General features: G+C 73.5%; 202 protein-coding genes, 1 tRNA gene and 9 rRNA genes (1 of these 212 running past the window's edge). 146 read left to right on the forward strand and 66 right to left on the reverse strand.

Annotation, left to right across the window (positions count from 1 at the left end; genetic code table 11):
- Positions 1-90: 90 nt before the first annotated feature.
- From rpsO to LG379_RS08305, 5 genes are all read left to right on the forward strand, one after another.
- Positions 91-360, forward strand: coding sequence for a 30S ribosomal protein S15 (gene rpsO, locus LG379_RS08285; protein WP_225754103.1), 270 nt, complete (start codon positions 91-93; stop codon positions 358-360).
- A 273-nt stretch (positions 361-633) separates the two neighbouring features.
- Positions 634-2,859, forward strand: coding sequence for a polyribonucleotide nucleotidyltransferase (locus LG379_RS08290; RefSeq protein ID WP_225754104.1), 2,226 nt, complete (start codon positions 634-636; stop codon positions 2,857-2,859).
- A gap of 1 nt (position 2,860) precedes the next feature.
- A complete protein-coding gene (locus tag LG379_RS08295) occupies positions 2,861-4,204 on the forward strand; it encodes a M16 family metallopeptidase (protein ID WP_370634474.1) in 1,344 nt (447 codons plus the stop codon).
- A 55-nt stretch (positions 4,205-4,259) separates the two neighbouring features.
- A complete protein-coding gene (dapB, locus tag LG379_RS08300; RefSeq protein ID WP_225754105.1) occupies positions 4,260-5,030 on the forward strand; it encodes a 4-hydroxy-tetrahydrodipicolinate reductase in 771 nt (256 codons plus the stop codon).
- Between the two features lie 3 nt (positions 5,031-5,033).
- Positions 5,034-5,477, forward strand: a complete 444-nt coding sequence (locus LG379_RS08305; RefSeq protein WP_225754106.1) for a hypothetical protein — start codon at positions 5,034-5,036, stop codon at positions 5,475-5,477.
- 6 nt (positions 5,478-5,483) lie between these two features.
- Here LG379_RS08305 and LG379_RS08310 read toward each other — a convergent pair whose 3' ends face one another.
- The 3 genes from LG379_RS08310 to LG379_RS08320 are packed head-to-tail and all read right to left on the reverse strand — an operon-like array spanning position 5,484 to position 7,155.
- Positions 5,484-6,029, reverse strand: coding sequence for a GNAT family N-acetyltransferase (locus LG379_RS08310; protein WP_225754107.1), 546 nt, complete (start codon positions 6,027-6,029; stop codon positions 5,484-5,486).
- Between the two features lie 47 nt (positions 6,030-6,076).
- Positions 6,077-6,394, reverse strand: a complete 318-nt coding sequence (locus LG379_RS08315; RefSeq protein WP_225754108.1) for an AzlD domain-containing protein — start codon at positions 6,392-6,394, stop codon at positions 6,077-6,079.
- Positions 6,391-7,155 (reverse strand): AzlC family ABC transporter permease, encoded by a 765-nt coding sequence (locus LG379_RS08320; RefSeq protein WP_225754109.1) that lies wholly within the window; start codon positions 7,153-7,155, stop codon positions 6,391-6,393. Before LG379_RS08320 ends, LG379_RS08315 begins: the two co-directional genes overlap by 4 nt.
- A 37-nt stretch (positions 7,156-7,192) precedes the next feature.
- On the opposite strand from LG379_RS08320, the gene LG379_RS08325 reads away from it, so the two are divergent.
- From LG379_RS08325 to LG379_RS08365, 9 genes are all read left to right on the forward strand, one after another.
- Positions 7,193-8,026 carry a thymidylate synthase gene (locus LG379_RS08325; protein ID WP_225754110.1) on the forward strand — a complete coding sequence of 278 codons (834 nt, stop codon included), beginning with the start codon at positions 7,193-7,195 and terminating at the stop codon, positions 8,024-8,026.
- 13 nt (positions 8,027-8,039) lie between these two features.
- Positions 8,040-8,525 carry a dihydrofolate reductase gene (locus tag LG379_RS08330; protein ID WP_304522451.1) on the forward strand — a complete coding sequence of 162 codons (486 nt, stop codon included), beginning with the start codon at positions 8,040-8,042 and terminating at the stop codon, positions 8,523-8,525.
- A 160-nt stretch (positions 8,526-8,685) separates the two neighbouring features.
- Complete coding sequence (dapA, locus tag LG379_RS08335; protein ID WP_225754112.1) at positions 8,686-9,594, forward strand: 4-hydroxy-tetrahydrodipicolinate synthase; 909 nt, start codon at positions 8,686-8,688, stop codon at positions 9,592-9,594.
- Positions 9,594-11,279 carry a ribonuclease J gene (locus LG379_RS08340; protein WP_225754113.1) on the forward strand — a complete coding sequence of 562 codons (1,686 nt, stop codon included), beginning with the start codon at positions 9,594-9,596 and terminating at the stop codon, positions 11,277-11,279. The genes dapA and LG379_RS08340 overlap by 1 nt, the downstream gene beginning before the upstream one ends.
- 84 nt (positions 11,280-11,363) lie before the next feature.
- Positions 11,364-14,084 (forward strand): DNA translocase FtsK, encoded by a 2,721-nt coding sequence (locus LG379_RS08345; protein WP_225754114.1) that lies wholly within the window; start codon positions 11,364-11,366, stop codon positions 14,082-14,084.
- Positions 14,063-16,420: a bifunctional diguanylate cyclase/phosphodiesterase gene (locus LG379_RS08350; RefSeq protein WP_225754115.1), complete on the forward strand. Its 2,358-nt coding sequence runs from the start codon at positions 14,063-14,065 to the stop codon at positions 16,418-16,420. The genes LG379_RS08345 and LG379_RS08350 overlap by 22 nt, the downstream gene beginning before the upstream one ends.
- 9 nt (positions 16,421-16,429) lie before the next feature.
- Positions 16,430-17,020, forward strand: coding sequence for a CDP-diacylglycerol--glycerol-3-phosphate 3-phosphatidyltransferase (gene pgsA / locus LG379_RS08355; protein ID WP_225754116.1), 591 nt, complete (start codon positions 16,430-16,432; stop codon positions 17,018-17,020).
- Positions 17,017-17,595, forward strand: a complete 579-nt coding sequence (locus LG379_RS08360) for a CinA family protein (RefSeq protein WP_370634475.1) — start codon at positions 17,017-17,019, stop codon at positions 17,593-17,595. The genes pgsA and LG379_RS08360 overlap by 4 nt, the downstream gene beginning before the upstream one ends.
- A gap of 344 nt (positions 17,596-17,939) precedes the next feature.
- On the forward strand, positions 17,940-18,287 hold the full coding sequence (locus LG379_RS08365; protein WP_225754117.1) for a helix-turn-helix domain-containing protein: 348 nt from the start codon (positions 17,940-17,942) through the stop codon (positions 18,285-18,287).
- A 38-nt stretch (positions 18,288-18,325) separates the two neighbouring features.
- On the opposite strand, the gene LG379_RS08370 is transcribed toward LG379_RS08365, so the two are convergent.
- Together LG379_RS08370 and LG379_RS08375 are read right to left on the reverse strand one after the other, a co-directional pair.
- Entirely contained in the window at positions 18,326-19,123 is a 798-nt protein-coding gene (locus LG379_RS08370; RefSeq protein WP_225754118.1) for a DNA-formamidopyrimidine glycosylase family protein, read from the reverse strand.
- 3 nt (positions 19,124-19,126) lie between these two features.
- Complete coding sequence (locus LG379_RS08375; protein WP_225754119.1) at positions 19,127-24,361, reverse strand: DEAD/DEAH box helicase; 5,235 nt, start codon at positions 24,359-24,361, stop codon at positions 19,127-19,129.
- A gap of 140 nt (positions 24,362-24,501) precedes the next feature.
- On the opposite strand from LG379_RS08375, the gene LG379_RS08380 reads away from it, so the two are divergent.
- From LG379_RS08380 to rny, 4 genes are all read left to right on the forward strand, one after another.
- Positions 24,502-24,726: a DUF3046 domain-containing protein gene (locus tag LG379_RS08380; protein WP_225754120.1), complete on the forward strand. Its 225-nt coding sequence runs from the start codon at positions 24,502-24,504 to the stop codon at positions 24,724-24,726.
- Positions 24,727-25,007: 281 nt separating this feature from the next.
- Complete coding sequence (gene recA, locus LG379_RS08385; protein WP_225754121.1) at positions 25,008-26,048, forward strand: recombinase RecA; 1,041 nt, start codon at positions 25,008-25,010, stop codon at positions 26,046-26,048.
- Positions 26,049-26,113: 65 nt separating this feature from the next.
- The gene (locus tag LG379_RS08390; protein WP_225754122.1) at positions 26,114-26,617 is read left to right on the forward strand and encodes a regulatory protein RecX; all 504 of its coding nucleotides are present in this window, start codon (positions 26,114-26,116) and stop codon (positions 26,615-26,617) included.
- A 24-nt stretch (positions 26,618-26,641) separates the two neighbouring features.
- Positions 26,642-28,144 carry a ribonuclease Y gene (gene rny, locus LG379_RS08395; RefSeq protein WP_225754123.1) on the forward strand — a complete coding sequence of 501 codons (1,503 nt, stop codon included), beginning with the start codon at positions 26,642-26,644 and terminating at the stop codon, positions 28,142-28,144.
- A 27-nt stretch (positions 28,145-28,171) separates the two neighbouring features.
- On the opposite strand, the gene LG379_RS08400 is transcribed toward rny, so the two are convergent.
- From LG379_RS08400 to LG379_RS08415, 4 genes are all read right to left on the reverse strand, one after another.
- Positions 28,172-29,056, reverse strand: a complete 885-nt coding sequence (locus LG379_RS08400; RefSeq protein WP_225754124.1) for an amino acid ABC transporter permease — start codon at positions 29,054-29,056, stop codon at positions 28,172-28,174.
- A complete protein-coding gene (locus tag LG379_RS08405) occupies positions 29,053-29,703 on the reverse strand; it encodes an amino acid ABC transporter permease (protein ID WP_225754125.1) in 651 nt (216 codons plus the stop codon). The genes LG379_RS08400 and LG379_RS08405 overlap by 4 nt, the downstream gene beginning before the upstream one ends.
- Positions 29,704-29,778: 75 nt before the next feature.
- A complete protein-coding gene (locus tag LG379_RS08410) occupies positions 29,779-30,693 on the reverse strand; it encodes a glutamate ABC transporter substrate-binding protein (protein WP_225754126.1) in 915 nt (304 codons plus the stop codon).
- A 106-nt stretch (positions 30,694-30,799) separates the two neighbouring features.
- Entirely contained in the window at positions 30,800-31,585 is a 786-nt protein-coding gene (locus tag LG379_RS08415; RefSeq protein ID WP_225754127.1) for an amino acid ABC transporter ATP-binding protein, read from the reverse strand.
- Between the two features lie 132 nt (positions 31,586-31,717).
- Between LG379_RS08415 and miaB the strand changes: the two genes are divergently transcribed.
- Positions 31,718-33,364: a tRNA (N6-isopentenyl adenosine(37)-C2)-methylthiotransferase MiaB gene (gene miaB / locus LG379_RS08420; protein ID WP_370634476.1), complete on the forward strand. Its 1,647-nt coding sequence runs from the start codon at positions 31,718-31,720 to the stop codon at positions 33,362-33,364.
- Here the strand turns inward: miaB and LG379_RS08425 are convergent.
- Both LG379_RS08425 and LG379_RS08430 read right to left on the reverse strand, forming a co-directional pair.
- Positions 33,326-33,847 carry a YbjN domain-containing protein gene (locus LG379_RS08425; RefSeq protein WP_225754128.1) on the reverse strand — a complete coding sequence of 174 codons (522 nt, stop codon included), beginning with the start codon at positions 33,845-33,847 and terminating at the stop codon, positions 33,326-33,328. The genes miaB and LG379_RS08425 overlap by 39 nt on opposite strands.
- Positions 33,844-34,437, reverse strand: a complete 594-nt coding sequence (locus tag LG379_RS08430; RefSeq protein ID WP_225754129.1) for a YbjN domain-containing protein — start codon at positions 34,435-34,437, stop codon at positions 33,844-33,846. The genes LG379_RS08425 and LG379_RS08430 overlap by 4 nt, the downstream gene beginning before the upstream one ends.
- A 120-nt stretch (positions 34,438-34,557) precedes the next feature.
- Between LG379_RS08430 and LG379_RS08435 the strand changes: the two genes are divergently transcribed.
- The 3 genes from LG379_RS08435 to dapF are packed head-to-tail and all read left to right on the forward strand — an operon-like array spanning position 34,558 to position 37,252.
- Positions 34,558-35,328, forward strand: coding sequence for a hypothetical protein (locus LG379_RS08435; RefSeq protein WP_225754130.1), 771 nt, complete (start codon positions 34,558-34,560; stop codon positions 35,326-35,328).
- Positions 35,325-36,272, forward strand: a complete 948-nt coding sequence (miaA, locus tag LG379_RS08440) for a tRNA (adenosine(37)-N6)-dimethylallyltransferase MiaA (RefSeq protein ID WP_225754131.1) — start codon at positions 35,325-35,327, stop codon at positions 36,270-36,272. Before LG379_RS08435 ends, miaA begins: the two co-directional genes overlap by 4 nt.
- Positions 36,269-37,252, forward strand: a complete 984-nt coding sequence (dapF, locus tag LG379_RS08445) for a diaminopimelate epimerase (protein ID WP_225754132.1) — start codon at positions 36,269-36,271, stop codon at positions 37,250-37,252. The genes miaA and dapF overlap by 4 nt, the downstream gene beginning before the upstream one ends.
- 67 nt (positions 37,253-37,319) lie before the next feature.
- Here the strand turns inward: dapF and LG379_RS08450 are convergent, their stop codons facing one another.
- Positions 37,320-37,934 carry a class I SAM-dependent methyltransferase gene (locus LG379_RS08450; RefSeq protein ID WP_225754133.1) on the reverse strand — a complete coding sequence of 205 codons (615 nt, stop codon included), beginning with the start codon at positions 37,932-37,934 and terminating at the stop codon, positions 37,320-37,322.
- A gap of 119 nt (positions 37,935-38,053) precedes the next feature.
- Between LG379_RS08450 and hflX the strand changes: the two genes are divergently transcribed.
- The 3 genes from hflX (at position 38,054) to LG379_RS08465 (ending at position 43,078) form a co-directional block, all read left to right on the forward strand.
- On the forward strand, positions 38,054-39,670 hold the full coding sequence (gene hflX, locus LG379_RS08455) for a GTPase HflX (RefSeq protein WP_225754134.1): 1,617 nt from the start codon (positions 38,054-38,056) through the stop codon (positions 39,668-39,670).
- 85 nt (positions 39,671-39,755) lie between these two features.
- Entirely contained in the window at positions 39,756-41,918 is a 2,163-nt protein-coding gene (locus tag LG379_RS08460; protein ID WP_370634477.1) for an ATP-dependent DNA helicase, read from the forward strand.
- 134 nt (positions 41,919-42,052) lie between these two features.
- A complete protein-coding gene (locus tag LG379_RS08465; RefSeq protein ID WP_225754135.1) occupies positions 42,053-43,078 on the forward strand; it encodes an L-lactate dehydrogenase in 1,026 nt (341 codons plus the stop codon).
- A 79-nt stretch (positions 43,079-43,157) separates the two neighbouring features.
- On the opposite strand, the gene lexA is transcribed toward LG379_RS08465, so the two are convergent.
- Positions 43,158-43,904, reverse strand: coding sequence for a transcriptional repressor LexA (gene lexA / locus LG379_RS08470; RefSeq protein WP_370634478.1), 747 nt, complete (start codon positions 43,902-43,904; stop codon positions 43,158-43,160).
- 304 nt (positions 43,905-44,208) lie between these two features.
- Here lexA and LG379_RS08475 point away from each other — a divergent pair, with 304 nt between their 5' ends.
- From LG379_RS08475 to LG379_RS08485, 3 genes are all read left to right on the forward strand, one after another.
- Positions 44,209-44,553: a LysM peptidoglycan-binding domain-containing protein gene (locus LG379_RS08475; RefSeq protein ID WP_225754136.1), complete on the forward strand. Its 345-nt coding sequence runs from the start codon at positions 44,209-44,211 to the stop codon at positions 44,551-44,553.
- A gap of 148 nt (positions 44,554-44,701) precedes the next feature.
- Positions 44,702-45,244 (forward strand): transcriptional regulator NrdR, encoded by a 543-nt coding sequence (nrdR, locus tag LG379_RS08480; RefSeq protein WP_225754911.1) that lies wholly within the window; start codon positions 44,702-44,704, stop codon positions 45,242-45,244.
- A gap of 152 nt (positions 45,245-45,396) precedes the next feature.
- Complete coding sequence (locus LG379_RS08485; protein WP_225754137.1) at positions 45,397-45,912, forward strand: hypothetical protein; 516 nt, start codon at positions 45,397-45,399, stop codon at positions 45,910-45,912.
- Between the two features lie 15 nt (positions 45,913-45,927).
- Here the strand turns inward: LG379_RS08485 and LG379_RS08490 are convergent, their stop codons facing one another.
- The 3 genes from LG379_RS08490 to serA form a co-directional block, all read right to left on the reverse strand.
- Positions 45,928-47,688 carry an AMP-binding protein gene (locus LG379_RS08490; protein ID WP_370634479.1) on the reverse strand — a complete coding sequence of 587 codons (1,761 nt, stop codon included), beginning with the start codon at positions 47,686-47,688 and terminating at the stop codon, positions 45,928-45,930.
- Between the two features lie 82 nt (positions 47,689-47,770).
- The gene (locus tag LG379_RS08495) at positions 47,771-48,820 is read right to left on the reverse strand and encodes an aldo/keto reductase (protein ID WP_225754138.1); all 1,050 of its coding nucleotides are present in this window, start codon (positions 48,818-48,820) and stop codon (positions 47,771-47,773) included.
- A 25-nt stretch (positions 48,821-48,845) separates the two neighbouring features.
- Positions 48,846-50,045 carry a phosphoglycerate dehydrogenase gene (serA, locus tag LG379_RS08500; protein ID WP_225754139.1) on the reverse strand — a complete coding sequence of 400 codons (1,200 nt, stop codon included), beginning with the start codon at positions 50,043-50,045 and terminating at the stop codon, positions 48,846-48,848.
- A 115-nt stretch (positions 50,046-50,160) separates the two neighbouring features.
- Here serA and LG379_RS08505 point away from each other — a divergent pair, with 115 nt between their 5' ends.
- Positions 50,161-51,054, forward strand: coding sequence for a matrixin family metalloprotease (locus tag LG379_RS08505; RefSeq protein ID WP_225754140.1), 894 nt, complete (start codon positions 50,161-50,163; stop codon positions 51,052-51,054).
- 12 nt (positions 51,055-51,066) lie between these two features.
- Here the strand turns inward: LG379_RS08505 and LG379_RS08510 are convergent, their stop codons facing one another.
- Complete coding sequence (locus LG379_RS08510; RefSeq protein WP_225754141.1) at positions 51,067-53,361, reverse strand: UvrD-helicase domain-containing protein; 2,295 nt, start codon at positions 53,359-53,361, stop codon at positions 51,067-51,069.
- 232 nt (positions 53,362-53,593) lie between these two features.
- Between LG379_RS08510 and LG379_RS08515 the strand changes: the two genes are divergently transcribed.
- The 6 genes from LG379_RS08515 (at position 53,594) to LG379_RS08540 (ending at position 59,699) form a co-directional block, all read left to right on the forward strand.
- A complete protein-coding gene (locus LG379_RS08515; protein WP_225754142.1) occupies positions 53,594-54,781 on the forward strand; it encodes a PP2C family protein-serine/threonine phosphatase in 1,188 nt (395 codons plus the stop codon).
- Positions 54,781-56,469 (forward strand): ATP-binding protein, encoded by a 1,689-nt coding sequence (locus tag LG379_RS08520; protein WP_225754143.1) that lies wholly within the window; start codon positions 54,781-54,783, stop codon positions 56,467-56,469. The genes LG379_RS08515 and LG379_RS08520 overlap by 1 nt, the downstream gene beginning before the upstream one ends.
- Before the next feature lies 1 nt (position 56,470).
- Positions 56,471-56,908 (forward strand): response regulator, encoded by a 438-nt coding sequence (locus LG379_RS08525; protein WP_225754144.1) that lies wholly within the window; start codon positions 56,471-56,473, stop codon positions 56,906-56,908.
- Between the two features lie 86 nt (positions 56,909-56,994).
- The gene (locus tag LG379_RS08530) at positions 56,995-57,933 is read left to right on the forward strand and encodes a proteasome assembly chaperone family protein (protein ID WP_225754145.1); all 939 of its coding nucleotides are present in this window, start codon (positions 56,995-56,997) and stop codon (positions 57,931-57,933) included.
- Positions 57,934-57,951: 18 nt separating this feature from the next.
- Entirely contained in the window at positions 57,952-59,283 is a 1,332-nt protein-coding gene (locus LG379_RS08535; protein WP_225754146.1) for a nitrate/nitrite transporter, read from the forward strand.
- A gap of 212 nt (positions 59,284-59,495) precedes the next feature.
- Positions 59,496-59,699 (forward strand): cold-shock protein, encoded by a 204-nt coding sequence (locus LG379_RS08540; protein WP_034224079.1) that lies wholly within the window; start codon positions 59,496-59,498, stop codon positions 59,697-59,699.
- 94 nt (positions 59,700-59,793) lie between these two features.
- On the opposite strand, the gene LG379_RS08545 is transcribed toward LG379_RS08540, so the two are convergent.
- Positions 59,794-60,564, reverse strand: a complete 771-nt coding sequence (locus LG379_RS08545) for a spermidine synthase (protein ID WP_225754147.1) — start codon at positions 60,562-60,564, stop codon at positions 59,794-59,796.
- 224 nt (positions 60,565-60,788) lie between these two features.
- Here LG379_RS08545 and LG379_RS08550 point away from each other — a divergent pair, with 224 nt between their 5' ends.
- The 3 genes from LG379_RS08550 to LG379_RS08560 all read left to right on the forward strand — a co-directional run bounded on the left by LG379_RS08550 (position 60,789) and on the right by LG379_RS08560 (position 63,115).
- Positions 60,789-61,322: an SAV_6107 family HEPN domain-containing protein gene (locus tag LG379_RS08550; RefSeq protein ID WP_225754148.1), complete on the forward strand. Its 534-nt coding sequence runs from the start codon at positions 60,789-60,791 to the stop codon at positions 61,320-61,322.
- Between the two features lie 49 nt (positions 61,323-61,371).
- The gene (dinB, locus tag LG379_RS08555; RefSeq protein WP_225754149.1) at positions 61,372-62,637 is read left to right on the forward strand and encodes a DNA polymerase IV; all 1,266 of its coding nucleotides are present in this window, start codon (positions 61,372-61,374) and stop codon (positions 62,635-62,637) included.
- 82 nt (positions 62,638-62,719) lie between these two features.
- Entirely contained in the window at positions 62,720-63,115 is a 396-nt protein-coding gene (locus LG379_RS08560) for a DUF3040 domain-containing protein (RefSeq protein ID WP_225754150.1), read from the forward strand.
- 215 nt (positions 63,116-63,330) lie between these two features.
- Here the strand turns inward: LG379_RS08560 and LG379_RS08565 are convergent, their stop codons facing one another.
- The 3 genes from LG379_RS08565 to LG379_RS08575 are packed head-to-tail and all read right to left on the reverse strand — an operon-like array spanning position 63,331 to position 67,834.
- Positions 63,331-65,562 (reverse strand): DUF3488 and transglutaminase-like domain-containing protein, encoded by a 2,232-nt coding sequence (locus LG379_RS08565; protein WP_225754151.1) that lies wholly within the window; start codon positions 65,560-65,562, stop codon positions 63,331-63,333.
- Positions 65,559-66,836, reverse strand: coding sequence for a DUF58 domain-containing protein (locus LG379_RS08570; RefSeq protein WP_225754152.1), 1,278 nt, complete (start codon positions 66,834-66,836; stop codon positions 65,559-65,561). The genes LG379_RS08565 and LG379_RS08570 overlap by 4 nt, the downstream gene beginning before the upstream one ends.
- Entirely contained in the window at positions 66,836-67,834 is a 999-nt protein-coding gene (locus LG379_RS08575) for a MoxR family ATPase (RefSeq protein WP_225754153.1), read from the reverse strand. The genes LG379_RS08570 and LG379_RS08575 overlap by 1 nt, the downstream gene beginning before the upstream one ends.
- 618 nt (positions 67,835-68,452) lie before the next feature.
- Between LG379_RS08575 and mraZ the strand changes: the two genes are divergently transcribed.
- The 22 genes from mraZ to LG379_RS08685 all read left to right on the forward strand — a co-directional run bounded on the left by mraZ (position 68,453) and on the right by LG379_RS08685 (position 93,821).
- Positions 68,453-68,884 carry a division/cell wall cluster transcriptional repressor MraZ gene (gene mraZ, locus LG379_RS08580; RefSeq protein WP_225754913.1) on the forward strand — a complete coding sequence of 144 codons (432 nt, stop codon included), beginning with the start codon at positions 68,453-68,455 and terminating at the stop codon, positions 68,882-68,884.
- 238 nt (positions 68,885-69,122) lie between these two features.
- A complete protein-coding gene (gene rsmH, locus LG379_RS08585) occupies positions 69,123-70,124 on the forward strand; it encodes a 16S rRNA (cytosine(1402)-N(4))-methyltransferase RsmH (RefSeq protein WP_225754154.1) in 1,002 nt (333 codons plus the stop codon).
- Positions 70,121-70,576, forward strand: coding sequence for a hypothetical protein (locus LG379_RS08590; protein ID WP_225754155.1), 456 nt, complete (start codon positions 70,121-70,123; stop codon positions 70,574-70,576). The genes rsmH and LG379_RS08590 overlap by 4 nt, the downstream gene beginning before the upstream one ends.
- 299 nt (positions 70,577-70,875) lie before the next feature.
- Positions 70,876-72,720: a penicillin-binding protein 2 gene (locus LG379_RS08595; protein ID WP_225754156.1), complete on the forward strand. Its 1,845-nt coding sequence runs from the start codon at positions 70,876-70,878 to the stop codon at positions 72,718-72,720.
- A gap of 41 nt (positions 72,721-72,761) precedes the next feature.
- Complete coding sequence (locus tag LG379_RS08600; RefSeq protein WP_225754157.1) at positions 72,762-74,339, forward strand: UDP-N-acetylmuramoyl-L-alanyl-D-glutamate--2,6-diaminopimelate ligase; 1,578 nt, start codon at positions 72,762-72,764, stop codon at positions 74,337-74,339.
- On the forward strand, positions 74,336-75,868 hold the full coding sequence (gene murF / locus LG379_RS08605) for a UDP-N-acetylmuramoyl-tripeptide--D-alanyl-D-alanine ligase (RefSeq protein ID WP_225754158.1): 1,533 nt from the start codon (positions 74,336-74,338) through the stop codon (positions 75,866-75,868). Before LG379_RS08600 ends, murF begins: the two co-directional genes overlap by 4 nt.
- Positions 75,865-76,947 (forward strand): phospho-N-acetylmuramoyl-pentapeptide-transferase, encoded by a 1,083-nt coding sequence (gene mraY / locus LG379_RS08610; RefSeq protein ID WP_225754159.1) that lies wholly within the window; start codon positions 75,865-75,867, stop codon positions 76,945-76,947. Before murF ends, mraY begins: the two co-directional genes overlap by 4 nt.
- A complete protein-coding gene (murD, locus tag LG379_RS08615) occupies positions 76,947-78,389 on the forward strand; it encodes a UDP-N-acetylmuramoyl-L-alanine--D-glutamate ligase (RefSeq protein ID WP_225754160.1) in 1,443 nt (480 codons plus the stop codon). The genes mraY and murD overlap by 1 nt, the downstream gene beginning before the upstream one ends.
- Before the next feature lie 8 nt (positions 78,390-78,397).
- Positions 78,398-79,639: a putative lipid II flippase FtsW gene (gene ftsW / locus LG379_RS08620; RefSeq protein ID WP_225754161.1), complete on the forward strand. Its 1,242-nt coding sequence runs from the start codon at positions 78,398-78,400 to the stop codon at positions 79,637-79,639.
- Positions 79,632-80,762 (forward strand): undecaprenyldiphospho-muramoylpentapeptide beta-N-acetylglucosaminyltransferase, encoded by a 1,131-nt coding sequence (gene murG, locus LG379_RS08625; protein WP_225754162.1) that lies wholly within the window; start codon positions 79,632-79,634, stop codon positions 80,760-80,762. The genes ftsW and murG overlap by 8 nt, the downstream gene beginning before the upstream one ends.
- A gap of 77 nt (positions 80,763-80,839) precedes the next feature.
- Positions 80,840-82,297 (forward strand): Mur ligase family protein, encoded by a 1,458-nt coding sequence (gene murC / locus LG379_RS08630; RefSeq protein WP_255632911.1) that lies wholly within the window; start codon positions 80,840-80,842, stop codon positions 82,295-82,297.
- Positions 82,294-83,394: a cell division protein FtsQ/DivIB gene (locus tag LG379_RS16980; RefSeq protein WP_304522428.1), complete on the forward strand. Its 1,101-nt coding sequence runs from the start codon at positions 82,294-82,296 to the stop codon at positions 83,392-83,394. The genes murC and LG379_RS16980 overlap by 4 nt, the downstream gene beginning before the upstream one ends.
- Before the next feature lie 162 nt (positions 83,395-83,556).
- Complete coding sequence (ftsZ, locus tag LG379_RS08640) at positions 83,557-84,873, forward strand: cell division protein FtsZ (protein ID WP_225754164.1); 1,317 nt, start codon at positions 83,557-83,559, stop codon at positions 84,871-84,873.
- A complete protein-coding gene (gene pgeF / locus LG379_RS08645) occupies positions 84,870-85,664 on the forward strand; it encodes a peptidoglycan editing factor PgeF (RefSeq protein WP_225754165.1) in 795 nt (264 codons plus the stop codon). Before ftsZ ends, pgeF begins: the two co-directional genes overlap by 4 nt.
- A gap of 140 nt (positions 85,665-85,804) precedes the next feature.
- Complete coding sequence (locus LG379_RS08650) at positions 85,805-86,302, forward strand: cell division protein SepF (RefSeq protein ID WP_225754166.1); 498 nt, start codon at positions 85,805-85,807, stop codon at positions 86,300-86,302.
- Positions 86,303-86,304: 2 nt separating this feature from the next.
- On the forward strand, positions 86,305-86,601 hold the full coding sequence (locus LG379_RS08655) for a YggT family protein (RefSeq protein ID WP_225754167.1): 297 nt from the start codon (positions 86,305-86,307) through the stop codon (positions 86,599-86,601).
- Between the two features lie 188 nt (positions 86,602-86,789).
- On the forward strand, positions 86,790-87,485 hold the full coding sequence (locus LG379_RS08660; RefSeq protein WP_225754168.1) for a DivIVA domain-containing protein: 696 nt from the start codon (positions 86,790-86,792) through the stop codon (positions 87,483-87,485).
- A gap of 146 nt (positions 87,486-87,631) precedes the next feature.
- A complete protein-coding gene (locus LG379_RS08665) occupies positions 87,632-88,099 on the forward strand; it encodes a TraR/DksA family transcriptional regulator (RefSeq protein ID WP_225754169.1) in 468 nt (155 codons plus the stop codon).
- Positions 88,100-88,101: 2 nt separating this feature from the next.
- Positions 88,102-88,734, forward strand: a complete 633-nt coding sequence (lspA, locus tag LG379_RS08670; RefSeq protein WP_225754170.1) for a signal peptidase II — start codon at positions 88,102-88,104, stop codon at positions 88,732-88,734.
- A complete protein-coding gene (locus LG379_RS08675) occupies positions 88,731-89,666 on the forward strand; it encodes an RluA family pseudouridine synthase (protein WP_225754171.1) in 936 nt (311 codons plus the stop codon). Before lspA ends, LG379_RS08675 begins: the two co-directional genes overlap by 4 nt.
- 95 nt (positions 89,667-89,761) lie before the next feature.
- Positions 89,762-93,298, forward strand: a complete 3,537-nt coding sequence (dnaE, locus tag LG379_RS08680; RefSeq protein WP_225754172.1) for a DNA polymerase III subunit alpha — start codon at positions 89,762-89,764, stop codon at positions 93,296-93,298.
- Positions 93,299-93,413: 115 nt separating this feature from the next.
- Positions 93,414-93,821: a pyridoxamine 5'-phosphate oxidase family protein gene (locus LG379_RS08685; protein ID WP_225754173.1), complete on the forward strand. Its 408-nt coding sequence runs from the start codon at positions 93,414-93,416 to the stop codon at positions 93,819-93,821.
- 32 nt (positions 93,822-93,853) lie between these two features.
- Here LG379_RS08685 and LG379_RS08690 read toward each other — a convergent pair whose 3' ends face one another.
- Positions 93,854-94,075 (reverse strand): RNA-binding S4 domain-containing protein, encoded by a 222-nt coding sequence (locus LG379_RS08690; RefSeq protein WP_225754174.1) that lies wholly within the window; start codon positions 94,073-94,075, stop codon positions 93,854-93,856.
- An 84-nt stretch (positions 94,076-94,159) separates the two neighbouring features.
- On the opposite strand from LG379_RS08690, the gene hisD reads away from it, so the two are divergent.
- Positions 94,160-95,500, forward strand: a complete 1,341-nt coding sequence (gene hisD / locus LG379_RS08695) for a histidinol dehydrogenase (RefSeq protein ID WP_225754175.1) — start codon at positions 94,160-94,162, stop codon at positions 95,498-95,500.
- A gap of 36 nt (positions 95,501-95,536) precedes the next feature.
- Here the strand turns inward: hisD and LG379_RS08700 are convergent, their stop codons facing one another.
- The gene (locus LG379_RS08700) at positions 95,537-97,750 is read right to left on the reverse strand and encodes a RecQ family ATP-dependent DNA helicase (RefSeq protein WP_225754176.1); all 2,214 of its coding nucleotides are present in this window, start codon (positions 97,748-97,750) and stop codon (positions 95,537-95,539) included.
- Positions 97,751-97,816: 66 nt separating this feature from the next.
- Here LG379_RS08700 and LG379_RS08705 point away from each other — a divergent pair, with 66 nt between their 5' ends.
- The 8 genes from LG379_RS08705 to LG379_RS08740 all read left to right on the forward strand — a co-directional run bounded on the left by LG379_RS08705 (position 97,817) and on the right by LG379_RS08740 (position 103,886).
- Positions 97,817-98,761 (forward strand): alpha/beta hydrolase, encoded by a 945-nt coding sequence (locus LG379_RS08705; RefSeq protein ID WP_225754177.1) that lies wholly within the window; start codon positions 97,817-97,819, stop codon positions 98,759-98,761.
- Positions 98,762-98,877: 116 nt separating this feature from the next.
- Entirely contained in the window at positions 98,878-99,531 is a 654-nt protein-coding gene (locus tag LG379_RS08710; RefSeq protein WP_225754178.1) for a YgjV family protein, read from the forward strand.
- 23 nt (positions 99,532-99,554) lie between these two features.
- Positions 99,555-100,721: a histidinol-phosphate transaminase gene (locus LG379_RS08715; RefSeq protein ID WP_255632898.1), complete on the forward strand. Its 1,167-nt coding sequence runs from the start codon at positions 99,555-99,557 to the stop codon at positions 100,719-100,721.
- Complete coding sequence (gene hisB, locus LG379_RS08720; RefSeq protein ID WP_225754179.1) at positions 100,718-101,317, forward strand: imidazoleglycerol-phosphate dehydratase HisB; 600 nt, start codon at positions 100,718-100,720, stop codon at positions 101,315-101,317. The genes LG379_RS08715 and hisB overlap by 4 nt, the downstream gene beginning before the upstream one ends.
- Positions 101,314-101,766, forward strand: a complete 453-nt coding sequence (locus tag LG379_RS08725; RefSeq protein WP_225754180.1) for a hypothetical protein — start codon at positions 101,314-101,316, stop codon at positions 101,764-101,766. Before hisB ends, LG379_RS08725 begins: the two co-directional genes overlap by 4 nt.
- Before the next feature lie 24 nt (positions 101,767-101,790).
- A complete protein-coding gene (gene hisH, locus LG379_RS08730; RefSeq protein ID WP_225754181.1) occupies positions 101,791-102,432 on the forward strand; it encodes an imidazole glycerol phosphate synthase subunit HisH in 642 nt (213 codons plus the stop codon).
- Positions 102,433-102,435: 3 nt separating this feature from the next.
- Positions 102,436-103,164 (forward strand): bifunctional 1-(5-phosphoribosyl)-5-((5-phosphoribosylamino)methylideneamino)imidazole-4-carboxamide isomerase/phosphoribosylanthranilate isomerase PriA, encoded by a 729-nt coding sequence (gene priA / locus LG379_RS08735; RefSeq protein WP_225754182.1) that lies wholly within the window; start codon positions 102,436-102,438, stop codon positions 103,162-103,164.
- Positions 103,161-103,886, forward strand: a complete 726-nt coding sequence (locus LG379_RS08740) for an SseB family protein (RefSeq protein ID WP_225754183.1) — start codon at positions 103,161-103,163, stop codon at positions 103,884-103,886. The genes priA and LG379_RS08740 overlap by 4 nt, the downstream gene beginning before the upstream one ends.
- A 24-nt stretch (positions 103,887-103,910) precedes the next feature.
- Here the strand turns inward: LG379_RS08740 and LG379_RS08745 are convergent, their stop codons facing one another.
- Genes LG379_RS08745 through LG379_RS08755 form a run of 3 tightly spaced genes read right to left on the reverse strand, consistent with a single transcriptional unit; the run spans position 103,911 to position 105,923 of the window.
- Positions 103,911-104,687: a S1C family serine protease gene (locus LG379_RS08745; protein WP_225754184.1), complete on the reverse strand. Its 777-nt coding sequence runs from the start codon at positions 104,685-104,687 to the stop codon at positions 103,911-103,913.
- A complete protein-coding gene (locus LG379_RS08750) occupies positions 104,684-105,502 on the reverse strand; it encodes a hypothetical protein (protein WP_225754185.1) in 819 nt (272 codons plus the stop codon). Before LG379_RS08750 ends, LG379_RS08745 begins: the two co-directional genes overlap by 4 nt.
- 49 nt (positions 105,503-105,551) lie before the next feature.
- Positions 105,552-105,923: a DUF1844 domain-containing protein gene (locus LG379_RS08755; RefSeq protein ID WP_225754186.1), complete on the reverse strand. Its 372-nt coding sequence runs from the start codon at positions 105,921-105,923 to the stop codon at positions 105,552-105,554.
- A 419-nt stretch (positions 105,924-106,342) separates the two neighbouring features.
- On the opposite strand from LG379_RS08755, the gene infC reads away from it, so the two are divergent.
- The 7 genes from infC to pheT all read left to right on the forward strand — a co-directional run bounded on the left by infC (position 106,343) and on the right by pheT (position 113,278).
- Positions 106,343-106,981: a translation initiation factor IF-3 gene (gene infC / locus LG379_RS08760; protein ID WP_255632899.1), complete on the forward strand. Its 639-nt coding sequence runs from the start codon at positions 106,343-106,345 to the stop codon at positions 106,979-106,981.
- Between the two features lie 85 nt (positions 106,982-107,066).
- Positions 107,067-107,261, forward strand: a complete 195-nt coding sequence (gene rpmI, locus LG379_RS08765) for a 50S ribosomal protein L35 (RefSeq protein WP_034222274.1) — start codon at positions 107,067-107,069, stop codon at positions 107,259-107,261.
- Between the two features lie 58 nt (positions 107,262-107,319).
- A complete protein-coding gene (gene rplT / locus LG379_RS08770; RefSeq protein ID WP_225754187.1) occupies positions 107,320-107,703 on the forward strand; it encodes a 50S ribosomal protein L20 in 384 nt (127 codons plus the stop codon).
- 40 nt (positions 107,704-107,743) lie between these two features.
- Positions 107,744-108,580, forward strand: a complete 837-nt coding sequence (locus tag LG379_RS08775) for an RNA methyltransferase (protein WP_225754188.1) — start codon at positions 107,744-107,746, stop codon at positions 108,578-108,580.
- Between the two features lie 53 nt (positions 108,581-108,633).
- A complete protein-coding gene (gene thpR / locus LG379_RS08780; RefSeq protein ID WP_225754189.1) occupies positions 108,634-109,287 on the forward strand; it encodes an RNA 2',3'-cyclic phosphodiesterase in 654 nt (217 codons plus the stop codon).
- A 317-nt stretch (positions 109,288-109,604) separates the two neighbouring features.
- A complete protein-coding gene (gene pheS / locus LG379_RS08785) occupies positions 109,605-110,708 on the forward strand; it encodes a phenylalanine--tRNA ligase subunit alpha (protein ID WP_225754190.1) in 1,104 nt (367 codons plus the stop codon).
- Positions 110,708-113,278, forward strand: coding sequence for a phenylalanine--tRNA ligase subunit beta (pheT, locus tag LG379_RS08790; protein ID WP_225754191.1), 2,571 nt, complete (start codon positions 110,708-110,710; stop codon positions 113,276-113,278). Before pheS ends, pheT begins: the two co-directional genes overlap by 1 nt.
- 21 nt (positions 113,279-113,299) lie before the next feature.
- Here the strand turns inward: pheT and LG379_RS08795 are convergent, their stop codons facing one another.
- Together LG379_RS08795 and LG379_RS08800 are read right to left on the reverse strand one after the other, a co-directional pair.
- Complete coding sequence (locus LG379_RS08795; RefSeq protein WP_225754192.1) at positions 113,300-113,842, reverse strand: GNAT family N-acetyltransferase; 543 nt, start codon at positions 113,840-113,842, stop codon at positions 113,300-113,302.
- On the reverse strand, positions 113,839-114,822 hold the full coding sequence (locus LG379_RS08800; protein ID WP_225754193.1) for a quinone oxidoreductase: 984 nt from the start codon (positions 114,820-114,822) through the stop codon (positions 113,839-113,841). Before LG379_RS08800 ends, LG379_RS08795 begins: the two co-directional genes overlap by 4 nt.
- A 118-nt stretch (positions 114,823-114,940) precedes the next feature.
- On the opposite strand from LG379_RS08800, the gene argC reads away from it, so the two are divergent.
- The 33 genes from argC to LG379_RS08965 all read left to right on the forward strand — a co-directional run bounded on the left by argC (position 114,941) and on the right by LG379_RS08965 (position 158,625).
- Positions 114,941-115,990 carry an N-acetyl-gamma-glutamyl-phosphate reductase gene (argC, locus tag LG379_RS08805; protein ID WP_225754194.1) on the forward strand — a complete coding sequence of 350 codons (1,050 nt, stop codon included), beginning with the start codon at positions 114,941-114,943 and terminating at the stop codon, positions 115,988-115,990.
- Positions 115,987-117,150 (forward strand): bifunctional glutamate N-acetyltransferase/amino-acid acetyltransferase ArgJ, encoded by a 1,164-nt coding sequence (argJ, locus tag LG379_RS08810; RefSeq protein ID WP_225754195.1) that lies wholly within the window; start codon positions 115,987-115,989, stop codon positions 117,148-117,150. The genes argC and argJ overlap by 4 nt, the downstream gene beginning before the upstream one ends.
- The gene (argB, locus tag LG379_RS08815) at positions 117,147-118,100 is read left to right on the forward strand and encodes an acetylglutamate kinase (protein WP_225754196.1); all 954 of its coding nucleotides are present in this window, start codon (positions 117,147-117,149) and stop codon (positions 118,098-118,100) included. Before argJ ends, argB begins: the two co-directional genes overlap by 4 nt.
- Positions 118,097-119,386, forward strand: coding sequence for an acetylornithine transaminase (locus LG379_RS08820; protein ID WP_225754197.1), 1,290 nt, complete (start codon positions 118,097-118,099; stop codon positions 119,384-119,386). The genes argB and LG379_RS08820 overlap by 4 nt, the downstream gene beginning before the upstream one ends.
- The gene (gene argF / locus LG379_RS08825; protein ID WP_225754198.1) at positions 119,383-120,315 is read left to right on the forward strand and encodes an ornithine carbamoyltransferase; all 933 of its coding nucleotides are present in this window, start codon (positions 119,383-119,385) and stop codon (positions 120,313-120,315) included. The genes LG379_RS08820 and argF overlap by 4 nt, the downstream gene beginning before the upstream one ends.
- On the forward strand, positions 120,312-120,833 hold the full coding sequence (locus LG379_RS08830) for an arginine repressor (RefSeq protein WP_225754199.1): 522 nt from the start codon (positions 120,312-120,314) through the stop codon (positions 120,831-120,833). The genes argF and LG379_RS08830 overlap by 4 nt, the downstream gene beginning before the upstream one ends.
- A 68-nt stretch (positions 120,834-120,901) precedes the next feature.
- Positions 120,902-122,158, forward strand: coding sequence for an argininosuccinate synthase (locus LG379_RS08835; RefSeq protein ID WP_225754200.1), 1,257 nt, complete (start codon positions 120,902-120,904; stop codon positions 122,156-122,158).
- On the forward strand, positions 122,151-123,602 hold the full coding sequence (gene argH, locus LG379_RS08840) for an argininosuccinate lyase (RefSeq protein ID WP_225754201.1): 1,452 nt from the start codon (positions 122,151-122,153) through the stop codon (positions 123,600-123,602). The genes LG379_RS08835 and argH overlap by 8 nt, the downstream gene beginning before the upstream one ends.
- Positions 123,599-124,192 carry a uridine kinase gene (locus LG379_RS08845; protein WP_370634480.1) on the forward strand — a complete coding sequence of 198 codons (594 nt, stop codon included), beginning with the start codon at positions 123,599-123,601 and terminating at the stop codon, positions 124,190-124,192. Before argH ends, LG379_RS08845 begins: the two co-directional genes overlap by 4 nt.
- 58 nt (positions 124,193-124,250) lie before the next feature.
- The gene (locus LG379_RS08850) at positions 124,251-124,919 is read left to right on the forward strand and encodes a DNA-3-methyladenine glycosylase (RefSeq protein WP_370634515.1); all 669 of its coding nucleotides are present in this window, start codon (positions 124,251-124,253) and stop codon (positions 124,917-124,919) included.
- Between the two features lie 104 nt (positions 124,920-125,023).
- On the forward strand, positions 125,024-126,286 hold the full coding sequence (tyrS, locus tag LG379_RS08855; RefSeq protein WP_225754203.1) for a tyrosine--tRNA ligase: 1,263 nt from the start codon (positions 125,024-125,026) through the stop codon (positions 126,284-126,286).
- Between the two features lie 493 nt (positions 126,287-126,779).
- Positions 126,780-128,301: ribosomal RNA gene (locus tag LG379_RS08860) — 16S ribosomal RNA — on the forward strand.
- Positions 128,302-128,649: 348 nt separating this feature from the next.
- A 23S ribosomal RNA gene (locus LG379_RS08865) occupies positions 128,650-131,756 on the forward strand.
- 75 nt (positions 131,757-131,831) lie between these two features.
- A 5S ribosomal RNA gene (rrf, locus tag LG379_RS08870) occupies positions 131,832-131,948 on the forward strand.
- 570 nt (positions 131,949-132,518) lie between these two features.
- Positions 132,519-134,040 (forward strand): 16S ribosomal RNA (locus LG379_RS08875).
- 347 nt (positions 134,041-134,387) lie between these two features.
- Positions 134,388-137,494 (forward strand): 23S ribosomal RNA (locus LG379_RS08880).
- Between the two features lie 75 nt (positions 137,495-137,569).
- Positions 137,570-137,686 (forward strand): 5S ribosomal RNA (gene rrf / locus LG379_RS08885).
- Positions 137,687-138,256: 570 nt separating this feature from the next.
- Positions 138,257-139,778: ribosomal RNA gene (locus LG379_RS08890) — 16S ribosomal RNA — on the forward strand.
- Positions 139,779-140,126: 348 nt separating this feature from the next.
- Positions 140,127-143,233, forward strand: a 23S ribosomal RNA gene (locus tag LG379_RS08895).
- Between the two features lie 75 nt (positions 143,234-143,308).
- Positions 143,309-143,425: ribosomal RNA gene (rrf, locus tag LG379_RS08900) — 5S ribosomal RNA — on the forward strand.
- Together the 16S, 23S and 5S rRNA genes form the textbook arrangement of a ribosomal RNA operon.
- Before the next feature lie 1,037 nt (positions 143,426-144,462).
- The gene (locus tag LG379_RS08905; RefSeq protein WP_225754204.1) at positions 144,463-145,356 is read left to right on the forward strand and encodes a hypothetical protein; all 894 of its coding nucleotides are present in this window, start codon (positions 144,463-144,465) and stop codon (positions 145,354-145,356) included.
- Positions 145,356-146,360, forward strand: a complete 1,005-nt coding sequence (locus LG379_RS08910) for an HAD-IIA family hydrolase (protein ID WP_225754918.1) — start codon at positions 145,356-145,358, stop codon at positions 146,358-146,360. Before LG379_RS08905 ends, LG379_RS08910 begins: the two co-directional genes overlap by 1 nt.
- A 174-nt stretch (positions 146,361-146,534) precedes the next feature.
- A complete protein-coding gene (locus LG379_RS08915; protein WP_225754205.1) occupies positions 146,535-146,693 on the forward strand; it encodes a hypothetical protein in 159 nt (52 codons plus the stop codon).
- Positions 146,690-147,616 carry a TlyA family RNA methyltransferase gene (locus LG379_RS08920; protein ID WP_304522429.1) on the forward strand — a complete coding sequence of 309 codons (927 nt, stop codon included), beginning with the start codon at positions 146,690-146,692 and terminating at the stop codon, positions 147,614-147,616. Before LG379_RS08915 ends, LG379_RS08920 begins: the two co-directional genes overlap by 4 nt.
- Positions 147,613-148,530 carry an NAD kinase gene (locus LG379_RS08925; protein WP_225754206.1) on the forward strand — a complete coding sequence of 306 codons (918 nt, stop codon included), beginning with the start codon at positions 147,613-147,615 and terminating at the stop codon, positions 148,528-148,530. The genes LG379_RS08920 and LG379_RS08925 overlap by 4 nt, the downstream gene beginning before the upstream one ends.
- Positions 148,527-150,248, forward strand: a complete 1,722-nt coding sequence (recN, locus tag LG379_RS08930) for a DNA repair protein RecN (protein ID WP_225754207.1) — start codon at positions 148,527-148,529, stop codon at positions 150,246-150,248. The genes LG379_RS08925 and recN overlap by 4 nt, the downstream gene beginning before the upstream one ends.
- 6 nt (positions 150,249-150,254) lie before the next feature.
- Positions 150,255-151,448 (forward strand): putative cytokinetic ring protein SteA, encoded by a 1,194-nt coding sequence (gene steA, locus LG379_RS08935; protein ID WP_225754208.1) that lies wholly within the window; start codon positions 150,255-150,257, stop codon positions 151,446-151,448.
- Between the two features lie 40 nt (positions 151,449-151,488).
- Complete coding sequence (locus LG379_RS08940; protein ID WP_225754209.1) at positions 151,489-152,625, forward strand: copper transporter; 1,137 nt, start codon at positions 151,489-151,491, stop codon at positions 152,623-152,625.
- Positions 152,626-152,630: 5 nt separating this feature from the next.
- On the forward strand, positions 152,631-153,476 hold the full coding sequence (locus LG379_RS08945) for a hypothetical protein (RefSeq protein ID WP_225754210.1): 846 nt from the start codon (positions 152,631-152,633) through the stop codon (positions 153,474-153,476).
- Positions 153,461-155,128, forward strand: a complete 1,668-nt coding sequence (gene murJ / locus LG379_RS08950) for a murein biosynthesis integral membrane protein MurJ (protein WP_225754211.1) — start codon at positions 153,461-153,463, stop codon at positions 155,126-155,128. Before LG379_RS08945 ends, murJ begins: the two co-directional genes overlap by 16 nt.
- Entirely contained in the window at positions 155,121-156,299 is a 1,179-nt protein-coding gene (locus LG379_RS08955; RefSeq protein WP_225754212.1) for a glycosyltransferase family 4 protein, read from the forward strand. Before murJ ends, LG379_RS08955 begins: the two co-directional genes overlap by 8 nt.
- A gap of 11 nt (positions 156,300-156,310) precedes the next feature.
- On the forward strand, positions 156,311-157,975 hold the full coding sequence (locus LG379_RS08960) for a CTP synthase (RefSeq protein WP_225754213.1): 1,665 nt from the start codon (positions 156,311-156,313) through the stop codon (positions 157,973-157,975).
- The gene (locus tag LG379_RS08965) at positions 157,972-158,625 is read left to right on the forward strand and encodes an NUDIX hydrolase (RefSeq protein WP_225754214.1); all 654 of its coding nucleotides are present in this window, start codon (positions 157,972-157,974) and stop codon (positions 158,623-158,625) included. The genes LG379_RS08960 and LG379_RS08965 overlap by 4 nt, the downstream gene beginning before the upstream one ends.
- Here the strand turns inward: LG379_RS08965 and LG379_RS08970 are convergent.
- From LG379_RS08970 to LG379_RS08980, 3 genes are all read right to left on the reverse strand, one after another.
- Positions 158,543-159,658 (reverse strand): heme A synthase, encoded by a 1,116-nt coding sequence (locus LG379_RS08970; protein ID WP_225754215.1) that lies wholly within the window; start codon positions 159,656-159,658, stop codon positions 158,543-158,545. The genes LG379_RS08965 and LG379_RS08970 overlap by 83 nt on opposite strands.
- 84 nt (positions 159,659-159,742) lie before the next feature.
- Entirely contained in the window at positions 159,743-160,516 is a 774-nt protein-coding gene (locus tag LG379_RS08975; protein WP_225754216.1) for an ABC transporter permease, read from the reverse strand.
- On the reverse strand, positions 160,513-161,508 hold the full coding sequence (locus LG379_RS08980) for an ABC transporter ATP-binding protein (RefSeq protein WP_225754217.1): 996 nt from the start codon (positions 161,506-161,508) through the stop codon (positions 160,513-160,515). Before LG379_RS08980 ends, LG379_RS08975 begins: the two co-directional genes overlap by 4 nt.
- A 200-nt stretch (positions 161,509-161,708) precedes the next feature.
- Here LG379_RS08980 and LG379_RS08985 point away from each other — a divergent pair, with 200 nt between their 5' ends.
- The 8 genes from LG379_RS08985 (at position 161,709) to LG379_RS09020 (ending at position 168,506) form a co-directional block, all read left to right on the forward strand.
- On the forward strand, positions 161,709-162,467 hold the full coding sequence (locus tag LG379_RS08985) for a metalloregulator ArsR/SmtB family transcription factor (RefSeq protein ID WP_225754218.1): 759 nt from the start codon (positions 161,709-161,711) through the stop codon (positions 162,465-162,467).
- Positions 162,464-163,894, forward strand: coding sequence for a Fe-S cluster assembly protein SufB (sufB, locus tag LG379_RS08990; RefSeq protein WP_225754219.1), 1,431 nt, complete (start codon positions 162,464-162,466; stop codon positions 163,892-163,894). The genes LG379_RS08985 and sufB overlap by 4 nt, the downstream gene beginning before the upstream one ends.
- Before the next feature lie 73 nt (positions 163,895-163,967).
- Positions 163,968-165,218 carry a Fe-S cluster assembly protein SufD gene (gene sufD, locus LG379_RS08995; RefSeq protein ID WP_225754220.1) on the forward strand — a complete coding sequence of 417 codons (1,251 nt, stop codon included), beginning with the start codon at positions 163,968-163,970 and terminating at the stop codon, positions 165,216-165,218.
- Positions 165,215-165,553 carry a non-heme iron oxygenase ferredoxin subunit gene (locus LG379_RS09000; protein ID WP_225754221.1) on the forward strand — a complete coding sequence of 113 codons (339 nt, stop codon included), beginning with the start codon at positions 165,215-165,217 and terminating at the stop codon, positions 165,551-165,553. Before sufD ends, LG379_RS09000 begins: the two co-directional genes overlap by 4 nt.
- 10 nt (positions 165,554-165,563) lie before the next feature.
- Positions 165,564-166,322: a Fe-S cluster assembly ATPase SufC gene (gene sufC, locus LG379_RS09005; RefSeq protein WP_225754222.1), complete on the forward strand. Its 759-nt coding sequence runs from the start codon at positions 165,564-165,566 to the stop codon at positions 166,320-166,322.
- Between the two features lie 32 nt (positions 166,323-166,354).
- Positions 166,355-167,704 (forward strand): SufS family cysteine desulfurase, encoded by a 1,350-nt coding sequence (locus LG379_RS09010; protein ID WP_225754223.1) that lies wholly within the window; start codon positions 166,355-166,357, stop codon positions 167,702-167,704.
- On the forward strand, positions 167,701-168,180 hold the full coding sequence (gene sufU / locus LG379_RS09015) for a Fe-S cluster assembly sulfur transfer protein SufU (RefSeq protein WP_225754224.1): 480 nt from the start codon (positions 167,701-167,703) through the stop codon (positions 168,178-168,180). Before LG379_RS09010 ends, sufU begins: the two co-directional genes overlap by 4 nt.
- Complete coding sequence (locus LG379_RS09020) at positions 168,177-168,506, forward strand: metal-sulfur cluster assembly factor (RefSeq protein ID WP_225754225.1); 330 nt, start codon at positions 168,177-168,179, stop codon at positions 168,504-168,506. The genes sufU and LG379_RS09020 overlap by 4 nt, the downstream gene beginning before the upstream one ends.
- 105 nt (positions 168,507-168,611) lie before the next feature.
- Here LG379_RS09020 and LG379_RS09025 read toward each other — a convergent pair whose 3' ends face one another.
- The 4 genes from LG379_RS09025 to LG379_RS09040 all read right to left on the reverse strand — a co-directional run bounded on the left by LG379_RS09025 (position 168,612) and on the right by LG379_RS09040 (position 171,655).
- The gene (locus tag LG379_RS09025; RefSeq protein ID WP_225754226.1) at positions 168,612-169,493 is read right to left on the reverse strand and encodes a neutral zinc metallopeptidase; all 882 of its coding nucleotides are present in this window, start codon (positions 169,491-169,493) and stop codon (positions 168,612-168,614) included.
- A 98-nt stretch (positions 169,494-169,591) separates the two neighbouring features.
- Entirely contained in the window at positions 169,592-170,239 is a 648-nt protein-coding gene (locus tag LG379_RS09030; RefSeq protein ID WP_225754227.1) for an energy-coupling factor transporter transmembrane protein EcfT, read from the reverse strand.
- The gene (locus LG379_RS09035) at positions 170,236-170,955 is read right to left on the reverse strand and encodes an energy-coupling factor ABC transporter ATP-binding protein (protein WP_225754228.1); all 720 of its coding nucleotides are present in this window, start codon (positions 170,953-170,955) and stop codon (positions 170,236-170,238) included. The genes LG379_RS09030 and LG379_RS09035 overlap by 4 nt, the downstream gene beginning before the upstream one ends.
- Before the next feature lie 55 nt (positions 170,956-171,010).
- Complete coding sequence (locus LG379_RS09040; protein WP_225754229.1) at positions 171,011-171,655, reverse strand: biotin transporter BioY; 645 nt, start codon at positions 171,653-171,655, stop codon at positions 171,011-171,013.
- Positions 171,656-171,798: 143 nt separating this feature from the next.
- Between LG379_RS09040 and LG379_RS09045 the strand changes: the two genes are divergently transcribed.
- Positions 171,799-173,397, forward strand: a complete 1,599-nt coding sequence (locus LG379_RS09045) for an ABC-F family ATP-binding cassette domain-containing protein (protein WP_225754230.1) — start codon at positions 171,799-171,801, stop codon at positions 173,395-173,397.
- Positions 173,398-173,486: 89 nt separating this feature from the next.
- Positions 173,487-173,735: a helix-turn-helix domain-containing protein gene (locus LG379_RS09050; protein WP_225754231.1), complete on the forward strand. Its 249-nt coding sequence runs from the start codon at positions 173,487-173,489 to the stop codon at positions 173,733-173,735.
- Between the two features lie 47 nt (positions 173,736-173,782).
- On the opposite strand, the gene LG379_RS09055 is transcribed toward LG379_RS09050, so the two are convergent.
- The 3 genes from LG379_RS09055 to LG379_RS09065 all read right to left on the reverse strand — a co-directional run bounded on the left by LG379_RS09055 (position 173,783) and on the right by LG379_RS09065 (position 175,564).
- Positions 173,783-174,820 carry an SURF1 family protein gene (locus LG379_RS09055; protein ID WP_225754232.1) on the reverse strand — a complete coding sequence of 346 codons (1,038 nt, stop codon included), beginning with the start codon at positions 174,818-174,820 and terminating at the stop codon, positions 173,783-173,785.
- A gap of 61 nt (positions 174,821-174,881) precedes the next feature.
- The gene (locus tag LG379_RS09060) at positions 174,882-175,127 is read right to left on the reverse strand and encodes a hypothetical protein (protein WP_225754233.1); all 246 of its coding nucleotides are present in this window, start codon (positions 175,125-175,127) and stop codon (positions 174,882-174,884) included.
- Positions 175,124-175,564 (reverse strand): DUF3099 domain-containing protein, encoded by a 441-nt coding sequence (locus tag LG379_RS09065; protein ID WP_225754234.1) that lies wholly within the window; start codon positions 175,562-175,564, stop codon positions 175,124-175,126. Before LG379_RS09065 ends, LG379_RS09060 begins: the two co-directional genes overlap by 4 nt.
- Before the next feature lie 156 nt (positions 175,565-175,720).
- Between LG379_RS09065 and LG379_RS09070 the strand changes: the two genes are divergently transcribed.
- From LG379_RS09070 to LG379_RS09080, 3 genes are all read left to right on the forward strand, one after another.
- On the forward strand, positions 175,721-176,443 hold the full coding sequence (locus LG379_RS09070; protein ID WP_225754235.1) for a beta-ketoacyl-ACP reductase: 723 nt from the start codon (positions 175,721-175,723) through the stop codon (positions 176,441-176,443).
- A 94-nt stretch (positions 176,444-176,537) separates the two neighbouring features.
- On the forward strand, positions 176,538-177,305 hold the full coding sequence (gene fabI, locus LG379_RS09075) for an enoyl-ACP reductase FabI (protein ID WP_225754236.1): 768 nt from the start codon (positions 176,538-176,540) through the stop codon (positions 177,303-177,305).
- A 1-nt stretch (position 177,306) separates the two neighbouring features.
- The gene (locus LG379_RS09080) at positions 177,307-177,828 is read left to right on the forward strand and encodes a histidine phosphatase family protein (protein ID WP_225754237.1); all 522 of its coding nucleotides are present in this window, start codon (positions 177,307-177,309) and stop codon (positions 177,826-177,828) included.
- 4 nt (positions 177,829-177,832) lie between these two features.
- Here the strand turns inward: LG379_RS09080 and serB are convergent, their stop codons facing one another.
- Both serB and glgC read right to left on the reverse strand, forming a co-directional pair.
- Positions 177,833-178,498 (reverse strand): phosphoserine phosphatase SerB, encoded by a 666-nt coding sequence (serB, locus tag LG379_RS09085; RefSeq protein ID WP_225754238.1) that lies wholly within the window; start codon positions 178,496-178,498, stop codon positions 177,833-177,835.
- A gap of 52 nt (positions 178,499-178,550) precedes the next feature.
- Positions 178,551-179,792 (reverse strand): glucose-1-phosphate adenylyltransferase, encoded by a 1,242-nt coding sequence (gene glgC, locus LG379_RS09090; RefSeq protein ID WP_225754239.1) that lies wholly within the window; start codon positions 179,790-179,792, stop codon positions 178,551-178,553.
- A gap of 70 nt (positions 179,793-179,862) precedes the next feature.
- On the opposite strand from glgC, the gene glgA reads away from it, so the two are divergent.
- On the forward strand, positions 179,863-181,065 hold the full coding sequence (gene glgA / locus LG379_RS09095) for a glycogen synthase (RefSeq protein ID WP_225754240.1): 1,203 nt from the start codon (positions 179,863-179,865) through the stop codon (positions 181,063-181,065).
- Between the two features lie 3 nt (positions 181,066-181,068).
- Here the strand turns inward: glgA and LG379_RS09100 are convergent, their stop codons facing one another.
- Positions 181,069-181,848 (reverse strand): hypothetical protein, encoded by a 780-nt coding sequence (locus tag LG379_RS09100; protein WP_225754241.1) that lies wholly within the window; start codon positions 181,846-181,848, stop codon positions 181,069-181,071.
- Positions 181,849-181,897: 49 nt separating this feature from the next.
- Between LG379_RS09100 and LG379_RS09105 the strand changes: the two genes are divergently transcribed.
- The 4 genes from LG379_RS09105 (at position 181,898) to LG379_RS09120 (ending at position 185,611) form a co-directional block, all read left to right on the forward strand.
- The gene (locus tag LG379_RS09105; protein ID WP_225754242.1) at positions 181,898-182,683 is read left to right on the forward strand and encodes an ABC transporter ATP-binding protein; all 786 of its coding nucleotides are present in this window, start codon (positions 181,898-181,900) and stop codon (positions 182,681-182,683) included.
- Between the two features lie 141 nt (positions 182,684-182,824).
- Complete coding sequence (locus LG379_RS09110; protein WP_225754243.1) at positions 182,825-183,313, forward strand: NfeD family protein; 489 nt, start codon at positions 182,825-182,827, stop codon at positions 183,311-183,313.
- A 69-nt stretch (positions 183,314-183,382) separates the two neighbouring features.
- Positions 183,383-184,633: an SPFH domain-containing protein gene (locus LG379_RS09115; protein ID WP_225754244.1), complete on the forward strand. Its 1,251-nt coding sequence runs from the start codon at positions 183,383-183,385 to the stop codon at positions 184,631-184,633.
- A gap of 69 nt (positions 184,634-184,702) precedes the next feature.
- Positions 184,703-185,611: an RNA methyltransferase gene (locus LG379_RS09120; RefSeq protein ID WP_225754245.1), complete on the forward strand. Its 909-nt coding sequence runs from the start codon at positions 184,703-184,705 to the stop codon at positions 185,609-185,611.
- 9 nt (positions 185,612-185,620) lie between these two features.
- On the opposite strand, the gene LG379_RS09125 is transcribed toward LG379_RS09120, so the two are convergent.
- Together LG379_RS09125 and LG379_RS09130 are read right to left on the reverse strand one after the other, a co-directional pair.
- Complete coding sequence (locus LG379_RS09125; protein WP_225754246.1) at positions 185,621-186,169, reverse strand: YbaK/EbsC family protein; 549 nt, start codon at positions 186,167-186,169, stop codon at positions 185,621-185,623.
- Between the two features lie 7 nt (positions 186,170-186,176).
- Positions 186,177-186,707: a YbhB/YbcL family Raf kinase inhibitor-like protein gene (locus LG379_RS09130; RefSeq protein WP_225754247.1), complete on the reverse strand. Its 531-nt coding sequence runs from the start codon at positions 186,705-186,707 to the stop codon at positions 186,177-186,179.
- Positions 186,708-187,019: 312 nt separating this feature from the next.
- Here LG379_RS09130 and LG379_RS09135 point away from each other — a divergent pair, with 312 nt between their 5' ends.
- The 3 genes from LG379_RS09135 to LG379_RS09145 are packed head-to-tail and all read left to right on the forward strand — an operon-like array spanning position 187,020 to position 192,845.
- The gene (locus LG379_RS09135) at positions 187,020-187,829 is read left to right on the forward strand and encodes a hypothetical protein (RefSeq protein ID WP_225754248.1); all 810 of its coding nucleotides are present in this window, start codon (positions 187,020-187,022) and stop codon (positions 187,827-187,829) included.
- Entirely contained in the window at positions 187,826-189,451 is a 1,626-nt protein-coding gene (locus tag LG379_RS09140; RefSeq protein ID WP_225754249.1) for a DNA polymerase Y family protein, read from the forward strand. Before LG379_RS09135 ends, LG379_RS09140 begins: the two co-directional genes overlap by 4 nt.
- Complete coding sequence (locus tag LG379_RS09145) at positions 189,444-192,845, forward strand: error-prone DNA polymerase (RefSeq protein ID WP_225754250.1); 3,402 nt, start codon at positions 189,444-189,446, stop codon at positions 192,843-192,845. Before LG379_RS09140 ends, LG379_RS09145 begins: the two co-directional genes overlap by 8 nt.
- A 38-nt stretch (positions 192,846-192,883) precedes the next feature.
- On the opposite strand, the gene LG379_RS09150 is transcribed toward LG379_RS09145, so the two are convergent.
- On the reverse strand, positions 192,884-194,170 hold the full coding sequence (locus tag LG379_RS09150; protein WP_225754251.1) for an AI-2E family transporter: 1,287 nt from the start codon (positions 194,168-194,170) through the stop codon (positions 192,884-192,886).
- 135 nt (positions 194,171-194,305) lie between these two features.
- Here LG379_RS09150 and LG379_RS09155 point away from each other — a divergent pair.
- A tRNA-Leu gene (locus LG379_RS09155) sits at positions 194,306-194,389 on the forward strand.
- 293 nt (positions 194,390-194,682) lie between these two features.
- Here LG379_RS09155 and LG379_RS09160 read toward each other — a convergent pair.
- Both LG379_RS09160 and LG379_RS09165 read right to left on the reverse strand, forming a co-directional pair.
- On the reverse strand, positions 194,683-195,108 hold the full coding sequence (locus tag LG379_RS09160) for a hypothetical protein (protein WP_225754252.1): 426 nt from the start codon (positions 195,106-195,108) through the stop codon (positions 194,683-194,685).
- 468 nt (positions 195,109-195,576) lie between these two features.
- On the reverse strand, positions 195,577-197,118 hold the full coding sequence (locus LG379_RS09165; RefSeq protein WP_225754253.1) for an SDR family NAD(P)-dependent oxidoreductase: 1,542 nt from the start codon (positions 197,116-197,118) through the stop codon (positions 195,577-195,579).
- A 433-nt stretch (positions 197,119-197,551) separates the two neighbouring features.
- On the opposite strand from LG379_RS09165, the gene LG379_RS09170 reads away from it, so the two are divergent.
- Together LG379_RS09170 and LG379_RS09175 are read left to right on the forward strand one after the other, a co-directional pair.
- Entirely contained in the window at positions 197,552-198,316 is a 765-nt protein-coding gene (locus tag LG379_RS09170) for a CHRD domain-containing protein (RefSeq protein ID WP_225754254.1), read from the forward strand.
- Positions 198,316-199,035, forward strand: coding sequence for a class F sortase (locus LG379_RS09175; protein ID WP_225754255.1), 720 nt, complete (start codon positions 198,316-198,318; stop codon positions 199,033-199,035). Before LG379_RS09170 ends, LG379_RS09175 begins: the two co-directional genes overlap by 1 nt.
- Before the next feature lie 38 nt (positions 199,036-199,073).
- Here LG379_RS09175 and LG379_RS09180 read toward each other — a convergent pair whose 3' ends face one another.
- Positions 199,074-199,988 (reverse strand): mechanosensitive ion channel family protein, encoded by a 915-nt coding sequence (locus LG379_RS09180; RefSeq protein WP_225754256.1) that lies wholly within the window; start codon positions 199,986-199,988, stop codon positions 199,074-199,076.
- A 332-nt stretch (positions 199,989-200,320) separates the two neighbouring features.
- Between LG379_RS09180 and LG379_RS09185 the strand changes: the two genes are divergently transcribed.
- Genes LG379_RS09185 through LG379_RS09200 form a run of 4 tightly spaced genes read left to right on the forward strand, consistent with a single transcriptional unit; the run spans position 200,321 to position 203,308 of the window.
- A complete protein-coding gene (locus LG379_RS09185) occupies positions 200,321-201,178 on the forward strand; it encodes an amino acid ABC transporter substrate-binding protein (protein WP_225754257.1) in 858 nt (285 codons plus the stop codon).
- Between the two features lie 21 nt (positions 201,179-201,199).
- Positions 201,200-201,868: an amino acid ABC transporter permease gene (locus LG379_RS09190; RefSeq protein ID WP_304522430.1), complete on the forward strand. Its 669-nt coding sequence runs from the start codon at positions 201,200-201,202 to the stop codon at positions 201,866-201,868.
- Positions 201,855-202,673, forward strand: a complete 819-nt coding sequence (locus LG379_RS09195; RefSeq protein ID WP_304522431.1) for an amino acid ABC transporter ATP-binding protein — start codon at positions 201,855-201,857, stop codon at positions 202,671-202,673. Before LG379_RS09190 ends, LG379_RS09195 begins: the two co-directional genes overlap by 14 nt.
- A complete protein-coding gene (locus tag LG379_RS09200) occupies positions 202,673-203,308 on the forward strand; it encodes a DUF1684 domain-containing protein (RefSeq protein ID WP_225754258.1) in 636 nt (211 codons plus the stop codon). The genes LG379_RS09195 and LG379_RS09200 overlap by 1 nt, the downstream gene beginning before the upstream one ends.
- 32 nt (positions 203,309-203,340) lie before the next feature.
- Here the strand turns inward: LG379_RS09200 and LG379_RS09205 are convergent, their stop codons facing one another.
- Both LG379_RS09205 and paaZ read right to left on the reverse strand, forming a co-directional pair.
- Positions 203,341-204,180 carry an enoyl-CoA hydratase/isomerase family protein gene (locus LG379_RS09205; protein ID WP_370634482.1) on the reverse strand — a complete coding sequence of 280 codons (840 nt, stop codon included), beginning with the start codon at positions 204,178-204,180 and terminating at the stop codon, positions 203,341-203,343.
- Entirely contained in the window at positions 204,177-206,213 is a 2,037-nt protein-coding gene (gene paaZ, locus LG379_RS09210; RefSeq protein ID WP_225754922.1) for a phenylacetic acid degradation bifunctional protein PaaZ, read from the reverse strand. The genes LG379_RS09205 and paaZ overlap by 4 nt, the downstream gene beginning before the upstream one ends.
- A gap of 102 nt (positions 206,214-206,315) precedes the next feature.
- On the opposite strand from paaZ, the gene LG379_RS09215 reads away from it, so the two are divergent.
- Complete coding sequence (locus tag LG379_RS09215) at positions 206,316-206,738, forward strand: PaaI family thioesterase (protein WP_225754259.1); 423 nt, start codon at positions 206,316-206,318, stop codon at positions 206,736-206,738.
- On the opposite strand, the gene LG379_RS09220 is transcribed toward LG379_RS09215, so the two are convergent.
- Genes LG379_RS09220 through paaA form a run of 6 tightly spaced genes read right to left on the reverse strand, consistent with a single transcriptional unit; the run spans position 206,710 to position 211,165 of the window.
- On the reverse strand, positions 206,710-207,522 hold the full coding sequence (locus LG379_RS09220) for an enoyl-CoA hydratase/isomerase family protein (protein ID WP_225754260.1): 813 nt from the start codon (positions 207,520-207,522) through the stop codon (positions 206,710-206,712). The genes LG379_RS09215 and LG379_RS09220 overlap by 29 nt on opposite strands.
- Positions 207,519-208,640, reverse strand: a complete 1,122-nt coding sequence (gene paaE, locus LG379_RS09225; protein WP_225754261.1) for a 1,2-phenylacetyl-CoA epoxidase subunit PaaE — start codon at positions 208,638-208,640, stop codon at positions 207,519-207,521. The genes LG379_RS09220 and paaE overlap by 4 nt, the downstream gene beginning before the upstream one ends.
- Positions 208,640-209,152 (reverse strand): 1,2-phenylacetyl-CoA epoxidase subunit PaaD, encoded by a 513-nt coding sequence (paaD, locus tag LG379_RS09230; RefSeq protein ID WP_225754262.1) that lies wholly within the window; start codon positions 209,150-209,152, stop codon positions 208,640-208,642. Before paaD ends, paaE begins: the two co-directional genes overlap by 1 nt.
- A 2-nt stretch (positions 209,153-209,154) precedes the next feature.
- Positions 209,155-209,943 (reverse strand): 1,2-phenylacetyl-CoA epoxidase subunit PaaC, encoded by a 789-nt coding sequence (gene paaC / locus LG379_RS09235; protein ID WP_225754263.1) that lies wholly within the window; start codon positions 209,941-209,943, stop codon positions 209,155-209,157.
- Positions 209,940-210,251, reverse strand: coding sequence for a 1,2-phenylacetyl-CoA epoxidase subunit PaaB (gene paaB / locus LG379_RS09240; RefSeq protein ID WP_225754264.1), 312 nt, complete (start codon positions 210,249-210,251; stop codon positions 209,940-209,942). Before paaB ends, paaC begins: the two co-directional genes overlap by 4 nt.
- A complete protein-coding gene (gene paaA / locus LG379_RS09245; protein ID WP_304522452.1) occupies positions 210,248-211,165 on the reverse strand; it encodes a 1,2-phenylacetyl-CoA epoxidase subunit PaaA in 918 nt (305 codons plus the stop codon). Before paaA ends, paaB begins: the two co-directional genes overlap by 4 nt.
- 147 nt (positions 211,166-211,312) lie before the next feature.
- Between paaA and LG379_RS09250 the strand changes: the two genes are divergently transcribed.
- Positions 211,313-211,996, forward strand: coding sequence for a TetR/AcrR family transcriptional regulator (locus LG379_RS09250; RefSeq protein WP_225754266.1), 684 nt, complete (start codon positions 211,313-211,315; stop codon positions 211,994-211,996).
- Between the two features lie 66 nt (positions 211,997-212,062).
- Here the strand turns inward: LG379_RS09250 and glsA are convergent, their stop codons facing one another.
- Both glsA and LG379_RS09260 read right to left on the reverse strand, forming a co-directional pair.
- On the reverse strand, positions 212,063-213,001 hold the full coding sequence (glsA, locus tag LG379_RS09255; protein ID WP_225754267.1) for a glutaminase A: 939 nt from the start codon (positions 212,999-213,001) through the stop codon (positions 212,063-212,065).
- Positions 212,985-213,434, reverse strand: coding sequence for a hypothetical protein (locus LG379_RS09260; RefSeq protein WP_225754268.1), 450 nt, complete (start codon positions 213,432-213,434; stop codon positions 212,985-212,987). The genes glsA and LG379_RS09260 overlap by 17 nt, the downstream gene beginning before the upstream one ends.
- A gap of 94 nt (positions 213,435-213,528) precedes the next feature.
- On the opposite strand from LG379_RS09260, the gene LG379_RS09265 reads away from it, so the two are divergent.
- On the forward strand, positions 213,529-214,143 hold the full coding sequence (locus LG379_RS09265) for a GNAT family N-acetyltransferase (protein ID WP_225754269.1): 615 nt from the start codon (positions 213,529-213,531) through the stop codon (positions 214,141-214,143).
- Here LG379_RS09265 and pcaF read toward each other — a convergent pair.
- Genes pcaF through pdhA form a run of 6 tightly spaced genes read right to left on the reverse strand, consistent with a single transcriptional unit; the run spans position 214,120 to position 220,818 of the window.
- Positions 214,120-215,325, reverse strand: coding sequence for a 3-oxoadipyl-CoA thiolase (gene pcaF / locus LG379_RS09270; RefSeq protein ID WP_225754270.1), 1,206 nt, complete (start codon positions 215,323-215,325; stop codon positions 214,120-214,122). The two genes, LG379_RS09265 and pcaF, sit on opposite strands and share 24 nt — an antisense overlap.
- Positions 215,322-215,777: a hydroxyphenylacetyl-CoA thioesterase PaaI gene (paaI, locus tag LG379_RS09275; RefSeq protein WP_225754271.1), complete on the reverse strand. Its 456-nt coding sequence runs from the start codon at positions 215,775-215,777 to the stop codon at positions 215,322-215,324. The genes pcaF and paaI overlap by 4 nt, the downstream gene beginning before the upstream one ends.
- Positions 215,767-217,293 (reverse strand): 3-hydroxyacyl-CoA dehydrogenase, encoded by a 1,527-nt coding sequence (locus LG379_RS09280; protein ID WP_225754272.1) that lies wholly within the window; start codon positions 217,291-217,293, stop codon positions 215,767-215,769. Before LG379_RS09280 ends, paaI begins: the two co-directional genes overlap by 11 nt.
- Positions 217,290-218,744, reverse strand: a complete 1,455-nt coding sequence (locus tag LG379_RS09285) for a dihydrolipoamide acetyltransferase family protein (protein ID WP_225754273.1) — start codon at positions 218,742-218,744, stop codon at positions 217,290-217,292. Before LG379_RS09285 ends, LG379_RS09280 begins: the two co-directional genes overlap by 4 nt.
- On the reverse strand, positions 218,741-219,718 hold the full coding sequence (locus LG379_RS09290; RefSeq protein ID WP_225754274.1) for an alpha-ketoacid dehydrogenase subunit beta: 978 nt from the start codon (positions 219,716-219,718) through the stop codon (positions 218,741-218,743). Before LG379_RS09290 ends, LG379_RS09285 begins: the two co-directional genes overlap by 4 nt.
- A complete protein-coding gene (pdhA, locus tag LG379_RS09295) occupies positions 219,715-220,818 on the reverse strand; it encodes a pyruvate dehydrogenase (acetyl-transferring) E1 component subunit alpha (protein ID WP_225754275.1) in 1,104 nt (367 codons plus the stop codon). Before pdhA ends, LG379_RS09290 begins: the two co-directional genes overlap by 4 nt.
- A 155-nt stretch (positions 220,819-220,973) precedes the next feature.
- Here pdhA and LG379_RS09300 point away from each other — a divergent pair, with 155 nt between their 5' ends.
- Complete coding sequence (locus tag LG379_RS09300) at positions 220,974-221,417, forward strand: Lrp/AsnC family transcriptional regulator (protein ID WP_225754276.1); 444 nt, start codon at positions 220,974-220,976, stop codon at positions 221,415-221,417.
- 66 nt (positions 221,418-221,483) lie between these two features.
- Here the strand turns inward: LG379_RS09300 and LG379_RS09305 are convergent, their stop codons facing one another.
- On the reverse strand, positions 221,484-222,758 hold the full coding sequence (locus tag LG379_RS09305; protein ID WP_225754277.1) for a cysteine desulfurase-like protein: 1,275 nt from the start codon (positions 222,756-222,758) through the stop codon (positions 221,484-221,486).
- A gap of 96 nt (positions 222,759-222,854) precedes the next feature.
- Between LG379_RS09305 and LG379_RS09310 the strand changes: the two genes are divergently transcribed.
- Positions 222,855-223,070 (forward strand): hypothetical protein, encoded by a 216-nt coding sequence (locus tag LG379_RS09310; protein WP_225754278.1) that lies wholly within the window; start codon positions 222,855-222,857, stop codon positions 223,068-223,070.
- A gap of 1,255 nt (positions 223,071-224,325) precedes the next feature.
- Here the strand turns inward: LG379_RS09310 and LG379_RS09315 are convergent.
- Positions 224,326-225,768, reverse strand: a complete 1,443-nt coding sequence (locus tag LG379_RS09315; protein WP_225754279.1) for a DEAD/DEAH box helicase — start codon at positions 225,766-225,768, stop codon at positions 224,326-224,328.
- 322 nt (positions 225,769-226,090) lie between these two features.
- Here LG379_RS09315 and LG379_RS09320 point away from each other — a divergent pair, with 322 nt between their 5' ends.
- Both LG379_RS09320 and LG379_RS09325 read left to right on the forward strand, forming a co-directional pair.
- The gene (locus LG379_RS09320) at positions 226,091-226,465 is read left to right on the forward strand and encodes a PASTA domain-containing protein (RefSeq protein ID WP_225754280.1); all 375 of its coding nucleotides are present in this window, start codon (positions 226,091-226,093) and stop codon (positions 226,463-226,465) included.
- A 130-nt stretch (positions 226,466-226,595) separates the two neighbouring features.
- Positions 226,596-228,062: an MBL fold metallo-hydrolase RNA specificity domain-containing protein gene (locus LG379_RS09325; RefSeq protein WP_225754281.1), complete on the forward strand. Its 1,467-nt coding sequence runs from the start codon at positions 226,596-226,598 to the stop codon at positions 228,060-228,062.
- Here the strand turns inward: LG379_RS09325 and LG379_RS09330 are convergent.
- The gene (locus tag LG379_RS09330; protein WP_225754282.1) at positions 228,053-228,823 is read right to left on the reverse strand and encodes a fructosamine kinase family protein; all 771 of its coding nucleotides are present in this window, start codon (positions 228,821-228,823) and stop codon (positions 228,053-228,055) included. The two genes, LG379_RS09325 and LG379_RS09330, sit on opposite strands and share 10 nt — an antisense overlap.
- 178 nt (positions 228,824-229,001) lie before the next feature.
- On the opposite strand from LG379_RS09330, the gene ald reads away from it, so the two are divergent.
- Complete coding sequence (gene ald, locus LG379_RS09335) at positions 229,002-230,114, forward strand: alanine dehydrogenase (RefSeq protein WP_225754283.1); 1,113 nt, start codon at positions 229,002-229,004, stop codon at positions 230,112-230,114.
- Positions 230,115-230,226: 112 nt separating this feature from the next.
- A protein-coding gene (locus LG379_RS09340) for a GNAT family N-acetyltransferase (RefSeq protein WP_225754923.1) crosses the window boundary here: on the forward strand, positions 230,227-230,686 show its 5' portion. Its footprint extends 44 nt past the window's final position; 460 of the gene's 504 nt are visible here — the first part of the coding sequence; its start codon is at positions 230,227-230,229; the stop codon falls past the right edge of the window.

The raw sequence follows: 230,686 nt of genomic DNA on the forward strand, positions 1-230,686 counted from the left end.
ACGATGGCTGTGCCGTCAGAACGGCCGCGGACCCAGAGCGCCCGGGTGGACATGCCCCGGAGCACCGCGCAACGACCCGAGGGAGAGCCTGTGCCTCTTGATGCCGCCACCAAGCAGCGGATCATGACCGAGTACGCCACCACCGAGAACGACACGGGCTCCCCGGAGGTCCAGATCGCGCTGCTGACGCAGCGGATCAAGGACCTCACGGAGCACCTGAAGCAGCACAAGCACGACCACCACTCGCGTCGGGGCCTGCTGCTCCTCGTCGGCCAGCGTCGCCGCCTCCTCGGCTACCTGCAGAAGATCGACATCGAGCGCTACCGGAGCCTCATCGAGCGCCTCGGCCTGCGCCGCTGAACGTCCCGGACCAGCCCGGACCCGCGAGGGTCCGGGCTGGTCCGGTGTCGGGCGCCGCGTGTCGGGGCCCGACACCCGCCCGGTCGGGGCCACCGAGGGCACAGCCCACGGGGGCCCGGAGCGGGCGGCGCACCACCACCGCACACCCGCGCCCGTACCGGTGCCCGGTCCTCGGTAGTGGCCTGCGGAGCTCGTCCGGTACTGCCGGGACATCCGCGGACCTCGATCGAAGACCGTCGCCAGGCGGGCGCCCTCGAGACAAGGAGGGCTCCCGTGGAGGGACCCGAGATCCAGTTCGCCGAGGCCGTCATCGACAACGGCCGCTTCGGCACCCGCACCGTCCGCTTCGAGACGGGCCGCCTGGCCAAGCAGGCCGCCGGTGCCGCCGTCGCCTACCTCGACGGCGACACGATGCTCCTGTCCGCCACGACGGCAGGCAAGCACCCGCGTGAGCAGTTCGACTTCTTCCCCCTGACGGTGGACGTCGAGGAGCGCCAGTACGCCGCCGGCAAGATCCCCGGCTCGTTCTTCCGCCGCGAGGGGCGTCCCTCGACGGACGCCATCCTGGCGTGCCGCCTCATCGACCGGCCCCTGCGCCCGCTCTTCGTCAAGGGCCTGCGCAACGAGGTCCAGGTCGTCGTCACGGTCATGGCGCTGCACCCGGACGACCCGTACGACGTGCTGGCGATCAACGCCGCGTCGATGTCCACGCAGCTGTCGGGCCTGCCGTTCTCCGGCCCGGTCGCCGGCGTGCGCATCGCCCTCGTCGAGGGCCAGTGGGTCGCGTTCCCGCGCTACTCCGAGCGCGAGCGCGCCTCCTTCGACATGGTCGTGGCCGGCCGTGTCGTCGGTGACGACGTCGCCATCGCGATGATCGAGGCCGAGGCGCCCGAGAAGGCCTGGAACCTCATCAAGGACGAGGGCGCCACGGCGCCGTCCGAGGACGTCGTCGCGCAGGGCCTCCAGGCGGCGAAGCCGTTCATCCGGGCGCTCTGCGAGGCGCAGGCGCAGCTCGCCGCGGGCAACGCCAAGGAGACGCAGGAGTTCCCGGTCTTCCCCGACTACCAGCCCGACGCCTACGAGGCCGTGGAGTCCGCCGCCCAGGCGCGCCTCGGCGAGGCGCTGTCCATCGCGGACAAGACCGCGCGCAACGACCGCCTCGACGAGATCAAGGCGGAGGTCGTCGCCGAGCTCGCGAACCGCTTCGAGGGCCGCGAGAAGGAGCTGTCGGCGGCGTACCGCTCGGTGCAGAAGGCGCTGATCCGTCAGCGCATCCTCACCGACGGGTTCCGCATCGACGGCCGTGGCCTGCGGGACATCCGGACGCTCTCGGCCGAGGTCGAGGTGCTGCCCCGGGTGCACGGCTCCGCCCTCTTCGAGCGGGGGGAGACGCAGATCCTCGGCGTCACGACGCTCAACATGCTGCGCATGGAGCAGCAGCTCGACACGCTGTCGCCCGAGACGCGCAAGCGCTACATGCACAACTACAACTTCCCGCCGTACTCGACCGGTGAGACCGGCCGCGTCGGCTCCCCGAAGCGCCGCGAGATCGGTCACGGCGCCCTGGCGGAGCGGGCCCTCATGCCCGTGCTGCCGAGCCGCGAGGAGTTCCCCTACGCGATCCGCCAGGTGTCGGAGGCGCTGAGCTCCAACGGCTCGACGTCGATGGGCTCGGTCTGCGCCTCGACGCTGTCGCTGCTCAACGCCGGTGTGCCGCTGCGGGCGCCGGTCGCCGGCATCGCGATGGGTCTGGTCTCCGACACCGTGGACGGTGAGACCCGCTACGCGGCGCTCACCGACATCCTCGGGGCCGAGGACGCCTTCGGCGACATGGACTTCAAGGTCGCCGGTACCCGCGAGTTCGTCACGGCGATCCAGCTCGACACGAAGCTCGACGGCATCCCCGCCGACGTCCTGGCCGGCGCGCTGACGCAGGCCAAGGAGGCGCGTCTGCACATCCTCGACGTCATGGCGGAGGCGATCGACGCCCCCGACGAGATGTCGCCCTTCGCGCCGCGCGTCATCACGGTGAAGGTCCCGGTCGACAAGATCGGCGAGGTCATCGGCCCGAAGGGCAAGATGATCAACCAGATCCAGGACGAGACGGGCGCCGACATCTCCATCGAGGACGACGGCACCGTCTACATCGGCGCGACGGACGGCCCGTCCGCCGAGGCGGCTCGCGCGGCGATCAACGCCATCGCGAACCCGCACATGCCCGAGGTCGGCGAGCGCTTCGTCGGCACCGTGGTCAAGACGACGTCGTTCGGCGCCTTCGTCTCCCTGTCGCCCGGCAAGGACGGCCTGCTGCACATCTCGCAGATCCGCCGTCTCGTCGGGGGCAAGCGGGTGGAGAACGTCGAGGACGTCCTGTCGATCGGCCAGAAGGTCCAGGTCGAGATCGGCGAGATCGACCCGCGCGGCAAGCTGTCGCTGCACGCGGTGGTCCAGGAGTCCGACGCCGAGGGTGGCGACGCCGCCGAGGGCGACCAGGGCTGAGGTGCCTCTCGACCTCCCGCTGGTGGGCCCGGGCGAGCCGGGCAGCCGGCTGACCGCCGGGCAGGACGGCGGCGCGATCGTGCGCCGTTCCGTCCTGCCCGGGGGTGTCCGGGTCCTCACCGAGTCGATGCCGGGCCTGCGCTCGGCGACGGTCGGCGCGTGGGTCGGCGTCGGGTCGCGGGACGAGCGCGACGGCCACCACGGCTCGACGCACTTCCTCGAGCACCTGCTGTTCAAGGGGACCGAGCGCCGGGACGCGATGGACATCGCGGAGGCGTTCGACGCCGTCGGGGGCGAGGCGAACGCCGCCACCGGCAAGGAGCACACCTGTTACTACGCCCGTGTGCTCGACGCCGACCTGCCCATGGCCGTCGACGTCATCACCGACATGGTCACCTCGGCGACCCTGGACCCCGACGAGCTCGAGATCGAGCGCGGCGTCATCCTCGAAGAGCTCGCGATGAACGACGACGACCCGTCGGACGTCGCGCACGAGCAGTTCGCCGCGGCCGTGCTCGGGCACCACCCCCTGGGTCGCCCCATCGGCGGCACCCCGGGGACCATCGAGGGCGTGCCGCGGTCCGCCGTCCACGACCACTACGCCGAGCACTACCGGCCCGAGACCCTGGTCGTCACCGCCGCCGGCGGGGTCGACCACGACACCCTGTGCGCCCAGGTGCTCGACGCCGTGCGCGTCGGGGGATGGGACCTCGACGACGCCGCCGTCCCCGTGCGGCGTCGGACCTCCGAGGCCTCGGCGGCGGACGGCTCGAGCGGTCTGCCCTCCGGCGGGGCGGCGCTGGTCGTCCACCGCACGACCGAGCAGGCGAACGTCGTCGTCGGCGGCCTGGGCCTGACCGCCGCGGACGAGCGTCGGTTCGTGCTGTCGGTGCTGACCACGGCGCTGGGCGGCGGCATGAGCAGCCGCCTGTTCCAGGAGATCCGCGAGAAGCGGGGACTGGCGTACTCGACCTACTGCTTCTCCTCCCAGCACGCCGACGCCGGCATCTTCGGCCTCTACGCCGGCTGCACGCCGAGCAAGGTGGAGGAGGTCCTCGAGCTGCTCCACCACGAGTGGGACCGGCTCGCGGCGGACGGCATCACCGAGGCCGAGCTGCGCCGCAGCGTCGGGCAGCTCTCCGGCGGGCTCGTCCTCGGGCTGGAGGACTCCGGCTCCCGGATGAGCCGGCTCGGCAAGGCGGAGCTCGTCCACGGCCAGCTGCTGTCCCAGGAGGAGACGCTCGAGCGCATCCGCGCGGTGACCCGGGCCCAGGTCCAGGAGCTCGCCGCCGAGCTCGCCGCCCGGCCGCGGTCCGTCGTCACCGTCGGCCCGTTCGGCGTCTGAGCGTCGTGGCGTCCTCGGTCGGGGGCTCGGTGCCCAGCGACTACTGTCGGCTGCTGTGAAACCAGGCGATCACCCGCAGCCGCTCCGGGTCGCGGTCCTCGGCGCGGCCGGACGCATGGGCGCCACCGTGTGCGCCGCCGTCGACGCGGCGACCGACCTCGAGCTCGTGGCCCGGGTCGACGCGGGGGACGACCTCGCGCTCGTGCAGGAGGTGCGAGCCGACGTCGCCGTCGACTTCACGGTGCCGGACGTCACGGAGGCCAACGTCCACACGCTGCTGGACCTGGGCGTGCACGCCGTCGTCGGCACCACCGGCTGGGACGACGAGGCGCTCCTGCGCGTGCGGCGCCACCTGGACCGGGTGGACGACGTCGGCGTCCTCGTGGCCCCCAACTTCGCGCTGGGCGCGGTCCTGGCCATGGCGTTCGCCGCCCGGGCCGCCCGCTGGTTCGAGTCCGTCGAGGTCGTCGAGCTGCACCACCCGGACAAGGTGGACGCCCCCAGCGGCACCGCACGGCACACGGCCGAGGCCATCGCGCGGGCGCGCCGCGCCGCCGGCCTGGGTCCCGTGCCCGACGCCACGACGCAGCAGCTCGAGGGGGCGCGCGGCGCCGTCGTCGACGGCGTGCACGTCCACGCGGTGCGCCTGCGCGGGCTCGTGGCGCACGAGGAGATCCTCCTCGGCAACCCCGGGGAGCAGCTGACGATCCGCCACGACTCCTTCGACCGGACGTCGTTCATGCCGGGCGTGCTGCACGCCGTCCGCAGCATCGGACGGCGCCCCGGGCTGACCGTCGGCCTCGAGCACCTGCTCGACCTCGGCTGAGCCGTGCGCCGCGGCCCGGTCGGAGCGCTCGTTCTGAGCGCGCTCCTCGTCCTCTACATCGTCGCGGTCGCGGACCGCGGTCTGGCGCTCGTGCGCACCGGTGAGCCGGTGGCGGTGGTGCTCGGCGTCGGCGTCCTGGTGCTGCCGGCGCTGGGCGTCTGGGTCCTCGTGCGGGAGTGGCGGATGGCCGTGGCGGTGCAGCGGATGGCCGACGAGCTCGAGCGCCAGGGCCGTCTGCCGGTCGACGACCTGCCCCGCAGCCCGGGTGGCCGCATCGAGCGCGCCGCCGCCGACGAGGCCTTCGCCGCCGCGCGGACCGCGGTGGAGGCGTCGGAGGGGGACTGGGCGGCGTGGTACCGGCTGGCGTTCGCGTACGACGCCGCGGGCGACCGCCGGCGCGCGCGGGAGTCGCTGCGCACCGCCGCCCGGCTGCACCGCCGGGCCTGACACCCGTCAGATCTCGGCTGCCCAGCGGCGCTCGCCCACGCTGCGCGGCCCGGTCCCGTCCTCCTCCGGGCCGGCGGACGCGAGGTCCCGACGGGAGCCGTCGGGGCCCAGGCCCGCCGCGCCCAGGAACTCCTCGCGCGCGGTGTCCCCGTCGAGGACCCAGGTGCGCACGTGGTCCGCACCGGTCTCGCGCGCCAGGTCGACGCAGGCGGCGAGGAGCCGGGAGCCGTGCCCGCCGCGCTGGTGGTCGGGGTCGACCTCGAGGGCGACGACCTCCACGCCGTCCTCCGCGGGTGCGGACGCGGCGAACCCCACCACGTGGGGTCCGTCGCACGCCACGAGCACGCGGTGCTCCCGCGTCGGGGGCGCGGAGATCGCCTGGGCCCACTGCTCCTGGACCGCGTCCGCGTCGAGCTGCTCCAGGACCGCCTCGCCGAGCACGTCGGCGTGGTGGCTGCGCCAGGCACGGAGCTGGGTGCGGGCGATCGCGGCCTCGTCGCCGGGCGTCGCGGGCCGGACGGACACGTCGGCGGTCTCACGGAACAGGGCCATGTCGGCAGGCTAGCAACGGCCGAGCGGCCGGGCGGGGGCGGGCCAGGTCAGGTCAGGGCGCGCAGCGTCGCGGCCACGACGGCCGCCAGCACCACCACGACGACGAACGGAGCCCGCAGCGCGAGGGCCACGGCCGCGACGCCGAGCGCGACCGCGCGGGCGTCGACCCCGACCTCGCGCCCGGTCGTGAACGCCTGGACGGCCACGAGTGCGCCGAGCAGCGCGACCGTGACGAGCGAGGCGACGCGCGCCACCCGCGGCTCGGCCAGCCAGTGCTGCGGCACGCGGTGACCGGCCAGCTTCGTCGCGAAGCACACCGCGCTCGCCGCGAGGACGGCCACCCACGTGGCGACGTACGGGGTCACCGGGCTGCCTCCGGGCCCGGGCCGGAGCGGCGTCGCCGCGCGCGGGCACGCAGCGCCGTCGGCTCGCCCGGGGTGCGCCACCCCGCCACGACCGCGACGAGGGCGGCGGCCAGGACCGGGACGCCGGCCGGGGCGACGGGGGTCAGGACCAGCGCGACGACGACGGCGCCCGCCGCCACCCCCTGCGCGGCACGGCCGGCGAGCCGGGGCCACAGCAGCCCCAGGAACGCGGCGGCCGCGGCGGCGTCCAGCCCCCAGCGCGCCGGGTCGCCGAGCGCGTCGCCCACGACGGCCCCGACGACCGTGAAGGCGTTCCACAGGACGAGGACGCCCACCCCGGTCCACCAGAACCCGAGCCGCGCGTCCCGGACGTCGCGCTGCGCGTTGGCCACGGCGGCGGACTCGTCGATCGTCACGTGCGCGGCCGCCAGCCGGCGTGCTCCGCGGGCCTGGACGAGCGGCGCCATGACGGCGCCGTACAAGGCGTTGCGGGCACCCAGCAGACCCGCGGTGGCGACGGCGGCGACCGGTGCGCCGCCCGATCCGACGACGCCGATGAAGGCGAACTGCGAGCCGCCGGTGAACATGAGGAGGCTCAGCGCCATGGTCTGCCACAGGTCCAGGCCGGCGGCGACGGAGAGCGCCCCGAAGGAGATCCCGTAGACACCGGTCGCTACGGCCACGGACACGGCCTGACGGACCACGGCCCGGGCGTCGGCGTGCTCGCGGCCGACGAGGTCGGCGTCGTCGGTGGCAGGCACGCGGAGCAGTATCCCGCGCGGGCCTAGCATGACCCGCATGCCGGACGACGCCGCCACGAGCCCAGCGACGACCCCCTCCAGCACCCCGTACGAGGACCTGCTGCGCCTCGTCATGGAGACCGGGACGCCGAAGTCCGACCGCACGGGGACGGGGACGAGGAGCGTCTTCGGCCACCAGATGCGGTTCGACCTGCGCGCGGGCTTCCCGCTGGTCACCACGAAGCGCGTCCACCTCCGCTCGGTCGTCTACGAGCTGCTGTGGTTCCTGCGCGGCGACCCGAACGTCCGGTGGCTGCAGGAGAACGGTGTGACGATCTGGGACGAGTGGGCGGCGCCCGACGGCGACCTGGGTCCCGTCTACGGCGTGCAGTGGCGGTCGTGGCCGACCCCGGACGGCGGGACGGTCGACCAGCTGGCCCAGGTGATCGAGACGCTGCGGCGCGACCCGGACTCGCGTCGGATGGTGGTGTCGGCGTGGAACGTCGCGGACATCCCGCGCATGGCACTCGCGCCGTGCCACGCCTTCTTCCAGTTCTACGTCGCGGACGGCCGGCTCTCCTGCCAGCTCTACCAGCGCAGCGCCGACCTGTTCCTCGGCGTGCCGTTCAACATCGCCTCCTACGCACTCCTGACGCACATGGTCGCGCAGCAGGCCGACCTCGAGGTGGGGGACCTCGTCTGGACCGGCGGGGACTGCCACGTCTACGACAACCACGTGGACCAGGTGCGTGAGCAGCTCTCGCGCGAGCCCTACCCGTCACCGACTCTCCGGCTGAGGCGGGCGGCGTCCATCGACGGGTACGTGTTCGAGGACGTCCAGGTCGTCGACTACCGCCACCACCCCGCCATCAAGGCGCCCGTGGCGGTCTGACGCCGTGCTGGGGATGGTCTGGGCCGAGGCGCACGGCGGCGTGATCGGGCGCGACGGCGCGATGCCGTGGCACGTCCCGGAGGACCTGGCGCACTTCCGAGGCCTGACGCGCGGGCACGTCGTCGTCATGGGCAGAGGGACCTGGGACGCCCTGCCGGAGCGGTTCCGGCCGCTGCCGGACCGGGAGAACCTGGTCCTCACCCGCCGAGCCGGCCTCGAGCTGCCCGGCGCGCGGGTCGCGGCCTCCGTGACGCAGGCGCTCGACGTCGTGGGCGACCGGGACGCGTGGGTGATCGGCGGGGGGCAGGTGTACCGGGCGTTCGAGCCGGTCGCGGACCGGCTGGAGGTCACCGAGCTGGACGTCGACGTGGAGGGTGACACCACGGCCCCCGCGGTCGACCCGGCGCGATGGCGGCTCGTCGCGACCGTCCCCGCGGAGGGGTGGGCGCTGGCCGTGTCGGGGGTGCCGTACCGGTTCAGGAGCTACGTGCGGCGCTGAGAGGGCGGGCGCGCTGGTGCGGCGCGCCCGGCTCGAGACCGCATCCGGCGGGGGCGTCCCCCGAGTGGGTGCCCGGGCACACCTCGACCGGCGACCGCGGGCGGCGCCCCCACATGGTCACGGCCGCCGCACCCGCACGCGCAGCGGTACTTTGTCCGCCATGGTGCCGACCACTGCCCACCGTCCGTTCGGGGCCGTCCTCACCGCGATGGTCACCCCGATGACCGACGACGGCGCGGTCGACCTCGACGCCGCCGCGGCGCTGGCCCGACACCTCGTCGACCACGGTCACGACGGCCTCGTCCTCAACGGCACCACCGGCGAGGCGCCCACGACGCACGCCCCCGAGAAGGCCGACCTCGTGCGCGCCGTCGTCGACGCGGTCGGCGACCGGGCCGTCGTCGTCGCCGGCGCGGGGTCGAACGACACGGCCCACGCGGTCCGCATGGCGGAGCAGGCGGCGGAGGCCGGTGCGCACGGGCTGCTCGTCGTCACGCCGTACTACTCCCGTCCGTCGCAGGAGGGCGTCTACCGGCACACCGTGGCGGTCGCGGACAGCACCGACCTGCCCGTCATGCTCTACGACGTCCCGGGCCGCACCGTCGTCCGCTACGCCGACGAGACCCTGGACCGGCTCGCTGAGCACGACCGTGTCGTCGCGATCAAGGACGCCACGGGCGACGTCGTCGGCGCCCTGCGGGGGATCCGACGCACCGGCCTGGCGTGGTACTCCGGCGACGACCCCCTCACCCTGCCGTTCCTCGCCCACGGCGCCGTCGGCGTCGTCAGCATGGCCGGCCACCTCGTCGGGGACGACATCGCCGCGATGATCCGGGCGGTCGACGCCGGCGACCTCGCCGCGGCCCGCGAGGCCCTCGTGAGGCAGCTGCCCGCCATCGAGGTCATCTGCGGGAGCGGCAACGGCGCACTCCGGTCCAAGCTCGCGCTGTGGCTGACGGGCGTCATCCCGAGCCCGGCCATGCGCCTGCCCCAGGTCCCCGCCGACGAGGCCGAGGTCGCCGCCGTCCGCGCCGCCCTCGTGTCCGCCGGTCTGCTCGAGGAGGCGTGATGTCCCACCCCCACCCCGAGCTCGGACTGCCGCCCGCGCTGGCGACCGGCGCCCTGCGCGTGGTCGCCCTCGGCGGCCTCGGCGAGATCGGCCGCAACATGGCCGTCCTCGAGCACGAGGGCCGGCTGCTCGTCATCGACTGCGGCGTCCTGTTCCCCGAGGACCACCAGCCGGGCGTGGACCTCATCCTCCCGGACTTCTCGTACATCGCGGACCGCCTCGACGACGTGGAGGCGCTCGTCCTCACGCACGGGCACGAGGACCACATCGGCGCCGTCCCGTACCTGCTGCGCCTGCGGCCCGACCTGCCCGTCGTGGGGTCCCAGCTGACGCTCGCGTTCGTGGAGGCCAAGCTCCGGGAGCACCGGATCACGCCGTTCACGTTCGCCGTGAGCGAGGGGCAGCGGGAGGTGTTCGGTCCGTTCGACTGCGAGTTCGTCGCCGTCAACCACTCGATCCCGGACGCTCTCGCCGTCGCCGTGCGCACCGGCGCCGGGCTCGTCCTCCACACGGGCGACTTCAAGATGGACCAGCTGCCGCTGGACGGCCGGATCACCGACCTCAGGGCGTTCGCCCGCCTGGGCGAGGAAGGGGTCGACCTGTTCATGGTCGACTCCACGAACGCCGAGGTCCCCGGCTTCACCACGCACGAGCGCGAGATCGGCCCCGTGCTGGACTCGGTCTTCGCGGGCGCGGAGCAGCGCGTCATCGTCGCGTCGTTCGCCTCGCACGTGCACCGCGTCCAGCAGGTGCTGGACGCCGCCCACTCCCACGGCCGGAAGGTCGCGCTGGTCGGCCGCTCGATGGTCCGCAACATGGGGATCGCCGCCGACCTCGGCTACCTCACCGTGCCCGGCGACGTCCTGGTCGACGTCAAGCAGGTCGACGACCTCCCGCCGGACCGGGTGGTGCTCATGTGCACCGGCTCGCAGGGCGAGCCGATGGCGGCGCTGTCCCGGATGGCCAACCGGGACCACAGGGTGCAGGTCGGGCACGGGGACACCGTCGTCCTCGCGTCGTCGATGATCCCCGGCAACGAGAACGCCGTCTTCCGCGTCATCAACGGCCTCATGCGGCTCGGCGCCACGGTCGTCCACCAGGGCAACGCCCGCGTCCACGTGTCGGGCCACGCCAGTGCCGGCGAGCTCCTGTACTGCTACAACATCCTGCGCCCGCGCAACGTCATGCCCGTGCACGGGGAGGTCCGCCACCTCGTCGCCAACGGCGCGATCGCGGTGCGCTCCGGAGTGCCGGCGGACCGGGTCGTGCTCGCCGAGGACGGCGTCGTGGTCGACCTCGTCGACGGGCGCGCGTCCGTCGTCGGCGTGGTGCCCTGCGGCTACGTCTACGTCGACGGCTCGAGCGTGGGGACCCTCACCGACGCCGAGCTCAAGGACCGGCGGATCCTCGGGGAGGAGGGGTTCATCTCGATCTTCGCCGTCGTCGACTCGGCCACGGGCAAGGTGGTCGCGGGGCCGCAGATCCACGCGCGCGGCTTCGCGGAGGACGAGTCGGTGTTCGCAGAGATCCAGCCCGAGGTGGCCCGCGCGCTCGAGGAGGCCGCGACGACCGGCACCGCCGACAACCACCAGCTCCAGCAGGTCATGCGCCGGGTCGTCGGCCGGTGGGTGTCGAACCGGCTGCGCCGTCGGCCGATGATCATCCCGGTGGTCGTGGAGGCGTGAGCCGTGGGTGCGGACACACCGCACCCGGCCGACACCGGCCCGCCCTCCCCGGTCCGCGGGGGCTCCGCGGGTAGCGTGGAGCGCATGTCCACGCGCACCCCCACCGGACGCCCCGCCGCGCGGGCGTCGGCCACGCGCGCCGGCGCACCCGCCGCCTCGGGCCGTGGCCGCACGGGCGCGTCCACCCGGCCCGCCGGCCGCGGCTCGACGGCCGCTGCGCCGCCGCAGCGGTCGCTGCCCGTCCGCATCGTGCGCGGGGTGTTCATGGGCAGCGCGCACCTGGTCGGCGGCACCGCACGGCGCATCGGCCACGGCGCACGCGACCTCGACCCGGCGCACCGACGCGACGGTCTCGCCTTCGTGCTCCTCGGCCTCGCCGTCGTCGTCGCGGCGCGCGAGTGGTGGGCCCTGTCGGGTGCGGCGGGGGAGGCGATCCACGCGGTGGTCGCCGGGACCTTCGGCGTCGTCGGCGTGGCCGTCCCGTTGTTCCTGCTCGCCGGCGCGGTGCGCCTCATGCGCCACCCGGAGCGCGTGGACGCCAACGGGCGGATCGTCATCGGCCTGGGCGCGATCGTGCTCGCCGTCTGCGGGCTGGTCCACCTGTCCGCCGGCGTGCCGTCGCCGCGGGACGGCTTCGGCCCCGTCCGCGAGGCGGGCGGCGTGCTGGGGTACGTCATCGCCGCCCCGCTCGAGGCGCTCGTGACCGTCTGGGTCACCGTGCCGCTCCTGCTGCTGCTCGCGGTGTTCGGCGTGCTCGTCGTCACCGCGACGCCCGTCCACCAGGTCGTCCCGCGGCTGCGCTCCGCGTACCACTGGGCGACCGGTCGCCGCCACCACCCCGAGGCCGGCGAGGACCCCGACGGCACGTCGATCGCCGACCTCCCGACGCTCGCGCAGCAGCAGCACGGCCACCCGGACAAGCCGCGACGCCGGCTGCCCGGCCGTCGGCGCGCCGTCCTCGACGACGACGCCGCGGCCGCCGCCCGTGCCGCCGAGGGCGGGTTCGCGGGCGACGAGGCCTTCGAGACCGCCGCGGTCACGGAGCCGGCAGGCGACGCCGACCCCGGCGCGGCCGACGTCGACCAGGACGTCACCGAGGTCGTCGCCGCGCCGGACGACGTCGCCACGTCGCTGCTGGGCGTCACGGGGGCCGCACCGGCCCCGACGATGCCCGCCCCCATGCCGCGCGGCGAGCAGCCGATGCTCTCCGGCGACGTGGTCTACACGCTGCCGGCGGAGTCGCTCCTGGCGAAGGGCATGGCCCACAAGGTGCGGTCGGCCGCGAACGACCGGGTGGTCGAGGCGCTCACCGGCGTCTTCGAGCAGTTCGAGATCGACGCCCAGGTCACCGGCTTCACGCGGGGCCCGACGGTGACCCGCTACGAGGTGGAGCTGGGCTCCGGCACCAAGGTGGAGCGCGTCACGGCACTGGGCCGGAACATCTCCTACGCGGTCGCGAGCGCCGACGTCCGCATCCTCTCCCCGATCCCCGGCAAGTCCGCGATCGGCATCGAGATCCCCAACACCGACCGCGAGACGGTCTCGCTCGGGGACGTCCTGCGGTCGTCCTCCGCGCGCCGCAGCGAGCACCCCATGGTGATCGGGGTCGGCAAGGACGTCGAGGGCGGCTACGTCGTGGCGAACCTCGCCAAGATGCCGCACCTCCTGGTCGCGGGCGCGACGGGCGCGGGCAAGTCGAGCTTCGTGAACTCGATGATCACGTCGATCCTCATGCGCTCGACGCCCGACGAGGTGCGGATGATCCTCGTCGACCCCAAGCGGGTCGAGCTGACGTTGTACGAGGGCATCCCGCACCTCATCACGCCGATCATCACGAACCCCAAGAAGGCCGCGGAGGCCCTCGAGTGGGTCGTGCGGGAGATGGAGTCCCGCTACGACGACCTGGCGATGTTCGGCTACAAGCACATCGACGACTTCAACGCGGGTGTCCGGTCGGGCAAGGTCAAGCCGCTGCCCGGCAGCGAGCGCAAGGTCGCCCCCTACCCGTACCTGCTCGTCATCGTCGACGAGCTGGCCGACCTCATGATGGTCGCTCCCCGCGACGTCGAGGCCTCGATCCAGCGGATCACGCAGCTCGCGCGGGCGGCGGGGATCCACCTCGTGCTCGCGACCCAGCGACCGAGCGTCGACGTCGTCACCGGCCTCATCAAGGCCAACGTGCCGTCCCGGCTGGCGTTCGCGACCTCCTCCCTCACGGACTCCCGGGTCGTCCTGGACCAGCCGGGCGCGGAGAAGCTCATCGGTCAGGGCGACGCCCTCTTCCTGCCCATGGGTGCCGCGAAGCCCATGCGTGTCCAGGGTGCGTGGGTCGCCGAGAGCGAGATCCACGCCGTCGTGGAGCACGTCCGGACGCAGCTCAAGCCGACCTACCGCGAGGACGTGGCTGCCCCGGCCGCGAAGAAGCAGGTGGACGAGGACATCGGCGACGACCTCGACCTCCTGCTCCAGGCCGCCGAGCTCGTCGTGACGACGCAGTTCGGGTCGACGTCGATGCTGCAGCGCAAGCTGCGCGTCGGGTTCGCCAAGGCGGGGCGCCTCATGGACCTGCTCGAGTCCCGCGAGATCGTGGGGCCCTCCGAGGGCTCCAAGGCGCGCGACGTCCTCGTGCAGCCGGACGACCTCGCCGGGACGCTCGCCATGCTGCGCGGCGAACCGGGTGAGAACGCGGGTGAGATCCCGCCGCAGGGAACAGGTCATGACGACGCGGGGCTGACCGATGGTGCCGGTGTGGAGAACGAGCGCACACCGGACGACGGTCAGCGATGGTCGCCGACGGCGGGCTGAGCCCGGGCGCCCTGGCGCCGACCGTCGCCGCCGTGGTGCTCCTGCTGCTGGGGGTAGTCCTCGCCGTGCTCGTACGGCGCTCCGCCCGCGCCCTCGAGCGCCGAGAGCGCCGGGTGCGTGACCTGACCCGGCGCCTCGCGGCCGTCCTGGACGGCGGGCGCGACGGCGTCGTCGTGCACGGCGCGGACGGTGTCATCGACGCGAACGAGGCGATGGCCGTGCTCGTGGACGTCCCCCGGGCCGGGCTGCTCGGCGTGCCGGTCGAGGAGCTGCCCGTCCGGTGGATCAGCGAGGGCGCGGAGCCGGTCACCTCGGCGTCCGTCTTCGCCCGCCGGACGTACGTGGGTCCCACACCGCCGCCGCCCCTCGTCGTGGGCGCCGTCCCGGAGTCGGGCGCGGCCATCCGCTGGGTGCAGGTCACCACGCGCGCGACGGCGACCCCCGAGGGCGACCAGGAGCTCGTCACCACCTTCGCGGACATGACCGGTCCCCGGCAGATCCGCGCCGCGCTGGCGCGCTCGGAGAAGCAGTTCCAGGCGGCGATGGAGAACGCGCCGATCGGCATGGCGCTCCTGGACCCGCGGTGGCGGCTGGAGCAGGTGAACAACGCGCTGTCCCAGCTCCTCGGTGCCGAGCCGAGAGCGCTGCGCGGCCGGGACCTGTCCGCGCTGTCCCACCCGGAGGACAGGGCGGCCGAGCGCGCTGCCGTCCACCGCCTGCTGTCCGGCGAGGCCGAGCGGTTCACGCTGGAGAAGCGGTACCAGCGCTCGGACGGCCAGACCGTCTGGGCGGTCCTGGACGTCGTCCTCGTGCGGACGGAGGACGGTGCCGCCGAGAACTTCGTCGCGCAGCTCCGGGACGTCACCGAGACCCGGATGCAGTCCGAGCTCCTCGCCCACCGGGCGATGCACGACGCGCTGACCGGTCTGGCCAACCGCGCCCACATGCAGGAGGCGCTGGAGCGGGCGCTCACCCATCCGGACGTCACCGGCCGCGTCGCCGTCCTCCTCGTCGACCTCGACGAGTTCAAGCCCATCAACGACACCTACGGGCACGCCACCGGCGACGAGGTGCTCGTCCACGTCGCCGGCGTCCTGCGGGCGGCCACGGCCGGCCGCGGCACGGTCGCGCGGATGGGCGGCGACGAGTTCGTGGTGGTCGTCGAGGACGCGGACGCCGGTCGCGTCACGTTCGAGGTGGCGGCGGCGATCCACGCCGCGCTGCGCGTCCCCGCGCGGACCCAGCGACGCCGCGTCCCCGTCCACGCCAGCATCGGCGTCGCGCTCGCCGACCCGTCGGCCGTGACGCCGACCGCGATGGCGATGCTCGCGGCCGCCGACACGGCCCTGTACCGGGCGAAGGGGAACGGTCGCTCCTGCACGGTCGTCTACGACCCCTCGATGGGGTCGTCCGCGTCGTCCAAGCTCGCCGTCGCCGCCGAGCTCGCGGCCGCCATCGAGGCCGGCCAGCTCCTCCTGCACTACCAGCCGACCGTCGACCTCGGCACGGGTCACGTCGTCGGCCACGAGGCGCTGGTGCGGTGGCAGCACCCCCAGCGTGGCCTGCTGCTGCCCGGTGCCTTCCTCCCGACCGTGACCGAGACCGGTCTCGGGATGGCCCTCAACGCGACGGTGGTACGGCAGGCCGTGCAGCACCTGGCGCGGACGGCGGAGGTCGGGCGCTGGGTCTCCGTGAACGTCTCTGCGGAGCACCTCGGTGACGGGGAGCTCGTCGCGCGTGTCATCGACGACGTGCGGTCGCACGGCATCGCGTCCGGCCGGCTTGTCGTCGAGCTCACGGAGGGCGGCCTGGGTGACCCGGGCTCGCGGATCCGGCAGGAGATCGCCGCCCTGCGCGCGGCCGGGGTCCCGGTGCTCGTCGACGACTTCGGCACCGGTGCGGCGCCGCTGGCGTACCTGCGGGACCTGCCCGTGGACGGGGTCAAGCTCGACATGTCCTACGCCGCCGGCATCCCGGAGGACCCGGTCGCCGGACGGGTGTCCCGGGCCCTGGGCGCCCTGGCCCGCGAGATGGGGATGGTCACCGTCGCCGAGGGCATCGAGACGCGCGAGCAGGCCGCGTTCATGCACGCGTGCGGCTGGCGGTACGGCCAGGGATGGCTCTTCGGCGCCGGCCAGTCCGAGGCGGTCCTGCAGCTCGCGTACCGACCGTCCGGTGACCTGCCGGACGCGCTCGTCGACGTGGTCCCGCAGCCGCGGGCGGGTGTGGCCGCGACCGATCCCGCGACCGTTCCGTCGGACGGGCGTAGGGCGGACGCGGTGCCCGCGGTGCACGAGGTCCGACCGAGCGGCGCGACGGGAGCCGCGGCGCCGTAGGGTGGGGCCGTGGCGACGGCAGCACTGGTGTGGAACCTGGCGAACGGCGTGACCCTCGCCCGCATCCTCCTCGTGCCCCTCGTGGTCGTGCTGCTCGTCGCGGACGGCGGCGAGGGCGGGCCGTGGCGGTGGGCGGCAGCCGGTGCGTTCGTGCTCGCGGCCGCCACGGACCGTCTCGACGGGTGGCTCGCACGCCGGATGGACCAGGTCACGGACTGGGGCAAGCTCGTGGACCCCATCGCCGACAAGCTGCTCGTCGGCGCCTCCCTCGTGATGCTGTCGCTGCTCGGCGACCTGCCGTGGTGGGTCACCGTCGTGATCCTCGCCCGGGAGCTCGGGATCACGGCCATGCGCTTCGCGGTCCTGCGCTACGTCGTCATCCCGGCGTCCCCGGGAGGCAAGCTCAAGACCGTCCTGCAGTCCGTCGGGATCGCGCTGTTCCTGCTGCCGCTGGACCGGCTCCCCGACGTCGTGACGGTGGTGGCGTGGGTCTTCGTCGTCGCCGCGGTCGTCGTCACCGTCGTCACGGGACTGGACTACGCGCGTCGCGGGTGGCAGGTGCGACGGGCCGCGGTGTCGCCACCACCCGCCGAGGGGTGAGCGCTCCGGGCGTGGCAGGGCCGGGCGGCGACGAACGTGCCGGGGCAGCCCCGGCGGTCGCGGTCGACGTCGTGCGGACCGCCACCGGTCTCGGCGCGACCATCGCGGTGGCCGAGTCCCTCACGGGGGGCGCGGTGACGGACGCCCTGGTCACCGTCCCGGGCGCGTCCGCGTGCCTGCGGGGCGGCGTGGTGGCCTACGCGACGGACGTCAAGCGCGACGTCCTCGGCGTGGAGGCGACGCTCCTCGAGCGGCACGGCGCGGTGCACGCCGACGTCGCCGCAGCGATGGCGGCCCGGGTACGGGTCGTGCTCGGGGCGGACTACGGCGTGGCGACGACAGGCGTCGCCGGGCCGGACGCGCAGGACGGCCGGCCCCCCGGCACCGTGCACGTGGCCGTGAGCGGTCCGGACGGCACCCGCGTCCGGTCCTCGGGTCCCGCGGACCGACTGGCCGGCGGTGGCCGTCCCGCCGTGCGGGCCTGGGCGCGGGATGCCGCGCTCGCGCTCCTCCTGGAGGCGCTGACCGCAGCCGCGGAGAGCGGGTCGGCGCCGACGGTCCGAGGCCTGGACTGATCACTGGGCCGATCGGGTGCCCTCACCGGCGACAGTCGACCTGCCGCCACGGGGCGCGGCCGCCCCCGCGACGGCGACCGGAGGGCTCACGGCACGCACGGCGTCCCCTGAGACGCCGCTGAGCGGCCACGACGCTCGGCGGCAGCCACCGGGGGAACACCGCCCAGGTGGGTCGCGTTGGGCTGGGTGTGACGACGACGAGATCCCCGCAGCGCGCTGGCCGCGAACCTGTCCGCCCTGCGGGGTACGGTGGGACCCCCTCGCGGGTCCGACCCTCCGGGGTCGTCCGCCCCAGCAACCCGGGTGCTCCCCGCGTCCCGGTGCCGACGGAAGGAGGTCGTCCGATGGTCGTCCTACGACGTGAGATCGGTGACGTCCTCCGCGACGCACGCCAGCGCCAGGGGCGCACCCTCCGCGAGGTGTCCTCGGCGGCCCGGGTGTCGCTCGGCTACCTCAGCGAGGTCGAGCGGGGCCAGAAGGAGGCGTCCTCCGAGCTGCTCGCATCGATCTGCGACGCGCTCGACGTGCACCTGTCGGTGGTGCTGCGTGAGGTCAGCGACCGTGTCGCGGTCGCCGAGGGTCTTCTCGTCCCCGACACCGTGCCCGCCGACCTGGCCGCCGGCTGGGGCCGTCCGCGCACCGGCGAGAGCTGGTCGCGCTCCGGCGACGGCGCCCTCACGCCTGTCGGCTGAGGCGTCCGACCGGTCGGCCGGGACGCGGGGTCCCCGCGTCAGCGGCCCGTCTGGCAGGTGGGGCAGTAGAAGATCGGCCGCTCCATCGGAGGTCGGCGGGCCACCCCACGGACGACGGGCGTGCCGCACCGCAGGCACGGCCGTCCCGCGCGGTCGTGCACCCATGACGTGAGGCCACGCGGGCCGTCGCCCGTGGCCGTCGGCGTCGGCGCTGCCACGCTCCGTTCCATGAGCCGACGCGCGGTCATGAGCAGCGTCGGGACGTCGGTCACCTCGGCGGCCGGCGTCCACGGCCACAGCCGCCGCGCGTAGAGGGACTCCGCCGCGTACAGCGTGCCGATCCCCGCGCAGACCCTCTGGTCCAGCAGCACCTCGGCGATGGGGACGTCGCCGCGCTCGCTCACCCGGCGCAGGGCCTCCGCCAGCCCGAGCTGCGGGAAGTCGTCGGCGAGCACGTCCGGGCCGAGGTGGCCGATGAGCGTGTGCTCGTCGTCGGTGCGGACGACGTCCAGCATGCCCAGGCGGTGCCCGACCGCCGTCCACTGCGCCGTCCCCAGCACCGCGCGGACCCAGGGGCTCCGCGCGCGCGCCTCGCTCGTGCCCGTCCGGACGAGGCGCCAGGAGCCCTCCATGCGCAGATGCGTGTGGAGGCTCCGACCGTCGTCGAACCGCGTGAACAGGTGCTTGCCGTACGGGACGGTGCGCACCACGGTCGCCCCCACGAGGTCGACCCCGGCCGCCGAGGGCCACCGCAGCTCGGCACGCACCAGCTGCTGACCGGCGAGCGCTGCGTCCAGCGACCGCGCCGCACGCCGGAGGATGTCACCCTCGGGCACGGCTCACCGTCCGTCGCGGAGCCGCAGACCCCGGGGCGTCGCGGCGAAACCGGCTGTGGTCAGGGCGGTGGCGACCGGGCCGTCGAGGGTCGTCCGGTCCAGGACGTCGGCCCCGTCGATCCGCTGGAGCGTGAGTCGGCCGAGCCTGCCGGCCCGCGACGTCGTCGCGAGTGCCCCCGCCGCGGCGGCGAGAGGAGCGGTGTCCCGTGTGAAGGAGAGCACCGTGCGTCCACCTCGCTCGAGGTACAGCACGAGCGCGCCGCCCACCAGGACGACGACGGCGCCCGGCTTGCGTCCTGGTCGGTGCGCGCCGGGCCGCCGCACCCCCTCAGACGCACCGTCCTCGGCGGAGGCCGCACGGGCCGCCGTCGACGGCCCGTGCTGCTCCGGAGCGCTGTCGACCGGCGCCGGTGCGGAGGGCCACGCGAGCGCCGCACCGTACGGGTTCGCGGGATCCGTGGCTGCGAGGACGACGGTCGGCAGGTCCGACCGGGTCACGGACGTGCCGCGTCGGCTCGCCGGGTCGGGGGCGAGGTCAGCCGGTGCGTCGGCGAGCTCGTCGACGGCGTCCCGCGCGTCCTCGCGCAGCTCGTCCACCGCCCCCGGCAGGGCGAACTGGGACCCGCCGAGGTGCTCGACGAAGTAGCCGCGGCGGACCTTGCCGGCCTCCTCCAGACCGCTGAGCACCCGGTACACCGCGGTGAAGCGCCCGCCGATGCCCTCGGAGCCAGCGACCGCGCGCGTGAGCACGCCGTGCCGGTCGAGCAGCTGGACGGCGAGCGCGTGGCTGCGGACCGTCACGTCGGGTTCTCGTTCGGGCAGGAGCGACCACCGCCCTGGCGCGTCGGACGCTGCGGCCGGTCGCCCCGGTCGCAGGGCGATGCCACCGAGCGCACGCCCCGTGAGTGCTCGGCCACGCGGAGCCTGACGGCGGACCCGGTGCGCGGTCCCGCCCGACCCCGCCGCGAGCCGCGCGCGCAGCACCGCGAAGCCGTCGTTGGTGACCCAGCCCGCCCAGACGAGGTCCCACAGGGCCTCGGTCACCTCCGCCGTCGAGACCGAAGGCGCGGGAGGCGTCCCGGTGACGGGCGGCACGGGGACCTCCGGGGCCGCCCCGTCGGACCGCGCCCGGGTGCGGGCGGCAGGCTCCGCCGGTGGCGCGCCGGCGGCGTCCGCCACCAGCAGGGTCCGCACCCTGTCCACGAGACCGCTGAGGAAGAACGCCCCGCCGCCCGCGAGGGCCTGGACGAGCGCCGTGTGCACCGGACCTGCCAGGTGCGTCCCCGCCTCGCGCTCGGCGGGCGGCGCGAGGGTGAGGTCGGAGGTCCCGGCCGGGTGCAGGCTCACGAGACCGTCGCGGCCCGCGAGTGCGCCGTGCCCGGCCCAGAGCACCTCGCCGGAGGAGGTGAGCTCGTCGAGCATCGAGGGCGCGTAGTCCGTGATCCGCGCGGGGAGCACGAGGGTCTCCAGCGCGGACGCCGGCACGGCCGCCCCGGCGAGCTGCTCGACGACACGCGCCAACCCGTCGACCCCCCGCAGGGTGGTGCGGGGTCGGCGGGAGCGTGCGGCGGGGGAGGCGTCGGCGCGGTCCGGCGCGGCGTCGTCGTCGAGGGCTCGGCCGTCGTCCCCGCCGACCGTGGCGGGACCGACCCTGGCGGGTCCGGACGTGTGCTCGACCACGCCCTGCCACCGCGGCAGGAACACGCCCAGCCCCGGCTGGGCGACGGGCTCGACCTCGGCCCGCAGCGCGGCGAGCGACCGCCGCCGCAGGACGCGCAGCACGTCGAGGTCGCACCAGTCCTCTCCCGTCCCGCCGAGCGCCTCCGGCCGGAGCCGGCCGAAGGCCAGGACGCGCTGGGTCTCGAGCCGGCGCAGGACCTCCGTGACCACGCCGGTCCCCACGCCGAACCGTTCGGCCACGCGCGCCGCGGTGAAGGGACCGTGCGTGCGGGCGTGCCGGCGCAGCAGGTCCCCGAGCGGGTCCGGGACCAGCTCGGTGAAGACCTCCGGCACGCCGACGGGCAGGGCGACCCCGAGGGCGTCGCGGAGGCGCCCGGCGTCCTCGACGGCCGCCCACCACTCGCGGTCGCCGTGGCGCAGGTGCAGGACACGCCGGGACGTCACGAGCTCGGTCAGCCACGCGTCGACGTCGGCGTGGCGGTCCTCGCGGACGCGCTCGAGGACCTCGGTGGGGGTGAGCGGCCCGTGGCGGCGCACGACGTCGGCCAGGCCCTCGAGGTCCCGCGCGCGCCGGTCCGGCGCGGTGCCGGACAGCTCGGCCTCCGTGCGCACGACCGCCTCGGGGTCGAGCAGGTCCGCGAGCTGGGCGGCGCCGCCCTGGCCCAGGAGCTCGGCGAGGAGCGTGGGGTCGAGCGTCAGCGCCGCTGCCCGCCGCTCGGCCAGGGGCGCGTCGCCGTCGTAGAGGAACTGGGCGGTGTACCCGAACAGGAGGGACTGGGCGAACGGGGACGGGCTGGGGGTCGTGACCTCCACGACGCGCACCTGGCGTTGCCGGACCTGCAGCATGAGGTCGGTCAGCGCCGCCACGTCGAAGTCGTCCTGGAGGCACTCACGCGCCGCCTCGAGCAGCACGGGGAAGTCGGGGTACCGGGACGCGACGGAGAGCAGCTGCGCCGCGCGCTGCCGCTGCTGCCACAGCGGCTGGCGCCGGTCCGGCCGTCGACGGGGCAGCAGGAGTGACCGTGCGGCGGCCTCCCGGAACCGCGCCGCGAAGAGCGCGGAGGACCCGAGCTCGGCACGGACGGCCTCCGCGACCTCCTCGGGCTCGACGACGAGGTCGGTGAGGTCGACCTCCGGCCCGTCGCCCTCCTCCACCCAGCGCCCCGCCGCGACGTCCCAGGTGCCGCTGCTGGTGACGTCCGGCAGGCGCAGGACGATCCCGTCGTCGGAGTGCAGCGCAGCGGCGTCCAGTCCGTACCGGTCGCGCAGGCGGGCGGCGATCACCAGGGCCCACGGCGCGTGGACACGGGCGCCGTAGGGGGAGTGGACGACGACGCGCCAGTCGCCGATCTCGTCGCGGAACCGCTCGACCACGATCGTGCGGTCGTCCGGCAGCCGCCCGGTCGCGGCGCGCTGCTCCTCCAGGTAAGCCAGGAGGTTGTCGGTCGCCCAGTCGTCGAGCCCACCGGCGCGCACACGCCGCCGCGACTCCGCCGGGTCCGCCGCGGCCAGCTCCCGCACCCACCCGCCGAGTGCCCGGCCCAGCTCCGCCGGGCGGCCGGGGGAGTCGCCCTTCCAGAACGGCAGCCGGCCCGGGACCCCGGGCGCGGGGGAGACGAGCACGCGGTCGGGGGTGATGTCCTCGATCCGCCACGTGCTGGAGCCGAGGGTGAACGTGTCACCGACGCGGGACTCGTAGACCATCTCCTCGTCGAGCTCACCGACCCGCTTGCCCCCCCGCTGGGCACCGGGGCCGGCGCCGTCACCCTCCCCGCCGGTCAGCAGGAACACGCCGTACAGCCCCCGGTCGGGGATCGTGCCACCGCTCGTCGCGGCCAGGCGCAGGGCACCCGGACGCCCGGTCAGCACACCGGTGCTGCGGTCCCACACCAGCCGCGGACGAAGCTCCGCGAAGTCCTCGGACGGGTACCGGCCCGCGAGCATGTCGAGGACGGCACGCAGCGTCCCCTCGCCCAGCTCGGCGAACGGAGCGGCGCGGCGCACGACGGCGGCGAGGTCGTCCACCGTCCACTCGTCCACGGCGACCATCGCCACGACCTGCTGGGCGAGGACGTCCAGCGGGTTCTGCGGCACCGCGAGGGACTCGATCTGCCCGTCCCGCATGCGCTGGGCGATGACCGCCCCGGGGACCAGGTCCCCGCGGAACGTCGGGAAGAGCACGCCGCGCGACACGGCGCCCACCTGGTGGCCGGCGCGGCCGATCCGCTGCAGGCCGGACGCCACCGACGGTGGCGAGCCGACCTGGACGACGAGGTCGACGGCGCCCATGTCGATGCCCAGCTCCAGGGACGACGTGGCGACCACGGCCGGCAGGCGCCCGGCCTTGAGGTCCGACTCCGTCCGCGTCCGCTCCGTCCGGCTCATCGACCCGTGGTGGGCGCGCGCGAGGACGGAGGTGGGGTCGCCGGTGTCGATCCCCGCGGCGGCGCCGGACTGCGCCTGGACCTGGGCGGGCTGGAGCGTGCCGGGGTCCGGGACGTCCTCGCCCTGGCGCTCCGCCCACACCTCGTTCATCCGAGCCGTGAGCCTCTCGGCGCCGCGGCGGGAGTTCGTGAAGACAAGGGTCGAGCGGTGCGCGGCGACGAGGTCGACGACGCGCTCCTCGACGTGCGGCCAGATCGACGGCCGCGGCGGGGCGCCGGCCGCGGAGCCCGTGAGGTCCTGGGTGGGCTCCGGCACCCCCCGTCCTCGGCCCGGCCCCCGTGCCGACGACGGCGAGGGGCTCCCGGCCGACGCGAGGTCGGCCAGGTCGGGCACCGGGACGACCACCTCGACCTCGACACGCTTGGTCGACGGTGGCTGCACCACGGTGACCGTCCGGCCCCCGTCGGCCGTGGGCCGCGTTCCTGACAGGAAGCGGCTCACCGCGTCGACCGGTCGCACGGTCGCCGACAGGCCGACGCGCTGCGCCGGGCCGCCGTGCCGCTCCAGGAGCGCGTCGAGGCGCTCGAGGCTGACCGCGAGATGCGCGCCGCGCTTCGTGCCGGCGACCGCGTGGATCTCGTCGAGGATGACCGTGCGGACGCCGGCGAGCCCCGCTCGGGCCGCGGACGTCAGGACGAGGAAGAGCGACTCGGGCGTCGTGATGAGGATGTCCGGGGGGCGGGTCGCGAAGGACCGACGCTCGGACTGCGGCGTGTCCCCGGTGCGGACGCCGACCTCCACGTCCGCGACCACCAAGCCGGCACGGGCCGCGGCCTGCCGGATGCCCACCAGGGGCGACCGGAGGTTCCGCTCGACGTCCGCGGCGAGCGCCTTGAGCGGGGAGACGTACAGCACGCGGCACCGCTGCGCGGGGTCGGGCACGGGCTCCGTCATGAGCCGGTCGAGCGCCCACAGGAAGGCGGCGAGCGTCTTCCCCGAGCCGGTCGGGGCGACGACGAGCGCGTGGTCGCCCCGACGGACGGCCGACCACGCGCCGGCCTGCGCGGCGGTGGGAGCAGGGAAGGCGCCGGAGAACCAGTCACGTGTCGCGGCCGAGAACCCGGTGAGCGCCTCACGGGGGTCGCCCTCGTCGGGGCGCGTGGGGGCGGTCACCCGGTCATTGTGTCCGCTGGGTCCGACACGGCGCTCGCGGTCGTGGTCCGGACCTGTGGGGACGCTCAGCCGACGTCGGCGGCCGGCGCCGCCTGGTGCGCGCGGGGAGCCGGGAGCTCGCCGCATGGCACCCTGGTGGCGTGCGCTACAGCGAGTTCAGGGAGCTGGTCACCGACGTGCTCGGTCCGATCGGCCCGACCCTCGTGCGCGACCAGGTCCTCGGTCCGCTGGGGGACCGGACCGCGCAGGAGGCCCTCGACGACGGCCTGGACCCCCGGCTCGTCTGGCGCGCCCTCTGCGACGCGATGGACGTGCCCGACGGCCTGCGGTGGGGTCACGACCGACCGCGCCGCGCCCGGGACTGACGGCTCCGGGCGGGCCCGGCCCGGCCCGGGCGGGGGAGCGGTGGGGCACCGGACGTGGCTGACGGTGGCCTGTGACGGTCCTCCGGCGTGTCGGCGTCGCCAGCGACGCTGTCGAACAGGTGTTCGTCTAGCATGGTCCCCGGGGCGGTCGTCGTCGCTGTCGTCCACAGCGGGCACGGCCTCCCGGAGGTCGTGTCGGTGGCGGGACGTAGCGTCGGCGTACGACATCGGACCTGAACGACAGGGGCGGCAGACGCCCCCTGAGACCTGAGGTGGACACCATGCCTGCTCCTGCAGACCGCACCAAGGCGCTGGAGGCCGCTCTCGGCCAGATCGACCGCCAGTTCGGCAAGGGCTCGATCATGCGGCTCGGCGACGAGGGCCGGGCGCCCGTCGAGGTGATCCCCACCGGGTCGATCGCCCTCGACATCGCGCTCGGCATCGGCGGCCTCCCGCGTGGCAGGGTCGTCGAGATCTACGGCCCCGAGTCCAGCGGCAAGACCACCGTCGCGCTGCACGCCGTGGCGAACGCCCAGCGTGCCGGCGGCATCGCGGCGTTCATCGACGCGGAGCACGCGCTCGACCCGGAGTACGCCAAGAAGCTCGGCGTGGACACCGACGCCCTGCTCGTGTCCCAGCCGGACACCGGTGAGCAGGCGCTGGAGATCATGGACATGCTGATCCGCTCCGGCGCGATCGACGTGGTCGTCATCGACTCTGTCGCCGCCCTGGTGCCGAAGGCGGAGATCGAGGGCGAGATGGGGGACAGCCACGTCGGTCTCCAGGCCCGGCTCATGTCCCAGGCGCTGCGGAAGATCACCGGGGCGCTCAGCGCCTCGGGCACGACGGCGATCTTCATCAACCAGCTCCGCGAGAAGATCGGAGTCTTCTTCGGGTCGCCGGAGACGACGACCGGCGGCAAGGCGCTCAAGTTCTACGCCTCCGTCCGTTTGGACATCCGCCGGATCGAGACGCTCAAGGAGGGCACGGAGGCGGTCGGGAACCGCACCCGCGTCAAGGTGGTCAAGAACAAGGTCGCGCCGCCGTTCAAGCAGGCGGAGTTCGACATCCTCTACGGCGTGGGCATCTCCCGGGAGGGCGGGCTCATCGACCTCGGCGTCGAGCACGGCTTCGTCCGCAAGTCCGGCGCCTGGTACACGTACGAGGGCGACCAGCTCGGCCAGGGCAAGGAGAACGCCCGCGGGTTCCTGCGCGACAACCCCGACCTCGCCGACGAGATCGAGAAGAAGATCAAGGAGAAGCTCGGCATCGGTGCTCGCGTCGACGCGCCGGCCGACCCTGCCTCCGGGGTCGACTTCTGACGCGGTCACCCGAGCCGCCGGAGACCGGTTCGGCGGCGCAGGACGCCGAACCGGATCCCGAGTCCGTGGCGCGCGCGATCGTCCTGAGGCTCCTCACCGGTGCTCCACGCAGTCGGCACCAGCTCGAGCAGGCGCTGGCGAAGCGTGGCGTCGACGAGCAGGTGTCCGCGCGGGTCCTCGACCGCTTCACCGAGGTGGGGCTCGTGGACGACGCGGAGTACGCCCACATGCTCGTCCGGTCGCAGCGTGAGAGCCGTGGACTCGCTCGGCGGGCGCTCGCGCTCGAGCTGCGGCGTCGGGGCGTCGTGGGTCCGCACGCCGACGACGCCCTGGCGACCGTCGACGCGGAGGACGAGGAGGAGTCGGCCCGGGCGCTGCTGCGACGCAAGTGGCACGCCGGGCGGGACCTCGCCCCGGAGGTCCGCGCTCGCCGTGCCACGGCCATGCTTGCGCGCAAGGGGTACCCCGGTGCGCTCGCCGGGCGGCTCGTGCGGGAGATGATGGAGGAGACGCGGAGCGACGACTCCGAGGATCGTCACGATCCGTGGGATCCTGGGTCGCTCGACTAGGTCACGGCGCACGGAGGAAGCTGCATGGGTGAGGTCGCGACGGTCCTCGTCCTCCTGCTGGCCTGCCTCGTCGCCCTCGTGCTCGTCCTCCTGGCCCGGCGGGAGGCGGAGGCGCACCGCCGCCAGGCGCTGGAGGACGTCACAGCGCAGAAGGACGAGGCGCGGGCCCGGCTCGACGAGCTGAACGCCCGAGCGGACCGGCTCGCGCGGAGGGAGCAGGAGGTCGTCGAGGAGCGTCACGAGCTGCGACGGCTCACGGAGACCGCCGAGCGGCGCATCGCGGAGGCGGAGACCGAGCGGGAGACCGCTGCGAAGCTGCGTGCGGAGGCCGAGGCACGCCGAGCGGAGGCCGAGCAGATCCGCGGGAGCGCCGACCTCGTGGTCACGGAGCGCCTGGAGGCGCTGTCCGGCCTCTCCGCGGAGGAGGCCCGGCACGAGCAGGTCCGGCTCGCGCTGGCGCGCGCGGAGAGCGAGGCCGCGGCCCAGGTGCGCCGCGTCGAGGCCCGGGCCCGCCGGACCGCGGACGACCGGGCGCGTGGCGTCGTGGCCGCCGCGGTCCAGCGGCTGGCGGGACCCACGAGCTCCCAGAGCGTCGTCACCGTCCTCCCGTTGCCGGCCGAGGAGATGAAGGGCCGCATCATCGGCAAGGAGGGCCGGAACATCCGCGCCTTCGAGGCGCTGACCGGTGTCAACGTCATCGTCGACGACACCCCGGACTCCGTGACGCTCTCGAGCTTCGACGCCGAGCGGCGGGAGGTCGCCGCCGTCACGCTGGCCGCCCTCATGGAGGACGGTCGCATCCACCCGCAGCGCATCGAGATCGCCTACGCCGACGCACTGGCGGGGGCGCAGGCGCGGGCCGTCGCCGCCGGGCACGAGGCGGCGGAGCGCGCCGGGGTCGAGCGTCTGCACCCGGAGCTGGTCGAGGTGCTCGGGCGGCTGCGGCTGCGGACGAGCTACGGGCAGAACGTGCTGGCGCACCTCGTCGAGTGCGCGCACATCGCCGGTGCCATGGCGGCCGAGATCGGCGCCGACGTGGAGACCGCCCGGCGCGCCGCCTTCCTCCACGACGTCGGCAAGGCGCTCACCGCCGACCGTCCCGGCACCCACGCCGCCCTCGGTGCGGAGCTCGCGCGTCGCCTCGGGGAGTCGGACGTGGTCGTCAACGCCATCGCCGCGCACCACGACGAGGTGCCCCTGGAGTCCGTCGAGGCCGTGCTCGTCCAGGCGGCCGACACGTGCTCGGCGGCGCGACCCGGGGCCCGTCGCGAGGAGCTCGACCAGTACATCGAGCGCATGGACACCCTGGAGGCGCTCGTCGCCGCGCACGAGGGCGTGCGGCGCGCCGTCGCGATGGCGGCGGGGCGCGAGGTCCGGGTCGTCGTGGAACCCAGCGTCGTCGACGACCGTGCGCTGCCGGAGATGGCCAGCGCGATCGCGCGCCACATCGAGAAGGACCTGAGCTTCCCCGGCGAGATCACCGTGACGGTCGTCCGCGAGCTCCGCGCGAGCGCCACCGCCGGCTGACCCCGCGACCCAGGTGGCCGCAGGGGATCAGCGTCCTGCGGTGAGTCCAGGCCCCGTGGTGTTGGCGGACAGCTCCGTCTCGACGACCGGGTCGACCTTGCCCTGCTGGGGTCCGGTCCGTCGGCTGATCCACCTCGCCAGCGAGGACAGGGCGATGTTGATGATCAGGTACACCCCGGCGCCGACGACGAAGAGCGCGATGAAGTAGTCGTTGCCGAAGTACTGGGCGTTGTTCTGGACCGACTTCAGCAGCTCCGCGTACCCGACGATGAAGCCCAGAGAGGAGTCCTTGAGCAGGACGACCAGCTGCGCGATGAGGCTCGGCAGCATCGTGCGGACGGCCTGCGGCAGCAGGATCGTGAACAGGGTCTGGAACCGGGTGAGCCCGATCGCGTAGGCGGCCTCCGACTGGCCCTTCGGCAGCGAGGCGAGACCGGCTCGGAGGATCTCGGCGAAGATCGCCATGTTGTAGACGACCAGGCCGAAGACGACCGCCTGGAAGGCGCTGAGGCCGAACGCGAGCAGACCGAAGAACATCATGAGCAGGACCGGCAGGCCGCGGAACAGCTCGATGATGAGCAGGGAGGGCAGCCGCAGGACGCGCGACCGCACCGTCCGCCACACGGCGAGCAGGAGACCCAGGGCGAGCGCGACGGGTGCCGCCACGGCGGCGGCCCGCAGCGTCGCTCCCAGGCCGTTGACGGCGATCGACCGCCAGACGTCGGCAGCGTCCTGGTTCTTCGGCGGGTCGTACAGGACGTCCCACCGCTCGGCCGTGAACAGACCCTGCTGGGCGGAGTAGCGCACGCCGGCGCCGATCACGAGGAGGAGCAGCAGCACCCCGACGACCGAGCCGATGAGCTCGCGTCGGCGGGCGACCGGCCCGGGGGCGTCGTAGAGGATCGAGGTCATCGGCTGAACGCCACCTTCCGCTCGACCGTCCCGGCGAGGAGTCCGAGGGGGATCGTGATGAGCAGGTAGAAGAGCGCCACGCCGACGAGCAGCCACAGGCCCTCCGCCGCGTTCGTCGTCACCAGACGGCGACCGGTCGCGGTGAGCTCCACGACGGCGAAGCCGGCCGCGACCGAGGTGTTCTTCGTGAGCGCGATGAAGACGTTGATGAGCGGCGGGATCACGGTGCGCAGCGCCTGCGGCAGGACGACCTGGCCGAGCGTCTGCCCGAACGTCAGGCCGATGGCCCGGGCGGCCTCGGCCTGACCCACGCCGACGCTGTTGATGCCCGACCGGACCGCTTCGGCCACGAAGGCGGCGGTGTAGACCCCCAGGCAGATGACCGCCGTCCAGAAGCCCAGCGGCGGCAGGATGCCGAACTGCGGGGCGACGAACACGAAGAAGAAGAACACGAGGGTCAGCGGCATGTTGCGCAGGATCTCGACGTACGTCGCCGCGAAGACACGCAGCGGCGCCAGCGGCGAGACGCGGAACGCGGCGAGGACGAGGCCCACGCCCATGGCGATGACGGCGGACCACAGCGTCAGCCGAAGGGTGATCAGGAACCCTGAGACGTAGGTGTCGAGGTTCGCGACGATGGCGTCCACCGGGGACTGCCTCCTCTGTGCGGGGCGTCGGGCGCGGCCGAGGTGTCCTCGACCGCGCCCGACGTGCCGGGGCCGTCAGTAACGGTCGACGGCGGGCGGCTCGGGGGTGGGCAGCACGGCGCCGGCCGTGGACTCCCACGCCTCCGTCCAGCTGCCGTCCTCGTACATCTCCTCGAGCTGGTCGTTGATCCACGTGCGGAGCTCGTCGTCGCCCTTGGCGAGCCCGATGCCGTACGGCTCCTTCGTGAAGGGCTCGCCGCGGACCTCGAGGTCGTCGTTCTCGGCCGCGAAGCCGGCGAGGATGACGTTGTCGGTGCTGACCGCGTCGACCTGGCCGTTGCGCAGGGGCTCGAGGCACTCGTTGTACGCGCCGAACGGCACGACCTCGGTGTCAGGGAAGTTCTCGAGCAGGTTCGCCTCGGGCGTGGACCCCGACACCGTGCACACGCGCTTGCCCGCCAGGTCGTCCGGCCCCTGGATGTCCTCGTTGTCGGCGAGGGTGAGGATCGACTGGCCGGCCTCGTAGTACGGGCCGGCGAAGTCGATCCGCTCCTTGCGGTCGTCGTTGATCGTGTAGGTGGCGATGACCAGGTCGACCTGACCGTTCTCGATGAACGCCTCGCGGTTGGCCGAGATGGTCTCGACCCACTCGATGCCGTCCTCCTCGATGCCGAGCCGCTCGGCGAGCAGCTTGCCGATCTCGACGTCGAACCCCTCCGGGACCCCGTCGGGCCCGACGAGCCCGAACAGCGGCTGGTCGAACTTCGTGCCGATGGTGATCGAGCCCGCCTCGGAGAGCTCCGCCATCGTGGAGCCCTCCGGGAGCTCGCCGGCCGCGGCGTCGTCGCCGCCCTCCGCGGGGCTCTCCTCGCTCGTGCCACCGGTGTCGGTGTCGCCCTCGGCCGGCTCCTCCGCGTCGCCACCACCGCAGGCGGTGAGCGTCAGCGCGGTGACGGCCATGACCGCCACCAGTCCTCGACGTGTACGCATGGTCTCCTCCTCAGTGGGGTCTCGCCCGGTCGGGCGAACCTGGGTCGTGCCCTCGCGGGTCGGCGAGGTCGGGCGTCCGGTGGCCGCGTCGGTGCGGCCCCGGGAGTCAGTGGGTCAGGATCTTGGACAGGAAGTCCTTCGCGCGCTCGCTGCGAGGCGCGGTGAAGAACGTCTCCGGCTCGGCCTCCTCGACGATCTGGCCGCCGTCCATGAAGACCACGCGGTGCGCCGCGCGTCGGGCGAAGCCCATCTCGTGCGTGACGACGATCATCGTCATGCCGTCCCGGGCGAGGTCCGTCATGACGTCGAGGACCTCGTTGATCATCTCCGGGTCGAGGGCGGACGTCGGCTCGTCGAAGAGCATCACCTTGGGGCGCATCGCCAGCGCACGGGCGATCGCGACGCGCTGCTGCTGGCCGCCGGAGAGCTGGGCGGGGAGCTTCTGCGCCTGGTTGGCGACGCCGACGCGGTCCAGGAGCTCCATCGCGAGCTTCTTGGCCTCGGCGCGGCCCATGCCCTTGGCCTTGATCGGCCCGAGCGTCACGTTCTCCAGCACCGTCTTGTGCGCGAAGAGGTTGAACGACTGGAACACCATGCCGACGTCGGCCCGCAGCCGCGCGAGCGCCTTGCCCTCCGCGGGCAGCGGCTGGCCGTCGATCGTGATGGTGCCGGAGTCGATCGGCTCGAGCCGGTTGATGGACCGGCACAGGGTCGACTTGCCGGACCCGGACGGCCCGATGATCACCACGACCTCGCCGCGGTGCACGGTGAGGTCGATGTCCTGGAGGACGTGCAGGGCACCGAAGTGCTTGTCGACGTCCGCCAGGACGACGAGCGGCTCTCCGACCGCCGCGGCAGCGGTGCCGTCGGCGCGGGCGCGATCATGGGCCATGGGGCGAAACTAGAGGCCATTCATGGTCATGACCAGTCAGTCGTGTTTCATTCGTGCAACAGCGGGTCAAGTCCAGACCCGGCCACCACCCCGGTGCCGGTGCCGTGCGCCCCGCGCCGTACCCTGGTGCGGGTGAGCACGACCCTGCCGGAGCACCGCACCGCCGCGCCCCTGTCCGCGCCCGCCTCGGACCGGACGGGCGCCGCCGTCGCGGCGCGGGGCACCTACGTCGTGCGGACCCTGGGCTGCCAGATGAACGTCCACGACTCGGAGCACATGGCCGGCATGCTCGAGGCGGCCGGCTACGTCGCCGCCCCGGCCGAGTCGGCCGCACGCTCGGAGGCGGACGTCGTCGTCATCAACACCTGCGCGGTGCGGGAGAACGCCGCGACGCGGCTGTACGGCAACCTCGGCCAGCTCGCAGCGGTGAAGAGCAGCCGCCCCGGGATGCAGATCGCGGTGGGCGGCTGCCTGGCGCAGAAGGACCGTGCCGGCATCGTCGAGAAGGCGCCGTGGGTCGACGTCGTCTTCGGCACGCACAACCTCGACGCCCTCCCCGTGCTGCTCGAGCGGGCGCGGCACAACGCCGCGGCACAGGTCGAGATCGCCGAGTCGCTCCAGGTGTTCCCGTCGACGCTGCCCACCCGTCGCGAGTCCGTCTACGCAGGCTGGGTCTCGATCAGCGTGGGCTGCAACAACACCTGCACCTTCTGCATCGTGCCGCACCTGCGTGGCAAGGAGCGCGACCGGCGTCCCGGCGAGGTCCTCGCCGAGGTCCAGGCGCTCGTCGACGGCGGCGCCATCGAGGTGACGCTGCTCGGGCAGAACGTCAACAGCTACGGCGTCGAGTTCGGGGACCGGGGCGCGTTCGCGAAGCTGCTCCGCGCCGTCGGGGCCGTCCCGGGCCTCGAGCGCGTGCGGTTCACGTCCCCCCACCCGGCCGCCTTCACCGACGACGTGATCGCCGCGATGGCGCAGACGCCCACCGTCATGCCGCAGCTGCACATGCCGCTGCAGTCGGGCTCCGACCGGGTGCTGCGCGCGATGCGGAGGTCGTACCGCTCCGACCGCTTCCTGGGCATCCTGGACCGGGTGCGGGCGGCCATGCCGGACGCCGCGATCACCACCGACGTCATCGTCGGGTTCCCGGGGGAGACGGAGGAGGACTTCGCCGAGACGCTGCGGGTGGTCGAGGCGGCCCGCTTCACCTCGGCGTTCACGTTCCAGTACTCCCCGCGGCCCGGGACCGCCGCTGCCGACCTGCCGGACCAGCTGCCCAAGCCCGTCGTCCAGGAGCGCTACGAGCGCCTCGTCGAGCTGCAGGAGCGCATCTCGGCGGAGGAGAACGCCCGGCAGGTCGGACGGACCGTCGAGGTCCTCGTCTCCGAGGGGGAGGGCCGCAAGGACGGGGCCACGCACCGCGTCACGGGCCGCGCCGCCGACAACCGCCTGGTCCACCTGGCGGAGCCGGCCGACGTCGCCGCGTGGCATGCGGCACGTGCCGGCGACGACGTCGACCCGCGCAGCGCCCACGACGTGCCCGACGACGTCGCGCGGCCCGGTGACCTCGTGACGGTGGTGGTCACGCGCGCCGCCCCGCACCACCTCGTCGCCGACTCGGCGGTGGGGGGCGGCCCGTACTCGGTCCGCCGGACCCGTGCCGGCGAGGCCTGGGCCGCGCGCGAGCGTGCCCGCGGCGGCGAGGACGCGCACGGGCACGGCGCCGCTGCCGCGACCACCTCAGGGCCGGTGCTGCTCGGGATGCCCTCCGCCCGCTGACGCGTCGTCGTCGGGCACCAGGCCCGCCAGGGCCGCGAAGAACTGCACGCCCGTGCCCAGCCCGCACGCGACGAGCTGCGCGAGCTGGGCGTCCGTGACGCCGTGCTCGAGGTCGACCGACACCTCGGTGTACAGCGCCACCCTCTCGTCCTCCTCGCGCAGGTACACCTTGGGCCAGATGCGCTCGCGGTTCCAGTCGTTCACGGCCAGCAGGGTCGCCGTCCGGCGCGAGGCCGGCAGCGTGCGGTGCCACCGACCGCGGACCTGCAGCACCTCCTCGTCCTCGCCGGTGAGGATGAACCAGAACCGGTCGCCGTCCCACGTGCCGGTCAGGTCGCCGTCGTCGTCGAGGCCGACGGAGTACCCGCGGGAGACCAGGTACGACTGGACGCGGGCGCGGCGCAGGGGCGTCGTCCGCTGCGGCGGTGCGTCAGGGGCGGGGCGACCTCGTGCTGCGGGGCGGCCGCTCGGTCGGGTCGTCACGGCGCCTCGCCCGCGGGGTCCGGGTAGAGCTCGTCGAGCTCGTCGAAGAAGACGCTGGCCGAGCTGAGCCCGCACTGGACGAGCTGGCCGAGCTGGTCGTCGGTCACCCCGTGCTCGAGGTCGGTCGCCACCTCGCACGTCACGTGCACCATGCCGTCGTCCCGGACCCGGACGTACGCCTTGGGCCACAGCCGCTCGCCGTTCCAGACGTTGCAGATCTCCAGGACCTCGGTGAGCCGCTCGATGGAGAACTCGCGGTTCCACTGACCCCGCACCTGGAGGATCTCGGACCGCTCGCCGAAGCAGAAGAAGTAGAAGAGCCGGCCACGCCACAGCCCGCCGATGTCGCCGTCGCTGTCCACGAAGTAGGTGTATCCGTGCGCGGCGAACCAGTCGGTCAGCCGCCTCTGCGACAGGGGGGTGGGGACGTCGTCCGCGACCGTCTGCGCCGGCGCGTTCCGCTGGGGCCCGCCCAGGAGACCTGCGAGGGGGCGACCGGCGGCGCCCGGTGCGCTGCCGGTCCGCGCGGCGACGGCCGACAGCGGCCCCGTCAGCCCGCCGACCCTGCGCACCCACGCGAGGAAACCCATCGGTTCACCTTACCGACCCGCTCTCGGGCCGGACCGCCGGCGCCGGGGTGAACCGCAGGCCGCCGTCGTCCTGTCGGCCGGGGGCCAGGGGCGCGGGCGCCCGGCGGTACCGTTCACGACGTGCTCGTCACCGCCGCGCTCGTGCCCGAGACCGTGCTCCTCCTGCCCGGGACCGCCGGCGCCGCGACGGTGCTCGATCCGGAGCGCGCCGCGGCGCGCGAGGCCGTGCGGCGGCTCCTGGCGGCCGGCCCGGAGCGCGTCCTCCTCGTCACCTCCCCGCCGCGCTCCGTGCAGGACGTCGTCCTCCGGCACCCGCTGCGGTCGACGACGACCGCCGCGGGGATCCCGGACGAGCGGTGGTCCCCGGGCGGGACGGCGGCACCGGGGACGGCGGGTCCGACGACGGCGACCGTGGTCGGCGACCCGGGCGCGTCGGTCGGTCTGGCCCTCCTGGCCGAGGCGGGGTGGGACGGCGTCACCGACGCGCTGCTCGTGGCTGGCGCCCCGCGCGACCCCGAGGCCCTGCGCGCGCTCGGCGCCGCCGCCACGGCCGACGGCGCGACGGCCGTGCTGCTCCTCGGGGCGCTCAGCGCCCGTCGGGGACCGGACGCGCCCCTGCCCGACGACCCCCGCGCGCCCGAGACCGACGAGCAGCTGGAGCGCGACCTCGTCGCCCTCGACGTGGACGCGGTCGCACGGCTGACCGGCCAGGACGGCACGCTCGCGGCCGACCTGGCGATCAGCGCGTGGGCGCCGTGGCAGGTGCTCGTCGGCGCCGCGGGCGCCGCCGCCGGCGGCCCGGACGGGAGCCCGCTGCTCCACGGCACGCTGCTGCACTCGGCGGTCCCCCTCGGCACCACCTACCTGGTCGTCCACTGGGCGCCGGTGTGAGCCGGCCGGTGGTCGCGGTGGTCGGACCGACCGCCACCGGCAAGTCCGACCTGGGGCTGGAGCTCGCCGCGGCGCTGGGCGGCGAGGTCGTCAACGCCGACGCCATGCAGCTCTACCGCGGCATGGACGTCGGCACGGCCAAGCTGCGGCCGGGTGCCCGCCGGGGCGTGCCGCACCACCAGCTCGACGTCCTGGACGTGGAGCAGGACGCCACCGTGGCCGCGTACCAGCGGCACGCACGGGCAGACGTCGCCGCCGTGCTGGCGCGAGGGGCGAGGCCGGTCGTCGTCGGCGGGTCCGGCCTGTACGTCCGTGCCCTGCTGGACCGGATCGAGTTCCCGCCCGCCGACCCGGTCGTCCGCGCCGAGCTCGAGCAGGAGGCTGTCGAGCGGGGCCCCGGGCTCCTGCACGACGAGCTCGCCCGGCTGGACCCGCTGGCCGCCTCCCGCGTGGACCGCGCCAACACCCGGCGGATCGTCCGTGCTCTCGAGGTGGTCCGGATCACCGGGCGGCCGTACTCGGCGACGCTGCCCGAGCACCTCTACGCCGTCCCCGCGGTGCAGATCGGGCTCGACTGCGACCGCGCGGTGCTCGACCAGCGCATCGAGGCCAGGGTCGCGCGGATGTGGCGCGAGGGTCTCGTCGACGAGGTGCGCGGCCTCGCCCCCCGGCTGGGCCGGACGGCGGCACGGGCCGTGGGGTACGCCGAGGTGCTGCAGGCCCTCCGCGGCGAGACCACCGAGGGGGAGGCCCGCGCCGCCGTCGTCGTCGGGACGCGGCGCCTCGCGCGCCGGCAGATGAGCTGGTTCGGTCGGGACCCCCGGGTCCACTGGCTGGACGCGCGCGACCCGGACCTCGCCGCGCGGGCGCTCCGGCTGGTGGCCGCGGCCGACGACGGCGCGCTCGCCGACCCGGGTCAGCGCGACCGTAGGCTGGGTTCGTGACCGCCGCCCCGGACCCCAGCCGCCGAGCACCCGCCGCGCCGGTGCGGCCGGAGAGGCTCGCGGTCGTCAAGGGCCACGGCACGGAGAACGACTTCGTCCTCGTGGACGACCGGGCCGGCGCCCTGGACCTGCTGCCCGCGGACGTGCGCTTCCTCACCGACCGCCGCGCCGGGCTTGGCGCCGACGGTGTCATCCGCCTCGCGCCGAGCGCGGACCTGCCGGAAGGGCGTGCCTGCCTCGCGGAGGACGCAGCCGCGGTGTGGTTCATGGACTACCGCAACGCCGACGGCACGGCGGCGGAGATGTGCGGCAACGGCGTCCGCGTGACGGCGCTCTTCGCCGAGCGGCTCGGGGCGTGGGACGGCGCGGGCGAGCTGGTGCTGGGCACGCGGGCCGGCGTGCGGCGCGTGCGGCGCGTGCTCGACCCCACCGCCCCCGCGGCGGACGCCGTCGGTCCGCCGTGGTACGCGGTCGAGATGGGGGCGTGGCGGCTCGTCGGCGGGGGCACCGACACCGCGGGCGACGCCGAGGTCCACGTCCACGGCCTCCCGGTCGCCCGACCCGGTCTGTCGGTCGACGTCGGGAACCCGCACACCGTCGTGGCGCTCGCCGACGTGCGCGAGCTCGAGGCCGCGGACCTCGCGGCCGCGCCGCAGGTGTCACCGGCCCCCCCGCACGGCACGAACGTCGAGCTGGTCGTCCCGCTCGGGGAGCACAGCGGCCCCGACGGCCTCGTCGGAGAGGTCCGCATGCGGGTGCACGAACGGGGGGTCGGCGAGACGCGGTCCTGCGGCACGGGGGCGTGCGCGGCGGCGATGGCCGTGCGCACCTGGGCCGGCGCCGGGGCCCCCGACGCGTGGTGGGTCCACGTGCCCGGCGGGACGGTGCAGGTCACTGCGCTGCCGGGCGGGCGCGTCGAGCTCGCCGGGCCGGCCGTCCTCGTGGCGGACGCCGTCCTCGCCCTGCCCACCCCGTCCTGACCGCAGTCGGGCGCCCTGGAAGGTCGTCCCCGGCCGGCGTCCCGGTCGCCCCGCGCCGCGCCGCGCCTCACTCGGCGGAGGCAGGTCGTCCGACGCGCAGCACGCGGAATCCCTTGGCGCTCGCCACCCGCTCCACCGGGCAGCCCAGCCCGTCGTGCAGCCAGGCGTGCAGGGAGTCGGCGCCGAGGTTGCGCTGCACGACGAGGTGCGCCTCGCCGTCGGGCGTGAGCCGCGCCAGCCACGTGCCGAGCAGCTCGTGCAGCGCGGCCTTGCCGACCCGGATCGGGGGGTTGGACCAGAGCGCCGTCGGCCGCAGCGCGGGCGGGACGTCCTGCGGTGCCACGGCCGTGACGTTGTCCACGCCTAGCCGGCGCGCGTTGCGGCGCACGAGGTCCAGCGCACGCTCGTTGACGTCCACGGCCCACACGCGCGCCGCGGGTGAGAGCAGTGCCATGGTCAGTGCGACAGGTCCCCACCCGCAGCCCAGGTCGACGAGGTCACCGGTCGCCGGTGGCTCGGGGACCGAGCGGAGCAAGACGCGCGTGCCGAGGTCGACGTGGTCGGGGGAGAAGACCCCGCCCGCCGTCTCGACCTCGAGCTCGCGCCCGGCGAGGACGACGTGCAGGGTCCGCCGCTCGCCGTCCGACGCGGGGACGGCGGTGAAGTAGTGGTCCTCGGGCACCGCGGGCCCCTCCTGGCGGGTCGGCACGGCCCCGGCGGGAATGGCCGGGGCCGGGCTCACGCTATTCGGTCGCGGGGTCCCGGACGTGCGTGCGACCCTGAGGACGACGAGAGGAACCGATGACCCACCCCAGCACCGACGCCGCTCCGGGCGGCGACACGCAGGACACCCCGACGGCCGGGACGTCCGCCGGGCGCGACGACGCGCACCCGGTGCCGGCACCGACCGACGAGGGAGCCGGCGGCCCCGGGCGGCGCGACGAGGCCCCCTCGGCGGGACGTCGACTCGTCCCCGACGACGTCGTCGCCCGCGTGCTCGCGCGCGCCGGGACCGCCGTCGACGCGGGGGAGACGCGCTGGACCGACGACGACGGGGAGCAGCTGGACCGCGAGGAGCGTGCCGCGCTGCGACGCGTCGGCGGCCTGTCGACGGAGCTCGCCGACGTCACCGAGGTCGAGTACCGGCAGCTGCGCCTGGAGCGCGTCGTGCTCGCCGGCGTCTGGACCTCCGGGACGGTCGAGGAGGCGGAGCTCTCGCTGCGGGAGCTCGCGGCCCTCGCCGAGACGGCGGGGTCCCAGGTGCTGGACGGCATGCTGCAGCGCCGCGCCCACCCGGACCCGAGCACGTACTTCGGCTCCGGCAAGGCGGCCGAGCTCGCCGAGGTGGTGAGCAGCGAGGGCGCCGACACCGTGATCGTCGACGCGGACCTCGCCCCCTCGCAGCGCCGCGCCCTGGAGGACATCGTCAAGGTGAAGGTCATCGACCGCACCGCGCTGATCCTCGACATCTTCGCCCAGCACGCGAAGTCCAAGGAGGGCAAGGCCCAGGTCGAGCTGGCCCAGCTGGAGTACCTGCTGCCGCGCCTGCGCGGGTGGGGCGAGTCGATGTCCCGGCAGGCCGGTGGCCGGGTCGCCGGCGGCGAGGGCATCGGGTCGCGCGGACCCGGTGAGACGAAGATCGAGCTGGACCGGCGCCGGATCCGCGCCCGGATGGCGAAGCTCCGGCGCGAGATCGCCGCCATGGCTCCCTCCCGGGAGACCCGACGCTCCTCCCGGCGGCGCCACCAGGTGCCGTCCGTGGCGATCGTCGGCTACACCAACGCCGGCAAGTCCAGCCTGCTCAACCGGCTGACCGGAGCGGGCGTGCTCGTCGAGAACGCCCTCTTCGCGACGCTGGACCCGACGGTGCGGCGCGCGCGCACCCCCGACGGCCGCACCTACACCCTGTCGGACACGGTGGGGTTCGTCCGGTCGCTGCCGACCCAGCTCGTCGAGGCGTTCCGCTCGACCCTGGAGGAGGTGGCGGAGGCCGACGTGCTCCTGCACGTGGTCGACGTGTCGCACCCGGACCCGGAGGGGCAGATCGCCGCCGTGCGGACCGTCCTGGCCGACATCGAGGGTGCGGACGCCCTCCCCGAGATCGTCGTGCTCAACAAGGCCGACGTGGCGGACCCCGAGACGGTGGCGCGCCTGCGCCGCCGCGAGCCCCGCTCCGTCGTCGTCTCGGCGCACACCGGTGCCGGGCTCGAGGAGCTGACGGAGCAGGTCGCCGAGGCGCTCCCGCGTCCGCAGGAGACGGTCGACGTCGTCGTGCCCTACGGGCGCGGTGACCTGGTGCACCGGGCTCACATGGAGGGCGAGGTCGACGCCGAGGAGCACACCGCCGCGGGCACCGTGCTCCGGGCGCGCGTCACCTCGGAGCTGGCGGCGGAGCTCCGCGCCGCCGCCGTCGCCTGACGCGACGCCCGCGCCTGGCGGTCGGTGCGTCGCCGTCGTGGGGACCGTCCGGGCACCGCCGTGGTGGGCCGACTACCCTGCTCCGGTGACCTCCCGGACCGAGTCCCGGACGCCCCAGGGGTCGGACGGGTCCGACGCCCCTGGGCGGCCCGGCCGGCGCGACCCGGCGGACGCGGACGAGCAGCCCGACGCGCCCGGCGTCGGGACGCTCCTCGACCGCGCCGTGGCCGCCCTGGGGGGCAGCCCGCGGACCGGCCAGCGCGACATGGCGGAGGCGGTCGACGAGGCTCTCGGTCGCCGTGAGCACCTCCTCGTCCAGGCCGGGACGGGCACGGGGAAGTCGCTGGGGTACCTCGTGCCCGCCGTGCGGCACGCGGTCCTGACCGGCGAGCGCGTCGTCGTCTCCACCGCGACCCTGGCCCTGCAGCGCCAGGTCATGACGCGCGACCTGCCGCTCGTGGCCGAGGCCGTGGCACCGGCGTTGCCCCGTGCCCCGCGGATCGCCCTCCTCAAGGGCTGGCACAACTACGTGTGCCTGCACAAGGTCGCGGGCGGGTACCCGGACGAGGACCCGGCGCTGTTCGAGCTGCTGCCGACCGACCGCGCCGGGGACCACCCACCGGCGACGGGCGCACCCGCCGAGCTCGGGCGCCAGGTGGTGCGGCTGCGGGAGTGGTCCGGGCAGACCCGCACCGGTGACCGGGACGACCTTGACCCCGGTGTCACGGACAAGGCGTGGCGACAGGTGTCCGTGACGTCGCTGGAGTGCCTCGGCGCGAAGTGCCCCCTGCTGGACGACTGCTTCCCCGAGCGGGCCCGGACCCTGGCGCGCGAGGCCGACGTCGTCGTCACGAACCACGCCATGCTCGGCATCGCCGCGGGCGGCTCGCCCGGCGTGCTCCCGGAGCACGACGTCCTCGTCGTCGACGAGGCGCACGAGCTCGCCGACCGGGTCACCGCGCAGGCGACGGTGGAGCTGTCGGGTGCGTCCGTGGAGCAGGTGGCGCGCACGGCCCGACGGCACGGGGGCGTCGTCACGGACGACCTGGACGTCGCGGGCCGTGACCTCGCCGCGGCGCTCGAGGAGCTGCCGGAGGGCCGGTTTCCCGGAGGCCTGCCCGGCGGTGTCGCCCTCGCGGTCGGCGCGGTCCGGGACGCCGCCCGGGGGCTGCTGTCCGCCCTGCGGCCGGCGGAGGGCGCGCCGGCCCCGACCGCCGAGGGGGGCGTCAAGATGGCGGCCTCGGCCGTGCTCACCCTCATGGAGGTCGCCGAGCGGATGGTGGGCGACCCGGCACGGGACGGCCGCGACGTCCTGTGGTGCACGCGGGGGGAGGGGTGGGGTCGCTCGGGCGGTCCACGCCTGCAGGCGGCCCCGCTCGTGGTGTCCGGACTCGTGCGGACCCACCTGCTGGCCGGCCGGACGGCGGTCCTCACCTCGGCGACCCTCTCCCTGGGTGGGACCTTCGCTCCGCTCGCCCGTGCGGTCGGGCTCGACCCGGCGCGCGGTGACGTGGCGCCGGAGGGCTCGCGTCGCACGGAGGACGCGAGCTCGGGGGACGAGGACGCGACCTCCGCAGGGCCGTGGCGCGGCATGGACGTCGGCAGCCCCTTCGACTACCCCCGCCAGGGCATCCTCTACGTCGCTCGGCACCTCCCGCCCCCCGGCCGCGACGGGCTGACGTCGGTGCAGCTCGACGAGATCGCCGAGCTCGTGCAGGCGGCCGGCGGTGCCACGCTCGGGCTCTTCTCCTCCCGCCGCGCCGCTCAGGTCGCCGCCGAGGAGATGCGCTCCCGGCTCGACGTGCCGGTGCTGTGCCAGGGCGACGACCAGCTGCCCACGCTGGTGCGGCGCTTCGCCGAGGAGGAGGCGACATGCCTGTTCGGCACCCTGTCGCTGTGGCAGGGGGTGGACGTCCCCGGTCCCGCCTGCCGGCTCGTGGTCATCGACCGCGTCCCGTTCCCGCGCCCGGACGACCCCGTGAAGGCAGCCCGGACGGAGGCGGTGCAGTCGGCCGGCGGCAACGGGTTCATGACCGTGGCGGCCACCCACGCCGCGCTGCTGCTCGCGCAGGGCGCCGGCCGCCTCGTCCGCAGCGTGACGGACCGCGGCATGGTGGCGGTCCTCGACCCTCGCCTGGTCACCGCCCGGTACGGCGCCTTCCTGCTGGGGAGCATGCCGCCGCTGTGGCGGACCACGGACCCGGCGGTCGCACGGGATGCGCTGCGTCGCCTCGCGGGCACGACATGACCGTCCGGGCCCGGCGCCCCTAGAGTCGATCAGGTCCGTCAGGTCGCCGCGCGATCGCGGACGTCCCCCGCCGAGGGGCGGTCCACCGCCCGTCCTGTCCCCGCGCCACCACACGACGTCCAGGAGGAGCGCCCATGGCCCACGAGCACCGCCCCGACACCGACGACCTCGGTCGTGACGACCCACGCCCGCAGGGTCGCCGGACGACCAAGCTCGCCGTCGTCGGCGCCGGCAGCGTCGGGGCCACGATGGCCTACGCCGCGCTCATGCGGGGGGCGGCCAGGACGGTGGCGCTGTACGACATCAACGCGGCCAAGGTCGAGGCGGAGGCGCTCGACATCGGCCACGGGATCCAGTTCATGCCCATGGCCGACGTCATCGGGTCGGACGACATCGAGGTGTGCCGCGACGCCGACGTCGTCGTCGTGACGGCCGGCGCCAAGCAGAAGCCGGGGCAGTCGCGGCTCGATCTGGCCCAGGCGACCGTCTCCCTCGTGCGCTCCATGCTCCCGCAGCTGGTGTCGGTGGCGCCCGACGCGATCTACGTCATGGTCACGAACCCGGTGGACATCGTCACGTACGCGGCGCTGAAGGTCTCCGGGCTCCCGGAGAACCAGCTCTTCGGCTCGGGCACGGTCCTCGACTCGTCGCGGCTGCGCTATCTCCTGCACCGGCACACCGGGGTCGCGGTGCAGAACATCCACGCGTACATCGCGGGGGAGCACGGCGACAGCGAGATCCCGCTGTGGAGCTCGGCGTCGATCGGTTCGGTGCCGCTGACCGACTGGCCCGGGATGGTCGGTCCGGACGGACGCGTGTCCGGGCGGCTGGGGCCGGACGACCGCGAGCGGATCGCCGAGGAGGTCGTCAACTCCGCGTACCGGATCATCGCCGGCAAGGGGGCGACGAACTACGCCGTCGCCCTCGCGGGGTCGCGGATCATCGAGGCGGTGCTCAACGACGAGAACCGGATCCTGCCGGTCTCGTCCTTGCTGCAGGACTACCGCGGGATCTCGGACGTGTGCCTGTCGGTGCCCTCCGTCGTCGGACGTCAGGGCGTCCAGGCCCGTCTGGAGATCAGCATGTCCGACGACGAGCTCGCGGGGCTGCGGCGGTCCGCCGACGCGCTGCGCGACGTCGCACGCCAGTTCGGCCTCTGACCGCACCCGGGCGACGGGGAGCGGCCCCCCGGGCTGCCGGAGGCCCGGGAGGCTGGCCGGCTCGCCCGGGCGCGCGCCGTCAGAGGCTGCGGAGGACGCTCACGACGCGGCCGAGGACGACGGCCTCGTCACCGGGGATCGGCTCGTACGCCGCGTTCTGCGGCAGGAGCCACACGTGCCCGTCCGCCCGCCGCAGCGTCTTGACCGTCGCCTCGCCGTCGATCATCGCCGCGACGATCTCACCGTTCTCCGCCACCGGCTGACGCCGGACCACGACCCAGTCACCGTCGCAGATCGCGGCCTCGACCATGGAGTCCCCGGACACCCGCAGCAGGAACAGGTCGCCGTCACCGACGAGCTGGCGAGGCAGGGGGAAGACGTCCTCGACGACCTGCTCGGCGAGGATCGGGCCGCCCGCGGCGATGCGACCGACGACCGGCACGTACGACGGCGCCGCGACGTGCGTGGCGTGGTCGCCCGAGTCCTCGGGGGCGACGGGCCGGTCGTACGGTGCGATCGAGCGGGAGTCGTCGGGGTGGACGACCTCGATCGCCCGGGGCCGGTTCGGGTCCCTGCGGAGGTAGCCCTTGCGCTCCAACGCCGTCAGCTGGTGCTTGACCGAGGACGGGCTCGTGAGACCGACCGCCTCCCCGATCTCGCGCATGCTGGGCGGGTAGCCACGGCGCTCCACGCTCGAGCGGATCGTCTCCAGCACGAGGCGCTGCCGGGACGTCAGGCCGTCGGCGTCGCCGGGGCCGTCGGGCAGGGCGTGGACCGTCGCGAGCGGCTCGCCCTCGTCACGGGTCGGCGGTCGGCTCGGTGCCACGTCTCCTCCTGAAGCTCGCTCTGCGCTGGTTCCTGCTCACCGGTGGTGCGGGCCGTGTCAGTGGTGGGTGGTGTGCTCCTCCACGTCGGCAACCCTAGGACGCCGGACCGCCGGGATCAAACACCTGTTCGACAGCGTGTCGCCCGGCGTCCGGCGGCCGAGGGCACCGCGAGCCGTACCGCCAGCCCTGGACGAGCGGCGGCCGGCGTGCTACAACTCGTACAGACGTTCGACGTACAGACGTTCGAAGGCCTCCTCCTCGAGAGGACCGCGACGCCTGGCAGGACCGAACCGGAGGCACACCATGAGCACCACGACGACCGCGAGGATCCCGAGCACCATGCGCCCCGCCACGGCCGGCGCCCTGCGTCTGACCCGCCGGGGGCGTGCCGCCGTCGTGCTGCTCGCCGGTGGCCTCGCGGCCGGAGGGGTGCTGTCCGCGCAGGCGGCAGCCGCCGGTGGCCCCGGCGGTGCGGTGCCGGTGACCGCGTACGTCGTCGAGCCGGGCGACACGGTGTGGGAGATCGCCGAGGCGGTGGCGAGGCCGGGCCAGGACGTGCGGGACGTCGTGGCGCGGATCGAGGACCTCAACGGCCTGGAGGGCGGGCAGATCCACGCGGGTCAGCGTGTGGTGGTACCCGCGGGCTGACGTCGCGATCCCGCACGGGCGTGCGCGAGGACGCCAGGGGCGACAGCGGGGGCTGCTTGCCGTCGGTGCGGTGCGCTGCGTAGCGTGACGGGGCCGCGACACCAGCCCGGAGCTGGTCGTGCCCTGCGCGGCACGCTGGGAGGCTGAGGTGCACTGCCCGTTCTGCCGCCACGGGGACTCGCGGGTCGTCGACTCGCGCACCTCGGACGACGGCTCCGCGATCCGGCGTCGCCGTCAGTGCCCGGAGTGCCTCCGCCGGTTCACCACGATCGAGACGGCGAGCCTGTCGGTGGTGAAGCGGTCCGGCGTGACCGAGCCGTTCAGTCGCGAGAAGATCGTCAACGGCGTGCGGAAGGCGTGCCAGGGCCGGCCCGTGAGCGAGGACGACCTCGCCCTGCTCGCGCAGCGCGTCGAGGAGACGCTGCGCACCACCGGGAGCGCCGAGCTCGACGCCCACGAGATCGGGCTGTCGATCCTCGGACCGCTCCGCGAGCTCGACGAGGTGGCGTACCTCCGCTTCGCCAGCGTCTACCAGGCGTTCGACTCCCTCGAGGACTTCGAGGCCGCCATCACCTCCCTGCGCGCCCGCCGCGAGGCGGAGGCGGCCGACGGCTCCGGCGACGGCCCGGTCCGCCCGGCCGCGCCGGCGGGCGACCCCGACCAGGACGTGCTCGCCGCGCACCCGTCCTGACCCCGCCGGTCACGGCGGCCTGGGCGCCCCGGCGCCCGTGCCCCCGTCCCGCGTGCGCTCGCGGTCCGTCCCCCTGGGTGTGACGCTGGGGCGCACGACGAGCACCGGTGGGGGCGAGGCGTCCCCACCCGGACGACGCGAGGAGGCACGCCGTGGACGAGGCCGACGACGGTAGGCAGCAGGCGCTGGGCGACCTCGGGACCTACCTCAACGACCACCTGGCCGGGTCGGTCGCAGGGGCGGAGCGGTTCGCCCGACTCGCTGCCGCACTCGGCTCCACGTCCGTCGGTCCCGCGATCTCCCGGGTCGCCGCCGAGGTGGCCGAGGAGAGGGACGAGCTGCGCAGCATCATCCAGTCGCTCGATCTCGGCCCCCAGAACCGTGCCAAGCAGGCCTCGGCATGGCTCGGCGAGCACGTGTCGCGACTCAAGGCGTCACGCCGGAGCCTCCGCCGGCGCCGGACCGACGCGATGCTGGAGGTGGAGCTGCTCCGCAGCGCCCTCGTCGGCAAGCTCGGCGTCTGGCAGGTGCTGGAGGGCCTCGACGGCGGGCTGGGCATCGACGCGACGCGCATGACGGAGCTGCGCGCCCGGACGTCGGAGCAGGTCGCGACGATGGACGACGTGCACGCACACGTGCGTGCGAGGGTGATCCGCGCGCTGGTCTGACCGTCGGGGCCGCGCTCAGGGCCTCTGCGTGTCGTCGTCGCGGCGGAGCGGGAACCTGTCCATCACCTGCTCCCGGACGACCCTGCGGAGGACCTTGCCGATCTGCGAGCGCGGCAGGTCGCTGACCACGACGAGCTCGCGCGGGTGGGCGTACCGCGCCAGCCGGTTCTCGCTCCAGGCGCGGACCGCCGACAGCTCGACCCGCGAGACGCCCTCGGCCAGCACGACGGCGGCCACGACCCGCTCGCCGAGATCGCCGCCGGGGACCCCGACCACGGCGACGTCCTCGATCTCCGGCATCGCCCGGAGCGCCTCCTCCACCTGGGACGGGTACACGTTGAACCCGCCGGTGATGATGACCTCCTTGATGCGGTCGACGAGCCGCACGAAGCCGCCGTCCTCGACGACCACGACGTCGCCCGTCCGCAGCCACGTGCGCCCGTCGTGCTCCACCAGGACCTGGGCCGTCTCGTCGGGGCGCTGCCAGTAGCCGGCGAACACCTGCGGCCCGGCCACCTGGAGCTCGCCGCGCTCTCCCGGACCGACCTCGCGCGTGGGGTCCTCGGGATCGGTGACGCGCATCCACGTGGACGGGAAGGGCAGCCCGAGCGTGCCCGGCCGTCGCGCCGGCGACAGCGGGTTGCCGAGCGCGACCGGTGACGTCTCGGTCATCCCGTACCCCTCGACGAGGAGTCCGCCCGTGACCGACTCCCACGCCTGCGCCGTGCGGGCCGGGAGGGACATGGCCCCGGAGATGCTGTGGCGGATCGAGGTGAGGTCGACGCCACGGGCGCGCGCGGCCTCGGCGAGCCGCTCGAACATCGGCGGCACCCCGGGCAGGAACGTGGCGGGCCGGCGCCGCTGCGCCTCGAGGACCGTGTCGACGTCGAAACGGGGGAAGACGACGACCGTCGCCGCGACCCGGACGGCGTACGTCAGGCAGAGCGTCAGGCCGAACGCGTGGAAGAACGGCAGGGCGGCGTAGACGGTCTGGGTCGCCTCGGCGTGGCCGGTCCACGCCTGACCCTGCGCCGCGTTGGCCGCGACGTGGCGGTGCAGCAGCACGGCGCCCTTCGGTACACCGGTGGTCCCACCGGTGTACTGCAGCAGCGCGACGTCGTCGACGGACGGGTGCGGGGCGTCGTCGGGCAGCGGCCGCGCGCGGCCGACGAGCCGGTCCCACCGGGGCACGTCGGCGGGGACCGCGGACCGCATCGTCTCGCGGGTCCGGCGGGCGGCGGCCACCGGGAGCCGCAGCGCCAGGCGCTTGGCGAGGGGCAGGTCCGCGCTGAGGTCGACGGCGACGACGTGGCGCACGTCGGTCCGCGGGCGTGCGGTCAGCACGGCGTCGACCGCCTTCTCCCACGCGACGACGACGGTGGCGCCGCTGTCGCGCAGCTGGTGCTCCAGCTCCGCCGCGGTGTAGGTCGGGTTGTGCTCGACGACGACGGCGCCCAGGCGCAGCACGGCGTAGAAGGCCACCACGTGCGTGGCGCTGTTGGGCAGGACCAGCGCGACGCGGTCGCCCGGCCCGACGCCGAGGTCGCGCAGGGCACCGGCGGCCCGCTGCACGCGGCGGTGCAGCGTCGCGTACGTCGTCACCGCACCGAGGAAGTCGGTGGCGATCCGGGAGGGGTGGGCCTGCGCCGCCCGGTCCAGGTTGCGGGTGACCGGTTCGGTCACCGCCGCGATGTCGACCGGTACCCCCGGCCCGCACGAGGCGGTCCATGGCCGCAGCGGGTCGGGCTGGGTGCGGGTCGCGTCGTCGTGGGTCACGGGATCGACACTACCTACGCCAGCGTAGGTTCGCGGCCGTACGGGCGCCGTGACGGGTCCCGGGCGGCGTGACGCGCGTCTCTCAGAGGTCGCTCGACCGGGGCGCCCAGATGTTGATGCCGGCGTCGACGGCGTGCTGGTCGATCCGGCGCAGCTCGTCGTCGCCGAACGCCGGGCCGTGCAGGGCAGCCAGGTTCTCGTCGAGCTGCTCGGGCGAGCTGGCGCCCACCAGGACCGAGGTGACGCGCGGGTCCCGCAGCGCCCAGGCGAGCGCCATCTGCGCCAGCGTCTGGCCACGGTCCGCCGCGATCCCGGCGAGCGCGCGCAGGTGCCCGACGACGTCCTCCGTGAGGAAGTCCGGGCGGAACGAGCCGCCCCGCGACGCGCGCGACCCCTCCGGGACGCCGTCGAGGTACTTGGACGTGAGCATGCCCTGGGCGAGCGGCGAGAACACGACCGCACCGAGTCCAGCGTCCCCGAGCACGTCGAGGAGGCTCCGACCGTCCGCGTCGTCGTCCGGCTCCTCGATCCACCGGTTGAGCATCGAGTACGAGGGCTGGTGGACGACGAGGCGCAGGCCGATCCGGTCCGCCACCTCCAGGGCCTCGGACGTCCGGCGGGCGGAGTAGGAGGAGATCCCCGCGTACACGGCACGGCCGGAGTCGACGGCCGTCTTCAGGGCGCCCAGCGTCTCCTCCAGGGGCGTCAGGTCGTCGAAGCGGTGGCTGTAGAAGATGTCGACGTGGTCCAGCCCGAGGCGGCGCAGCGACTGGTCCAGGGAGGCGAGGAGGTACTTGCGCGAGCCGTACTCGCCGTACGGGCCGGGCCACTGCCGGTAGCCGGCCTTGGTCGTCACGACGAGCTCGTCGCGCAGACCGCGCAGGTCGGTGGCGAGCATGCGGCCGAAGCTCTCCTCGGCATGCCCCGGCGGTGGCCCGTAGTTGTTCGCCAGGTCGATCTGGGTGATGCCGCGGTCCACGGCGCGCAGGACGATCGCGCGCTGCGTCTCGTACGGGTCGGCCGACCCGAAGTTCTGCCAGAGCCCCAGCGACACGGCCGGCAGGTCGAGGCCGGAGCGGCCGGCCCGGCGGTAGGTCATGGCGTCGTAGCGGTCCTCCGCGGGCACGAACATGCCACCGACCGTACCCGGGCGGACGTCAGCTGAGGACGCGCAGCCGGATGGTCTGGGACATCGTGCCGAGCGTCGCGCACACGTCGGGGCCGAGGTCGCTGCCGACGTCCGTGACGACGTAGCCCAGGTCGCCGCGGGTGGACAGCAGCTGGGCCTCGATGTTGACCTCGTGCTCGGCGAGCACCTTGTTGATGCCGGCCAGGACGCCCGGGGTGTTGCGGTGCAGGTGCACGAGCCGGTGGGACCCGGTCCGCTCGTCGAGGGCCAAGTTCGGCAGGTTCACGCTGAGCGTGGTGGAGCCGTGCGTGACGTACTGGAGCAGCTTGCCGGAGACGAACTGCCCGATCGCCTCCTGCGCCTCCTCGGTGGAGCCCCCGACGTGCGGGGTGAGGATGACGTTCGGCAGACCGCGCAGGTCGGACTCGAAGGCGTCCCCGCGCCGCTTGGGCTCGTCGGGGAACACGTCCACGGCCGCGCCGGCGATGTGGCCCGACAGGACGTGGTCGCGCAGGGCGGCGTAGTCCACGACGAAGCCGCGCGACAGGTTGAGGAAGATCGCGCCCTCGCGCATCCGGGCGAACTGGGCCGCCCCGAACATCCCCGCGTTGCCGTCCCGGCCGTCGACGTGCAGCGTGACGACGTCGGCGGCCTCGAGCAGCTCGTCCAGGGTGTGCATGCGCCGCGCGTTGCCGAGCGAGAGCTTCTCGGCGGAGTCGTAGAACACCACCGACATGCCCAGCGCCTCGGCGAGCACCGACAGCTGCGTGCCGATGTTGCCGTAGCCGACGATCCCCAGCGTCCTGCCCCGCACCTCGTGGGCGCCCTCGGCGGACTTGTCCCAGATCCCCGCGTGCAGCGCCTTGTCGCGCTCGGTGAGGCGGCGCGTCAGCGCGATGATCTCCGCGAGGGTGATCTCCACGACCGACCGCGTGTTGGAGAACGGCGCGTTGAACGCGGCGACCCCGCGGTGGGCGGCGGCCGACACGTCGATCTGGTTCGTCCCGATGCAGTACGCACCGACCGCCAGCAGGTCCGGGGCCTGGTCGAGCACCCGCTCGGTCACCTGCGTCTTGGAGCGGATGCCCAGCAGGTGCACTCCCTGCAGCGCCTCGGCGAGCTCCGCCTCGTCGAGCGCGCCGTTGCGGGTGATCACCTCGACCCCGTCGGAACGCAGGATGGAGGTGGCGACGGGGTGGAGGCTCTCGAGGAGCAGGGCACGCAGCACGGCATCATCATCGCGCCATCGCCCACGACGCTCCACAGCGGTACCGACAGGCGGACCCGGCGGCCGGCGCCGTCGTCGACGGGCGGGGCCGTCCGCGATCGGTGACGATCGAGGGATGAGGACGTGGGAGGGCCCCGACGGGCGCCGAGCGCTGCGTCGCTCGAGGCGCGCGCAACGCCGGGCGGAGGGCCGCGGGGTGCGCCGGACCGGTCCGGCGGTGCTGGGCCTCACCGTCGCGGCGTCGCTCGCTGGTGGCGGCTGGTGGGCCGCGGAGGGCGCCGGCTGGGAGGCGCGCACCGTGACGGACCTGTGGTCCCCGCGCGCGTACGTCGAGGTCCAGGGCGAAGCCGTCGCCGTGCCGCGCCCGGAGCCGGCGGACGGTCGGCAGCTCCCCGCCGTGCCGGTGACGACGACCGGCTCCTACGCGTTCCTGCACACCGACGACGCCGGGGCACCGGTGGGTTACGACCCGTGCCGTCCCGTCCCCTACGTGACGAACACCGCCGGGCAGCCCGCGGAGCTCCCGGGGGTCGTCGACGAGGCGGCCCGCATCGTGTCCGAGGCGTCCGGCGTGCTGCTCGTCCACGCCGGCGAGACCGACGAGGCGCCGACGATGGACCGTCCCCTCATCCAGCCCGACCGCTACGGCGAGGACTGGGCCCCGGTCCTCGTGGCGTGGTCCGACGAGGCGGGGTTCCGCGAGCTCGAGGGCCAGGTCGCCGGGATCGGCGGATCCGCGGCCGTGCCCGGTCCCACGGGGGAGGGGCGCTGGCTCGCGGCGGGGCGCGTGGTCCTGGACGGCCCCGACCTGGCCGCGATGCTGGACCGCCCCGACGGCGCGGAGCAGGTGCGGGCCATCGTCGTGCACGAGCTCGCGCACGTCCTGGGCCTGGACCACGTCGACGACACCGGGGAGCTCATGCACCCGCTGACGCGGGAGCGGAGCGACCTCGGACCGGGCGACCGGCAGGGTCTGGCTCTGCTCGGCCAGGTGACTTGCCGGCCCTAGGTCCCCGGTCGGTCAGCCCACCGTCGGGAACCCGTCCGGCAGCCCCTCGGCGGCGAGCACGCGCAGCGTCCTCGTCGGCCGGGTCATCGCGACGTAGAGGTCGCCGGGGGACTCCTTGGCGATCCGCCGCGGCTCCACGAGGACCACGACGTCGAACTCCAGCCCCTTCGTCTGCCGCGGGGTCATGACGGCCACCCGGGCGTCCAGCGGCGACCCGCCGGCCGCGTAGAGGTACGTCGCGAGGCGGGAGGCCAGGAGCTGCTCGACGACGCCCGGCGCGTCCTGGGCCGCGGCCACGACGACGACGCGCCCGCCCTCCTCGGCGGTCCCGTCCAGCACCCCGAGCTCCGCGAGCGACGACTCCACCGCGCGCACCAGCGTGCCGTCGTCCACCTCGGTGCCGACGTGGACGCGCAGGGCGTCCGGGACGTCCCGCGCCGACGTCTGCGGCGAGACGGGCAGGCCCGCCCGCTGCGCGACCGCCTGGGCCGCGCGGGCGACGACCGCGGGGGTGCGGTAGTTGACGGTGAGCTCGGCCAGTCGCCACGAGCCCCGCAGCACCGGGTCCAGCGCGGCGGACCAGTCCCGGGCACCGGCCGCAGCAGAGGTCTGGGCGACGTCGCCGACGACGGTCATCGACCGGGTCGGGCACCGGCGCAGGAGCATGCGCCACGCCATCGCGGAGAGCTCCTGCGCCTCGTCGACGACGACGTGACCGTACGTCCAGGACCGGTCCGCCGCGGCCCGCTCGGCCGTGGTGAGCGCCGGGCCCGCGGGCCCGAACCGCTCGGCGAGCTGCTCGGCGCTCACCATGCCGCGCCCGGCGCCCGTGGACCGCAGGACCTGGCGCGCGTAGTCCAGCTCCTCCTCGCGGCGCCGGGCGTCGGCCGCCGCCTGCGCCCGCGCGGCCTGGTCGTCCTCGCCCAGCAGCTCCGCGGCCTCGTCCAGGAGGGGCACGTCGGCCGGCGTCCACGGCGCGTCCGGGCCGCGCAGCAGGAGGTGCCGCTCGCGCGCGGACAGCCGGGGCGCGGCCGCCTCGAGCCGCGCCGGCCGGGTCAGCAGGTCCGCGACGAGCTTCTGGGGCGTCAGCGGCATCCAGGCGAGGTTGAGCGCGATGCGGACCTCGCGGGTCGTCCGCAGGTCCTCGACCACCTCGGCGCGGTCCTCGGGGGCCACGGCGAAGCCGAGCTGGGCGACGTACTGGTCCGCGAGGCGCTGGAGCATCTCGCGGACGAACACCACGCGGGCGAGGTTGTGCGGCCTGCCGGTGCGTCGCGCCTTGCCGATCGCGTCCGCCACGTCCTGCGGTCGGACGACGACGAGGCGGCCGTCGACGCGGATCTCGACCGGCTCGCGCGGCGTGCGCTGGCGCTGACGGACGGCACGGGCGAGCACCTCCGCCATGACGGCGCGTCCCTTGATCTCGGCGGCGGCGTCCGGCTCGCTGCCCGTCGCGGTGACGCCCGGGAAGAGCTCCTCGACCGTGGCGGCGACGACGCCCGTCTCGCCCAGCGACGGCAGCACCTGGTCGATGTAGCGCAGGAACGTGCGGCTGGGCCCGACGACGAGCACGCCGGAGCGCTCGAGAGTGCTGCGGTGCGCGTAGAGCAGGTACGCGGCACGGTGCAGGGCGACCGCCGTCTTGCCCGTCCCGGGTCCTCCCTGGACGACCAGGGTGCCGCCGAGCTCGGAGCGGATGATCGCGTCCTGCTCCGCCTGGATCGTCGCGACGATGTCCCCCATGCGGCCGGTGCGGGCCGTGGCGAGCGCCGCCAGCAGGGCGCCCTCGCCCGCGACCGTCCCGACCGACGCGGCGGCTCCGGCGTAGGCGTCGAGGTCGAGGATCTCGTCCTCCAGCCCGGTGACCGTCCGCCCGCGGGTCACGAGGTGGCGGCGCCGGACGACGCCCTCCGGCCGCGCGGACGTCGCGCGGTAGAAGGGCCGCGCGGCGGGCGCCCGCCAGTCCGTCATGAGCGACGTCTGGTCCTCGTCGGTGAGGCCGATCCGGCCGATGTAGAGCGTCCCGCTGGTCCCGCCGGCAGCGTCCGGGGCCGGGGCCGCGTCCTCGGCGAGGTCGAGACGCCCGAAGCACAGCCGCTGCTCCACGGCCTCGAGCTGCGCGATCCGGTCCTCGTAGAGCGTGGCGAAGGCGTCGCGCTCGGACCGGTTCTGGGGCGAGCCCGACGGTCCCACGCGCCGCGTCTGCGACAGCCGGGCCCGCGTCGTCGCGCGGAGCCGGTCGAGGCGGGCGTACCGCTCGTCGACGGCGCGCTGCTCGTGCTCGAGCTGGTCGTGCAGGTCAGTCACGGGCCCCCCTGGGACGTCCACGCGCGCGGAACGGGCCGTCCATTATCCGTCCTGCGGGACGTGGCGACGACGGACCCCGGTCCCTGGCGCGCCGACGCCCGTCCTCGTCGGGCACGAACGGTCCGTCCGACTAGGATTCGAGCGCAGATCGGCGTCACCAGGGCGCCGGGCCGGCGCGGTCGCCGGGAGCCGGCGCCGGTGACGTGCCGGTACGCAACGACGGAGAGGGGTCGTGGTGCTGGCAGTCGAGTCCGACCCCCGCTCCCTGCGGGTGCTCCTCGTGGAGGACGACGACGGCGACGCGCTCCTCGTGGAGGAGCTCTTCAGCGACGCGAACGTGCCGGTGGAGCTCACCCGGGCGCGGAGCCTCGAGGACGCCGCGGAGATGCTCGACGTCGACTGCGTGCTGCTGGACCTCGGGCTCCCCGACGCCGCGGGCATCGGCGCCCTCGAACGGATCCTCGCCTCGCCCCGCACACCGGCGGTCGTGGTGCTCACCGGCATGGCCGAGTCGGGCGCGGGGCTGCGTGCCGTCGCGGCCGGCGCCCAGGACTACCTCGTCAAGGGCGACGTGAGCCCCGAGCTGCTGTCGCGCGCGGTCCGCTACGCGATCCAGCGCCGGCACGCGGAGATCCAGGAGCGCGACCTGTACCGCGCCCAGCTGCGCGCCTCCGAGACCAGCCGCCTCGAACGGGCGCTGCTGCCGACGCCCCTCGTCGCCGACGGCGCGCTCGAGGTGCTGGTCGGCTACCGCGCCGGCCGGGACGGTCTGCTCGGTGGCGACTTCTACGACGTGGTGGAGCGCTCCGACGGCTCCGTCGCCGCGATCGTCGGCGACGTGGCGGGGCACGGCCCGGACGAGGCCGCCCTGGGCGCCACCCTGCGGACGGCGTGGCGGACCTCGGTCCTGGCAGGTCTCCCGGCGGAGCAGGTCCTCGACGTCACCGAGCAGATCCTCGCCGCCGAGCGGGGGCGCCCCGAGATCTTCGCGACGGCGGTCATGGTGGTCATCCAGCCCGACCGGCGGTCCCTGGACCTCTTCCTGTGCGGCCACCCGACACCCTTCCTGCTGGGCATCCCGACGGCCCCGCTGCCCAACGACATGCGGGGGCGGGCGCTGGGCATCCCGGTGCACGGGGGCTGGAGGTCCCAGCGCGTCGAGCTGGGGGACCGCTGGCGCATCGTGCTCTTCACCGACGGCGTCCTGGAGACGACGATCGACGGCGGCAGCGGGCGCCTGGGCGAGGAGGGCCTCATGGAGGTCATGGCCGAGCAGGTCCGTGCCGAGGCGCAGGAGCAGCCCCGCGCCGCCCGCCGGCCCCTGGTCGACCGCATCCTCGAGGCGGTGCGTGCGCGTCACGGCGGTGACCTGGTCGACGACACGGCACTCGTGGTGCTCGGCTGGGGAGCGCAGTCGTGATGCGCGGCACGGACTCGCTGCGCCGGCGCCTGCAGCTGGCGCTGACCGTCGCCGGGACGGTGCTCGCCCTCATGGTCGCCGGCACGGCGACGGCGCTCGTGCAGCTGGACCGGAAGATCGAGGACCTGGTCGAGGTGTACTTCGTCGCCATCAACCAGGGGACCTCGGGCTACCTCTCGCTCGTCAACGCCGAGACGGCCGTCCGTGGCTACGCCCTCACCGGTGACGCTGCGACCCTGGAGCCGTTCGAGCTGCTCGCCTCCGGTGAGGCGGCGGAGCAGACCCAGGAGCCCGACGTGGACGCGATCGCTCTGCTGGAGGAGAGGTTCGGTCCCGAGCACCCGGCTCTGATCGAGCTGGAGCCGGCCCGCGTCGCCGCGGTCGAGTGGTACGAGGGCTTCGCGCTGCCCCTGATCGACCAGGTCGAGTCCGACGGCACGGCCTCGGTGACCCCGGAGCAGGTCGAGGAGGGCAGGCTCCTCTTCGACGAGGTCCGCGTGGGCGCTGAGGCCTACCTCGACGTGCTGCGGTCCGAGCGGGAGCAGGTGGTCACCGAGCTGGAGACGTGGCGCGGCGTCCTGACCGCCACCCTGGTCCTCCTCGTCATCTCGGCCGTCGTGGTCGGTGCCCTGCTGTGGGTCTTCCTGCGGCGGTGGATCACCGACCCCCTGACGGTGCTCGCGGCCGATGCCCGGCGCGTCGCCGACGGCGACCTCGAGCACCGTGTGGGCGCAGGGGGACCGGCCGAGGTGGGCCAGGTCGCCGGCGACGTGGAGCACATGCGCGCCCGGCTGGCCAGCCTCGTCGCCGAGGCGACGGTCGCGAAGGCGGAGGTCGAGAAGTCCCACCAGCTGCTGCAGGACCAGGCCGAGGACCTGCGCCGGTCCAACCGCGACCTGGAGCAGTTCGCCTACGTCGCGTCCCACGACCTGCAGGAGCCGCTGCGCAAGATCGCCAGCTTCACGCAGCTGCTCGCCAAGCGCTACGAGGGCCAGCTGGACGAGCGCGCGGACCAGTACATCCACTTCGCGGTCGACGGCGCGAAGCGCATGCAGCGCCTCATCAACGACCTGCTGAGCTTCTCCCGGGTCGGGCGGATCGGCGGCGAGGTCGCGGACGTCGACATGGCCGTCGCGCTGGACCAGGTGCGCGACGACCTCGAGCCGACCATCGAGGAGACGGGCGCGACGGTGGTCGCGGAGGGCCTGCCCGTGGTGCGCGGCGAGGGTCCGCTGCTCGTCCAGCTCCTGCAGAACCTCGTCGGCAACGCCCTGAAGTTCCGGCACCCCGACCGTCCGCCGCACGTGCGCATCACCGCCGAGCGCGACGGCGACTGCTGGGAGTTCGCCTGCGAGGACAACGGCATCGGCATCGACGCGCAGTACGCGGACCGCGTCTTCGTCATCTTCCAGCGGCTGCACCCGAAGGACGTGTACGAGGGCACCGGCATCGGCCTGGCCCTGTGCAAGAAGATCGTGGAGTACCACGGCGGGCACATCTGGATCGACACCGCGGCCACCGAGGGCACGCGCATCCGGTGGAGCCTGCCGGCCGACCCCGACGTCGCGTCGCACCGTCCCGAGACCGGTGCCGAGACCGGGACGTCGACGGACCCGCAGACCGTGCCCGAGGCGGACGCCGCGAGCACACCCCCCACGGTCGCCGCAGGCGCCAGGAAGGACGGCTGACATGCCGGACCAGGCCCCCATCGACGTGCTCCTCGTGGAGGACGACCCGGGCGACGTCCTCATGACCCGGGAGGCGTTCGAGGAGAACAAGGTCGCCAACCGCCTCGCCGTCGTCAGCGACGGCGCCGAGGCGATGCAGTACCTGCGTCGCGAGGGCGAGTACGCCGACGCCCCGACGCCGGACCTGGTCCTGCTGGACCTCAACCTCCCCCGCATGGACGGACGCGAGGTCCTGGCGGCGATGAAGTCGGACGACGCCCTGCGGAGCATCCCCGTCGTCGTGCTGACGACCTCGGAGGCGGAGGAGGACGTGCTGCGGAGCTACTCGTTGCACGCCAACGCGTACGTCACCAAGCCCGTCGACTTCTCGCGCTTCATCGAGGTCGTCCGGCAGATCGACGACTTCTTCGTCTCCGTCGTCCGGCTCCCGCGGCACTGAGGCGCCGTCCGGCCGGTCCACGGCGGGAATGACGGTGCCCGGGGCGGCGTTCCGACCCGCAGGACCACCCGAGCCTCGGAGGAGCCATGAACGAGTCCCAGGATCTGTACACGGTGGACGAGGACGTCGCTCGCGAGCTCATCGCCCGGACGGCCGCCGGCGCCCCCGGCCCCGTGCTCGTCCACATGGTGCGGGGCTTCGTCGACGCGGGGGCCGCGGGCCAGGGAGCCGCTGAGCACCTCACCGAGCGGTTCGGCGCGCAGCGCCTCGTGACGTTCGACGCGGACCAGCTCGTCGACTACCGCTCGCGCCGGCCCACCATGACGTTCAGCTCGACGCACTGGTCCGACTACGACGAGCCGACCCTGGCGGTGGACGTCGTCCGTGACGGTGAGGACGTCCCCTTCCTCCTGCTGCACGGCGTCGAGCCGGACGTGCAGTGGGAGCGCTTCGCGGGGGCGGTGCGCGACGTCGTCGAGCGGTTCGCCGTCCCCCTCACCGTCGGCGTGCACGGCATCCCGATGGGCGTGCCCCACACGCGACCGCTGGGCATCACCGCCCACGCGACGCGTCCGGAGCTCGTCGCGGAGCACACCTCGTGGTTCGGGACGGTCCAGGTCCCCGCGAGCGTCAGCGCGCTCCTGGAGTACCGGCTCGGGACGTGGGGCCACGACGCCATGGGGTTCGCCGTCCACGTCCCGCACTACCTCGCGCAGTCGGCGTGCCCGCGCGCGTCGCAGGTCGCCCTGGAGCACGTGGAACGCTCGACCGGCCTCGAGCTGGACACCCCGGGGCTGGAGGAGGCGGCGCGCGACGCGGTGGTGGAGGTCGACCGTCAGGTGGCGGCGTCGGAGGACGTCTCCGCGGTGGTCCGGGCGCTCGAGGAGCAGTACGACTCGTTCGCCCGCGCCATCGGTCGGACGAGCCTGCTCGCGGAGTCGGCGGACCTGCCGACGGCCGACGAGCTGGGCGAGCAGTTCGAGCGGTTCCTGGCCCAGCAGGGCGGAGACGGGCCTCGCCTGTGACGCTCCGATGACGCGCCCGTGAGGCAGCGCGCGACGGCCGTGTGGGGCGTCGCCGTCGCCGCCTACGTCGTCGCCGTCCTCCACCGGACCTCCTTCGGTGTCGTGGGCGTCGAGGCCGTCGACCGGTTCTCGGTGACGGCGACGGTCCTCGCGTCGTTCGTCGTCGCGCAGGTGGCGGTGTACGCCGCGCTGCAGGTCCCGATGGGCCTGCTGCTGGACCGGTTCGGCTCCCGCGCCCTCCTCGCGGGCGGCGGGACGGTCATGGCCGTCGGCCAGCTGCTCCTCGCGGGCGCCGACGACGTCCCGGGTGCGCTGGTGGCGCGCGTGCTCGTCGGGGCGGGGGACGCCGCGACGTTCATCTCCGTCCTGCGGCTCGTGGCCCTGTGGTTCCCGCCGCACCGCGCGCCGCTGTTCACCCAGCTCACGGGGCTCGTGGGGCAGCTCGGTCAGCTCGCCGCGGCCGTCCCGCTCGTCGCGGTGCTGCACCTGGCGGGCTGGGCGCCGACCTTCGTGGGTCTCGCCGCCGTGGGGGTCGTCGCAGCGGTGGGCGCCTGGGCCGGTGTCCGTGACGCGCCGCCGGGGTCCCACGTGGTCCGGGGCACCGCAGGTCTGGACATGCCGCTGCGGGCGGTGGCGCGCGAGCCCGGGACCTGGCTCGGCGTCTGGACCCATGCGGCCACCCAGTTCCCCCAGACCGTCTTCGTCCTGCTCTGGGGCTTCCCCTTCCTCACCGTGGCGCAGGGTCTGCGACCGACGCAGGCCGGTGCGCTGCTGGCGCTCAACGTGGCCGCCGTCGTGGTCACGGGGCCGGTCATCGGCGTCCTCACCGGGCGGCACCCGCTGCGCCGGTCCTGGATGGTCCTGACGACGGCGTCCGCGGTCCTCGGCGTGTGGGTCGCCGTACTGGTGCAGCCGGGTCCGAGCCCGCTGTGGCTCCTGGTGCTCCTCGTCCTCGTCACCGGCGTGGGCGGTCCTGCGTCGGCCATCGGGTTCGACTACGCGCGGACCGCGAACCCGGCGCACCGCCTCGGGACGGCGACGGCGGTCGTCAACGCCGGCGGCTTCACGATGGCCGTCCTGTCCCTGCTCGTGGTCGGCGTCGTGCTCGACCTCGCCGCCGGGGCCGGGGCGGCCCCTCTGTCGCTCGACGCGTTCCGGTGGGGCTTCGGCGTCCTCGGGCTGCCGTGGCTCCTGGCCGTCGTCGGGGTCCTGGTGAGCCGGGCGCGTACACGCGCCCTGCTGCGGTCGGACGGCGTCGTCGTGCCACCCCTGCGGGAGGTCCTCGAGCGACGCCGCGAGCGGCGCGCGACCACCGCCGGGCGGCGCCGTCCGGGGCCCCCGGAGGGATGAACCTGCACGTCGGAGCTCTGGCGCCTGACGAGTGGTGCGTGCCACACTGAGCGCCGTTGCAGTGACGTACGGACGCATGACCCAGGGCTCCACGGCCCATGTCAGGCCTCTCCCGGGTCCCCGGGGCAGGACGTCGGACCGATTGCGACAGGACGGTCGGGTACAGGGCCCGACCCACGACGTCCCCGGACGGACAGAAGGACAGGACGAGCATGGCGCAGGGTGCTGTGAAGTGGTTCAACGCCGAGAAGGGCTACGGGTTCATCGCCCAGGACGGCGGCGGTGCCGACGTCTTCGTGCACTACTCGGCGATCGAGACGCAGGGCTACAAGTCCCTCGAGGAGGCCCAGCGGGTCGAGTTCGAGATCACCCAGGGTCCCAAGGGCCCGCAGGCCGAGAAGGTCCGCCCGCTCTGACCGGACGCACCTGAGACCTCGACGGAGGCCGCACCCCGAGGGGTGCGGCCTTCGTCGTCCGGCAGGGAGACCGCTGCGGGGCTCCCGGGGCGGCTCACCGCGCCGTCGGGGGCGTCCAGGTGGCCTCGTCCCGCAGCGGGGCGGCGCCCGCGACGAAGGAGCGCAGCGCGCCACCGCTCAGGAGGGTCGCCGGGACGGGCAGCGCCCGCAGCGCGCGCGCGAGGGCGGGCTCGTCGAGGGCGGGGCCGTCCTCGCGGGTGCCCACGACGACGAGGTTCCCGTAGCGCCGGCCCTTGAGCTGACCCGGCTCGGCCACCAGTGCGGTGCGGAACGCCGTGCCGGCCGTCGCGACCTCGGCACGGGCTCGCGCCAGCGGTGGGCGGTCCGCGCAGTTCGCCAGGTACACGCCCGCCGGGCGCAGGACGCGGTGCACCTCGGCCACGAACTCGACGGTCGTGAGGTGGTCGGGCACCCGGTCCCCGGCGAAGGCGTCCCGCACCACGACGTCGGCGGAGGCGTCCGGGAGCCCGGCCAGCACCGCGCGCCCGTCGCCGGTCCGCAGGCGCAGGCGCGGCGCCCGGGGCAGGCCGAACCACTCGCGGGCGAGCCGAAGCAGCTCTGCGTCGACGTCCACGGCGAGCTGGCGGCACCCGGGACGGACGGCCTCGACCCGACGCGGGAGCGCGCAGGCGGCGGCGCCCAGGTGGACGGCGTCGAGGGGACCGGCCGGCAGGAGGTCGATGACGGCGGCCATGTGCTGCATGTACTCGAACTCGAGCCACGTGGGGTCCACGAGGTCCAGGTGCGAGCTGGGGACCCCGTTCACCATGACGGTGACGGCGTCGGGCTCTCCCGGGTGGCGCACGATCTCGACGGTCCCCGACGACGTCGTGACCGGCCCGACCGGGAGGACCGGTCGCCGCGCCGGCCCGGGTCGCGACGGCGCCGGACCCCGGGAGGTGCGGCGACGGGAGGGCACTCCGACACGGTAGCCGACGGGTTGACAGACACATCGAACACCTGTTCGATGACGGGAGGAGGTGGATCATGGGCAGCAGGGGACTCGGTTCTCACGTGGCGGGACCAGTCGTGCGCACCACGGCGACGGCCGCGACGGCGACGCGGACCCCGACGGCGCCGAGCACCACGACGGCGATGCGCACCGCGACCCCGACCCGCACCAGGGCGACGGGGGCGACCCCGGCGGTGCGCCCTGCTCGGCCCGCCGCCGTGCCGCCCTCCGTGCTCGAGCTGCTGCGGCGCAGTGACGAGGAGCTGGTCGCGGCGCAGCTGGCTCAGGACGCCCACGACCGGTTCCGGCACGGCCACCTCGCCGCGCTGCGGGCGGCGGCGGCCGTGCTGCCGGCGGCCCCGGCCCGTCGCCGCTCGCGACCCCGTCCGGTGTGGGAGCAGCTCGCCGACGTCGCCCCGGAGCTGGCCCCGTGGGCGGCCCTCTTCGCCGACGGCGCTGCGCTGCGCGCCGCCGTCGAGGCGGGCCGCACCGACGTCGTGACCGCGGAGCGGGCCGAGCGGACCCTGGCCGCTGCGGAGGACTTCCAGGACCTCGTGCGCGAGCGGTGGGGGCTGCCGCTCACGCTCGTCGGCGTCGCCCGGGCGGGGTGACCGTGGGGCCGAGGTGGCGTCGGCGATCCCGAGACGCGAGGCTGCCACCATGAGTCGGCGCTCCGGGGTGGTCGTCCGCCGTGACTGGGGCGACGACGAGGCGGACGTCGGCATCCTCCACGTCGACATGGACGCCTTCTTCGCGTCCGTCGAGCTGGTGCGCCGCCCTGAGCTGCGGGGGCGCCCCGTCATCGTCGGCGGCGAGGGGCGGTCCGTCGTGCTGGCGGCCACGTACGAGGCCCGCGCCTTCGGGGTCCACTCGGCGATGCCGATGGCTCAGGCGCGCCGCCTGTGCCCGCAGGCCGTCGTCGTCCCACCGGACCGGCGCGCCTACGAGCAGGCCTCCCGCCGTGCCATGGCCGTCCTGGGTGAGGTGACGGCGCTCGTCGAGCAGGTGAGCGTCGACGAGGCGTTCCTCGACGTCACGGGCGCGCGGCGTCGTCTCGGTCCGCCCACCGTCATCGGCGAGCTCATCCGCCGGCGCGTGCGCGCCGAGGTCGGGGTCACCTGCTCGGTCGGGGTGGCGGCGACCAAGGTCGTGGCGAAGCTCGCCTCCGGCTTCGCCAAGCCCGACGGGCTGCTGCTGGTGCCACGGGCGGCCACCGTGCCCTTCCTGCAGGCGCTGCCGGTCGCGGCGCTGTGGGGCGTGGGGGACCGGACCCGCGAGGCACTGGAGCGCTGGGGCATCACGACGGTCGAGCAGCTGGCGGCGACGGACGTGCGCGTGGTCCAGCGGGCGGTCGGCACGGTCGCGGGCGCCCACCTGCACGACCTGGCCTGGGGCCGGGACCCGCGGACGGTGGACCCGCAGCGGCCGGAGAAGAGCGTCGGGGCGGAGACGACGCTCGAGCGCGACAGCGCCGACGTCAGCGAGCTCGAGGGGCACCTGCTGCGGCTCGCGGACCGCTGCGCGACCCAGCTCCGGGCCAAGGGGCACGTGTGCCGCACCGTCAGCCTCAAGGTCCGGACGGACGACTTCCGCACCCTCACGCGGTCGCGGACGCTGCCCGTGGCGACGGACGTGGGCTGGGAGCTCTACCTCGTCGCCCGGGAGCTCCTCGCCGCCGCCGACCTGCGGGGCACGCCCGTGCGCCTGGTCGGGGTACGGGCCGAGGGCCTGGGCCCGGCCACCGAACGTCCCCTCACCCTGGAGGAGGCCGTGGACGAGTCGCCCGTCGCGCACCGCCGGGCCGAGGCGGCGATGGATGCGGTCCGGGCTCGGTTCGGGTCCTCGGCCGTCCGGCCTGCCGCGCTCGTCGACCAGCCGGCGCGTCCCGGAGCGCCCGAGGAGAACCTGAGAGACCGGTCCGGGTGACGTCCGGCGCTCAACTATCCGGAATGTCGAGGGGGACCTATCCTGAGGTGGTCCCCGTCCCACCGGCACCGCGGAGGTAGCGATGCCTCTGTCCGAGTACGAGCAGCGCGTACTGGAGCAGATGGAGCGTCAGCTCTCGTCCGACGATCCCAAGCTGGTCAACACCTTCCACGGCCGCGCCTCGAACGGGCTGCGTCGGTGGGTGCTGGTCTCGCTCGGGGCCCTCGTCGGACTCACGGTCCTCGTCCTCGGCGCGGCCACGAGCAACCCGCTCGTCGGCGTCCTCGGGTTCGTGGTCATGTTCGTGTCCGTCGTGTTCGCCTTCTCCCCACCGCGGCGCAGCGGACCGACCGGGGTCGTGGGCGCGGACGGCGGCGTCCGGCGGCCCGCCGCGAAGGCGCGCCCGCCGCGGTCGGGCGGGCTCCTGCAGCGCATGGAGGACCGCTGGGACAAGCGCCGGGACGAGCGGGGTCGCTGACTCCTCGTACGGGTGATGCGGGAGACGACCAGGTAGTCCGGTCAGGACACCACCGCAGTGATGGACGCCTCCGGCCACGGGCCGGGGGCGCTTCGTCGTCGGGACCCTTCGCCGAGACCCCCGGTCTTCGGCAGGTCGGTCTCGCCGTGCCGTCCCTGACGACCAGGCGGCCAGGCGTTCGGATGCCGTGATCGCGTGATACCCGTGTCGGCGGGTCAGCCTCTCGGCCGGCGACCACCGGAGAGCGCTGGCTCTGCGGCCCGCCGGGCAGCCGCCTTCTCGTCGAACGCCGCGAGCACGTCGGCTGACCACCGCGCGAGGTCCTCCTGGGTCCAGGCCGGCGCGCGTGGTGCGTAGCGGTTCGCCTCCGCCGTGGTCGCGAGCTGGTGCAGCCCGACCCGCAGCGACTCCGGCGGCTCGTCGCCGTACGCCTCGAGCGTCACGTGGGCGGCACCGCGGAGCGTGGTCGCGTCGTCCCAGGCGACCCCCCGCTCGGCGAGGGCCGCCCGCAGCCGCTGCCACGTCGCCTCGGGTCCGGTGGGCGCAGGACGGGCCGTGCGCCGCCGGACGACGACGACAGCCGCCGCGGTGGCCAGGGCGAGGACGAGCAGCCCGCCGACGGCCGCCACGAGGGGCACCCGCGTCGTCCCGAGGGAGACCTCACCGTCGGCGATCCCGCCGCCGGGCGCGGCGGGAGCCGGCGCGCTGGACGGTGCCGGTGTGGCGGCCGTGCCCGGCGCGGGCTCCTCCGAGGGCTGCACCGGTGTCGCGACCGCGGGATCGGCGTAGACGGGTGGAGCGCCCGTCTGCACCGCCGGCGTGGGTTCGAACCGGACCCAGCCGGCCCCGGCGAACCAGATCTCGGGCCACGTGTGGGCGAGCTGGCCCGTCACGGCGTACTGCCCACCGACCGCAGGACGGCCCGGGAGGAAGCCCACCGCCATCCGGCTCGGCAGGCCCAGGTGACGGGCCATCACGGTCATCGCGGTCGCGTACTGCACGCAGTAGCCGGTGCGGTCCGTGAGGAAGTCCCACACCGCGTCGTCGGTCCGCGCGTCCGGCACGTCCGTGTCGTACCGGAACAGCGAGCCGTCCCGCAGGTAGGACTGGAGGGCAAGCGCCTGGTCGTACGGCGTCACGGTGTCCGCCGTGACCTCGCGCGCCAGTGCCGCCACGTCCTCCGCGAAGGCGGTCGCGGGGAGGGCGAGGTAGGGCGAGTCCGCGGCGACGGGGGCCACGTCGTCGGCCTGGAGCGTCGGTGCGGACAGGTCCCGCGGCGCCACGAGGACGTCGTAGCTGAGGCCCCGGGTCGTCGTGCGCGTCGCCGACGCGACCTCGTCGCGCTCGGGGTCGTACCGCCAGTCCCCGGGCACGGTCACCCGACGGGGCTCCAGCGGCAGGGGCAGGCGGTCCTGGTCGAGGTCACCGACCTCGACGGTCAGGACGCCGACGCCGTCCTGACCCTGCTCGGCACCCTCCGCCGCTGCCCGCCCGTCCTCGGCCGGCCACAGCCCACCGACGGCGGGCTGCTCCGGGGGCGGCTGGTCCTCCCGCTGCCACTCCGTGCCGTCGAAGTCGGTCAGCGTGTACAGCCGCAGCGGACCGGGGTCGGCCCCGGTGAGGGTGTAGGTGATGAGCGCGCGGTCGGACCGGTTGCCCAGGCTGGACCGCATGTCGAGGTCGAGGGAGAGCTCCACCGGGCCGCTCCCCGCGGATCCCTGGCCCCAGGTGGACGGCAGGGTCACCGTCCCCCAGCCCGGCACCGCGGCGAGCAGCGGCCCGACGGCGACGGCCACGGCGGTCACCCCGGCCGCCGTGGCTGCCACGAGCCAGCCGTCGCGCCACGAGCGCGTCCGGGACCGCTGGGGTCGCGTGAGCGCGAGGAGCAGCAGGAACGACGTGCCGCCCGCGAGCATCGGCACGAGCGCCGGCCTCGCCTCGAACACGATCGCCACGGTCCACAGGGCGGCGAGCGGCACACCCGCCAGGCCGGCGCGCCCGAGGGAGACCGCGAGCGCGTCGGCGACCACGAGCACGAGCAGGGTCCCGGCGACCACGAGCATCTCGGCGCCCCGGGACGGGGGCAGGGGGATCGAGCCGTCGACGACGGCGCGCGCCCCCGCCTCGGTCACGCGCCGCAGCGCCCGCAGCGTCTCGAGCGTGGGCAGCGGGACGGTGACCCGGCCGGAGCCCGAGTAGAGGGCGGCCACCGCGACCGCCGACGCGCCGACGCCCCAGAGCGTGGGCGCGACGGGCGACCTGCTGAGCGACCGCCCGGCCGCCAGGACGACGCCGACGAGCACGGCGGTGACCGTCGTGGTGGCGAGCCAGGGACCGGGAGCGAGCACGGCCCGGAGCGTCCAGACCCCCGCCAGCACACCGACGACGACCAGCCCGGTGGCGAGCGCCGCGCGACCGCCCGTGGGCGGCACCGGACGTCGGTTCATCGCGACATCACCGCCCGGTCGTCGGACCCGAGCAGACGCTCCCAGCACGCCGCCATGTCCTCGCCGACGCGCACCAGGCACACCGCCCAGCCGGCGCGCCGCAGGCTCGTCGCGGTCGCCTCGGCGGCCGCGGTGGCGACGGCCCCGCCCGTCTCGGACGTCCGCACCATCGCCCACCCGTGCGTGGACTCGCCCGTCCGGGCCAGGGCGGCGAGCGAGCCGCGGTCGAGCGCACCGACGAGGGCGAGGACGAGCTCGCTGCCGCCGGCGTCCGCCTGGAGCGTGTCCACGGCGGTCCGCAGCCAGGCGCGGCGCTCGCCGGGGTCGGCGGGCATCGTGAGGTCGACCGTCTGGTCCAGGAGCGCGGCCACCGCCGCACCGCTCGCGTCGGGACGGTGGTGGTCCCTGGCCGCGTCGAGGACGTCGCCGCCGAGGAGGCGGACGTGGTGGCCCGAGACGACGAGCGCGACGGCCACCGACGCGGCGAGCCGGATCGACCACTCCCCGGCGTCGGCGTCCTGCGGAAGGTCCAGCAGCACGCTCGCCGGTCGCCGCCCGGACCGCTCGTCCTGACGGACCACGAGCTCGCCGCGCCGTGCGCTCGTGGGCCAGTGCACCCGGCGCAGGTCGTCCCCGGCCCGGTAGTCCCGCAGCGCCGTGTCGTCGGGGGAGGGGCTGCGCGCACCCAGCAGGGCGCGGTCCGCGTCGCTGGACATCGCCGTCGAGCTGACGCTCAGCGGCGTCGTGCGCGGACGCACCGCGACCAGGGCGGGCTCGCCGAGCGGGCCGGACCACCGCGCGACCCCGAACGGGTCGGCACGGTGCAGCTGCACCGGCCCCACGCCCCACCGGCCGCGGACCGTCGGGCTGATCGGGTACGTCAGCCGCAGCACGTGCCGTCCCCGGCTCACCCTCGCCCGCAGGGGTGCCCCGCCGGAGAGCTCGCGCGCGGCCCGCTCGGCGATCTCCAGCCTGTCGACGCGGGGTGCGGTCGGGCCGCTCCGTCCCGACGTCAGCTCGACCTCGACCGTCGCCGGGTCGCCCTCCGTGACGGGGTGGGGCGTCACCCGACGCGTGAGCTGCAGACCGCCACGTTCCTGGTGGCGTGCCTGGAGGAACAGCAGCGCGATGCTCGACCCGACGGTGACGAGCAGGAGGAGCGCCACCTGCACCAGGGCCGGCACGCCGAGCAGCACGCCCGCGACCAGCCCCACCGAGCCGAGCCCGAGCAGCGCGGTGCCTCGGGCGGTCAGACGCAGGCGGCGGGTGTCCATCAGCCCGTCGCGGCTCGCGGGGCCACGTCCGACGTCGCTCCGGGGACGGCGGTCCGGGCGAGCACCGCGCGGAGGGTCTGGGCCGCCGCCTGCCCGGCCAGACGCGCCTCGGTGCTCGGCAGCAGGCGGTGCACGAGCACCGGCTCGGCGAGCTCCTGGACGTCGTCGGGGAGCACGTGGTCACGCCCGGACATCGCCGCCAGGGCCTTGGCGGCCCGCAGCAGCTGGATGCCGGCGCGCGGCGACGCGCCGAGGCGGAGCATCGGGTCCCGACGGGTCGCGTCGGCGAGGTCGACGACGTACTGCTTCACGGACGGGGCGGCGTAGAGGCGCCGGCAGACGTCGACGAGCCGGGTGACGTGCTCGACGGACGCCACGGGCACGAGGTGCGCGAGCGGGTCGACGGCCTCCTGCCTGTCCAGCATCTCCACCTCGGCGTCCCGCGACGGGTACCCGACGCTCAGCCGCGCCATGAAGCGGTCGCGCTGCGCCTCGGGCAGCGCGTAGGTGCCCTCCATCTCGATCGGGTTCTGCGTGGCGACGACGAGGAAGGGGCGGGGGAGCGGGTACGTCGTGCCGTCGACCGTGGTCTGCGCCTCCTGCATGCACTCGAGCAGGGCCGACTGCGTCTTCGGTGACGCCCGGTTGATCTCGTCACCGATGACGATGTTGGCGAACACGGGACCGGGCCGGAACTCGAACTGCTGGGTGTGCGACCGGTAGATCGTCACGCCGGTGAGGTCCGTGGGCAGCAGGTCGGGCGTGAACTGGATCCGGCCGACGCTGCAGTCGACGGACCGTCCGAGCGCCTTGGCGAGCGTCGTCTTCCCCACGCCCGGCACGTCCTCGACGAGCAGGTGGCCCTCGGCCAGGAGGACCGCGACGGTGAGGCGCACCAGGTCGCTCCGGCCGGAGATGACTGTCTCCATCGACTCCCGGATGGCGGCGGAGGTCCGCGCGACGTCCTCGATCTCCTCGCTGGTCGGCAGCGCGTGCATGGTCACCTCTTCGTCGGCCTGGACGAAGCCTAGGTGACCGCGCCGGGGACCGCGACGACCAGCCGGGCTCTCCTCAGCGTCCTCCGCGGACGCTCCACGCCGCTCCCACCGGCTCCGGTGCCGCGGCCGTGGACGCGCCCTCCACCGCGCTCCCCGGGTCGCCGGGCACCGCACTCCGCGTGACGCCCTCCGCATCGCTCCCGGCAGGCCCTCCACATCGCTCCCCGGCGCTCTCCCCGAGGCTCCCGAGAGGGTCCGACGGCGGGGACGGCGGTGTCAGGACGACGGACCTCCAGCGGCACATGCGGCCATCGCTGCAGGTCAGAGGGCCGCGACCCCGGAGGGCCCGAGCGTGCACGGACCGCGTCACCGGGCGGGTGCCCGGCCCGGCGCGACGCGCGGGGCCCGGTCAGCTCCGTGGCCCTCCACCACGCTCCCCACCCACTGACCTGCGACGACGCCCGACACGCACCGCGTTCACCCGCGTGGTCGATGGGCGAGTGGAGGGTAGTGGAGTAATGTGGCGCGCACTGGACCGGCCGGGAGGGCATCGGGGCAGGACCGGGACGGGTCGGACGGGGGTACGGGATGTCGGACACGCTGGGCCACGACGGCCCGCTGTTCCTCGGCACCTACACGCCCCGGCTGGACGAGAAGGGCCGCCTGATCCTTCCCGCGAAGTTCCGCGGCCAGCTCGCGACCGGCCTCGTCATGACCAAGGGCCAGGAGCGGTGCCTCTTCGTCTTCCCGGTCGGCGAGTTCCGCCGGATGCACGACCAGCTCCGCCAGGCACCGGTCACGAGCCGTCAGGCCCGCGACTACCTGCGCGTGTTCCTGGCCAGCGCGCACGACGAGGTCCCCGACAAGCAGGGCCGGCTCTCCATCCCCGCCGGGCTCCGCGGCTACGCGGGGCTCGACCGCGAGGTCGCCGTCATCGGCGTCGGCACCCGCGTCGAGATCTGGGACGCGGCGGCGTGGGAGACGTACCTCGAGGAGCAGACGCCCAGCTACGCGCAGACCGCCGAGGAGGTGATCCCCGGTGCCTTCTGAGTGACACCTCCGCGGACGCGCCCCGGCGTCGTCCGGTCGCGGACCGCACCGCACGGTGAGGTCTCCTCCCGCCCTTCTCTGACGCACTTCCCCGGCGTCAGAGGGGCCGCGGAGGGGGACCTGGTCGGGCGGTGGAGGGCCGCCCGACCGCACACGGCACCGCTGCCGTCCGCACCGCAGCACACGTACGTCCCCCGTCCCCCGCACCACCGGCACGACCGCACGAGGAGGAGGTGCCATGGCAGCCGCGGCCGACCGTCCCGCCGCCGAGCGGCACGTCCCGGTGCTGCTCGACCGCTGCGTCGAGCTCCTCGCACCCGCGCTGGCCGCGTCCCCCGACGGCCCCGCCGTCCTCGTCGACGCGACGCTCGGCATGGGCGGGCACACGGAGGCCTTCCTGGACCGCGTGCCGGGGCTCGTCGTCGTCGGCCTGGACCGCGATGCGCAGGCGCTCGCGCTCGCGGGCGAGCGCCTCGCCCGCTTCGGGGACCGGTTCGTGCCGGTCCACACGGTGTACGACCGGATCGACGACGTCGTCGACGAGCGGGTCGGGCACCCCGTCCAGGCCGTCCTCATGGACCTCGGCGTCTCCTCGCTCCAGCTCGACGAGGTCGAGCGAGGCTTCTCCTACGCCCACGACGCCCCGCTGGACATGCGCATGGACGCCTCGACGGGGCCGACCGCCGCCGACGTCCTCAACACCTACGCCGAGGCCGACATCACGCGGGTGCTGCGGGAGTACGGCGAGGAGCGGTGGGCGGCCCGGATCGCGCAGCGGGTCGTGCGGCGCCGGGAGCAGGCGCCGCTGCGGCGGACCGCTGAGCTCGTGGACCTCGTCCGCGGCGCGATCCCCGCCGCGGCGCGCACCACGGGGGGCAACCCCGCCAAGCGGACCTTCCAGGCGCTCCGGATCGAGGTCAACGGCGAGCTGGCGGCGCTCGAGCGGGCGCTCCCGGCGGCCGTCGACAGCCTCGCGGTCGGCGGCCGGATCGCCGTCATGGCCTACCAGTCGCTGGAGGACCGCATGGTCAAGCGGACCTTCGCCGCCGGCGCGACCGTGAGCACCCCGCCCGGCGTCCCGGTCGTGCGGGACGAGGACCAGCCGTACCTGCGACTCCTCACCCGGGGCGCGGAGCGCGCCTCGCAGGAGGAGACCGAGCACAACCCCCGATCGACCCCCGTCCGTCTGCGCGCCGCCGAGCGGCTGCGCGCGACCCCCCGCCGCAGGAGGACAGCATGAGCGCCACCGCACCCGCCGTCGCCCCGGCGGTCCCGTCGCGCCGCGTCGCACCGACCACGACCACGACGACGCCCGGACGGGAGCGCCGGCCGGCGGCGACGCCGCCGCGCCCGCGCCTGCACGTGGTGCGGGCACCGGAGCACGCACGCACCCGCACGCCGTTCGTCGTGCTGTGCATGGGTGTGCTCGCGGCGTCGCTGCTGGGCACGCTGCTGCTCAACACCGCGATGGCGCAGGGCGAGTACGACCGCTTCGCGCTGCAGACGGAGCTGACCCGCGCGGCGCAGGAGGAGCAGCGGCTCGCGGGCGAGCAGGCGCAGCTGGAGTCCCCGGCGCAGATCGCCGCCGAGGCGGCGGCCATGGGCATGGTCCCGTCCACCGGCGGCGGGTACCTGCGGCTGTCCGACGGCGCCGTCCTGGGCAACCCGACGCCGGCCGGGGCCGACCGGTGAAGCCCGGCCGGCCCGAGGACCAGCCGGTCCGCCGCCGCCGGCCGACGTCCGTCCGGGGGAACGCCGCGGGTCCTGGGCGCGTCGCGCCGACGGCGCGACCGGTGGCGAGCACCATCACTGCCATGCCCACCCGCGGGACGACCGAGCGGTCCGGGGCCTCCCGGCCCGGCACGGCCGGTCCCCGACGCGCTCCCGGGGCGCCCGACGTCACGCCCGGACGCCCGGCGCGTCAGGCGGGGCACGCGGGGCACGCGGGCCGGCGGGCCCCGTCCGCCGCAGGGGCCGGCGGGGAGGGCGCGGTGCCCGACCACCGCACCACGGTCGGGGCACGGGCCTCGTCGCCGCCGCGCGCGGTCGGCGCCACGGCCGGGACGCCGTCGGGCACGGGCACGGTCCTGCCGCCCGCCCGCACCGGCACCCCGCGCGAACGGCAGCGGATCGCGCTCGTGGTCGTCCTGGTCCTGCTCGCGGTGCTGGCGGGTCGGCTCGTGCACATGCAGGTCGTCGCCGGACCGGCACTGGCCGCCGAGCACACCGCGAAGCGGCTCCACACCCAGGAGATCCCCGGCCCGCGCGGGGAGATCCTCGACCGGAACGGGGTGGCGCTCGCCACGTCCGTCGAGCGGTGGAACATCGTGGTGAACCAGCAGCAGCTCGTCGAGGCGCTCGGCACGCCCGAGAAGGTGGCGCAGGAGGCGGAGCGGCTCGCGCCCGTCCTCGGCGTGCCGGCCGCCGAGCTGGGCGCCGAGCTGTGGGGAGGCGCGGAGAAGCGGGGGTTCGTCTACCTCGCCAAGGGCGTCGTCCCGGAGGTGTACGACCAGGTCCGCGACCTGCGCATCCCCGGGATCTCCGGCGAGCACGCCACCGACCGCGCGTACCCCGCGGGGAACACGGCCGGCAACATCCTCGGCTTCGTCGGTGCGGAGGGCTTCGGCCAGGCCGGCATCGAGATGATCTACGAGGAGGTCCTCGAGGGCACACCGGGCCAGCTGACCTACGAGCGCGGTGCGCGCGGACAGCGCATCCCGGGTCGCGAGCAGGAGAGCGTCCCGGCCGTCCCCGGTCGCGACGTGCAGCTGACCATCGACCGGGACGTGCAGTACATGGCGCAGCGCGCGCTGGACCAGAAGGTCGCCGAGAGCGGCGCCCAGTGGGGGGCGGTGCAGGTCGTCGACGTCCGCACGGGGGAGATCCTCGCCCTGGTGGACTCCGGAGCCGTCGACCCCAACGAGCCCGGCGCCACGCCGGCCAGGGACCGCGGCAGCCGGGCGATCGAGGCGGTCTACGAGCCCGGGTCCACCGCGAAGGTCATCTCGATGGCGGCCGCCCTGGAGACGGGGACGGCGACCCCCGAGTCGCGCTTCACCGTCCCGTACCTGTACACGACGCCGAACGGTCAGACGTTCAAGGACGCCCACGAGCACCCGACCCTGCAGCTCACGCTCGCCGGGGTGTTCGCCGAGTCGTCCAACACCGGGACGATCATGGCCGGGGAGGCCATCCCGGAGCAGGTCCGGCACGACTACCTGCGCAAGTTCGGCTTCGGCGAGCCGACCGGCGTCGGGCTCCCGGGGGAGTCCGGCGGGATCCTGTGGCCGGCGGACACCTGGGACGGACGCTCCGGGTACGCGGTCCTGTTCGGTCAGGCGGTCAGCTCGACGGTCATGCAGAACACCCAGGTCTTCTCGACCGTCGCCAACGGCGGCGTCCGGGTGCAGCCGCACCTCGTCAAGGGCACGACCGGCCCGGACGGCCGGCTCGTCCCCACCGAGCTCGAGGAGCCGGAGCGGGTCATCGCCGAGGAGACGGCGCAGACCCTCATGCGCATGCTCGAGACGACCGTCGTCGAGGGCACCGGCTCCAACGGCGCCATCCCCGGCTACCGCGTCGGCGGCAAGACCGGCACGGCGCAGGCGTTCGAGGGCGCGGGCGTCATCAAGCACGTCGCCTCGTTCATCGGGGTGGCCCCCGTGGACGACCCGCGGATCGCCGTCAACGTCGTCCTGTACGACCCCAAGACCTCGATCTACGGCGGCGCCGTGGCCGCCCCGGTGTTCCGCGACGTGACGTCGTTCACCCTCCAGCACCTGGGCATCCCGCCCACCGGCACACCGCCGGAGCTGTACCCGACCACCTGGGAGTGACCGGCGTGGCGGCCCCCGCCCCGGACGGTACATTCGAGCGCGTGACGTCCCCCCACGGTCGGATGCGACCGCAGCAGCGCGCCGCACGTCACCTCGGCGACCTCGCGGCGGAGCTCGGCGCCACGCTTCCCGCGAGCGCCGCCTCCGTCGTCCTCACGGGCATCGCCGTCGGCTCGGCGGACGTCGAGCCGGGCGACGTGTTCGCCGCCCTCCCGGGCGCCCACGCCCACGGCGCGGACTTCGTGGAGCAGGCCGCTGCCGCCGGGGCGGTCGCCGTCCTCACCGACGACGACGGCGCGGCCCGTGTCCGCGCGGTCGACGGCGTCGCGGCGGACCTCCCGGTCCTCGTGGTGGACGACCCGCGAGCCCGCCTGGGGGAGGCGTCCGCCTGGGTGTACGGCCGACCGGCGCGCGACGTGACCACGGTGGGGGTCACCGGCACGAACGGCAAGACGACCACGAGCTACTTCGTCGACGCCGCGCTGCGGGCCGTGCACGAGCGCACCGCCGTCGTCGGCACGGTCGAGCTGCGCGTCGCCGACGAGGCGATCGAGAGCCCGCGGACCACCGTCGAGGCGCCCGTGCTGCACGGGCTCTTCGCCCTCATGCGTGAGCGCGGCGTCACTGCCTGCTCGATGGAGGTGTCCTCCCACGCCCTGGCCCTCGGACGCGTCGGCGGGCTCGAGCTGGACGTGGCGGGCTTCACGAACCTGCAGTGGGACCACCTCGACTTCCACGGCGACATGGAGGGCTACTTCGCCGCCAAGGCGAGCCTCTTCGCGCCCGGACGCACCCGGCACGCCGTCGTCTGCGTGGACGACGCGTGGGGCACGCGGCTCGCCGCGCAGCTGCGGGCCGACGGCGCCGTCCCCGTCGACGCGGTGGCGACGCGTGCCGACGCGGCGGGCGCGTCCGAGGCGGACTGGCTGGTCACGGACGCGAGCATCGGGCTGGACGGCGTCGGCTCGTCGTTCACCCTCACCGGACCGGACGGCTCGGCGACCCCCGCCGCCAGCCCCCTGCCCGGACTGGTCAACGTCTCCAACGCGGCGCTCGCCGTCGTCATGGCGCACCGCGCGGGCGTGCCGCTCGACGTCGCCGCCACGGCGGTCGCCGGCGCCTCCGCGATCCCCGGCCGCATGGAGCGGGTGGTGGAGCGCGACGGGTCGCGTCCGCTGTGCCTCGTGGACTACGCGCACACCCCGGACGCCCTGACGCTCGCGCTCGAGGCGGTCCGTCCGATCACTCCGGGCCGGCTCCTCCTCGTCCTCGGCTCCGACGGCGACCGGGACCGCGGCAAGCGCCCGGTCATGGGGCAGATCGCCGCCCGCCTGGCCGACGTCGTCGTGGTCACGGACGAGAACCCGCGGTCCGAGCCGCCGGAGGAGATCCGCGCCGCCATCCTGGCCGGGGTCCGTCAGGAGCGGCCGGACGGGCGCGACGTGCACGAGTCCGACTCCCGGGCGGCCGCCATCCGGCTCGCCCTCGACCTCGCCCGACCGGAGGACACGATCATCGTCACCGGCAAGGGCCACGAACCGACGCAGGAGATCGCCGGGGTGTTCCACCGCTACAACGACAGGGACGTCTTCCTCGCCGCCACGGGCACCCACGCATGATCCGGCTCACGGCCGCCGAGGTGGCGGCGCTCGTCGGCGGCGACGTCGTCGGCGACGGTGAGGCGGCGGTGACCGGTGACGTCGTCGTCGACTCGCGTCTCGCCGCGCCGGGCGCCCTGTTCGTGGCGCTGCCGGGGGAGAACGTCGACGGGCACGACTTCGCCGCCCGCGCGGTCGCGTCCGGTGCCTCTGTCGTGCTGGCGTCCCGCCGCGTCACCGCCGACGATGGCGCCACGCTGCCGTCGGTGGTGGTCGTGCCCGACGTCGTCGAGGCCCTGGGTGCACTGGCGCGCGCCGTGCTCGGCCGCCTGCGCCGCACCGGCGAGCTCAAGGTCGTCGCGGTCACGGGCTCGGTCGGCAAGACGACGACGAAGGACCTCCTCGCGCAGGTGCTGGCGGCCTCCGGGCCGACGGTGTGGCCGGAGAAGTCCTTCAACAACGAGATCGGCCTGCCGCTGACCGTCCTGCGCACCGACGCGCGGACCCGGTTCCTCGTCCTGGAGATGGGCGCGAGCGGCCTCGGCCACATCAGCTACCTTACGGACATCGCCGCGCCCGACGTCGCCGCCGTGCTCGTGGTGGGTTCGGCGCACCTCGGCGAGTTCGGCGGCGTGGAGGCGATCCAGCGCGCGAAGAGCGAGATCGTCACCGGGCTCGTCCCGGGCGGCACCGCCGTCCTCAACGCCGACGACCCGCGCGTGCGCGCGATGGCGCCGCTGTCACCCGGCTCGGTGGTGCTGTTCGGTGAGGGCGACCGCGCCGACGTCCGCGCCACCGACGTCCGGGTGGACGGGGAGGGGCGCGCGAGCTTCCGGCTCGTCGTCGGGTCGCTGCCGGAGGGCGCTGCGGACGTGGCTCCCGGCGCCGCCGGCCCGGCCGAGGCGGACGTGCACCTGCGGCTCGTCGGGGAGCACCACGTCAGCAACGCGCTCGCCGCGGCGGCCTGCTGCCTGTCCCTCGGCCTGACCGTCGGGGAGGTGGCCGAGCGCCTCGGCGAGGCCGAGGCGCTGAGCCCGCACCGCATGCAGGTCGTCGAGCGCCCCGACGGCGTGACGGTCATCGACGACTCGTACAACGCCAACCCCGACTCGGTCCGGGCCGCGCTCAAGGCGCTCGCCGTGCGTGCGCGGGCCGGTCGTCGCAGCATCGCCGTCCTGGGCGAGATGCTCGAGCTCGGCGACGAGCACGTCGAGGCGCACGACGCCGTCGGCCGGCTCGCCGTGCGGCTGGACATCCACCGCCTGGTCGTCGTCGGCGACGGGGCGCGCGCGATGCACACCGGCGCGCTCCAGGAGGGCTCCTGGGGCGAGGAGTCCCGCCTGCTGCCCGACGTCGACGCGGCGTACGCCTGGCTCGAGGAGGAGATGCGTCCGGGCGACGTCGTCCTCGTGAAGTCCTCGCACGGCTCGGGCCTGTGGCGCCTCGGTGACCTCCTCACCGGTGCCGACGTCGCGGCCGACGCCGGTCCCCACGGCATGACGGAGCTCGACGCCGACGACGACGGTCGGCCCGCGGGGGCGCCTCGATGATCGCCGTCCTCCTGTCGGGCGGGCTGTCGCTGGTCATCGCGCTGCTCGGCACCCCGTTGTTCATCCGCTTCCTCGTGCGACGGCAGTACGGCCAGTTCATCCGGCAGGACGGACCGACCGCGCACTTCACCAAGCGCGGCACGCCGACGATGGGCGGCGTCGTCATCATCGCGGCCACCCTGCTCGGGTTCGCCGGGTCGAGCATCATCACCGGGAACCTGCCGAGCGCCTCGGCGCTCCTGCTGCTCTTCCTCATGACCGGGCTCGGCTTCGTCGGCTTCCTCGACGACTACATCAAGATCTCCCGCCAGCGCAGCCTCGGGCTGCGGGCCCGGTGGAAGATCGTGGGCCAGGGCCTCGTGGGCGTGACCTTCGCGGTGGCGGCGCTGCAGTTCCCCAACGCGAACTTCCGGACGCCGGCCTCGACGAAGGTCTCCTTCATCCGGGACACGAACATCGACCTGGCGTTCGCCGGCGCGACGCTCGGCCTCGTCCTCTTCGTGCTCTGGGCGAACTTCCTCATCACCGCCTGGTCGAACGCGGTCAACCTCACCGACGGCCTCGACGGGCTCGCGACGGGCACCTCGCTCATCGTCTTCGGGGCCTACGTCATCGTCGGCGTGTGGCAGTTCAACCAGCGCTGCTCCTCGCTCGCGTCGGCGGGGCCCCGCTGCTACGAGGTCCGCGACCCGCTCGAGCTCGCCGTGGTGGCGGCCGCCATCACGGGCGCGTGCTTCGGGTTCCTGTGGTGGAACGCCTCGCCCGCCAAGATCTTCATGGGCGACACCGGCTCCCTCGCGCTCGGTGGCGCCCTGGCGGGGCTCTCCATCCTGTCCCGGACCGAGATCCTGGCCGCGATCATCGGCGGCCTGTTCGTCCTCGTCGTGCTCTCCGACGTCATCCAGATCGGCTTCTTCAAGATGACCGGTCGACGGGTGTTCAAGATGGCGCCGCTGCACCACCACTTCGAGCTGTCCGGCTGGGGCGAGGTCACGATCGTCATCCGGTTCTGGATCATCGCCGGCCTGTTCGTCGCGGCCGGCATCGGCGTGTTCTACGCCGAGTGGGTGGCCGGCTGATGGTCGCGGCCACCGACCCCGTCGACCTCGACGGGGCGCGCGTCCTCGTGGCCGGGCTCGGCGTGTCCGGTCGCGCCGCCGCACGCGTGCTGCGCGAGCGAGGCGCCGTCGTCACGACGCTCGACGCCTCGGCCGAGGACGCGGACCTGCGCGACGCGGCGGACGTCGACCTGACGCTCGTGGACCTCGTCGTCGCCTCCCCCGGGTGGGCACCGGACCACCCGGTCCTCGCTGCCGCGGTGCAGCGGGGCGTACCGGTGTGGAGCGAGGTCGAGCTCGCGTGGCGCGTCCGCGTGGACCGCGCGGCGGGCGGCGGTCCCGCGCCCTGGCTCGTCGTCACCGGGACGAACGGCAAGACGACGACGGTGAGCATGCTCGCCGCCGTCCTGGCGGCCGCCGGCCTGGACGCCCCCGCTGTCGGCAACGTCGGCACGCCCGTGGTCGAGGCCGCCACGGACCCGGTCCACGACGTCCTGGCGGTCGAGCTGTCCAGCTTCCAGCTGCACTTCACGCACACCATGGCCGCGCGGGCGGCGGCCGTGCTCAACGTCGCCGAGGACCACCTGGACTGGCACGGCTCGTTCGAGCAGTACGCCGCGGCCAAGGCCCGCATCTACGAGCGGGTCGAGGTCGCCTGCGTGTACGGCACCGCGGACCCGCTGCTGGAGCGCATGGTCGAGCAGGCCGACGTCGCCGACGGCGCCCGGGCGGTGGGAGTCACCCTCGGTGCGCCCGGCCCGGGACAGCTCGGCGTGGTCGACGGGATCCTCGTGGACCGCTCGTTCCACCTGCCCCTCGCCGACCCCGCGCGGCAGCGCTCGGCGGCCGAGCTCGGCACCCTCGAGGACCTGCGCCACCTCGCCGGGCCCGACGGCGAGCTCGCGCCGCACGTCGTCGGCAACGCGCTCGCCGCCGCCGCGCTCGCGCGGGCTCAGGGCGTGCCCGCGTCCGCCGTCCGGGACGGCCTGCGGGCGTACCGGCCGGGCGCGCACCGGCGCGAGGTGGTCGCCGTCGTCGACGGCGTCGCCTTCGTGGACGACTCCAAGGCGACCAACGCGCACGCCGCGGCCGCGTCGCTCGGTCCCGCGGCGCCCGGCACGGTCGTGTGGATCGCGGGCGGCCTCGCGAAGGGCGCCCGGTTCGACGACCTCGTGGCGCAGCGCGCCGACCGCCTGCGGGCAGTCGTGCTCATCGGGACGGACCAGGAGCCGTGGACGGACGCACTGGCCCGACACGCGCCCGGAATCCCCGTGTCGATCGTGGACCCGGCACACACTGGCACCGTGATGACCCGCGCCGTGAGGCAGGCCCGCCGGCTCGCCCGGCCGGGCGACACGGTGCTGCTCGCCCCGGCGTGCGCGTCCATGGACCAGTTCGACTCCTACGCGCACCGCGGCGAGGCCTTCGCCACCGCGGTCCGCGCGTCGGCCGCGACCGGCTGAGGCGAGCGATGCCAGCCGGGGTCCGGACCCACGACGTCGAGGCCGCCCCACGGCGCCGCAGCATGGGCGGCGTCTGGGACAGCGCGGTGACGAGCTACTACCTCATCGCCGGAGCCACCGCGCTCCTGCTCACCATCGGCCTGGTCATGGTGCTGTCGAGCTCGAGCGTCGACTCCCTCAGCGCCACGGACGGCCGGTCGCCCTACGCGATCTTCGTCAACCACGCGCGGTTCGCGCTGGTGGGCGTCCCGGTCGCCGTCGTCGCGAGCCTGCTGCCGGTGCGGTTCTACCGGCGGCTCGCCTGGCCCGCGCTGGGGGTGGCCGTCGCCCTCCAGCTCCTCGTCATCCCGCTCGGCTACGAGGTCGGCGGGAACAGGGCCTGGATCCGGGTGGGCGGCATCACGGCGCAGCCGTCCGAGGCCGCGAAGCTCGCCCTGGCCGTCTGGCTCGGGGCGGTGCTCGCCACCAAGCGCCACCTCCTGCACCAGTGGCAGCACGTCGTCGTGCCCGCCGTCCTCGGCGCGGGCGCCGTCCTGGGCCTCGTGCTCTACGGCCGGGACCTCGGGACGGCCATCGTCGTCATGGTGCTCGTCGCGGGGGCGCTGTTCGTGGCGGGCGTGCCGCTGCGGATGCTCGTCGGGGCGGGCCTCGTCGCAGCGGGAGGGGTCGCCGCGCTCGCGATCACGAACGCGAACCGCGTCGCGCGCATCACGGCGTTCTTCTCCGGTGACTGCGACACCCAGGGTGCCTGCTACCAGCCCTACCGGGGAGCCATCGCGCTCGGGTCCGGGGGATGGACCGGCGTCGGGCTGGGGGAGAGCACGGAGAAGTGGTCCTACCTGCCCGAGGCCCACAACGACTTCATCTTCGCGATCATCGGCGAGGAGCTCGGGCTGCCCGGCACGCTCCTCGTCGTGGCGCTCTTCGGCGTGCTGGCGGTGGCGGTGACGCGGGTGGTCCGCCGGCACACCGACCCGTTCGTCCAGATCGCCGCCGCCGGGATCGGCACCTGGGTGCTGGGTCAGGCGGTCATCAACATGGGCGTCGTCGTCGGCCTCCTCCCGGTCGTCGGCGTGCCGCTCCCGCTCGTCTCGGCCGGTGGATCGGCGCTCGTCACCACCCTGCTCGCCCTGGGCGTGCTCCTGGCGTTCGCCCGCAACGAGCCGGGCGCCGCCGAGGCGCTGTCCGCGCGCGCCGTCACCGTCCGCCGGTCCCTGGCGGTCCTGTCCCGCAGAGGTTCCCGTGGTTGAGTCCGTCCTCCTCGCCGGTGGGGGCACCGCCGGCCACGTCAACCCGCTGCTCGCGGTCGCCGACGAGCTGCGGCTCCGGGACCCCGGCACGGCCATCACCGTGCTCGGCACGGCCGAGGGCCTCGAGGCGGAGCTGGTGCCGGCCCACGGCTACGAGCTCGTGCCCGTGCCGCGCGTGCCGCTGCCGCGGCGTCCCACGCCCGACTGGTTCCGGCTCCCGGGGCGGCTGCGCGACGCCGTCGACGCGGCCGACGCGGCGATCGAGGCGAGCGAGGCGCAGGTCGTCGTCGGCTTCGGCGGCTACGTCGCGACGCCCGCGTACCTCGCCGCCCGACGGCGCCGCGTCCCGGTCGTCGTCCACGAGCAGAACGCCCGACCGGGGCTGGCCAACCGCCTGGGCGCCCGGTGGGCGGCCGCGGTCGCCGTCACGTTCCCCGGCACCCCGCTGCGCGGCGCCCAGGTGACGGGCCTGCCGCTGCGGCCGGACATCCTGGCGCTCGCCGTGGCCCGTGCGGAGGACGCCGCCGGGGAGCGGCGCCGTGCGGCCGCGGAGCTGGGACTCGACGCCGACCTGCCCACGCTGCTCGTCACCGGGGGGTCCCTCGGGGCGCAGAGCCTCAACGCCGCCGTCGCCGGCGCCGCTACGGACCTCCTGCGCGCCGGCGTGCAGGTCCTGCACCTGACGGGCAAGGGCAAGGCCGAGCCCGTGCGCGCGGCCGTGGCGCAGGCCGCGCGCGGAGGTTTGATCGCCCAGGCCGGGCGGTACCAGGCGCGCGAGTACCTCACCCGGATGCAGCTCGCCCTGGCGGTCGCCGACCTGGTCGTCGCGCGTGCCGGCGCCGGCACGGTCTCGGAGCTCGCCGCACTGGGCATCCCGGCCGTCTACGTCCCGCTGCCGATCGGCAACGGCGAGCAGCGGCTCAACGCCCGTCCGGTGGTCGACGCCGGGGGCGGCCTGCTCGTGGCCGACGCCGACATGACGCCCGAGCGTGTCCGCGACGAGGTGCTCCCGCTCCTGACGGACCCCGACCGGCTCGACGCCATGGCCGACGCCGCGGCGTCCGTCGGGGTGGTCGACGCCGCCGCGCGGGTCGCCGACCTCGTCGAGGAGGCTGCCCGGTGACCGAGGCCGGGCCGGGTGGGGAGCCGACGCCGGAGGCGCTGGGTCGCGTGCACCTCGTCGGCATCGGCGGCGCCGGGATGTCGGCGGTGGCGGCCCTGCTCCGCGCCCGGGGGCTGACGGTCTCCGGCTCGGACGCCAAGGAGGGTCCCGCCCTGGCGGCGCTGCGCGCGGTCGGCGTGACCGTCCACGTCGGCCACGACGCCGCGCACGTCGCGGACGCCGACACGCTCGTGGTCTCCACGGCGATCCGCCCGACCAACCCCGAGCTCGTCCGCGCGCGGGAGCGGGGCATCCGGGTCCTCCACCGGTCGGAGGCACTGGCCGCACTCATGGCGGACCGCCGCGCCGTCGCGGTCGCCGGTGCGCACGGCAAGACGACCACCTCGGCGATGGTCGCGGTGACGCTGCTGCACGCCGGCCTGGACCCGTCGTGGGCCATCGGCGGCACCGTGAGGTCCGCGGAGCCCGCCGGCGAGAGCGGCCCGGGCGCGTCCGGGGACGAGACCGACGTCCGCGCCTCGGCCGCCCCCGCCGCTCCCGGGGACGCGCTCCGCGGGGCCCTGGCCGGTGCCCGCCACGGCACCGGCGACGTCCTGGTCGCGGAGGCGGACGAGTCGGACGGCTCCTTCCTCGCGTACCGGCCGAGCGTCGCGGTCGTGACGAACATCGAGCCCGACCACCTCGACCACTACGGCACCCGTGAGGCCTTCGAGGAGGCCTTCGTGCGGTTCGCGGACCGGGTCGAGGCGGGTGGCTGGCTCGTCGCGTGCGCGGACGACGCCGGCTCCCGACGCCTCGCGGAGACCGCCCGCGCCGCCGGTGTGCAGGTGCGCACCTACGGGACGGCGGCGGACGCCGACGTCCGCGTCGGCCCGTGGACCGCGACGGCCGACGGCGGCTCGACCACGGTCACCGGACCGGACGACGACCACGCGGACCTGCGGCTCGCCGTGCCCGGCGCCCACAACGGTCTCAACGCCGCCGGCGCCTGGACGGCGGCGCGGCTGCTGGGCGTCCCCGCGGACGTCGCGGCGGAGGGACTGGCCCGCTTCCGCGGGACGGGTCGCCGGTTCGAGGACCGCGGGACGGCGCACGGCGTGCGGGTGGTCGACGACTACGCCCACCACCCGACGGAGGTCGCGGCCCTGCTCGCCGCGGCACGCGCGGTCGCGGGCGACGGTCGCGTCCTCGTGCTGTTCCAGCCGCACCTGTACTCCCGCACGCGCACGTTCGCGGCGGCGTTCGCGACCGCCCTGGCCGCGGCGGACGTCGTCGTCGTCACGGACGTGTACGCCGCCCGGGAGGATCCCGACCCGGCCGTCACCGGCGCCCTCCTCACCGACGGCCTCGACGCCGCCGGTCACCCCGCGGCGTCCTTCGTCGCCGACCGGGAGGAGGCCGCGCGCATCCTCGGGGCGCTCGCGCGCCCCGGTGACCTCGTCCTGACGGTCGGCGCCGGTGACGTCACCGAGCTGGCGCCCGTGGTGCTCGCCGCCGTCGGTGCCGCCGGGCCTGCGGGAGGCGAGCAGCGATGAGGCCCCCGGCCCGGCCCCGGCGGGTGGCGCCGGTCCGGCCCGGTCCGGGGGAGCCCCGCCCCGCGGCCCCCGGCGCCGGACCCGGGCCCACCGGCACGCGCCCGACGCGCCCGGCGCCCGGCGGGACGCCCGCGCCGGCACGGCCCGGAGCAGGGAGCCACGACGACGGCACGGCGGCTCAGGCGGACCCACGCGAGGGCGTCGAGGGGGCGCTGCGTGCGGCGGTGCGCGCCACGGCCGGCCTGCCGACGCCGGACGCCCGTGGTGCGGCGGACCTGCCCGCCCAGGTACCCGGCCCCCGGTCCGCCGGTGCCTCGCTGCGCGCGGGCTGGCAGCCCGTCCGCCCCGCCGTGGTCTCCAGCAGGTCCGCGGAGCGCTTCGCCGAGCGCGTGCGCATGCGCCGCCGGCTCACGCGGCGACGCCTCCTCCTCGCGGGCTCGGCGCTCGTGGTGGTCGGCACGCTGGCGTGGGTGCTGCTCGGCTCGTCCCTGCTGGCCCTGGACCTGACCCAGCTGCGTGTCGAGGGCCAGGGGACCGTCGTCGAGCCCGCGGCTGTCGAGGCCGTGGTCGAGCCGTACGGCGGGGTGCCCCTGCCGCGGCTGGACACGGTCGGCCTGCGCCGGCAGATCCTCGAGGTCCCCGGGGTGCGGGCCGCGGAGGTGACGCGGGAGTGGCCGCACGGTCTCCGGGTCGCGCTCGTGTCCCGCGAGCCCGTCGTGGCGGTGCCCGACCCCGACAGCGGCTTCGCCCTGCTCGACACGGAGGGCGTCCGGGTCGGCAGTGCGCCGGCGCCGCCCGCCGGCCTGCCGGTGGTGCAGGTGCCGCTGGACGACCCGCAGGCGCGGGCCCTCACCGCGGTGCTCACGGTGCTGGAGCAGCTGCCGGACGACCTCGCGGCGCAGGTGACCGCGGTCGCCGCGGAGACGAGGGACGCCGTGGAGCTCGAGCTCGTCGACGGGGTGCTGGTCGAGTGGGGGAGCGCGGACCGCACGGCACTCAAGGCGCGCGTGCTGCAGACCCTGCGGACCGCCGAGACCAGCCGCGGTGCCCGCGTGTTCGACGTCTCGGCGCCCGAGCTGCCGATCACGAGCTCCTGACGCCACGACGCAGGCACCGGCACGACGAGTCCGCCGACACGCCCGCCAGATGTTTGCCGGGGCACGGACCGGCACCTAGCGTCATGCCTCGACAGCACATCTGACATAACTCTAACCCTCTACCTGAACTTGAGGGTTGCGGGTCCGACGGAAGGCACCGACGTGGCAGCACCCCAGAACTACCTGGCGGTCATCAAGGTGGTCGGCATCGGCGGCGGCGGCGTCAACGCCGTCAACCGCATGATCGAGGTCGGCCTCAAGGGCGTCGAGTTCATCGCGATCAACACCGACGCGCAGGCCCTGCTCATGTCCGACGCCGACGTGAAGCTGGACGTGGGTCGTGAGCTCACCCGTGGTCTCGGCGCCGGGGCGGACCCCGAGGTGGGCCGGAGCGCGGCGGAGGACCACTCGGAGGAGATCGAGGACGTCCTGCGCGGCGCCGACATGGTGTTCGTCACCGCGGGCGAGGGCGGTGGCACCGGCACCGGCGGCGCTCCGGTCGTGGCGCGGATCGCGCGCTCGCTGGGCGCACTGACGATCGGTGTCGTCACGCGCCCCTTCACGTTCGAGGGTCGCCGGCGCTCCCTGCAGGCAGAGACCGGCATCGAGGCGCTGCGCGCCGAGGTCGACACCCTCATCGTCATCCCCAACGACCGCCTGCTGTCGATCTCCGACCGCTCGGTCTCGGTGCTGGACGCGTTCCACTCCGCGGACCAGGTGCTGCTCTCCGGCGTCCAGGGGATCACCGACCTCATCACGACGCCGGGTCTCATCAACCTCGACTTCGCCGACGTCAAGAGCGTCATGCAGGGGGCCGGCTCCGCGCTCATGGGCATCGGCTCGGCGCGCGGCGACGACCGGGCGGTCCAGGCAGCCGAGCTCGCGATCTCCTCGCCCCTGCTCGAGGCGAGCATCGACGGCGCCCACGGCGTGCTGCTCTCCATCCAGGGCGGCTCGGACCTCGGCCTCTTCGAGATCAACGAGGCCGCGCGACTCGTCCAGGAGGCGGCGCACCCGGAGGCCAACATCATCTTCGGCGCGGTCATCGACGACGCCCTCGGCGACGAGGTGCGGGTGACCGTCATCGCCGCCGGCTTCGACAGCGGCTCGCCGACCCAGCGGGTCGACGCCCGCGCGCTCGGCCAGGTGAGCGCCGGGCGCTCGCCCTCGCCGGAGCCGCACCCCGCCCGTCCGGCCGCGGCCGACCTCCCGCCGTCGGTGCCGAGCCCGTCCGTCGGGCAGGAGCCGTGGCGGACGGCCGACGCGCCCGGGCACGCGCCGGAGCGGCGCCCCACGCCCGTCACGGAGGAGCCGCAGCCGCGCGAGGCCGTCCCGTCCTTCCTCGCGGAGGAGCGCGAACCGGGGCCGGCCCACGCGTCCGACACCGGGCGCGTCGAGGTCCCGCGCGTCTTCGAGGACCGTCCCTCCCGCCGCACGGACGACCTGGACCTGCCGGACTTCCTCAAGAACACGCCGTGAGCGCCGCGGACGCCCCGCCCGTCGTCCCCGTGGACCTCGGGCGGGGCGTCCGCGCGGTGCTCACCACGACCGCCACGGGGAACCTGGGCAGCGCGGTCGGGGACGACCCGGCAGAGGTGGCGCGCGTGCGCGCCCGCGTCGTCGGCGTCATGGGCGTGCCCGTGGTCTACGCGCGCCAGGTGCACGGTGCCGACGTCCACGTCGTCGAGCCGTCGACGCCGGGAGCGCGCCCCACGCGGCACGCCGTCCCGGGCGACGACGCGTCCGACCCCGACGTCGTCGCGGTCGCCGACGCGCTGGTCACCCGCCGGACGGACGTGGCCCTCGGCGTGGTCGTGGCCGACTGCGTCCCGGTCCTGCTCGCGGACGCGGTCGGTGGCGTCGTCGGCGTCGCGCACGCCGGACGCCGCGGTCTCGTCGACGGCGTGGTCGCCGCGACCGTGGCCACCATGGTGGGACAGGGTGCACGGCCCGAGCGGCTGCGCGCGTTCGTGGGTCCCGCCGCCTGCGGCCGCTGCTACGAGGTGCCGGTCGAGCTGCGGGACGAGGTGGCTGCCGCCGTGCCCGCCGCCTCCTCCACGACCTCCTGGGGGACACCGGCCGTGGACCTCCCTGCCGGTGTGGCGGAGGTGCTGCTCGCCTCGGGCGTGCAGGACGTCGTGCACCACGGCGGGTGCACCATCGAGGACGGCACGTGGTTCTCCCACCGCGCCGCGACGGGCGGCCGACGCCCGCCCCATGCCCCCGACCGGCGGGTCGGCAGGATGGCCGGAGTCGTCCACCTCCTGTGACGTGCGGCGTGTCGTCGCGGGGCCCCTCGGGCGGCTGGGTTAGCGTGACGATCGACCGGATCACGGTCCGCGGGACGCCTCGGCGAGGCCGGCCGCGGGGGGTGGTCCACCGGAGCGGTAGTCGGTGGGATGGAGGCCTCATGGCCGGAGCGCTGCGCAAGACGATGCTGTACCTCGGCCTGGCCGAGGAGGACCGCCATGCGGGTCATGAGCGTGCTGGTCACCAGGGTCACGGTGACGAGTACGACGACCACTTCGACGCCGAGGAGTACGACGTGGTGCACGAGTACCAGGCCGAGGTCACCCCGTTGCGCCGTGCCCCCCTGCCGGCGCCGGTCGCGCCCGCACCGGAGCTGCGTCGGATCACGACGATCCACCCCCGGTCCTACAACGACGCGCGTGTGATCGGCGAGGCCTTCCGCTCCGGCACCCCGGTCATCATGAACCTCTCCGAGATGACCGACGCCGACGCCAAGCGTCTGGTCGACTTCTCCGCCGGTCTCATCTTCGGGCTGCACGGTGCCATCGAGCGGGTGACCTCCAAGGTCTTCCTGCTCTCGCCCGAGCACGTCGAGGTCGCCGGTGAGGAGCAGGTCGCCGCACCCGAGGACCGCTCGGGCTTCTACAACCAGAGCTGACGGTGGGCCTCGTCTTCGGCGTCCTCGCGTTCGTCGTCTTCCTCTTCCTCATCCTGCTCTTCGTGCGGCTCGCCCTGGACTGGGTCCAGGTCTTCGCCCGGGAGTGGCGTCCGCGCGGGGTGGTCCTCGTCGTCGCCGAGGTCACGTACACGATCACGGACCCGCCCCTGCGCGCGGTGCGGCGCGTGGTGCCGCCGCTGACGCTCGGGAGCATCCGGCTGGACCTCGCGTTCCTCATCGTGTTCTTCGCCACCTCGATCCTCTTCAACGTCCTGCAGAACCTCGCCGCCCAGTTCTGAGGTCCCCCGCGACGGGGGGACGGCCGACGCCGACGGCACCGCCGCGGAGGGCCGGGCACGTCCGGCACTCGACACGCCGGAGGGCCGTGGACCGGGGCGGCGTGCACCGGTCGCGATCTCCGCTACCGTGAGGCGAGGCGGTCGGCGGACTGCCGGGCCCGACCAGCACGAACAACCGAGGTGACAGCATGGCTCTGCTGACGGCAGACGACGTCCTGAACAAGAAGTTCCAGGCGACCAAGTTCCGCGAGGGCTACGACCAGGACGAGGTCGACGACTTCCTCGACGAGGTCGTCAACACGCTGCGCGCGGTGACCGCCGAGAACGAGGACCTCAAGAGCAAGCTGGCCGCCTCCGAGCGCCGCGTCGCCGAGCTCTCGCGGGCAGGCGCCGCTCCGGCGCAGCAGGCCGCACCGGAGCCCGCTCCCGAGCCCGTCCGCCAGCCGGAGCCCACCCCGGCCCCGGCACAGGCACAGGCACCGACCCCCGCGCCCGCCGCCGTCGCCGCAGCAGCGCCCGCGCAGCAGCGCGTCAGCGAGCCCGAGTCCGCCACCGGCATGCTCCAGCTGGCCCAGAAGCTGCACGACGACTACGTGCGCAGCGGCCAGGAGGAGGGCGAGCGGATCATCGGCGAGGCCAAGTCCCAGGCGACGCGCATCGTCCGGGAGGCCGAGGAGACGTCGAACCGCACCCTCACCGCCCTGGAGCAGGAGCGCAGCCTCCTCGAGCGCAAGATCGACGAGCTCCGGGTCTTCGAGCGCGACTACCGCACCCGGCTCAAGAGCTACCTCGAGAACCTCCTCGGTGACATCGACGCCCGCGGTGCGAGCGTCGCCCCGCGGCCGAGCGGTCAGGGCGAGCAGGGCCTGCAGTTCAACGGCTGACCGCAGCGTCGGCCGGCCCGCGCCGGGTCGGTCCGACACGCGGTCCCACCAGCACCACGACGCACCACACCGGGTCCCGGTGTGGTGCGTTGTGCGTGCGGCACGCGGAGGTCTAGTCTCGCGTGACCTTCACACCGAGGAGCACCATGGCGATCGACGACGCGGCCGGCCTGACCAGGGTGACGGCCGTCCCCGACACGCGGCGACTGGCCGACGTCGTGGACTCCTTCCCCGTCCGCGAGGGCGAGGAGCCGTGGACGGTGGACGAGGTGCAGGAGATCGCCGGGGAGATCACCGTCGAGATCGACCGGCTCCGCACGGAGCTGGCGGCGGCCGACGCGGAGCTCTCCTCGCTCCTGCGCAACTCCGGTGAGGGTGCGGGCGACGACCAGGCTGACTCGGGGTCGAGCGCCCTGGAGCGGGAGCAGGAGCTCACGCTCGTCAACAACACCCGCGACCTGCTCGCGCAGAACCTGCACGCCCTCGAGCGGCTCGGCTCCGCGGGCTTCGGCACGTGCGAGTCGTGCGGGCTGGCGATCGGCAAGGCGCGGCTCCAGGCGTTCCCGCGCGCGACGCTGTGCGTCACGTGCAAGGCCCGCCAGGAACGTCGCTGAGCGTGCGTCCAGGACGTCCCCTCGTCGCCCTGCTCGGAGCCGTCGCCCTGGTCGTGCTCGTCGTCGACCAGCTGACCAAGGTCTGGGCCGTCGCCACCTTCACCGAGGGTGAGCGGGTCCCCGTCGTCGGTGACCTCCTCGGGCTGACCCTGCTGTACAACCCCGGCGCCGCCCTCAGCCTCGCCACCGGGATGACGTGGATCTTCACCCTCGCGGCGATCGGCGTCAGCATCGTCGTCGTCCGGATCGCCGCCCGGCTCGGCTCCCGGACGTGGGCGGTGGCGCTCGGGCTCCTCCTCGGTGGTGCCGTGGGCAACCTCGTCGACCGGCTGGTGCGCGAGCCCGGTCTCGCGGTCGGTCACGTCGTCGACTTCATCGCCTACGGCGACCTCTTCGTCGGCAACGTCGCGGACATCGCCATCGTCGCGGCGGCCGGTCTCATCATCCTGCTGTCGGTGCGCGGGGTGGCGGTGGACGGCACCCGGGAGGGCGCCGCGGCCGGCGGCGGTCCGGCCGAGGGCGGTCCTGCCCTCGGCGCTCCGGCCGACGGTGCGGCGGACGGGGGCTCCGCCGACGGCGGCGCGGACCGGTCGGTCACCGACGCCGACCCGGCGGGACGGCGCGAGACGCCGTGAGCACGCGGTCCATGCCCGTCCCCGACGGGCTGGCGGGCGAGCGCGTCGACGCCGCCCTGTCCCGGCTCCTCGGGGTGTCCCGGACGCGCGCCGCCGAGCTCGCGGCCGCGGGTGCCGTCGTCGTCGACGGCCGGGCGGTCGGGAAGTCGGACCGCCTCGCAGCGGGCGGATGGCTCGAGGTGGACCTCACGGCGCTCGACGAGCCCGCCACGCCGGCCGCCCCGCCGGAGCCCGTGCCCGGCATTCGGATCGTCCACGACGACGCGGACGTCGTCGTCGTCGACAAGCCCGTGGGGGTGGCGGCCCACCCGTCCCCGGGCTGGACCGGCCCGACGGTCGTCGGCGCGCTGGCCGCGGCGGGCTTCCGGGTCGCGACGTCCGGTGCGGCCGAGCGCCAGGGCGTCGTGCACCGCCTCGACGTGGGCACGTCGGGCCTCATGGTGGTCGCCAAGAGCGAGCACGCGTACTCGGTGCTGAAGCGCGCCTTCAAGGAGCGAACGGTCGACAAGATCTACCACGCGGTCGTCCAGGGGCACCCCGCACCGACGACGGGCACGGTCGACGCACCGATCGGACGCCACCCGTCCGCCGACTACAAGTTCGCCGTGACGGCCGACGGCAAGCCGTCGGTCACGCACTACGAGGTGCTCGAGATGGTGCCCCAGGCCTCCCTCGTGGAGGTGCACCTGGAGACGGGGCGCACGCACCAGATCCGTGTCCACATGGCCGCGCTGCGACACCCCTGCGTCGGGGACCTCACGTACGGCGCCGACCCGACGCTCGCCGCGCGGCTGGGGCTGACCCGGCAGTGGCTGCACGCGATGCGGCTCGGGTTCGACCACCCCGCGACCGGGGCGCGGCTGGAGCTGTCGAGCACGTACCCGCAGGACCTCGCGCACGCCTGGGAGCTGCTCAGCGCGGGCCACCGCTGACCGACACGCCGGGCGCGCCGGTGCGGCCTGGGCGGACGCCCGACGACGGGCCGTCGTGGCCGGACGTGTCGGTCCGCCGACCTAGACTTCCCCTCATGTCGGCACCTGGATCGGACTTCGTCCACCTCCACGTGCACACCGAGTACTCGATGCTCGACGGCGCGGCGAAGCTCGACCAGCTCTTCGCGGAGACCGCGCGGCTCGGCCAGACCGCCATGGCGACCACGGACCACGGCTACCTCTTCGGCGCGTTCGAGTTCTGGAGCAAGGCCCGTGCCGCCGGGATCAAGCCCATCATCGGCGTGGAGGCGTACGTCACGCCGGGCACCAGCCGCTTCGACCGCTCCCTGGTGCGGTGGGGCGACGCGCACCAGAAGGACGACGACGTGTCGGCGCGCGGCGCCTACACCCACCTGACGATGTGGGCCCGGAACAACACCGGGCTGCACAACCTGTTCCGCGCGAGCTCGCTGGCGTCGCTCGACGGGCAGATGGGCAAGTGGCCCCGGATGGACCGCGAGCTGCTCCAGACCTACTCCGAGGGCCTCATCGTGTCCTCCGGGTGCCCGTCCGGGGAGATCCAGACGCGGCTGCGCCTCGGGCAGTACGAGGAGGCCCGGCGGGCCGCCGGGGAGCTGCAGGACGTCTTCGGCCGCGAGAACTTCTACGTCGAGCTGATGGACCACGGCATCGACATCGAGCGCCGGGTCCAGAAGGAGCTCCTGCAGCTGGCGGAGGAGCTGGGCGCGCCGCTCGTGGCGACGAACGACCTGCACTACACGAAGCGGGAGGACGCGACCTTCCAGGACGCCCTCCTGTCGATCAACTCCGGCTCGCGCCTGACGGACCCGGACCGGTTCACGTTCGACGGCGACGGCTACTACGTGAAGTCGGCCCAGGAGATGCGGGAGGTGTGGCGGGAGCTGCCCGAGGCCTGCGACAACACGCTCGTCATCGCCGAGCGCTGCGAGGTCTCCTTCGACACGGGCGCGAACTTCATGCCGCGGTTCCCCGTCCCGGCCGGCGAGGACGAGACCAGCTGGTTCGTCAAGGAGGTCGAGCGGGGGCTGCACAAGCGGTACCCCACGGGCATCCCGGACGCGGTCCGCAAGCAGGCGGACTACGAGGTCGGCGTCATCACCCAGATGGGCTTCCCGGGGTACTTCCTCGTCGTGGCGGACTTCATCAACTGGGCCAAGGACAACGGCATCCGGGTCGGTCCCGGGCGCGGGTCCGCGGCCGGCTCGATGGCGTCCTACGCCATGGGCATCACCGAGCTCGACCCCATCGAGCACGGACTCATCTTCGAGCGCTTCCTCAACCCGGAGCGCGTGTCCATGCCCGACGTCGACATCGACTTCGACGAGCGCCGCCGCGGCGAGGTCATCCGGTACGTGACCGAGCGGTACGGCTCGGAGCGGGTCGCGCAGATCGTCACCTACGGCACCATCAAGGCCAAGCAGGCGCTCAAGGACTCCTCCCGTCTGCTCGACTTCCCCTTCGCGATGGGGGAGAAGCTGACCAAGGCGATGCCCCCGGCGGTGATGGGCAAGGACATCTCCCTGGCGGGCATCTTCGACCCGAAGGACCCGCGGTACGCGGAGGCGGAGGAGTTCCGGCAGCTGCACGCGACGGACCCGGACGCCCAGCGCGTCGTCGAGCTGGCGCAAGGGATCGAGGGGCTGAAGCGGCAGTGGGGTGTGCACGCCGCCGGCGTGATCATGTCGAGCGAGCCGCTCATCGACATCATCCCGATCATGAAGCGCCCGCAGGACGGCGCCATCATCACGCAGTTCGACTACCCGACCTGCGAGGGCCTCGGCCTCATCAAGATGGACTTCCTGGGGCTGCGGAACCTCACGATCCTCGACGACGCGCTGGTCAACATCGAGGCCAACGGCAAGCCGCCCATCGAGATCGAGACGCTCCCGCTCGACGACCGGCCCACGTACGAGCTGCTCGGTCGCGGCGACACCCTGGGTGTCTTCCAGCTCGACGGCGGGCCGATGCGCGCCCTGCTGCGCCAGATGCGTCCGGACACCTTCGAGGACATCTCGGCCGTCATCGCCCTGTACCGCCCCGGCCCGATGGGCATGAACTCGCACACGAACTACGCCCTGCGCAAGAACGGTCTGCAGAAGATCGCCCCGATCCACCCCGAGCTCGCCGAGCCGCTGGCGGAGGTGCTGGACGAGACGTACGGCCTCATCGTCTACCAGGAGCAGGTGCAGCGCGCCGCCCAGATCCTCGCCGGCTACTCCCTCGGCCAGGCGGACCTGCTGCGCCGCGCGATGGGCAAGAAGAAGAAGGAGATCCTCGACAAGGAGTTCGTGCCGTTCCAGGCGGGCATGCGCGAGCGCGGGTACTCCGACGCGGCGATCCAGGCGGTCTGGGACACGCTGGTCCCGTTCGCCGGGTACGCGTTCAACAAGGCCCACTCGGCCGCATACGGCGTCGTGTCGTACTGGACCGGCTACCTCAAGGCCAACTACCCCACCGAGTACATGGCCGCGCTGCTCACCAGCGTGCGCGACGACAAGGACAAGTCGGCCCTGTACCTCGGCGAGTGCCGCCGGATGGGCATCACCGTCCTGCCCCCGGACGTCAACTCCTCCGCCGCCAACTTCGCCGCCGTCGGCACGGACATCCGGTTCGGCCTCGCCGCGGTCCGCAACGTGGGCGCCAACGTCGTCGACGCGATCGTCGCTGCACGGGAGGAGAAGGGCGCCTTCACCTCGTTCCAGGACTTCCTCGACAAGGTCCCCGCGGTCGTGTGCAACAAGCGGACGATCGAGTCCCTCATCAAGGCCGGGGCCTTCGACCTCCTGTCCCCGAGCCGGCGCGCCCTGCTGCTCATCCACGAGCAGGCGGTCGACGCGGTCGTCGGCGTCAAGCGGCGCGAGGCCGAGGGCCAGTTCGATCTCTTCGCCGGCCTCGGCGGCGGGCAGGACGACGGGCTGTCGTTCAGCGTCGAGGTCCCCGACGTGCCGGACTGGGACAAGAAGCAGCGCCTCGCGTTCGAGCGGGAGATGCTCGGGCTGTACGTCTCGGACCACCCGCTGTCGGGGCTGGAGCACGTGCTGGCCTCGACCGCCGACTGCTCGATCGCCACGCTCATGGCGGACGACGCCCGCGCCGAGGGCTCGATGGTGACCGTGTGCGGCCTGGTGACCTCGCTGCAGCGGAAGATGTCCAAGAACGGCAACCCGTGGGCCGCCGTCACGCTGGAGGACATGGACGGGTCCGTCGAGGTGATGTTCTTCGGCGAGACCTACCTCGCCTACTCCACGGTCCTGTCCGAGGACGCCGTCGTGACCATCCGCGGCCGGGTCCGGCGCCGGGACGAGACGCTCCAGCTCCAGGCCGTCGAGGTGTCCCTGCCGGACGTCTCCGCGGTGGAGACGGCGCCCGTGACGATCACCCTGCCGGTCTCCCGCTGCACGCCGCCGGTCGTGGAGCGGCTCCGGGAGATCCTGGCGACGCACCCCGGGGTGACCGAGGTGCACCTGCGCCTCACGCAGCCAGGCCGGTCGACGGTCATGCGTCTGGAGGAAGGTCTGCGCATCGAGCGGTCGCCGGCGCTGTTCGGCGACCTCAAGGCCCTCCTGGGGCCTGCCTGCCTCGCCGTCTGACGCCGGCCGGCGCGCCGCGCCCCGACCTCCCGGCGCACGCCGGCGAACGCCCGGAGCCCTGAGGCCGTGCTGGTCGGTCGGCCCGCAGGCGGGTGACGCTCCCTAGACTGCGCGGGTGATCCACCTGACGCCGGAGCAGCACGTGTTCGTCACCGAGCGTCATCTGGCGACCCTCACCACGCTGCGCCCGGACGGGACGCCGCACGTCGTCCCCGTCGGCTTCACGTGGGACCCGGAGCAGGGCGTCATCAGGATCACGACGCGGTTCACCTCGGCCAAGGTCAGGAACATCGAGACGCGGGCCGGGTCCGGCAGCGAGGTGCGGGCAGCGGTGTGCCAGGTCGACGGCGGCCGGTGGCTCACCCTGGAGGGCACGATCGCCGTCGTGCGGGACCGCGACGAGGTGCTCGAGGCGATGCGGCGGTATGCGGTGCGGTACCGCACGCTCACGGAGGACCCACGGCGCGTGGTCCTGCGGCTGACGGTCGACCGCATCATGGGCTCCGCCTACATGACCCGCTGACCGTCGTCCGGTCGGGAGCGCGGGCGCTCGACTCACCGGAGGCGGACGGTCTCCTCGCCACCGGGCAGGTCGACCACGACGACGTCGCCCCGCAGGATCCGGCGTCCGCGTCGGCCCTCGGGCTCGCCGTTGACCGTGACCTCGCCCTCGTCGAGCAGCGCCCGGGCGTGGCCGCCGCTCTCCGCGACGCCGGCGAGCTTGAGGAGCTGGCCGAGCCGGATGCCGTCCTCGGCGTCGACGATCCGTGGTTCCACCCCGCCAGTCTGGCGCACCGGAGCCGCTGAGAACGCACGGACGTCCCCGCCGCGGCCCGGGGGCGGCGACCTAGGATCGAGGGCGTGACGACCACCTCGACGACGATCGCCCGCATCGACCTGCGGGGCAGGACGCTGACCCCGCGGGAGCTCGCGCAGGCCCTGCCGCGCCCCGAGCTCGACGTCGAGGGGGCGCTGCAGCAGGTGGCGCCTCTCGTGGAGGACGTGCGGCACCGCGGCGCCGCCGCCCTGCGCGATCTCGCCGAGCGGTTCGACGGCGTGCGGCCGGAGCGGCTCCGCGTCCCCGCCGACGAGCTGGCCCGTGCCGTCGAGACGCTCGACCCGACCGTCCGCGCCGCCCTGGAGGAGGCGATCCGACGGGTGCGTGTCGTGCACCGCGCGCAGGTGCCGGCGGACCTGGTCGTCGACGTCGCGCCCGGCGCGCAGGTGCGCCAGCGCTGGCTGCCCGTGCGCCGCGTCGGTCTGTACGTGCCGGGCGGCCTGGCCGTGTACCCGTCGTCGGTGGTCATGAACGTCGTCCCGGCGCAGGAGGCGGGCGTCCGCTCCCTCGTCGTGACGAGCCCGCCCCAGAAGGAGCACGGGGGCCTCCCGCACCCGACGATCCTCGCGGCGTGCCACCTGCTCGGTGTGGAGGAGGTGTACGCCGTGGGCGGTGCGCAGGCCGTCGCGATGCTCGCCTACGGCGCAGCGGGGGAGTCCGAGGCGGACGGCGACGTGCTGTGCGAGCCCGTCGACGTCGTCACCGGGCCGGGCAACCAGTACGTCACGGCCGCGAAGCGGCTGGTGCGCGGGGTCGTCGGGATCGACTCGGAGGCGGGCCCGACGGAGATCGCGGTGCTCGCCGACGACACGGCGGACCCCCGGCACGTCGCCGCCGACCTGGTCTCGCAGGCCGAGCACGGCCCGACGTCGGCCTCCGTGCTCGTCACGGCGTCCGCCGCCCTGGCGGACGCCGTCGAGGCGCTCCTGCCGGACGTGGTGGGCGCCACGCGGCACGCCGAGCGGGTCGCCACAGCGCTGTCGGGGCCGCAGTCGGCCATCGTGCTCGTCGACGACCTCGAGCACGGGCTCGCCGTCGTCAACGCGTACGGCGCGGAGCACCTGGAGATCCAGACGGCCGACGCGTCGGCCGTGGCGGACCGGGTCACGAGCGCGGGGGCGATCTTCGTCGGGGCGTTCTCGCCCGTGTCCCTGGGCGACTACATGGCGGGGTCCAACCACGTGCTGCCGACCGGAGGGTGCGCGCACTTCTCGAGCGGGCTCGGCGTCCACAGCTTCCTGCGTCCGGTCCAGGTCGTGGAGTACGGCGCCGACGCGCTGGCCGAGGTGGCGGACCGCCTGGTCGCACTCGCCGGCGACGAGGACCTGCCCGCGCACGGCGAGGCAGTCCGCGCCCGCTTCTGAGGCGCGCAGCAGGGCCGAGGCGTCCCGAGGGGCCGCTCACCCCACCGCGAGGGCGAAGGGCAGGACCTGTGCCGCGCCGAGCCGACGGAGCAGGCGTGCGCCGACGGTCATCGTCCAGCCGCTGCCGACCCGGTCGTCCACGAGCAGGACGGTCCGCCCGGGGAGCCCGGCCAGCGCGGCGTCGCCGAGGTCCGGCGTCAGCCGCCGGGCGACCCCGGCGAGGCGCTGCGCGGAGTTGACGTCGTGGCGACCGGACGGCACCCGCTGGTCCGGCACGAGAGCGCCGACGAGGGGCACGCCGAGGTGGCGTGCCGTGCCGGACGCGAGGTGCTGGACGAGCTCCGGTCGGCTGTCGGAGGCGATGACGACGACGCCGTCGACCCGAGGTGCCCACGCGTCGAGCACCGCCGTGACGGCTGCGCGCAGGGCCGGCGGCACGGGTCCGTCGACGGCGTGACCGTCGGACGACGTGGCGAGCACCTCCCGCAGCGCGTTGCCCCAGCCGAGGGCGTCCAGCCGCCCCACGACGCGCCCCGTGCCGGCCTGCTCGTCGGCGGGGATCCGCCCCGTCAGGGGCACGTCGAGGGCCGCCATCCCGGTGGGCCACTGGCGCCGGGGCTCGAGCTCCTCGCCGGGGACCGACAGCGCGGACCGCGCGGCACGGACCGCGTCGTCGTCCGGGACCGCCCAGGGGGCGTCCGGAGCGCACCGGTCGCACCGACCGCACCGCCAGGTGTCCGGCGCCGACCCCGCCCGCACCCACCCCTCCAGCTCCGGGTCGTCGAGCACCGACCGCAGGAAGGCCATCCGGCACCCTGGTGCGGTGACGTACTCGGTCATGAGGCGTTCCTCGGCCTCGCGCGCTGCCTGCACCCGGGCGTACCGCTCGGCGTCGTAGGTCCACGGCCGGCCCGTCGCGGTCCAGCCGCCGGGCACGCGCCGGACCGCGCCGTCCACGTCGAGCACCTTGAGCAGCAGCTCCAGCCGTGAGCGCCGCAGCTCCACCCGCGGTTCCAGGGCCGCGGTCGACAGCGGGCGGCCCGCACCCTCGAGGGCCGCCAGGGTGGCCCGCACCTGGTCCTCCGCAGGGAAGGACATCGCGGCGAACCAGTCCCAGACCGCCCGGTCCTCGCGCCCGGGCAGCAGCACCACCTCGGCGCGTTCGGTCGCGCGACCGGCGCGGCCCACCTGCTGGTAGTAGGTGATGGGCGACGCCGGGGCACCGAGGTGCACGACGAAGCCGAGGTCCGGCTTGTCGAACCCCATGCCCAGCGCCGAGGTGGCGACCAGCGCCTTGACCCGGTTGGCCAGCAGGTCGTCCTCCGACACGGTCCGCTCGGCCGGCTCCGTGCGTCCGGTGTAGCTGCGGACGGCGATCCCGGCGGTGCGCAGGTGGGCGGCGACCTGCTCCGCCGCGGCGACGGTCAGGCAGTAGACGATGCCCGACCCCGGCAGTCGCGGCAGGGTCGTCGCGAGCCACGCCAGTCGCGCGGCCTGGTCCGGCAGCTCCAGCACGGCGAGGCGCAGGCTCTCCCGGTCCAGGCCGCCGCGGAGCACCAGCACCTCACCGTCGTGCCCGGCGCGCAGCTGCTCCGCGACGTCGGCGGTGACCCGCGCGTTCGCGGTGGCGGTGGTCGCCAGGACGGGCGTGCCGGGCCGCAGGTCGGCGAGCAGCGTCCCGATCCGGCGGTAGTCCGGCCGGAAGTCGTGGCCCCAGTCCGAGATGCAGTGGGCCTCGTCGACGACGAGCAGCCCCGTGGTGGCGGCCAGGTGGGGGAGGACCTCGTCACGGAACCCCGGGTGCGTGAGGCGCTCCGGCGAGACCAGCAGCACGTCGACCTGGCCCGCCGCGATCCGGGCCCGCACGCCGTCCCACTCGTCGGTGTTGGCGGAGTGGATCGTCTCCGCCCGGATCCCGGCGCGCCGGGCGGCCTCCACCTGGTTGCGCATGAGCGCCAGCAGCGGGGAGACGATGACGGTGGGCCCGGCGCCCTGCTCCCGCAGGAGGCCGGTGGCGACGAAGTACACCGCCGACTTGCCCCAGCCCGTCCGCTGCACCACGAGGGCGCGCCGGCGCCCCGCGACGAGGGCCTCGACGGCGGTCCACTGGTCCTCCCTCAGCCGCGCGTCGTCGCGCCCCACGAGCGCGCGCAGCAGGTGCTCGGCGCGGTCGCGCAGCGCCGTCGCGCCCTGCTGACCGGGCGTCGCGGTGCGGTCGGGCTCAGGCGTCTCGAGGGTCGTCTCCGGCATCCGGGAAGTGTGGCAGCCGCCGCCGACACGGAGCGCCGGACCGGCGGTCGCTGCGACACTTCCGGTGTGACCCCTCGACGTGTCGTGACCGCTGCGGTCGCCGTCTGCGTCGGCGCGCTCTCGCTGTCGGCCTGCGGCGGCGCCGAGCCCGCTCCGGCCGACGGACCCGGTCGGGCCGCCGCCGATCGCGCTCCGGCCGACGGCCCGGGACAGGAGGCCGCCGACGCCACCGCCTCGCCCGCTCCCTCTCCCACCCCCGTCGGCGCGCCGGCGCGCCCCGAGGCCGAGCCGGGTCCGGGCGAGTACCTCGCCGGGCTGCCCGCGACCGTCGCCCTGCCCGACGCCGAGCCCGCGGCCGTCGTGGTGCTCGTCCCGGGCGGCGGCTGGAGCACCGCGGACCCGCTCGGCCTCGCGCCGCTCGGCGAGCACCTGCGCGCGGCCGGGCTGGCGGTGGTGACGATCACGTACGGCACCTCCTCCACCGGGAGCAGCTGGCCGGTGCCCGCGGACGACGTGCGGTGCGCCGTCGCCTACGCCGGCGAGCAGGTCCCGGACGTGCCCGTCCTGGTCGCCGGGCACTCCGCCGGGGCGCACCTGGCCGCCGTCGTCGGCCTGGTGCCCGAGGGTCGGGGTGCCTTCTGCCCGTACCCGCCGCGGGCCGCCGACGGCGTGGTCGGCCTGGCCGGGCCGTACGACGTCTCGGCGACCGGCGGTCTCGCGGGCAACCTCTTCGGCGTCGCCGAGCCGGAGGCGCCGGACCTGTGGGCGGAGGGCAACCCGCTGCTGCTGGCCGGCGGGCGCCCCGACCTCCCGTTCCTGCTCGTGCACGGCACCGCCGACCGGCTGGTGGGCGAGGAGTTCGCCCGCGCCTTCGAGGACGCGCTCGACGACGGTGGCCACCCGGTCGAGGTGGTCGTCGTGGAAGGGGCGACGCACAACGGCGTCCTGCGCCCGGACGCCGTGGGCGACGTCGTCGCGACGTGGTCGCTCCAGACGGCCGCGACGTCCTGAACGGACCGCTCCACCGTGTGACGTCCCGCGCCGGACCGTGCCCGTGCGACGGTCAGGGCGCCGTAGGATCTCGGCCGTGCCCGGCGACGCCGCCGGGGCCCGGACAGGAGGATGACGTGGTCGTCGTGGAAGCGGTCGGCTGGATCGGCTCGGCCGTCCTCATCGTGTCGCTGCTGCAGACCCGCGTCATGCGGTTCCGCGTGCTCAACCTCTCCGCCAGCGCCGTCCTGGTGTTCTACAACGCCGTGCTGGGCGTCTGGCCGATGGTGGCGATGAACGCCGTCCTGGTCGGGATCAACCTCTTCTTCATCGTGCGGCTCGTCCGCCAGCGGCACGACGCGCGCGTCTACGACGCCGTCCCCATCGCCCCGCAGGAGCCGTTCCTGCGCCACCTGCTGCACCGGCACGCCGACGACATCGCCACCTTCAACCCCGACCTGCGGGGCCGCGACCTCGACGACGTCGCGACCTCCGCCGAGCACGCGTTCCTCGTGAGCTCCGGCGACGAGGTCGTCGGCGTGGTCCTCACCCGGCGCGGGGCCGACGCGCAGGAGCAGCAGGTCGTCCTGGACTACGTCCTGCCCGCGTACCGGGACTTCACGCCCGGCGAGTTCGTCTTCCGGCTCGACGGCCCGTTCGCGGCGCTCGGCACCCGCCGGGTCGTCGCGTCGCCCGGCATGGCGGCGTCGGAGCGCTACCTCGAGGTGGTGGGCTTCCGGGCCGACGGGGACCGGCGGGTCCTGGACCTGGGCGGTCGCACCGGGGGCTGAGTCCGCTGGCTACGATCGGGCGCGTGACCGCCGAGACCAGCCCCGCGACGCGCGCCCCGACGGGCGCCGCGCCGGCGACGGCATCAGCGGCCGGGTCCCGCCTGCCGGTGCGGGAGGACCTCGCGGGCCTGGAGCCCTACGGCGCCCCCCAGCTGGACGTGCCGGTGCTGCTCAACGTCAACGAGAACCCGTACCCGCCGTCGGACCAGGTCGTCGCGGACGTCGCGCGCGCCGTGGCCGACGCGGCCCGCGGCCTCAACCGGTACCCCGACCGGGAGTTCCTCGCGCTGCGCGCCGACCTCGCGTCGTACCTGGGTCGGGAGTCGGGGGTCCGCCCCCCGGTGGAGCACGTGTGGGCGGCGAACGGCTCGAACGAGATCATGCTGCACCTCCTCCAGGCCTTCGGCGGCCCGGGTCGGACCGCGCTGTCGTTCGCGCCGACGTACTCGATGTACCCGGAGTACGCCCGCGACACCGCGACGCGCTGGGTGACCGGGCGCCGCGCGGAGGACTTCGCGCTGGACCTCGACGAGGTGCGCGCCCGCATGGCGGAGCACGCGCCGTCGGTCGTGCTCCTCGCGAGCCCGAACAACCCCACCGGCACCGCCCTGCCGGCCGCCGAGGTCCGTGCGGTCCTCGCCGCGGCCGACGACGTCCCCGGCGGGTGCGTCGTCGTCGTCGACGAGGCGTACGGGGAGTTCCGGCGGCGGGGTGTGCCCTCGGCGCTCGAGCTGCTCGGTGAGCACCCGAACCTCGTCGTGACCCGGACGATGTCCAAGGCGTTCGGTCTCGCCGGGGCCCGGGTGGGGTACCTCGTCGCCGACCACCCCGTCGTGGACGCCCTGCGCGTCGTGCGCCTGCCGTACCACCTCTCCGCGGTGACCCAGGCGGTCGCCCGCGCCGCGCTCGCGCACGCCGACGAGCTCATGGCCCAGGTCGACGGGCTGCGCAGGGAGCGCGACGCGACGGTGGGCTGGCTGCGGGACCGCGGGCTGACGGTGGCGGACAGCGACGCCAACTTCGTGCTGTTCGGACGCTTCGAGGACCGGCACGCCGTCTGGCAGGGACTGCTGGACCGGGGGGTCCTCATCCGTGAGACGGGCCCCGAGGGATGGCTCCGGGTGTCGATCGGCACCCCGGAGGAGATGACGGCGTTCCGCGACGCCCTGGTGGAGGTGGCAGGACTGTGAGCAGGACAGCGCGCATCGAGCGCACCACGTCGGAGTCGAGCGTGCTCGTCGAGCTCGACCTCGACGGCACCGGACGCACGGAGATCTCCACGTCGGTGCCGTTCTACGACCACATGCTCACCGCCCTCGGCAAGCACTCGCTCGTCGACCTGACCGTCCGCGCCACGGGCGACACCCACATCGACGTCCACCACACCGTCGAGGACGTCGCCATCGCGCTCGGCGAGGCGCTGCGGGTCGCGCTCGGCGACAAGGCCGGCATCGGCCGGTTCGGCGACGCCCTGGTGCCCCTGGACGAGGCGCTGGCCCAGGCGGTCGTCGACGTGTCGGGCCGGCCCTACCTCGTGCACGGCGGCGAGCCCGCCGGACAGGAGTACCACCTCATCGGCGGCCACTTCACCGGTTCGCTGACCCGGCACGTGCTCGAGTCGATCGCCCACCACGCCGGGATCTGCATCCACATGCGGGTGCTCGCGGGCCGCGACCCGCACCACGTCGTGGAGGCGCAGTTCAAGGCGCTGGCCCGTGCGCTGCGCGCGGCCGTGGCGCCGGACCCGGGGGTGGAGGGGATCCCCTCGACGAAGGGCGCCCTGTGAGCGCGGACGACGTCGCCCTGCCGCCGACGGCGGTCCTGCTCACCCAGGTCGCGCACGCCGAGGCGCTCGCGGCCGCGTGCGCGCTGGGCAAGGTCCCCGTCGACGTCGTGCCCAGCGACATCGGCGCGATCGCCGTGTGCCGTGACGCGACGGGGGAGCAGCCCGAGCGGGCCGCGGCGGCCGTGTCGCAGGCGTTGGCGAACACGATGGTGGTCCTGCTCGTGCACCGCGGCGGGCGGATGTCCGGCTCCCGGTGGTCCGGCGGCACCCGCGGAGACGACGTCTCCGCCGTGCTCATGCTCGACGGGGCGCCCGCGGTGGTCGAGCAGCTGCTCCTCGGCCAGGTAGCGGCGGGGGACCTGCCGGGCGTCGTGACCTCGGTCGGGATGTCGCGGTGGAGGGCGGCGCGGACCCTGACGGCCGCGGCGCGGGCGCGTCGGCGCGGCTGAGCGGCCCGTCGTTACACTCCCTCGGTGACCTCACCCCGCGTCGTCGTCCTCGACTACGGCTTCGGCAACGTGCGCTCCGCCGTGCGGGCCCTGACCCGCGTCGGCGCGGACGTCGAGCTCACCGCCGACGCCACGACGGCGGTCGCGGCGGACGGTCTCGTCGTGCCCGGCGTGGGTGCGTTCGCGGCGGTGATGGCGGGCCTGCGGCAGGTGCGCGGCGACCAGATCATCGACCGTCGCCTGGCCGGCGGCCGCCCGGTGCTCGGGATCTGCGTCGGCATGCAGGTGATGTTCGAGCACGGCGACGAGCACGGCGTGCGCACGGAGGGGCTCGGCGAGTGGCCGGGGGTGGTCGACCGCCTGGAGGCGCCTGTCGTGCCGCACATGGGGTGGTCGACCGTGGACGCGGCGGAGGGCTCCACGCTCTTCGCCGGCATCGAGGACGAGTACTTCTACTTCGTGCACTCCTACGCCGCGCGCAGCTTCCCGCCGCTCGGCGGAGGCCGCTTCACGCCCCCCGCGGTGACGTGGGCCCAGCACGGCGGTCCCTTCGTGGCCGCCGTCGAGAACGGCCCGCTCGCCGCGACCCAGTTCCACCCGGAGAAGTCCGGCGACGCCGGCGCGGAGCTGCTCCGGAACTGGGTCTCCAGCCTGAGAGGACACTGACGCATGACGCGACTCGAGCTCCTGCCCGCCGTGGACGTCGCCGACGGGCAGGCCGTCCGTCTCGTCCAGGGCGAGGCCGGCTCCGAGACCTCCTACGGCAGCCCGATGGCCGCCGCGCTGGACTGGCAGTCCGGGGGGGCGGAGTGGATCCACCTCGTCGACCTGGACGCCGCGTTCGGCCGCGGCTCCAACGCGGAGCTGCTCGCGGAGGTGGTCGGGGCCCTGGACGTCCGCGTGGAGCTCTCCGGCGGGATCCGCGACGACGCGTCGCTCGAGCGTGCGCTCGCCACGGGGTGCCGACGGGTCAACCTGGGCACCGCCGCCCTGGAGGACCCGGAGTGGACCGCGAAAATCATCGCCGAGCACGGGGACGCGATCGCCGTCGGTCTCGACGTCCGCGGGACCACGCTCGCGGCGCGGGGGTGGACGCGTGAGGGTGGCGACCTGTGGGAGGTGCTGGACCGGCTCGACGCCGCGGGCTGCGCGCGGTACGTCGTCACGGACGTGACCAAGGACGGGACCCTCCGCGGCCCCAACCTGGACCTCCTGCGTGAGGTGTGCGAGCGGACCGACGCCCCGGTCGTGGCGTCCGGTGGCATCTCGAGCCTCGCGGACATCGCCGCCCTCCGCGGGCTCGTCGACGCCGGCGTGGAGGGCGCGATCGTCGGCAAGGCCCTGTACGCGGGCGCCTTCACCCTGCCCGAGGCGCTGGACGTCGCCGGGCGCCCGTGACCGGCAAGGCGCTGCCGCCGACGTCGGCGTTCGCCGGCGACGACGGCTCGGCGGACCCCGGGCTCGCCGCGGCCGTCACCGCGTGGGCGGACGGGCGGGCGACCCTGGCCGACGTCGTCACGGCGCTCGCCGACGCGCGCGTCCTCGTGCCGGTGCTCGCCGAGGTGGAGGCGTCCGGGACGACCGCCGCAGGCCTGCACGTCGACAAGGAGGCGTCGACCGGCGTCGTCGCCCTGGCGACCCCCGACGGACGGACCGCGCTCCCCGTCTTCACCAGCACGGCCAGTCTCGGGGCGTGGCGGTCCGACGCCCGGCCGGTCCCGGCGGAGGGCCCGCGGGCCGCCGCGGCCGCGCTGCAGGAGGGCTGGGAGGTGCTCGTCGTGGACCCCGGGGGGCCGGTGGCCGTCCCGGTGCCGCGGACGGCGGTGCGCGCCCTGGCGCTGGGCACGACGTGGCGTCCTGCCGTGGTCGACGGTGCCGTCGTGGACGAGGTGCGGTCGGCCGTCTCCGTCGCTCTCGAGCAGGTGCCCGAGGTGCGGGCCGCCGACGCCGTGCCCGGGCGGCGGGCGGAGGTCGCCGTGGTCGTGGCCCTCGCCCCCGGCCTGGACCGCGAGGACCTGGACCGGGTGCTGCGGCGCGTCGGTGCGGCTCTCGCCGCCGAGGAGGTGGTCGCGGCGCGCGTCGACAGCCTCGAGATGCGCGTCGTGACCGCGCGGCCGTGAGCGCGCCGGGGCCCGGTCAGGCGCTCAGGGCGCGCAGGGCTCGGTCGGCGTGAAGGCGGCCGTGTCGTCGAGGAGCCGCCGCAGCGTGCTCACGGGCACGAGGAAGCTCTGGCCCGCGGCGTTCTTGGCGTAGACGACGCCGATGACGCGGCCCTGCTCGTCGAGAGCGGCCGACCCCGAGCTGCCCGGCTCGACCGGCGCGTCGGTGACGAGCACCTCGCCGAGGTTCTCGTTGATGGGGTCGGTGGTCTCGCCGATGACGGTGCCGCTCGTCACCGTGAGGGCACCGCCCTGCGGGTAGCCGACGACGGTCACGGCGTCACCGCGCACCGGGTCCGCGTCCGCCAGGACGGGGTAGCTCGGCAGCTCCCCGGCGGTCCGGACGATCGCGAGGTCGGCCAGCGCGGCCGTGCTGGCGGTCGCCACGTCGATGTCGCGCCCGTCGTAGGTGGAGACCTGCACCTCGTCCGACTGCTCGACGACGTGGCGGTTGGTGATGAGGACCGTCGCGTCGATCGCGAAGCCCGACCCGGTGGTCAGCGTCCCGCACCCGACGTTGCGGATGCGCACGGCCATGCGCTGGACGGCGTCGAACCCGTCGGGGGACAGGACGCCGGAGCCCGTCGGCTCGCTCATGGGCGCCTCGCTCGGCACGAGGTCGGTGGCGCGGGGACCGGGCATCTGCGGCACCTCGTCGAGAGCTCCGTCGACGGTCGCGCACCCGGCGAGAAGGACCGTCGCCAGCACGGCGCTCGCGCCGACGCGGACGCGCCGCGACGTGGCCGCCGGAGGTCGGCTCACCGGCTCAGCTCCCGCTGCAGCGCGATGTTCGCCTCGGTCGCCGTCTGGCACAGGTCCTCCACGTCGGTGCGGAAGCGCTCCAGCTCGGCCGCGTCGTACCGGGCCGCGTCCGTCACCGTGTCCTGCAGGTACCCGATGAGCTCCTGCTGGCCCTGGACGCACTGGTCCAGGGCGAGGGCGACCTGGCCCGCCGCGTCGCTGACGCGCTCCTGGTAGTCGACGAGCTGCCGCTGGACCTCGCGGTCGTCGCCGATCTGCGCCTTCTCGTCCGCAAGCTCGACGATGCGGCCCTGCGCCGTCGCGAGCTGCGCGCGGACGCCGTCCAGCTCGGACTCCGTGCCGGCCAGCGCCGCCCGCGTCGCCGCGAGCTCGTCGCCCAGTCCGCGGGCGTCCGCGAGGTAGGCGTCGGCGCGCTCCTGCCAGGCCGTGCTCGTGCGGTACAGGTGCACCGTGGACGCGCCGAGGGCCAGGACGAGGAGGACGAGGAAGGTCGTGGTCGCGATGCGCCGCCGGCGGCGCCGCCGCTCGTCCCGTCCCGTCGGCGCCGGGTCGGTCTCTCCCGCGGGCGTCGGCCCGCCGGTCGGCTCGGGGCTCGCTGCGGTGGCGCCCGAGGCGGCGGCGCCCGGAGACGCAGCCGCCGGGGTCTGCGGGGCGGACGGCGGCGCCGGGGCGTCCGCGGGCGCGGTCGGCAGCGCGCTCTCGCGCGGGCCCGTCGTCGGGCCGTCGCCGTCGTGGACGTCCACGTCCCCCGTGCGCCGGCCGACGTCGGTGCCGTGGCCCCCCGCGGGACGCGGCAGTCCGGTGCTGTCGGTCACCTGGCCAGCATAGGACGCCGGCCCGACGGCGCCTCGGCGGGGTAGGTCGTCAGGAGACCGGTCCGGTGAACGCCTCGCCAGGCCCCTCGCCCGGGGCGTCCGGGTAGGGGAGCGCCTCCCGGAAGGCGAGCTGGAGCGATCGCAGGCCGTCACGCAGCGACCGGGCGTGCTGGTTGCCGATCTCCGGCGCGGCCGCGGTCACGAGCCCCGCCAGCGCGGTGATGAGCTTCCGCGCCTCGTCGAGGTCGGCGAGCTCGGCCCCGGGCACGTCGGCGGAGTCCTCCGCGAGCCCGCACTTCACCGCCGCGGCGCTCATGAGGTGGACCGCGGCCGCCTGGATGACGGCGACGGCGGGGATCTCCGCGATGTCCCGCACCGCGGCGGTCGTGGCGGCGGTCTCGTCCAGCGGGCCCTGTGTCATGGCAGGATCCTCTCACCGCGCCACGGCCCGGCGGCCCGCGCCGCCGCAGGGGGAGCCTCCGCGGACCGGGGTCCCCGCCCGCGTGCGACGGGGGACAGCGACCCCATCGCCAGCGCCTGGTAGAGTGCTGCCCGACCGACCTGGTTCCGTCGTGCCTGCACTGCAGTCGCACGGGACCTGGTGCACAAGCGGAGCTGATCCCACCCGCGTACCGACGGTCTGCCTCGGCAGACGACAGGTGCCGGGTCCGGTCCGGAGGTGCCGTCCCCCTGGGGCCAGCACCTCGGCGTCGTCGTCGGCGCACCGGACTGCAGGCCCCCGCGACGTGCTCGACGCGGGGGCCTTCCTCGTCGCGGCGGTCGTCCCGTCGAGTCGAGGAGCAGCACATCAGCGAGCCGCGCATCAACGACCGGATCCGCGTGTCCGAGGTCCGCCTGGTCGGTCCGAACGGCGAGCAGGTCGGCATCGTCCGGGTGGAGGATGCCCTGCGACTGGCGCAGGAGGCCGATCTCGACCTGGTCGAGGTCGCCCCGGACGCCAGGCCGCCGGTCTGCAAGCTCATGGACTACGGCAAGTTCAAGTACGAGGCGGACATGAAGGCGCGGGAGGCCCGGCGCAACCAGGCCAACACCGTCCTCAAGGAGATCCGCTTCCGCCTGAAGATCGACCCGCACGACTACGGCACCAAGAAGGGCCACGTCGAGCGGTTCCTCAAGGCGGGGGACAAGGTCAAGGTCATGATCATGTTTCGTGGTCGCGAGCAGTCGCGCCCGGAGATGGGCGTGCGCCTGCTGCAGCGGCTGGCCGAGGACGTCTCGGAGCTGGCCACGATCGAGAGCATGCCGAAGCAGGACGGCCGTAACATGATCATGGTGCTTGCGCCGGTCAAGAAGAAGGCCGAGGCGAAGAGCGAGAAGCGCAAGGCGCAGGCCGAGGCCGAGGCGGCCAAGGACGCGGCGCGCACCGGTCAGGCCGACGGTGCCGCCCCCGCGGCCACCGACGCCCCGGCGCCGCAGGCTCCCGCCGCGCCGACGCCCGCCGACGCCGCCCAGGCCTGAGGCCCCACGAACCACCCGTCCAGGTGCGAGCCCACCGGCCCGCACGTGATCCAGCCCCCGGGCGTACGAGGAAGAGAGCACACCAGTGCCGAAGAACAAGACGCACAGTGGTGCGAAGAAGCGTTTCCGGCTCACCGGGACCGGCAAGGTCATGCGGGAGCAGGCGGGCGCGCGTCACCTGTTCGAGCACAAGTCGAGCCGCCGGACCCGTCGCCTCGCGTCGGACCAGGTCCTGTCGCCGGCCGACGCCCCGAAGATCAAGAAGCTGCTCGGCAAGTGAGCCCGCGGGTGCGCAGCACCCCGCTCACCTGTGAGCCCCGACACGCAAGGAGCATCACGTGGCACGCGTGAAGCGGGCGGTCAACGCCCAGAAGAAGCGCCGGTCGACCCTCGAGAAGGCGTCCGGCTACCGCGGTCAGCGGTCCCGCCTGTACCGCAAGGCGAAGGAGCAGGTCACCCACTCCCTCGTCTACGCCTACCGCGACCGCAAGGCGCGCAAGGGCGACTTCCGCAAGCTGTGGATCCAGCGCATCAACGCCGCGGTCCGCGCCGAGGGCATGACGTACAACCGCTTCATCCAGGGCCTCAAGGCCGCGGGTGTCGAGGTCGATCGTCGTGCGCTCGCGGAGATCGCCGTCAGCGACCCGGCAGCCTTCGCGGCGATCGTCCAGGTCGCCAAGGACGCCCTGCCCGCGGACGTCAACGCGCCGTCGGCGGCCTGAGCCGCTGCGCGACCACGCGCGACCGGCGGACACCCGGCCGATGCCCGAGCTCACCAACCCCCGCGCCGAGCGGGTGAGGGCGGTCCGGGCACTGGCCGGGCGTTCGGCGCGTCTGCGGCACGGTCGCTACCTCGTCGAGGGCCCGCAGGGCGTCCGGGAGCTGGTCGTGGAGGCGCCCGGCGACGTCGTCGACCTGTACCTCACCGACTCCTCCGCGGGGCGCCACGACGAGCTCGTGGCAGCGGCGGCGGTGGCCGGGATCCGCCCGCGGATCGGCACCGCCGAGGTGCTTGCCGCCATGAGCCCGGACGCGCAGGAGGTGCTGGCGGTCGCGCGCACGCGCGTCGTCGGCGCGGCCGACGTGCTCCGGGCCGCGCCGCGCCTGGTCGCCGTGCTGCACCACGTCCGCGACCCCGGCAACGCCGGCACGGTCATCCGTGCGGCGGACGCGGCGGGTGCGGACGGTGCGGTCCTCACGGAGGCCAGCGTCGACGTGCACAGCCCCAAGGTGATCAGGTCGACCGCTGGGTCCTTCTTCCACCTGCCGGTCGCGACCGGGGCGGTGCTCCCGGAGGTCGTCGCGCTCCTGCGTGCGGCCGGGCTCCAGGTCCTGGCGGCGGACGGCGGTGGCGAGTGGGACCTCGACGACCTCCTCGACCTCGTGGGCGACCCGGCGCGCCCGTCGGCCGCACCGGACCTCGCCGCACCGACGGCGTGGCTCTTCGGCAACGAGGCGTGGGGGCTGCGGCCGGAGGACCGGGCGCTCGCCGACGCCGTCGTCCGCGTGCCGCTGCACGGCCGGGCCGAGTCCCTCAACCTGGCGACGGCCGCGACCGTCTGCCTGTACGCCTCCGCCCGTGCCCAGCGTCGGTCCTGACGGCTCGCGGTCCTGACGGCTCCCGTCGTCGCGGCTCCGGGCATCCTGGACCGATGCGCCTCTTCGCCGCCCTGCGGCCTCCGGACGTCGTGCTGCACCACCTCGCCGCGGCCCTCGAGGCCGTGCGGCTGGGCACCGACGGAGCCGACGCCGCCGGTCCTCGCTCGCCGGTGCGGTGGTCGCCACCGGAGAACTGGCACGTCACCCTGGCGTTCTACGGTGACGTGCCGGACGGGGCGGCGCACGAGCTGCAGGAGGGCCTGGCCGTCCTGTCCTCCGGCCGCGAGCCCTTCGACCTGAGCCTCCGCGGCGCCGGCGTGTTCGCGCACCGCACGCTGTGGGTGGGCGTCGGCGGCGACGCCGGCGCCGCAGCCGAGCTCTGCGCCGGGGCGCGCGAGGTCGGCGCTGTCGTCCTCGGCCACGCCGAGACGCGGGAACGGTCGCGGCCGCACCTCACCGTCGGTCGGGTCGCGCAGGACGTGCGGGCAGGACGCTCGCGGGGCCGTCGGGGGCCGGGTGACGGCCGCCCGGCGCCGGACGAACTGGCTGGTCCGGTGCGGGCCCTCGGCGTCTACGAGGGCCCCTCCTGGACGGTCACGGACCTGCGCCTGGTCCGGTCGGAGCTCGGCCGCGGCCGCGGCGGGTCCGCCCTGCACACGGACGTCGCCCGGCTCGCCCTGGACGCCCGTCACGGCGGAGAGCCGTGACCTCCCGCGCCGGACTCGCCGCTCCAGCCGGCCGGCCCTGGGTCGTGGGCCCTGTGCCATGATGACCGGCATGACCCGGCCGCCCGCTCCCGACGACGCCGCGCAGCGTGCCGTCGCGGCGGATGCCCGGCGCCGTCGTCGGACGGGTCGATTTAGCCGGCCCGCCGAGGGCCCGCCCCGCTGACGTCGTGCCGCCGGACCATCGCGCCGGCGCGACCTGACGGTCCATCCAGCGGAGGACGACGAGGCCCCACGGCGGGCGCCACTAGACTCGCCAGCCGGCCGTAGCCGCACGTCAAGCCCCCGAGAGGCCCCGGATGTCCGCCACCCCTCCGCCCGACGGCGTGCCGTCGTCGGGCACCGTCACCCCGCTCTCGCTGTCCCCGCTCGACGGGCCGGGCGTGGAGGCCGCTGTCGCCGACGCGCTCACGGCGATCGCGGCTGCCGGTGACCTCGACGCGCTCAAGTCCGCCCGGCTGGCGCACGCCGGGGACCGGAGCCCACTGGCGCTCGCCAACCGGGCCATCGGCGGTCTCTCTCCGCAGGACAAGGCCGAGGCGGGGCGCCGGCTCGGCGCCGCCCGCGGCCAGGTGACCACCGCGCTCGCGCACCGGCAGGCGGAGCTCGAGCTCGAGCGGGACGAGCGCGTCCTGGTCGAGGAGGCCGTCGACGTCACGCTGCCGGTGGGCCGCCGCCCCGTGGGCGCCCGGCACCCGCTCGAGGTGCTCTCGGAGCGCATCGCCGACGTCTTCGTCGCCATGGGCTGGGAGATCGCGGAGGGCCCCGAGGTCGAGGCCGAGTGGTTCAACTTCGACGCCCTCAACTTCGGCGTGGACCACCCCGCGCGCCAGATGCAGGACACGTTCTTCGTGGCCCCGCCCGAAGGTGCCGAGGACTCCGGGCTGGTGCTGCGCACCCACACCTCGCCGGTCCAGGCCCGGACGCTCCTCGAGCGCGACCTGCCCGTCTACATCGCCTGCCCCGGCAAGACGTTCCGCACGGACGAGCTCGACGCCACGCACACGCCCGTCTTCCACCAGGTCGAGGGCCTGGCGATCGACCGGGGCCTGACCATGGCGCACCTCAAGGGGACCCTGGACCACTTCGCGCGTGCGGTGTTCGGGCCTGAGGCCCGCACGCGCCTGCGGCCGTCCTTCTTCCCCTTCACGGAGCCCAGCGCCGAGATGGACCTGTGGTTCCCCCAGAAGAAGGGCGGCCCCGGCTGGGTCGAGTGGGGCGGCTGCGGCATGGTCAACCCGAACGTCCTCCGCGCCTGCGGGGTGGACCCCGAGGTCTACTCCGGCTTCGCGTTCGGGATGGGCATCGAGCGGACCCTGATGTTCCGCCACGGCATCGCCGACATGCACGACATGGTGGAGGGCGACGTGCGGTTCTCCCTCCAGCTCGAGGGGACGATCTGATGCCGCGCATCCCGCTGACCTGGCTCGCCGAGCACGTCGACCTGCCGCCCGGCACGACGGCCGAGCAGCTCGCCGCCGACCTCGTCCGCGTCGGGCTCGAGGAGGAGGCCGTCCACGGCGCCGCCGTCACCGGCCCGCTCGTCGTCGGCCGCGTCGTCGAGCGCACGCCCGAGCCGCAGAAGAACGGCAAGACGATCAACTGGTGCCGCGTCGACGTCGGCAGCCACAACGAGGCCGCCGACGACGGTGCGGTGCGCCCCCGCGGCATCGTCTGCGGCGCGCACAACTTCGACGTCGGCGACCTCGTGGTGGTCGCGCTCCCGGGCGCTGTCCTGCCCGGTCCGTTCCCCATCGCGTCCCGGAGGACGTACGGGCACGTGTCCGACGGCATGATCTGCTCCGCCAAGGAGCTCGACCTGGGTGACGACCACGACGGGATCATCGTGCTGTCGCCCGACGACGTCGACGCGTCGCCCGGCGACGACGCCAAGGCGCTCCTCGGCCTCGGCGAGGAGGTCCTCGAGATCAACGTGACGCCGGACCGGGGCTACTGCTTCTCCATGCGGGGCGTCGCCCGGGAGTACGGCCACTCGACGGGAGCGTCGTTCCGCGACCCGGCCGCGCTGCAGGACGCGGACGAGCGGCCGGCGGAGGGCGGTTTCCCCGTCGAGGTCGACGACGCGAGCCCGGTCCACGGCGCCGCGGGGTGCGACCGCTTCGTCGCCCAGGTCGTCCGCGCCGTCCGCGCGCACGGCCAGTCCCCGGCGTGGATGCAGCGCCGGCTCACGCAGGCCGGCATGCGCCCCATCTCGCTCGCGGTCGACGTGACGAACTACGTCATGCTCGACCTCGGCCAGCCCCTGCACGCCTACGACCTCGAGCAGGTCGCGGCGCCGGTCGTGGTCCGGCGGGCCGACGCCGGCGAGCAGCTGCGGACGCTCGACGGGACGCTCCGCGAGCTGCACCCGGAGGACCTCCTCATCACCGACAGCCCGGCGGCCTCCGGCCGCGCCGGGCGGGTGCTCGGCATGGCCGGCGTCATGGGCGGGGCGGAGTCCGAGGTCACCGACGCGACGACGGACCTGCTCATCGAGGCGGCGCACTTCGACCCGGTCACCGTCGCGCGCACCGCCCGGCGCCACCGCATCCCCAGCGAGGCGGCCAAGCGCTTCGAGCGCGGCGTGGACCCGCAGCTGCCCCGGGTCGCCGCACGCCGCGCCGTGGAGCTCCTCCTGCGCTACGGCGGCGGCACGGCGGACGACGCGCTCACGGACGTGGACCGCACGGGAGCGCGGACGGTCGTCGAGCTGCCGCTGGACCTGCCGGCGCGGCTCGTCGGTGTGCCGTACACCGCGGAGGAGGTGGCGCAGACCCTCACGGAGATCGGCTGCGCGGTCGAGGCTGACGGGCAGTCCGCTCGGGTGACCGTCCCCAGCTGGCGTCCGGACCTCGCGGTGCCCGTCGACCTGGTGGAGGAGGTGGCCCGGCTGCGGGGCTACGACGCCATCCCGTCGGTCCTGCCCCAGGCTCCCGCGGGGCGGGGTCTCACCCGGTCCCAGGCGGCTCGTCGCGCCGTGGCGGACGCGCTGGTCGGCGCCGGGTTCGTCGAGGTGCTCAGCTACCCGTTCGTCGGTGCGCACCAGCACGACGCGCTGGGCCTGCCGGCCGACGACGCACGTCGGCACGCCGTGCGCCTCCTCAACCCGCTGTCGGACGAGCAGCCCGAGATGCGCACGCACCTCCTGGTGACGCTCCTGGAGACCGTGCGTCGCAACGTCGGGCGTGGGCTCGTCGACGTCGCGCTGGTCGAGTCCGGACTCGTCACGCGACCGGACCGGGGTGCCCCGGCCGCCCCGCAGCTGCGGGGCGCCACGCTCCCGTCGTCCGAGGAGCTCGCGGCGCTCGACGCCGCGGTGCCGCCGCAGCCGCGGCACGTGGCCGGCGTCCTGACCGGCGTGCGCGAGCCCGCGGGCTGGTGGGGTCCCGGCCGCCGCGCGGACCACACCGACGCGATCGAGGCCGCGCTCCTCGTCGGCCGGGCGGTCGGCGTGGACCTGTCGGTCGCGGCGGCCGCCGTCGCGCCCTGGCACCCGGGCCGGACGGCCGAGGTGCGGCGACCCGACGGCGTCGTCGTCGGGCACGCCGGTGAGCTCCACCCGCGCGTCGTCGCGGCGCTGGACCTGCCGTCCCGGACGGTGGCGTTCGAGCTGGACCTCGACGCCGTGCTGGCCGTGGCGCCGACCGAACCGGTGCAGGCGGTCGCCGTGCCGACGTTCCCGCCGGCGAAGGAGGACATCGCGCTCGTCGTGGCCGAGCACGTCGCGGTGGGGGAGCTCCTCGACGCGGTGCGCGTCGGGGCGTCGTCGTCGCCGGCGGGGGACATCGTGGAGGAGCTGCGGGTCTTCGACGTCTACCGCGGCGCGCCGGTGCCTGACGGCTCCAAGTCCGTCGCCTTCTCGCTGCGGCTGCGGGCGGCGGACCGGACCCTGACGTCCGCGGAGGCTGCTGCGGTGCGCGAGGCCGCCGTCGCGGAGGCGCACCGACGGCACGGCGCGACCCTGCGGGCCTGACCGCGCCTCGGGCGTCGCTCCTCAGGAACCGGCGGCGCCGCCGTCCCGCACGAGCCGGTGCGACGGCGCCGCCAGCAGCGCGACCTCCACGGTCCCCCCGGAGGTCCGCTGCGTGCCGACCTGCTCGAAGCCGAGCCGCCGGTGGAAGGCGAGCGACCCCGGGTTCGGCGGGTCGAGGTTCACCTCGCAGGTCACCTCGGCCAGCCCGAGCCCGACCGCGCGACGCGCCGTGGTCCCGTACAGCGCGCGCCCGCGTCCGAGCCCGTGCGCTGCCGGCGCGACGACGATCCGGTCGACGTACAGCGAGCCGGGGCGGTGCTCGCTGAACCAGCGGTAGTTCTCGCTGGGGTACTCGGCGCCGGGCGCCAGCGCGAGCAGGAAGCCGTCCGGACCCGCACCGGCGTCCGTGACGAGCGCGACGGCGCACCGCCGGACGTGCCGGGCGAGACCGGCCGTCCCCAGGGCCGTGACGGCCGGCACGGCGGCGTCGTTGAGCGAGGCGAGGACCTCCAGGTCGTCGGCGCGCAGGTCCCTGATCACGGGCTCGATGCTCGCACGGGTCACGGGAGGAGCAGGACCTTGCCCGCCGTCCGGCGGCCCTCGAGGGCCCGGTGCGCGGCGGCGGCCTCCGGGAGGGCGAAGCGCTCACCGACGCGGACCCGCAGGGACCCGTCGGCCACGCGCCCGAGCACCTCGCCGGCGCGCTCGAGGAGCTCGTCGCGCGTGGCGATGTAGTGCGCGAGGAACGGTCGCGTGAGGTACACGGAGCCTGCGGCGTTCAGCCGTTGCGGGTCGACGGGCGGCACGGCCCCGGACGCGGCGCCGAAGAGGGCGAGGCCGCCACGGGGTCGCAGGCTCGCGAGGGACGCGTCGAAGGTGCTCCGCCCCACCCCGTCGTACACCGTGTGCACGCCGCCGTCCGTGACCGCGCGGACGAGCGGGGGCAGCTCGACGGTGAGGTCCGCCAGCCCGTCGTAGCGGATGACCTCGGAGGCCCCGGCGTCGCGGGACAGCTGCTCCTTCACGGCTGTCGACACGGTGGTGACGACACGGGCCCCACGCGCGGCCGCGAGCTGGGTGAGCAGCAGGCCCGTCCCGCCCGCGCCGGCGTGCACGAGGACGTGCTGCCCGGGGCGCACGGGGAACGTCGAGGCGACGAGGTACTGCGCGGTCATGCCCTGCAGGAGCACGGCGGCGGCGAGCTCCGCCGGGACGCCGTCCGGCAGCGGCACGAGGGCGTCGGCGTCGACGACGGCACGCTCCGCGTACGAGCCGTCGCTGCCGGACACCCACCCCACCCGGTCCCCGGCCGCGACCGTCGTCACGTCCTCGCCGACGGCCAGCACCTGCCCGGCGCCCTCCGCGCCGACGACGTGCGGGAACGGCATGGGGTACCTGCCCTCGCGGCGGTACGTGTCGACGAAGTTCACCCCGGCGGCCTCCACGGCGACGACGACGCGTCCGGGCGGCGCGACAGGGTCGGGGAGGTCCTGCACGGCGAGGACCTCGGGTCCTCCGGGCGTGGTGGCGAGGACGGCGCGCATGCCCGAGGGTAGGCGGAGAGGGCGCGCCCCCGGAACGCCGTCCGGACGAGTGCGGGGGAACGCCGTGCCCGGACCTCCCGTCGGGCCAATGATGCATCCGCATGTATAGTCATGCACCATGACAGTGCGGGTGGCGGTGTCCGGTGCCAGTGGGTACGCCGGCGGTGAGGTGCTGCGGCTGCTCGCCGCCCATCCCGACGTCGAGATCGGCGCCGTGACCGCCCACTCGTCCGCCGGTGAGCTCCTCGGCGCGCACCAGCCGCACCTCCGCTCCCTGGCGGACCGCGTCATCGAGCCGACCACGACGGACACCCTCGCCGGGCACGAGGTCGTCGTCCTCGCGCTGCCCCACGGCGCGTCGGCGGCCGTGGCAGCGGAGCTGGGGGACGACACGCTCGTCCTGGACTGCGGTGCCGACCACCGGCTCGTCGACGCGGACGCGTGGACCGCCTTCTACGGCACCCCGCACGCGGGGACCTGGCCCTACGGCATGCCCGAGCTCGTCCTCGACCACGGCGAACGCCGGCAGCGGGACCTCCTCGCCCGGGTCCGCCGGGTGGCCGTCCCCGGCTGCAACGTCACCGCCGTGACGCTCGGCATCCAGCCCGGCATCGCGGCCGGCGTCGTCGAGTCCACCGACCTGGTGTCCGTGCTCGCCGTCGGCTACTCGGGTGCCGGGAAGGCGGCCAGGACGCACCTGCTCGCCTCGGAGGGCCTCGGCGCCGCCGTCCCGTACGCCGTGGGCGGCACGCACCGCCACATCCCGGAGATCGAGCAGAACCTCCGCGCGGTCGGCGCCGGCGAGGTGTCCCTCTCCTTCACGCCGACGCTCGTCCCGATGTCCCGCGGCATCCTCGCCACGACGACGGCGCGCCTGGCCCCCGGCGCGGACGCCGCCGCCGTGCGCAGCGCGTGGGAGGACACCTACGCGGGCGAGCCGTTCGTGCAGGTGCTCCCCGAGGGCCAGTGGCCGACCACGGCCGCGACCGTGGGTGCCAACACCGCCCTGGTCCAGGTCGCGGTCGACGAGCGCTCCGGACGGGTCGTCACGGTCACGGCGCTCGACAACCTCGTCAAGGGCACGGCGGGCGCCGCCGTGCAGTCCATGAACCTCGCCCTCGGGCTGCCGGAGACCACCGGTCTGCCCGTCGAAGGAGTCGCCCCGTGAGCGTCACCGCCCCCCAGGGCTTCCGCGCGGCGGGCGTCGTCGCCGGCCTGAAGTCCTCCGGCGCTCGCGACGTCGCGCTCGTTGTCAACGACGGCCCGTCCCAGTCCGCCGCCGCCGTCTTCACGACGAACCGCGTGCAGGCGGCCCCGGTGGTCTGGTCGCGGCAGGCGGTCGCCGACGGCGTCGCGCACGCCGTGGTGCTGAACTCCGGGGGCGCGAACGCGTGCACGGGCTCGGACGGCTTCCTCGACACCCACCGCACGGCCGAGCACGTGGCGGAGGTGCTGGGCTGCTCGGCGGGGGACGTCGTCGTCTGCTCGACCGGCCTCATCGGCGAGCGGCTGCCGATGGACCGGCTGACCACGGGGGTGGACGCGGCGGCCGCGACGCTGTCCGGCGACGGCGGGTCCGACGCCGCGCTCGCCATCATGACGACGGACTCGGTGCCCAAGACGGTGGTCGTCGAGCGGGACGGCTGGACCGTCGGGGGCATGGCGAAGGGTGCCGGGATGCTCGCCCCGGGCCTCGCGACGATGCTCTGCGTGCTCACCACGGATGCGCAGGCCGACGCCGAGGACCTGGACGCCGCGCTGCGTGCGGCCGTCCGCACGACGTTCGACCGGGTGGACTCGGACGGCTGCATGTCGACCAACGACACGGTGGTCCTGCTCGCCTCGGGTGCGGCCGGCCGCCCGGCCGGCCGGGACGACCTGACGGCGGCGGTCACCGAGGCGTGCGCGACGCTCGCGCGCGCCCTCGTCGCCGACGCGGAGGGCGCCACGCACGACGTCGCCGTCACCGTCCTGAACGCCTCCGACGAGGACGCCGCCGTCGCGGTGGCCCGAGCCGTCACGCGCTCGAACCTGTTCAAGGCCGCCGTCTTCGGCAACGACCCGAACTGGGGCCGGATCCTCGCCGCCGCCGGCACCGTCCCGGTCGAGGTCGCGCCGTTCGAGGCCGACGAGGTCGACGTGACGATCAACGGCGTCCAGGTCTGCCGCTCCGGCGGCGTGGGGGAGGACCGCTCCCTGGTCGACCTGGCCGCGCAGCGCGAGGTGCGCGTCGAGGTCGACCTGCACGCGGGCTCCGCCACGGCCACCGTCTGGACCAACGACCTCACGCACGACTACGTCCACGAGAACAGCGCGTACTCCACGTGAGCCACCTGCCGCCGTCACCCGCCGACGACGCGTTCGACACCGGCGCGCACCTGCGACCGGACCAGAAGGCCGAGGTCCTCATCGAGGCGCTGCCGTGGCTCGAGCGCTTCCGCGGCGCGCTCTTCGTCGTGAAGTACGGCGGCAACGCCATGGTGGACGAGACGCTCAAGCGCGCCTTCGCCGAGGACATGGTGTTCCTGCGGCTGTGCGGCCTGCACCCGGTCGTGGTCCACGGCGGCGGGCCGCAGATCTCGACGATGCTCGACCGGCTCGGCATCGCGAGCGAGTTCCGCGGCGGCCTGCGCGTCACCACACCGGAGAGCATGGACGTCGTGCGCATGGTGCTCACGGGGCAGGTCTCCCGCGAGCTGGTCGGCCTCATCAACACGCACGGGCCCTTCGCCGTCGGGATGTCCGGCGAGGACGCGGGCCTCCTCAGCGCGCAGCGGCGCACCGCCGTCGTGGACGGCGAGGCGGTCGACGTCGGGCAGGTCGGCGACGTCGTCGGCGTGGACCCGACGGCCGTGCGCGACCTGCTCGACGCCGGGCGCATCCCCGTCATCAGCACGGTCGCGCCGGACGTGGAGGACCCGACGCAGGTGCTCAACGTCAACGCGGACACCGCGGCGGCCGCGCTCGCGGTCGCGCTGGGTGCACGCAAGCTCATCGTGCTCACCGATGTCGAGGGGCTGTACACGGACTGGCCGGACCGCTCCTCGCTCGCCCGCAGGATCGGCGCGACCCGCCTCGCCGAGCTCCTGCCCCGGCTGGAGTCCGGCATGGTCCCCAAGATGGAGGCCTGCCTGCGCGCGGTGACGGGCGGCGTGCCGGCGGCGCACGTCGTCGACGGCCGGCAGGCGCACTCCGTGCTCGTCGAGGTCTTCACCGAGGAGGGGATCGGCACGATGGTGCTTCCCGACCGTGACGCTCCCGAGGGAGGTACGGCATGACCGGGACCCCCGATCCGTCGGTGCCCCCGCTGCCCGCCGAGGTCGCGGCGGCGCTCCCGCCCGCGCTGACCGACGCGGGCTCCGGCCAGGCGTGGGCCGAGCGGTACGGGCACGCCCTCATGAACACGTTCGGCGCTCCCCGCCGCGTGCTCGTCCGCGGCGAGGGGCCGTACGTCTGGGACGCCGACGGCACGCGGTACCTGGACCTGCTCGGCGGCATCGCGGTCAACGCCCTCGGCCACGCGCACCCCACCCTGACCGCCGCGATCTGCGCGCAGCTCGGCACCCTGGGCCACGTCTCGAACTTCTTCGCGACGCCCACGCAGGTGGCGCTCGCGGAGGCGCTGCTGCGGCTCAGCGGCGCGGCCGACGTCCCGGGGTCGCGGGTCTTCCTGGCCAACTCCGGCACGGAGGCCAACGAGGCGGCCTTCAAGATGGCGCGGCGCACCGGCCGCCCGCGCATCCTCGCCCTGGAGGGCGGGTTCCACGGCCGTTCCATGGGCGCGCTGGCCCTCACGCACAAGCCCGCGTACCGGGCACCGTTCGAGCCGTTGCCCGGCGGGGTGGAGTTCCTGCCCTTCGGTGACCCGGCCGCCCTCGAGGCCGCCATGGCCGACGACGTCGCGGCCCTCGTGGTCGAGGTCGTCCAGGGGGAGGCGGGGGTCCGCCCGCTGCCGACGGGGTACCTGGCCCACGCCCGGCGCCTCACCGCCGAGCACGGCGCGCTCCTCGTCGTCGACGAGGTGCAGACGGGCGTCGGCCGGACCGGCCACTGGTTCGCCCACCAGGACGCGTCGCTCGGCGGCGGCGTCCTCCCGGACGTCATGACGCTGGCCAAGGGCCTCGGTGGCGGCTTCCCCGTCGGGGCGGTCGTGGCGTTCGGTGACGCGGCAGCGACGCTGCTCGGCCCCGGTCACCACGGCACGACCTTCGGCGGCAACCCGGTGGCGTCCGCGGCGGCCCTGGCGACGCTGGGCGTCATCGAGCGGGACGGTCTGCTCGGGCGCGTGCGAGAGGTCGGTGCGCGGCTCGAGGCGGAGCTCCGGACGGTGCCCGCCGTCACGGACGTCCGGGCCGTGGGACTGCTCGTCGCGGTGGAGCTCGGGGCGGAGATCGCCGCCACGGTCGCCCAGCAGGCGCTGGAGGCCGGGTTCGTCGTCAACCCCGTGACGCCGACGGCGCTGCGGCTCGCACCGCCGCTCGTCCTCACCTGGGAGCAGGTCAGCCCCTTCGTGGACTTCCTGCGCACCCTGCCTGCAGCGGCCGACCGGACGGAGGAGGCATGACCCGGCACTTCCTGCGTGACGACGACCTGACGCCCGCCGAGCAGCGACAGGTCCTCGAGCTCGCCCTGCGGCTCAAGGCGGAGCGGTTCGCGGAGCGGCCGCTGGCCGGCCCCCGCGCCGTCGCCATCCTCTTCGACAAGCCGACGCTGCGCACGCAGCTGTCCTTCACCGTCGGGGTCGCCGAGCTCGGCGGCCACCCGATGGTCGTGGACGGCAACCTGGCGCAGATCGGCGTCCGCGAGTCGGTCGAGGACACGGCCGGTGTCCTGGGCCGCCAGGTCGCCGCGGTCGTGTGGCGCACGTTCCACCAGTCGCGCCTGGAGACCATGGCGCGGCACGCGGGCGTCCCGGTCGTCAACGCCCTCACCGACCAGTTCCACCCGTGCCAGGCCCTCGCGGACCTGCTCACGATCGCCGAGCACGCCGGTGGGTTGGACGCGCTGCGCGGACGGACGCTGGCGTACGTCGGCGACGGGGCCAACAACATGGCGCACTCCTACCTCCTGGCCGGCGCGACCGCCGGCATGCACGTCCGGGTCGGCACGCCGACGAGCCGGCGACCGGACGCCGACGTCGTGGACCGCGCGGCCACGGTCGCGGCGGGGACCGGCGGGTCGGTGACCGTGCTCCACGACGCCGCGGCGGCCGTCTCCGGTGCCCACGCCGTCGCGACCGACACGTGGGTGTCCATGGGCGACGCGACGGGCGCGGCCGAGGCGGAACAGCTCTTCGGGCCGTTCCGCCTGGACGCGGCGCTCCTGGGGCGCGCCGAGCCGGATGCCGTCGTGCTGCACTGCATGCCGGCGTACCGCGGCAAGGAGATCGCCGCCGAGGTCATCGACGGTCCGCGGTCCGTCGTCTTCGACGAGGCGGAGAACCGTCTGCACGTGCAGAAGGCGGTGCTGACGTGGCTGCTGGAGCGGTCGTGAGCGCGACCGAGGCCACCGGCGTCCCCACGACCAAGGCCGCCCGGCACGCCCTCATCGCGCGGCTGCTCGCGCGGACGGCGGTGCGCTCCCAGGGCGAGCTCGCGGCGGCCCTCGGGCGCGAGGGCGTGCACGTCACGCAGGCGACCCTGTCCCGCGACCTCGTGGAGCTGCGCGCCGTCCGCATCCGGACCGTCGACGGCACGCTGGCCTACGCGCTGCCCGGCGAGGGCGGGGACCGCACGCCGCACGCCGGCCAGGACGTCGAGCAGCTCGCGGCCCGGCTGGCCCGCCTCTGCGCGGAGCTGCTCGCGACGGCGGAGGCGTCCGGGAACCTCGTGGTGCTGCGCACCCCGCCGGGCGCCGCGCAGTTCCTCGCCTCCGCGATCGACCACTCGGTCCTGCCGTCGGTGATGGGCACCATCGCCGGCGACGACACGGTCCTGGTCATCTCCCGTGAGGTCGACGGGGGCGACGCCGTCGCCCGCCGCTTCCTCGAGCTCGCGAGCGACGGCGCGTGACCGCCGTCGCCCGCGACCACCGACACCCTGACGCCCCCACCACCCACCACAGCTGAGGAAGAACCGCCATGACTGAACGCGTCGTGCTCGCCTACTCCGGCGGCCTGGACACCTCCGTCGGCATCGGATGGATCGCCGACGCCACCGGTGCCGAGGTCATCGCCGTCGCCGTCGACGTCGGCCAGGGCGGCGAGGACCTCGAGGTCATCCGCCGCCGCGCCCTGGACTGCGGCGCCGTGGAGGCCTACGTGGCCGACGCGCGCGACGAGTTCGCCACCGAGTACTGCATGCCTGCGCTGCAGGCCAACGCCCTGTACATGGACCGGTACCCCCTCGTCTCCGCCCTGTCCCGCCCCGTGATCGTCAAGCACCTCGTGCGCGCGGCGCGGCAGTTCGGCGCCACCACCGTGGCGCACGGCTGCACCGGCAAGGGCAACGACCAGGTGCGCTTCGAGGTCGGCATCACCTCACTTGCCCCCGACCTGCGGTGCCTGGCGCCCGTGCGGGACCTCGCGCTCACCCGTGACAAGGCCATCGAGTACGCCAACCGCAAGGCGCTGCCGATCGAGACGACCAAGCACAACCCGTTCTCCATCGACCAGAACGTGTGGGGCCGGGCGATCGAGACGGGCTTCCTCGAGGACATCTGGAACGGTCCGACCAAGGACGTCTACACCTACACCGACGACCCGACCTTCCCCCCGGTCGCCGACGAGGTGACCATCACCTTCGAGCAGGGTGTCCCGGTCGCGCTCGACGGCGTCCCGGTGACGCCGCTGCAGGCGATCCAGGAGCTGAACCGCCGCGCCGGCGCCCAGGGTGTCGGCCGGCTCGACATCGTCGAGGACCGCCTCGTCGGCATCAAGTCCCGCGAGGTCTACGAGGCCCCCGGTGCGATGGCGCTCATCGCCGCGCACCAGGAGCTCGAGAACGTCACGGTGGAGCGGGAGCAGGCCCGCTTCAAGCGGGGCGTCGACCAGCGGTGGACCGAGCTCGTCTACGACGGCATGTGGTTCTCGCCGCTCAAGCGGTCGCTCGACACGTTCATCGCGGACACGCAGCGCTACGTCAGCGGCGAGGTCCGGATGGTGCTGCACGGCGGGCGTGCCACGGTGACGGGCCGCCGCAGCGAGGCGAGCCTGTACGACTTCAACCTCGCGACGTACGACACCGGCGACACGTTCGACCAGTCCCACGCCAAGGGGTTCATCGAGATCTACGGCCTGACGGCCAAGCTCTCCGCCGCCCGCGACGTGCGCTTCGGCAACGGCGTGGACCTCGGCTCGGGCGCCCTGCCCACGGCCGAGGCGACGGCCGATGCCTGAGCCGACCTCGGCCGGCCGGCCGACGGCGGGCGGGGCGCCGCCGTCGGCCGCCCTGTGGGGTGGGCGGTTCGCGGGCGGACCGGCCGACGCGCTCGCGGAGCTGTCCCGCTCGACCCACTTCGACTGGCGGCTGGCGCGCCACGACATCCGCGGCTCGCAGGCGCACGCCCGGGTCCTGCACGCGGCCGGTCTGCTCACCGAGGACGAGCTGGCCGGGATGCTCGACGCGCTCGCGCGCCTGGACGCCGACGTCGTCTCGGGGGCGTTCGTCCCGGAGCCGGCCGACGAGGACGTCCACACCGCCCTCGAGCGCGGGCTCATCGAGCGCGCCGGCACGACGCTCGGCGGGAAGCTGCGCGCGGGGCGGTCGCGCAACGACCAGATCGCGACGCTCGTGCGCATGTACCTGCGCGAGAACGCGCGCGTCGTCGCGGGACTGGTCCTCGACGTCGTCGACGCACTGCTCGACCAGGCCGCGACGCATCCCGACGCGCCCATGCCCGGACGCACGCACCTGCAGCACGCGCAGCCGGTGCTCCTGGCGCACCACCTGCTCGCCCACGCGTGGCCGCTCATGCGGGACGTCGAGCGCTGGGTCGACTGGGACCGGCGCGCCGCCGTGTCGCCCTACGGGTCGGGTGCGCTCGCGGGCTCCTCGCTCGGCCTGGACCCGGCCGCCGTCGCGGCGGACCTCGGGTTCGACGGACCCGTGGAGAACTCCATCGACGGCACCGCGAGCCGCGACGTCGTCGCCGAGTTCGCCTTCGTCGCGGCGATGACGGCGGTGGACCTCTCCCGGCTGTCCGAGGAGGTGATCCTGTGGGCGACGAAGGAGTTCGGGTTCGTCCGGCTCGCCGACGCCTACTCGACCGGGTCGAGCATCATGCCGCAGAAGAAGAACCCGGACGTGGCGGAGCTCGCGCGGGGCAAGGCAGGGCGCCTGGTCGGCGACCTCACCGGGCTGCTGACGACGCTCAAGGGCCTCCCGCTGGCCTACAACCGCGACCTGCAGGAGGACAAGGAGCCGGTGTTCGACCAGGTCGACACCCTCACGGTCCTCCTCCCGGCGGTCGCCGGCATGGTGGCCACGCTGCAGTTCGACACCGCCCGCATGGCGTCGTTGGCCCCCCAGGGCTTCTCCCTCGCGACGGACGTGGCCGAGTGGCTCGTGCGCGAGGGCGTGCCCTTCCGTGTGGCGCACGAGGTCGCCGGGGCGTGCGTCCGCGTCTGCGAGGACCGCGGCATCGAGCTGTGGGACCTCACCGACGAGGACCTCGTCGAGATCAGCGAGCACCTCACGCCCGCCGTCCGCGGCGTGCTCAGCGTCCAGGGGTCGCTGGCCTCGCGCTCCGCGACGGGCGGCACGGCGCCGGTGCGCGTGGCGGAGCAGCTCGACCTCGCGCGGCAGCGGACCGCGCGGCTGCGGGGGTGGACGACGGCGTGACGTCGCTGTCGACGCTCGCCGCACGGGTGGCGGCGGCACCACCGCGCCTGGGCCCCGTCCGTCTCGTGTGCGTCGACGGGCCCGCGGGCTCCGGCAAGAGCACGCTCGCCGCCCGGCTGGCGGAGACGCTCCGCAGCGGCACACCGGGGCCCACCGATCTCGTGCCGATGCGGACGACCGTCGTCCACCTCGACGACCTGTACGAGGGCTGGTCCGGCCTCGACGGTGTGTGGGAGCGGCTCGCGGCACAGGTGCTCGACCCCCTGGCGAGCGGGTCCCCCGGCCGCTACCAGCGGTACGACTGGGTGGCGGGCCGGTTCGCCGAGTGGGTCGACGTCCCCCTACCCGACGTCCTCGTCGTCGAGGGGTGCGGCAGCGCGCCCCGCGCCGCGGACGGCCGTAACGTCCTGGTGGTCTGGGTGGAGGCGCCGTCGGCCCTGCGCCTGGACCGGGGCCTGTCCCGGGACGGTGAGGCGATGCGCGAGGAGTGGGAGCGGTGGATGGAACTCGAGGGGACGCACTTCGAGCGCGAGAGGACGCGGGCGCGGGCGGACGTCGTCGTCGACGGCACGCGGCCGCTCGAGCCGTGAGCGGGGCGTGCGTGCCGACGGGGCGCTCGGTAGGTCTCGCCGGACGGCGCGGGTGACGGTGCCGGACGTCTCCGCCGCGCCGGACGGCCCCGGTGCGGGCCGCGACTGGTTCGCGCGCCCCGTCCTGGAGGTGGCCCGTGACCTGCTCGGCGCCCACCTGACGGTGCGGGCGGCGGACGGCGCGGTGACCGTCCGCCTCACGGAGGTCGAGGCGTACGCCGGCGAGGTGGACCCCGGGTCGCACGCGTACCGGGGGCGTACGGCCCGCAACGCCGTGATGTTCGGTCCCGCGGGGCACCTGTACGTCTACCGGCACCTCGGGCTGCACCACTGCGTCAACGTCGTGACCGGCACCCACGGGCGTGCGTCCGCCGTGCTGCTGCGCGCGGGTGAGGTCGTCGCCGGCCAGGACCTGGCCCGACGGCGCCGGGCGGCGGCGGGCGTCGTCCGGCGCGACGTCGACCTGGCGCGCGGACCCGCGCGCCTCACGGTGGCGCTCGGGCTGGACATGTCGTACCTGGGCGCCGGGGTGGGTGAGGCCGACGACGCCGTGAGGATCCGTCCCGGGGCGCCCGTGCAGCGGTGGCGGACCGGCCCCCGGGTCGGCGTGAGCGGCGACGGGGGCGACGGGGCGGTGTACCCGTGGCGGCTGTGGCTGCCGGACGAGCCGACCGTCTCGGACTACCGGCCCGCGGCTCCTCGCCGCCGGCGGGCCACCGGTCCGTGACCGACGCCCGGGACCCCACCTGCCCGCACGGGCCGGACGCCGTCCCGCGCCCTGCCACGGGCGCGGCAGACTAGGCGCTCGACGGACCGAGAGGGGAACGACCGGTGGACATCCTGGACGAGCTGCGGTGGCGGGGCCTGCTGGCCCAGACGACGGACGAGCAGGCGCTGCGCGAGGCGCTGGCCTCCGGTCCGGTCACCGTCTACTGCGGCTTCGACCCCACGGCGCCGAGCCTGCACCACGGGCACCTGGTGCAGCTCCTCGTGCTGCGGCACCTGCAGCGGGCCGGGCACCGCGTCCTCGCGCTCGTCGGCGGGGCCACCGGCCTCATCGGCGACCCCCGCATGTCGGGGGAGCGCGTCCTCAACACCAAGGAGACCGTCGCCGAGTGGGTCGACCGGCTGCGCTCCCAGATCGAGCGCTTCCTGGACTTCGAGGGCGACGCCGCCGCGCGGATGGTGAACAACCTGGAGTGGACCGCGGACCTCTCCGCGATCGACTTCCTGCGCGAGATCGGCAAGCACTACCGGCTGGGCACGATGCTCGCGAAGGACACCGTGGCGCGACGTCTCGCGAGTGAGGAGGGCATCTCCTTCACCGAGTTCAGCTACCAGATCCTCCAGGGCATGGACTTTCTCGAGCTGTACCGGCGGTACGGCTGCACGCTCCAGACGGGTGGCAACGACCAGTGGGGCAACCTGCTGTCCGGCGTGGAGCTGGTGCGCAAGAGCGAGCACGTCGGTGTCCACGCACTGACGACGCCGCTCATCACCAAGGCCGACGGCACGAAGTTCGGCAAGTCCGAGGGCGGGGCGATCTGGCTCGCGCCGGACATGATGAGCCCCTACGCCTTCTACCAGTTCTGGCTCAACACCGACGACGCGGACGTCGCCCGGTACCTGAGGATCTTCACCTTCCTCTCCCGCGAGCGGATCGAGGAGCTCGAGCGCGAGGTCGCAGAGCGGCCGGCAGCACGGGTCGCCCAGCGGGAGCTGGCGGTGGAGGTGACGAGCCTGGTGCACGGGCACGAGGCCGCGGAGAAGGTCGTCGCGGCGAGCCAGGCGCTCTTCGGTCGGGGTGACCTCGCCGGCCTCGACGAGGCGACGCTGGGTGCTGCTGTGGCAGAGCTCCCGCGCACGGCCGTCGACGACGACGCGACGGAGCTCGTGGACCTCCTCGTCGCGACCGGTCTGGTGGCCGGTCGCGGCGCCGGACGCCGTGCCATCGCCGAGGGCGGGGTCTCGGTGAACAACGTCCGGGTCACCGAGGAGGACGCCGTCCTCACGGCCGACCTCCTGCTGCACGGGCGCTGGGCGGTGCTGCGACGGGGCAAGAAGACGCTGGCGGTGGCGGAGCGGGGGGCGTGACCTGGTCGCCGCCCCGCGCGGGGTGAGCCAGCACACGTCCGAGGGCTTGGACTTCGCCGCAGCGACGGCGTAGAGTCTTCTTCGCCCCCAGGGAGCAACGAACGGCGAGAGCCGGTCGGTCCCGGGGAGCCCCACACCAGCTCAACGGACCTCGCGGTCCGTCCAGTGTCGTGGGCTCGGGCGCACGGAGCGGATTGACCCGCGACCTGCACCCGAGTACAGTGGAGAAGTTGCCTCCTGATGGGTCGGAAGATCTGGATGGATGCGCGTCGGATCCTTGAGAACTCAACAGCGTGCCAAAAGTCGATGCCATGTGTCGTCGTGTTGTGGTTGGTTCACCTTCGGTGGGCTGGTCGTGGTGCGGTGACGTGGTTGAGACGAATGCAAGTCAGTTGATGTCATGCATTTGATCGAGGCCAGATGATCACGGTCCTTCGGGGCCGCTTCGTGTGTCAGCTCGCTCCTGCTCTTGGGTGGGGGTGGCTTATAGACATGTACGGAGAGTTTGATCCTGGCTCAGGACGAACGCTGGCGGCGTGCTTAACACATGCAAGTCGAACGGTGATCTCGGTGCTTGCACCGGGTGATCAGTGGCGAACGGGTGAGTAACACGTGAGCAACCTGCCCCTGACTCTGGGATAACCCCGAGAAATCGGAGCTAATACCGGATACGAGACGCACAGGCATCTGTAGCGTCTGGAAAGAATTTTGGTCAGGGATGGGCTCGCGGCCTATCAGCTTGTTGGTGGGGTAATGGCCCACCAAGGCGACGACGGGTAGCCGGCCTGAGAGGGCGACCGGCCACACTGGGACTGAGACACGGCCCAGACTCCTACGGGAGGCAGCAGTGGGGAATATTGCACAATGGGCGCAAGCCTGATGCAGCGACGCCGCGTGGGGGATGAAGGCCTTCGGGTTGTAAACCCCTTTCAGCAGGGAAGAAGCGAAAGTGACGGTACCTGCAGAAGAAGCGCCGGCTAACTACGTGCCAGCAGCCGCGGTAATACGTAGGGCGCAAGCGTTGTCCGGAATTATTGGGCGTAAAGAGCTCGTAGGCGGTTTGTCGCGTCTGCTGTGAAAACCCGAGGCTCAACCTCGGGCCTGCAGTGGGTACGGGCAGACTAGAGTGCGGTAGGGGAGACTGGAATTCCTGGTGTAGCGGTGGAATGCGCAGATATCAGGAGGAACACCGATGGCGAAGGCAGGTCTCTGGGCCGCAACTGACGCTGAGGAGCGAAAGCATGGGGAGCGAACAGGATTAGATACCCTGGTAGTCCATGCCGTAAACGTTGGGCACTAGGTGTGGGGCTCATTCCACGAGTTCCGTGCCGCAGCAAACGCATTAAGTGCCCCGCCTGGGGAGTACGGCCGCAAGGCTAAAACTCAAAGGAATTGACGGGGGCCCGCACAAGCGGCGGAGCATGCGGATTAATTCGATGCAACGCGAAGAACCTTACCAAGGCTTGACATATACCGAAAACTCATGGAGACATGGGGTCCGCAAGGGCGGTATACAGGTGGTGCATGGTTGTCGTCAGCTCGTGTCGTGAGATGTTGGGTTAAGTCCCGCAACGAGCGCAACCCTCGTCCTATGTTGCCAGCACGTCATGGTGGGGACTCATAGGAGACTGCCGGGGTCAACTCGGAGGAAGGTGGGGATGACGTCAAATCATCATGCCCCTTATGTCTTGGGCTTCACGCATGCTACAATGGCCGGTACAAAGGGCTGCGATACCGCGAGGTGGAGCGAATCCCAAAAAGCCGGTCTCAGTTCGGATTGGGGTCTGCAACTCGACCCCATGAAGTCGGAGTCGCTAGTAATCGCAGATCAGCAACGCTGCGGTGAATACGTTCCCGGGCCTTGTACACACCGCCCGTCAAGTCACGAAAGTCGGTAACACCCGAAGCCGGTGGCCCAACCCTTGTGGAGGGAGCCGTCGAAGGTGGGACCAGCGATTGGGACTAAGTCGTAACAAGGTAGCCGTACCGGAAGGTGCGGCTGGATCACCTCCTTTCTAAGGAGCTTCTGGCGCTTCGGCGTCCAGGGCCCTCTACTCGGGCGTACGTCTCGAGGAGGGTTGCTCACGGGTGGAACATCGACCAGTTGCGTTCTGCGGTGGCATCCCAGTACCTCCTCTTGGGGAGTGGAACCGGATGCTCGTCGTGGGGCGTTAGGCACGCTGTTGGGTCCTGAGGGATCGGGCGCAAGCTCGACCTCGGGCCGGCCGGTGGCCGGTGCGTCGGACTGTGGCTGTTCGGATGAACCGCCCGCGTTGTGCGGGTAGGCGCTGGACGAAAGCAGGACCGCCCGTAGCTTGAGAACTGCACAGTGGACGCGAGCATCTTTTTTTGTATGTCTTTGTGGTCAAGTTTTTAAGTGCATACGGTGGATGCCTTGGCACTAGGAGCCGAAGAAGGACGTTGTAGCCTGCGATAAGCCTCGGGGAGTTGGCAAACGAACCGTGATCCGAGGATGTCCGAATGGGGAAACCCGGCTGGAGTCATGTCCAGTCACCCGCGCCTGAATATATAGGGCGTGTGGAGGGAACGTGGGGAAGTGAAACATCTCAGTACCCACAGGAAGAGATATTCCGTGAGTAGTGGCGAGCGAAAGCGGAGAAGGCCAAACCGATGGCGTGTGATAGCCGGCAGGCGTTGCGTGGTCGGGGTTGTGGGACCTTTCAGGAAGTTCTGCCGAGCTTCCAGGGAGTCAGAAAGTCGCGTCATAGTCGAAGGGCATTGAAAGGCCCGGCACAGAGGGTGCTACCCCCGTAGACGAAATGGCGCGGCCTCCCGAGAGGGATCCCAAGTAGCACGGGGCCCGAGAAATCCCGTGTGAATCTGGAGAGACCACTCTCTAAGCCTAAATACTCCCTAGTGACCGATAGCGGACAAGTACCGTGAGGGAAAGGTGAAAAGTACCCCGGGAGGGGAGTGAAATAGTACCTGAAACCGTGTGCATACAATCCGTCGGAGCCTCCCTAGCAGGGGTGACGGCGTGCCTTTTGAAGAATGAGCCTGCGAGTTAGTGGTACGTGGCGAGGTTAACCCGTGTGGGGAAGCCGTAGCGAAAGCGAGTCCGAATAGGGCGTCTCAGTCGCGTGCTCTAGACCCGAAGCGAAGTGATCTAGCCATGGGCAGGTTGAAGCGCGGGTAAGACCGCGTGGAGGACCGAACCCACCTGGGTTGAAAACCGGGGGGATGACCTGTGGTTAGGGGTGAAAGGCCAATCAAACTTCGTGATAGCTGGTTCTCCCCGAAATGCATTTAGGTGCAGCGTCACGTGTTTCTTACCGGAGGTAGAGCTACTGGATGGCCGATGGGCCCCACAAGGTTACTGACGTCAGCCAAACTCCGAATGCCGGTAAGTGAGAGCGTGGCAGTGAGACTGCGGGGGATAAGCTCCGTAGTCGAGAGGGAAACAGCCCAGACCACCAGCTAAGGCCCCTAAGCGTGTGCTAAGTGGGAAAGGATGTGGAGTTGCACAGACAACCAGGAGGTTGGCTTAGAAGCAGCCACCCTTGAAAGAGTGCGTAATAGCTCACTGGTCAAGTGATTCCGCGCCGACAATGTAGCGGGGCTCAAGTACACCGCCGAAGCTGTGGCATTCACACAACAGCCAGGTCCTCGGATCCAGGCGTGTGGATGGGTAGGGGAGCGTCGTGTGGCGAGTGAAGTCGCGGGGTGACCCAGCGGTGGACGCCACACGAGTGAGAATGCAGGCATGAGTAGCGAAAGACGGGTGAGAAACCCGTCCGCCGAATGACCAAGGGTTCCAGGGCCAGGCTAATCCGCCCTGGGTAAGTCGGGACCTAAGGCGAGGCCGACAGGCGTAGTCGATGGACAACGGGTTGATATTCCCGTACCGGCGAAGAACCGCCCATACCGAGCCCGGTGATGCTCAGTGCCCAAAGCCGGCTAGATCCCTTCGGGGACGTGCCGGTGGCGCGCACGAACCAATCCGGTAGTAGGTAAGCGTATTAACAGGGGTGACGCAGGAAGGTAGCCCAGCGTGGCGATGGTAGACCACGTCCAAGGTTGTAGGGCGAGATGTAGGCAAATCCGCATCTCACATGGCCTGAGAACTGATGGTGACCGCTTACGCGGGATGATTGGGTGATCCTATGCTGCCAAGAAAAGCCTCGACGCGAGGTTCTAGCCGCCCGTACCCTAAACCGACTCAGGTGGTCAGGTAGAGAATACCAAGGCGATCGAGAGAATCGTGGTTAAGGAACTCGGCAAAATGCCCCCGTAACTTCGGGAGAAGGGGGGCCTGAGGCGTGAACCCACTTGCTGGGGAAGCGTTCGAAGGCCGCAGAGACCAGGGAGAAGCGACTGTTTACTAAAAACACAGGTCCGTGCGAAGTCGCAAGACGATGTATACGGACTGACGCCTGCCCGGTGCTGGAAGGTTAAGAGGACGGGTCAGCCCTTCGGGGCGAAGCTCAGAATTTAAGCCCCAGTAAACGGCGGTGGTAACTATAACCATCCTAAGGTAGCGAAATTCCTTGTCGGGTAAGTTCCGACCTGCACGAATGGCGTAACGACTTCTCCGCTGTCTCAACCGCGAACTCGGCGAAATTGCACTACGAGTAAAGATGCTCGTTACGCGCAGCAGGACGGAAAGACCCCGGGACCTTTACTATAGCTTGGTATTGGTGTTCGGTACGGCTTGTGTAGGATAGGTGGGAGACTGTGAAGCCGGCACGCCAGTGTCGGTGGAGTCAACGTTGAAATACCACTCTGGTCGTTCTGGATGTCTAACCTCGGTCCGTGATCCGGATCAGGGACAGTGCCTGGTGGGTAGTTTAACTGGGGCGGTTGCCTCCTAAAATGTAACGGAGGCGCTCAAAGGTTCCCTCAGCCTGGTTGGCAATCAGGTGGCGAGTGCAAGTGCACAAGGGAGCTTGACTGTGAGACTGACAGGTCAAGCAGGGACGAAAGTCGGAACTAGTGATCCGGCGGTGGCTTGTGGAAGCGCCGTCGCTCAACGGATAAAAGGTACCCCGGGGATAACAGGCTGATCTTGCCCAAGAGTCCATATCGACGGCATGGTTTGGCACCTCGATGTCGGCTCGTCGCATCCTGGGGCTGGAGTAGGTCCCAAGGGTTGGGCTGTTCGCCCATTAAAGCGGTACGCGAGCTGGGTTTAGAACGTCGTGAGACAGTTCGGTCCCTATCCGCTGCGCGCGCAGGAAACTTGAGAAGGGCTGTCCCTAGTACGAGAGGACCGGGACGGACGAACCTCTGGTGTGCCAGTTGTTCCGCCAGGAGCACGGCTGGTTGGCTACGTTCGGAAGGGATAACCGCTGAAAGCATCTAAGCGGGAAGCCTGCTTCAAGATGAGGTTTCCACGGGGCTTGCCCCGAGAGGCTCCCAGCTAGACCACTGGGTGAATAGGCCGGATGTGGAAGAGAGGACTAAAGACTCTCGTAGCTGACCGGTACTAATAAGCCGACAACTTGACACACACATACATGTTGCACGCGTCCACTGTGCGGTTCCCGAGAGACGGTCGGGAACCCGACTGACAACTCGATAGAGTTACGGCGGTCATAGCGAAGGGGAAACGCCCGGTCCCATTCCGAACCCGGAAGCTAAGCCCTTCAGCGCCGATGGTACTGCACGGGAGACTGTGTGGGAGAGTAGGTCGCCGCCGAACACCCTTTCCGTGAAGGGGCCGCCCCTGTGTGGGGTGGCCCCTTCACGATGTCCGCCGGCTGTGCGTCGGGTCGCCCTCGAGGTGGCCCTGGCCGGCGTGACCCAGACCACCGCGGCGCAGGTTGCCTGCGGCGGTGCGGGTCGCGTAACGTTGTGCACCGCCCCGCAGGGGAGGAACGAACAGCTCGGCTGGTCGGTCCCTCGTGAGGGCGACACCCACACCACTGTCCGCGACGTCGTCGTGCGCGCTGGTGTGAGCGGGACCAGGACGTTTGACCGGCCTGGGACGGACCGCTAAAGTAGAGAAGTTGCCTCCTGATGGGTCGGAAGATCTGGATGGATGCGCGTCGGATCCTTGAGAACTCAACAGCGTGCCAAAAGTCGATGCCATGTGTCGTCGTGTTGTGGTTGGTTCACCTTCGGTGGGCTGGTCGTGGTGCGGTGACGTGGTTGAGACGAATGCAAGTCAGTTGATGTCATGCATTTGATCGAGGCCAGATGATCACGGTCCTTCGGGGCCGCTTCGTGTGTCAGCTCGCTCCTGCTCTTGGGTGGGGGTGGCTTATAGACATGTACGGAGAGTTTGATCCTGGCTCAGGACGAACGCTGGCGGCGTGCTTAACACATGCAAGTCGAACGGTGATCTCGGTGCTTGCACCGGGTGATCAGTGGCGAACGGGTGAGTAACACGTGAGCAACCTGCCCCTGACTCTGGGATAACCCCGAGAAATCGGAGCTAATACCGGATACGAGACGCACAGGCATCTGTAGCGTCTGGAAAGAATTTTGGTCAGGGATGGGCTCGCGGCCTATCAGCTTGTTGGTGGGGTAATGGCCCACCAAGGCGACGACGGGTAGCCGGCCTGAGAGGGCGACCGGCCACACTGGGACTGAGACACGGCCCAGACTCCTACGGGAGGCAGCAGTGGGGAATATTGCACAATGGGCGCAAGCCTGATGCAGCGACGCCGCGTGGGGGATGAAGGCCTTCGGGTTGTAAACCCCTTTCAGCAGGGAAGAAGCGAAAGTGACGGTACCTGCAGAAGAAGCGCCGGCTAACTACGTGCCAGCAGCCGCGGTAATACGTAGGGCGCAAGCGTTGTCCGGAATTATTGGGCGTAAAGAGCTCGTAGGCGGTTTGTCGCGTCTGCTGTGAAAACCCGAGGCTCAACCTCGGGCCTGCAGTGGGTACGGGCAGACTAGAGTGCGGTAGGGGAGACTGGAATTCCTGGTGTAGCGGTGGAATGCGCAGATATCAGGAGGAACACCGATGGCGAAGGCAGGTCTCTGGGCCGCAACTGACGCTGAGGAGCGAAAGCATGGGGAGCGAACAGGATTAGATACCCTGGTAGTCCATGCCGTAAACGTTGGGCACTAGGTGTGGGGCTCATTCCACGAGTTCCGTGCCGCAGCAAACGCATTAAGTGCCCCGCCTGGGGAGTACGGCCGCAAGGCTAAAACTCAAAGGAATTGACGGGGGCCCGCACAAGCGGCGGAGCATGCGGATTAATTCGATGCAACGCGAAGAACCTTACCAAGGCTTGACATATACCGAAAACTCATGGAGACATGGGGTCCGCAAGGGCGGTATACAGGCGGTGCAAGGTTCTCGTCAGCTCGTGTCGAGAGATGTTGGGTTAAGTCCCGCAACGAGCGCAACCCTCGTCCTATGTTGCCAGCACGTCATGGTGGGGACTCATAGGAGACTGCCGGGGTCAACTCGGAGGAAGGTGGGGATGACGTCAAATCATCATGCCCCTTATGTCTTGGGCTTCACGCATGCTACAATGGCCGGTACAAAGGGCTGCGATACCGCGAGGTGGAGCGAATCCCAAAAAGCCGGTCTCAGTTCGGATTGGGGTCTGCAACTCGACCCCATGAAGTCGGAGTCGCTAGTAATCGCAGATCAGCAACGCTGCGGTGAATACGTTCCCGGGCCTTGTACACACCGCCCGTCAAGTCACGAAAGTCGGTAACACCCGAAGCCGGTGGCCCAACCCTTGTGGAGGGAGCCGTCGAAGGTGGGACCAGCGATTGGGACTAAGTCGTAACAAGGTAGCCGTACCGGAAGGTGCGGCTGGATCACCTCCTTTCTAAGGAGCTTCTGGCGCTTCGGCGTCCAGGGCCCTCTACTCGGGCGTACGTCTCGAGGAGGGTTGCTCACGGGTGGAACATCGACCAGTTGCGTTCTGCGGTGGCATCCCAGTACCTCCTCTTGGGGAGTGGAACCGGATGCTCGTCGTGGGGCGTTAGGCACGCTGTTGGGTCCTGAGGGATCGGGCGCAAGCTCGACCTCGGGCCGGCCGGTGGCCGGTGCGTCGGACTGTGGCTGTTCGGATGAACCGCCCGCGTGTGCGGGTAGGCGCTGGACGAAAGCAGGACCGCCCGTAGCTTGAGAACTGCACAGTGGACGCGAGCATCTTTTTTTGTATGTCTTTGTGGTCAAGTTTTTAAGTGCATACGGTGGATGCCTTGGCACTAGGAGCCGAAGAAGGACGTTGTAGCCTGCGATAAGCCTCGGGGAGTTGGCAAACGAACCGTGATCCGAGGATGTCCGAATGGGGAAACCCGGCTGGAGTCATGTCCAGTCGCCCGCGCCTGAATATATAGGGCGTGTGGAGGGAACGTGGGGAAGTGAAACATCTCAGTACCCACAGGAAGAGATATTCCGTGAGTAGTGGCGAGCGAAAGCGGAGAAGGCCAAACCGATGGCGTGTGATAGCCGGCAGGCGTTGCGTGGTCGGGGTTGTGGGACCTTTCAGGAAGTTCTGCCGAGCTTCCAGGGAGTCAGAAAGTCGCGTCATAGTCGAAGGGCATTGAAAGGCCCGGCACAGAGGGTGCTACCCCCGTAGACGAAATGGCGCGGCCTCCCGAGAGGGATCCCAAGTAGCACGGGGCCCGAGAAATCCCGTGTGAATCTGGAGAGACCACTCTCTAAGCCTAAATACTCCCTAGTGACCGATAGCGGACAAGTACCGTGAGGGAAAGGTGAAAAGTACCCCGGGAGGGGAGTGAAATAGTACCTGAAACCGTGTGCATACAATCCGTCGGAGCCTCCCTAGCAGGGGTGACGGCGTGCCTTTTGAAGAATGAGCCTGCGAGTTAGTGGTACGTGGCGAGGTTAACCCGTGTGGGGAAGCCGTAGCGAAAGCGAGTCCGAATAGGGCGTCTCAGTCGCGTGCTCTAGACCCGAAGCGAAGTGATCTAGCCATGGGCAGGTTGAAGCGCGGGTAAGACCGCGTGGAGGACCGAACCCACCTGGGTTGAAAACCGGGGGGATGACCTGTGGTTAGGGGTGAAAGGCCAATCAAACTTCGTGATAGCTGGTTCTCCCCGAAATGCATTTAGGTGCAGCGTCACGTGTTTCTTACCGGAGGTAGAGCTACTGGATGGCCGATGGGCCCCACAAGGTTACTGACGTCAGCCAAACTCCGAATGCCGGTAAGTGAGAGCGTGGCAGTGAGACTGCGGGGGATAAGCTCCGTAGTCGAGAGGGAAACAGCCCAGACCACCAGCTAAGGCCCCTAAGCGTGTGCTAAGTGGGAAAGGATGTGGAGTTGCACAGACAACCAGGAGGTTGGCTTAGAAGCAGCCACCCTTGAAAGAGTGCGTAATAGCTCACTGGTCAAGTGATTCCGCGCCGACAATGTAGCGGGGCTCAAGTACACCGCCGAAGCTGTGGCATTCACACAACAGCCAGGTCCTCGGATCCAGGCGTGTGGATGGGTAGGGGAGCGTCGTGTGGCGAGTGAAGTCGCGGGGTGACCCAGCGGTGGACGCCACACGAGTGAGAATGCAGGCATGAGTAGCGAAAGACGGGTGAGAAACCCGTCCGCCGAATGACCAAGGGTTCCAGGGCCAGGCTAATCCGCCCTGGGTAAGTCGGGACCTAAGGCGAGGCCGACAGGCGTAGTCGATGGACAACGGGTTGATATTCCCGTACCGGCGAAGAACCGCCCATACCGAGCCAGGTGATGCTCAGTGCCCAAAGCCGGCTAGATCCCTTCGGGGACGTGCCGGTGGCGCGCACGAACCAATCCGGTAGTAGGTAAGCGTATTAACAGGGGTGACGCAGGAAGGTAGCCCAGCGTGGCGATGGTAGACCACGTCCAAGGTTGTAGGGCGAGATGTAGGCAAATCCGCATCTCACATGGCCTGAGAACTGATGGTGACCGCTTACGCGGGATGATTGGGTGATCCTATGCTGCCAAGAAAAGCCTCGACGCGAGGTTCTAGCCGCCCGTACCCTAAACCGACTCAGGTGGTCAGGTAGAGAATACCAAGGCGATCGAGAGAATCGTGGTTAAGGAACTCGGCAAAATGCCCCCGTAACTTCGGGAGAAGGGGGGCCTGAGGCGTGAACCCACTTGCTGGGGAAGCGTTCGAAGGCCGCAGAGACCAGGGAGAAGCGACTGTTTACTAAAAACACAGGTCCGTGCGAAGTCGCAAGACGATGTATACGGACTGACGCCTGCCCGGTGCTGGAAGGTTAAGAGGACGGGTCAGCCCTTCGGGGCGAAGCTCAGAATTTAAGCCCCAGTAAACGGCGGTGGTAACTATAACCATCCTAAGGTAGCGAAATTCCTTGTCGGGTAAGTTCCGACCTGCACGAATGGCGTAACGACTTCTCCGCTGTCTCAACCGCGAACTCGGCGAAATTGCACTACGAGTAAAGATGCTCGTTACGCGCAGCAGGACGGAAAGACCCCGGGACCTTTACTATAGCTTGGTATTGGTGTTCGGTACGGCTTGTGTAGGATAGGTGGGAGACTGTGAAGCCGGCACGCCAGTGTCGGTGGAGTCAACGTTGAAATACCACTCTGGTCGTTCTGGATGTCTAACCTCGGTCCGTGATCCGGATCAGGGACAGTGCCTGGTGGGTAGTTTAACTGGGGCGGTTGCCTCCTAAAATGTAACGGAGGCGCTCAAAGGTTCCCTCAGCCTGGTTGGCAATCAGGTGGCGAGTGCAAGTGCACAAGGGAGCTTGACTGTGAGACTGACAGGTCAAGCAGGGACGAAAGTCGGAACTAGTGATCCGGCGGTGGCTTGTGGAAGCGCCGTCGCTCAACGGATAAAAGGTACCCCGGGGATAACAGGCTGATCTTGCCCAAGAGTCCATATCGACGGCATGGTTTGGCACCTCGATGTCGGCTCGTCGCATCCTGGGGCTGGAGTAGGTCCCAAGGGTTGGGCTGTTCGCCCATTAAAGCGGTACGCGAGCTGGGTTTAGAACGTCGTGAGACAGTTCGGTCCCTATCCGCTGCGCGCGCAGGAAACTTGAGAAGGGCTGTCCCTAGTACGAGAGGACCGGGACGGACGAACCTCTGGTGTGCCAGTTGTTCCGCCAGGAGCACGGCTGGTTGGCTACGTTCGGAAGGGATAACCGCTGAAAGCATCTAAGCGGGAAGCCTGCTTCAAGATGAGGTTTCCACGGGGCTTGCCCCGAGAGGCTCCCAGCTAGACCACTGGGTGAATAGGCCGGATGTGGAAGAGAGGACTAAAGACTCTCGTAGCTGACCGGTACTAATAAGCCGACAACTTGACACACACATACATGTTGCACGCGTCCACTGTGCGGTTCCCGAGAGACGGTCGGGAACCCGACTGACAACTCGATAGAGTTACGGCGGTCATAGCGAAGGGGAAACGCCCGGTCCCATTCCGAACCCGGAAGCTAAGCCCTTCAGCGCCGATGGTACTGCACGGGAGACTGTGTGGGAGAGTAGGTCGCCGCCGAACACCCTTTCCGTGAAGGGGCCGCCCCTGTGTGGGGTGGCCCCTTCACGATGTCCGCCGGCTGTGCGTCGGGTCGCCCTCGAGGTGGCCCTGGCCGGCGTGACCCAGACCACCGCGGCGCAGGTTGCCTGCGGCGGTGCGGGTCGCGTAACGTTGTGCACCGCCCCGCAGGGGAGGAACGAACAGCTCGGCTGGTCGGTCCCTCGTGAGGGCGACACCCACACCACTGTCCGCGACGTCGTCGTGCGCGCTGGTGTGAGCGGGACCAGGACGTTTGACCGGCCTGGGACGGACCGCTAAAGTAGAGAAGTTGCCTCCTGATGGGTCGGAAGATCTGGATGGATGCGCGTCGGATCCTTGAGAACTCAACAGCGTGCCAAAAGTCGATGCCATGTGTCGTCGTGTTGTGGTTGGTTCACCTTCGGTGGGCTGGTCGTGGTGCGGTGACGTGGTTGAGACGAATGCAAGTCAGTTGATGTCATGCATTTGATCGAGGCCAGATGATCACGGTCCTTCGGGGCCGCTTCGTGTGTCAGCTCGCTCCTGCTCTTGGGTGGGGGTGGCTTATAGACATGTACGGAGAGTTTGATCCTGGCTCAGGACGAACGCTGGCGGCGTGCTTAACACATGCAAGTCGAACGGTGATCTCGGTGCTTGCACCGGGTGATCAGTGGCGAACGGGTGAGTAACACGTGAGCAACCTGCCCCTGACTCTGGGATAACCCCGAGAAATCGGAGCTAATACCGGATACGAGACGCACAGGCATCTGTAGCGTCTGGAAAGAATTTTGGTCAGGGATGGGCTCGCGGCCTATCAGCTTGTTGGTGGGGTAATGGCCCACCAAGGCGACGACGGGTAGCCGGCCTGAGAGGGCGACCGGCCACACTGGGACTGAGACACGGCCCAGACTCCTACGGGAGGCAGCAGTGGGGAATATTGCACAATGGGCGCAAGCCTGATGCAGCGACGCCGCGTGGGGGATGAAGGCCTTCGGGTTGTAAACCCCTTTCAGCAGGGAAGAAGCGAAAGTGACGGTACCTGCAGAAGAAGCGCCGGCTAACTACGTGCCAGCAGCCGCGGTAATACGTAGGGCGCAAGCGTTGTCCGGAATTATTGGGCGTAAAGAGCTCGTAGGCGGTTTGTCGCGTCTGCTGTGAAAACCCGAGGCTCAACCTCGGGCCTGCAGTGGGTACGGGCAGACTAGAGTGCGGTAGGGGAGACTGGAATTCCTGGTGTAGCGGTGGAATGCGCAGATATCAGGAGGAACACCGATGGCGAAGGCAGGTCTCTGGGCCGCAACTGACGCTGAGGAGCGAAAGCATGGGGAGCGAACAGGATTAGATACCCTGGTAGTCCATGCCGTAAACGTTGGGCACTAGGTGTGGGGCTCATTCCACGAGTTCCGTGCCGCAGCAAACGCATTAAGTGCCCCGCCTGGGGAGTACGGCCGCAAGGCTAAAACTCAAAGGAATTGACGGGGGCCCGCACAAGCGGCGGAGCATGCGGATTAATTCGATGCAACGCGAAGAACCTTACCAAGGCTTGACATATACCGAAAACTCATGGAGACATGGGGTCCGCAAGGGCGGTATACAGGTGGTGCATGGTTGTCGTCAGCTCGTGTCGTGAGATGTTGGGTTAAGTCCCGCAACGAGCGCAACCCTCGTCCTATGTTGCCAGCACGTCATGGTGGGGACTCATAGGAGACTGCCGGGGTCAACTCGGAGGAAGGTGGGGATGACGTCAAATCATCATGCCCCTTATGTCTTGGGCTTCACGCATGCTACAATGGCCGGTACAAAGGGCTGCGATACCGCGAGGTGGAGCGAATCCCAAAAAGCCGGTCTCAGTTCGGATTGGGGTCTGCAACTCGACCCCATGAAGTCGGAGTCGCTAGTAATCGCAGATCAGCAACGCTGCGGTGAATACGTTCCCGGGCCTTGTACACACCGCCCGTCAAGTCACGAAAGTCGGTAACACCCGAAGCCGGTGGCCCAACCCTTGTGGAGGGAGCCGTCGAAGGTGGGACCAGCGATTGGGACTAAGTCGTAACAAGGTAGCCGTACCGGAAGGTGCGGCTGGATCACCTCCTTTCTAAGGAGCTTCTGGCGCTTCGGCGTCCAGGGCCCTCTACTCGGGCGTACGTCTCGAGGAGGGTTGCTCACGGGTGGAACATCGACCAGTTGCGTTCTGCGGTGGCATCCCAGTACCTCCTCTTGGGGAGTGGAACCGGATGCTCGTCGTGGGGCGTTAGGCACGCTGTTGGGTCCTGAGGGATCGGGCGCAAGCTCGACCTCGGGCCGGCCGGTGGCCGGTGCGTCGGACTGTGGCTGTTCGGATGAACCGCCCGCGTTGTGCGGGTAGGCGCTGGACGAAAGCAGGACCGCCCGTAGCTTGAGAACTGCACAGTGGACGCGAGCATCTTTTTTTGTATGTCTTTGTGGTCAAGTTTTTAAGTGCATACGGTGGATGCCTTGGCACTAGGAGCCGAAGAAGGACGTTGTAGCCTGCGATAAGCCTCGGGGAGTTGGCAAACGAACCGTGATCCGAGGATGTCCGAATGGGGAAACCCGGCTGGAGTCATGTCCAGTCACCCGCGCCTGAATATATAGGGCGTGTGGAGGGAACGTGGGGAAGTGAAACATCTCAGTACCCACAGGAAGAGATATTCCGTGAGTAGTGGCGAGCGAAAGCGGAGAAGGCCAAACCGATGGCGTGTGATAGCCGGCAGGCGTTGCGTGGTCGGGGTTGTGGGACCTTTCAGGAAGTTCTGCCGAGCTTCCAGGGAGTCAGAAAGTCGCGTCATAGTCGAAGGGCATTGAAAGGCCCGGCACAGAGGGTGCTACCCCCGTAGACGAAATGGCGCGGCCTCCCGAGAGGGATCCCAAGTAGCACGGGGCCCGAGAAATCCCGTGTGAATCTGGAGAGACCACTCTCTAAGCCTAAATACTCCCTAGTGACCGATAGCGGACAAGTACCGTGAGGGAAAGGTGAAAAGTACCCCGGGAGGGGAGTGAAATAGTACCTGAAACCGTGTGCATACAATCCGTCGGAGCCTCCCTAGCAGGGGTGACGGCGTGCCTTTTGAAGAATGAGCCTGCGAGTTAGTGGTACGTGGCGAGGTTAACCCGTGTGGGGAAGCCGTAGCGAAAGCGAGTCCGAATAGGGCGTCTCAGTCGCGTGCTCTAGACCCGAAGCGAAGTGATCTAGCCATGGGCAGGTTGAAGCGCGGGTAAGACCGCGTGGAGGACCGAACCCACCTGGGTTGAAAACCGGGGGGATGACCTGTGGTTAGGGGTGAAAGGCCAATCAAACTTCGTGATAGCTGGTTCTCCCCGAAATGCATTTAGGTGCAGCGTCACGTGTTTCTTACCGGAGGTAGAGCTACTGGATGGCCGATGGGCCCCACAAGGTTACTGACGTCAGCCAAACTCCGAATGCCGGTAAGTGAGAGCGTGGCAGTGAGACTGCGGGGGATAAGCTCCGTAGTCGAGAGGGAAACAGCCCAGACCACCAGCTAAGGCCCCTAAGCGTGTGCTAAGTGGGAAAGGATGTGGAGTTGCACAGACAACCAGGAGGTTGGCTTAGAAGCAGCCACCCTTGAAAGAGTGCGTAATAGCTCACTGGTCAAGTGATTCCGCGCCGACAATGTAGCGGGGCTCAAGTACACCGCCGAAGCTGTGGCATTCACACAACAGCCAGGTCCTCGGATCCAGGCGTGTGGATGGGTAGGGGAGCGTCGTGTGGCGAGTGAAGTCGCGGGGTGACCCAGCGGTGGACGCCACACGAGTGAGAATGCAGGCATGAGTAGCGAAAGACGGGTGAGAAACCCGTCCGCCGAATGACCAAGGGTTCCAGGGCCAGGCTAATCCGCCCTGGGTAAGTCGGGACCTAAGGCGAGGCCGACAGGCGTAGTCGATGGACAACGGGTTGATATTCCCGTACCGGCGAAGAACCGCCCATACCGAGCCCGGTGATGCTCAGTGCCCAAAGCCGGCTAGATCCCTTCGGGGACGTGCCGGTGGCGCGCACGAACCAATCCGGTAGTAGGTAAGCGTATTAACAGGGGTGACGCAGGAAGGTAGCCCAGCGTGGCGATGGTAGACCACGTCCAAGGTTGTAGGGCGAGATGTAGGCAAATCCGCATCTCACATGGCCTGAGAACTGATGGTGACCGCTTACGCGGGATGATTGGGTGATCCTATGCTGCCAAGAAAAGCCTCGACGCGAGGTTCTAGCCGCCCGTACCCTAAACCGACTCAGGTGGTCAGGTAGAGAATACCAAGGCGATCGAGAGAATCGTGGTTAAGGAACTCGGCAAAATGCCCCCGTAACTTCGGGAGAAGGGGGGCCTGAGGCGTGAACCCACTTGCTGGGGAAGCGTTCGAAGGCCGCAGAGACCAGGGAGAAGCGACTGTTTACTAAAAACACAGGTCCGTGCGAAGTCGCAAGACGATGTATACGGACTGACGCCTGCCCGGTGCTGGAAGGTTAAGAGGACGGGTCAGCCCTTCGGGGCGAAGCTCAGAATTTAAGCCCCAGTAAACGGCGGTGGTAACTATAACCATCCTAAGGTAGCGAAATTCCTTGTCGGGTAAGTTCCGACCTGCACGAATGGCGTAACGACTTCTCCGCTGTCTCAACCGCGAACTCGGCGAAATTGCACTACGAGTAAAGATGCTCGTTACGCGCAGCAGGACGGAAAGACCCCGGGACCTTTACTATAGCTTGGTATTGGTGTTCGGTACGGCTTGTGTAGGATAGGTGGGAGACTGTGAAGCCGGCACGCCAGTGTCGGTGGAGTCAACGTTGAAATACCACTCTGGTCGTTCTGGATGTCTAACCTCGGTCCGTGATCCGGATCAGGGACAGTGCCTGGTGGGTAGTTTAACTGGGGCGGTTGCCTCCTAAAATGTAACGGAGGCGCTCAAAGGTTCCCTCAGCCTGGTTGGCAATCAGGTGGCGAGTGCAAGTGCACAAGGGAGCTTGACTGTGAGACTGACAGGTCAAGCAGGGACGAAAGTCGGAACTAGTGATCCGGCGGTGGCTTGTGGAAGCGCCGTCGCTCAACGGATAAAAGGTACCCCGGGGATAACAGGCTGATCTTGCCCAAGAGTCCATATCGACGGCATGGTTTGGCACCTCGATGTCGGCTCGTCGCATCCTGGGGCTGGAGTAGGTCCCAAGGGTTGGGCTGTTCGCCCATTAAAGCGGTACGCGAGCTGGGTTTAGAACGTCGTGAGACAGTTCGGTCCCTATCCGCTGCGCGCGCAGGAAACTTGAGAAGGGCTGTCCCTAGTACGAGAGGACCGGGACGGACGAACCTCTGGTGTGCCAGTTGTTCCGCCAGGAGCACGGCTGGTTGGCTACGTTCGGAAGGGATAACCGCTGAAAGCATCTAAGCGGGAAGCCTGCTTCAAGATGAGGTTTCCACGGGGCTTGCCCCGAGAGGCTCCCAGCTAGACCACTGGGTGAATAGGCCGGATGTGGAAGAGAGGACTAAAGACTCTCGTAGCTGACCGGTACTAATAAGCCGACAACTTGACACACACATACATGTTGCACGCGTCCACTGTGCGGTTCCCGAGAGACGGTCGGGAACCCGACTGACAACTCGATAGAGTTACGGCGGTCATAGCGAAGGGGAAACGCCCGGTCCCATTCCGAACCCGGAAGCTAAGCCCTTCAGCGCCGATGGTACTGCACGGGAGACTGTGTGGGAGAGTAGGTCGCCGCCGAACACCCTTTCGAGAAAGAGGGCCACCAGTCGGTGGCCCTCTTTCTTGTTTTCCGCCCGGCTCGTGCCCACAGTGGCACCCGAGCCGGCGAGGTAGGTCCTTGATGTGAGCTGTGACCGTCGGCGATGAGGGAGTGGACCGTGAGCACGGACGACGAACGGAAGGACGCGGGTCTCGGCGAGCGTCGTCCGGATCGCGGCGGGCCGGAGCACCCGGGGCGTACGTCCACGCGTGGTGGACCGGCGACGGGAGGCCCGTCGTCCGCGGGCGGGCGTGGGTCCTCGCGTGAGAGGTCGTCCGCGCGCGGCTCCCAGCCGGCGGCGGGCCGCGGCGCTGGTGGATCCGTCGGGTCCGGCGGTGTGGTCGCCGGAGGCCGAGGTTCCGGCGCACCGGAGCGGTCGTCGGGTCGTGATGGCGCCGGGTCCGCCCGTGGAGCGTCGTCACGGGACGAACGTGGGTCGACCGGTCGTGGGTCCACCGGTCGTTCGACGACGCGGGACGCTGCCTGGCCCGCCGGACGCTCGTCGCGAGCTCCTGGGGGCGGGGGACCCAGCAGTGGTGCGCGCTCCGGCGCTGAGCGTGGTGGGCGTCCGACGTCGACGGACGGGCCGACCGCCGGGCGGGGCGCGGGCGGTGCCCAGGGACCTGGCGGCCTGGCGCGCCGTGGTGCCCCTGGTGAGCGATGGGAGCGTCCGGAGCGGAAGAACGATGCCCGCGACGGCGCCGGGCAGGGGGCTCGTCGGTCGGGTCCCTCGTCGCCGTCGGGGCAGCGTGGGCAGGGAGCGCCCGCTCGTGACCAGCGGGGCGGGCGACCCGCTCGGGTCGAGGGCCGGCAACGCAGCGATGCGGTCGACGGGGGTGCAGGCGCACCGGCGGGATCCTGGGCCGGTGGCCGGACGTCCGGTCAGGGCGGGAGCCGTTCGGGCCCGCGCGCCGGTGCATCGGGTGCGGGACGTCCGGACCGCGGGGGACGTCCGGACCGCGGGGGACGTCCGGACCCGGACCGGGGGGGACGTCCGGACCGCGCCGGAGGTCTCGGGATGTCGGGCTCGGGGGACCGTCGCGGGGGGTCGCGGGCTGCGGGTCCCGACGCTCGGGAGCCACGGCCGGACGCGGCGGAGGCGCCGCGTGCTGCCGCGCCGGAGCTCCCCGACGACGTGGTGGCCGCCGATCTGGACCGCACCGTGCGGTCGCGCCTGCGCACGCTGAGCAAGGACAACGCGGACGGCGTCGCACGTCACCTGGTGATGGCCGGACGACTCATCGACGAGGAGCCCGAGCTCGCCTACGAGCACGCCCAGGCGGCCGTCCGACGGGCCGGCCGCGTCGATGTGGTGCGCGAGGCGGCGGCGATCGCGGCGTACCGTACGGGACGCTTCGCGGAGGCGCTGCGCGAGCTCCGGACGGTGCGCCGGCTCAACGGCTCGGACGAGCACCTGCCGCTCATGGCCGACTGCGAGCGTGGGCTCGGCAGGCCCGAACGCGCGATCGCCCTGGCGTCGGACGACTCGGCGCGTGCGCTGCCGCCGGAGCTCCAGGTCGAGATGGCCATCGTCGTCTCCGGTGCGCGCCTGGACCTCGCGGAGCCGGACGCCGCGGTGGCCGTGCTGAGCAGCCCGCTGGTCCGCTCGGCCACAGGCGAGGCACGCCTGCGTGTCGCCCAGGCGCTCGTCGTCGCGCTGCAGGCGGCCGGGCGGGAGGCGGAGGCCGAGCGGCTGGACTCGACGCTGCCCCAGGAGCACGCGACGCCCGACGACGACGTCCTCGTCTACGACCTCGAGGACGACCAGGGCGTGGAGGACGACGTGCGCCTCGAGGACGACCAGGACGACCAGGACGAGGGCCAGGAGGCCCTCGCGAACGAGGAGCGGGACGAGGCACCGGGGTCGCCGGGTGCCGTCGACGCCCCGACCACGGAGGAGGGACCCGCGTGATGCTGCTCTCGACCGCAACGCCGCTGGCGGAGGCGTACGACCTGGCGCTCGTCGACCTCGACGGGGTCGCCTACCGCGGGCACGACTCCATCCCTCACGCGTCCGACAGCCTCGCCGAGGCGCGTACCCGAGGCATGCGCCTCGTCTTCGTCACGAACAACGCCTCGAGAGAGCCGGAGTCGGTCGCGGACCAGCTCACGGGTCTCGGCATCGCGGCGACGTCGGACGAGGTGATGACCGCCGCTCAAGCCGCCGCGGCGCTGCTCCTGCAGCACGTCGAGCGTGGTTCCCGCGTGCTCGTCGTCGGGGGCGCGGGCCTGCTGACGGCCGTCACGGCCGCGGGCTTCGAGGTCGTGTCGAGTGCGGACGAGGAGCCTGTCGCCGTCGTGCAGGGGTTCGCCCCCACCGTCGGCTGGCGCCAGCTCGCGGAGGCCGCGTACGCCATCGGGCGCGGCGCGCTCCACATGGCCAGCAACCTCGACCTCTCTTTGCCGACCGAGCGCGGGCTCGCGCCGGGGAACGGGTCGCTCGTGGGCGCGGTGCGCTCGGCGACGGGCATCACACCGATCAGCGCGGGCAAGCCGCAGCCGGACATGTACCGGCTCGTCGTGGAGCGCAGCGGGGCCCGCAGCCCGCTCGTCGTGGGGGACCGGCTGGACACGGACCTCGGCGGTGCGGTCGCGGCGGGTTACCCGGGCCTGCACGTCCTCACCGGTGTGAGCTCGGCCCGGGACGCGGTCCTCGCGCCGGCGACCGAGCGCCCCTCCTACCTCGCGGCGGATCTGCGCGGCCTGCTCGAGCCGCACGAGGCGCCGTCCGAGCGGGCCGGCTGGTGGACGCTCGGTGAGGCCGCGGCGCGGGTCGTCGACGGACGTCTGGAGCTGGACGACCGCTCCGCCGGCGTGGACGCCGCCCGAGTGGCGTGCTCCGCCGTGTGGCAGGCGGTCGACGCGGGCACGGACGTCGAGCCCACGAGCGTCCCCGAGCTGGCTGTCGGCGGCTGAGCGATCCGCGGCCGTCGCCGCTGTGGGTCACGGCGTGCGTGCCACCGCCGGACGGTAGCGTGGTGCGACGTCGGGGCCCGGCCGTCCGCGACGGCGGCGCGTCGCGTCTGGCTTCTGACGACCTGAACCGATCGAGGGCCCGGTGCCGGACAGGCTCGTGGCTGAGGAGGATGCGTGACGGATCTCCCCGGTGCCGAGACGGGTGATGCAGCGGTCGACGAGGCGCTGCGCAGCCTGGAGGGCCTGGAGCAGCGCGCCGTGCGCGAGCACGTGGTCGCGTTCGACGCGGTGCACCGGGCGCTCTCCGACCGTCTCGCCGAGGGACAGGCGTGACGGTGACGGCGGTGCGGCTCGACGCGGAGCTCGTCCGCCGTGGACTCGCACGGTCGCGGACGCGTGCCGCTGCACTCGTCCACGACGGCAGGGTGACCGTCGACGGCGCCGTGGCGCGCAAGTCCGCCCAGTCCGTGCCGGACGCCGCCGAGATCGTCGTGGTCGACCAGGACGACGACGTGTCGCGGGGCGCTCGGAAGCTGTCGGGTGCGCTCGCCGCCGTCGCCGCACTCGCGCCGCCCGGTCTGCCGGTGGGCGGTGCCCGATGCCTCGACGCCGGCGCGTCGACAGGTGGCTTCACGCAGGTGCTGCTGCGGGGCGGAGCCGCCCACGTCCTCGCCGTGGACGTCGGCCACGGCCAGCTGGACCCACTGGTCGCGAGCGACCCCCGGGTCACCGCGGTCGAGGGCGTCAACGTCCGCGACCTCGACCTCGCCGCGCTGAGGGCCTCCGTGGCGGGCGCCCCGTCCCACCTCGGCGACCCGGTCGACCTGGTCGTGGCAGACCTCTCGTTCATCTCGCTTCGGACGGTCGTGCCGGCGCTCGTGCGCGCAACGCGGCCGGGGGGCCGGCTGCTCGTGCTCGTCAAGCCGCAGTTCGAGGTCGGTCGCGAGCGTCTCGGGCGTGGCGGCGTCGTCGTCTCGCCCGAGCTGCGTGCCGAGGCGGTCACGGTGGTCGCCGACGCCCTGGAGGACGCGGGTGTCCGGGTCCTCGCCGTCGTCCCGAGCGGACTGGCAGGCGAGTCGGGGAACCGGGAGTACTTCCTGTGGGGCGAGCGCGCCGCGTCGCCCCTGCCCACGGTGACGCCCGGGCAGTCCGAGAACCGAGCTGCTCTCGTCCGCCGCGCCGTCGTCGGGGCGGAGCCCGTCGTGCTCGAGGCCCTTGACGGGCTGGCTGCGGACCGGGGCGGTGGTGGCACATGAACCGCTCCGTCCTCCTGGTCACGCACAGCGGTCGGGCCGAAGCGGTTCACGCGGCGGAGGAGGCCCGGCTCGCCCTGCAGGACGTCGGCATGACGATCATCGACGAGTCCGGCTCGGCCGGTGCGTCCGGCGTCGAGATGGTCGTGGTGCTGGGCGGTGACGGCACGATCCTGCGCGCGGCCGAGCTCACGCGCGGGACCGGCGTCCCGCTGCTGGGCGTCAACCTCGGCCACGTGGGGTTCCTCGCGGAGAGCGAGCGGGAGGACATCCACGAGGCCGCGCGCCGGATCGCGGCGCGCGAGTACGACGTGGAGGAGCGACGGACGGTCGACGTCAGGGTGCTGCGGCCGGACGGTGTCGTGACGACGGGGTGGGCGATCAACGAGGCCACGGTGGAGAAGGCCGACCGGGCCCGCATGGTGGAGGTCGTCGTCGAGGTGGACGGTCGACCGCTGTCCTCCTTCGGCTGCGACGGCGTCGTCATGGCGACCTCGACCGGGTCCACGGCCCATGCCTTCTCGGCCGGCGGGCCGGTCGTCTGGCCCGACGTCGACGCCACGCTGCTCGTGCCGGTCTCGGCCCACGCCCTCTTCGCGCGCCCGATCGTCGTCGGGCCGTCGTCGGTGCTCGCCGTGGAGATCCTCACGCGGTCGGGCAGCCCGGGCGTCCTCACCTGCGACGGACGGCGCAAGGAGGACCTGCCCGTCGGCACGCGTGTCGAGGTGCGCCGCGGCAGCGAGTCCGTACGGCTCGCGCGCATGAGCCACGCGCCGTTCACCGACCGGCTCGTGTCCCGGTTCGCGCTGCCCGTGACCGGCTGGCGAGGGCGCGGGCCCAACGGGACGGCGGCGCGCGACGGCGGCGGCACCCGTGGCACCGGCGTGGCGGGCGCGACCCCGGAGGACGGCCGGTGATCGAGGAGATCCGGATCGAGGACCTCGGCGTCATCGGGCGGGCCCACGTCCCGCTCGCCCCGGGCCTGACGGCCATCACGGGCGAGACCGGGGCGGGCAAGACGATGGTGCTGACCGGGCTGGCGCTGCTGCTGGGACGCCGCGCGGACGCCGCGACCGTCCGGGTCGGTGCCCGCCAGGCCACTGCCGAGGGGTGCTTCGTCCTCGACCCGGCGTCCCCCGTGCTGGCCCGTGCGCGGGAGGCGGGCGCGGCGGTGGACGACGACGGCACGCTCGTCGCCGTCCGCACCGTGGCCGCGCAGGGACGTTCCCGCGCCTTCCTCGGGGGCCGCAGCGTGCCGCAGGCCGTCCTGGCGGAGGTCGCGGAGGAGCTCGTCACCGTCCACGGGCAGGCGGACCAGATCCGGCTCCGGTCTCCCCGCCGGCAGCGGGAGGCGATCGACGCGTTCGCCGGAGCCGACCACCTCGGCCGTCTCGCGGAGTACCGGCGGCGCTGGGCCGAGCGGCAGGAGCTGCAGGCGGACCTCGACGACCTCGTCGAGCACGCGCAGGAGAGGGACCGCGAGGCGGAGCTGCTGCGGATCGGCCTGGCCGAGATCGAGCGCGTCGACCCGCAGCCCGACGAGGACGTCGCGCTCGCGGCCGAGTCCGAGCGGCTCGGGCACGCCGAGGACCTGCGCATGGCGGCGTCGACGGCGTACCTGGCGCTGGCGGGCGACGACGGCGGACCTCCGGGCGCCGGCGCCGTCCTGGACGTCGACCGAGCACGTCGGCTGCTCGAGCAGGCGGCCGTCCACGACGAGGAGCTCGGCAGGCTCGCCACCCGGGTGGCGGAGGTGGGGTACCTCCTCGACGAGGTGGCGAGCGACCTGGCGGGCTACGTGGACGGCCTGCAGGCCGACCCCTCGCGGCTCGAGGCGGTGCAGCAGCGACGCTCGGAGCTGACGACGCTGGCCCGTGCGCACGGCGGCACGGTCGCGGCCGCGCTGGACTGGGCGCGGGAGTCCGGCCTGCGGCTCCTGGAGCTGGACGGGTCCGGGGACCGGACCGCATCGGTCCGGGCGCGGCTCGCCGAGGCGGACGACGCGCTGAGCCTCCTGGCGGGGGAGATCACGGCGGCCCGTGCCGAGGCCGCCCGCAGCCTGGCTGAAGCGGTCACCGCCGAGCTGGAAGGCCTGGCGATGTCCGGGAGCTCGCTGGAGGTCCGGCTGACGTCCGTCGACCCTGCCGGCCCGTGGGGCGCGGAGGAGGTCGAGATGCACCTCGTGCCGCACGCCGGGGCCCCGGGGCGGCCGCTCGGGCAGGGCGCGTCGGGCGGTGAGCTGTCCCGCGTCATGCTCGCGATCGAGGTCGCGCTGGCCACTGCGGAGGACTCCGGTGCGGTGCGGCCCCCGACCTTCGTCTTCGACGAGGTCGACGCGGGGGTCGGTGGTCGGGCCGCGGTCGAGGTCGGCCGTCGCCTCGCCGAGCTCTCGCGCCAGGCCCAGGTCGTCGTCGTCACGCACCTCGCCCAGGTCGCCGCGTTCGCGGACCGGCAGCTCGTCGTCACGAAGAGCAGCGGTGCCGACGGCGACGTCGTCACCGTGTCCGACGTGCGTGAGGTGACCGGTGACGACCGCGTCGCCGAGCTCGCTCGCATGCTCTCGGGACAGGAGGACTCGACGGCCGCGCTCGAGCATGCCGCTGAGCTCCTCGAGCGGTCCACCGTGGGACGATGACGCCCGATGAGTCCACTGAAGCGACGCCGGCAGGACGTGCCGGCCACTGAACCAGGCCTGCACGGAGTCGTCCGCGTCGACTCGCGGACCAAGAACCTCACCAAGCGTCTACGCCCCGGCGACGTCGCGGTGATCGACCACCTCGACATCGACCGCGTCTCGGCCGAGGCCCTCGTGGCGTGCCGGCCCGTCGCGGTGCTCAACGCCGCGCGCAGCACCTCCGGCCGGTACCCCAACCTCGGGCCGGAGATCCTCGTCGACGCCGGCGTCACGCTCGTCGACGACCTGGGACCGGACGTGCTCGGGCTCGTCGAGGGTCGGCGGGTCCGGGTCGTCGACGGCGCCGTCTACGACGGGGAGCGGCTGGTCGCGGAGGGCTCGGTCCAGGACCCCGCCACGATCGCGGCAGCGATGGAGGAGGCTCGTGCGGGCCTCGCCGTCCAGCTCGAGGCCTTCGCCGCCAACACCATGGACTACCTCCGGCGCGAGCGGGAGCTGCTGCTGGATGGCGTGGGCGTGCCGGACGTCCGCACGCGGATCGACGGCCGCCAGGTGCTCATCGTGGTGCGGGGGTACCACTACAAGGAGGACCTGGTCGTCCTGCGGCCCTACATCAAGGAGTACCGGCCCGTCCTCATCGGCGTGGACGGCGGAGCGGACGCGATCATCGAGGCCGGCTGGGTGCCGGACATGATCGTCGGCGACATGGACTCCGTGTCCGACCGCGCGCTCACCTGTGGTGCCGAGATCGTGGTCCACGCCTACCGGGACGGCCGAGCCCCGGGTGTCGAGCGGGTGGAGAAGCTCGGCGTCGACCCCGTCGTCTTCCCCGCGACCGGAACGAGCGAGGACGTGGCGATGCTCCTCGCCGACGACAAGGGCGCGGAGCTCATCGTCGCGGTCGGGACCCACGCGACCCTCGTGGAGTTCCTGGACAAGGGGCGCTCCGGCATGGCCAGCACCTTCCTCACGCGCCTGCGCGTCGGGGGCAAGCTCATCGACGCCAAGGGCGTCTCCCGGCTCTACCGCCACCGCATCTCCACGTGGCAGCTCGTGCTCCTGCTCTTCGCCGGCCTCTTCGCCCTCGGCGTCGCGCTCGCCTCCACCGTGGCGGGCCAGACCCTCTTCGGGCTCGTCGGCGCACGCCTGGACGACCTGTGGTCCGGGCTCAACACCCTGTTCGGCGGTGGGCCGTCGTGACGTCCGCCCTCTGCTCCGCCCCCGACCGAGGACTGACCCCGTGATCGACTTCCGCTACCACCTCGTCTCCCTCATCTCCGTGTTCCTCGCCCTCGCGGTGGGGATCGCGCTGGGCGCCGGGCCGCTCGAGGAGTCGATCGGCAACACCCTCACCGGCCAGGTCGACCAGCTCCGGGAGGAGCGTGCCGACCTGCGCGAGCAGCTCGAGCAGGCCGAGGCCGACCTGACGCGCAGCCAGGCCGCTCTGGACGACGTCTCCGGGGACCTCCTCGCCGAGGTCATGGGCCAGCGCCGGGTCGCGCTGGTCCAGGTGGCCGACGTCGAGCCCGAGGTCCGCGACGCGGTGATCGCCCGGCTCGAGCAGGCAGGCGCGACCGTGTCCGCCACCGTGCAGGTGACCGACGCCTGGACGGACCCGGCGGAGCTGGCGTTCCGCCAGTCGCTGGCCGGGCGGCTCGTCGAGTACCTCGACCCCCGGCCGGCCGACGACGCCGGCACCGGGACCGAGCTGGCCGAGGCCCTCGCGCAGGGCCTCACCGCCGCCCGGCCGGAGGACCCTGACGCGGTGGCCGAGTCCGCGGCCGTCGTCCTGGAGCTGCTGCGCGAGGGCGGTCTCATCGAGGTCGCGGCGGACGTGACCGCCCCGGCCGACGCCGTCGTCGTCCTGGCCGGTCCCGCGGTGAGCGCGGTCCAGGCCGAGCAGGAGCAGGAGCAGGCCGACCAGGAGACGGTGGAGCCGGAGGTCCTGCAGCAGGAGGACGAGCTGCGCGAGAGCCGCCTGGGTGCGGCCCAGCAGATCAGCACAGCGGTCCAGCTCCGCTCCGCGGGCGCCGTGGTGGCCGGTGGGGACCTCGTCGAGCCGAGCCTCGTGCAGCGCCTCCGTGCCGACGACGCGACGGTGGGCCTCGTCAGCACGGTCGAGTCCGTCCAGCGGGTCTCCGGCCAGGTCGCGGTGCCCCTGGCGCTCGCCGCCCGCATCAGCGGCGTCGTCGGGCACTACGGGACCAGTGAGAGCGCGACCGATCTGATGCCGCCGCGCGTCGTGCTGCCCCCGGTCGTGCGCGTGCCGCAGGCGCCCGCCGAGGAGGGCGCTGCGCCGGACGGCGGGGTCGAGGAGCCACCCACGGAGGGCGCGTCGACGGGCGACGGCGGGTCGACCGGCGACGGCGAAGGGTGAGCGGCGTGCGGGCGGGCGGCGGGTCCGTCCGCGTGGTCGCGGCGGCGCTGTCCGCGGCGGCGGTGACGTGGGGCGTGCGCCGTGCCGCGGACCGGCTCGTCGACCCGGAGGACGCGCGCTGGGCCCGGGTCAACCACCGGGGCGCGCGGCTGAGCCTGCTCGAGGGGCCGGCGGTGGCGGCCGGGCTCGTGGCCGCCGCGGTCGTCGGCGCACCGGACCGCCGGACCGCGGCCGCCTGCGGGCTGGCCGCCGCGGGAGCCGCGGCCTTCGGTCTCGTCGACGACCTCACCGAGGACACGTCCCGGTCGCGCAAGGGTCTGCGCGGGCACCTCGGAGCGCTGGTCCACGGAGAGCTCACGACGGGTGGCCTCAAGGTCGTCGGCATCGGCGCCACCTCCCTCGTCGCGGCGGCGGTGCTGCCGGACCGGGACGACCTCGGACCGGTCGCCCGGGCGGTGGACGTCGCGGTGTCGGGTGCCCTGGTCGCCGCCACCGCGAACCTCCTCAACCTGCTGGACCTGCGGCCCGGTCGTGCCCTCAAGGCCGGTGCCCTCGCAGGGGCACCGCTCCTGGGCGGTGCGGCCGCTCCCGTGGCCGGCGCCGTCCTGGGCTCGGCCGCCGCGGCGCTCCCGCGTGACCTCGGCGAGACCGACATGCTCGGGGACGGCGGCGCCAACGCGCTCGGCGCCCTCCTCGGCGTCGGCGCCGTCGTGGGGAACGGTCGCGCGGGGCGCCTGGCCCTGCTGACGGCCGCCGTGGGCCTCACGCTGGCCAGCGAGCGGGTCAGCTTCACGGAGGTCATCGCCCGCACCCCGGTGCTGCGGGAGATCGACGCGTGGGGCCGACGCTGAGCCGCCGTGCGCTCGCGCCGCGCGCGCTGACCGGCGGCATCGCCGGGGCGGCCGCGATGATCGCCGTCGTCACCGTGGTGAGCCGCGTGGCGGGGTTCGGCCGCACCGTGGTCCAGTCCGGTGAGGTCGGGGCCACCGCGCTCGGGGACGCCTACAACACCGCCAACCTCCTGCCCAACGTGCTGTTCGAGGTGGCCGCCGGCGGCGCCCTCGCGGGTGCCGTCGTCCCGCTGCTGGCCGCACCGCTCGCGCGGTCGATGAAGGGCGAGGTCGACCGCATCGCGTCGGCCCTCCTCGGCTGGTGCCTCGTCGTGCTCGTGCCGCTCGCGGTCCTCCTCGCGCTCCTCGCGGACCCCCTGGCCGAGCTCCTCCTGCGGGACGCGCCGCGGGCGCAGGTCGACGTCGCCGCAGCGCTGCTGCGCGTCTTCGCGCCGCAGGTGCCGCTCTACGGCGTCGGGGTGGTGCTCACCGGCGTCCTGCAGGCGCAGCGCCGGTTCCTCGGTCCGGCGCTCGCGCCGCTGCTGAGCAGCCTCGTCGTCATCGCGGTGTACCTCGCCTTCGGCCGCCTGGTGCCCGACCCGACCGACCTGGGCGCTGTGCCGCCGGCCGGGATCAGCCTCCTCGGCTGGGGGACGACCGCAGGCGTGGCGGCGCTGAGCCTGCCCCTGCTCGTCCCGGTCCGCCGGACCGGCGTGCGGCTGCGGCCGACCCTCCGCTTCCCTCCCGGCGTCGCCCGGCGCGCGCGCTCCCTCGCGGCGGCCGGCCTCGGTGCGCTGCTCGCCCAGCAGGTGAGCGTCGTGGCGACGATCGTCCTCGCGAACCAGTTCGGCGCGCGGGACGCCGTCGGCGGCGCCGGCACGCTGTCCGTGGTGCTGTACTCCCAGGCGGTGTACGTCCTGCCGTACGCGGTGCTCGCCGTCCCGGTCGCGACCGCGGTGTTCCCGCGGCTGGCAGAGCGTGCGTCGCAGGGTGACACGGTCGGGTACGCACGGCTGGTGGCGGGGACCACCCGCGTGCTGCTGGTCGTCGCCGTCCTCGGGGCGACGATGCTCGTCGCCGCCGCACCCGCCGTCGAGCGCTTCTTCGCGGTCTACGGGACCGGCACGTTCACGGGGATGGCAGCGGGCCTGTCGTGGACGGCCCCCGGCCTCGTCGGCTTCACCCTGGTGTTCCACCTGTCGCGCGCCCTGTACGCGCTGGAGCGGGGCCGAGCCGCCGTGGTCGCCGCCGCGTCCGGGTGGCTCACCGTGGCGGTCACGGCCGTCGTCCTGGTGCCGCTCCTCACCGGCGGCACCCGTGACCAGACGGGCACGCTCGTCGGGCTCGGCGCGGCCAACACCGTCGGCATGGTCGTGGCCGGGGCGGCCCTCGCCGTCGCGGTCTCCCGGGCTGCGGGCGGCGCCGCGATGCACCGGGTCGGGCGCACGGCGGTGGTCGTCGCCGCCGCCGGTGCGCTGGCTGTGACGGCCGGCAGGGGGGCGCTCGGTCTCCTCGGCACGCTGGACGACGTCGGCGTCGTCGGCGCCATGGGCGCCGGCGTGCTGGCGGGGGGTGTCGCCGCTGCGGTCGTCCTCGTCGCGGTGGGCGCGCTGGACCGTTCGTCGTTGCGTGCCGTGCTGCGCCGCGGTGCGGCAGGATCGACCGATGCGTGATCGTGGCGGACCGGTGAGGGTCCTGCAGCTGCTGGGTTCCAGCGCGGGGGGCGTGGCGCGTCACGTGGCGCAGGTCGCCTCCGGGGGAGCGGACCGCGGGTGGCGGGTCCTCGTGGCGGGACCCGCGTCGCTCGGGGACAGGCTCGTCCCCGCGGGGTCGTCGGCCACGTTCGCACCGGTGGAGATCACGGACCGGCCGGGACGCGGCGACGCGACGTCGGTCCGGCGGATCGCAGCCCTGTCCCGGCGGGCCGACGTCGTGCACGCGCACGGGTTGCGGGCCGGCGCGCTCGCCGTCCTCGCCGTCCGCGGGTCCCGTCACGGGGCGCGGCGACGCCCGGCCGTCGTCGTGACGCTGCACAACCTGCCCGTCGGGGGCCGCGGCATCCGGGCCGTGGCGGCCGTCCTCGAGCAGGTGGTGTGTCGTGGCGCCGACGTCGTCCTCGGGGTGTCGGGGGACCTCGTCGCCCGCTCCCGGCACGCGGGGGCCCGGCGCGCGGAGCGGGCGCTCGTACCGGCGCCGCCGCAGCCGGTGGCGCGCCCGGCCGCCGTGACGCGCGCCGCTCTCGGTGTGCCCGACGACGCCGCGCTGCTGGTCACCGTGGCGCGGCTCGCCCCGCAGAAGGGTCTCGACCTCCTCGCGGACGCAGCCGCAGCGCTCACGGACGCGGGGGTGCTGTGGCTCGTCGCGGGCGACGGGCCGCTGCAGGACGAGCTCGAGCGCCGTGTCGCGGCGGACCGGCTGCCGGTACGGGTGCTCGGGAGACGGGACGACGTGGCGGACCTCATGGCAGCCGCCGACGTCGTCGTGAGCACCGCGCGCTGGGAGGGCCAGCCCCTGAACGTGCAGGAGGCCCTCGCGCTGGGAGCGGCGGTCGTCGCGACCGACGTCGGCGGCACACGCGAGGTGACCGAGGACGCGGCCGTGCTCGTCGCACCGGATGCCGGCGCGCTGGCCGACGCGGTCCGCCACCTCCTCGCGGACCCGGCGGCACGCTCGGACCTCTCCCGGCGCGCCCGGGAGCGGGCGGCGCAGCTGCCCGACCTCGCCGGGACCCTGGACCAGCTCGCGCGGGTCTACGGGGCCGCTCTCGGTGCCGTCGGCGACCGGTACGGGTCGGACGACGACGGCGTCGCGTCGGCGCGCCCGGGTGACGGACCCGTCGGGTAGAGTCGAAGCCCGTGGCAGCCGCGCATCGACTCTCCGGCCGGTCGGACCAGACGACCCGGCACATCTTCGTCACCGGAGGCGTCGCCTCCTCGCTGGGGAAGGGTCTGACGGCGTCGAGCCTGGGGCGCCTCCTCCGCTCCCGGGGCCTGCGGGTCACCATGCAGAAGCTCGACCCCTACCTCAACGTGGACCCGGGCACGATGAACCCGTTCCAGCACGGCGAGGTGTTCGTCACGCACGACGGCGCCGAGACCGACCTGGACATCGGGCACTACGAGCGCTTCCTGGACGTCGACCTCACGGCGCAGGCGAACGTCACGACGGGGCAGATCTACTCGACGGTCATCGCCAAGGAGCGGCGCGGCGAGTACCTCGGTGACACCGTCCAGGTCATCCCGCACATCACCGACGAGATCAAGGCGCGGATGCGCGCCCAGGCCGGCCCCGAGGTCGACGTCATCATCACGGAGATCGGCGGCACGGTGGGCGACATCGAGTCGCTGCCGTTCCTCGAGGCCGCCCGGCAGGTGCGCCACGACCTGGGCCGCGACAACGTCTTCTTCCTGCACGTCTCGCTGGTGCCCTACATCGGCCCGAGCGGCGAGCTCAAGACCAAGCCGACGCAGCACTCCGTGGCGGCGCTGCGGTCCATCGGCATCCAGCCCGACGCCCTCGTGCTGCGCGCGGACCGCGACCTGCCCGAGTCGACGAAGCGCAAGATCGCGCTCATGTGCGACGTCGACAACGAGGCCGTCGTCACCGCTGCGGACGCGCGGAGCATCTACGACATCCCGCGCGTGCTGCACTCCGAGGGCCTGGACGCCTACGTCGTGCGCCGCCTGGACCTGCCGTTCCGGGACGTCGACTGGGAGGGGTGGGACCAGGTGATGCACGCCGTGCACCACCCGGCCCACGAGGTCGAGGTCGCGCTCGTCGGCAAGTACATCGACCTGCCGGACGCCTACCTGTCCGTGTCGGAGGCGCTGCGCGCGGGAGGCTTCGCGAACGACGCCCGGGTGCGCATCCGCTGGGTCGCGTCCGACGACTGCGACACCCCCGACGGCGCCCAGCGCGCGCTCGGGGGCGTGGACGCCGTGCTGGTCCCCGGCGGGTTCGGCGTCCGGGGGGTCGAGGGGAAGATCGGCGCGCTGACCTGGGCTCGCACGAACCGCGTCCCGACCCTGGGCATCTGCCTCGGCCTCCAGGTGATGGTCATGGAGTACGCCCGCACGGTCCTGGGCCTCGCCGGCGCGTCGTCGTCGGAGTTCGACGCCGCGACGCCGCACCCGGTGGTCGCCACGATGGCGGAGCAGAAGGCGATCGTCGAGGGCGACGGGGACCTCGGCGGCACCATGCGCCTGGGTGCCTACGACGCGACGCTGACGCCCGGGTCCGTCGTCGCGCAGGCGTACGGCAGCGAGCGGGTCACCGAGCGGCACCGCCACCGCTACGAGGTCAACAACGCCTACCGCGGCGACCTGGAGGAGGCCGGCCTGGTGGTGTCGGGCGTCTCCCCGGAGCTGGGCCTCGTGGAGTTCGTCGAGCTGCCCCGCGACGTGCACCCCTACTACGTGGCGACGCAGGCGCACCCGGAGTTCCGGTCGCGGCCGACGCGGGCGCACCCGCTCTTCGCGGGGCTCGTCTCGGCGGCGCTCGAGCAGCGTCCCGCGCGGTGACGCACCCCGGGACCCCGGACGGCGTCGCGCGCGACGTCGCGCCTCCCGCGGACGTCGCCGCCCCGCGGGACGTGGTCGCCTCCGAGCTCCTGCACGGCGGGATGATCTGGGACGTCGTCCGGGACACGGTTCACCTCGGTGACGCGGGGACGGTGCGGCGCGAGTACGTGCGCCACCCGGGCGCGGTCTCCGTGATCGCGCTCGACGAGCAGGACCGCGTCCTGCTGCTGCGCCAGTACCGGCACCCGGTCCGTCAGGAGCTGTGGGAGCCGCCCGCCGGGTTGCTCGACGTCCCCGGCGAGCCGCTCCAGCGCGCCGCAGCACGGGAGCTGGCCGAGGAGGCCGACCTCGTCGCAGCGCGGTGGTGGACGCTCGTGGACTACCGCAGCAGCCCCGGCGGGAGCGACGAGGCGCTGCGGGTCTTCCTCGCTCGCGACCTCACGCCCGTCCCGGAGGAGGACCGTCACAGCAGGGAGGCGGAGGAGCACGGGATGCCGACGCTGTGGATGCCGCTCGACGACGCGGTCACCGCCGTCCTGGGCGGGCACCTGCACAACCCGTCCACGGTCATCGGCGTGCTCGCGGCGGCCGCGGCGCGGGCCCGCGGGTGGGCGGACCTGCGTCCGGCGGACGCCCCCGTCCTGCCCTGACGCCCCGGCGGCCCGACGGTCGCGCCTCCGCTCGGGGGAGGCGGTCAGGCAGGGTGGGGACGGGCGCGGCAGGGGCTGCCGGGGCGGACCGGACGACGACGTCGCGCTGCCGGAGGCTGAGGTACTGGTTCGTCTGCACGGCCACGAGCAGGCCGGCGCCGAGCATGTGCGCCCCGACGAGGACCTCGGGGAGGCCGGTGAAGTACTGCACGTACCCGACGAGCCCCTGGGCGAGCGTGACGACGAGGAGTCGCCGTGCGACCGTGCGGACACGGCCGGCGGTGACGCGACGCGTCAGGGCGACGAGGGCCACGACGCCGACCACGTACGCCCACACCGAGAGGGCGTGGACGCGGGAGACCGTCGCCGGGTCCAGCGCGAGGCGGTAGGGGGTGTCCGCGTCACCGGAGTGCGGACCGGCCCCGGTGGTGATGACGCCGAGCACGACGACGACGGCGCCCAGCGGCACGAGCAGGCGGCTCACGGTGCGCGTGCGCGCCTCCACGAGCTGTCGCGGGGGACCGTCGCCTTCCGCGTGCCGCACGAGCAGGGCACGGGACGCGGCGACCAGCAGCATCGACAGCACGAAGTGGAGCCCGACCCATCCTGGGTGCAGGTCCAGCAGGACGGTGAGGCCTCCCACGACCGCCTGCACGACGGTGCCGAGCAGGGGGACCGCGCCGAGCAGGCGGAACCCGCGGCTGCGTTCGCGCTGCCGGACGACCGTCCACGCCGTGAGGACCGCGAGGACGGCGAGGACGCCCGTGAGGGTGCGGTTGCCGAACTCGATGTACGGGTGCCACGACGTGGCCTCGTGGAGCTGCGGCGCGAACCGGCCCGGCTCGCACTGCGGCCAGGTGGAGCAGCCGAGGCCGGACCCGGTGAGCCGCACGGCGCCGCCGGTGACGACGATCCCGATCTGCGCGACGAGGTTGGCCCACAGGACCCGGCGCGCCCAGCGGTGGGACGGCACGAGGCGGCGCGCGGGGGCGGGCGTGAGGGCCGGCCCGGCGGCGGGGGGAGACGAGCTCACGTCACCACGGTATCGGGCCTACGGCGGTCGTCGGGCGCGCTCCTCAGCGCCTCTGCAGACGGGCCGCGCGGCCGGTGACGGAGGTCACGCCGCCCAGCGGAACCAGCGCGCCGTCGCGGCACCGAGGACGACCGTCCAGCCGGCGAGCACGAGCACCGGGAGCAGCGGGAGCACGCCGCCGTCGAGCGTCGCCCGCATGGCCTCGCCGAGGGCGCCGGAGGGCAGCAGCGGGGCCAGCGCCTGCAGCGGTCCGGGCAGCAGCGCGGCGGGGAGGACGACCGCACCGCCGGCGAGGAGGAGCACCCACAGGAGGTTCGCCACTGCGAGGACCGCCTCGGCGCGCAGCGTGCCCGCCACGAGGAGGGCGAGCGCCGTGAACGCCGCAGTGCCGAGCACGAGCGCCAGCGCAGCGCCCGGCAGCCCTGCGACCTCCGGCTGCCAGCCGAGAGCCAGCGCGACGCCCGCCAGGACCACCACCTGGAGCGCCTCGACGGCGACGATCCCGAGGACCTTCCCGGCCAGGAGCCCGCTGCGCCCCAGCGGCGTCGTGGCGAGCAGCCGCAGGACGCCGTTGCGGCGGTCGAAGCCGGTCGCGATGGCCTGCGAGGTGAACGCCGTCGACATGACGGCGAGGGCGAGGACCCCGGGAGCGACGAGGCCGATGCGGTCCGTGGTCCCCAGGTCCACGAACGTCGTCCGCGTGAGGACCACGAGCAGCAGGACGGGGAGGACGAGCGTGATGACGAGCTGCTCCCCGTTGCGCAGGACCGTGCGCATCTCGAAGGCCGCCTGGGCCAGCACCCGCTGTGCCGCGGGTGCGGCGGCCTGGGTCGTCGTGGTCGGGTCGGTCGTCGTCATCGCAGGCTCCGTCCCGTCAGGTCGAGGAAGACGTCCTCGAGCGTGCGGCGGCCCGCGTCCAGGCCGGTGACGAGCCGGCCGCGGGACATCGCCCAGCCGGTGACGTGGTGGACCAGGGCGGGGTCGACGGCGCTGTGGACCTCGAGCCGCCCGTCCTCGCCGGCGGCGACGTGCGCCTCGCCGACACCGGCGGCGGTGAGCCAGCGCGCCAGGTCCGCGGCGGCGTCGTCGTCGGACTCGTCACCGGCCGCGAGGGACACCCGCAGCGTGGTCTGACCGGTCCCGTCCCCGACGAGCTCCGCCGGCGTCCCGGCGGCGACGGCACGGCCACCGTCGACCACGACGACGTGGTCCGCCAGCGTCTCGGCCTCGGTCATCTGGTGCGTCGTGAGGACGATCGACGTGCCGGCGTCCCGCAGCTCGCGGACGAGCTCCCAGACGGCCAGCCGCGCCTGCGGGTCCAGGCCGGCGCTGGGCTCGTCGAGGAAGACGACGTCGGGGCGCCCGACGACCGCGCACGCCAGGGCGAGGCGTTGGCGCTGGCCACCCGACAGCCGGCGGACCTGCGTGCGGGCGAACGCCTCGAGGCCCAGGCGCGCGGACAGCTCCCCGGTGTCCCGGGGCGTGCGGTACATCGCGGCGACGTGGCGGAGCACCTCGCCGGCCGGCACCGTCGTCGGCAGGCCGCCGTCCTGGAGCATCACGCCGACGCGGGGCCGCAGCAGCGCGGCGTCGTCGACGGGGTCCAGCCCGAGCACCCGGACGGTGCCGCCGTCGGGGCGCCGCAGGCCCTCGCAGCACTCGACGGTGGTGGTCTTGCCGGCGCCGTTGGGTCCGAGGAGCGCGGTGAGCCGTCCGGCGGGGGCGTGCAGGTCCAGGCCGGCGACCGCCTCGCTGCGGCCGTAGCGCTTCACCAGTCCGGAGACCACGACGGCGGCCTCCGGGGCGACGGTGCGTCCGGTGGTCACCGGTCCGGTCGGGGCTGCAGGCACGGTCACGCAGTCTAGGTCCGGGCTCCGGCGGACCGGTTCCGCCTCGGTGCACCGGCCGCGGCGGGTGAGGTGCACCTTCGTTGCGGGGAACGAATTCAGCAACGACGATGTTGCCTTAATCGCGGGCAGGATGCTGCCCGTGCCCGCCCGGCAGTCCGGGTGGGGTGAGGTCCGGACGTAGGACGTGCCCCAGGAGGTGGATGTTGCCGAGCACCACGCGGTTCGACGCTCCCGCTCTCCCCGGCGTGCCCGAGCGTGAGGCGGCCGACCGGGGCACCCGCGACCGCGTGCTCCGTCTCGTGGTGCAGTCCGGGCCGGTGTCCGTGCACGACCTCGCCGCGAGCGTGGGCCTGACCGCTGCGGGGGTGCGCCGGCACGTCGCCGCCCTCGAGGAGCACGGTCGCATCGCGGTGCACCGCTCCGCCGTCGGCACGTCCGGGCGCGGCCGCCCTGCGCGGCGGTACGTCGCGACCGAGCGCGGCCAGGCGTCGTTGAGCAGCGCCTACGCCGACCTCGCCGCGCAGGCGCTGTCCTTCCTCGGGGAGACCGCCGGCCGGGAGGCCGTCGTCGGCTTCGCGCGGGCCCGCGCCGAGCAGCTCCGGCGACGGCACGCCGAGGTCGTCCGCCGCGCGGGCCCGGCCACCGAGGACCGGGTGGCTGCGCTCGCCGACGCGCTCGCGACCGACGGCTACGCGTCCAGCGCCCGCCCGGTCCCGCACGGCACGGCCGTCCAGCTGTGCCAGGGGCACTGCCCGATCCAGGACGTCGCGGCCCAGTTCCCCGAGTTCTGCGAGGCCGAGACCCAGGTCTTCTCCGAGCTGCTGGACGTCCACGTCCAGCGGCTGTCCACGCTCGCGTCCGGCGGGCACGTCTGCACGACCCACATCCCCACAGCACCACTCGTCCGAGCAACGACCGACCGTCCCGCGACCGCGGGGACCGTGGAGGGAACACGATGAGCGCACCCACCGAACCGATGACCACCGACCAGGAGATCATCGACTCGATCGGCAGCTACAGCTACGGCTGGCACGACTCCGACGCCGCCGGCATGTCCGCGCAGCGTGGGCTCTCCGAGGACGTCGTCCGGAACATCTCCGCGCTGAAGGACGAGCCGGAGTGGATGCTCAAGACGCGCCTCAAGGCGCTGCGCCTCTTCGGCAAGAAGCCGATGCCCACCTGGGGCTCGGACCTCACCGGCATCGACTTCGACAACATCAAGTACTTCGTGCGGTCCACCGAGAAGCAGGCGACCAGCTGGGACGAGCTGCCCGAGGAGATCAAGAACACCTACGACCGTCTCGGCATCCCCGAGGCGGAGAAGCAGCGCCTGGTGGCCGGCGTCGCGGCCCAGTACGAGTCCGAGGTCGTCTACCACCAGATCCGTGAGGACCTGGAGCAGCAGGGCGTCATCTTCCTCGACACGGACACGGGCCTGCGCGAGCACCCCGAGATCTTCCAGCAGTACTTCGGCTCCGTGATCCCGTCCGGCGACAACAAGTTCGCCGCGCTGAACACGGCGGTCTGGTCGGGCGGCTCCTTCGTGTACGTCCCCCCGGGCGTGCACGTGGAGATCCCGCTGCAGGCCTACTTCCGGATCAACACGGAGAACATGGGCCAGTTCGAGCGGACGCTGATCATCGCGGACGAGGGCTCCTACGTGCACTACGTCGAGGGCTGCACCGCGCCGATCTACTCCAGCGACTCGCTGCACTCCGCGGTCGTCGAGATCATCGTCAAGAAGAACGCCCGGGTGCGCTACACGACCATCCAGAACTGGTCGAACAACGTGTACAACCTCGTCACCAAGCGGGCCGTCGCCCACGAGGGCGCGACGATGGAGTGGGTCGACGGCAACATCGGCTCGAAGGTCACGATGAAGTACCCGGCGATCTACCTCATGGGCGAGCACGCCCGGGGCGAGACGCTGTCGATCGCGTTCGCCGGCGCGGGCCAGCACCAGGACGCGGGCGCCAAGATGGTGCACGCGGCGCCGCACACGTCGTCGTCGATCGTCTCCAAGTCGGTCGCGCGCGGCGGTGGCCGCACCTCCTACCGAGGGCTCGTCCAGGTGCTCGAGGGCGCCGAGAAGTCGGCGTCGAACGTGCTGTGCGACGCCCTGCTCGTGGACCAGATCTCGCGCTCGGACACCTACCCCTACGTCGACGTCCGCGAGGACGACGTGTCGATGGGTCACGAGGCGACGGTGTCGCGCGTGAGCGAGGACCAGCTCTTCTACCTCATGTCGCGCGGCATGGAGGAGACCGAGGCGATGGCGATGATCGTGCGCGGCTTCGTGGAGCCGATCGCGCGGGAGCTGCCCATGGAGTACGCCCTCGAGCTCAACCGCCTCATCGAGCTGCAGATGGAGGGCTCCGTCGGCTGACGTCGCCCCTCGTCCCGCACGCACCGGGCACCGGCCTGCCGGCGCCCACGAACCCCCACGGAGCACCTCGACGATGACCACCGACCTGTCCACCGACCACAGCCGCGCCGTCGCCGACGGTGCGCACGGGCACGGCGCCGGGACCGTCCCCGCCGCCTCCCGCGCCGCCCGGCTCACCTCGTTCGACCTCGCGGACTTCGACGTGCCGAGCGGGCGCGAGGAGGAGTGGCGCTTCAGCCCGGTCGACCGGCTGGCGCCGCTCTTCGACAGCACCGGCCAGGGTCTCACCGGCACGAGCACCCGCGTGACGGTCGTCAACCCGCCGGAGGTGACGGTCGAGATCGTCGGCCGTGACGACGAGCGGCTCGGGACGGCGGGCAAGCCGGGCGACCGGACCGCCGCCACGGCGTGGGCGTCGTTCCGCGAGGCCACGGTCGTCACCGTGCCGGCCCAGGCCCAGGCGTCCGCACCGGTGAGCATCCGCGTCGAGGGACCGCCGTCCGCCAACGGTGCGCCGGAGGCGTCGGCGGTCCACGTGCTCGTGCACGCGAAGCCGCTCAGCGAGGCTGTCGTGGTCCTGGACCACATCGGGTCCGCGACGCTGTCGGAGACGCTCGAGGTCGTCGCGGAGGACGGTGCGCACCTGACGGTCGTCTCGATCCAGGACTGGGCGGACGGCGCGGTCCACGCGGCCGCGCACCGCCTGCGTCTGGGCCGCGACGCCGTCGTCAAGCACGTCGTGGTCACGCTCGGCGGCGACGTCGTGCGCGTGACCCCGGACGCCGTGTTCACGGCCGAGGGCGCCTCGGTCGAGATGCTCGGCCTGTACTTCGCCGACGACGGGCAGCACCAGGAGCACCGCCTGTTCGTGGACCATGCGGTGCCGCGGTGCATGTCGCGCGTCACGTACAAGGGCGCGCTCCAGGGCGCCGGTGCGCACACCGTGTGGGTCGGGGACGTGCTCATCCGCGCGGCCGCCGAGGGCACCGACACCTACGAGCTCAACCGCAACCTCGTGCTCACCGACGGCGCCCGGGCGGACTCGGTCCCGAACCTCGAGATCGAGACGGGCGAGATCGAGGGGGCGGGTCACGCCTCCGCGACGGGGCGCTTCGACGACGAGCAGCTGTTCTACCTGCGCGCCCGCGGCATCCCCGAGGAGGACGCCCGACGTCTGGTCGTGCGCGGGTTCTTCGCCGAGCTCGTCCACCAGGTCGGCGTCCCGGACCTGGAGGAGCGCCTCATCGGCGCGATCGAGACCGAGCTGAGCCGGAGCATGAGCACGCTGGACGGAGCCGCCGCGCAGGACCCGGTGACCGCATGACCGCTCAGCTCGCCTGCATGGTCGACGACGTCGCCCCCGGCTCCGCGCTCCGCGTGGAGCTCGAGGGCGAGTCGGGACCCGTGGAGGTCGCCGTCGTGCGCGACAGCAGCGGCGAGTGGCACGCCATCTCGGACGTGTGCTCGCACGGCCAGGTCGCACTGTCCGACGGCGACGTGGAGGACTGCACGATCGAGTGCTGGCTCCACGGCTCGACCTTCGACCTGCGCACCGGGCAGCCGCTCGCGCTGCCCGCGACGCGCCCCATCCCCGTGTACCCCCTGACCGTCGACGGCGACCGTGTGCTCGTGGACGTCGACACCACCGTGAACGCCTGAGGAGACCCTGATGACCACGCTCGAGATCAAGGACCTGCACGTCAGCGTCGAGACGAAGGAGGGCGCCAAGCCCATCCTCCGCGGCGTCGACCTCACCGTCCGCAGCGGCGAGACCCACGCCATCATGGGGCCCAACGGCTCCGGCAAGTCGACGCTGGCCTACTCGCTCGCCGGCCACCCCAAGTACCAGATCACCAGCGGCACCGTCCTGCTCGACGGCGAGGACGTGCTGGCGATGAGCGTCGACGAGCGGGCGCGCGCCGGGATGTTCCTCGCGATGCAGTACCCGGTCGAGGTGCCGGGCGTCAGCGTCTCGAACTTCCTGCGGACCGCCAAGACCGCGATCGACGGCAAGGCCCCGGCCCTGCGGACGTGGGTCAAGGACGTGCGCGGCGCCATGGAGCAGCTCCGCATGGACCCGACGTTCGCCGAGCGCAACGTCAACGAGGGCTTCTCCGGCGGTGAGAAGAAGCGCCACGAGATCCTGCAGATGGAGCTGCTCAAGCCCCGGATCGCGATCCTCGACGAGACCGACTCCGGCCTGGACGTCGACGCCCTGCGCGTGGTCTCGGAGGGCGTGAACCGCGTGCGGTCCACCGGCGACACCGGCGTCCTGCTCATCACGCACTACACGCGCATCCTGCGCTACATCCAGCCCGACTTCGTCCACGTCTTCGTGGACGGGCGGATCGCCGAGGAGGGCGGCCCCGAGCTCGCCGAGCGCCTCGAGTCCGAGGGCTACGACCGCTACATCGGGGCGTCCGCCTGAGCCACGACCCGAACCGTTCGGAGGGGAGCACGATGACCGCCACCACCGAGCCCGGCGCGGGCGTGGAGCCCGCGGTCGCGGGCACCGCGTCGGTGCTCAGCACCACGGAGCTCGCGGCCGTCCGTGCCGACTTCCCGATCCTGAGCCGCACGGTCCGGGACGGGCGGCCGCTGGTGTACCTCGACTCGGCCGCGACCTCGCAGAAGCCGGACGTCGTCCTGGACGCCGAGCAGGACTTCTACCTGCAGCGCAACGCGGCCGTGCACCGGGGTGCGCACCAGCTCGCCGAGGAGGCCACGGAGGCCTACGAGCAGGCGCGGCACGAGGTCGCGCAGCTCGTCGGGGTGGACGACGGCGAGCTGGTGTGGACCGCCAACGCCACCGCGGCGGTCAACGTCGTCGCGTACGCGATGTCGAACGCGTCTGTCGGTCGCGGCGGCGCCGCGGCGCGTCGCTTCGCCCTGGGTGCCGGCGACGAGGTCGTGGTCACCGAGGCGGAGCACCACGCGAACATCGTCCCGTGGCAGGAGCTGTGCGCCCGGACCGGTGCCACGCTCCGCTGGATCGGCGTCCACGACGACGGCCGGCTCCGGCTGGAGGACCTCGCGACCGTGGTGACCGGCCGCACGCGCGTCGTCGCGTTCTCGCACGCCTCGAACGTGACCGGCGCGATCACCGACGTCGCCACGGTGGTGGCACGAGCGCGCGAGGTCGGCGCGCTGACCGTCCTCGACTCCTGCCAGAGCGTCCCGCACCTGCCCGTGGACCTCCACGCGCTGGGTGTCGACTTCGCCGCCTTCTCGGGGCACAAGATGCTGGGGCCGACCGGCGTGGGCGCGCTCTACGGCCGTCGGGAGCTGCTCGAGGCGATGCCTCCCGTGCTCACGGGTGGGTCCATGGTGGAGGTCGTCACCATGGAGACCACCACCTACGCGCCGCCGCCGCAGCGCTTCGAGGCGGGCTCGCAGATGGTCGCCCAGGCCGTCGGGATGGGCGCCGCCGCGCGGTACCTGCGCGAGCTCGGGATGGACGCCGTCGCGGCCCACGAGGCGGAGATGACCCGTCTGCTGCTCGACGCGGTCGCGTCCGTCCCCGGTGTCCGGCTGCTCGGGCCGGCTGACACGCAGGACCGCCTCGCTCTCGCGTCGTTCGTCGTCGAGGGCGTGCACGCGCACGACGTCGGCCAGGTGCTCGACGACGCCGGCGTGGCCGTGCGGGTGGGGCACCACTGCGCGCAGCCGCTGCACCGGCGGCTCGGCGCGGCGGCGTCCGCCCGCGCGTCGGCCGCCGTCTACACGACGGCAGAGGAGATCGCGGCGTTCGCCGACGCCCTGGCCCGCGTGCGACCCTTCTTCGGTCTGGACCGGGAGGGGACGCGATGAGCTCGATGGAGCAGCTGTACCAGCAGCTGATCCTGGACCACGCCAAGGACCCGCACGGCCGGGGCCTCGCCGAGGGCCATGCCGCCGAGTCGTTCCAGGTCAACCCGACGTGCGGCGACGAGGTGCGGCTGCGGGTGCACCTCGCCCAGGACGCCGGCGCGCCGGCGCTGGAGCGGGTCAGCTGGGAGGGCCAGGGCTGCTCGATCTCGCAGGCGTCGGTGTCGGTGATGTCGGAGCTGGTGACCGGCGCGACGGTGCCCGACGTCGAGCAGCTCGGTGAGACGTTCCGCGCGCTCATGCAGTCGCGCGGCGAGGGTCTGGACGAGGACGCTGAGGACCGGCTCGGTGACGCCACGGCCTTCACCGGTGTGGCGAAGTACCCGGCGCGGATCAAGTGCGCCCTGCTCGGCTGGGCGGCCCTGCGCGACGCGCTCGCCCAGTCCGGTGCGGCGACGACGAAGGAGGAGGAGCGATGAGCGAGTCAGTGACCAGCCCGACGACGGCTGCCGACGTCGAGGAGGCCCTGCGCGACGTCATCGACCCGGAGCTGGGGATCAACGTCGTCGACCTCGGCCTCGTCTACGGGGTGAGCGTCGACCCGAACAACCACGCGGTCGTCGACATGACGCTGACGTCCGCGGCCTGCCCGCTGACCGACGTCATCGAGGACCAGTCCGCGCAGGCCCTGGACGGCCTCGTCGACGGCTTCCGGATCAACTGGGTCTGGATGCCGCCGTGGGGACCGGACAAGATCACGCCCGACGGTCGTGAGCAGCTGCGAGCGCTCGGTTTCAACATCTGAGGTCGTCGCGGACGTACGGACGGGGCGGGGGCAGAGCTCCCGCCCCGTCGTCGTCCGTGGGCGCGCCGCGACCTCCGAGCTCCGCGACCTCAGGGCTCCGCGACCTCAGAGCTCTGCTGCGGCGAACGTGTCGCAGGCCTGCGGGGTGCCTTCGGTGTACCCGGTCATGAACCACCGCTGGCGCTGCTCGCTCGACCCGTGGGTCCACGTGTGCGGGTCGACGGAGCCGCCGGACTGCTCCTGGATGTGGTCGTCGCCGACGGCGGCGGCCGCGGACAGCGCGTCGGCCAGCTGCGCCTCCGTGATGGGCTCGAGGAACGTCGTGCCCGTGTCCGGGTCGACCGTGGTCGCCGCCGATCCCGCCCACATGCCCGCGTAGCAGTCGGCCTGGAGCTCGACGCGGACGGAGTCGGACTCCGCGCCCGAGCCGCCGCGGTCGGCGCGCTCCATGACGCCGGTGATGTTCTGGATGTGGTGCCCGTACTCGTGCGCCGTGACGTACATCTCGGCGAGCGGGCCGCCCGAGGCGCCGAACCGGCTCTGCAGCAGGTCGAAGAAGCCCAGGTCCATGTAGATGCCCTGGTCCGGCGGGCAGTAGAACGGCCCGGTCGACGAGGACGCCTGCCCGCAGCCGGTCGACGTGCCGCCGGTGAACGAGTACACCTCGGGCTGGACGAACTGGCTCTGCGAGGCGTCGAAGACGCCGACCCAGTACGCGTCGAGGGACTGGACGGTCGCGCTCAGCCGGCACTCCCGGTCCGCGTTCGCCTCCTCGGCGGTGCAGTCCGCGACGGTCCCCTCCTGCTCCTGGGACGTGCCGCCCCCGCCGCCCGCGCCGCTGAGGACGGGGGACAGGTCGACGCCGGTGAACTGGTAGATGAGGAAGGCGGCGATCGCACCGATGCCGATGCCGCCGCCTGCCACCGCTCCGCCGCGACGGGTCCTGACGCGGCCGCCCTCGAACTGCCCGCCCTCGTTGAAGGTCATGAGCACAAACTAGGGCGACCTGGCGATCGGGGCGCGGGGAGGCGGTCCGTCGGCGCCGGCCGCGACGGTCGTCCCGCGGCGAGGGGCCGGCGAGGCCCTCAGTCGGCGAGACCGCGGGCGGCCAGTGCGTCGCCCGTGACCCGGGCACGCCCGACGGCGCGGAGCGCGGCGGGGACGAGCAGCGCTCGCGGCTCCCGGTCCAGGCCCCGGGCCCGTGCTGCGTCCCGCACCTCGGCGGCCGAGCGGGCCAGCTCCGGGACCGTGCGGATCATGAGGCCGAGCGCGAGCGCGACGAGGTCGGGCCGGACCCCGAGCCGGCGCAGCGGTCGCAGGGCGCGCGTCAGGGCGTCGAGCATGCGGTCCGCGCGGGTCGTCGCCGTGACGACGGTGGCGGCGAGGACGAGGCTCACCAGGTCCAGACCCACCTCGACGGCGGTCGCCGGTCCGCGCTGCCAGAGCTGGTAGGCGGCGACGACCGCGGCGGTGACGAGCACGGGCAGCAGCGCCCGCGCCGTCGGCGCGACCGGCAGCCGCCCCAGTGCCGCCGCCGCCAGAGCGAGGAGCAGGAGCGCCACGGCGCTCACCGGTCCGGCCAGGGCGACGACCGCCAGCCCGAGGACGGCGAGCCCCGCCGCCTTCGCGGCCGGTGACGCCCGGTGCAGGACCGTGTCGCCCGCGTGGTACAGCCCGAGCGGCCCGGCCCACGGCGGACGCAGGTGGCCGCCGCGCGCCCTCGTCGCCCTCATCGCCCGGACCCGGACGTCATGAGGCTCACGTAGCGCTCGACCCCCGTGCGCGGGTCGCCGTCGTGGACCACGCGGCCGTCGTCGACGACCAGGACGCGGTCCGCACGCGCGGCCGCGTCGAGGTCATGGGTCACCTGCACGACCTGCTGGTCCAGACCGTCCAGGAGCTGGTCGACCACGCGCTTCCACCGCAGGTCCAGCAGGGTCGTCGGCTCGTCGCAGACGAGGACGGTCGGCTCGGTCGCCAGCACCCCCGCGAGGGCGAGGAGCTGCTTCTGGCCACCGGAGAGCGCGTGCACCGGGACCTCGGCGCGGTCGGCCAGGCCGAAGCGGGCGAGGATCTCCCGCGCGCGGCGCGTCCGGTCCGCCGGGGCGAGGTCGAGGCGTCGCAGGGACAGCGCGACGTCCTCCAGCGGCGTCGGGAGGACGAGCTGGGCGTCGGGGTCGGTGAAGCAGAACCCGACGCGGCGCCGGACCTGCGCACCGTCCCGCACGGTGTCCAGGCCGTCCACGGTGACCGTGCCGGCCGACGGACGCACCAGCCCGTTGAGGAGGCGCGCGAGCGTGGACTTCCCCGAGCCGTTCGCGCCGACGACGGCGATCCGCCGCTCGCCGAGCGTGCACGTCGTCGGGTGCAGGAGGGTCACGACGCTCGCGCGACCGCGGCCGTCCGGCGGGCCGTACGCGGTGACGGTCGCGTCGACGAGCTCGATCACGGCTGCGGCCTCGGCGTGGCCGGGCGCCGCCGCGTCGTCGTCGGCGTGGTGGTGATCAGTGCCGGCGCGCCAGGTCGGGGAACGCGCGGAAGACCGCCGTCGCGACGACGGCGGCCAACGCGTTCTTGATCAGGTCACCGGGGAGGAAGACGGCGCCCGCGGCGACGGCCTCGCCGGCCGACATGCCGAGACGGGCCCCCATGACGGTGATCCCCAGGGGGTGGATGACCAGGAGCGACGCCGTCATGAGCGAGCCGAAGACGGCGATCGGGCGCAGGGCGGGACGCAAACCGTGGGTGCGGTGGACCAGGAACCCGGCGAGCGCCGCGGCGAGCGGGAAGGCCAGCAGGTAGCCGAGGGACGGCTTGCCCAGGACACCCAGCCCCCCGGTGCCCTGCGCGAAGACCGGAAGGCCTGCGAGCCCGACGGCGAGGTACAGCAGCACGGCCAGCGCCCCGCGGCGCGCGCCGAGCACCGCCCCGACGAGCATGACGCCGAACGTCTGCAGGGTGATCGGCACGGCGAGGTTCGGCACCGTGATCGAGCCGAGCGCGCACACGGCGACGAAGGCCGCGCCGGTGGCGACGAGCGCCACGTCCGTGGCGACGGAGGTGCGGGTCGCGGGTGCAGGGAGCGGGCGCGCCGACGCGGGGACGGCGGTGCTCGCGGCTGCGGACTCGGGCTCGGGCACGAACGACATGGGTCTCCCTGCAGAGGTCGGGCGGAGGTCGTCACGGTAGCCGGTCGTAGGATGAGCCTCGTTTGTGCCCGGCCACAAGAGGGCCGCGGACCGCTGGGAGGAAACCTCAGCAGATCAGTCAGATCAGAGGAGACGTACCCCGCGTGATCACCGCCCACGACCTCGAGCTGCGCGTCGGCGTGCGGACGCTGCTGCACCCGACGTCGTTCCGCATCGGCGCCGGTGACCGGATCGGCCTCGTCGGTCGTAACGGTGCCGGGAAGACGACCCTCACCAAGGTGCTGTCGGGGGAGACGCTGCCCACCGGCGGCCGGGTGACCCGCAGCGGTGACGTCGGGTACCTGCCGCAGGACCCGCGGACGGGGGACCTCGACGTCATGGGGATGGACCGGATCCTGTCCGTCCGCGGCCTGGACGAGATCGTCCGCTCGATGCGGACCGCCGAGGGCGCCATGGCGAGCGCGGACGACGCCACCCGGGACGCGGCCATGGAGCGGTACAGCCGGCTGGAGGAGCGGTTCACCGCCGCCGGCGGGTACGCGGCCGAGTCCGAGGCCGGCCGGATCGCCTCGAACCTGGGACTGGACGAGCGCGTGCTCGGCCAGCCGCTCGGGACGCTCTCCGGCGGCCAGCGCCGCCGGGTGGAGCTGGCCCGCATCCTCTTCTCCGGGGCCGACACGCTGCTCCTGGACGAGCCGACGAACCACCTCGACGCGGACTCCATCGTCTGGCTGCGCGACTACCTCGGCAGCTACGCGGGCGGGTTCCTCGTCATCAGCCACGACGTCGGCCTCGTGCGGCAGACGGTGAACAAGGTGTTCCACCTGGACGCGAACCGCGGCGAGATCGACCAGTACAACCTGGGGTGGGACGCGTACCTCGAGCAGCGCGAGGCCGACGAGCGACGCCGCAAGCGTGAGCGGGTCAACGCCGAGAAGAAGGCCGCCGCCCTCAAGGCGCAGGCGGACAAGATGCGCGCCAAGGCGACCAAGGCCGTGGCCGCTCAGAACATGGCCAAGCGGGCCGAGCGGCTCCTGGCCGGTGTCGAGGGCGAGCGTGTCGCGGACAAGGTCGCCAAGCTGCGGTTCCCGGACCCCGCGCCGTGCGGGCGCACCCCCCTCACGGCGACCGGGCTGAGCAAGTCTTACGGGTCCCTCGAGGTCTTCACGGACGTCGACCTGGCGATCGACAAGGGGACTCGTGTCGTCGTCCTCGGCCTCAACGGCGCGGGCAAGACGACGCTCCTGCGGCTGCTGGCCCGCGTGGAGGAGTCCGACACCGGCGAGGTCCTTCCCGGGCACGGGCTCAAGCTCGGCTACTACGCGCAGGAGCACGAGACGCTCGACACCGGACGGACCGTCGTGGAGAACCTCCGGCACGCCGCTCCGGACCTCACCGACACCCAGGTGCGTTCGGTGCTCGGCTCGTTCCTGTTCTCCGGGGACGACGCCGAGAAGCCCGTGAGCGTCCTGTCCGGCGGGGAGAAGACCCGGCTGGCGCTGGCCACGCTCGTCGTCTCTGCCGCCAACGTCCTCCTGCTGGACGAGCCGACGAACAACCTGGACCCCGCCAGCCGCGAGGAGATCCTCGCCGCCCTGCGCCAGTACGCCGGTGCCGTGGTCATGGTCAGCCACGACGAGGGAGCCGTCGCCGCCCTCGAACCCGATCGAGTGGTGCTCCTGCCGGATGGGGACGAAGATCTGTGGAACGACAGCTACGCGGACCTCATCTCGCTCGCGTGAGCTCGTCCCCGGTCGGAGCCACGGCGGGGGGCGGCGTCGACGGCCGAACGTCGGCGTGCCGCAGGGACAATGGCAATGAAGGGGAAACCATGAGCGCAAAGCTCCCGAAGGGGTCACGCATCACCGGCGACAGCAGGAACGACCTGGCATCGACGCTGGTGCAGAGGTACGAGCGAGGGGAGAGCATCCGTTCCCTCGCCGACGACATCGGACGGTCCTACGGGTTCGTCCACGGTGTCCTCGCCGAGTCCGGGGTGGCCATGCGCTCCCGCGGAGGCGCCACACGTGGTGCCGCGGCAGAGGCCCGCCGACAGGCCCTGCGCGAGTCGCGCGCCTGAGTCACCGACGTCCGCGGACCTGCGCCGGGTCCGCGGACGTCCGTGCGTCAGGGGCCGTCCCGCCCCGGGATGTCGCGCAGGTGGGCGTCCAGCAGGGCGTCCTCCTCCTCCTCGGCGGTCGGCCGACGACGTCGTCGTGCGACGGCCGGGCGCGGGGAGGGCTCGTCCGTCGAGGGGGCGGTGGCGCCGTCGGGTGTCCCGGCGCGCTCCGCCGCTGCGGCCGCCGCCTCCGCGGCGTCGCGGCGCTCCTTGCGCCGGAGCACCAGTGGCGCCGCCAGGGCGCCGACCGCGAACAGCCACCACTGGAAGGCGTAGGAGAGGTTCGTGCCCAGTGCCGTCCGCGGGGCGGGCAACCGCCCGAGGCCCTCCGCCGGCGCGCCGTCCTCGGTCACGACGGCGCCGTAGAGGCGCAGCGCGGCTCCCTCCGGCCACTGCGGCGGTGGGCCGGACGCGGCGCGGACGTCCTCGACGACGACCTCCTGGACCTGGCCCGCGGGTGCGTCCCGACCCGACGGCTCCTCCTCCTGCCGCAGGCGCGCCACGACCTCGACCTGGCCCGGCGGGGCGGCCGGCACCGCCCCCTCGCCCGCCTCACCCGTGGGCAGCCACCCGCGGTCGACCACGAGGACGCTCCCGCTCAGCGGGCCGGCCTCGACGACCAGGGGCTGGAGCACGTGCAGGGCGGGCTGCCCCGACACGGGCCGGTTGCGCAGGAGCACCGGGTCGCCGACGTACCGGCCGGTGACCGCGGCGCGTCGCCACACCGCGTCCGCGGGGAGGGCGTCGCCCGGTCGCACGAGCTCCTCGAGGCCGACCACGGGCGCCTCGTAGTTCGCCTCGACGACGGCCACGGCGGCGCTGCGGTCGGCGTGCCGGGACCACTGCCACACGCCCGCCGCGACGCAGCCCACCGCCACGAGGACGGCGACGAGGACCGTGGTCAGCCAGCGCCGACGCTCGTCGGCGGGGTCGTGCTCCGTGTGCTCGGTCTGCACCGGCTGGACCGTGTCCCCGGTCCCCCCCGTCACCCCGGTGGTGCCGGTCGTCGCCGCGCCCCGGTCCGGGTCGGGGCGCGGCGCGGTCATGGTCCCAGTGTCGCGCACCTGCTGAGCCCTCCTCCCATCCCGTGCGGTAGGGGTGCGGGGCTCAGCCGTCGCTCGCCGCGAGGTCGCCGACGGGCACCGTGTCGCGGTGGAAGCCCCGGGCGCCGAGGAAGTGCTCGAGGTGACCCCGGTGCTCGTCGCAGGCGAGCCACACCTTGCGCCGCTCCGCGGTGTGCAGGCGCGGGTTGTTCCACCGCAGCCCCCAGGTGGCGCTGCTGCGGCAGCCCTTCGCGCTGCAGACGACCTCGTCGATGGCGTCCTCGGCCCGACCGTCCGGCGAGTCGGTCACCGTCCGCGGCTGCCCGTCGAGGTGTCGCCGGCCCGGGCGGGGCGGGGCGACGTGGGGACGGTCTCGTCGGCGAAGGTCATCACCGGCTCCGAGGGGCGGCTCGGCAGCGCCCGGGGGTCCGCGGCGGCGTCGACGTACGTGCCGGGGTCCGTGGCCTTCTCCCGGCCGGCGTTGGCGAGCACCACGGCGATGTACGGCAGGAACACGGCACCCGCGACGAGGACCCACCGCGACCAGTGGTCCAGCACGACGGCCCCGAGGAAGCACACCACGCGGGTGCTCATCTGCAGCATGTACCGCTTGTTGCGGGCCGCGATGTCCTCCTGCAGCGACTGGCGCGCGCTCGTGATCCGGTGCACCTCGCCGGCGGCCGGGGAGGAGCCGCGACCGGCGGTGGGACGGGCACCTCCGCTCGGGAGGCCACGGATGACGGACACGGTCCGATCGTACGGCGGAGGTCGCGCCGGCAGGCGGCGCCGCAGGCCCGCTCGCCTCAGGGGCGCCTCAGCCGTCCCTCGGTCGCGGACGTCGCGGCAGGCGCCCGTCCGCTACGGTCGGCTCCGGCCGCAGGCACGAGGAGACAGGAGTCGACCGTGGTGGAGACGACCACCGGACCGCGCAGCGTCCTGGTGACGGGGGCGAACCGCGGCATCGGTCGCGCGATCGCCGAGCGCTTCGTCGCCGCGGGCGACCGCGTCGCGACGATCTACCGCAGCGGTGACCTGCCCGACGGGGTCCTGGGCGTCCACGGGGACATGACGGACACGTCCTCCGTCGACGCGGCCTTTACCGAGGTCGAGGAGGCGCACGGCCCGGTCGAGGTGCTCGTGGCCAACGCCGGCATCACGCGCGACCAGCTCCTCATGCGGATGACCGACGAGGACTTCGAGCAGGTGCTCGACGTGAACCTGACCGGCTCCTTCCGCTGCGTGCGCCGCGCGAGCAAGGGCATGATCCGGCTGCGCCGCGGCCGGATCGTGCTCATCTCCTCGGTCGTCGGGCTCTACGGGGGCCAGGGTCAGGTGAACTACGCGGCCTCCAAGGCTGGCCTCGTCGGCATGGCGCGGTCCATCACCCGCGAGCTCGGGGGGCGCGGCATCACCGCGAACGTGGTCGCCCCCGGCTTCATCGACACCGCGATGACGGCGGCGTTGCCCCAGGAGCGCCAGGACGCCTACCGTGCAGCGATCCCTGCCGGTCGCTTCGCGCGCCCGGAGGAGGTCGCGGGAGTGGTGCACTTCCTCGCCTCGGAGGACGCTGCGTACATCAGCGGCGCCGTCGTCCCTGTCGACGGCGGTCTGGGCATGGGTCACTGAGCCGCACCGCGCGCTGAGCGCACCGCACGTGCTCGCGCGAGCGCGTGTCCAGTCGGAGGTCGGCCACCGGCCGACGGAGGTCCCGGAGGAAACGTTGGGTCTGCTCGAGGGCAAGAAGCTTCTGGTCACGGGTGTGCTGGTGGACTCGTCCATCGCCTTCCACGTCGCACGGCTGGCGCAGCAGGAGGGTGCCGAGGTCGTCCTGACGTCGTTCGGGCGCCAGCTCAGGCTCACGCAGGCGATCGCCAAGCGGCTGCCGGAGCCGGCGCCGGTGGTGCAGCTCGACGTCACGGACACCGACGACCTCGACGCGCTCGCCGACCGCGTGCGCGAGCACGTCGACCGCCTGGACGGTGTCGTCCACTCCATCGGGTTCGCGCCCCAGTCGGTCATGGGCGGCAACTTCCTCGCCGGGCAGTGGGACGACGTGGCCACCGCCGTGCACGTGTCCGCCTACTCGCTCAAGTCCCTCACGGTGGCGGCCCAGCCGCTGCTCGCGCGCGGCTCCGCCGTCGTGGGCCTGACGTTCGACGCGCAGTACGCGTGGCCCGTGTACGACTGGATGGGCGTCGCGAAGGCGGCCTTCGAGGCCACGGCCCGCTACCTGGCGCGTGACCTCGGTCCCGAGGGGATCCGCGTCAACCTCGTCTCTGCCGGGCCCATCCGCACGACGGCCGCGAAGTCGATCCCCGGCTTCGAGACCATGGAGGACGGCTGGACCGGCCGGGCGCCCCTCGGCTGGGACACCAAGGACCCGGAGCCGACGGCCCGTGCCGTCGCCGCCCTGCTGTCGGACTGGTTCCCAGCGACCACCGGGGAGATCGTCCACGTCGACGGCGGCTTCCACGCGATGGGCCTGTGACGTGGGCGACGCCGTCGCGCGTCGCCTCGTCCTCCTGCGGCACGCCAAGGCCGAGGTCTCGGCCGCGCTGCGCGACGACATGCGGCCGCTCGCGCTGCGCGGTCGCCGGCAGTGCGGGGACGTGGCCGCCCACCTGACCGCGGCCGGGCTCCTGCCGGACGTCGTCCTCGTGTCCTCCGCGCTGCGGACGCGGCAGACCTGGGAGCTGGTCCGGGCGGGACTGGGCGACGTGGCGGCCCGGGTCGAGGTCACGGACCGGCTGTACCTCGCGGGCGTGGCGGAGCTGCTCGACGTGCTGCGCGAGGTCGACGAGGACGCGCGGACCGTGCTCGTCGTCGGGCACGAGCCGACCGTCTCCGCCGCGGCCGCCCGCCTGGCCGGCGAGGGGGAGGCGGAGCACCTGGCGCAGGTCCGGGCCGGGCTGCCCACGGCGTCGTCGGCGGTGCTGGAGACCCACGCCGTGTGGGCCGCGCTGGACGCCGGCGACGCCCGGCTCGTCGACGTCGTCCGAGCCCGGCACTGAGGCCTCAGGCCTCCAGGCCGAGCAGCTCCAGCACGGCGTCGAGCCGCTTGCCCGGGACCGCCACGTCGGCCTGGTCGGAGACGACCGGCTTGGCGTTGAAGGCGATGCCCAGTCCCGCGGCCTGCAGCATGAGGAGGTCGTTGGCGCCGTCGCCGATGGCGACCGTCCGGTCCAGGGGGACACCCTGCTCGGCCGCGAACTCGCGCAGGGCGTCGGCCTTCGCCTGGGCGTCCACGACGGCGCCCGTGACCCGACCCGTGAGCCGGCCGTCCGCGACCTCCAGCCGGTTGGCGCGCACGAAGCCGATGCCGAGGCGCTGCGCGAGCGGCTCGACGACCTCGACGAACCCGCCGGACACGACGCCGACCGGCCAGCCCGCGTCGTGCAGGGCGGCGACGAGCCGTTCTGCGCCCGGCGTCAGCTCGATCTCGTGCAGCACGTCGTCCAGCACGGTGACGGGCAGCCCCTCGAGGGTCGCGACACGCTCGACGAGGGACCTGCCGAAGTCGATCTCCCCGCGCATCGCACGGTTGGTGATGTCCGCCACGCGCTCGCCGCTGCCCGCGTGGTCGGCGAGCATCTCGATCACCTCGCCGGTGATGAGCGTGGAGTCGACGTCCGTCACCACGAGCCGACGCTCGCGAGGGGCTGGCTTGCCGGGGCTCGTCACGGCGCGAGGCTAGCGCGGTCGGCCGGTCACCCGGCGCGGGCGTCCAGCAGCGTCAGCGGCGGACGACGGTGCCCTTCGGCACGACGGTGATGCCTGAGTCGCTGACCGTGAACCCCCGGGCGCGGTCGTGCTCCACGTCCAGCCCGACGCGGGCGCGCTCCTCCACGACGACGTCCTTGTCGAGGATCGCGCGGTGCACCTGCGCGTGCCGCCCGACCTGCGCACCGTCCATGACGACGGAGTCGCTCACCGACGCCCAGGAGTGCAGGTAGACGCCGGGCGACAGCACTGAGCCCGTGACCGTCGCCCCGGAGACGATGACGCCGGGGGAGACGATCGAGTCGGCGGCGTGGCCCAGCCGGCCGGGCCCGGCGTGGACGAACTTCGCCGGCGGGAGGCTCGTGTACCCGGTGAACAGCGGCCACTCGGAGTTGTAGAGGTTGAACACCGGGTTGATGGAGATGAGGTCGATGTTCGCCTCGTAGTACGCGTCGAGCGTCCCGACGTCACGCCAGTAGTGCCGGTCGCGGTCCGTGGACCCGGCCACGTCGTTGCGGATGAAGTCGTAGACGCCGGCGGTCCCGCGGTCGACGAAGTAGGGGACGATGTCGCCCCCCATGTCGTGCTTGGAGTCGGGGTTGTCGGCGTCGCGCGTGACGGCCTCGACGAGTGCGTCCGCGTTCGCGACGTAGTTGCCCATGGAGGCGAGCACCTCGTGGGGCGCGTCAGGCAGCCCCTCGACGTCCTTCGGCTTCTCCAGGAAGGCGTCGATGCGGCACGGGTCCTCCGTGTCGACCTTGATGACGCCGAACTGGTCCGACAGGCCGATCGGCTGGCGGATCCCCGCCACGGTGAACTCCGCGCCGGACTCGATGTGGGAGTCGACCATCTGCGAGAAGTCCATGCGGTAGATGTTGTCCGCGCCCACGACGACGACGATGTCGGGACGCTCGTCCTGGATGATGTTGAGGCACTGGTAGATCGCGTCGGCGCTGCCCAGGTACCAGTGCTTGCCCACCCGCTGCTGCGCCGGGACGGGCGCGACGTAGTTGCCCAGCAGCGGCGACATGCGCCAGGTCCGGGCGACGTGGCGGTCCAGGCTGTGCGACTTGTACTGCGTCAGCACGACGATCTGCAGGTAGCGGCTGTTCACCAGGTTGGACAGGGCGAAGTCCACCAGGCGGTACAGCCCGCCGAACGGCACCGCGGGCTTCGCCCGGTCCTGGGTCAGCGGCATGAGCCGCTTCCCCTCGCCGCCGGCCAGGACGATCGCGAGAACTCGGGGCGCAGCCATGTGATCGACCATAGAGCGTGAGCGAGGTCACGACCATCCCGTCCGGCTCCTGGAGCGCTAGCGTGTCGGTGTGCGAGTCGATCTGCTGACCAGGGAGTACCCGCCGCACGTCTACGGCGGGGCCGGCGTCCATGTGGCGGAGCTCAGTGCCGTCCTGCGACATCACGTCGAGGTGCGGGTGCGCTGCTTCGACGGGCCGCGGACGGAGGCCGGTGTGCACGGGTACGACGTCCCCGCGGCGCTCGCCGACCACGACGCCGTGCTGCGGACCTTCGGGGTGGACCTGCTCATGGCCGGGGACGTGGCCGGCGCCGACGTCGTGCACTCCCACACCTGGTACGCCAACCTCGCCGGTCACCTCGCCGGTCTGCTGCACGGGGTGCCGCACGTCGTCAGCGCGCACAGCCTCGAGCCGTTGCGGCCGTGGAAGGCCGAGCAGCTCGGCGGCGGGTACGCCCTGTCCGGCTGGGCGGAGAAGACCGCGTACCTCGGCGCCGCCGCCGTGATCGCGGTCAGCGCCGGCATGCGCGCCGACATCCTGCGGTGCTACCCCGAGATCGACCCCGAGAAGGTCCACGTCGTCCACAACGGCATCGACCTGTCCGGGTGGCGCCGGCCCGAGGGCGACGCGGTGGCGCGCGCGGAGGAGACCGTGCGCCGCCTGGGCATCGACCCGGAGCGGCCCGCCGTCGTCTTCGTCGGCCGGATCACCCGGCAGAAGGGCCTGCCCTACCTGCTCCGCGCCGCCGAGAGCCTGCCGCCGGAGGTCCAGCTGGTGCTGTGCGCCGGTGCCCCCGACACCCCGGAGATCATGGCCGAGGTGACCGGGCTCGTGGACGGGCTGCGCGAGCGGCGCGGCGGCGTGGTGTGGATCGAGCAGATGCTGCCGCGCGAGGAGCTCGTCGCGGTGCTCTCGGCCTCGACCGTCTTCGTCTGCCCGTCGGTCTACGAGCCCCTCGGCATCGTCAACCTCGAGGCCATGGCGTGCGGTCTGCCGGTCGTCGGCACGGCCACCGGGGGCATCCCCGAGGTGGTCGACGACGGCGTCACGGGGAGGCTCGTGCCCATCGAGCAGGTGCAGGACGGCACGGGCACACCGGTCGACCCCGACCGCTTCGTCGCCGACCTCGCCCGGACGCTGACCGAGGTGGTCTCCGACGAGCAGCGCGCCGCCGAGATGGGCCGCGCCGCGCGGACCCGGGTGGAGGACCACTTCGCGTGGGACGCCATCGGCGAGCGGACGCTGGAGGTCTACCGGTCCGTCGCGCGCTGACGGTCAGGCGACCGTCACCGCCGACAGGGCGCGCCGCGCGGCGTGGTCGATCTCCCGCAGCGCGGTCGACCGCTGGTCCGCCTGCCAGAGGTTGACGGCGCCGCCGTCGTCGCTGGTGGCGAGGGCGACGACGCCGCGCAGCCGTGCCGCGAGGGTCAGGACGCGGACGCGGCGCGCGTCCAGCTGCGGTGGCAGGTGCCACGCCGGTGCGGTGTCCCCGCGGAGCCGGGCGATCGCGGCCGCCGCGTCCGGTCGCCAGCGGGCCACGTCGAGCGACGTCAGCGCGTCGGTCGCCTGCAGCAGCGCATGGCGCAGCTCCTGCTCCGCCTCGGCCGGGGTGCCCAGGACGCCGAGCAGCGCCGTGGACCAGGGCGGGACCCGGCGCACGTGCCACGTGACGAGGTGCCCCGGCTCGAGGTCGGTGCCGAACGCCCGGACCTCGGGGACGGCCGCGAAGGCGCCGTCGGGGGTCTCGACGAGGACGCACTCGCCGACCTCCAGCGCCGCGGCGCCCGCTCCGGCGGGAGCGCCCGCCGGGTCGCCGGGCACGGGGAGCACGGCGGCCGCCGTGCGCACCCCGGAGGCCCACGTCGCGACGAGCGACCCGAGCGTCCCGTCGCCGACCGGTGCGTCGTCGTCGGCGACGACGGCGTGCGGCTCGTCGTCCCCCTGCACCGCGTCCAGGGCGTGCCGCAGGGACTCCGCGCCCGCACCCACGTAGCGCGTCCACAGCGCGAGGTGGACGGAGCGGGGGAGCGTGAGGGGGTCGTCCGGGTCGTGCACGCGTCGACCCTACGGCCCCGTGTCGCGGACCGCGTTAGGGTTCGGCGTCATGAGCGCCGTGCTGGATCTGCAGGACGTCACCGTCCGACGAGGGACCACGACCATCCTCGACCGGGTGACCTGGCAGGTGGAGGACGGCCAGCGCTGGGTCCTGCTCGGGCCCAACGGCGCGGGCAAGACGACGATGCTCCAGATCGCCTCGGGGCGCATGCACCCCACGTCGGGGACCGCGACGATCCTCGGTGAGCGCCTGGGCGCCGTCGACGTGTTCGAGCTGCGCCCGCGCATCGGGGTCGCCTCCGCCGCGCTCGCGGACCGGATCTCCCCGTCGGAGACGGTGCTGGACGTGGTGCTGACCGCCGCGTACGGGATGACCGGGCGCTGGCGCGAGCAGTACGAGGCGCTCGACCACGAGCGCGCGCGCACCCTGCTCGACGTCTTCGGCGTCGGACGGTTCGCGGAGCGGCGCTTCGGCACCCTCAGCGAGGGCGAGCGCAAGCGCGTGCAGATCGCACGGGCGCTCATGACGGACCCCGAGCTGCTGCTCCTGGACGAGCCTGCCGCGGGCCTGGACCTCGGCGGGCGGGAGGAGCTGGTCGCCGCGCTGGCCGAGCTCGCGCAGGACCGCCGCTCGCCGGTCCTCGTCCTCGTGACGCACCACGTCGAGGAGGTGCCGGCCGGGTTCACGCACGCGCTCCTGCTGCGGGACGGCGCCGTGCGCACCGCTGGGCCCATCGAGCAGGTGCTCACCACCGAGCCGCTCAGCGACACCTTCGGGATGGACCTCGAGGTCGGCCGGCACGGCGAGCGCTGGAGCGCACGCAGGACCGGCTGACCGGCTCAGGGGCCCCCTGAGGCCCCGCAGCGGCCCGCGCGGGACGCGCCGCCCGGGCCGCCCACGCCGGCGGCCCCTGCGCCACTACGATGATCGGGCCGGCGTCGTCCGCGACGGGGGCGTCCGACGCGGAGGGGGCACATGGACCAGATCGAGATCCACTGGGTGTGGTGGGTCATCGCGGCCGTCGGCCTGGGGGTCCTGGAGATCCTCACGCTCGACCTGGTCCTGCTCATGTTCGCGACCGGGGCGGTGGCCGCCCTCGTGGCCAGCCTGCTCGGCGGTGACATCACCGTGCAGGTGCTGGCGTTCGCCGCGACGTCGACCGTGATGCTGGTCTTCCTCCGGCCGTTCCTGCTGCGCAACCTGCGCCGTCGCACCCCTCTGGTGGAGACGAACGCGGCGGCCAATGTCGGCCGGACCGCGCTGACGCTGTCCGAGGTCACCGACCGCTCCGGGCTGGTCAAGCTGGCCGGGGAGCAGTGGTCGGCCCGCACGGACGTCACGGGGCTCGTGCTGGCGGCCGACGTGACCGTCCGTGTCCTGCGGATCGACGGCGCCACCGCCGTCGTCGGCCCGCTCCAGCAGCCCGCCGAGGACCCGCCCGACGCCCCGGGCACGTCCCCCTGACCTGCCGACGGGCCCGCCGACGGCGCGGCCCGCGCGCACCAGCCGAGCTCGTCGACGACCGGAGAGAACATGATCGAGAGTCCCACCATCAGCGCCAACCAGCTCGTGCTCGTGCTCGTCCTCGGCCTGGTGGCCCTGTTCGTCGTCGTCACGCTCGTCCGGGCCGTCCGGATCGTGCCGCAGGCGACGGCGCTGCTCATCGAGCGGCTCGGCCGCTACTCGCGGACGCTCGACGCCGGCCTGCACGTGCTGGTGCCCTTCATCGACCGCGTGCGGGCCCGGGTGGACCTGCGCGAGCAGGTCGTGTCCTTCCCGCCGCAGCCGGTGATCACGTCGGACAACCTCGTCGTGAGCATCGACACGGTCATCTACTTCCAGGTCACGGACCCCAAGTCCGCCGTGTACGAGATCGCCAACTACATCACCGGCATCGAGCAGCTCACCGTCACCACCCTGCGCAACGTTGTCGGGTCCATGGACCTTGAGCAGACCCTGACCAGCCGCGACCAGATCAACGGCCAGCTCCGCGGCGTCCTGGACGAGGCGACCGGTCGCTGGGGCGTGCGCGTCAACCGGGTCGAGCTCAAGTCGATCGACCCGCCGCAGTCCATCCAGGGCTCGATGGAGCAGCAGATGCGCGCCGAGCGCGACCGCCGCGCCGCGATCCTGACGGCCGAGGGTGTCAAGCAGTCCCAGATCCTCACGGCGGAGGGTGAGAAGCAGGCGGCGATCCTGCGCGCCGAGGGCTCTGCGCAGGCCGCCGTCCTCAACGCCGAGGGCGAGGCCCGCGCCATCCTCCAGGTCTTCGACGCGATCCACCGCGGCGACGCCGACCCCAAGCTGCTCGCGTACCAGTACCTCCAGATGCTCCCGGAGGTCTCCCGGACGCAGTCGAACAAGGTGTGGTTCATCCCCACCGAGTTCACCGCGGCGCTGAGCGCCATCACCAAGGGGTTCGGAGGGGCCGGGGACGGACCGGACCTGAGCTCCGGTCGGCCGCCGGGCGTCTCGCCGGTCACCCGTGAGGACCTCGGCCCGTCGGCCCTCGTGGACCCGGCGGAGGCCCTCGCCGAGGCGCGTCGTGAGTCGCGGGCCGCGACGAGCGAGGCGACGACCGTCACGAGACCGACGGCCCGCGCGGCCACGCGGGAGGCGCAGCCCGCCGAGCGGCCGGCGCCGGTGCAGTCCTTCGAGCCGCGCCCGCAGGACGGGCCGCCCCCGGCGCAGTCGTTCCAGCCGCGCCCGCAGGACGGTCCAGCCCCGGAGCAGTCGTTCGAGCCGCGCCCGCAGGACGGGCCGCCTCCGCCGCCGGCGTCCTGAGTCCGTCGTCGAGGGCCGGCCCGCGCACCGCGGGCCGGCCCTCGGCGCGTCAGCGGGCATGATGTCGGCGTGCTGACGCCCGAGGTGATCCCGCTCGACGACCCGCAGGACCCCCGGCTCGCCGACTACGTGTCGCTCACCGACGTCGCCCTGCGGTCCCGGCACGAGCCGGCGAAGGGCCTGTACATCGCGGAGAGCTCGACCGTCCTGGGCCGGGCGCTGGCCGCCGGGCACCGCCCGCGCTCGGTCCTCGTCTCCCCGCGCTGGCTGGCGGACCTCACGGACATGCTGGCCCGAGCCGTCGTCGGCCCGGGAGGGCGGGAGCAGGCGGCCGACGACGCCTCCGCGGTCCCCGTCTACGTCGCCGAGCCGGAGGTGCTCGAGGCGATCACGGGGTTCCACGTGCACCGCGGTGCCCTCGCCGCGATGCACCGCCCCCCGCTGCGGTCCGTCGCGGAGGTGCTCGCCGCCGCGCGGGGCGGTACCGGCGCGCGGCGGGTGGCGGTCCTGGAGGACGTCGTGGACCACACCAACGTGGGGGCGGCGTTCCGGAGCGCCGCCGCGCTCGGCGTCGACGCCGTCCTGGTGACGCCGCGCTGCGCGGACCCGCTCTACCGCCGGTCGGTGCGTGTCTCGATGGGGACCGTCTTCCAGGTGCCGTGGACGCGGGTGGACCCGTGGCCGGAGGGCGTCCGGATGCTGCGGGAGGCGGGGTTCGTCACCGCGGCCCTGGCGCTGACCCAGGACGCGGTGCCCCTCGACCATCTGGAGCTGCACCCGCCGGAGCGCCTGGCGCTGGTGCTCGGCACCGAAGGGGACGGGCTGCGGCCCTCCACGGTGGCCGCGGCCGACCTGGTCGTGCGGATCCCCATGGCGGGAGCCGTGGACTCGCTCAACGTCGCGGCCGCGGCCGCCGTCGCGTTCTGGGCGACACGGGTGCGGGACGCGTCCGGGGGAGCGGAGCAGGGGACTGCGTGAACGGAGCGACTACCCCAGAGCCATCCCGTCGACGACCTCGACGCCCGGCATGGCGGCGAGCAGCTCACCCGGGAGCTCGATCTTGGAGTGCCGGACGCCGCTGCCGATGATGACGTCCCCGGCCAGGGGCACCCGGCCGTCGACGAGCACCCGCCAGTCCTGCGGCAGGCCGATCGGCGTGATCCCGCCGTACTCCATCGCCGAGCCCTCGACGGCGCGGTCCGTCGGCAGGAACGACGCCTTGCGCACGTCGAGCAGCCGCTTCACGGCGTTGTTGACGTCGGCCCGCGTCGTCGCGAGCACGACGCACGCCGCCACGCGCTGCTCGCCGCCGCGGCGTCCGGCCACGACCACGCAGTTCGCCGAGAGGTCGAGGGGCAGCGCGTAGGCCGCGCTGAGCGCCGCGGTGTCGGCCAGGCCCGGGTCGATCTCCGCGACCATGACCTGCTCCGCCACCCGGGGGTCCGTGGCCGCCCAGGCGTGGAGCGCGGCTGCGGTGGGAGCGGCCAGCAGGTCGGGCCTGCCCAGCGCGGGGGACCAGGTCAGATGAGCTGTCACCGGCCGGTCAGCGCGCGTAGGTGGGGGTCAGGGTGGCCCGGGCCAGCGTGTGGAACAGCGCCTGGAAGGCGACGACGGTCGGCGTCGTCGCGGCCTCCACGTCGAGCCGTTCCACGTCGAGGGCGTGGACGGCGAAGACGTAGCGGTGCGGCTTGTCGCCGGCCGGGGGGGCCGCGCCCATGAAGCCGACCTCGCCGCCGTCGTTCCGGGTCTGGACGGCCTCGGGCGGGAGGTGGTCGCTGCCGGGTTCGCCGGCATCCGTGGGCAGCGCCGTCGTGCTCACGGGGAGGTTGGCGACGGTCCAGTGCCAGAAGCCCGCAGGGGTCGGGGCGTCGGGGTCGAAGCAGGAGACGACGAAGCTGCGGGTGCCCTCGGGGAAGCCGGACCAGGCCAGGTGCGGGGAGGTGCTGCCGCCCTCGGCGGTGAAGGTGTGGGCGAGCGGCTGCCCGTCCTGGACGTCGCGGCTGGTCAGGGAGAAGGTCCCGACCTGCGGCAGCAGGGAGTACGGCTCGGGGGCGTCGGGCCGGGTCAGGTCCATGGGTCCTCCGTGTCGACGGTCGGGTGCGTCCGTGCCCCGGGTGTCGGGCCGGTCCCGGGAACACCGATCATCATGCCCGCGACGGCTGACATGCACACCCCGCGGGCGGCGCGTGGCGGGTGCTCGGTGCCGGACGGGGAGCGGTGCGGCCGTCCGGGTGAGCGCGTCGCCCGGACACGCCGGAGCGGTTTGACAGGCCGTCGCCGTGGACGTGTACTGGAGAGCCGAGTTCGAACAGGTGTTCGAGCATGGTCGACAGGCGTGGCATGCGTCCGTCGACCCCCGGCGGTGCAGGCGGACTCGAGGAGCGGCATGGGTGCGGTGGGTGTGGTGGCCACCGGTGCGCCGACGGCGGACCGTGCCGCGATCGCGCGATCCGTCCTCCGCCTGGCGGAGGAGAGCACAGGTGCCGCCCGGTTCACGAGGGGGCCCGGTGCGCTCCCTGCGCCCCGCACGGGTGCGGCCGTCGACCAGCCCGTCCCCGCGGCGACGGTCGACCCCGAGGCGTCCGCGCGGCTGCTGCCCGTCCCGGCGGGCCTGGGTGCGCTCCTGCCGGAGGGTGCCCTGCGGCGCGGCTCGACGGTGGTGGTCGCCGGGTCGACCTCGTTGGTGCTGGGCCTGCTCGCCGACGTGTCGCGGTCCGGAGGCTGGGTCGCGCTCGTGGGGCTGCCGGACGCGGGTGTCCTCGCCGCCCACCAGCTCGGCCTGGAGCTGGACCGCGTCGCGCTCGTGCCTGCCCCCGGCCCCGAGGCGGCGACAGCCGTGGCGGCGCTGCTGGACGGCGTGGACGCGGTCGTCGTCGGACCGGGGGCGGCGCTGACGGACGCGGACCGGCGCCGGCTCAGCGCCCGGGCGCGGGAACGGTCCGCGGTCCTGCTGCCCACGTCGCCGTGGCCGGGCGCGCACGTCGTCCTCACCGCCGAGGGGTCCCGCTGGGAGGGGCTGGGCCGGGGCAGCGGGCGCCTGCGCAGCCGGGCGCTCGCGGTCCGCCGGGACGGGCGCGGCGCGTCGGGTCGGACCACCGTCCTCGACGTGGACGTCCCCGCGATGCCGCACCCGTGGGCCACCCCGGCCACCACCGAACCCACCCCGTGGACGTCCGACCGCCGGTGGGCGGGATGACCGTGTCGTCGCCGGAGCGGGTCGCGGCGGTCTGGGTCCCGGACTGGCCGGTGCTGGCGGCCATGACGCTCGCCGAGGTCCCCGCCGACCGGCCGGCCGCCGTTCACGACGGTCGTCGGCTGACGGCCGTGTCCGCGGTCGCCCGGGCACAGGGGGTGCGGCGGGGCATGCGTCGTCGGCACGCCCAGGAGACCTGCCCGGAGGTGGTGCTCCTGGCGGCGGACCCGGGACGGGACGTGCGGCTGCTCGAGCCGGTGGTCGAGGCGGTCGAGGGCGTCGTCGCCGGCGTCGAGGTGGCCCGTCCCGGTCTGCTCCTCCTGCCCGCCGCGGGGGCCGGCCGCTACCACGGCTCGGAGGAGGCCCTGGCCGAGCAGCTCGTCGAGGCCGTCGCCCGCGCGGGGTACGAGGCGCAGGTGGGGGTCGCGGACGGGGTGGGGGCCGCGGTGCTCGCCGCCCGGGCGGCCCGCCTGCTGCCGGTGGGCACGGCCGCGACGTTCCTCGCCCCGCTGGCGATCGGCGAGCTCGTCCACGTCGCGACCGAGGAGGAGGTGGTCGCCCGCATCCCGGGGCTCGTGGACCTCCTGGGCCGGCTGGGCCTACGGACCCTCGGCGACCTCGCCCGGCTGCCGCGCGAGGACGTCCTGGCCCGGTTCGGGGAGCTCGGGGTCTGGGCGCACCGGGTGGCGTCGGGCCGTGACGACCGGCCGACGGCGGTCCGCCGGCCCGAGGAGGACGTCGTCGTGGAGGAGGACCTGGACCCGCCGGTCGAACGGCTGGAGGCCACCGCCTTCGTGGCGCGGCGTCTTGCCGAGGCGCTGCACACCCGCCTGGTCGAGCGCGGCGCCGGCTGCGGGCGGCTCGAGATCGTCGCCCGGACCGAGGCGGGTCAGGACCTGGTCCGGGCGTGGCGCACGGACACGGCCCTGGGCGGGCTGTCGGTCGGCCGGATCACCGACCGCGTCCGCTGGCAGCTCGAGGGCTGGCTCGGCCGGGGCACGACCGGACGCGCCCCCGGCTCGTCCCTGGGGCTGGACCCGGAGCCGGCGGGCCTGGTGCACCTGTCCCTGCGCGCCGAGGAGGTCGTCCCCGTCGGCGCGGAGCAGGGCAGGCTGTGGGGGGACCCCAGCGGTGCCGACCGCCGGGCGCAGCGGGCGCTGCACCGCGTCCAGGGCCTGCTGGGGGCGGACGCGGTGCTCGCCGCCGTCGTGCAGGGCGGACGGGACCTGCGCGACCAGGTGCACCTGGTCCCGTGGGGCGAGGACGTGCCGCCCGCGCGGACGACGACGGCGCCGTGGCCAGGCAGGCTCCCGCCGCCCGCCCCGGCGACGGTGCTGACCGAGCCGGCCGACGTCGACGTGCGGGCGTCGGACGGTGCCCGGGTGGGGGTCAGCGCCCGACTCGAGCTGAGCGGGGAGCCGGCGACGCTCACGCTCGACGAGCCCGGCGGGACCGTCGTCCGCCGGGGGGTCCTGGCGTGGGCCGGGCCCTGGCCGGTCGTGCAGCGGTGGTGGGTGCCGGGCGCCGACCGGGCTGCCTACCTCCAGGTCCTCACCGACGACGGGGCAGGGCTGCTCCTCTGCCTACGGGACGGGCGCTGGCGGCTGGAGGCGCGGTATGACTGACCAGCGCTACGCCGAGCTGCACGCCCACTCGGCGTTCAGCTTCCTCGACGGGGCCAGCCAGCCGGAGGAGCTCGTCCAGGAGGCGGCCCGGCTGGGGCTGTCCGCCATGGCGATCACCGACCACGACGGGCTGTACGGCGTCGTGCGGTTCGCCCAGGCGGCGCGTGCCGCCGGGGTGCGGACGGTGTTCGGCGCCGAGCTGCACCTGCCCGACCCGGCCGGGGTGCTGGACCCACCCACCGGGTCCCCGGACCCGCGGGCCACGCACCTGCTCGTCCTGGCCCGCGGTCCCGACGGGTACCGGGCGCTGTCCCGGGCCATCGCGGAGGCACACCTGGCGACCGGCACCAAGGGCGCCGCCGACTACCGCCTCGAGGCCCTCGCCGAGGCCGCCGCGGGGCGCTGGCTCGTGCTCACCGGATGCCGCAAGGGCGCCGTCCGACAGGCGCTCGAGGGCCGGCGCCGACCAGCCGCGACGTGGGACCTCGACGCCGCCCGGGTCGAGCTCGACCGGCTCACCGTGCTGTTCGGCCGGGACAACGTCGCCGTCGAGGTGACCGACCACGGCGACCCGTGGGACTCCGAGCGCGCCGACGCCCTCGCGGAGCTCGCCGCCCGGGCCGGGCTCCCGCTCGTCGCCACCGGGAACGTCCACCACGCGCGCCCGGCCGACGCCGACCTCGCCGCGGCCCTCGCCGCCGTCCGCGCACGCAGCAGCCTGGACGACGTCGACGGCTGGCTGCCCGCCGCGGGACGTCACCTGCGCTCACCGGCGGAGATGGCGCGCCACCACCGGCGGCACCCGCACGCCGTCGGGACCGCTGCGGCGCTCGCGGACGAGTGCGCCTTCGACCTCGCCCTCGTGGCGCCGAGCCTGCCGCCGTACCCGGTGCCGCCCGGCCACGACGAGGCGAGCTGGCTGCGCGAGCTCGTCCGGCGCGGCGCGCAGGACCGCTACGGGCCACCGGGCCAGGAACGGGTCGCCGGTGCCTGGGCGCAGGTCGAGCACGAGCTCGACGTCATCGAGTCGCTCGGCTTCCCGGGGTACTTCCTCATCGTCCACGACCTCGTCGACTTCTGCCGTCGTCGGGGGATCCTGTGCCAGGGACGCGGCTCGGCCGCGAACTCCGCCGTGTGCTACGCGCTGGGGGTCACCGCGGTCGACGCGGTGCGTCACGGGCTGCTGTTCGAGCGGTTCCTCGCGCCCGAGCGCGACGGCCCCCCGGACATCGACGTGGACATCGAGTCGATGCGCCGCGAGGAGGTCATCCAGTACGTCTACGAGCGGTTCGGCCGGGCGCACGCCGCCCAGGTCGCCAACGTCATCTCCTACCGGCCGCGCTCGGCGGTGCGCGACGCCGCGCGCGCCCTGGGGCACGACGTCGGTCAGCAGGACGCGTGGAGCAAGAGCATCGAGCGCTGGGGGACGCTCAAGGGCACGGAGCCGAGCAGCAGCTGGCACCACCTGCAGAAGGCCCCGACGGTCGGCCCCGGCGGCGTCCCGGCCACCGGCCGGGCCGCGGCCTCGTCCGGCGGGGCCGGCACCGGGTCGGTCTGGGGCAGCTCGGACTCCCACGACGTCGTGCCGCGGCACCTGCCGCAGACGGCGTCCGACCTCGCGGAGATCCCCGAGCAGGTCATCGACCTCGCCGACCGGTTCCTGCGCTTGCCGCGCCACCTCGGCATCCACTCCGGCGGCATGGTCATGTGCGACCGGCCCGTCATCGAGGTGTGCCCGGTGGAGTGGGCGCGCATGCCCGGGCGCACGGTCCTGCAGTGGGACAAGGACGACTGCGCGGACGCCGGCCTGGTGAAGTTCGACCTGCTGGGCCTGGGGATGCTGTCCGCGCTCCGGATCGGCTTCGAGCTCGTCGCCGAGCACGAGGGCGTCCGGCTCGGCCTGCACTCGCTGCCGCAGGAGGACCCGGCCGTGTACGACCTGCTGTGCGCGGCGGACACGGTCGGCGTCTTCCAGGTGGAGTCCCGCGCGCAGATGGCGACGCTGCCGCGCCTGCAGCCGCGGTGCTTCTACGACATCGTCGTCGAGGTCGCGCTCATCCGGCCCGGCCCGATCCAGGGCGGGTCCGTCCACCCGTACATCAACCGGGTGCGGGGGCGGGAGCCCGTGACGTTCCTGCACCCGCTGCTGGAGAAGTCGCTCGGCAAGACCCAGGGCGTGCCGCTGTTCCAGGAGCAGCTCATGCAGATGGCCATCGACGTCGCGGGGTTCACCGGCGCCGAGGCCGATCAGCTGCGGCGGGCGATGGGGTCCAAGCGGTCGACCGAGCGGATGGAGGCGCTGCGCGGCCGCCTCCTGGCCGGCATGGCCGAGCGGGGGATCGGCCCGGACGTGCAGGAGAAGATCTACGACAAGCTCAAGGCCTTCGCGGACTTCGGGTTCCCGGAGTCCCACGCCTTCTCCTTCGCCTATCTCGTGTACGCGAGCTCCTGGCTCAAGGTCCACCACCCGTCGGCGTTCTACGCCGGGCTGCTCGCCGCCCAGCCGATGGGCTTCTACTCCCCGCAGTCCCTCGTCGCCGACGCCCGGCACCACGGGGTCACGGTGCTGCGCCCGGACGTGCAGCGCTCGGGGGTGCAGGCGGGTCTGGAACGTCTCCCCGACGACGCCGCGGAGCGGTCGGGCGTCCAGGCGCCACCTCCGCCCTGCACCGCACCGGCACCGGACCTCGACCTGGCGGTGCGGCTCGGCCTGGCGTCGGTCCGCGGGGTGGGGGAGGACCTGGCGACCACGCTGGTCCAGGAGCGGACCGCTCACGGACCGTTCGTCGGACTCCGTGACCTCGTCCGCCGTGTCCGCCTGAGCACCGCCCACCTCGAGGCGCTCGCGACCGCCGGAGCGCTGGAGGGGCTCGGGGTGACGCGACGGGAGGGCCTGTGGGCGGCGGGTGCGCTCGCGCAGGAGGGTCCGGACACGCTGCCGGGCGTCAGCGTCGGTGTCGAGGCGCCCACGCTGCCCGGCATGAGCGCGGTGGAGGAGGCCATGGCGGACGTGTGGGCCACGGGCATCTCCCCGGAGTCGTACCCCACGCAGTACGTCCGTGAGGGCCTGGACGCCGCGGGGGTCCTGCGGGTCGCCGACGTCATGCGGCACGAGGCGGGGCGTCGCATCGCCGCAGCGGGGGTGGTGACGCACCGCCAACGCCCCGGGACCGCCCAGGGTGTGACGTTCCTGTCCCTGGAGGACGAGACGGGCCTGCTCAACGTCATCTGCTCGGCGGGGCTGTGGCGGCGGTTCCGCACCGTGGCGCGCGGGTCCGCCGCCCTCGTCGTCCGCGGGACGGTCGAGCGGGCTGACGGCGCCACGAACCTCGTCGCCGAGCACCTCGCGCCGCTGTCGCTCAAGGTGCCGGCGACCTCCCGCGACTTCCGCTGAGCCCCTGCCCGCATGAAGCAGCCGGAGGTCCGGGCCCCTCAGCTCCGTGACGGGTCAGGTCGCCCGTCGACGGCGAGCTGAGCCGTCTGCCGGTCCTCCGTGTCCTCGTCGTCCGTGTCGTCGTCCTCGAGGTGGTCGAAGTCCGTCGGGGGGTCGGCGTGCCGCAGACGGGAGAAGACCGCCCACGCGACCGCCACCAGCGGGACTGCGATGACCGCCCCCAGGATCCCGGCGACGATGGTCCCCGCCGTCACCGACAGCGCCACCGCGACGGGGTGCAGCGACACCTGCTTGCCCATGACGAGCGGGGTGAGCACGTGACCCTCGAACTGACCGATGAGCGCGATGCCGACACCGACGAGGATCGCGTTGACGACCCCGTTGGTCGCCAGCGCGACGATCATCGCGACGAGCATGGCCAGGGGAGCGCCGATGAGCGGGATGAACGCCCCGATGAAGACCAGCACCGCCAGGGGTGCGGCGAGGGGCACGCCGAGCAGCAGCAGGATGATGAGGGCGAGCGCGCCGTCGGCCGCGGCGACGATCACCGTGCCGCGGGTGTAGCCGGAGAACGTGTACCAGGCGACGTCGCCACCGCTGAGCCAGGTCTCGCGGACCCGCAGCGGCAGCTGGTTGAGGAACCAGTGCCACATCTCCTCGCCGCGGGTCAGGAAGAACACCGTGCAGAAGGTGGCGAGCGCGAGGGCCGAGAAGACGAGACCGACGGAGCCCGCACCGGTCCACACCCGTCCGGCGACCTCGGAGCTGTTCTCCTCCAGCCACTGCTGACCGGTGGCGAGCCACGCCTCGACGTCCTCCGTGGTCACGCGGAGGTGGAGCGGGCTGTCCTCGAGGAACTGGAAGATCGTCGCGATGCCGTCGTTGAACTGCTCCGCGAGGTTCTGCCACTGCCCGGCCACCGAGAGGCCGACGTAGGTGAACACGCCCGCGACGGAGAGCAGCGAGAGCACCAGGGAGATCGCCGTCGCGAGGCCGCGGGGCATGATCCGGCTCAGCGCCCGGACCAGCGGACGCAGCACGGCGGTGAAGACGAGCGCGACGAAGACCGCGATGAAGACGAAGAGCACCTTGGACGTGGCCCAGAACACGAGGGCGACCGCGGCGACGACGACGAGCGTCCGCCAGGACCAGCCGGCCACCACGCGCAGCCAGTGCGGGGCGGTCTCCTCGAAGCCGACGACGCTCGGGTTGCGGCGTACCCCGGCGACCTTCTTCGCGGCCGGACCGGCGGCGTTGAGGTGCTTGACCGAGGCCTTCGGGCGCTCGACGGCGTCGGCCGACGCCGTGACGTCGTGCTCCGTCATGACACCTCCTCGGCGAGGGTGTGGGAGCCCCCTGGCGGCCAGTCTGCCGCAGGTCATCGATGCGGGAGCGGTCGAAACTCCGTGCTATGTTTGGCGCCGCCCCGAGGGCTCCGAGAGGACTCGCGGAGGCCACCTGTCCGGGTGGCGGAATGGCAGACGCGCTAGCTTGAGGTGCTAGTGCCCGTATAGGGCGTGGGGGTTCAAGTCCCCCTCCGGACACTCGTTGAGACAGCGACGACAAGGCCCCTGACCAGCGGACACGCTGGCCGGGGGCCTTTCGCTTGCTCCAGCGAGCGCGGTGTGGGTGCTCCGTTCCGAGCACGGCGTCGCAGCACCGAACAGGGAGAAGACGCCGGTCGGGGGTTGAGTCCCTCCGGACGCCCGCACAGAGCGCTCTGGGGAAACCTCGGTGTCTGGAGGGGTGGGGTCTGGCTCCCCTCCGGACATCCGGACCTATCGATCCTTGGAGTGCTCGGTGCCTGTGCCGGCCCGCTGCGACGCGAGGTCGCAGCTCACAGCAGTCCGCGGCTCTCGCACTCGCTGTTGTCGACCAGGGTCTCAGTCGCGCCCTCGACGAAGTAGCACCGTTCCTCGTCCCACTCGTCCAGGATCTCGTCGCCGCCCGTCATCGACGGCTCCTCGTTGCCTCGCTGTGTCGTGACTGTCGTGTACCGGATCGTGATGAACTGCTCGAGCTCGCCCCGGTAGAACACCGTGCCTTCCTCCGGGTCCCGGTAGCTGAAGACGCCAAGGCTCTCGTCATAGGTGATGACGACGGTGCAGATGCGATATCCCTTGTCGGTCGAGAAGGTGCCACCATCGGCCAGGCATGTGTTCCGGCTGATGTGGTCGGCAGCTCCGGCTGGACCTGCGCCGGAGACGAGCAGCGCGGTGGAGGTTGCGCCGACGAGAGCAAGACGAACGAGACGACCGGTCATGGACCTTGTCCTTATCCAGCGTGGCGTGGGTGGGGGGATGCGAACATCAACGCCCTGCCGGATCACAAGGCAAGCGCGGCGCGTTCGCGTGCCTCGCCCTCGCGCTTCGGGGGCGCGACGGCGGTCGTTCCTGCGAGCCGGGGCCGTTCGCCATGCATGAGATGGCCGTGTGGCTCCCGACGACACCGGTGGTAGGGACGCGACGCCACACTCGATCGGGACGCTCACGTCGCGGTGGGCCGGCACGGCACAGATCAGGCGCTTCATCGCGACCGTCCTTACGCGTGCGGTGGTACCGACGCTCCTCCGACACGGGACGTACGTCAATGGATCCAGGTGTCGTGTGTGGGAGGTCCTGGCTACCTCAAGACGGGCAGTGCACCAACTCCCTCGACGAGAGCAGGGATCGCGGTGGGCTGGAACGCGAGCATCAGCAGGGTGGCTCCTGGCGAGCCGCCCGCCCGAGGACTACCAGGCGGCCTTGACGTAGTCCTTGAGGAAGCAGCCGTACAGGTCCTCGCCGGCCTCGCCACGCACGATGGGGTCGTAGACGCGAGCGGCGCCGTCGACGAGGTCCAGAGGTGCGTGGAACCCCTCCTCCGCGAGCCGCACCTTGGTGAAGTGGGGTCGCTCGTCGGTGATCCATCCCGTGTCGACGGCCGTCATGAGGATGCCGTCGGCGGCCATGTCCGCCGCGCTCGTGCGGGTCAGCATGTTGAGGGCGGCCTTGCTCATGTTGGTGTGCGGGTGGCCCGGTCCCTTGTAGCCGCGGGAGAACACGCCCTCCATCGCCGACACGTTGACGACGTACGTCCGTCGGGCCGGGGAGGCCTTGAGCGCGGGCCGCAACCGGCTGATCAGGATGAACGGCGCCGTCTGGTTGCACAGCTGGACCTCGAGCAGCTCCATCGGGTCCACCTGCTCCACCGTGGCCACCCAGCTGTTCGTGCGCTCCTCGTCCGGCACCAGCCCGCCGGCGTCGATCGCGGTGCCCGCGACGAGACGCTCGAGCGCGGCGGCGTCGGCCGTGAGCGCCTGCAGCGCGAGGTCCTCGGCGGCGGCGACCTGGGCGGCGCGCTCGATGGCCAGCGCCGGGCTGGTGAGCGCGGTGACGGAGCCGGCGAGCGCGCGGGGGTGGGCGTCGCTGGTGTGCCCGTAGGTCGTGACGAGCGGCTCGAGGCCCGGGGCCAGAGGCGTCAGCTCGGCCTCGACGAGCCGCGAGTACGCGCGCGGGGACCGCCGCACGGTCTGGGCCGCGTTGTTGATGAGGACGTCGAGCGGCCCGGCGGACGCGACGTCGTCGGCGAGGGCGACCACCTGGGACGGGTCGCGCAGGTCGATGCCGACGATCTTCAGCCGGTGCAGCCAGTCCGCGGCGTCGTCCATGGCGGCGAACCGCCGGGCGGCGTCCTTGGGGAACCGCGTCGTGATGGTCAGGTGCGCGCCGTCGCGCAGGAGACGCAGGGCGATGTACATGCCGATCTTCGCCCGGCCGCCGGTGAGCAGCGCACGGCGCCCCGTGAGGTCGGTGCGGGCCTCGCGCTTGGTGTGGTTGAGGTCGGCACACGCGGGGCAGAGCTGGTGGTAGAAGGCGTCGACGGTCGTGTAGGGCTGCTTGCAGACGTAGCACGGGCGGGGCTTGAGCAGCTCGCCGGCGGTGGCGCCGGTGACGGAGGAGACGAGCGGGATGCCGCGGGTCTCGTCGTCGATGCGGCCGCGGCTGCCCGTGGCCGTCGCCTCGATGACGGCCCGGTCGGCGGCGTCGACCGCCTGCCGCTTCGTCGTCCGACGGTGCTTCTTCGCCGCCTTGAACAGGCCCGAGGCCGCGCGCCGCGCAACGGCGTGGTCGGGGTGGTCCTGCGGCAGGGCAGCCACCTGGTCGACCACGCGCAGGAAGACGGCCAGGTCTGCGGCGTCGATGCCGGGCACGCGGGCCTGCGTCGACTCCTCCGACGGCGGACCGTCCGTCGCGTGTGCCGCGGCGGCCGAGGGAGCGGTGGGCGCGTTCATGCGGAGCCTGCCTGCGGGGAAGAGGAGTGCCCACGGACCGCAGGCCGGTCCACTGTACGGGAGCGACTCCCCGCGCCGGCTCCCGCGCATCCCGGCACGACGCCTGCTCGCCCCGGGGCGGCGAGGCGGCGACCCACGAGGCAGGGAGCGTCGGCGACGCCCGCGACAGTCTCAGGTGCAGTTCCCGGCTTCCCCGCATATCACGTCGCAGCCTCCCGGTGCTCTCTGCGGCGCCCCCTAGTTCACGTCGCGTTGAAGTGTGGTGTACCGCAGGTGACCGAGTGCCTCCTTCGGGGTGGATCGAGTCAAGACCTGCTGTAGCGGACGTCATCGAAATCTCCACCCATCCGCATGCCGCCGGGCTCCGAACGACACATGTCAGGAAGTTTCCGAGTTGGGGCGCCCTCACCGGGTGCCCGGTATTGGAGTTCTCATGCGTATCCGTCACAAGATCGTCACAGTCGCCTTCGGCGCTGCCGTGGTCCTTCCCCTCGGTGCGGGGTCGGCGTTCGCCGCCGACGCCGACACGAACGCCCAGCTCGCCCCGGTCGCCCTCAACGGCGTCGAGGGCAGCGGCACCGCCATGGTGAAGGTCGAGGGCACCATGCTCACGGTCACCATGGCCGCCAGCGGCCTCCTCGCCGACTCGCCGCACGCCGCGCACATCCACTTTGGTGCCGACGCCCGCAACGAGTGCCCGACCGCGGCCGACGACGCATCCGCCGACGGCACGCTCAACACGACCGAGGGTGGCCCCGCGTACGGCGGCATCGTCGTCTCGCTGACCAAGACCGGTGACACCAGCCCGGACAGCGGCCTGGCCGTCGACCGGTTCGACACCGCGCCCGGCGGCGAGCTCACCTACGAGCGCGGCAGCATCGAGGTCGCCCCCGAGGTCGCCGACGCGATCTCGTCCGGCAAGGCGGCCGTGGTCATCCACGGCGTCGACCACAACGACAGCGGCGCCTACGACGGCGACGTGATGTCCGACCTCGACCCGTCCCTGCCCACCGAGGCCACGGACCCGGCCCTGTGCGGCGTCCTCATGGCGGCTCCGGCCGGTGGCGTCGCGACCGGCGCCGGCGGCGCCGCCTCCGCCGGCACCGACCAGGGCCTCCTGATGGCCGGTGGCGCCCTGCTGCTCGCCGCTGCGGGCACCGGTGCCTTCGCCGCCCGTCGCGCGACCGCCAAGGTCTGATGACCACCAGCTCACGGCTCGACGGCCGCCACCGCGTCTTCGCGGTGGCGGCCGTCGGGCTGGCCCTGGTCGGGATCCTGGTCCTCGTCCTCGCCTTCCGCGGGCAGGGCGGGCCTCCCCAGCCCTCCAGCCAGCCGGTGGCCGCCGCCGACGCCACCGACCAGCCCGCGACCGAGCGCGCTGACAAGAGCACCGGACCGGCTGAGGCCGAGGAGGAGCGCGAGGCCCAGACGGCTGCACAGGCCCTGGACTTCGGTCCCGTGATGGCGGGCTCCACGCCCGTGGGCCTGGAGATCCCGGCGATCGGGCTGACGACGGACGTGCTCGTGCCGCTGACCGTCGGGGCCGACGGGATCCTGCCCGCGCCGGTCGACTACGCCACCGCCGGGTGGCACACCCGGGGACCGACGCCCGGCCAGTTCGGGCCGGCCGTGATCGCCGGCCACGTCGACGGACCGGACGGTCCAGCGATCTTCTACCGGCTCGGCGAGCTGGTCGCGGGCGACATCGTGAGCGTCACCCGGGAGGACGGCTCCGTCGCGCGGTTCACCGTCGACTCCGTCGGTCGGTACCCGAAGGCCGAGTTCCCCACCTCCGAGGTCTACGGCAACACGACGGACAGGGCGGAGCTCCGCCTCATCACCTGCGGTGGGGCCTTCGACCGGACGACCGGCCACTACGTGGACAACATCGTGGTCTTCGGTCACCTGACCCCCTGACGGCTCGGCGCCGCGTGTCGACGGCGGCCGTGGACAGGTCAGCCGTCCGCGCGGGAGCGGTGCGTCGAGCCTTCGGCCAGCCGGTCCAGCCGGGCCGCCAAGCCTGGCGAGGGCTGGATCATCTGGATCTCCGGCGGCATCTCCACGCCGGCGTCGCTCAGCGCCGCGGCGATGGACTCGATGACGCGGTCACGGGTCTCCAGGGCCTCGAGCTGGCGAGCCCCGGACCAGAACCGGACGTCGAAGTTGATCGTCGACGGCGCCAGCTCGGTCAGCAGGCACTGCGGTGCGGGGTCGTCGGCGACGCCGGGCACGGCGGCGACCGCCTCCAGTACGACGGACCGTGCCGTCGCGAGGTCGCTGGCGTAGTCCACGCCGACCACCACGGTGGTGCGGATGTGCGAGTAACCCGTCTGCACCGTGAGGACCTCGCCGTGGACGGTGCTGTTGGGCACGAGCACGCGCCGACCGTCGAACGTCCGCACCACCGTCTCGCGGAGGTTGACCTCCTCGACGGTTCCCTGCACGTCCTTCACGGCGATCTGGTCCCCGGCCCGGAACGGCTCCCGCACGAGGATGAGCAGTCCCGCGAAGAGGTTCGCCAGCACGTTCTGGAACGCGATGCCGATCGCCACCGAGACGATCCCGAGCCCCCCGAGGACGTCGACCGGCTGGACGCTCGGGAAGGCGATGGTGAGGCCGACGCCGATGGCCAGCAGGGCGAACCCGTACTGGACCAGCGTGGAGAAGACGCGGGCGTAGGACGGCGTGTGGCGGCGCGCCCACGCCCACCTCGTGACGACGCGGAGGAGCTTGGCCACGACGAGGCCGAGCACGATCACCGCGGCGCCCAGCGCCAGCTGCCGGGGATCGATCGGTGGGAGGTTGAGGTCCGCCTCGAGACCCCCGTCCGTCTCGGCGGGGTAAGGCACGAGGCGCGGGAGGACGAGCATCGATCGAGTCTGCCCCAGCGCGCGCCGCGCCGCCGTGAAGCGCGTCCCGGCGGCGGTTGGCGTCCTGCAGGACTTCCGTGGTGGACTTGTCCCGTGACCTCCACCGTGCTCCTCGCGCCGCGTTCCGCCGGCCTTGCGCGCACCCGGTGCTGTCCGCGCCTGCGCTGTCTCTGAGCCGCGCACGCGACCGGTCCTGAGACCGGTCCATGGCCCTCCGCGCACTGTGCGCGGCGCCACACCCCGTGACGGCAGGGAATCTCCCTGTGCCGCTCCCGGTTGCCCACCCCCGTCGAGGCGTCGACCGACGCCCGCCCGTCTCCCGAAGGACCGACATGTCCCGTCTCACCACCAAGATCTCCCTCGGTGCGGCCGCGACCGCCCTCGCGCTCGCCGTCACGGGCTGCTCGGCCGCCGACGACGGTGCGCCGTCGTCCGCCGCCGACGGCGCCCAGGAGGACACGGCCACCGAGGGCGCCCAGGAGGACACCTCCTGGTCCGACGTGCAGGAGGCCGGCGTGCTCGTGGTCGGAACGGAGGGCACCTACCGCCCGTTCTCGTTCCACGAGGAGGGCTCCGGAGACCTCGTCGGCTACGACGTCGAGGTCATCGAGGCGGTCGCCGAGGAGCTCGGCGTGGACGTCGAGTTCGAGGAGACCCAGTGGGACGCGATCTTCGCGGGCCTGGAGGCGGGACGCTTCGACGTCATCGCGAACCAGGTGTCGATCACCCCGGAGCGTGAGGAGGCCTACACGTTCACCGAGCCGTACACCGTCTCGAACGGTGTCGTCGTCGTCCGGGCCGACGACGACTCCATCGACTCGTTCGAGTCGCTGGACGGGAAGGTGACCGCGCAGTCCCTGACGAGCAACTGGAAGGCGCTCGCAGAGGAGAGCGGTGCGCAGATCGAGGCCGTCGAGGGCTGGGCCCAGGCCGTCGCGCTGGTCGAGCAGGAGCGCGTCGATGCCACGATCAACGACGAGCTGACGTTCCTCGACTACGCGAAGAACAACGACGCCTCCGGCCTCAAGGTCGCCGCCGAGACCGAGGAGCAGTCCTTCAGCGCCTTCGCCCTCGCCCAGGGCGACGACGAGCTCGCGGCGGCCATCGACGAGGCCCTGGCCACCCTGGCGGAGGAGGGCACGCTCGCGGAGATCTCGGAGAAGTACTTCGGCAGCGATGTCTCCCGCTGACGGAGGCGGGGGATCGCGGTCGTGAGCCCGGAGACCCTCGAGCTCGTCACCGAGTCGTTGTGGCCGATCACCCGGGGCGCGATCACGGGGACCATCCCGCTGGCGCTGGTGTCGTTCGTCCTCGGGCTGGTCCTCGCTCTGGTGATCGCCCTGATGCGGCTGTCGAAGCGGCGCTGGCTGTCGGGCCCGGCGCGCGCGTACATCTCCGTCGTCCGTGGCACGCCCCTGCTCGTCCAGCTGTTCGTCATCTTCTACGGCCTGCCGTCGGTGGGTGTGGTGATCGACCCGTGGCCGAGCGCCGTCGTGGCGTTCTCGGTGAACGTGGGCGGGTATGCGGCCGAGGTGATCCGTGCCGCGATCCTCTCGGTGCCCAAGGGGCAGTGGGAGGCGGCGCACATGGTCGGGATGTCGCACGCGGTGGCGCTGCGGCGCATCGTCCTGCCGCAGGCGGCGCGCGTGTCGGTCCCGCCCCTGTCCAACACGTTCATCAGCCTGGTCAAGGACACGTCCCTGGCGTCGCTCATCCTGGTGACGGAGCTGTTCCGCGAGGCCCAGCAGATCGCGGCGTTCAGCCAGGAGTTCATGGTGCTGTACTTGGAGGCCGCGGCGGTCTACTGGGTGATCTGCCTGGCGCTCTCCGCGGGGCAGGGCCGTCTGGAGCAACGATTGGACCGCTATGTCGCCCGCTGACCACGACGTGCTCGAACCGCCCGGTGGCCACGGCCCGCCCGGCGGTGCGGGGGAGCCCGTGCTGGTCGTCGAGGGGCTCGGCAAGAGCTTCGGCGACCACACGGTGCTGCGCTCCGTCGACTTCCGGGTCTGCAGAGGGCAGGTGCTCGCCATCATCGGCCCGTCCGGCTCCGGCAAGACGACGGCGCTGCGGTGCCTGAACGGCCTGGAGCGGCCGGACGCGGGGCGGGTCCTCGTCGGGTCCGACGTCGTCGTGGACTTCTCGCAGGGGGCGTCACGCACGCAGGTGGCTGCGCTGCGCGACTCCTCGGCCATGGTCTTCCAGCACTACAACCTGTTCCCCCACAAGACCGTCCTGGAGAACGTGCTGGAGGGGCCGGTCGTCGTCCAGCGCCGACCACGGGACGAGGTGACCGCCGAGGCCGTCGAGCTGCTCCGCCGCGTGGGGCTGGCCGAGAAGAAGGACGCGTACCCCTTCGAGCTCTCCGGCGGTCAGCAGCAGCGCGTCGGGATCGTGCGGGCGCTGGCTCTGCGGCCCACCCTCCTGCTGTTCGACGAGCCGACGTCCGCCCTGGACCCCGAGCTCGTCGGGGACGTCCTGGGCCTCATCAAGGAGCTCGCCGACGAGGGCTGGACGATGGTGATCGTCACCCACGAGCTGCAGTTCGCGCGGGAGGTCGCCCACGAGGTCGTGTTCATCGACGGTGGCGCGGTCGTCGAGCGCGGGCACCCGGACCAGGTCCTCCGAGACCCGCGGGAGGAGCGCACACGGCAGTTCGTGCAGCGGCTCCTGCACCCGTTCTGATGACCGATCCCGTGGCGGAGCCCGCCGTCGAGCACGACTGGTCCGACGTCGTCGACTGGCGGCGGCGCGTCGCGGAGCTCTACCGCGCGGTCCGGCTCGATCCGGACCCGGCCGCTGCCCACGCCGCCTGGGCCGCCGGTCGCGCCGACCTCCTGGCCACCCACCCGGCGTCGCCCGTGCCACGCGCCGCGCGACGCGGCTACGTGCCACCGCCCGTCGCGCGCTACGACCCGGCGTTCCGGTTCACGGTGCCCGTCGACGGCGACGTCGAGCCGGTCCGGCGGCAGGTCACGACGGGGACGGACGGGGTCGTGCCGTTCGACCTGGTCGGACGGGTGAGCCTGCCCGGCCTCGGTCGCCTGGACCTGTGGTGGTGCGCCGGCTACGGCGGCGGCCTCTTCCTGCCCCTGCGCGACGGCACCAGCGGCAGGGGGTCCTATGGCGGCGGCCGGTACGTGCTGGACACCGTCAAGGGCGCCGACCTGGGCGGGGACCGCGCTGCTCTCGTGGTCGACCTCAACTTCGCCTACGCGCCGTCGTGCGCGCACGACGAGTCCTGGGCCTGCCCGCTGCCGCAGGCGGGGAACACGCTGACCGGGCCCGTCCCGGTGGGGGAGCTGGCACCGGCCGGCTGAGCCGACGGGTACGACGGCGGCCGGCGGTGGCCTCAGTGACCGGTGAACGTCGGAGGGCGCTTCTGCTGGAAGGCGGTGAACCCCTCGCGGTAGTCGTCCGTGCGCGACGCCGCACCCTGGGCGCGGGCCTCGGCCTCGAGCAGGGCCGACGACGCCCCGCGCGCGGCGGCGAGGTCGCGGACGATGCGCTTGGACTGGACGAACGCGACGGTGGGGCCGTCGGCGAGCGTCGCGGCGAGCGCACGGACGCGGTCCAGCAGCACGTCGTCGTCGACGACCCTGCTCACGAGCCCGACGCGCGCCGACTCCTCACCGTCGAGGAGCTCCCCCGTGAGCATGAGGTCCATGGCACGGTGCGGTCCGAGACGGTCGACGAGCAGCGCGTGACCCCCGGAGTCCAGCACCGCGCCGATGCGGGCGAACGGGGAGCCGAGGCGCGCGCTGCGGCCGGCGTACACGACGTCCGCCGCGGCCATGAGCCCGAGTCCGATCCCCAGTGCGGCGCCCTGGACCGCCGCGACCACCGGCACGGGGACGTTGCGCACGGCCGCCAGCACGGGGTGTACGAGCTCGGACAGGAAGGCCTCGGCGTCGTCGGCGCGCGGGTCCACCCCGGAGATGTCCCGCCCCGCGCAGAAGGCGCGGCCCTCGCCCCGCAGGACGACGGCTCGCAGGCCCGGCCGGCCCACGAGCCCCTCGACGACCTCGCGCAGTGCCCGCAGCGCCGGCCCGTCGAGGGTGTTGAGCCGAGCGGGCCGGTCCAGGACCACCTCCGCGACGGCATCGGACCCGGTGAGCCGGATGCCGGTGTCCGCCCCTTCGTCGGCGCCCGACGGCACCCGGGCCGGGTCCTGCCCGACCGCCCCGGTCACCGCGGCCACTCCTTCGACACGAGCGTGAGGACCTCGTACGTCGCGACCGCCTCGCCGTCCTGGTTGAGCACCTCCGCGTCCCACACCACCTCGCCGTAGTCGGCGTCGGCGCGGGGTGAGATCCGCTCGACCGTCAGGTGGACCGTCAGGGCGTCGCCGGGGTACACCGGGGCCAGGAACCGCAGCCGCTCCAGGCCGTAGTTCGCCAGGACGGGACCGGGCTCGGGGGAGACGAACAGACCGGCCGCCAACGAGACGACGAAGTACCCGTGCGCGACGCGGCCCTCGAAGAACGGGTTGGCCGCAGCGGCCTCCTCGTCGGTGTGGGCGTAGAAGCGGTCGCCGGAGAGGTCGGCGAACCGGTCGATGTCGTCCAGGGTGACCGTGCGCGGCCCACCCGTGATCGTGTCGCCCACCTGGAGCTCCGCGAGGCTCTTGCGGAACGGGTGCTCCCCATCGGTGCGCCGGGGTGCCCCGGTGACCCACGTCCCGGTCACGGCGGCGACGGCGCGCGGCGAGCCCTGCAGCGCCGTCCGCTGCATGAAGTGCAGCACCGACCGGATGCCGCCGAGCTCCTCGCCGTCGCCCGCGCGACCCGGCCCACCGTGCACGAGCTGGGGGAGCGGGGAGCCGTGCCCCGTGGACTCCGGCGCCGAGTCCCTGTCCAGCACCAGCAGCCGCCCGTGCCAGGGTGCGACGCCCAGGACGACGTCGCGGACCACGTCCGGGTCCGCGGAGACGATCGACCCGACGAGGCTGCCGCGTCCTCGGGCGGCGAGGTCGACCGCGTGGTCGACGTCGCGGTAGCCGATGACGGTCGAGACGGGTCCGAAGACCTCGATCTCGTGCGGCTCGGGGCGCGCCGGGTCCTCCGCCACCAGCAGGAGCGGAGGCAGGAACGCGCCACGGTCCGGGTCGGCGTCGACGACGTCGAACCGGTCCGGGTCCCCGACGACGAGCCGCGCCCCCTGCATCAGGCGCTCGAGCCCCTCGCGCACCGCCCGGCGGTGGTCCAGGCCCACCAGCGAGCCCATCGTCACCTCCTCCGACGTCGGGTTCCCGAGCCGGACCTTGCTGCCGATGCGCGCGTCGACGGCCGCGACCACGTCCGGCACGAGGTGCTGCGGGACGAGCGCCCGGCGGATGGCCGTGCACTTCTGGCCGGCCTTGGCGGTCATCTCGGTGACCAGCTGCCGCACGAAGAGGTCCATCTCCGTGCTCCCGGGCTCGACGTCCGGACCCAGGAGGGAGAAGTTCAGGGAGTCCGCCTCGGAGCTGAACCGCACGCCACGGTGCTGCACCGACGGGTGCCCCCGCAGCAGGGCGGCCGTCGCGGCCGAGCCGGTGAACGCGACCGTGTCCTGCTCGGCGAGCAGGTCCAGCAGCCCGCGCGTCCGGCCGACGACGAGCTGGATGCTCCCCTCGGGGAGCAGCCCCGACGCGACGATCTCCTCGACGACGGCGGCCGTCAGGTACGCGGTCTGGCCGGCCGGCTTGACCACGGTGGGGACGCCGGCGAGGAAAGCCGGCGCGAGCTTCTCGAGCATCCCCCACACCGGGAAGTTGAACGCGTTGATCTGCAGCGCCACACCGCGGCGCGAGGTGTAGAGGTGCTGCCCGACGAACTGCCCCCCGCGTCCCAGCCGCTCCGTCGGGCCGTCGACGAGGACGTGGCTGTTGGGCAGCTCCCGGCGGCCCTTGCCCGCGTAGCTGAACAGCACGCCGATGCCGCCGTCGACGTCGACGAGGGAGTCACGGCGCGTCGCGCCCGTCCACGCGGACAGCTCGTAGAGGTGGTCGCGTCGGGTGTTGAGGTGCAGCGCGAGGCTCTTGAGCGCCAGCGCCCGCTCGTGGAACGGCAGCGCGCGCAGCGCCGGGCCCCCGACCGAGCGGGCGTGGTCGAGCACGGGGACGAGGTCGATGGGGTCCGTGCCGACGACGGCGACCTCCTCCGCGGTCGCCGCGGCGAGCAGGGCGGTCGTCGGTCCGGCGGGAGCCTCCCAGCGCCCTGCGACATAGCTCCGGACGATCATGGTCACGGCTCTGCTCCTGTCACTGCGCTGCTCCCGTCACTGCGCTGCTCCTCGGCTCGTGCCGTCCCCGGGACGGGCGGCGATCGTTCGTATGCTCGGCGGATGGACGACGACGACGCGCTGCGCCGCGCTCACCCGGACCTCTCCCTCGGGGCGCTGGACCGCAAGATGGGCGTCCGGGTGGTCGAGGCCTCGCCGGAGCGGGTCGTGGCGACGATGCCGGTCGAGACGAACACCCAGTCGTTCGGACTGCTGCACGGCGGCGCGATGGCGTGCCTCGCGGAGGCGGTCGGCTCCTGGGCCGCGGTCATCCACGCCGGGCCGGGCCGGACCGTCGTCGGCGTCGACCTCAACGCCACGCACCACCGCAGCGCGCGCGAGGGCGTCGTCACCGCCACGGCGGAGCCGCTGCACCGCGGGTCCACCGTGGCGACGTACGAGGTGACCGTGCGCGACGAGCAGGACCGCCGGCTGTGCACGGCCCGGATGACGTCGCTCATCCTGGCCCGCCGTCCCGCGGGTTGAGCCCGTCGCCGCCACCCGTGCGGCGGCGCTCGCGCTCGTCGAGGAACGCGCTCATGCGCGCCCGCTTCTCCGGGTCCTCGAAGAGGACGGACTGCGCGAGGACGTCGAAGCCGGTCGTGGCGGGCCGGTGCACGCGCAACGCCATCTTGGTGAGCTCGAGGGCACGCCAGGACCGCGTCGCGATCCGCTCCGCCAGGGCGACCGCCTCGTCGAGCAGGGCGTCGGCGTCGTGGAGGTGGTCGAGCAGACCGGCACGGTGCGCTGCGGCCGCGTCGAGGACCTCGCCGGCGTAGAGCATCCGACGAGCCACCGGCAGGCCGACGACCTGCGGCAGGCGCCAGTTCGCCCCGGCGCCGGCGATGATGCCGAGGCTCGGCTCGGGCTGGGCGAACCGGGCCCGCTCCGAGCCGATCCGCAGGTCGCACGCGAGGGCCAGCTCGCAGCCGCCGCCCAGCGCCGGACCGTCGACGGCGGCCACCGTCGGCCACGGGTGCGCCTCGAGGGCGTCCATGAGCCCGGAGTTGATGCCCCGCAGGGCGTCGCTCGCGTCCCGGTCGAGGAGCTCGGCGATGTCGGCCCCGGCGGCGAAGATGCCCGGCGTGGTCGAGTGCACGACGACCACGCACGGCTCGCGCTTGGCCTCCTGCAGCACCGCGTGCAGGCGCGCCACCGTCGCCTCGTCCAGCGCGTTGCGCTTCGCGGGCCGGTCGAGCCCGACCAGCAGGGCAGGGCCGCGCCGCTCCACGACGACGCCGCCGTCGGCGCCCTCGTGGTCGCCGCTCACTGGTCGTAGTCCACGGTCACGGTGTCCGTCACGGGGTGGGACTGGCATGTGAGCACCATGCCACGCGCGATCTCGTCCGGTTCGAGCGCGTAGTTGGAGTCCATCTCGACGGCACCCTCCAGGACGCGCGCGCGGCACGTGCCGCACACGCCGTTGGTGCAGGCGAAGGGCGCGTCCGGGCGCACCCGGAGCGTCGCGGCCAGCACCGACTCCCCGTCCCGCGGGAGGGTGAGGGTGGTCGAGCGCCCGTCGAGGACCACGGTGACGGCGGAGCCCACGCCGTCGACCGGGGACTCACGCCGCGGCCGGGCGGTCGACGCGCCGACGTGGAACAGCTCGCGGTGCACGTGCCCCGCGTCCACTCCACGCTCGAGCAGGACCTCCCGGACCGACTCCGTGAGGGCGAGCGGGCCGCAGAGGAACCACTCGTCGACGTCGTCGGCGGGCAGGACCGTGTCGAGGATCCGCGCGAGCCGCTCCGGGTCGAGGCGGCCGGAGAGCAGCTCGAGGCCGGGTCCCTCGTCACGCAGCACGTGCAGCAGCTGGAACCGCTCCGGGTAGGTGTTCTTGAGGTCCTCCAGCTCCTCGAGGAACATGATCGTCGAGGGTCGGCGGTTGGCCAGGACGAGGGCGGCGGTGCTGTGCGGCTCGACCGCCAGCGCGGTCGCCAGGATCGACAGCACCGGCGTCACCCCGGAGCCCGCCGCCACGGCGACGTAGCGCCGCGCCTGCGTCGGGTCCAGGTCGGGGCAGAACGTGCCGGTGGGCGTCATGACCTCGAGCTCGTCGCCCGGCGCGAGCCGCTCGGTGACGTACCCGGAGAAGACGCCGTCGGCGATGCGGCGGACGCCGATCCGCAGGAGGTCGCCGGTCGCCGGCGCGCAGATCGAGTAGTTGCGGCGCACGTCCCCCTCGATCTGCGGCGCGCGGACCGTGAGGTGCTGGCCTGCGCGGAAGCGGAACTCCTCGCGCAGGTGCGGCGGGACGTCGAACGTGACGGCGACGGCGTCGTCGGTGAGGCGGTCGACCGACGCGACGCGCAGGCGGTGGAAGACGGCGTGCCGGCGCGCGGAGGTGCCGGACGCGTCGACGGCGGCGGTCGTCGCGCTGAGGGCCATCAGAGCGCCTTGAAGGAGTCGAAGGGCTCGCCGCAGTCCCGGCAGGACCACAGCGCCTTGCACGGCGTCGACCCGAAGCGGCTGATCTCCCGCGTGCGCAACGACCCGCACCGCGGGCAGCGGGCGGACAGGGTCAGCGGCACGCCACCCGGCGGGCTCACGGCGCGCGTGCCGTCCGGCGGCGCGATGCCGAACGCGCGCAGCTTGGCGCGCCCGGCCTCGGTGATCCAGTCCGTCGTCCACGCCGGTGCGAGGACCGTGCGCACGACGACCCGCTCGGCGCCCTCGTCGCGCAGGGCGCGCGCCACGTCCGCGGCGATGACCTCCGTGGCGGGGCACCCGGTGTACGTCGGGGTCAGGGTCACCTCGACCGAGCCGTCCGGCGCGACCTCCAGACCGCGGACGATCCCCAGGTCGTCGAGCGTCACGACGGGGATCTCCGGGTCGGCCACGGCGCCGGCGACCACGCGCAGGTGCGTGACGTCGCGAGCGGCCGACGGTGTCGTCGTCATGGTCACCACCGTGCCCCCGGGTGCGCCCGGTGCAGGTGCTGCATCTCGGGCAGGAGGTGTCCCAGGTGCTCGGAGTGCAGGCCCTCGCGCCCCCCGCGCGAGCGCCACGAGGGCACCGGGACGGTGAGCGTGGCGCGCTCGACCACGTCGTGGACGTACGCGACCCACGGCTCGCGCAGCGAGGTCGGGTCCGCGGCGACGCCCGGGAGCCGGTCCGCGGCGTCGTCGGGTGCGAAGAGCTCCTCGACGTACGGCCACACGCGGTCCAGACCGGCCTGCATGCGCCGGTGGCCCTCGTCGGTCCCGTCGCCGAGCCGCAGGACCCACTGCGTCGCGTGGTCGCGGTGGTACGCGACCTCCTTGACGGCCTTGCCGGCCAGGTCCGCCAGGAGCGGCTCGGCGCTGGCGCGCAGCGCGGTCCAGAGCTCGAGCTGGTAGGCGGAGAAGACGAGCTGGCGCGCCATCGTGACGGCGAAGTCACCGTTCGGGATCTCGACGAGGCACACGTTGCGGAACTCGCGCTCGTCCCGGCCGAAGGCGAGTTCGTCCTCGTCGCGGCCCGCGCCCTCGACCTCGCCCGCCCGCGTGAGCAGGGCGCGCGCCTGGCCGAGGAGGTCGAGGGCGATGTTGCCCAGGGCGATGTCCTCCTCGATCTGCGGCGCGCGCGTGATCCACTCGCCGAGCCGCTGGGCGAGGACGAGCGCGTCGTCGCCGAGGCCGAGGAGGTAGTCGACCAGTGGCGCCGTCGGCACGGGCGGGGGAGGCGGTGCGGCCGCGGTCGGGGTGGTCACAGGTGCTCCGCCCCCTCCGGCACCTCGTAGAACGTCGGGTGGCGGTAGACCTTGTCGAGCGCCGGGTCGAAGAAGGGGTCCTGCTCGTCGGGGCTCGACGCGACGATCGCCGCGGACGGGACGACCCACAGGGAGACCCCCTCGCCCCGGCGGGTGTAGACGTCGCGGGCGTTGCGCAGCGCCATCTCCCCGTCGGGGGCGTGCAGGCTGCCGACGTGCTGGTGGGCCAGGCCGCGACGCGCGCGGACGAACACCTCCCACAGCGGCCAGCCGTGCGGGGTCCGGGGCCCGCTGCCCGCCGTCGTCATGCGGCGTCCGTCGTCGCGTCGGCCGCTGCGGCGTGCTTGCGGGCGTACGCGTCGGCGGAGTCGCGGACCCAGGCGCCCTCCTCGTGCGCGGTGCGCCTCCGCTCCATCCGCTCGGCGTTGCACGGACCGTCGCCGCGGATGATGCGGTCGAGCTCCGCCCAGTCGATCGCGCCGAAGGCGTGGTGGCCGCTCGCCTCGTCCCAGCGCAGGTCGGGGTCGGGGATCGTCAGGCCGAGGATCTCCGCCTGGGGGACGGTCATGTCCACGAACCGCTGCCGCAGCTCGTCGTTGCTGAACCGCTTGATGCCCCACGCCGTCGACTGCGCCGAGTGCGTCGACGCGCCGTCCGGCGGACCGAACATCATCAGGGAGGGCCACCAGAACCGGTCCACCGCGTCCTGGGCCATCGCCTTCTGCGCCGGCGTGCCGTGCGAGAGCGTGTGGAGGATCTCGAAGCCCTGCCGCTGGTGGAAGGACTCCTCCTTGCAGATCCGCACCATCGCACGCCCGTACGGGCCGTAGGAGCACCGGCACAGCGGGACCTGGTTCATGATCGCTGCACCGTCGACGAGCCAACCGATCGCGCCCATGTCCGCCCACGTCAGGGTCGGGTAGTTGAAGATGGAGGAGTACTTCTGCCTGCCGGTGTGCAGGAGGTCGAGCAGCTCCTCACGGTCGACGCCCAGCGTCTCGGCCGCGGAGTAGAGGTAGAGACCGTGCCCGGCCTCGTCCTGGACCTTCGCCATGAGGATCGCCTTGCGGCGCAGGCTGGGCGCGCGCGTGATCCAGTTGCCCTCCGGCTGCATGCCGATGATCTCCGAGTGCGCGTGCTGGGCGATCTGGCGGATCAGGGTCCTGCGGTAGCCCTCGGGCATCCAGTCGCGCGGCTCGATCCGGTCCTCGGACGCGATCATGCGGTCGAACCGCTGCTGCTGGTCCTCGGTGGTGGTGTCGACGTCGACCTGCACGGGACCTCCGCGTCGTCGTCCGGGCGGCAGCGTCGCCGTCCCGGGAATTGCCGAACGAACGTTCGGTATTGATTCTTCGGGCAGACTGGGGCCGTGTCAATTGCAGCCGACCCGCCTCCCGAGGACGCGCCCCGTGTGTCGCGACGAGGCCGCCCGGCGCGCTACACGCAGGACGACCTCGTCGCCGTCGTCGCCCAGGTGTTCCTCGAACGCGGCTACGACGCGGCCAGCATGGAGGACCTCGCGCGGGCCAGCGGGCTGACCAAGTCCTCGCTGTACCACCACGTCAGCGGCAAGGAGCAGCTGCTGCGCCTTGCCGTGAACCGGGCGCTCGACGCGCTCGACGGCGTCTTCGAGGACGAGGCGCGTCAGGCCGACAGCCCCGTGCGTCGGCTGGAGCACGTCGTGCGCCGCACGACCGAGGTGCTCGTCGCCGAGCTGCCCTACGTCACGCTCCTGCTGCGGCTGCGCGGGAACACCGAGGTGGAGCGCGAGGCGCTGGAGCGGCGCCGCTCCGTCGACGCACGGCTCGCCGGCCTGGTGCAGGACGCGATGGACGCGGGTCAGATCCGCTCGGACATCGACCCGCGTCTGGTGACCCGGCTCCTGTTCGGGATGGTCAACTCGCTGGTCGAGTGGTACCGACCCGGAGGGCACTCGCCGCACGGGCCGGCCGGTGGACCGGTTGCCCCGACCGTGCCGACCTCACGCGACGAGGCGATCGTGCAGGCGGTGGTCGAGCTGGCGCTGGACGGCCTCCACGCCCGACGGGACTGAGCCTTCGTCGTCACTCACACCCGGTTCACGACGGCCCCGCGGCCGCGTCGCGGTCCGCCGCGCCGGTCATGCGGCGTGCGAGCCGAACACGTGCAGGTCAAGGTCGGCGCTCAGCGTCTCGCACGCGATGCGGCCGCGGACGCTGGTGCCCTGCTCGTCCAAGGGCGGGCTGAGGACGGCGCCCCCGAGGAGACCGGGCGCCGAGAGCACGATCCCGCCGGACACGCTGGACTTCGCAGGGACACCGACGCTGCGCATCCAGCGACCTGACCCGTCGTACACCCCGCAGGTCGCCATGACGGAGACGACGTCGCGCGCGACCTCGGTCGGCACGACGCGCCGGCCGGTGATCGGGTTCACGCCGCCGCACGCGAGCGTCGCCCCCATGACGGCCAGCGTCCGGGCGTCGACGAGGACCGCGCAGGCGCGGGCGTAGACCGCGACGGCGTCGTCGGCGCTCACTGCCAAGGTGCCCTCCGCGCGCATGAGGTGCGCGAGGGCGTGGTTCCGGTCGCCGAGCAGGTGCTCGCTGCGGGCGACGTCCTCGTCGACCTCGAGCTCCTGGCCGGCGAACGCGGACAGCCCGCACAGGATGCGCTCGTCGCGGCCGTCGACGTCACCTCCGTCGACGAGCGCGGCCGTGAGCAGTGCGCCGGCGTTCACCATCGGGTTCGGCGGACGGCCGGTCCCCGTCTCGAGCTTGATCGCGTCGAACGCCTCACCCGTCGGCTCGATGCCGATCTCGTCCAGCGCGCGGCCCCCGGTGTCCAGCAGCGCGAGCGCGAAGAGGAACGGCTTGACGGCCGACTGGACGCTGACGGCCGCATCGGCCCGGGCGCTGGTCCGCACGGTGCCGTCGGCGAGCACGAGGGCCAGTCCGCACAGGTCGGGATCGGCCGCGGCGAGCTGCGGGATGCTCTCGTTCACCGACCCGCCGGGCTCGGCCAGGACCCGGTCCCTCAGGGCGTCGAGGTCGTAGGTGCGGGCTTCAGCGAGTCGGCTCATGCCCCCATGCTGTCCCAGGTCCGGGTGCCAGGAGCGCCCGGGCGGTCGCTCCGCGACCGGCACGGAGCAGGAGCGTCCCGGCGACGAGGTTGACGACGACCGCCGACGCGACGAGGGGTGACCGCGCACGGCGCCCCCACGTCACCGGCTCCACCGCGGTCCCCGCGAAGACCGCAGCACCGACGAGGCGGGACCAGCGCCCCGCCGGACGACCCGAGGCCTCCCGCACGGCATCGACGAGGACCAGGGCCGCCATGGGCCACGGCGCCGCCAGCCCGGTGCCCCACCCGGTCACCAGGTGCGTCACGGCCGAACCCGGAGCACGCAGGCCCAGCGGTTCCCCGACGACGTCGTCGCGCACCGAGACCGCCGCACCCCATGCCGTCGCGGCGAGGAACACGATCGCGGCGCGTCGGATCGGGCGCGTCCTCACCGGACCACCTCCGTCTGCTGGCTGCGGACCAGTCCATCATGCGCCCCGCCGACACCGGGTGCTCCGTGTCGGTCGCCGGTGCTTCCATGGGGCCATGACCTGGGAGACGCTCCCCGTGACGCCGGACCGGTTCGACGACTTCGCCGACGTCGTGAACCCGAACCGCCGGGCCACCCACTGCTGGTGCCTCTCGCACCGGCTGCGCGGCAAGGACATCGAGGAGCTCGGCGGCGGCGACCGCGAGCAAGCGATGCGCCGGCTCTGCGAGCGGGAGCACCCGCCGGGGGTGGTCACCTATCACGACGGGGTGCCCGTCGGCTGGTGCAACATCGGGCCGCGCACCGAGATCCCACGCCTCGCCGCGTCGCGGCTCATCCGCCCGGTCGACGACGTCCCGGTCTGGAGCATCGTGTGCGTCGTCGTCCGCAGCGGTCACCGCAGGACAGGGGTCACGGCCCACCTCCTCGAGGGGGCGGTGCAGTACGCCGCCTCGCACGGGGCCCCCGCGGTGGAGGCCTACCCCGTCGACCCGGAGGGCCGGATGGACACGACGATGGCCTTCGTGGGCACCCGCTCGATGTTCGAGAGAGCCGGCTTCGAGACGGTCGGCACCACCGAGGCGGTCGCGTCCGGGATGCCCCGCATCATCATGCGCCGCAGCATCACGGAGACGGCGCCCGGGCGGTCACACCTGCTCCAGCAGCAGTGACGCGCCCTGCCCGACGCCGACGCACATGGTCGCCAGCGCGCGCCGTGCCCCGGACCCGCGACGGTCCGCCAGCTCCGTCGCCGCGGTCAGGGCGAGCCGGGCGCCGCTCATCCCCAGGGGGTGCCCGAGCGCGATCGCACCGCCGTTCGGGTTGACCTGCTCCGCGTCGTCGGGCAGGCCGAGGGACCGCAGCACGGCCAGGGACTGCGCGGCGAAGGCCTCGTTGAGCTCCACGAGGTCGACGTCGGCGAGCGTCAGGCCCGCGCGTGCGAGCAGCCGCTCGGTCGCCGGCACGGGGCCGATGCCCATGGTGCGCGGCGGCACGCCCGCCGTCGCCATGCCGGTCACCCGCGCGAGGGGCACCAGGCCGAAGCGGCCGACGGCGGCCTCGGACGCCACGAGCACCGCGCAGGCCCCGTCGTTGAGGCCCGAGGAGTTCCCCGCGGTGACCGTGCCGCCGGGGGCGAGGGGGCGCAGCCGGGCGAGCGCCTCGAGCGACGTGTCGCGCGGGTGCTCGTCCTGGTCGACGAGCACCTCGCCGCTCCGCGCGGGCACCGGCACGGCGACGACCTCCCGGGCGAGGCGGCCCCCGGCGCGGGCCTTCGCCACCCTCTCCTGGGAGCGCAGCGCGAACGCGTCCTGGTCCTCGCGGCTGATGCCGTGCTCGCGGGCGAGGTTCTCGGCCGTCTCCGGCATCGAGTCGGTGCCGTACAGCTCGCGCATGCGCGGGTTCACGAACCGCCAGCCGAGCGTGGTGTCAGCGATCTCCGCCTCCCGGGCCCACGCCGTCGTCGCCTTGGGCACCACGAACGGCGCCCGGCTCATGCTCTCGACCCCGCCGGCGAGGACGAGGTCGGCGTCGCCGGCGCGGATCGCCCGCGCCGCGGTCCCGACCGCGTCGAGCCCGGAGGCGCACAAGCGGTTCAGCGTGCCGCCCGGGACGGAGACCGGCAGGCCGGCCAGCAGCGCGGCCATGCGGGCGACGTTGCGGTTGTCCTCCCCGGCCTGGTTGGCGCAGCCGAGGAGCACGTCGTCGAGCGCCTCCCAGTCGACCGACGGGTGGCGGTCGACGACGGTGCGGAGGACGTGCGCGGCGAGGTCGTCCGGCCGGACCGCGGCGAGGGCCCCGCCGTACCGCCCGACGGGTGTCCGGACGCCTGCGACCAGGTAGGCCTCGCTCATGTGTCCTCCCGGGGGAGCAGGGGGCGGCCGAGGGAGCGGCTGCGCCCCCGGTACTCCGCGATGACGGTGCCGTCGGCCCGGGTGACCGTGACGTCGTAGACGCCGCTCCGCCCGGCACGGACCCGCTGCGTCGCCACGGCGGTCAGGTCGTCCCCGAGCACCGCGGGCGTGACGAAGACGATGTCGAAGCCGGCCGCCACCGTGACGTCGTCCTCGGTGTTGCAGGCGAAGGCGAACGCGCTGTCGGCGAGCACCGCGAGGTAGCCGCCGTGGCACGTCCCGTGGCCGTTGACCATCTCCTCCGTGACCCTCATGGTGAGTCGAGCCGCACCGGCGGTCACGTCGACGAGCCGCATCCCGAGGCGCCGGCTCGCCAGGTCGGCGGCCCACATCGTCTCCGCGCACCGCCGGGCGACGGTGTCGCGGTCCGCCGTTCCGGGCTCAGCGCTCACGGAGCGACCTCCCGGCGTGGACCGCGTCTTGCAGGGCCGCGCTGACGCGGTACCGGGCGTCCACGGGTGCCAGCGCGTCGAGCAGCGCCGCCACGCGCGCGGGCCCGATCCGGTCGCCCCACTCCAGCGGCCCGCGCGGGTGGCCGGCGCCGAGCCGCATCGCCGTGTCGACGTCGTCCGCCGAGGCGACCCCGCGCGCGACGACGTCGCACGCCTCGTCGACGAGGAGCGCGACCGTCCGCGCGACGAGGAGGCCCGCGACGTCGGGGAGCACGCTCGCCTGCGCCCCGGCCGCCTGCAGCAGACCGACGGCCTGCGTGAGGACCGGCGACGCGCCGTCGTCGGACGCGGTGACGGCCCACCGCTCGGCGGTCCCGGCATCACCGACGAGGTCGAGCACGACCACCGGCACGCCGAGCCGACGGGCGTGCTCCGCGGCGCGGCGGCCGTCCGTCGGGACGACGACTCCGCCGTCGACCTCCGCCACCGGCTCACCGGCGCGGTCCCCACCGTCATCGACGACGACGCCGCCGCGGCGCACGCGGTCCCACAGCGGCGCCCACGGTCCCCAGTCACCGCGGACCCGCACCCGAGCCGGGACGGTCGGTGAGGGCGCCGCGGTGCCGCGCGGCGCCGGCGCGGCGCCGTCGTCGTCGTCGTGGTCGTAGAACCCCCGACCGGTCTTGCGCCCGAGCGCTCCCTCGGCGACGAGGGCCACCTGGACGTCGACCGGCTCGAAGCGCCGGTCGCGACCGCTCTGCTCCCACACGGACCGGGTGGTGGCGAGGTTGATGTCCTGCCCGATGAGGTCGGCGAGCTCGAGCGGGCCCATGGGGAAGCCGCCGCCCTCGCGCAGCACGGCGTCGATGGTGGCGGCGTCGACGCCGCGCTCCAGGAGGCGCATCGCCTCACCGTAGAACGGTCGCGCGACGCGGTTCACGACGAACCCCGGCGAGCAACGGACCTGGACGGGTGTCTTGCCCCACGCCGTCATGAGCTCGGCGGCCTCGGTCACCACGTCCGGATCGGTCAGGTCCCCGCGGACCACCTCGACGAGCCGCATGACCGGCGCGGGGTTGAAGAAGTGCAGGCCGACGAGCCGGTCCGGGTGGCGCATCGCCGCCGCGAGCCCGGTCACGGACAGGGACGAGGTGTTCGTGGCGAGCACGCAGTCGGCCGCGACGACGTCCTCGACCGCGGCCAGCAGGTCGCGCTTGACGTCGAGGACCTCGGCGACGGCCTCGATGACGAGCGCGCACGGCGCGAGGTCGTCGACCGACTCCGCCGCCCGGAGGCCGGCCCGGGCGGCGGCGGCCCTGGCGGTGTCGATCCGGCCGCGCCCGACGAGCCGGTCCAGCGCTGCGCCGACCTGGTCGACAGCGGCGGACGCCCGGCCCGGGGCCGCGTCGAGGAGCCTGACCGGGTGCCCGCCCAGGGCGGCGACCTGGGCGATCCCGGCCCCCATGGTGCCCGCGCCCACGACGCCCACGACGGCGGGGGCGGCGAGCCTGCTCACAGCTCCGCCAGGTCCAGCAGGTGCGGGAGCGGGCGCTCGATCGCGTCCGCGACGAACCGCAGGAAGCCGCCCGCGGTGCCCCCGTCGCAGACGCGGTGGTCGAAGACCAGGGACAGCTGCGTGATGCTGCGCACGACGACGTCGCCGTCGACGACCCAGGGCCGCGGCATGATCCGGCCCATGCCGAGGATGGCCACCTCCGGGTGGTTGATGATCGCGGCGCTCCCGTCGACACCGAGCACGCCGTAGTTGTTGAGCGTGAACGACCCGCCGGTGAGGTCCGCGGTCGTGGCGCGGCCCTCGCGGGCCGCCGTCGTCAGGCGCTGGATCTCCTCGTGCAGGGCGCGCGTCCGCAGCGTGTGCGCCCCGCGGACGACCGGCACCACCAGACCGCGCTCCGTCTGCGCCGCGATGCCGAGGTTGACCCCGGCGAGGTGGACGATCTGCCCGCCGTCCGTGTCCACCCGCGCGTTGAGCTCGGGGAACCGCTCGAGCCCCGCGACGACGAACCGGGCCACGAGCGCGAGGATGCCGGGGGCGGGTCGGTCCGGCGTGCCGAGCTGGGACCGCAGCTCGAGGAGCCCGGTCGCGTCGACGTCGACCCAGGTGGTGGCCTCGGGGATCTCCTGACGGCTCCGGCTGAGGGTCGCGGCGATCGTGCGGCGCACCCCGGTCAGGGGGACGAGCGCGCGGACGGCGAGCCCGGTGCGCTCGTCGGTCCCGGCCGACGCGGCGTCGTGCGCCGCCGCCCGGCCGGCGCCCGGACGGGGTGCAGCGGCCGCGTCGTCGTGCTCCGCCGCACCGGAGACGCCCACCTCGCCGGCGGCCGCCCGCTCGACGTCGCGCCTCATCACGAGGCCGCCAGGCCCGCTGCCGTGCAGCGCCGTGAGGTCCACGCCGGCGCGGCGCGCCAGGGTGCGGACGAGGGGGGAGCTCACCGCGACGGCGGTCCGCGTCCCCCCGGACGGGGGTGCCGCGGCGGGAGCCGCCGCCGCAGCCGGGGGGATGGCCGCCCGGGCGGCACGACGCGCCGCGCGCCGACCGCCGCCGGCCGTGGGGGTGTCGGAGGTCCCGTAGCCGATGAGCACGTTCCCCGACCCGGCCCGCTCCTCCTGGACGTACGCGGCGGCGGCCGGGTGCTGTGCGGCGTCGTCGGCGGGACCGCCCGACCGTCCCGCCCGTGACGCGTCCGCCGGCGCGGGCGCCGGCGTGCCGGCGTCCACCGACACCAGCGGCGACCCGACCGCGATGACGTCGCCCTCGTCGCCGTGCAGGCACGCCACCTGCCCGGCGTACGGGCAGGGGACCTCGACCATCGCCTTGGCCGTCTCGACCTCGGCGACCGGTGCGTCGACGGCGACCTGGTCGCCGACGCGGACGAGCCAGCGGACGAGCTGCGCCTCCTCGAGCCCTTCGCCGAGGTCGGGCAGGGTGAAGACCTCGCGGGTCACGCGTCCTCCCACTGCAGCTCGTCGACGGTGTCGAGGATGCGGTTGACCGACGGCAGGTGGTGGCGCTCCAGGGCCGGCGGCGGGTAGGGGATGTCGAAGCCGGTGACGCGCCGGACGGGGGCGGCGAGGTGGTGGAAGCACTGCTCGGTGACCCGGGCGACCACCTCCGAGGCCACCGAGGCGAACCCGGAGGACTCCGCGACGACCACGGCCCGCCCGGTCGCCCGCACGGCCGCCGTCACCGTCGCGTCGTCGAACGGGACGATCGAGCGCAGGTCCACCACGCCGATGCTGCGTCCCTCGCACGCGCCCTGCTCGGCGGCGGCCAGGGCGACGGGTACCGCCGGCCCGTACGCGATGAGCGTCACGTCGGAGCCCTCGCGTCGCACGACGGCACGCCCGATCGGCGGCACGTCGGCGTCGACGTCCACCTCCTCCTTGGTGAAGTACTGCCGCTTCGGCTCCAGGAAGACCACGGGGTCCGGGCTCTCGATCGCCTGCCGGAGCAGCCCGTAGGCGTCCTCGTTGGTGGCCGGCGCGACGACCGTCAGGCCCGGCGTGTGCGCGTAGTAGGCCTCGGAGGAGTCGCAGTGGTGCTCGACCCCGCCGATCCCGCCGCCGTAGGGGACCCGCACGACGACGGGGAGCCGGACGCGGCCCCGCGTGCGGTTGCCCATCTTCGCCAGGTGGCTCACGACCTGCTCGAAGGCCGGGTACGCGAAGGCGTCGAACTGCATCTCGACGACCGGACGCATGCCGTTCATCGCCATGCCGATCGCGAGGCCCATGATCCCGGACTCGGCCAGCGGGGTGTCGAAGCAGCGCTGCTCGCCGAACTGCGCCGTCAGCCCGTCGGTGACGCGGAAGACGCCCCCCAGCGGGCCGACGTCCTCGCCGAGCACGAGGACGGTCGGGTCGGCCTCCATCGCGTCACGCAGGGCCGCGTTGAGCGCGCCCGCCATGGTGGTCTTCATCGGTCGCCCTCCTCGGCGGCGAGCTCGGCACGCAGCAGGTCCCGCTGGGCCAGGAGCTGGGGCGTGGGCGAGGCGTAGACGTGCGTGAACAGCTCGTCCGGCTCGCTCGGTGGCGTCCGGTTGAGCCCTGCGCGCACCGTCGCGGCCAGCTCCTCGGCTCTCGCTGCGAGCTCCTCCTCGGTCGAGTCGTCCAGGGCGCCCTGGGCGCGCAGGTACGTGCGCAGCCGGCTGATCGGGTCGCGCAGGACCCACTCGTGCACCTCCGCCTCGGTGCGGTAGCGCGTCGGGTCGTCGGCGTTCGTGTGGGCCTGGATGCGGTACGTGTCCGCCTCGACGAGCGTGGGCCCGCCGCCGGACGCGGCGCGGGAGACGGCTTCTCCGAGCACGGCCGACAGCGCCGCGACGTCGTTGCCGTCCACGAGGATCCCCGGGACGCCGTAGCCGACGCCCTTGCTCGCCAGCGACGGCGCGACGGACTGGCGCGACAGCGGCACCGAGATCGCGTACTTGTTGTTCTGCACGAGGAAGACCACCGGGGCGCCGAACACGGCGGCGAAGTTCAGCGCCTCGTGGAAGTCGCCCTCGCTCGTGGCCCCGTCGCCGCACAGCGCGAGGACGACCGTGTCCTCGCCCTTGAGGCGGGCGGCGTGCGCGACGCCGACGGCGTGCAGCAGCTGGGTGGCCAGCGGGGTGGTCTGGGGGGCGACGTGGTGGGTGACCGGGTCGTAGACGGAGTGCCAGTCGCCGCGCAGCCACGCCAGCACGTCGACCGGATCCACCCCACGCGTCGCGACGGCGACGCTGTCGCGGTAGGTGGGGAACAGCCAGTCGCCCGGTCGCAGCGCCAGCGCGGCCGCGACCTGGCAGGCCTCCTGGCCGTGCGACGACGGGTAGACCGCGAGCCGGCCCTGGCGGACGAGGGCGCCCGCCTGGTCGTCCAGCCGCCGGCCGAGGACCATCGCCTGGTACCGCTCGAGGAGGTCGGGGAGGGGGAGGAGCCCGTACCTCTCGTGACCCACGAGCCGCCCCTCGGCGTCCAGCAGCCGCACCGGGTCCACGGCGGCATCCGCCGACCGGTCTGCGGACGTGTCGACGGACATGCGCACCTCCTCGTCGAGAGCTCCTTCTGACTATGGACCCTCGGAGGCGGATGGGTATGTTCAGCGGGGAGAGACGAGACATTTGGCCCGGCCGAGGCCGTGGTTAAGGCCGGATGGCCCGCGACGGCGCGGTACCGAGGAGGCGACGGCGACAGATGGACGTTCACCTGGACGAGACCGACCGACGGATCCTCCACGAGCTGACGCGGGACGGCCGGATGTCCGTGCGCGCCCTGGCCGAGGCGGTCAACGTCTCCCGGTCCCACGCCTACAGCCGGATCGAGCGGCTGCAGGCGGCGGGCGTCCTGGAGGGCTTCACCGCCGTCGTGGACCCGGTGCGCAGCGGGCTCGGGACCTCCGCGTACGTGACCCTCAGCGTGCGGCAGAGCTCGTGGCGCGACCTCAGCGAACGCCTGCGTCGCGTCCCCGAGGTCAAGCACATGGCGCTCGTCGGTGGCGGCGACGTGGACGTGATCCTGCTCGTGCGCACGCGTGACAACGAGGCGTTGCGCCGGGTGGTGCTCGACGTGCTGCAGGGCATCCCGGGCGTGCTGTCGACCCGCACGCTGCTGATCTTCGAGGACATGCCGAACCGCTGACGGCGTCGCCGGGCCGGGCTCCCGGCGGACTGCTGGGACGCCGTGCGCGCACGGGTCATCGCCCACTCAGCCGCCGGTGGAGCGGAGTGCCGCCAACCCCTCGAGCAGGCGCGTCACGTCGTCGTCGTCCGTGTACGGCGCCAGCCCCACGCGAACCGCCCCGCCGTCCCCCAGGCCGAGGTGCCGTGACGCCTCCAGCGCGTAGAAGGACCCGCGGGGCGCGTTCACGCCTCGCTCCGCCAGCCGGCGCGTGACCACCTCGTCGGGGACGCCGTCGACGCGCAGGAGGACCGTGGGGGTCCGACGGCGTGCCCGCGACCACGACGTGATCCCGCCGAGGTCGGTCACGGCCGTCTCCAGGCGCGCCCGCAGCCGGTCCTCGTGCGCCTCGACGGCCGCCATGCCGGCGAGCACGCGCTCCCGCCGTGTCGTGAGCGGTCCGTCCGCGGCCTCGTCGCCGAGCCCGGCCAGCACCTCGACCGCCGCGGTGCACCCGGCGAGCAGCTCGTAGGGCAGGGTGCCCAGCTCGAACCGTTCGGGCACGGCGTCCGTGGAGGGCAGGAGCTTCGCGGGGTGGAGCGTCTCGAGGAACGCCGGCGCGGCCGCCATGACCCCGACGTGCGGTCCCATGAGCTTGTACGGCGAGCACAGGTACACGTCCGCGCCGAGGGCCGGGACGTCGGTCGGCACGTGCGCGGTGGAGTGCACACCGTCCACGACGAGCAGGGCCCCCACCTCGTGCGCGACGCGCGCGATGGCGGGGACGTCGGGGCGCGTGCCGATGAGGTTGGACGCCGCGGTGACGGCCACGACCCGGGTGCGGGGTCCCACGACCGCGGCGACGGCGTCCACGTCCAGCTCGCCGGTGGACGGCTCGAAGTCCGCCCAGCGGACGGAGACGCCGGCGGCCTCGGCGGCGAGCACCCACGGGCGGATGTTCGCGTCGTGGTCCAGCCGGCTGACCACGACCTCGTCACCGAGACCCCAGCCGGCCGCGAGCGTCCGCGCGAGGTCGAACGTCAGCTGCGTCATGCTCCGGCCGACGACGACGCCGCGCGGGTCCACCCCGAGCAGGTCTCCCAGGGCCGCACGGGCGCCGAGGACGACGTCCCTGGCCCGCAGCTCCGCGCGGGTCACCGTGCCCGCGTTCGCCGTCGCCGCCGTCATCGCGTCGGCGACGGCCCGCGCGACGTCCCCGGGCACCTGCGAGCCGCCCGGGCCGTCGAAGTGTGCGGCGCCCTCGACGAGCGCGGGGAAGCGGGCCCGGAAGGCGGCGACGTCGTACGTCCCCGGTGCGGGACCGGCGGGAGCGGGGCGTGCGGCGGGGGCTGGTGTCGTCATCCGGACAGTCTGCCGCCGGTCCGGCGGGGCTGCCGGGGTCCGGGCGGGCCCGGGCGTCCGGTCGCGGGCGGGCCGCGTCGGGACCAGGGTGGTCCTATGTCGATGATGGAGCCGTTCGTGCCGCACCCGAAGGACGAGGAGACCGTCGCCGCCGCCGACCCGGGGGCGGGAGCCCCCGCGCGGGCCGACGGCGTCGGCACGGAGCCGACCGCCCCGGAGGAGTTCGCGCGCGAGGGCAGGGACCCGTTGACGCACGAGCCGATCGGCGCGGACGCTGCCGACCGGGAAGGTCAGCGCCCCGACGCTCCGTGATCTTCATCATGTTCAGGTCATGACTCTGTCATTTCTCCGCAGGGCCTTCGTAACCTGAGCGGGCCGGGACCCCGGCGCATCCCGACCTCCAGGGGCCGACATGACCTCCCGCATGCCGACCGTCCTCCGCAGCCGGCTCCGTCGCCCGCGTGGTGGCGTCCGTGCCGCCCGCCCGCTCGCGCGTGCCGCCGCAGCGACGTCCCTCGCGCTCGCCGCCGCCGTGGTCGCCGCGGGACCGGCCGCCGCCCACGCGCGGTGGTTCGCCGAGCACGCCACCGGTGGGCAGTGGTCGTTCTTCCTCTCCCCGGTGCCGCTGGTCCTGACCGCCGCCGTCGTCGGCGTCGCTGCCGTGTGGCGCCTGGTCGCCCGCCGCCTGCCGACGCCCGAGCTGCCGTTCCTGGCTCCGCTCGGCCGGCTCGCGCCCTACGTCCCGCGCGTGCTCGGGATCCACATGGGCGTCTCGCTCCTGGCGTTCTCCGTGACGGGAGCGTTCCTCACGCCGTCGCTGCCGCTGGACGAGGTGCCGGGCGGGGTCCTGGCGGGTGTCGTCCAGGGCGCCGTCGGCATCTGGCTCATCACCGGCGCTCGACTGCGTCCCGCCGCGCTGGCGGTCGTGCTGCTCGGCCCGCCGGTCCTGCTCGCGGCGGGTCCGGTCGCGCTGCTCGAGACGGCCGACACGCTCGCCGTCGCCCTGTTCCTGGCGGTGCTGCCACCGTCGGACCGGACCTTCGGCCGCGTCGCACCGAGCCCGGCACACCTGCGCTGGGCCGTGCTCCTGCTGCGCGTCTTCGTCGGCGTCGCCCTCATCACGCTCGCGTTCAGCGAGAAGCTCACGAACCCGGACCTCGCGCGCAACCTGCTCGCGGAGTACCCGCAGCTGAACCTCCCCGACGTGCTCGGGGTACCCGTGCCGGTCGACGTCTTCGTCGCGTTCGCCGGGGCGATGGAGATCCTCTTCGGCCTGCTCATCATCTCCGGCGCGCTGCCGCAGGTGACGGTCCTGGTCGCGCTCGTGCCGTTCAACCTCACGCTGCTCGTCTTCGGCACGACGGAGACGATCGGGCACCTGCCCGTCTACGGGGTGTTCCTGGCGCTGCTGGTCTACGGCTCCGACCGGCGGACAGCGGCCGCCCTGCCGTGGTTCCCCGGACGGTCGGACCTCCTGGACGCGCGAGCGGCACTGCTGGACGCCCGCGCGGCACTGCGGGGCGCCGTCGTGGACGGCGCCGCCGCGGTGCGGTTGCTGCTGGGCGGCTCAGGAGCGCGCGGAGCCCGCGCCGCCCGCGGCGGCGGCGCCACCACGGCGACGGCCGGCCCCACCGCGCCGACGACGCCGGGGCATGCCGTCGGCGGGGTGGTTCCCGGCGCGAGCCTCGGCGCCCGAGGGTCCGGGGGCGACGTGGCCGGGCCGGCCTGACGTCGCCGCGGCGCGGGCGGGTGCCGCGCTGCGGGTCCGTCCGGTGCCTGGGCCTCGCCCCGTGCGTGCGGCCGGCGGCGCGGCGGGCGCCGCCGTCGGCCGGACCGGAGCGGCGAGCGCCCCGACGAGGGCGTCGAGCCGCGGGTCGCCGGGGCGCACGGGTACCGGCTTGACGTCGATCCGTGCCGCCCGGGTCAGCGCCCGCACGTCCTGGCGCTGCTCGGGGAGCATGACGGTGACGACGTCCCCGCCGGAGCCGGCCCGAGCCGTCCGTCCGCTGCGGTGCAGGTACGCCTTGTGCTCGGCCGGCGGGTCCACGTGCACGACGAGCTCGATCTCGTCGACGTGGATGCCGCGGGCGGCGATGTCGGTGGCCACGAGGACGCGCACGTCACCGCCGGAGAACGCCTCGAGGTTGCGCTCGCGGGCGTTCTGGCTGAGGTTGCCGTGCAGGTCGACGGCCGGGATGCCCGCCGTCGTGAGCTGCTTGGCGAGCTTCTTGGCCTGGTGCTTCGTGCGGGTGAACAGGACGCGGCGCCCCTGGCCGGAGGCGAGGTGGTGGACGACGTCCTTCTTCGCGTCGGCGTCGGCGACCTCGAGCACGTGGTGCGTCATCTCCACGACCGGGGACTCCGCCGGGTCGACCGAGTGCTGCACGGGCGTGGTGAGGAAGCGCTGCACGAGCTGGTCCACGCCGTTGTCGAGGGTCGCGGAGAAGAGCAGGCGCTGCCCCTTCTTCGGCGTGCGGTCCATGATGCGGCGGACGCCGGGCAGGAAGCCCAGGTCGGCCATGTGGTCGGCCTCGTCCAGGACGGTCACCTCGACGGCGTCCAGCGTCAGCAGCTTCTGGTTGAGCAGGTCCTCGAGGCGTCCGGGGCAGGCGACGAGGATGTCGACGCCGGCGTCCAGGGCCGTGACCTGACGGTGCTGGGAGACGCCACCGAAGATCGTCGTCGTGCGCAGCCCGAGGGACTGGGCCAGCGGCGCGACGACGGCCTCGATCTGGTTGGCGAGCTCGCGGGTCGGGCAGAGCACCAGGCCTCGCGGGCGGCGGGGGCGGCGGCGCTGGGCGGCGTCCCCGGCGGCGGCGAGCCGGGCGACGAGGGGCAGCGCGAAGGCGAGCGTCTTGCCCGAGCCGGTCCGGCCGCGGCCGAGCACGTCGGCGCCGCGGAGCGAGTCGGGCAGCGTGGCGGTCTGGATGGGGAACGGGGTGGTGATGCCCTGGTCCGCGAGGACGCGGACGACAGGGGTGGGCAGGCCGAAGTCGGCGAAGGTGGTCACAGGTGGGGGCCTCTCGGGGCTCTCGGGGGTCGGGGTCCGCCGCCAGACAATCCGGGGGGATCTCCACGACGCAGGGCGCGCAGTCGAGCGCCGCCTCTGCGGCCACTCTCGCACACATCCCACGAATGCACGAGGTCGTGCTCGCCGGGGACGCCGCGCTGCCGGCTGTGACGTCGCTCTCGTCGAGGCCCAATAGTGTGAGAGCGCTCCACCTCCGGGCGTACCGTGCAGGGTGCCCGACCGGCACGAGGTGGCAGGGCGTCGGCCCGGCCACCCGGCAACGACAGCCCCAGGAGGGCCCCCCACGATGATGCGTTCTTCCGTGCGTCCTGCACTGGCCGGCCTCGCGGCCGCCGCCGTCCTCATGACCGCCGCCTGCTCCGCGCAGGAGGAGCCGACCGGCACGGCGACCACCGCGTCCCCGGAGGCCACCGAGTCGGCCGAGGCCACCGAGGAGCCCGCCGAGGAGGAGCCGGCCGACGGCCCCTCGGCGGTGCCGAACGTCACCGGTCTGATCCTCGAGACCGGGCAGGCGAACCTCATGCTCGCCGGCCTGGAGGTCGAGCTCGTCGACGCGGCGGGCGCGCCGGTCGAGGTCGCGGACCCGATGACGTACCTCGTCGTCGCGCAGGACCCCGCCGACGGCGAGCTGGAGCGTGGCGAGACGGTGACGCTCACGGTCGAGCCGCGCGGCTGACCCACCGACGGCGACGTCGCACACCACAGGAGCCGGGACCCGGTCGGGTCCCGGCTCCTGCGCGTCGGGCGCCCGCAGGGGAGGACCTTCCGACCTGGGGCGTCCGCGACCACCGCGCGACGCTGGACGCATGGGCGACCACCCGACACTGCGCTTCCTCGGTGCCGCGGGCACCGTCACCGGCAGCCGCTTCCTGGTCGAGTGGCACGGGCACCGGCTGCTGGTCGACTGCGGGCTGTACCAGGGGGAGCGGGAGTGGCGACGGCGGAACTGGGAACCGTTCCCCGTCGACCCGGCGTCGATCGACGTCGTCCTGCTGACCCACTGCCACCTGGACCACAGCGGCTGGCTCCCGCGACTCGTCCGCGACGGCTTCACCGGGTCCGTCTGCATGACGGAGGGCACCGCAGCCCTGACGGAGATCGTCCTGCGGGACAGCGCGCGACTCAACGAGCGCGACGCGGCGCAGGCGCGCGCGGGCGGCTGGTCGCGCCACGACCCGCCCCTGCCGCTGTACTCCGCCGCCGACGCGGAGCTCGCCATCCGGCAGTTCCGCGCCGTCCCGACCGGCGTGCCCGTCGACGTCGCCGACGGCGCCCGGGCGACCTTCCGTCCGGCGGGGCACGTGCTCGGCGCCGCGAGCGTCCGGCTCGAGGTCGGGCGGGCGCCCGGTGCCACCGTCCTGTTCTCCGGCGACCTCGGGCGGGACGACCACCCGGTGCTGCGCCGGCGCGCCGCACCGGCGGCGGCGACGACCGTCGTCGTCGAGTCGACCTACGGCGACCGGACGCACCCGCGCGTCCAGCCGGCCCACGAGCCCTTCGCCGACGCGATCCGGCGGACCGTCGCCCGCGGTGGCTCGGTCCTCGTCCCCGCGTTCGCCGTCGACCGCACCGAGCTCGTGCTCCATGCCCTGCAGGCGATGCGGCGTGAAGGACGCATCCCCCGCGTCCCGGTGTACGTGGACAGCCCCATGGCGCTCGCGGCGCTCGACGTCTACCGGCGCCCCTCGCTGCGGCCCGAGCTGCGGCCGGACGTCCCGGTGCCCCTCGTCGACCTTGCCGACGTCCACGCCGCCCGCACGCCGGAGGAGTCCATGGCGCTCAACGCGCCGCACGTGCCGTGCATCGTCGTGTCCGCGTCGGGCATGGCCACCGGAGGCCGGGTCGTCCACCACCTGCGGCACATGCTGCCCGACCACCGCAACGCCGTCGTCCTGACCGGCTACCAGGCGCCCGGGACGCGTGGCCGCGCCCTGCGCGACGGTGCGCGTGAGCTCAAGGTCCACGGCCGGTACGTGCCCGTGCGGGCCGAGGTCGTCGTGGACGAGGAGTTCTCCGTCCACGCCGACGCCGACGAGCTGGTCTCCTGGCTGCGCGAGCTGCCGGCTCCGCCCGCCGTCGTCTACGTGGTCCACGGCGAACCGGAGGGGTCGGCGGCGCTCGCCGCACGCATCCGGACCGAGCTCGGCTGGCTCGCCGTCGTCCCCCGGGCGGGGGAGCGCGTCGCGCTCGACGATGCGCCGGTGGACCTGGGGACCGGCGACGCCCCAGCCGTCGGTGCGGCGGTCGTACCACCGGCCGACGTTCAGGCGTAGCGCTCGACGAGTGCCTCGAGCTGCCGGCCGTAGCCGCCACCGAAGAGGACCGCGTGCATCCCGACGGGGTGAACCTGGTGCAGGCCGAGGAGGTCACGCCAGCCGTCCGGCAGGGTGCCGCCCGCCGCCTCGGCGTACGCGGCGAGCACCCGCTCCAGGTGGGGCAGCCCGAAGAGGTCCAGCATCGCGAGGTCGGTGAGGGCGTGGCCGCCGTGCGCCGCCGGGTCGACGAGCACGGCGCCGCCGGCCGTCCAGACGACGTTGCCCGACCAGAGGTCCCCGTGCACGCGGGCGGGCGGCGTGTCGTCGTTGAACGCCCCGCTCTCCAGCCGGATCGCGAGCCGCTCGAGGAGGAGCGCGAGCCGTGCGGGGAGCGCGTCGGCGGCGGCCAGCTGGTCGCGCACGGCACGGACGCGGCACCGGGCGTAGAAGGCGCCCCATGTCGGCTCGTCACCGGCGGGCAGCGGGCGCGGGTCGTCCAGCGGCCCGAAGAACCCGTCGCCCGTCCAGCCGGCCGCGGGGGCACCGAAGGCGGGCGCGCCGGCCGCGTGCGTCGGGACGAGGGCGTGGCCGAACGCCTCGGCGACGGCGGGCGTCGGTCGTTGCGGCGTGAGGCGCTCCAGCTGCAGCCCGTCCTCGGACACGCCCCGCACCTCGACCACGCGCGCGCCGCCGGGCACGGCCAGCCAGCGCAGGCCGGCGGCCTCGCACGCGAAGAAGCCCGGCGGGGCGCCGCGGCGCTGCTTGACGTACGTCGTCATCGCAGCAGTCGACCACGTGCGGGCGTGCTCACGGGTGGCCGGTACGGTGCGGTCTCGGTCGCGTCAGGCGCATCATCCTGCAGATTTCGTCGTCGGGGCATCCTGAAACTGCTGACCCCTACTGTTCCAGGAGCCCGGGACGTGTCATTCTCGCACCAGGCGACCAAGGAGGCTCCCCATGCAGATCGGCATCCCTGCCGAGGTGAAGAACCACGAGTACCGCGTGGCCATGACGCCCGCGGGCGTCCACACGCTCGTCGGGCACGGTCACGAGGTGCTGGTCGAGGCGGGCGCCGGTACCGGCTCCGGGATCCCGGACGAGGACTACGAGCGCGCCGGCGCACGCATCGTCCCCACCGCAGCCGATGCGTGGGCGGCCGAGATGGTGTGCAAGGTCAAGGAGCCGGTCGAGTCCGAGTACGGGCACCTGCGCCGGGACCAGGTGCTCTTCACGTTCCTCCACCTCGCCGCGAGCCGGCCGTGCACCGAGGCGCTGCTGGGCGCCGGCACCACCTCCATCGCCTACGAGACGGTCGAGACGCCCGACGGCGGCCTGCCGCTGCTGGCCCCGATGAGCGAGGTCGCGGGACGGCTGTCCACGGGGGTGGGCGCGTACCACCTGCTCAGGAGCGAGGGCGGCCGCGGCACGCTCCTCGGTGGCGTGCCGGGCGTCGCGCCGGCCCGCGTCGTCGTCATCGGTGGCGGCGTGTCCGGGCGGCACGCGGCGGACATCGCGGTCGGTCTGCGCGCGGAGGTGACCATCCTCGACGTGAGCCTGCCGCGCCTGCGTCAGCTCGACGTCGAGTACGGCGGCCGTGTGCGCACCATCGCGTCGAGCGCCTACGCCATCGAGGAGGCGGTGCTCGCCGCGGACCTCGTCATCGGCGCCGTGCTCGTGCCGGGCCGGCGCACCCCGACCCTGGTGACGAACGAGCTCGTCAGTCGGATGAAGCCGGGCTCCGTGCTCGTCGACATCGCGGTGGACCAGGGCGGCTGCTTCGAGGACACCCGGCCGACGACGCACGCCGAGCCGACGTTCCGCGTGCACGACTCGATCTTCTACTGCGTGGCCAACATGCCGGGCGTCGTCCCCGTGACCTCCACGCACGCGCTCACGGCGGTCACGCTGCCGTACGTGACCGCGCTCGCGGACCACGGCTGGCGCGGCGCGCTCGCGGCCGATCCCGTGCTCGCGAAGGGCCTGACCACGCACGAGGGCGTCCTCCTGCACGCCGGGGTCGCCGAGGCGCACGGGATGACGAGCCAGGCGCCCGAGGCCGTCCTGGTCTGACCGTCGCTCCCGACGACGACGGCGCCGCAGGCCGCCCCGAGAAGCGGCGGCCCGCGGCGCCGTCGTCGTCCTACGCTGCGCGGATGCACCCGGTGACCCTCGGCGACCCGAGATCCAGGCGTGGACGACGGTGCCGACCCCGTACCGGCGCGAGCACGCCGTCTGGTTCGTGGAGGAGCTGGTCGACGGCGGCTGGCGGGAGGACCGCGAGCGCACCTGGGCCGTCCGGGTCGGGGGCGACCTCCGCGGGATGGTGGGGCTGGCCCGCCGACCGGTGCGCAGCGCGGAGGTCGGGTACTGGATGGCCCCGGAGGCCCGGGGTCAGGGGCTGCTGGACCGCTCCCTCGGCCTGGTGCTCGACCACGCGTTCGACCCCACCGGCATGGACCTGGACCGGGTCGAGTGGAAGGCGTTCGGCGGGAACTGGCGGTCGTGGCGGGCGGTGTGGCGGCACGGCTTCCGCTTCGAGGGCGCCCTGCGGCTCGGCGGCGTGCAGCGCGACACCCGCCGCGACGACTGGGTGGGCGGACTGCTCCGTGACGACCCCGCGAGCCGGCCCGGCCCTGGCCCGG

Origin of the sequence: Actinotalea sp. Marseille-Q4924, from assembly GCF_916618755.1 — a bacterium.
In the GTDB taxonomy this organism is placed as follows: domain Bacteria; phylum Actinomycetota; class Actinomycetes; order Actinomycetales; family Cellulomonadaceae; genus Actinotalea.

Bases quoted from the DNA above. Each gene is read 5' to 3' on its own strand.
- LG379_RS08310 (WP_225754107.1), bottom strand. From the start codon at position 6,029: ATGGCCCTGTTCCGTGAGACCGCCGACGTGTCCGTCCGGCCCGCGACG.
- LG379_RS08325 (WP_225754110.1), top strand. From the start codon at position 7,193: ATGCCGGACGACGCCGCCACGAGCCCAGCGACGACCCCCTCCAGCACC.
- LG379_RS08330 (WP_304522451.1), top strand. From the start codon at position 8,040: ATGGTCTGGGCCGAGGCGCACGGCGGCGTGATCGGGCGCGACGGCGCG.
- dapA (WP_225754112.1), top strand. From the start codon at position 8,686: ATGGTGCCGACCACTGCCCACCGTCCGTTCGGGGCCGTCCTCACCGCG.
- LG379_RS08340 (WP_225754113.1), top strand. From the start codon at position 9,594: ATGTCCCACCCCCACCCCGAGCTCGGACTGCCGCCCGCGCTGGCGACC.
- LG379_RS08345 (WP_225754114.1), top strand. From the start codon at position 11,364: ATGTCCACGCGCACCCCCACCGGACGCCCCGCCGCGCGGGCGTCGGCC.
- LG379_RS08350 (WP_225754115.1), top strand. From the start codon at position 14,063: ATGGTCGCCGACGGCGGGCTGAGCCCGGGCGCCCTGGCGCCGACCGTC.
- LG379_RS08365 (WP_225754117.1), top strand. From the start codon at position 17,940: ATGGTCGTCCTACGACGTGAGATCGGTGACGTCCTCCGCGACGCACGC.
- recA (WP_225754121.1), top strand. From the start codon at position 25,008: ATGCCTGCTCCTGCAGACCGCACCAAGGCGCTGGAGGCCGCTCTCGGC.
- rny (WP_225754123.1), top strand. From the start codon at position 26,642: ATGGGTGAGGTCGCGACGGTCCTCGTCCTCCTGCTGGCCTGCCTCGTC.
- LG379_RS08400 (WP_225754124.1), bottom strand. From the start codon at position 29,056: ATGACCTCGATCCTCTACGACGCCCCCGGGCCGGTCGCCCGCCGACGC.
- LG379_RS08410 (WP_225754126.1), bottom strand. From the start codon at position 30,693: ATGCGTACACGTCGAGGACTGGTGGCGGTCATGGCCGTCACCGCGCTG.
- LG379_RS08415 (WP_225754127.1), bottom strand. From the start codon at position 31,585: ATGGCCCATGATCGCGCCCGCGCCGACGGCACCGCTGCCGCGGCGGTC.
- LG379_RS08430 (WP_225754129.1), bottom strand. From the start codon at position 34,437: ATGGGTTTCCTCGCGTGGGTGCGCAGGGTCGGCGGGCTGACGGGGCCG.
- hflX (WP_225754134.1), top strand. From the start codon at position 38,054: ATGACCCACCCCAGCACCGACGCCGCTCCGGGCGGCGACACGCAGGAC.
- LG379_RS08465 (WP_225754135.1), top strand. From the start codon at position 42,053: ATGGCCCACGAGCACCGCCCCGACACCGACGACCTCGGTCGTGACGAC.
- LG379_RS08475 (WP_225754136.1), top strand. From the start codon at position 44,209: ATGAGCACCACGACGACCGCGAGGATCCCGAGCACCATGCGCCCCGCC.
- LG379_RS08495 (WP_225754138.1), bottom strand. From the start codon at position 48,820: ATGTTCGTGCCCGCGGAGGACCGCTACGACGCCATGACCTACCGCCGG.
- LG379_RS08505 (WP_225754140.1), top strand. From the start codon at position 50,161: ATGAGGACGTGGGAGGGCCCCGACGGGCGCCGAGCGCTGCGTCGCTCG.
- LG379_RS08520 (WP_225754143.1), top strand. From the start codon at position 54,781: ATGCGCGGCACGGACTCGCTGCGCCGGCGCCTGCAGCTGGCGCTGACC.
- LG379_RS08525 (WP_225754144.1), top strand. From the start codon at position 56,471: ATGCCGGACCAGGCCCCCATCGACGTGCTCCTCGTGGAGGACGACCCG.
- LG379_RS08530 (WP_225754145.1), top strand. From the start codon at position 56,995: ATGAACGAGTCCCAGGATCTGTACACGGTGGACGAGGACGTCGCTCGC.
- LG379_RS08540 (WP_034224079.1), top strand. From the start codon at position 59,496: ATGGCGCAGGGTGCTGTGAAGTGGTTCAACGCCGAGAAGGGCTACGGG.
- dinB (WP_225754149.1), top strand. From the start codon at position 61,372: ATGAGTCGGCGCTCCGGGGTGGTCGTCCGCCGTGACTGGGGCGACGAC.
- LG379_RS08560 (WP_225754150.1), top strand. From the start codon at position 62,720: ATGCCTCTGTCCGAGTACGAGCAGCGCGTACTGGAGCAGATGGAGCGT.
- LG379_RS08565 (WP_225754151.1), bottom strand. From the start codon at position 65,562: ATGAACCGACGTCCGGTGCCGCCCACGGGCGGTCGCGCGGCGCTCGCC.
- LG379_RS08570 (WP_225754152.1), bottom strand. From the start codon at position 66,836: ATGGACACCCGCCGCCTGCGTCTGACCGCCCGAGGCACCGCGCTGCTC.
- LG379_RS08575 (WP_225754153.1), bottom strand. From the start codon at position 67,834: ATGCACGCGCTGCCGACCAGCGAGGAGATCGAGGACGTCGCGCGGACC.
- rsmH (WP_225754154.1), top strand. From the start codon at position 69,123: ATGGCAGCCGCGGCCGACCGTCCCGCCGCCGAGCGGCACGTCCCGGTG.
- LG379_RS08590 (WP_225754155.1), top strand. From the start codon at position 70,121: ATGAGCGCCACCGCACCCGCCGTCGCCCCGGCGGTCCCGTCGCGCCGC.
- murF (WP_225754158.1), top strand. From the start codon at position 74,336: ATGATCCGGCTCACGGCCGCCGAGGTGGCGGCGCTCGTCGGCGGCGAC.
- mraY (WP_225754159.1), top strand. From the start codon at position 75,865: ATGATCGCCGTCCTCCTGTCGGGCGGGCTGTCGCTGGTCATCGCGCTG.
- murD (WP_225754160.1), top strand. From the start codon at position 76,947: ATGGTCGCGGCCACCGACCCCGTCGACCTCGACGGGGCGCGCGTCCTC.
- ftsW (WP_225754161.1), top strand. From the start codon at position 78,398: ATGCCAGCCGGGGTCCGGACCCACGACGTCGAGGCCGCCCCACGGCGC.
- murC (WP_255632911.1), top strand. From the start codon at position 80,840: ATGTCGGCGGTGGCGGCCCTGCTCCGCGCCCGGGGGCTGACGGTCTCC.
- LG379_RS16980 (WP_304522428.1), top strand. From the start codon at position 82,294: ATGAGGCCCCCGGCCCGGCCCCGGCGGGTGGCGCCGGTCCGGCCCGGT.
- LG379_RS08650 (WP_225754166.1), top strand. From the start codon at position 85,805: ATGGCCGGAGCGCTGCGCAAGACGATGCTGTACCTCGGCCTGGCCGAG.
- LG379_RS08660 (WP_225754168.1), top strand. From the start codon at position 86,790: ATGGCTCTGCTGACGGCAGACGACGTCCTGAACAAGAAGTTCCAGGCG.
- LG379_RS08665 (WP_225754169.1), top strand. From the start codon at position 87,632: ATGGCGATCGACGACGCGGCCGGCCTGACCAGGGTGACGGCCGTCCCC.
- dnaE (WP_225754172.1), top strand. From the start codon at position 89,762: ATGTCGGCACCTGGATCGGACTTCGTCCACCTCCACGTGCACACCGAG.
- LG379_RS08700 (WP_225754176.1), bottom strand. From the start codon at position 97,750: ATGCCGGAGACGACCCTCGAGACGCCTGAGCCCGACCGCACCGCGACG.
- priA (WP_225754182.1), top strand. From the start codon at position 102,436: ATGACGCGACTCGAGCTCCTGCCCGCCGTGGACGTCGCCGACGGGCAG.
- LG379_RS08755 (WP_225754186.1), bottom strand. From the start codon at position 105,923: ATGACACAGGGCCCGCTGGACGAGACCGCCGCCACGACCGCCGCGGTG.
- LG379_RS08775 (WP_225754188.1), top strand. From the start codon at position 107,744: ATGCCCGAGCTCACCAACCCCCGCGCCGAGCGGGTGAGGGCGGTCCGG.
- thpR (WP_225754189.1), top strand. From the start codon at position 108,634: ATGCGCCTCTTCGCCGCCCTGCGGCCTCCGGACGTCGTGCTGCACCAC.
- pheS (WP_225754190.1), top strand. From the start codon at position 109,605: ATGTCCGCCACCCCTCCGCCCGACGGCGTGCCGTCGTCGGGCACCGTC.
- pheT (WP_225754191.1), top strand. From the start codon at position 110,708: ATGCCGCGCATCCCGCTGACCTGGCTCGCCGAGCACGTCGACCTGCCG.
- LG379_RS08800 (WP_225754193.1), bottom strand. From the start codon at position 114,822: ATGCGCGCCGTCCTCGCCACCACGCCCGGAGGACCCGAGGTCCTCGCC.
- argC (WP_225754194.1), top strand. From the start codon at position 114,941: ATGACAGTGCGGGTGGCGGTGTCCGGTGCCAGTGGGTACGCCGGCGGT.
- LG379_RS08820 (WP_225754197.1), top strand. From the start codon at position 118,097: ATGACCGGGACCCCCGATCCGTCGGTGCCCCCGCTGCCCGCCGAGGTC.
- argF (WP_225754198.1), top strand. From the start codon at position 119,383: ATGACCCGGCACTTCCTGCGTGACGACGACCTGACGCCCGCCGAGCAG.
- LG379_RS08835 (WP_225754200.1), top strand. From the start codon at position 120,902: ATGACTGAACGCGTCGTGCTCGCCTACTCCGGCGGCCTGGACACCTCC.
- argH (WP_225754201.1), top strand. From the start codon at position 122,151: ATGCCTGAGCCGACCTCGGCCGGCCGGCCGACGGCGGGCGGGGCGCCG.
- LG379_RS08905 (WP_225754204.1), top strand. From the start codon at position 144,463: ATGTCGGGCTCGGGGGACCGTCGCGGGGGGTCGCGGGCTGCGGGTCCC.
- LG379_RS08910 (WP_225754918.1), top strand. From the start codon at position 145,356: ATGCTGCTCTCGACCGCAACGCCGCTGGCGGAGGCGTACGACCTGGCG.
- LG379_RS08925 (WP_225754206.1), top strand. From the start codon at position 147,613: ATGAACCGCTCCGTCCTCCTGGTCACGCACAGCGGTCGGGCCGAAGCG.
- steA (WP_225754208.1), top strand. From the start codon at position 150,255: ATGAGTCCACTGAAGCGACGCCGGCAGGACGTGCCGGCCACTGAACCA.
- LG379_RS08955 (WP_225754212.1), top strand. From the start codon at position 155,121: ATGCGTGATCGTGGCGGACCGGTGAGGGTCCTGCAGCTGCTGGGTTCC.
- LG379_RS08975 (WP_225754216.1), bottom strand. From the start codon at position 160,516: ATGACGACGACCGACCCGACCACGACGACCCAGGCCGCCGCACCCGCG.
- LG379_RS08985 (WP_225754218.1), top strand. From the start codon at position 161,709: ATGTTGCCGAGCACCACGCGGTTCGACGCTCCCGCTCTCCCCGGCGTG.
- sufB (WP_225754219.1), top strand. From the start codon at position 162,464: ATGAGCGCACCCACCGAACCGATGACCACCGACCAGGAGATCATCGAC.
- sufD (WP_225754220.1), top strand. From the start codon at position 163,968: ATGACCACCGACCTGTCCACCGACCACAGCCGCGCCGTCGCCGACGGT.
- LG379_RS09000 (WP_225754221.1), top strand. From the start codon at position 165,215: ATGACCGCTCAGCTCGCCTGCATGGTCGACGACGTCGCCCCCGGCTCC.
- sufC (WP_225754222.1), top strand. From the start codon at position 165,564: ATGACCACGCTCGAGATCAAGGACCTGCACGTCAGCGTCGAGACGAAG.
- LG379_RS09010 (WP_225754223.1), top strand. From the start codon at position 166,355: ATGACCGCCACCACCGAGCCCGGCGCGGGCGTGGAGCCCGCGGTCGCG.
- sufU (WP_225754224.1), top strand. From the start codon at position 167,701: ATGAGCTCGATGGAGCAGCTGTACCAGCAGCTGATCCTGGACCACGCC.
- LG379_RS09020 (WP_225754225.1), top strand. From the start codon at position 168,177: ATGAGCGAGTCAGTGACCAGCCCGACGACGGCTGCCGACGTCGAGGAG.
- LG379_RS09025 (WP_225754226.1), bottom strand. From the start codon at position 169,493: ATGACCTTCAACGAGGGCGGGCAGTTCGAGGGCGGCCGCGTCAGGACC.
- LG379_RS09030 (WP_225754227.1), bottom strand. From the start codon at position 170,239: ATGAGGGCGACGAGGGCGCGCGGCGGCCACCTGCGTCCGCCGTGGGCC.
- LG379_RS09040 (WP_225754229.1), bottom strand. From the start codon at position 171,655: ATGTCGTTCGTGCCCGAGCCCGAGTCCGCAGCCGCGAGCACCGCCGTC.
- LG379_RS09050 (WP_225754231.1), top strand. From the start codon at position 173,487: ATGAGCGCAAAGCTCCCGAAGGGGTCACGCATCACCGGCGACAGCAGG.
- LG379_RS09055 (WP_225754232.1), bottom strand. From the start codon at position 174,820: ATGACCGCGCCGCGCCCCGACCCGGACCGGGGCGCGGCGACGACCGGC.
- glgC (WP_225754239.1), bottom strand. From the start codon at position 179,792: ATGGCTGCGCCCCGAGTTCTCGCGATCGTCCTGGCCGGCGGCGAGGGG.
- LG379_RS09105 (WP_225754242.1), top strand. From the start codon at position 181,898: ATGAGCGCCGTGCTGGATCTGCAGGACGTCACCGTCCGACGAGGGACC.
- LG379_RS09110 (WP_225754243.1), top strand. From the start codon at position 182,825: ATGGACCAGATCGAGATCCACTGGGTGTGGTGGGTCATCGCGGCCGTC.
- LG379_RS09115 (WP_225754244.1), top strand. From the start codon at position 183,383: ATGATCGAGAGTCCCACCATCAGCGCCAACCAGCTCGTGCTCGTGCTC.
- LG379_RS09130 (WP_225754247.1), bottom strand. From the start codon at position 186,707: ATGGACCTGACCCGGCCCGACGCCCCCGAGCCGTACTCCCTGCTGCCG.
- LG379_RS09135 (WP_225754248.1), top strand. From the start codon at position 187,020: ATGGGTGCGGTGGGTGTGGTGGCCACCGGTGCGCCGACGGCGGACCGT.
- LG379_RS09140 (WP_225754249.1), top strand. From the start codon at position 187,826: ATGACCGTGTCGTCGCCGGAGCGGGTCGCGGCGGTCTGGGTCCCGGAC.
- LG379_RS09145 (WP_225754250.1), top strand. From the start codon at position 189,444: ATGACTGACCAGCGCTACGCCGAGCTGCACGCCCACTCGGCGTTCAGC.
- LG379_RS09150 (WP_225754251.1), bottom strand. From the start codon at position 194,170: ATGACGGAGCACGACGTCACGGCGTCGGCCGACGCCGTCGAGCGCCCG.
- LG379_RS09160 (WP_225754252.1), bottom strand. From the start codon at position 195,108: ATGACCGGTCGTCTCGTTCGTCTTGCTCTCGTCGGCGCAACCTCCACC.
- LG379_RS09165 (WP_225754253.1), bottom strand. From the start codon at position 197,118: ATGAACGCGCCCACCGCTCCCTCGGCCGCCGCGGCACACGCGACGGAC.
- LG379_RS09170 (WP_225754254.1), top strand. From the start codon at position 197,552: ATGCGTATCCGTCACAAGATCGTCACAGTCGCCTTCGGCGCTGCCGTG.
- LG379_RS09175 (WP_225754255.1), top strand. From the start codon at position 198,316: ATGACCACCAGCTCACGGCTCGACGGCCGCCACCGCGTCTTCGCGGTG.
- LG379_RS09180 (WP_225754256.1), bottom strand. From the start codon at position 199,988: ATGCTCGTCCTCCCGCGCCTCGTGCCTTACCCCGCCGAGACGGACGGG.
- LG379_RS09185 (WP_225754257.1), top strand. From the start codon at position 200,321: ATGTCCCGTCTCACCACCAAGATCTCCCTCGGTGCGGCCGCGACCGCC.
- LG379_RS09195 (WP_304522431.1), top strand. From the start codon at position 201,855: ATGTCGCCCGCTGACCACGACGTGCTCGAACCGCCCGGTGGCCACGGC.
- LG379_RS09200 (WP_225754258.1), top strand. From the start codon at position 202,673: ATGACCGATCCCGTGGCGGAGCCCGCCGTCGAGCACGACTGGTCCGAC.
- paaZ (WP_225754922.1), bottom strand. From the start codon at position 206,213: ATGATCGTCCGGAGCTATGTCGCAGGGCGCTGGGAGGCTCCCGCCGGA.
- LG379_RS09215 (WP_225754259.1), top strand. From the start codon at position 206,316: ATGGACGACGACGACGCGCTGCGCCGCGCTCACCCGGACCTCTCCCTC.
- paaE (WP_225754261.1), bottom strand. From the start codon at position 208,640: ATGGCCCTCAGCGCGACGACCGCCGCCGTCGACGCGTCCGGCACCTCC.
- paaD (WP_225754262.1), bottom strand. From the start codon at position 209,152: ATGACGACGACACCGTCGGCCGCTCGCGACGTCACGCACCTGCGCGTG.
- paaB (WP_225754264.1), bottom strand. From the start codon at position 210,251: ATGACGACGGCGGGCAGCGGGCCCCGGACCCCGCACGGCTGGCCGCTG.
- paaA (WP_304522452.1), bottom strand. From the start codon at position 211,165: ATGATCGCGTCCGAGGACCGGATCGAGCCGCGCGACTGGATGCCCGAG.
- glsA (WP_225754267.1), bottom strand. From the start codon at position 213,001: ATGAGCCGACTCGCTGAAGCCCGCACCTACGACCTCGACGCCCTGAGG.
- LG379_RS09265 (WP_225754269.1), top strand. From the start codon at position 213,529: ATGACCTGGGAGACGCTCCCCGTGACGCCGGACCGGTTCGACGACTTC.
- pcaF (WP_225754270.1), bottom strand. From the start codon at position 215,325: ATGAGCGAGGCCTACCTGGTCGCAGGCGTCCGGACACCCGTCGGGCGG.
- LG379_RS09290 (WP_225754274.1), bottom strand. From the start codon at position 219,718: ATGAAGACCACCATGGCGGGCGCGCTCAACGCGGCCCTGCGTGACGCG.
- pdhA (WP_225754275.1), bottom strand. From the start codon at position 220,818: ATGTCCGTCGACACGTCCGCAGACCGGTCGGCGGATGCCGCCGTGGAC.
- LG379_RS09300 (WP_225754276.1), top strand. From the start codon at position 220,974: ATGGACGTTCACCTGGACGAGACCGACCGACGGATCCTCCACGAGCTG.
- LG379_RS09305 (WP_225754277.1), bottom strand. From the start codon at position 222,758: ATGACGACACCAGCCCCCGCCGCACGCCCCGCTCCCGCCGGTCCCGCA.
- LG379_RS09310 (WP_225754278.1), top strand. From the start codon at position 222,855: ATGTCGATGATGGAGCCGTTCGTGCCGCACCCGAAGGACGAGGAGACC.
- LG379_RS09325 (WP_225754281.1), top strand. From the start codon at position 226,596: ATGGGCGACCACCCGACACTGCGCTTCCTCGGTGCCGCGGGCACCGTC.
- LG379_RS09330 (WP_225754282.1), bottom strand. From the start codon at position 228,823: ATGACGACGTACGTCAAGCAGCGCCGCGGCGCCCCGCCGGGCTTCTTC.
- ald (WP_225754283.1), top strand. From the start codon at position 229,002: ATGCAGATCGGCATCCCTGCCGAGGTGAAGAACCACGAGTACCGCGTG.